This is a genomic window from Streptomyces klenkii, assembly GCF_003626645.1.
In the GTDB taxonomy this organism is placed as follows: domain Bacteria; phylum Actinomycetota; class Actinomycetes; order Streptomycetales; family Streptomycetaceae; genus Streptomyces; species Streptomyces klenkii.
Window position 1 is genome coordinate 228,242 of the sequence record NZ_RBAM01000008.1, and the last position, 177,521, is coordinate 405,762.

The following is a 177,521-nucleotide window of genomic DNA, read 5'->3' on the forward strand; positions in this document are numbered from 1 at the left end:
CGCGGTGGCTGCGCGGCTACCTGGCCGCGGGCGAGCCCGTCGCGGAGGCGCGGGCCTGACGCCGCTGGTCGGCGATCGACCGCAGCACCCCGCCGCCCGCGATGAGGAATCCCACCCCCATCAGCATGCAGACGAAGTACGCTGCGGGAGGCAGCGGGTCGGCGCCCAGGAACAGCGGGGCGACCGTCGCCAGGGTGGCCACCGCGCCGACGAGGAAGACGATGGCGCCGATGCGTACCAGCAGATCCCCGGCCCGGGGCGTTTCGCTACTCACCCGACCAGGGTAGATGCCTGGGCGTGGGGTGGGGCCGGGGACATCTTGTCACCGGGCCCGGGACCATTAGCCTTGGGGGGTAGCGGGTCTTGCGACCCGCTGTAGTGCTATCAAGAGCTGTTTTTCCGTCGATCGGTCGTCATCGATTGCCGATGGTTTCGGCGGTTTCGACGGTCTCCCCCTTCAATTCCCCATTTCCGACGAGATACGAGGACGAGGACAGACGTGCCTACCGGCAAGGTCAAGTGGTTCAACAGCGAGAAGGGCTTCGGCTTTCTCTCCCGCGACGACGGCGGAGACGTCTTCGTGCACTCCTCGGTGCTCCCGGACGGGGTCGACGCTCTCAAGCCCGGCCAGCGGGTGGAATTCGGCGTCGTGGCCGGCCAGCGGGGCGACCAGGCCCTGTCGGTGATGCTGCTCGACCCCACGCCGTCGGTGGCTGCGGCCCAGCGCCGCAAGCCCGATGAGCTGGCGTCGATCGTCCAGGACCTCACCACCCTGCTGGAGAACGTCACCCAGCAGCTGGAGCGCGGCCGTTACCCGGACAAGGCCCACGGCGGCAAGATCGCCGGCATGCTGCGCGCCGTCGCCGACCAGCTGGACGTCTAGCCGTCCGGCACATCCTTGTACGCGTCGGCTCCGGCCGGGTGCGGATTCCGCCGGACTCCCGCCCCGTGGGGGTCTCCCGCCGTTGCGGCGGGCATTTTTCCGCGGCGACCGTCGCCGGGCAGTACCGGCGGCACGGCCTTCCATCGGACTTCCCGGGCTGCGGCCCGGGAAGTCCGATGGACAACGCTCCGCGTGACAGCCGCTCAGGCGAACGCCAGCGCGTCCGGCCCGAGGGGCGGTACGAGCCCCTCGGCCGCGGCCCGGGTCAGCAGCCCGCGGACCGCCGCGTAGCCGTCCTCCCCGAGGCCGGCCGTGAATTCGTTGACGTAGAGCCCGATGTGCTGGTCGGCGACCTTCGGGTCCATCTCCTGCGCATGCTCCAGCACATACGGGCGCGAGGCCTCCGGGTCGTCCCACGCCATGCGTACGGACGTCCGCGCCGCCTCCGCCAGTTCGCGCAGTCGCTCGGCGCCCAGTGAGCGCTTGGCGATGATGGCGCCCAGCGGGATCGGCAGGCCCGTGGTGCTCTCCCAGTGCTCGCCCATGTCGGCCAGGCACTCCAGCCCGTAATTCCCGTACGTGAAGCGCGCCTCATGGATCACCAGGCCCGCGTCCACCTTGCCGTCCCGCACGGCCGGCATGATCTCGTGGAACGGCAGGACGACCACCTCGCCGACCCCGCCCGGCACCTCCGCGGCCGCCCACAGCCGGAAGAGCAGGTACGCCGTCGAGCGCTCGCTCGGCACCGCCACCGTCTTCCCCGCGAGGGACTCCGGGCCCTGCCCCGCGTCCCGCGTGAGCACCAGCGGGCCGCAGCCGCGGCCCAGGGCGCCGCCGCACGGCAGCAGGGCGTACTCGTCCAGGACCCACGGCAGGACCGCGTAGGAGACCTTCAGGACGTCGAACTCGCCGCGCTCGGCCATGCCGTTGGTGACGTCGATGTCGGCGAACGTGACGTCCAGCGCGGGCGCGCCGGGGACCCGGCCGTGGGCCCAGGCGTCGAAGACGAACGTGTCGTTCGGGCAGGGCGAGTAGGCGATCTTCAGGGGCTCGGGCTCGCTCATGAGCTGCTCCAGGTCTCGGCGGGAGCCGCCCGCAGCGCCTCCCGCAGGGCGGCGGAGGCGCCGGCGAGGGCCTCCAGGGCATCGCCGATGCGCCACGCGGCACGGTCGCGCGGGCCGACGGGGTTGGAGACCGCCCGGATCTCCAGGACGGGCACGCCGTGCGCGGCCGCCGCCTCGGCCACCCCGAAGCCCTCCATGGCCTCGGCGAGCGCGCCGGGCCGCGCGGCCACGAGGGCCGCGGCCCGCTCGGCGCTGCCGGTCACGGTCGACACCGTGAGCACGTCGCCGCGCTGCGCCCCGGCCGCCTCGGCGACGGCGCGCACCAGCGCCGCGGGGGGCCGGTGCTCCACCGTCCCGAAGCCGAGCTCTGTTACGGGTACGAAGCCGGTGGGCGTCTCGGCGCCCAGGTCCGCGGCCACGATCGCGTCGGACACGACGACGGAGCCCACGGGCGCGGTGCGGCCGGGGGCTGCGGCGGTGGCTGTAGCCGTGGCCGTGAAGCCGCCGCCGATGCCGGCGGAGACCGCCAGGTCGTAGGGGCTGCCGGAGAGCGCCGCGGCGGCGAGGGCCGTCGCCGTGCCCGCGGCAGCGGCGGCCGGGCCCACGCCGGCGGCCAGCACGTCGATGACGAGCGGCTGCGGGCCGGCCGGGGCGGGCCGGTGCAGCACGTAGCCGGGCAGGGCGAGCTCGGCGACGCGGCCGGGCGCCTCTTCGGCGGGGCCGGTGCCGGCGGCCGCCGCGCCGCGGACGACCGCGTCGCGTTCCGCCGCGACGGCGGTGACGACGAGGACGCGCATCAGCGGGACCGCCGGTCCGTCGCCCCGGGGCCCGCCGGGCCCCGGCCTGCCGGCCGCCGGTCCGTCAGCGCTCGTGCGCTCAGCCCTTGTCCAGTTCGAGCTTGACGTTCCACACGCCGTCCTCGGTGATGACCGACAGGATCACGTCCTTCTCGAACCGCTGCTCCATGCGGTTGACGAAGAGCTGCTCGCCGTTGAGGGTCGTGTAGGTCTGCTTGAGCTGGTTGGTCTGCTGCTGGGCGTTGACCGCCACGAGCCAGCCCTTGTCGGCCATCTTGGGGTCGACGCCAACGCGGACCTTGTCGCCCGGCTGGACCTTCACGGTCTTGACGGACTTGTCGGCCATGCACTTGTTGAGGGCGCCCTGGTCGAGCTTCTTGCCCTCGTCGAAGCAGGCGGCCTCGGTGGTCACGGTGGTCGAGCCGACGGTCACCGTCGCCAGGGGCGTCGGCTTGTCGCAGGCGGACAGGGCGACGAGCCCGAAGGCCACGGCGCCGACAGCGGCAGCGGCACGGCGGCGCTTGCCCCGGAAAATCGCAGCGGTCATGCGGGCAGGCTATCGGGCCGTCCAGGTCAGGCCACGCGGGGGTGCGGTGAGCCACGCCGTGCCGCGGCCAGCAGGCCCCGTACGGCTGTGGCGACCCCCAGGGCGAGGACCGCGGCGGCGACCGCCATGCCGAGGGTGCCGTTGAGCGGCAGCAGGATGCCGATCGCGCCGCCGACGACCCAGCTCATCTGCAACAGCGTCTCGGAACGGGCGAACGCGGACGTCCGGACCGCCTCCGGCACGTCCCGCTGGATGAGGGAGTCCAGGGACTGCTTGCCCAGCGCCTGGGAGATGCCCGCGACGGCCGCGACGACCACGACGAAGAAGGGCCCGTAGAACAGGGCCGCGACGACGGCCGTGCCCAGCGACGCCGTCAGGACGAGCGCGATCGTCTTCTCCGGGCCGCGCGAGCGCAGCAGCGCGCCGATCGCCGTGCCGAGGGCGTTGCCGCCGCCCGCCGCGACTGCGACGACGCCCAGCGAGAAGGCCGGGCTCAGGCCGCCGAGGGGGTGGACGCGCAGGAGGAAGGCGAGGAAGAAGGTGAGGAAGCCGGAGAGCATGCGCAGGGCGCTGTTGGCCTGGAGCGCGTGCAGGACGGAGCTGCCGACGGTGCGCAGGCCGGGGGGCTTGTTCTTTTTGTTGCCGTTCTTCTTGCCGTTCTTCTTGCTGCTCTTTTTCCCGGCTTTCCACCTCTTTGCGCCGGTTTTCCCGCCGGGGGCCGGGGTCCGGCGGTACGCGGAGGGCTCTCCGGACACCAGCCGGGCGCGGGCCTCGCCCTTCGCCGAGTCGACCTTGTGCGGGAGTGAGAACGACAGCACCGTGCCGAGGATGAACACGACAAAAGCCCCGTAGAGCGGGAATTCCGGCCCGATCGTGTGCAGCCCCGCGCCCAGCGGGGCCGCCACTCCCGTGGCCAGCAGCCCGCCGAGCGTCACCCGGGAATTGGCCTTCACCAGTGAGATCCGCGGTGGGAGCAGCCGCGGCACGACCGCCGAGCGCACCACCCCGTACGCCTTCGAGGCCACCAGGACGCCGAGCGCCGCCGGATACAGCTCCAGGCCGCCGGTCGCCACCGCGCCCGACATCGTCAGCGCCAGCAGCGCCCGCGTCAGCATCGCGCCCGCCATCGCCGCCCGGCGGCCGTGCGGCAGCCGGTCGAGGAGCGGCCCGATCACCGGGGCCAGAAGGGTGAAGGGGGCCATCGTGACCGCCAGGTAGAGCGCCACGCGGCCGCGCGCCTGGTCCGTGGGGACCGAGAAGAACACCGTGGACGCCAGTGCGACGGTGATCAGCATGTCGCCCGCGGAATTCACGGCGTGCAGCTCGATCAGCTTGCCCAGGCCCGACTCCCCCGCGCCGTGCGCGTGCGTCGCCCTGCGCACGCCCCGCGCGGCAGCCGTGAACGGGGCGCGCAGCACGCGGCCGGCGCCCCGGGCCGTGCGGCGCAGCGGCCCGCCCTCGACCGACCGGATGGCTCCCACCACGCCATACTGCCCCAACTCGCACGGCGCAGGGCACTTTCACCGCCGCGGGCGGCCGCTCCCGGCCGGGTCGGCGCACGGGCCGGAGGAGGGCTCGCCGCGGCCCGGCTATCCCCGGCGGCGCTGAGCGGGGTAGCGTGCGTAGCGCGCCACCGGCGGTCGTTCCTGGCCGCGCTCCGAGTCTCGATCCCGCAGAATGGGAGGGACTAGGTGTGCCCGAAACCGTTCGGGCGCGGACGTCGACGCGGCCCTGCGGTCCGCTCCGTCCGCCGACCCGGCCGATCGGCTGGCGCACTCGTGAGACGGCGTGGAAGAGAGAATCGATTCTTGTGAGTGCTGCGATGCGAAGCCGGACCCCGGACCGCCTGTGCGCCGAGGCGGTCGACATGGCCCGTGCGGCGGCCGAGGAGGCCGCCCTGCCCGGGACGGTCGGCGAGCATGTCCAGGCCGTCGCCGACGAGGACCGCGTCGTCACGCACTACTTCCTGTGCCAGGACCCCGGCTACCGCGGCTGGCGCTGGGCCGTCACCGTCGCCCGCGCCTCCCGCGCCAAGGTCGTCACCCTCGACGAGACGGTGCTGCTGCCCGGGCCGGACGCCCTCCTCGCCCCCGAGTGGGTGCCCTGGAGCGAGCGGCTGCGCCCCGGCGACATGGGCCCCGGCGACCTGCTGCCCACCGACGCCGAGGACCTGCGCCTCGTGCCCGGCTGGAGCGGTGAGGACGTTCCGCCGCCGAACTCCGCCGTCTCCGAGGAGATGGACCGCCTCGCCGACGCCGAGGACGCCGACGTCGTCGCCGGCTCCCCCGCCGCCCAGCCGGCCGTCCCGGCGCGCGGCACGATGGCGGCGGTCGCCGAGGAGCTCGGGATGCGGCGCGCCCGCGTCCTCTCCCGCTACGGGCTGCACACCGCCGCCGACCGCTGGGACGAGAGCCACGGCGGCAAGACCCCCATGGCGCAGGCCGCGCCGGCCTCGTGCGTCAGCTGCGGTTTCCTCGTGCCGATCGGCGGCTCCCTCGGCCAGGCGTTCGGCGTCTGCGCGAACGAGTTCGGGCCGGCGGACGGGCACGTCGTGTCCCTGTCGTACGGCTGCGGGGGGCACTCCGAGGCGGCGGTCATGCCGAAGCCTCCGCGGCCCGCGCCGCCGGTGATCGACGAGACGCTCGTCGATCCGCTGCCGCTTCACCCGGCGGCGGGCGAAGGGGAGACCGGGCCCGAGGGCGACGAGGAGCTCGGCCACTCGTAGGCAGGCTGCTGCCCCTGCGGCGCCTCCGGGTGCGGGCCGTCCCGGGCGCGCGTTGCTGCTTTGCGCCTGGCGGCGCTTGTCCTCTATCGCCGGACGGGCTGATTTCGGCTGGGCTTGCCCATCAGGACATCGCCCTCTGGGAGCCAGGGGCCGCAAGCACGATGCGCCCGCCTCATTTCCAGCCTGTCCGGCGTTCGAGGACGGGCGTCCCCGGGCGCGACCGCCCGGGCCCGCACACGTGGCCCGCGGCCACCCCGCGGTACGTTCTGCCCAGGAACACCCACCGGCGGCAGGAGACGACACGTGAGCGGCACGGCAATGGTGCGGGGCGCAGCCGAAGGGGCGGATCCGTTCGGGACGGGCCGCCTGCGGCGTGGCGTGCTGGACGCCTGGGCGGCGTCGCCGGCCCGCTTCCGGGAGGACGCCAACGCCGAGGAGGACCTCGCGCTGGGCGGCTACCGCGACCGCCTCGTCGTCGAGCTCGCCCAGAACGCCGCCGACGCGGCCGCCCGGGCGGGCGTGCCCGGCCGTCTCCGGCTGACCCTGCACGCAGGCCGCAACGGCCGCCCGGCCGTGCTCGCCGCGGCGAACACCGGCGCGCCCCTGGACGCGGTGGGCGTCGAGTCCCTGGCCACGCTCCGGGCGTCGGCCAAGCGCAGCGGGGAGAAGGGCAGCGTCGGGCGGTTCGGCGTGGGCTTCTCCGCCGTCCTGGCCGTCAGTGACGAGCCGGCGGTCGTCGGCCGCTCCGGCGGCGTCCGCTGGTCCCTCGCGGAGGCGCGGGCGCTGGCGGCGCGCGAGGCGGTCCAGGCTCCCGGCCTCGCCGAGGAGATGGCCCGCCGCGAGGGCCACGTGCCGCTCCTGAGGCTTCCGCTCCCCGCCGAGGGCTCCGCCCCGTCCGGCTACGACACCGTCGTCGTCCTGCCGCTGCGCGACGGTGCCGCCGAGGACCTGACCGCCCGTCTGCTGGCGGGCGTGGACGACGCGCTGCTGCTGACCCTGCCGGGCCTGTCCGAGGTCGTCGTCGAGACGGACGGCGTCGTACGGACCCTGACGCGCCGCCAGGAGGGCCCGTACGTCCTGGTGGACGACTCGGAGCGCGGCTTTGAGGCCCGCTGGCGCATCGCCCAGGAGGCGGGCCCCCTGGACGCCGCGCTGCTCGCGGACCGCCCCGTGGAGGAGCGCCTGCGCCCGCACTGGTCCGTGACGTGGGCTGTGCCGGTGGGCGAGGACGGCGCGCCCGTACGGCCCTCCACCGCGCCCGTCGTGCACGCGCCGACGCCGACGGACGAGCCGCTGGGCGTCCCGGCCCTGCTCATCGCCACGTTCCCGCTGGAGCCGACACGCCGTCACGCCGCGCCCGGCCCGCTCACGGACTTCGTCACCGGCCGCGCCGCCGAGGCCTACGCGCAGCTGCTGCGCGGCTGGCACCCGGTGGGCCCCGGAACGCTCGACCTCGTACCGTCGCCGCTCGCGCAGGGCGCCCTGGACGCGGAGCTGCGCCGGCAGATCCTGGACCGGCTGCCGCACGTCGCGTTCCTGCCGAGCGCCGCCGGGGGCCCCGCCCAGGAGCCGGCCGCGCCGCGGGGCGGCGGCGTGGAGGGCATTCCGTGGACGGAGGGGCCGGACGCGGCCCGGCACACGCCGGAGCCGTCCCCCGCCCCGGCCGGCGCCCCGGAGGCCGCCGACACGTGGGACGACCCGTTCGCCCGCAGCGGCCCCGAGCCGTACGCACTGCGGCCCGCCGACGCCGAGGTCGTGGAGGGCGCGGGCGCGGAGACCGTCGCCGTGCTCGGCGAGCTGTTCCCGAACCTGCTGCCCGCCGGGCTGGAGCGCCGCCCCGAGCTGCGCTCCCTGGGCGTCGCGCGGGCGCCGCTCGGGGAGGTCGTCGACCGCCTCGCGGGCGTCGAGCGCGCCCCGTCCTGGTGGCAGCGGCTCTACGACAGCCTCGCCGGCGTCGACCCGGACCGGCTCAGCGGCCTGCCCGTGCCGCTCGCGGACGGCCGTACGGCCATCGGCCCGCGGCAGGTGCTGCTCCCGCCGCCGGACGGCACGGACTCGGAGCGGCTCTCCCGCCTGGGCCTGAAGGTCGCCCACCCCGACGCCGCGCACCCGCTGCTGGAGAAGCTGGGCGCCACGCCGTCCTCGCCGCGCGCGGTCCTGACCACCCCGCAGGTGCGGGCCGCGGTGGCGGCGTCCCTGGACGCCGACGAGATCTGGGACGAGGACGCGCTGGACGCGGACGGCCTCGCCGAGCTCGTCCTCGGCCTCGTGCGCGACGCGGGGCTCGCCCCCGGCGACGAGCCGTGGCTCGCCGCGCTCGCCCTGCCCGACGAGGACGGCGAGCTCGCGCCCGCGGGCGAACTCGTCCTGCCCGGCAGCGCCTTCGAACGCATCATCCGGCCGGGCGAGCTCGCCGCCTGCGACGCCGCCCTCGCCGAGCGCTGGGGCGAGCAGCCGCTGACCGCCGTGGGCGTCCTGGCCGGCTTCGCGCTCGTCCGCGCCACGGACGTCGTCCTCGACCCGGACGAGCTCGAACCGCGCGACGGCGACTTCCCCGAGCCCGACGACGCCGGCCTGCTCGACGCCGTCGACGTCTGGTGCGAGGACATCCTCGACCAGCTGCCGCAGACGCCCGTGCCGCCCGTCGCGACGGAGCTCGTCGCCGTCCGCGACCTCGATCTCGTCGACGACGACGCGTGGCCGGAGGCCCTCGCCCTCCTCTCCGAGCCGCCGCTGCGCGACGCCCTCACCGCGCCCGTGCGCGTCCTGCTGCCCGACGGCACGACCGAGTCCGTCCGCCCGTACACCGCCTGGTGGCTGCGCGGCCACCCCGTCCTCGGCGGCCGCCGCCCGGCGGGCCTGCGCGTGGCGGGCGGCGACCCGCTGCTGCGCGGTCTGTACGAGGCGGCGGACGCGGGCGACCTGGCGGACGAGCAGGTGCTGCGCGCCCTGGGCGTACGGACCTCCGCCGCCGCCCTGCTCGACGAGCCCGGCGGCGCCGCGGAGCTGCTGGCCCGCCTGGCCGGCCCCGGCGCCGGCGTCGGCGCGGCCCAGCTGCACGCCCTCTACGGCCTCCTGGCCCGCCTCGACCCCGACCAGGTCACCCTGCCGGACGAGCTCCGCGCCGTCGTGGACGGCGAGGTGCGGGTCGTGGACGCGGCGGACGCGGTCGTGGCGGACGCCCCCGACCTGCTTCCCCTCGCGGTGGGCCACGCCCTCCTGCCCGTGCCGCCCGCGCGCGCCGCGGACCTGGCCGAACTGCTCCAGGTGCGCCGCCTGAGCGAGACGCTGGAGGCGGCCGCCCCAGCGGGCGAGGGCGAACTCCGCGAGGTCCCGGAAGGCGTACGGGCCCTGCTTCCCGGCGCCCCCTCCGCATACGTGGAACACGAAGAACTCCTCGTCGACGGTGTGGAACTCGACTGGCGTCTCGGCCCCGACGGCGTCCTGCACGCGGCGACGCTGGAGGGGGTGGCCGCGGGCCTCGCCTGGGCCGCAGGCGCGTGGTCCCGCCGCTTCGAAGCGGCGGCCCTGCTGGAGGACCCGAGCCGCACGGACGAACTGGCCCGGGCCCGCTGGTTCGACTAGCGGGTGAGGGGTGGTGGGTGCGAGGTGGGTGCCGGGGCGGGGTGGGCGCCGGTCCGGGGTGGGCGCGGGGTAGGGCCGGGGCAGGTGCTGCCGTGCCCGCCCGCCGCGCGCCCGCCTTCCTCAGCCGGCGGCTAGGCCTCCTCGATGAGGCGGACCGTGCACCGGACGTGTCCCTTGCCGCTCTTCTTCGGCAGAATCAAGAAAGACCCGTCGCTCTCCCGCCCCACCACGCAGGCCGTGTTCTTGAGGGCGGCTGGACGGTACTTCTTGGCCTCCTTGCGCAGTTCCACGAGCGCCTGCTCCCGGGTCCTGTTCCCGCCCACGGTCCGAAGGACCTCGGTCTCGATCCGCTGGTACGGCGCTTCTCCCTCGGTCAGCACCATCACCTCGGCGATGATCAACCACTTGGTCATCGAGCACTCCCCTCGGCGCCCAACAGGGCGCGGCCGGTCGGCTGTTCACACAAGTCGTAGAGACAACCTTCCAGCCCACGGCCGAGTTCCCGGCCGTGCACGCGTGCGGGACGGGGCCTTGGTCCGCCTAAGCTGCCCCGATGACTGAAGTGGATATGAAGAAGCCGCAGGGCGGAACCGTGGACCGGGGCGGGTACTTCCTGTTCACTCTCGCCGTGCTGGTGCTCGGCTGGGTCATCGCCGCGGCCAACACCGGGATCTCGTACCTCACGCCGGGCACCGAGGTGATCTCCATCGTCACCGGCTTCATCGGCTGCCTCGTGCTCGCCATCGTCCTCCGCTTCCTCCACCGCGCGTGGTGGCTCGCCGCCCTCTCCGTACTGCCGTCGCTGCTCGTCCTCATAGGCTCGGTCCAGTACGCCCGCGAGGCCGCGCTCGACCACCGGGGTGTCCGCGAGACCGTCCGGATCACCGCCGACAGCGCCGAGTCCGACGGCGGTTCGAACCACCGCTTCACCCTCGTCGGCCCCTCGGGCAAGCTCAAGGAGACCCTGGACTACAGCGGGGACCACCCGCAGTGGAAGGTGGGCGACCGTCTCGTGGTCGTCAGCGACCCGGACGGCGACATCCCGCTGGAGGCGGCCTCCGACGTCGATCCGGGCGGCCGGCTCGCCTCCCTCCTCGCCGGCGTTGCCGGATGGACCGGCATCACCCTGCTGGCCGGCCGCCGCGGATTCGTACGGCGCCGCGCGGGCCGGCGTCCTCTGTTCGACGACGCCGGCTGAGCCGGACCGCGCGGTCGGCCCGGCCCGCCCGGTCCGCCGGTCCGGCTAGCGAGCGGTCCACTGTTCCTCGGCGAGCGTCCTGACGGGCAGGGGCTTGCCTATGAGCGCGATCGGGATGAAGAAGTTGACCTGGCTGATCGCCATCATCAGCGTGGCGAACGCCTTCTCGTCGTAGTGCTTCGCCACCTCGGCGAACAGCTCGTCCGAGACTCGCTCCCCGTCCGGGTTGGGCTGGAGCACCGCCTCCACCAGGGCCAGCGCGGCCCGCTCCGCGTCCGAGAAGTACGGCGCATCCCTCCAAGAAGACACTGCCGTGATGCGCTCCTCCGACACCTCCGCCTTCCGCAGGAGCGACGAGTGCAGCACGGTGAGGTAGGTGTTGGCCACGATCTGGCCCGCGCGCAGGTGCATCAGGCTCATCGTGACGCGCGGCACGGACTGGTTGCCGACGGCCTTGAAGAGAGCGCCGGCGATCTCCGCAATCTCGGGGATGAACTCCTGGGGGTCGGACATCCGAGAACGCATGGTTTCCTCCGCAGTGATCGAGTGTGTTGTCGTTGCTGTTGTCGTTCACTGCTTTGACGGATCGCGGCGGACGAGTGTGACGGCCGGCCGGGATCTTTTTTGCCGGTCCGCCGGGGTGCGGGTGCGGGTGGCGGTGCCGGGTGGGTGCCGGGTCCGTTCGGGTGCGGGCCGGTTCGGGTGCCGGGGGCCGGGGGCTCCGGGGTGGGGGTCCGGGGCCGTATATTTACGGGCCCGTTGCCGCGGATGTTGGGGGTGCCCCGGTATTGGGCCCACAAATACACGTCAGCGCCCCGGACCCCCACCCCTGCGCCCCCACCACCTCCCGCCGTACCCTTCCCGCGAGCCGGGTGCGGCTTCTTCGGCTACGGGCAAACGCAGCCCGGCGGGCGTCCACCTGCGGACGAGCCGCTGGTGTGGGGAACGGCCACTACCCTGATGCGCAGTTCGAGGAGTCGCAGCAGCTCTTCGGTGCGGGCGGCTTCGGTTTCGGTGGCTTCGTGGGCCCGGCGGCGGCTCGGCCAAAGAACGCGTACGGGGTGGGAGAACTGCCCGTACAGGCACCACCAGGTGCGCACGCGCGCCGCGAGCCGCCTCACCGTCCGCCTTCCCGCTCCAGCCGGCGCTCCTGGTGCAGCAAGTTCCCGGCGGCCTTGCCCAGGCCCCGCGCGAAGGCGATCGCGGACGTGTACCCGTTCCCGGGCCCGTCCTCAGCCCGCCGCCGGGCCTCCTGCACCGCGGCGAGAGCGGCCCGGCGGACCACGCAGTCCACGGGCCGGTCCCCGGCCGCCGCCTCCACCGCCGCCGCGGTCTCCCGGATGTAGCCGAGCAGCCGGTCAGTGACCTCACTCAGCCGCGGCGGCGCGGGCAGCCACGTCTCCATGTCGGTGGCCTCGCGAATGGCTTGGCCGATGGAGATAGGGGACGGTTTGGAGGGGGTGAGCGTCGTCTCGCCGCCGGTGTGGGCCGTGCGAGGAAATGGAGGCATGGCAGGCTCCTTCAGGAGATGTGACTGGCGCCACATCCCCACACTGGACCGGTTAACCGGTCCAGTCAAGCCGACGTCAATTCACCGTGCCCATCTCGTAGTTCTCGGTCCGCTCCCACAGGTCTGACGGCGTCACTCCCACCTCACACACCAGAGGTGCATCATCGGCATCCCGGGCAACGTGCAGATCAATTGCCACTGCCATAGGCAGCTGCCGATCGAGCGCCTCGGCCTCCGCAGCAGTCGCCAGCCTCACCGTGGTGATGTCCGTCCCCCGTGCAGGCGAACGTCCGGTCTGACGAGCCACATAGTGAGTGGTCCCCTCCGCGATGGGCTTCGCGTGGGACAACTTCGGGCACCGGTCGGCCACATCCGCCGGGAACCACGCACTCACCAGCGACAGCGGCGCCCCGTCGGCGAGCAGTACCAGCCGGTCGCGACGCAGGGCAGATTCCCCGGGCTGCAGTTCCAGAGCCTCGGCAACATGAGCGGGTGGGGCTTCCGTGACCGGCGGGCCCAGCCGCCGGAAAGGACGGCCACCCACCACTCGCGCGGCGCCGCCCCTCCGTCCCCCGGCGGGCCGGGACAACGGCGTATCGGTGACTCGGAATCCCAAGCCCTGCCGGGCGACGACCACTCCGTCGGCCCGCAGCACATCGAGCGCCTTGTTCACCGTCGCCCGGGACACACCCCACTGCTCGCAAAGATCCCGGCCTGACGGCAGAAGGTCGCCCGGCGCGAACTCACCTTCGGTGATGCGGCGTCGCAAGGAATCGGCGATCTGTTCGTACTTCAGCATCGGCACGGCTGGGCACTCCCGCTTCACTGGACATGTTGACCGGTCACGGTAGAGCATCGCTGTCATGACGATCCCCCAAGTGGACCCGGAGATCATCGACTTCTACACGGATACCTTCGACGAGGCCACCCGGCTGACGGCAACAGCGGACGGCATGCTGGAGATGGCCCGCACTCAAGAGCTGCTCCGACGCCACCTCCCTCCCGGCCCGGCCGCGATTCTCGACGTGGGCGGCGGGCCCGGAGCCCACGCGCGGTGGCTCGCTGCCGACGGGTACCGGGTCCACCTCGTGGACCCGGTGGTCAAACATGTGGCACAGGCCGCCGAGGCCGGAATCGCTGCGGAGGTCGGGGACGCGCGGAGCCTCACCGCCGGCGACGGCTCCTACGACGCCACGCTCCTCCTCGGGCCGCTCTACCACCTGCTCGAACGCGCCGACCGTGACCAGGCTCTGGCCGAAGCACGGCGGGTCACCGTACCGGGTGGGCTGATCCTGGCAGCGGCCATCAACCGGTACGCGTCGCTCTTCGAGCACACCGCCACCACGTGGCTGGACCGCGAGAGTGTTCGTGATGCCGTGACCGACATCCTCGCCACGGGTGTACACGAGCCGGGCCGCAAGGGATTCACGGCGGCCTATTTCCATACCGGGCAGGAACTGGCGGACGAAATGCGTGCCGCCGGCCTGCGTGACGTTCGCGTCTACGCGATCGAAGGGCCCACGTGGTCACTGCTCAAGGCGGCCGAGCAGCACACGGGAGAGCCTGTTTCCCTCAACTCCCCCCTCTTCCGCGCAGCACTCGCCGCCGCCCGCGCCGCAGAACCGTACCCGGATCTGCTCGCCGCCAGTTCACACCTGCTGGCCACGGGCCGGTGCTGAAAGGGCGAGCGACGTGCCGCTCCGCGTGCAGCCGCCAGCCTGAACCTCGTCCCTGACGCGGGTCAGGACGGCTGGGGGCGCGGTCATCAACCGCCAGGCCGGGCTGCACGGCGTACAAGTGGGCTGAAGGTGTTGGCAGTACACCTTGGGTTCCCCACTCGGCCAGCCGTTCCAACAACCCTGATCCGATGGCTTGCACGCACCCCATCCGGCTCTCAGACTCTGATGAGTATCGACCGTGCAGGATGCGCCGGCGGCGATCACCCGGAACAGAGTTCTTCAGAGGGCGGCCGATCCCAGGACCAGCCTAGGTCCCGTACGGCTTCGGAAGGGCTTCGCGCAGGCGGTCGAGGAGCATCCGGACTACGGGGCTTAACGGCGGGAGGTGAGCGATTTTGGAAGGCCTCTGTGCCCCTCTGGCGAGATTTGGCGCATTCGTGGCCAATGAATGCACTTGCGGCACTGCCGCTCCAGAGCTACCGTCCACGCCATTAAGCATCAACTGACCCACACTTCAAACCAGTTGATGCACCCACGCATGAGCATCGGGGGGCCATGACGGGCTTAGCTATCGGGCGGCTTCGCTGCGTCATTCTCAAGCCCTGACAGATCATGATCGCGGCATCGAACCCCTGGCAAGGGCACAATTTCGCAGGCCTGCTCGTCATCCTGATGATCGGCGCGGCGACCCTGCTGAGCCTCATCGGGTACCTGTGCTCGCGGCTCACCCGGCCGGTCCGCCGGGAGTACACGCCCTTCCGCCTTTGGCGGGACCTGTCCCTGCTGGCGGCCGCTGCCGCGATCGCCGTCTACTTGTGGGGATGCCTCCACCTCCTCTTCCTCGAAGACCAGGAACTGGCCGAGAAGTGCGAGCTCCAGCGCCCCGCGGGAACACCGACCCTGGTCGGCCGCAGAGGCGACTTCATCCCGCTGCGTGTCGTGTGCGAGGCATCGAACGGCCACGACTACTCCATCGTCATCCCCGGCTACGTCAACCCAACCGTTGCCGTCCTGTTGCTACTCGCGCTCACCTGCGCCCTCGCCTCCGCCGCTCTCCACCACAGGCAACGCACGACACACGGGTGAAAGGCTGCCCCCGGGCGGCCCGCGGGAAGGTACGGCGGGAGGTGGTGGGGGCGCAGGGGTGGGGGTCCGGGGCGCTGACGTGTATTTGTGGGCCCAATACCGGGGCACCCATGGCAGCCGCGGCAACGGGCCCGTAAATATACGGCCCCGGACCCCCACCCCGGAGCCCCCACCACCGGCACCCGAACCGGCCCGCACCCGAACGGACCCGGCACCCACCCGGCACCGCCACCGGCACCCCCCGCCGCACCCGCGCACACCGACGCAACCCCCTGGCCAGCGCCCCGCAACCCGGTACCGTAAACAGAATGACCACACCGCGGGAGACAGGCAGTAGCGGCGGCGCCGCGCGCGGCGGGCCGCGGACGCTGGCCGAGGAGCTGCGCGCGCGGCCCGACGGCGCCCTCGCCCGGCTGCTGCGCGCGCGCCCCGACCTGCTGCACCCCGTGCCGGGCGACCTCACCCAGCTGGCCACCCGCGCCGGCACCCGCGCCTCCGTCGTGCGCGCCCTGGAGCGCCTGGACCGCTTCGTCCTCCAGACGGCCGAGGCCCTCGCCGTCGCCCCCGACCCCTGCCCGTACGGCACGCTCGCCGCCCTGATGTGCGGCGACGCCGCCGACGACCCCCGCATCGCCGGCGCCCTGCCCGGCGCCGTCGCCACGCTGCGCGACCAGGCCCTGGTGTGGGGCGGCGAGGACCGGATGCGCCTGGTGCGCACCGCCCGCGAGCTGCTCGCGCCGAGCCCCGCGCACCCGTCGCCCACCGGCCTCGGCCCGACCGTGGCGGAGGCGACGGCCGGCATGTCGCCGGGCCGCGTCCAGCAGATCATCGCCGCGGCGGGCCTGCCGGGCACGCACGACCCGGTGTCGGCCGTCGCCGCGCTCACCGCCCTCTTCGAGGACCGCACGCGCATGGCGGCGCTGCTGGCCGGGGCGCCCGCGGAGGCCACCGCCGTCCTCGGCATGCTGCTGTGGGGGCCGCCCTACGGCACGGTCACCGCCGACCCCGCCCCGCACCTGCGCTGGCTCCTGGACCGCGGCCTGCTGCTGCCCGCCGCGCCCGGCAGCGTCGTGCTGCCCCGGGAGGCGGCCCTGCACCTGCGCGCGGGCCGCGCCCACCGCGCGCCCGAGCCGACCGCGCCCGAGCTCGCCCCGGCCACCCCGCATTCCGCCCGCACGGTCGACGCGACCGCCGCCGGCCAGGCCTTCACCGCGCTGGGCGCGGTGGAGGAGCTGCTCACGGCCTGGCAGTCCGACGGGCCGCTCGTGCTGCGCGCCGGCGGCCTGAGCGTGCGCGACCTGAAGCGCACCGCCGGCCTCCTGGACACCACGGAGACCACGGCCGCCTTCTGGACCGAGCTGGCGTACGCGGCCGGGCTGCTCGCCTCCGACGGCGAGGTCGACGAGCGCTACGCCCCCACCCCCGCCTACGACGACTGGCTGCACCTGCCCGCCGAGCACCGCTGGGCCCGCCTGGCCACGGCCTGGCTCGCCGCGACCCGCACCCCGGGCCTGGCCGGCGGCCGGGACGCCAAGGCCCGCCCCCTCAACGCCCTCGGCCCGGACCTGGACCGCTCCCCGGCCCCCGAGGTCCGCCACCGCGTCCTCGCGCTCCTGGCCACGCTCCCGCCGGGCACGTCGGTGTCCCCGGAGACCCTGCTGGCCCGCCTGCACTGGGAGCGCCCGCCGCGCACGCCCGCCGAGCCCGGCACGGAGGACCTGCGCACCCGCCTGGCCCGCTGGACCGTCACCGAGGCCGAGCTGCTCGGCGTCACCAACCGCGGCGCGCTCTCGGCACCGGGCCGCGCCCTCCTGGGCGACGGCGGCGACGGCGGCACGGAATCCGCCGAACCGCTCACCGACGCCGAAGCCGGCGCCCTCGCCGTCCGCGCGGCCGCCGCCCTCGCCCCGCTCCTGCCCGAGCCGCTCGACCACATCCTGCTCCAGGCCGACCTGACGGCCGTCGCCCCGGGCCCGCTCAAGCGCCCCCTCGCGCAGGTGCTGTCGGTCCTCGCGGACGTCGAGTCCAAGGGCGGAGCCACGGTCTACCGCTTCACGCCCGCCTCCGTGCGCCGCGCGCTGGACGCCGGGCGGACCGCGGCCGACCTCAAGGCGTTCCTCACAGAGCACTCCCGTACGCCCGTGCCCCAGCCGCTGGCCTACCTGATCGACGACGTGGCCCGCCGCCACGGCCACCTGCGCGTCGGCGCGGCCTCCTCGTACCTGCGCTGCGACGACGACGCGGTGCTCGCCGAGATCCTCGCCGACCGCCGCTCCGCCCCGCTGCGGCTGCGCCGCCTCGCACCCACGGTCCTGGCCGCGCAGGCCGCGCCGGACGAGCTCCTGGAGGGCCTGCGGGCCATGGGGTACGCCCCGGCGGCGGAGTCCGCGGAGGGCGACGTCGTCGTCACGCGCGCCGACGCCCGCCGCACCCCGCCGCGCACGGCCCCCGCCCCCGTCCCGGAGGGCCCGCCGGTCCCCGACGCGACGCTGCTCGGCGCCGCCGTGCGGGCGATCCGGGCCGGCGACATGGCCTCGACGGCCGAGCGCAAGCCGGTCGCCGCCCCCGCCCCGGCCGACGGCGGCCTGCCCCGTACGACGTCCGCGGACACCCTGGCCACGATGCAGGCCGCGGTCCTCACCGGGTCCGCGGTGTGGATCGGCTACGTGAACGCGGAGGGCGCGGCGAGCCAGCGCGTGATCGCTCCGGTACGGGTCGAGGGCGGCTTCGTGACGGGCTACGACCACACGGCGGACGAGGTCCGCACGTACCCGCTGCACCGCATCACGGGCGTGGCGGAACTGGCGGACGAGCACGCGTGACCGGGTAAAGGCCCTGGCCAGGTAAAGGCCCTGCCCGGGCAAAAGCCCTGGCCAGTTAGAGGCCCTGACCAGCCCGAAGCCCCGGCCGATCGCCCGATTCCCCCCACCCCCGCGCCCGTGCAAGTAGACTCAGGAGTTTGGCGCGAAGGGCCAGCCGGGCCCGGTAGTGGAGGTACGAGTGTCCTGCTTGATCGTCCAGAGCGACAAGACCCTGCTCCTGGAAGTCGACCACGAGCAGGCGGACGCGTGCCGCCGCGCCATCGCCCCCTTCGCCGAGCTGGAGCGGGCGCCCGAGCACATCCACACCTACCGGGTCACCCCGCTGGGGCTGTGGAACGCCCGGGCCGCCGGCCATGACGCCGAGCAGGTCGTCGACGCCCTCGTCACGTACTCCCGCTACCCCGTCCCGCACGCCCTCCTCGTCGACATCGCCGAGACGATGGACCGCTACGGGCGGCTGCGGCTGCTCAAGCACCCCACGCACGGGCTGGTCCTGGAGTCCACGGACCGCCCCGTCCTGGAGGAGATCCTCCGGTCGAAGAAGATCCAGCCGCTGGTCGGCGCCCGGATCGACCCGGACACGGTCGCCGTGCACCCCTCCGAGCGCGGCCAGATCAAGCAGACGCTGCTCAAGCTGGGCTGGCCGGCGGAGGACCTCGCGGGGTACGTCGACGGCGAGGCCCACCCCATCGAGCTGGACGAGGACGGCTGGGCGCTGCGCCCGTACCAGCAGCAGGCCGTCGACGGCTTCTGGCACGGCGGCTCGGGCGTGGTCGTGCTGCCGTGCGGCGCGGGCAAGACGCTCGTGGGCGCGGGCGCGATGGCCAAGGCGAAGGCGACGACGCTGATCCTCGTGACCAACACGGTCTCCGCCCGCCAGTGGAAGCACGAGCTGGTCAAGCGCACGTCGCTGACCGAGGAGGAGATCGGCGAGTACAGCGGTACGAAGAAGGAGATCCGGCCGGTCACCATCGCCACGTACCAGGTCCTCACGACCAAGCGGAAGGGCATCTACCCGCACCTGGAGCTGTTCGACTCGCGGGACTGGGGCCTGGTCGTCTACGACGAGGTGCACCTGCTGCCGGCGCCGGTCTTCAAGTTCACGGCCGATCTCCAGGCGCGGCGGCGGCTCGGCCTGACGGCGACGCTCGTGCGCGAGGACGGGCGCGAGTCGGACGTCTTCTCGCTCATCGGCCCGAAGCGCTTCGACGCGCCGTGGAAGGAGATCGAGGCGCAGGGCTACATCGCGCCCGCGGACTGCGTGGAGGTGCGCGTGAATCTCAGCGACTCCGAGCGGCTCGCCTACGCGACGGCCGAGGCGGAGGAGAAGTACCGCTTCTGCGCGACGACCGCCACGAAGCGGCGCGTCACGGAGGCGCTGGTGGCCAAGCACAAGGGCGAGCAGACGCTGGTCATCGGGCAGTACATCGACCAGCTCGACGAGCTGGGCGAGCACCTCGACGCCCCCGTGATCAAGGGCGAGACCAGCAACGCCCAGCGCGAGAAGCTCTTCGACGCGTTCCGGCAGGGCGAGCTGTCGGTGCTGGTGGTCTCGAAGGTCGCGAACTTCTCGATCGACCTGCCGGAGGCGACGGTCGCCATCCAGGTCTCGGGCACGTTCGGCTCGCGGCAGGAGGAGGCGCAGCGGCTCGGCCGGGTGCTGCGTCCGAAGGCGGACGGGCACGAGGCGCGCTTCTATTCGGTGGTCGCCCGCGACACCATCGACCAGGACTTCGCGGCCCACCGCCAGCGGTTCCTGGCCGAGCAGGGCTACGCGTACCGGATCGTGGACGCGGACGCGCTGCTCGCGGAGGACGGCTCCTGAGGCGTACGGCTTCGCGAGCGGTTCGCGCTCGGTAGGTCGGCGAAAGGATCGCGCTGCGGCGAGGGCCGTGGCATGGAGAGGGCGACATGTCTCACCGGGACATCTACGAGGTGCTGTACACCGAACCGGCGGCGCGTGACCGCGATCGGCTGGACCCCGTGCTCCGGGCCTCGTTCGAGAAGGCGGTCGAGATCCTCGCGCGCGACCCCTACACCGAGCTTTCCCGGCCTGTCGGTGCGGGTGAGCAGGACAGGGAAATCCGTCTCACGTCGCAGATCGTCGCCGAGTACATGGTGTCGCGAGGGCGCCTGCTGCTCGTTGTCCTGAGGATCTTCGACGACGCGGACATCCTTCTGGTCGAGGACTGACTCAGGCCTTGCGCGTGTCCGCGTACTGGCCGAGGACGACGACGCTGACGGCCGCGCCGGCGAAGGCCTTGATCGCGCGGAGGGCGTGGGCGAGAGGGGATCCGGCGGGGGCGGAGCCCGGGTTCACGGTTGCTGAGGTCATGTCTCCATGATGGTTTCCTGGACCGCCCCGGACATCGGCCTGCCGGTGTAAAAGCGCAGGCCCGCGCGTACGACCCGAGGATCATGGCGTCCCCTACGGGAGGTGGACGCCGACCCTGAGAACCTCCCCGGGCGCGCGGGAAAATCATTCGCGCGCCCCCGGTCGGCTCACTACACTTCCCCCTTCCCGCCGCCTCCCGGACCCACTTCGGGGAGGGCCGCCGACCGGACGGAAACCGGCGGCTTTCCGATCGTCCGCCGTATGTACGCCTGGAGGCTCCGCCGTGCCCGCGCCACACGTATCGAACGCGAACGACCCCCTGGAGCGGGAGCGCGCCCACCTCTCCTCCTCCCGTGCCGCCCTGCGGGCGATGCGCGCCGATGTCGAGGCCCTCGACATCAAGGACGTGACGGCGAACTGGGTCAACGCCGCCGTCCTGGAACGGCAGATCGAGGACCGCATCACGGCGCTGGCCGACCTCGCGCACACGCCCCTCTTCTTCGGACGCCTGGACTACGCGCATGCGCCCGGCGCCGAGCAAGCCGAGGGCGCGGAGGGCGAGCGCTTCTACATCGGGCGCCGGCACGTCCATGACGCCGACGGCGACCCGATGGTGATCGACTGGCGCGCGCCGGTCTCGCAGCCGTTCTACCGCGCGTCCAAGAAGGAGCCGTTGGACGTGCGGATGCGCCGCCGCTTCGGCTACACGGGCGGCGACCTCACCGCGTACGAGGACGAGGACCTGACGGACACGGCCGCCGCCGATCAGGCCAGCAAGCTGCTCCAGGCGGAGATCGAGCGCCCGCGCGTGGGCCCCATGCGGGACATCGTGGCCACGATCCAGCCCGAGCAGGACGAGATCGTGCGCGCCGGGATCGGCGGCACGGTGTGCGTCCAGGGGGCGCCGGGCACGGGGAAGACGGCCGTCGGCCTGCACCGCGTGGCCTACCTCCTCTACGCGCACCGCGAGCGGCTCGCCCGTACGGGCACGCTCGTCATCGGCCCGAACCGGTCGTTCCTGCACTACATCGAGCAAGTGCTGCCGGCGCTGGGCGAGTTGAACGTGGCGCAGGCGACGGTCGACGACCTGGTCGCGCACGTGGAGGTGCGCGGGACGGACTCCTCCGCGGCCGCCCGCATCAAGGGCGACGCCCGCATGGCGGAGGTGCTGCGGCGCGCCGTGCGGTCGGGGGTGGCGATGCCCCGGGAGTCCGTGGTCGTGGTGCGCGGCTCGCGGCGCTGGCGGGTTCCGGCGTACGAGATCGAGGAGATCGTCCGCGAGCTCCTGGACCGCGACATCCGGTACGGCGCCGCGCGCGAGGCCCTGCCGCAGCGGATCGCGCACGCCGTGCTGGTGCTCATGGAGCGGGCCGGTGAGGCGCCGGACGACCGCGTGCAGGACGCGGTGGCGCGCAACGCCGCCGTGAAGGCGGCCGTCAAGGAGGTCTGGCCCGCGGTCGATCCGGCGAAGCTGGTGCTGCGGCTGCTGTCCGACGCGGAGTTCCTGGCGGAGCACGCGGAGGGGGTGCTGTCGGCTGAGGAGCAGGCGGAGATCCTGTGGGCGAAGCCGGCGCGCGGCGTGAAGTCGGCGAAGTGGTCGGCGGCCGACGCGGTGCTGATCGACGAGGCGGCGGATCTGGTGGCGCGCACGCCGTCGCTCGGCCACGTCGTCCTGGACGAGGCGCAGGACCTGTCCCCCATGCAGTACCGCGCGGTGGGCCGCCGCTGCACGACCGGTTCGGCGACGATCCTCGGCGACCTCGCGCAGGGCACGACGCCGTGGGCGACGTCCAGCTGGGAGGAGGCGCTCACGCACCTCGGGAAGCCGGAGGCGGCCGTCGAGGAGCTCACGCAGGGCTTCCGCGTGCCGCGCGAGGTGATCGCCTACGCGTCCCGCCTGCTGCCCGCCATCGCGCCGGGCCTGGCCGAGGCCACGTCGGTCCGCGAGGCGGCCGGCGACTTCTCGGTGCGCCCGGTGGCCGCCGGGGAGCTGGACGCGGCGGTCGTGGCGGCGTGCCGGGAGTCGCTGGAGCGCGAGGGGTCGACCGGCCTGATCGCGGCGGACGCGCGGATCGCCGCGCTGGGCGCGCTGCTGGCGGAGGCGGGCCTGCCGCACCTGGCGCCGGGCGAGGAGACGACGGCGGAGGCCCGCCTGACGCTGGTGCCGGCGTCCCTGGCGAAGGGCCTGGAGTACGACTACGTGGTGCTGGACGAGCCGGCGGCGGTCGTCGCCGGGGAGCCGGACGAGCGGACGGGGCTGCGGCGGCTGTACGTGGCGCTGACGCGAGCGGTGTCCGGGCTGACGGTGCTTCACGCGGAGGCGCTGCCGGGGCAGTTGGGGTAGCGGGGATAGCCGGTATAGCTGGTACAGCGGGGATAGCCGGGACAGCCCCGGCCCCCGCTCGGGGGCGTTACTGCGCCTCCAGCCCCTTGAGCAGGGCGTCCAGCAGCCCGGGGAAGCGCCCGTCGAGGTCCTGCCGCCGCAGCCGTACGAAGCGGTTGCGGCCGGCCACGCGCGTCGCGGTCACGCCCGCCGCGCGCAGGACCTTCATGTGGTGCGACAGCGTGGACTTGTGCAGGTGGTCGAGGCCGACCCCCTCCAGGGTGCAGCTGACCTCCCCGCCCTCCAGGTAGAGCGACAGGAGCCGCAGGCGCACCGGGTCGCCGAGCGCGTGCAGCACCTTCACGAGCTCAATGTCCTCGGTGGCGGGCTGCGGGAGCCACTCGTCCTGACCCCTCATGCGTTCGTCCGTCATGCGCTCTTCCCTCCTCGGCCCCCCGACAACTGTTTGACAATCATCCACCCATCAATGATTGTTTGACGAGTATCCAACGATCCGGGACCGCCAGTCCACCTGCCGGCCCCTCCGATGGGAAGGCCCCCGTGCGCCTGCGACTCCTCCTGCTAGCCCTCGGCGCGTTCGCCATGGGCACCGACACCATGGTCATGGCCGGCATCCTGGGCCGGATCTCCGGCGACCTCGGCGTCTCCGTACCGGCGGCCGGGCAGCTGGTGACGGTCTTCGCGCTCTCGTACGCCCTGCTCGCGCCCGTCCTGGCCGCCGTGACCGCGCGCTGGCCGCGCCGCCGCCTGCTGCTCGTCGCGCTCACCGTGTTCACGGTCGCGAACGCCCTGAGCGCCCTCGCCCCCGACTACCCCACCCTGCTCGCGACCCGCGTCCTCGCCGCCGCCGGAGCCGCGCTCTACACCCCGGGCGCCAGCGCCGCGGCCACCGCCCTCGCCCCGCCGGAGCGGCGCGGCCGGGCCATCGCGACCGTCCTCGGCGGGATGACCGTGGCCACGGCCCTCGGCGTGCCGCTCGGCACCTACGTGGGCCGGGCGGACTGGCGGCTGACGATGTGGCTCGTCACCGTCCTCGGCGCGGTGGCCCTGCTGGGCCTGGCCGCCTTCCTCCGCGAACTGCCCGCACCCGCCCCGTCGGTGGGCCTGCGGGAACGGATGGCACCGCTGCGCGACCGGCGGGTACTGGGCGCCGTCGCGACGACCTTCACGTTCTTCGTGGCCTTCCAGTCCGTCTACATCTACCTGGGCACGGCCGTCCGCCCGGCGACGGGCGGGGACGCGGACCGGCTCAGCGCCGTCCTGCTGGCGACCGGCGTCGCCTCGGTCGCGGGCAGCTGGCTGGGCGGCCGCGCCGTGGACCGCTGGGGCGTGCGGAAGGTCCTGCTGGTGGGCAGCACGATCGCGATCGCGTGCTTCGCGGCCCTGCCGTGGCTGGGCCGGACGATGCCGGGTACGTTCGGCTACGCCCTGCTGGTCCCGCTCGCCGGCTGGTCCATCTCGGTCGCCCAGCCCCACCGCCTGGCCTCCCTGAACCCCGGCAACGCCCCCTTGCTGCTCTCCCTCAACAGCAGCGCCCTCTACCTGGGCATGGCCGCGGGCGGCACCGTGGGCAGCCTGGCGATCGCCCTCCTGGGCGAGCGGTGGTTCCCGCTGGCGGCGTCGGCGCTGGGGGTGGCGGCGCTGGTCCTGGCGGCGGGGACGACGCGTCCTGCGGCGGCGACCGGCAAGGCCCGCACCGGAACCCCGGCCCCGGACCCCGTCAAGAGCGCGGCCGGGTGAACCGGTCCGCCGCTTCCTTCTGGGGCCGTGCGGTGCCGCTGCGCCGCTGACGCTACGGCGCTACGCGTCCAGCGCCGACCGCCACGTCCGGACCGCGCCCGCGTCCACCGGGCCGGTCCAGCCGTCCGGGCGGGCCGCGCCGCCGATGTGGAAGGCGGAGATGCCGGCTCCGCGGAGCACCGGGAGGTGCTTGAGCTGGAGGCCGCCGCCGACCATGATCCGCGGCTCGTAGCCGGGCTCGTCGGAGCGGGCCGCCTCGGCGAGGAGCGTCGCCAGGCCGTCGTCGACGCCGGCCGCCGAGCCGGCCGTCAGGTAGGTGTCCAGGCCGGGCAGGTCCGCGAGCTGCTTGCGGAGGGCGTCCCGGTCCGCCGCGCGGTCGATCGCGCGGTGGAAGGTCCAGCGCGCCCGCGGGCCGATCGCCTCGGCGAGGGCGGAGACGGCCGTGAGGTCGGCCCGGCCGTCGTCGGTGAGGAAGCCGAGGACGAACTCCGAGGCGCCTTCCGCGACCAGGGCCCGGGCGGTGTCGCACAGCGCGGACAGGGCGACCGCGTCGCCCGCGGAGAAGCCGTCGGCGGCACGCAGCATGACCCGTACGGGGATCTCGACGGCGTCCCGTACGGCGGTGAAGGTCTCCAGCGGCGGGGTGAGGCCGTCCGCGGCCATGTCGGTGACCAGTTCGAGGCGGTCCGCGCCGCCGTCCTGCGCCGCCCTCGCGTCCCGCGGGTCGAGCGCGATCACCTCAAGAATTGGTCTAGACATATTGCACAGCCTGCCACACCCGCGCCCCGCGCCAAAAGCGGTGTTCCACAATTGGCCTATGACAGTCCCGAGCGAGCACCCGTCCGGCCCCGCCCTGCGCGCCCGCTGGCAGGAGACCGTCGAGCGCGCCCGCGGCGCCGCCGCCCCGAAGGACGCCCCGGACCCGGGCCCGTACGCCGACGACCTGCTGCGCCGCTGGGCGGAGCCGCAGCGCCGCTACCACACGACCGACCACCTCGCGGCGGTCCTCGACCGGGTCGACGAGCTCGCCGCGCACGCCGCCGACATCGACGCCGTACGCCTCGCCGCCTGGTTCCACGACGCCGTCTACCGCCCGGACCGCTCCGAGAACGAGGAGCGCAGCGCGCACCTCGCCGAGCGCGCCCTGCCCGAGCTGGGCATCGGCGCCGCCCGCACGGCCGAGGTCGCCCGGCTCGTACGGCTCACGGTCGGCCACAACCCGGCGGCCGGCGACCGCGACGGCGAGGTGCTGTCCGACGCGGACCTGGCCGTGCTGGCGGGCACCCCCGAGGAGTACGCCACCTACGCCGCCGCCGTCCGCGAGGAGTACGGCTTCGTGCCGGACGCGGCCTTCCGCGAGGGGCGCGCGGCGGTCCTGCGGCAGCTCCTGGACCTGCCGCGGCTCTTCCGCACCCCTCTGGGCTACGACCGCTGGGAGGCGGTCGCGCGCCGCAACGTCACGACGGAGCTGGGCCTGCTCACGGGCTGAGCGGCCTTACGGGCTGAGCGGCCTTACGAGCTGAGCGGGCACGCGAGGCGAGCGGGCACGCGAGCCCGTCAGCCTTACGGCTTACGGCCGCTCGTGCTTCGGCCGCCGCAGCCCCGCGACCACCAGCAGCCGCACCAGCTCCTTGCTGCTCGCCTCCACCGCGCCGAGCCGCACGGCCTCCCCGTAGGACGTCGACGGCACGTCGTAGTGATCGCGGTCGAACGCGCGGGCGGGCGCGCCGAGCCGCGCCGCGAAGGCGTGCAGTTCGTCGAAGGACACGTCGCTGATCAGGTGGGACCACATGCGGCCGTGCCCGGGCCAGACGGGCGGGTCGATGTACAACGTCATCGGCGGCGCCTCACCGCAGCGCGTCGGACAGCGAGCCGACCGGGGCGACCAGGACCGTCTGCTTAGTGCACGCCCAGTGCGGGTCGGGGCCCAGCTCCGGCTCGACCTCCAGGGCGTGCAGGTCACCGTCCTGGCTGCACACCGGGCACAGCGGCCAGCGCCCGTGCCGCTCCAGCAGGGCGTCCTGGACGTCCTGGGCTATGAGCCCGACCACGAAGCCGGCGCCCTCCGGCCACTGCTCGACCCACCACCGCCGCTGCGCCACCGCGTCCTCGACGAGCGAGACGACGTCGGCCTCCGCCACGTCACCCGCGACGAGGTCGGCGAGGATCAGGGCACGCGCCGTGTGCAGCGCTTGTTCGAGCTCCATACGGTCCATTGTCCCGGACGTGGGCGGTTGACGGTTCACCACCCTGAAAATACCTTTCAAAAGGTGAGCAGCAAATTGAAAGAAACTACCGAAGCTACTCCAGAAGCCGTCGGGACCGCCGGAGCTGCCCGAGCCGCCGGAGCTGCCGGCGGCGAGCGGCCGGTCCCCGCACCGGCCGAGGCCCCCGCCGCCGCCCGCACCGTGCCCGCCCCCGGCGCCCTCGCCGCCAAGGTCCGCACCCTCGCGCCCTCCATGACCCGCTCGATGCAGCGCGTCGCCGAAGCCGTCGCCGGGGACCCCGCGGGCTCCGCCGCGCTCACCGTCACCGGCCTGGCGGAGCGCACGGGCACCAGCGAGGCCACCGTCGTGCGCACCGCCCGCCTCCTCGGCTATCCCGGCTACCGCGACCTGCGGCTCGCCCTCGCCGCACTCGCCGCCGAACAGGCGGCCGGCCACGCCCCCGCCGTCACCGCCGACATCGCGGTCGACGACCCCCTGCCCGCCGTCGTCGCCAAGCTCGCCCAGGAAGAGGCCCAGTGCCTGGCGGACACGGCCGCCGCCCTCGACACCGCCCAGCTGGAGGCCGCCGTCGCCGCGCTCGCCGGCGCCCGGCGCATCGACGTCTACGGCATCGGCGCCTCCCACCTGGTCGGCCAGGACCTCGTCCAGAAGCTGCTCCGCATCGGCCTGATCGCCCACGCGCCCGCCGACCCCCACCTCGCCGTCACCAACGCCGTCCAGCTGCGCGCGGGCGACGTCGCGGTCGCCATCACCCACTCGGGCCGGACCACCGACGTCATCGAGCCGCTGCGGGTCGCCTTCGAGCACGGCGCGACGACGCTCGCGATCACCGGCCGCCCGGACGGCGAGATCACCCAGTACGCGGACCACGTCCTCACCACGTCCTCCGCACGCGAGAGCGAGCTGCGCCCCGCGGCCATGTCGAGCCGCACCAGCCAGCTCCTCGTGGTGGACTGCCTGTTCATCGGCGTCGCCCAGCAGACGTACGAGACCGCCGCGCCGGCCCTGTCCGCGTCGTACGAAGCACTCGCCCACCGCCACGCCCCGCGCCCCCCGCGCTGACCCGCCGGTCCGCCGGTCCGCCCGGCCTGCCCGGCCACGCCTGGAAAGAGCCGTCCGCCCATGGTTTTTTCTGCTTCGTCGCCTGTGCCGCCCGACTCGCCGGTGCCGCCCGGCACTTCGCCGCCCGGCCCGCCCTCCGCATCCGGCTCATCCAGCTCATCCGCCTCCGACTCATCCGCACACGCGAGCCCGTCCACGCAAGCGGGCCCGTCCACACACGTAGGCGCGCCCGCGCACGAGCCGTCCGAGCTCCGCGCCGAGCTCGCCGCGCTCACCACCGAGGCATTCCGCCCCGACCTCGCGGAGATCGACCGGCTGCCCACCCTCGACATCGCCCGGATCATGAACGGCGAGGACGCGCACGTCCCCGCCGCCGTCGCCGCCCGGCTGCCCGAGATCGCCGCGGCCGTCGACGCGACCGCCGCCCGGATGGCCCGCGGCGGGCGCCTCGTCTACGCGGGCGCGGGCACCGCCGGCCGCCTCGGAGTGCTCGACGCGAGCGAGTGCCCGCCGACCTTCAACACCGACCCTTCGCAGGTCACGGGCGTGATCGCGGGCGGCGCCGCGGCGCTCGTCACGGCCGTCGAAGGGGCCGAGGACAGCAAGGAGCTGGCCGCGGGCGACCTCGCCGCGCTCGGCGTCGGCCCGGCCGACACGGTCGTCGGCATCTCCGCCTCCGGCCGCACCCCGTACGCGATCGGGGCCGTCGAACACGCCCGCGCGGCCGGGGCGCTGACGATCGGGCTGGCCTGCAACGCCGGTTCGGAGCTCGGCCGGGCCGCCGAGCACCCCATCGAGGTCGTCGTCGGTCCCGAACTCCTCACGGGCTCCACCCGGCTGAAGGCGGGCACCGCCCAGAAGCTCGTCCTCAACATGCTCTCGACGATCACCATGATCCGGCTCGGCAAGACGTACGGGAACCTGATGGTCGACGTGCGGGCCTCCAACGAGAAGCTGCGCGCCCGCTCCCGGCACATCGTCGCCCTGGCCACGGGAGCCTCCGAGCGGGAGATCGAAGAGGCCCTGACGGAGACCGGCGGCGAGGTGAAGAACGCGATCCTCGTGATCCTGGGCGGCGTCGGCGGACCCGCGGCCGCCCGTCTCCTGGACGAGGCGGGCGGTCACTTGCGGACGGCGCTCCGCACGGCGCGGGGATAGCCGCGCCGTGCCCCCGGCCTCCCTCGCCGCGCTCCTCCTCCCCCTCCTCGGCGGCCCGGCGAACCTCACGTCCGTCACGAACTGCATGACGCGCCTGCGGGTCACCGTCCGGGACGCGTCGGCCGTCCGGCGCGAGGAGTTGCGGGCGCTGCCGGGGGTCCTGGGCGTGGTCGAGGACGGCACGGCCCTCCAGGTCGTGCTCGGTCCGGGCAGGGTGGCCAAGGTCGCGCCGGAACTCGCGCGGTACGCGGAGGGCGGGGAATCCGCGGAAGCACTGGAATCCCTGGAGCCCTTGGAACCCACGAGACCCCTGGAGCCCTTGGAGTCCCTGGAAGCGGGATCCGTAGAACCCGCAGAACCCGCAGAACCCGCAGAACCCGTCACCGCCGCGGCCCTCGCCTCGCGCGGCGCGGCGATCCGGGCGGAGCGCAAGGCCCGCAACGCGACCCCGGTGAAGCTGTTCCTGCGCCGCATCGCGCAGGTCTTCGTCCCGCTGATCCCGGCCCTGATCGGCTGCGGCATCGTGGCGGGCCTGGCCGGCCTGCTCACCAACCTGCACCGGCTGCCCGCGCTCGCCACGGCCCTGGCCGCGTGCGCGTCGGGCTTCATGTCCCTGATCGCGGTCTTCGTCGGCTACAACACAGCCAAGGAGTTCGGCGGCACGCCCGTCCTCGGCGGCGCCGTCGCGGCGGTCATCGTCTTCCCCGGCGTGGACCGGGTGACCGCGTTCGGCGAGCGGCTCGTCCCCGGCCAGGGCGGGGTCCTCGGCGCGCTGGCCGCGGCGCTGCTCGCCGCGCACGTCGAACGCCGGTGCCGGCGCCGGGTGCCGGAGGCCCTCGACGTCCTGGTCACCCCCACGGTGACGGTCCTGGTGGCCGGGCTGGTGACGCTGTACGGGCTGATGTATGCGGCCGGGGTGGTCGCCGCGGCCATCGGGCACTTCGCCGACCGGCTGCTGACCGGCGGCGGCGCGGCGGCGGGCTTCGTCCTGGGCGGGCTGTTCCTGCCCCTGGTGATGCTGGGCCTGCACCAGGCCCTCATCCCCATCCACACCACCCTCATCCAGCAGCAGGGCCACACGGTCCTCCTGCCGATCCTCGCGATGGCGGGCGCGGGCCAGGTGGGCGCGGCCCTCGCGGTCTACGCGCGGCTGCCGCGCAACGGCTCGGTGCGCAGGACGATCCGCTCCGCCCTGCCGGCCGGTCTCCTGGGCATCGGCGAGCCCCTGATCTACGGGGTCTCGCTCCCCCTGGGCCGCCCGTTCGTCACGGCGTGCGTGGGCGGGGCGTTCGGCGGGGGCTTCGTGGGGCTGCTGGCACAGCTGGGCGACAGGGTCGGCTCGACCGCGATCGGCCCGTCGGGCTGGGCCCTCTTCCCCCTGCTCCAGGGCAGCCACGGCCTGGGCCGGGCGGCGGCCGTCTACGGGGCGGGGCTGCTGGTGGGCTACGCGGCGGGGTTCGTACTGACGTACGCGTTCGGCCTGAGCCGCGAGTCACTGCGGGAGCTCAACGCGGCAACAGGCGCAGAGCCCACGCATACGCCCGAGGGCGGCACCCCCCTCGCAGGGGGCACCGCCCTCGGGTGCGTACAGCGTCAGGACAAGTGATCCGTGGCGGATCAGAAGTCCATGTCACCGCCCGGCATGCCGCCCGGAGCGGCCGCGGCGGCCTTCTCCGGCTTGTCGGCGATGACGGCCTCGGTGGTGAGGAAGAGCGCGGCGATGGACGCGGCGTTCTGCAGGGCGGAGCGCGTGACCTTCGCCGGGTCGATGATGCCCTCGGCGATCATGTCGACGTACTCGCCTGTGGCGGCGTTGAGGCCGTGACCCACGGTGAGGTTGCGGACCTTCTCCACGACGACGCCACCCTCGAGACCACCGTTGACGGCGATCTGCTTGAGCGGGGCCTCCAGGGCCAGCTTGACGGCGGCGGCACCGGTGGCCTCGTCGCCCTCGAGCTCGAGCTTCTCGAAGACCGAGGAAGCCTGGAGCAGAGCCACGCCACCACCGGCGACGATGCCCTCCTCGACGGCCGCCTTCGCGTTGCGAACGGCGTCCTCGATGCGGTGCTTGCGCTCCTTGAGCTCGACCTCGGTCGCGGCACCGGCCTTGATGACGGCCACGCCGCCGGCCAGCTTCGCGAGGCGCTCCTGGAGCTTCTCGCGGTCGTAGTCCGAGTCGCTGTTCTCGATCTCGGCGCGGATCTGGTTGACGCGGCCCTGGACCTGGTCGCTGTCACCGGCACCGTCGACGATGGTCGTCTCGTCCTTGGTGATGACGACCTTGCGGGCGCGGCCGAGCAGGTCGAGACCGGCGCTCTCCAGCTTGAGGCCGACCTCCTCGGAGATGACCGTGCCACCGGTGAGGATGGCGATGTCGCCCAGCATGGCCTTGCGGCGGTCGCCGAAGCCCGGGGCCTTGACGGCGACGGACTTGAAGGTGCCGCGGATCTTGTTGACGACCAGGGTCGACAGGGCCTCGCCCTCGACGTCCTCGGCGATGATCAGCAGCGGCTTGCCCGACTGCATGACCTTCTCCAGCAGCGGGAGCAGGTCCTTGACCGAGGAGATCTTCGAGTTGACGATCAGGATGTACGGGTCGTCCAGGGACGCCTCCATACGCTCCATGTCGGTGGCGAAGTACGCCGAGATGTAGCCCTTGTCGAAGCGCATACCCTCGGTGAGCTCCAGCTCCAGACCGAAGGTCTGGGACTCCTCGACGGTGATGACGCCTTCCTTGCCGACCTTGTCCATCGCCTCGGCGATGAGCTCGCCGATCTGGGTGTCAGCGGCGGAGATGGAGGCGGTGGAGGCGATCTGCTCCTTGGTCTCCACGTCCTTGGCCTGCTCGAGCAGCGCACCGGAGACGGCCTCGACGGCCTTCTCGATGCCGCGCTTCAGCGCCATCGGGTTGGCACCCGCGGCGACGTTGCGCAGACCCTCGCGGACCAGCGCCTGGGCCAGGACGGTCGCGGTCGTCGTGCCGTCACCGGCGACGTCGTCCGTCTTCTTCGCGACCTCCTTGACCAGCTCGGCGCCGATCTTCTCGTACGGGTCCTCGAGCTCGATCTCCTTGGCGATGGACACACCATCGTTGGTGATCGTGGGGGCGCCCCACTTCTTCTCGAGGACGACGTTGCGGCCCTTGGGGCCGAGGGTGACCTTGACGGCGTCGGCGAGCTGGTTCATCCCGCGCTCGAGACCGCGCCGTGCCTCCTCGTCGAACGCGATGATCTTGGCCATGTGAAGTGGTCCTCCCAGGACGGGGTGGATTTCTCCGGACCGCGCTGGCGCCCGCGACGGACGGCCTGCGGACCTGGCGGTTCCTTGCCCCGCCCTGTCCGCCGACCTCACCGACGGTCCAAATCTGTCACTCTCACCCGGAGAGTGCTAAGCCCAATGATTAGCACTCGACCACCCCGAGTGCAAGCGGTTCACCCTGGAGGGGACACGAGGGACCCGGAAGAGCAAAAGAGAGCCGTACCCACACAGAGGTACCCGCACACGCGCGAGGGGTCCGCACCTCAATGAGGTGCGGACCCCTCCGCAAACCGAGCGAGCCGGTGGTCGATGCGCCGCGTCAGACCTGCGACAGCTTCACCATGTCCGCCTGCGGCCCCTTCTGGCCCTGCGAGATCTCGAACTCGACCCGCTGACCCTCCTCGAGGGTGCGGTAACCGTCCATCTGAATCGCGCTGTAGTGGACGAATACATCCGCACCACCGTCGACCGCGATGAAGCCGTAGCCCTTCTCCGCGTTGAACCACTTGACGGTGCCCTGAGCCATGCCTAACTCCCCTATTACTGGCCCTTGCGCAGGACCGCACTTCGCGGACCCGGGTCAGACCTCACCCCTGGCAGCCCAGTGGGTGTGCGCCGGAACGCGTCGACCGCGGCTGAATGTATCTGCACGGATGCCGTCTGCAACAGGTCACTCGGACGAGAATTCCGGGCATGGCCGATCGAGAGAAACGGCTGAACTCCGGGTATTTCAGGGCAAGTCGGGCCGGGAAAAACACAACCAACCCGGCATTTCGTGCACACACTTCGCGCACAACTTGACGGGTTCTCATATGCGTTCGGCACTGACGCCGGGCGGGGATCGCCTCAACTGTATCGCGCTCAACAGCCGGAATCGCCCCGTCCGTTTTACGGACGGGGCGATTCCGGGGGCGTCATGCGGCAATAACGGAAGAACCCTGTGAAACCTCAGCCGCCGGCGACGGCAGGGATGACGGAGACGGCGGAGCCGGCGGGGGTGGGGGTCTGGAGGCCCTGCTCGAAGCGGACGTCGTCGTCGTTGACGTACACGTTCACGAACCGGCGCAGCTTGCCGCTGTCGTCGAGCACGCGGGCGGCGACGCCGGTGTGGTCGGCCTCGAGGGACTGGATCACCTCGGAGAGGGTCGCGCCCTCGGCGGAGACCTCGGCCTTCCCGCCGGTGTAGGTGCGCAGGATGGTGGGGATGCGGACGGTGACGCTCATGGGGAAGCTCCTTCGAAACAATGCGAAACAAGTTGTGGGCAGGCGGCAGGCGTTACCCGCGCGGCCGGAGGAGGGTGGGCGCAAGGGCCCGCAGGCGTCAGCCGGCGGCAAGGCCCGCGGCGCGGAACGCCTCCAGCGACGGCCGGATCGTCGCCGTCGGACCCGCCGCGACGGCGTCGAGCGTCTTCAGCCCGTCCCCGGTGTTCAGCACGACCGTGGTCAGGGACGGATCGAGCACCCCGTCCTCGATGAGCTTCTTGGTGACTCCCACGGTCACCCCGCCCGCCGTCTCGGCGAAGATCCCCTCGGTCCGGGCGAGCAGCCGGATCGCGTCCACGATCTGCTCGTCGGTGACGTCCTCCACCGCCCCGCCCGTCCGCCGCGCGATGTCCAGCACGTACGGCCCGTCCGCCGGGTTGCCGATGGCCAGTGACTTGGCGATCGTGTCCGGCTTCACGGGCCGTACGACGTCGTGCCCGTCCTTGAAGGCGCGCGAGACCGGCGAGCACCCTTCCGCCTGCGCGCCGAAGATCCGGTACGGCCGGTCCTCGACCAGCCCGAGCGCGACGAGCTCCTTCAGCCCCTTGTCGATCTTCGTGAGCTGGGAGCCGGAGGCGATCGGCACCACGATCTGGTCCGGCAGCCGCCACCCGAGCTGCTCGCAGATCTCGTAGGCGAGGGTCTTGGAGCCCTCGCCGTAGTACGGCCGGAGGTTGACGTTGACGAAGCCCCAGCCCTCCCCCAGCGGATCGCCGATGAGCTCGCTGCAGAAGCGGTTGACGTCGTCGTACGTGCCTTCGATGCCGACGAGGTCGCCGCCGTAGACCGCGGCCATGACGACCTTCCCGGCCTCCAGGTCGTGCGGGATGAACACGCAGGACCGGAATCCGGCGCGGGCGGCCGCGGCCCCGACCGCTCCGGCGAGGTTGCCGGTGGAGGAGCACGACAGGGTCGTGAAGCCGAAGGCGCGGGCGGCCTCGACCGCGATCGCGACCACCCGGTCCTTGAAAGAGTGCGTCGGGTTGCCGGAGTCGTCCTTGACGTACAGGCCGCCGGTCACGCCCAGCTCGCGGGCGAGGTTGTCCGCCTTGACGAGCTTGGTGAAGCCGGGGTTGAGGCCGGGCTTGTCCGCCACGTCGGCGGGGACGGGCAGCAGCGGGGCGTAGCGCCAGATGTTTGCGGGGCCGGCCTCGATCCGCCGCCGCAGTGCCTCGGGGTCGCCGGCGGGCAGCTCGTAGGCGATTTCGAGGGGGCCGAAGCACAGGGCGCAGGCGAAAATGGGGCTGAGGGGGAAGCGCTCTCCGCACTCGCGGCAGGAGAGCGCCGCGGCGGGTCCGAGGTCCACAGAAGTGGTAGAGGGTTCAACAGACTGCACAGCCATGGAGGCGAGGCCCTTTCTCCTCATCTTCCTCGCGGCGTACGTCGCCACGAGACGGAATTGGCACCTTCCCCGCCGGGAGCCTCGCATCGAACGATGTCGACGGAGACCGGCTGGAGGGTTGCCGGGGCTTCAACGGGCCGTGTCCCTCTGCCCCTCTGGATGAGCGGTATGGCGCTGGGCGGGGCCCAGGCGTTTGTGGCACGCGGTGACCCCGACATAGGACGGCGGTCCGCGTTGTTCAAGACTGTAACGGAAGCGATGGCCCGTTGAGAGGGCCGTCCGTAAGGCGAGATGCGTCACAGCGCATCGCGGCAGCGCATCACAACGAGGAGTCGTACACGTGCTGGAAGAGGTGGAGCGCTGGCTGGCCGAGCGGTCCTGGTCGGCTGCTGATCGTCCGCTCGACGTGCTTCTGGCCACCAAACGGGAGTCCGGCACGACGGTGAGCGTCGTCCTGCCCGCGCTGAACGAAGAGCCGACGGTGGGCGAGATCGTGGCGGTGATCCGCCGCGAGCTGATGACGGACGCGGTGCCGCTGGTGGACGAGCTGGTGGTCGTCGACTCGGGCTCCACGGACCGTACGGCCGAGGTGGCCGCGGCGGCCGGGGCGCGCGTGGTGCACCGCGACGAGCTGCTGCCCGGCCTGCCCGCCGTGCCCGGCAAGGGCGAGGTCCTCTGGCGCTCGCTGCTCGCGACGACGGGCGACGTCGTGGCCTTCGTCGACGCCGACCTGCGCGAGTTCTCGGCGGATTTCGTGTCCGGGATCGTCGGCCCGCTGCTGACCGACCCGGGCGTGCAGTTCGTCAAGGCGATGTACGACCGCCCGCTGGGCCCGGAGTTCGGCGTCCCCGGTGCCGCACGGGCCGCGGGCCAGGGCGGCCGGGTCACCGAGCTCGTCGCCCGCCCCCTGCTGAACCTGCACTGGCCGCAGCTGGCCGGCTTCGTCCAGCCGCTGGGCGGCGAGTACGCGGCCCGCCGGTCGCTCCTCGAACGGCTGCCGTTCCCCGTCGGCTACGGCGTGGAACTGGGCCTTCTGGTGGACGCGCTGCACACGGTGGGGCTGGACGCGCTGGCCCAGGTGGACGTGGGCGTGCGCAAGCACCGCCACCAGGACGGGCAGGCGCTCGGCCGGATGGCCGCCGCGATCTACCGCACCGCGCAGCTCCGGCTGGCCCGCGGGCACCTGGTGCGACCTGCGCTCACGCAGTTCGAGCGGACCGCGGAGGGCTTCGTTCCGCGGACGTACGCGGTGGACACCGAGGAGCGTCCGCCGATGGCCGGAATACCCGAGTACGCGAAGCGGCACGCCGCGTAAGCGTACGTTTGAGCGGTTCACCCGAGGGCAAGGCTGGCCACATGGTCGCTGAGCACGTGCCCACCGCATCGATCGACGACGACAACGGCGCCGCCGCACCGATCGTGGTCGCCTCCAACCGCGGCCCGGTCTCGTACCGGCGCGGCGCGGACGGCGGCCTCGTGGCCGGGCGGGGCGGCGGAGGCCTCGTCTCCGGGCTCAGCTCGATAGAGCGCGAGGCCAAAGCGGTGTGGGTGTGCGCGGCGCTCGGCGAGGGCGACCGCGAGGCGGCCCGCGCGGCCGGCCGGAGACTCGACCCGGAAGACACCGGCGGGCACCGCGTGCGGATGCTGGACATCCCGCCCGGCACGTTCGCCGCCGCGTACAACGGCATCGCCAATTCCGTGCTGTGGTTCGTGCACCACATGCTCTACCAGACGCCTCTGGAGCCCGTCTTCGACAAGGCGTTCCGGGAGCAGTGGGCGGCCTACGAGGCGTACAACGCGGCCTTCGCCGACGCCGTCGCCGAGGAGGCCGCGCAGGGCGCCGCGGTGCTCGTGCAGGACTACCACCTGGCGCTCGTCCCGGGCCTGCTCCGGGCGCGCCGCCCCGACCTGCGCATCGGCCACTTCTCGCACACCCCGTGGGCCCCGCCGGACTACTTCCGGATGCTGCCGGACGACGTGGCCGGGCAGCTGCTGCGCGGCGTGCTCGGCGGCGACCGGGCCGCGTTCCTGACCTCGCGCTGGGCCGAGGCGTTCGCCGCGTGCTGCGCGGACGTCCTGGGCGCGGAGGTCGTCCGCGACGGCGAGGGGCGGGCGGCCGAGGTGCGGTGCGAGGGGCGGGTGACGCGGCTGGGCGTGCACGGTCTCGGCGCCGACGGGGACTTCCTGCGCGAGCGGGCGCACCGGGCGGACGTCGAGGAGCGCATGGCGGCGCTGAGGTCGCAGATCGGCGGGCCGGACCGCAGGACGATCGTGCGCGTGGACCGCACGGAGCTGTCGAAGAACATCGTGCGGGGGCTGCACGCGTACCGGCGGCTGCTGGAGGAGCACCCGCAGTGGCGGGGCAGGGTCGTGCACATCGCGTTCGCCTACCCGTCGCGGCAGGACCTCGCCGTCTACCGCGACTACACGGCCGAGGTGGAGCGGGTCGCCCGCGAGATCAACTCCGCGTTCGGCACGGAGGGCTGGGAGCCGGTCGCCCTGCACGTCAAGGACGACTTCGCGCGTTCCCTGGCCGCGTACCGGCTCGCGGACGTGGCCCTCGTGAACCCGATCCGCGACGGGATGAACCTGGTGGCCAAGGAGGTCCCGGTGGTCTCCGACCACGGGTGCGCGCTGGTGCTGTCGCGGGAGGCGGGCGCGGCGGCCGAGCTGGGCGACGAGGCGATCCTGGTGAATCCGTACGACGTGGAGGCCACGGCCCGCGCGCTGCACTTCGCGCTGCTGATGGACCCCGGGGAGCGGGCGGAGCGCACGAAGCGGCTGGCCGCGGCGGCGACGGCGCTGCCGCCGGCGCGGTGGTTCACGGACCAGCTGCGGGCTCTGTAGCTTCGCGGCTCCCGCGCCGGGAAGCCGCGGATTACGGATTACGGATCAGGAGCCGTCGAGGCGCTCGGCGAGGGCGCTCAGGAGTTCCACGACGCCTGCCGGGCCGTCGACCACGATGTCGGCCCGGTCGGCGAGTTCGGCGACCTCGGCGCTTCCGCTGCACACCAGCAGCCCCGGCAGCCCCTCGGAGCGCAGTTTCTCCACGGCGGCGAAGGCGGCGAGGTCGCCGAGGTCGTCACCCGCGTAGAGGATCGAGCGCGCGCCGCTCTCGCGTACGTACGAGGTGAGGGCGGCGCCCTTGTCGACGCCCGGCGGGCGCAGCTCCAGCACCAGCCGGCCGGGCTCGACGATCAGGCCGTGCCGGTCGGCGAGGGCGCGCAGCGGCTCGCGCAGGGCCTCGAAGGCGTCCTGCGGGTGGGGGGCCCGCCGGGTGTGCACGGCGAAGGCGCGGCCCTTGTCCTCGATCCAGGTGCCGCGGCCGGCGCCCGAGCCGGCCAGGATCCCCGGCAGCTCCGCGCGGGCGGCTTCGACGCCGGGGGGCGGGGTGTCGGCGGCCACGGTGCCGCTCGCGGCGTCCCAGCGCTCGGCGCCGTACTGGCCGAGGACCACGAGGTGCTCCAGGCCCACGGCCCCGGCGAAGCCGCCGTGGTGGACGGCGACGGCGGCCGGGCGGCCGGTGATCACGGCGACGGACCCGAGCCGCGGCGCGAGCCGGGCCAGCGCGGGCACGGCTCCGGGGTGCGCGCGGGCCTGCTCGGGGTCGGGGACGATCTCGGCGAGCGTCCCGTCGAAGTCGAGGGCGACGACGGCGCGTTGCGGCCCGGCCAGCAGGGCGGCGAGCCCGTCGCGGCCGGCGGGGGTGACGGGAACGGGGAGGGGGTGGCTGCCCATGGGTCCGACCCTACTGGGCGGGGCCCGTCCGCTACCGGCGTTCGCGCCGGGCGTCGCGGATGCGTCGCAGCCGGTTGACGGTGACGGGGTCGTGGGCGAGGGCCCGCGGGTCGTCCAGGAGGGCGTTGAGCAGCTGGTAGTAGCGCGTCGGGGTCATCCCGAGCCGCTCCCGCACGGCCCGCTCCTTGGCACCGGGCCCGGAGAAGGCCCGGCGCTCCAGGGCGAGCACGGCCAGGTCGAGCTCGGAAAGATCCTGCTCGGAGGGGCCCTGCTCGGAGCGAACCCGCCCGGAGGGGTCCCGCTCGGAGAGCTCCCGCTCGCCGTGCTGTTCGTCGCTCACGCCGGCCAGCCTACTTGCCGGCGCCGGCCAGCTCCGTGGCGTCGGCCTCGCGCTGGATCTCGCCGAGGACGCTCGCGGGGTCGCCGCTCTTGGCGACGACCGAGCCGATCTTCTCCTTGAGGGCCTTGCTGACCTTCGCCCACGACGTCTTGTCGACGGGGTAGTAGACGGCGTTGTCGAGCTGCTCCAGGAACGGCTTCAGGTGCGCCTTGTTGCTGTCGGCCTGCATCTTCTCGGAGGCGCTGCTGGTCACGGGCAGCAGGTCGTACTGGCCGGTGAGGTTCAGGACGTTCTTCGTGCTGTAGACGAAGTCGAGGAAGAGGCCGGCCTCCTCGCGGTGGCCGCCCGCCTTGAACGCCATGATCCAGTCGGCGACGCCCATGGTGGACTTAGCCTTGCCGGCCTTGCCCGGCAGCGGGGCCAGCCCGTACTTGATGCCCTTGGCCTCGGCCTGCTTCATCAGCGTCGGATGGCCGTTGAGCATGCCGACCTGGCCGTTGCAGAAGGCGTCGAAGACGTCCTGGCGGTTGGTGCGGGCGGGGTCTCCGGAGCCGGTGAGGCCCTTGCCGACGAGCTCGTCGCGCAGCCAGTTGAAGGTCGCGACGTTGTCCTCGGAGTTGATCGTGTACGTGCCGTCGTGGTCGGTGTAACCGCCGCCGCCGCTGAGCATCCACAGCAGGGTCTCGGCGGGCGCCTCCTCGGGGCCGAGCGGCAGCCCGTACGGGATCTTGACCCCGGCGGCCTGGAGCTTCTTGGCGGCGGCCTGGAGCTCGTCCCAGCTCTCCGGGGCCTTGGTTATGCCGGCCTTGGCGAAGTGGGTCTTGTTGTAGAAGAGCATGCGGGTGCTGGAGACGAACGGCAGGCCGTACTGCACGCGGGCCACCTCGCCCGCGCGGGCGATCGAGGCGATGATGTCGGCCTGGGTGGGGATGGTCAGCAGCTGGTCGGCGCTGTAGAGCTTGCCGGAGGCGGCGAAGTCGGCGTACGCGCCGATCTGCGCGATGTCCGGGGCCTTGCCGGACGCGACCATCTCGGCGACCTTCTTGTCGACCTCGGTCCAGCTGAGGACCGTGGCCTCGACCTTGACGCCCTTGTTCTTGGCCTCGAAGGCGCGGGCGAGGGAGTCCCAGTACTTCTGGGAGCTGTTCGCCGCCTTGTCACCGTAGTCGGCCGCAACGACGCGCAGCGTCTTGCTGCCCGAACCGCCGTCGCTGCCGCACGCCGTCAGTGCGGGCGCCAACGCCGCCGTGGCGGCACCTGCCGCCGTCAGACCCAAGAACCGCCGCCGCTGCACTACTGCTTCCCACCTTCGGGGTTTGTGTTGGAGACCGTGAGTTTCCCCCGCGGGCCACCATACGTTCCAGCCGCTTCCGGTTTCGCTTCGGTATCGCTCTTCCCGCGGCCGACGGGGGCTGCTATGCACGGGAATCACATAGAGATCGCCGGTGTAAGGAGACGAAAGCGCATGTCCGAGCCCTCTCTCACCTCGCCCTCGCTCACCTCCCTGGAGATCACCGCGCAGCCGGACTGCTGGCGGCGGGCGGCGCGGGCCGCGGCGGGCGCGGCCGGCATGCCGAGGCCCGGGGAGCGGGTGGCCGTGACCGGGTGCGGCACGTCGTGGTTCATGGCGCAGGCGTACGCGGCGCTGCGGGAGGGGTCGGGGCAGGGGGAGACGGACGCCTTCCCGGCGTCGGAGTTCCCGCTGTCGCGGACGTACGACCGGCTGGTGGTGATCACGCGGTCGGGGACGACGACGGAGGTGCTCGGCCTGATAGCGGAGGTCCGCGAGCGGTGGGAGGTCCTCGCGCTGACCGGGGACGCGGCGTCGCCGGTGGTGGGGGCGGCCGATGAGGCGGCGGTGCTGGACTGGGCGGACGAGGAGTCGGTCGTCCAGACGCGGTTCGCGACGACGGCGCTGGCGTTCCTGCGGGCGGGCCTGGAGCTCACGGGCGGGCTGCCGGAGGGCGTGAAGGGGGTCGCGGAGGCGGCGGCGGACGCGGAGACGGCGCTGATCGAGCCGCTGCCGCGGGCGGTGCTGTCCGCGGAGCAGTGGACGTTCCTGGGCGGGGGCTGGGCGTACGGGCTCGCGCAGGAGGCGGCGCTGAAGATGCGCGAGGCGGCGGGGGCGTGGACGGAGGCGTACCCGGCCATGGAGTACCGCCACGGCCCGGTGGCGATCACGGGCCCGGGCCGGGTGGCGTGGATCCTGGGCGCGGCGCCGGCGGACTTGGAGGCGGACGTCTCCCGCACGGGCGGGGTGCTGGTGTCGGACGGCGGCCGCCTGGACCCGCTGGCGGACCTGATCCGCGCGCAGCGCCTGGCGGTGGCGGTGGCGGAGGGCCGCGGCCTGAACCCGGACACCCCGAGGGGCCTGACGCGGAGCGTGATCTTGAAGGGGTGACCCGCGACATCTGAAGGGGTGACCCGCGGCATCGTGAAGGGATGGCCCGCGACATCTTGAGAGGACGGCCCGCGGCGGGGAAACACCCACCCACGGGTGAGTGGACTAGACCTTTCGACCGCGGACGCGCGACACTGTCCCCGTGAGACACGTCATCGCGCTCGACGTCGGCGGTACCGCCATCAAGGCCGCCCTGATCGGCCCGGACCACGAGCTGTTGCACGAAGCACGCCGGCCCACAGGGCGGGAGCAGGGGCCGGAGGCCGTGGTCGCCGGGATCCTGGACTTCGCCGCCGAGCTCGCGGCCACCGGCGAGGCCGCCTACGGCGAGCCCGCGGCGGCCGCGGGCCTCGCCGTGCCCGGCATCGTGGACGCCGCGGCCGGCACCGCCGTCTACGCCGCCAACCTCGGCTGGCGCGACGTCCCCCTGCGCGATCTGCTGAGCCGCCGCCTGGGAGGCACGCCCGTGGCCCTCGGCCACGACGTCCGCACGGGCGGCCTCGCCGAGGGCCGCCTCGGCGCCGGCGAGGGCGCGGACCGCTTCCTGTTCGTCGCCCTCGGCACCGGCATCGCCGGAGCCATCGGCATCGACGGCCGCATCGAGGCCGGCGCCCACGGCTGCGCGGGCGAGATCGGCCACATCGCCGTCCGCCCCGGCCCCGCCGGCCGGCCGTGCGGCTGCGGCGGCCGCGGCTGCCTGGAGACGGTCGCCTCCGCCGCCGCGGTCAGCCGCGCCTGGGCGGAGGCCTCCGGCTCCCCGGACGCCGACGCCGCGGACTGCGCCCGCGCCGTGGAGGCGGGCGACCCCCGCGCCCGCGCCGTCTGGCAGGAGGCCGTCGACGCCCTCGCCGACGGCCTCGTCATCGCCCACACCCTGCTCGACCCCCGCACGCTGATCATCGGCGGGGGCCTCGCCGAGGCCGGCGACACCCTCTTCGTACCGCTGCGCGCGGCCGTCGCGGACCGCATGACGTTCCAGCGGCTCCCCCGCATCATCCCGGCCGCCCTCGGGGACGCCGCCGGCTGCCTGGGCGCGGGCCTGCTCGCCTGGGACCTGCTCACCACCCACCTCACGGAGGTTTCCGCCTGATGGTCGAACGAACGGTTCTCGCCGGCGCCCGCGTGGTGCTGCCGACCGGCGTGGTCGAGGACGGGCGGGTGACGGTCGAGGGCCGGCGGATCGCCGCGATCGAGAGCGGCGCCGCGAACGAGTCCGCCGAGCAGGCGACGCTCGACCTCTCCGGCAAGGGCGGCCACTGGATCGTCCCCGGGTTCGTGGACATGCACGTCCACGGCGGCGGCGGCGCGTCCTTCTCCGCGGGCGACCCCGAGGAGGCCCTCACGGCCATCCGTACGCACCGCGCGCACGGCACCACGACCATGGTCGCCTCCACCGTCACCGGCGACTTGGACGACCTCGCCCGGCAGGCGGCCGTGCTGTCCGAGCTGACCGAGCAGGGCGACCTGGCGGGCATCCACTTCGAGGGCCCGTTCATCTCCCCGCACCGCTGCGGCGCCCACCAGCCGGAGCTGCTGCGCGACCCGCACCCGGCGGACGTCCGCAAGCTCGTCGACGCGGCGCGCGGCGCGGCCCGCATGATGACGCTGGCCCCGGAGCTGGCGGGCGGCCTGGACTCGGTCCGCCTCCTCGCCGACCTCGGCGTGATCGCCGCCGTGGGCCACACGGACTCCTCGTACGAGGCGACCCTGGACGCCATCGAGGCGGGCGCGACGGTCGCCACCCACCTCTTCAACGCGATGCCGTCGCTGCTGCACCGCGCGCCCGGCCCGATCGCGGCCCTGCTGGAGGACGAGCGGGTCACCGTAGAGCTGATCAACGACGGCACGCACCTGCACCCCGCCGTCCTGGAGCTGGCCTTCGCCCGGGCCGGCGCGGACCGCGTCGCGTTCATCACCGACGCCATGGGCGCGGCGGGCATGAGCGACGGCATGTACCCGCTCGGCCCGATGAGCGTCGAGGTCAAGGACGGCGTGGCCCGCATCGCCGACGGCCCGACGGCGGGTTCGATCGCCGGCTCGACGCTGACGCTGGACACGGCGTTCAAGCGCGCGGTGACGGTCGACGGCCTGCCGGTGGGCGACGCCGTACGCGCCCTGTCCGCGACCCCCGCGCGCCTGCTGGGCGTGGCCGACCGGGCCGGCTCCCTGGAGCCCGGCAAGGATGCGGATCTGGTCATTCTCGACGCCTCGTACGACCTGGTGGGCGTCATGCGCAAGGGCGAATGGGTGGTCAGTCCCCACGTGCACTGATTCCTCCCGCTCTTGACGCGCGGTCGCACGCCGGCCGGAACAGCGGCGGCAGTCCCGAGGTCTGGGCCTGCCGCCGCTGTTTTGGCATGATCGCTCGCGGTCGACGGTCACGGTTCTTCGATTTCTTCGGTCAAGGGAGGGAAACGCCGGTGATCCTCACGGTGACGCTCAACGCAGCGCTCGATCTGACCTATCGCGTTCCGCGGCTGAAGCCGCACGCGTCGCACCACGTCGCGACCGCCGCCGAACGGGCCGGCGGCAAGGGCGTCAACGTCGCCCGCGTCCTGGCCGCCCTCGGCCACACCACCGTGGTCACGGGCTTCGCCGGCGGCACGACGGGCGAGACCCTGCGCCGGCTCCTCGCGGAGACCGCCCCCGGCGCCGGCGGGCGCATCACCGACCACCTCGTCCCCATCATCGGCACCACCCGCCGCACGGTCGCCGTCGTGGACGCCTCCACCGGCGACACCACCCAGCTCAACGAGGCCGGCCCCGACGTCACCGCGGAGGAGTGGGGCGCCTTCACGGACACCTACGCGCGCCTCCTGCGCGAGGCCCGCGCCGTCGCTCTGTGCGGCAGCCTTCCGCCGGGCGTGCCGGTGGGGGCGTACGCCCATCTCGTACGGCAGGCGCACGCCGCCGGCGTCCCCGTCCTGCTGGACACCAGCGGCGAACCGCTGCGGCGCGGCATCGCCGCCCGCCCCGACCTGGTCACCCCCAACACCACCGAACTCGCCGCCCTCACCGGCTCCACGGAGCCCCTCCGGGCGGCCCTCGACGCCCGCCGCCGCGGCGCCCACGCCATCGCGGCGACCCTCGGCCCGGAGGGCGTCCTCGCCGTCACCCCCGACGGCACCTGGCGCGCGGCCCCGCCGCGCCGCCTCACCGGCAACCCCACGGGCGCGGGGGACTCGGCCGCGGCCGGCCTCCTGTCGGCCTGGCTGGACGGCCTGCCCTGGCCGGACCGCCTGACCCGGGCGGTGGCCCTGGCCGCCGCCACGGTAAAGGCCCCTACGGCGGGCGAGTTCGACGCCGAGACGTATGAGGACGTGCTGCCGCGGGTGAAGGTCACGGCGGCCTGACGCCGCTTCAGGGCTCTCGGGGTTATCAGGAACGTCAGGGATATCAGGGAGTTTTCAGCGAGCGGAAAGGCAAGGCACATGCCCCTCGTACGCACCGCCGACCTCGTCACGGAAGCCCGGGCCGCGAACACGGCCGTTTGCGCCTTCAACGTCATCACCGTGGAACACGCGGAAGCCATCGCCGCGGGCGCGGAATCCGCGGACCGCCCCGCGATCCTCCAGGTCTCCGAGAACGCGGTGAAATTCCACGGCGGCCGCGTGGGCCCGATCGCCGCCGCGGCGTCCGCGGTGGCGGCGGTGTCGTCCGCCCGGCTCTCCCTCCACCTGGACCACGTGGAAAGCGAAGACCTCCTGCGGCAGGCCCACGCCCACGGCTTCACGTCGGTCATGTTCGACGCCTCGAAACTCCCTTACGGAGACAACGTCAAAGCGACGGCGGAGGCGGTCCGTTGGGGCAGCGAACGCGACATCTGGGTGGAGGCGGAACTGGGCCGCGTGGGCGGAAAGGCGGGCGACGCGCACACGCCGGGCGTACGGACGGACCCCGCGGAAGCCGCCGCCTACGTGGCGGACACGGGCGTCGACGCCCTGGCGGTGGCCGTGGGCAGCACCCACGCGATGACGGACCGCACGGCGGCCCTGGACCACGCGCTGATCACGTCACTGCGCGACGCGGTCCCCGTCCCCCTGGTCCTCCACGGCTCGTCAGGCGTCCCGGACGCGGAACTCCGCTGCGCGGTCGCGGCGGGAATGACGAAGATCAACGTGGGCACGGCCCTGAACAAGGCCTTCACAGGAGCGGTAAGAGCCTTCCTGGAGGCCCACCCCTCCACCACGGACCCGCGCAAGTACCTGACCCCTGCGCGGGCCGCCATGACGGAAACGGTGGCGGGTTTCCTCCGGACCGTCAGCCGCCGTTGGTGAGCCACAGCTGGTCGAGGTGCGAATCGCAGCCGCTGCCGCTGCCGCAGTACATCTTGATGGTGTTCTTGCCCTGGTTCAGGTCGACGCGGGTCCAGCTCTGCTGCCAGTTGGGGGGCCAGTCGCCCGGCTTCGTGTCGCCCCAGATCTTCATGCGCATCGGCAGGCTGTTGGTCTTGCCGTTGACGTCGACCGCGAGGTTGGCGTCCTGGCCGGGCACGCCGTAGTGGACGTACAGCCGGTAGGAGCCGGTCGACGGAACCTCGACCTCCCACTCGACGCCGGAGCCCGTCTGGTTGGTGACGACCGCGTAGGCCCCGTTTTCGGACTTGGTGCCCTTGACCACCGTGTCCGTGGTCGCGCCGCCCACCAGCTTCAGAGTGGACGCGTCCCGCTTCAGGTTGCCGGCCGCCGACGGATTGCTCGGCTGGTTCTTCTTCTCCGGCTCCTTGGACGGCTTCTTGTCCTCGTCCTTGTCCTTGGGGTCCTTCTGCTCACCGCCGGTCGCCGCCTGGCTGCTCCCGTCGTCGTCCGACGTGCCGCCGTTCGTCAGCATCGCCGCGGTGATGCCGCCCGCCACCACCGCGACCACGGCTATCGCCGCGACCAGCAGGCCGGTCCGCTTGGGGCGGGAGGCGCCGCCGTGGCCCGTGGGGGCCGGCTGGCGGGGGGCGCCGCCCGGGAGGGTCTCCGGGGCCGCGTAGTGCGGAGCGGGCTGCGACGCGTGCGGCGGCTGCGGCTGGCGCGGGCCGTACTGGCGTGAGCCGACCGTCCGTACCTGGTTGTACGAAGTGCGGGGAACTCCCGGCTGCGGCGCGGTCGGAGCACTCTCGTTGGACCCGCCGCCCTCCGAGCGGTACAGGTGCGCGAACGGGTCTTCGCTCTCCGGCGTACCCGTGCCGTTATTACCGGCCGTCATCCCCTGTCACTCCCAACCCATGGGCCCATCGCCCACTGGCCAAATCTTTGCGTTCGATTTCACGGTAGGCGGCGGTGCCGCGTTCGGCGAAGACTACCGCGACGCGGCGACACCTCGCCGTGGGCGGCCTCAGCCCGCCCGCCTACCTGCCTTGGCGCGCGACCGCTTTTCGACGTACATCCGCTGGTCGGCGGAGTGCAGCACCTCGTCGGCGGACATTCCGCAGCCCGCCCAGCCAATGCCGAAACTCGCGCCTACCCGGACCGCACGCCCGTCAACCCTGATCGGCGGGAGGATCGCGCTGCGCAGCCGGACGGCGAGGTCCTCGGCGTCGGCCTGGGTGAGGCCGTCGGCGAGGACGACGAATTCGTCACCGCCGAGGCGGGCGACCGTGTCGCCCTCGCGGACGCCGTTGCTGAGGCGGCGGGCGACCTCTATGAGGACGGCGTCACCGGTGTGGTGGCCGAAGCGGTCGTTGATCGCCTTGAAGCCGTCGAGGTCGCAGAAGAGGACGGCCAGGCCCTTGGTCCCGTCGTCGGGGCCGTCCTCCGGCGGGGCTATGGCGTGGACATGACCCGGATAGGCGTGGTCGTGCGTGCCGCAGCCGAACTCGTCCGGGGCGTAGTCGGGCCCGCAGTCCGGCGCGTGGTCCGGGCCGCCCTCGGAGCCGAAGCCGTGGGCGTAGGAGCCCTCCTGCCCGTACGGGACGGGGCCCGCCGGTCCCTCGACGCCCTCCACCTCCGCGAAGCCGTCGAGACAGCCGTACGGGGCCGCCACGGCCGCCGCGTGCGGCTCGCTGCCCGGGGCCCGGCCGCACAGCCGGCTGCTGAGCCGGGCGCGCAGCTCGGCGCTGTTGGGCAGGCCGGTGAGCGAGTCGTGGCTGGCGCGGTGGGCCAGCTGGAGCTCGTGCCGCTTGCGCTCCTCGATGTCCTCGACGTGGGTGAGCAGGAAGCGCGGCCCGTCGGCGGCGTCGGCCACCACCGAATTGCGCAGCGACACCCACACGTAGGTGCCGTCGCGGCGCGCGAGCCGCAGCTCGGCCCGGCCGCCCTCGGCGGAGGTGCGCAGGAGGGTGCCGATGTCCTCGGGGTGGACGAGGTCGGAGAACGAATAGCGGCGCATCTGGGACGCGGAGCGGCCGAGGAGGCGGCACAGGGCGTCGTTCGTGCGGTGCAGGCGGCCGTGCTGGTCGCCGCCCATCTCGGCGATGGCCATGCCGCTGGGCGCGTACTCGAAGGCCTGGCGGAAGCTTTCCTCACTGGCCCGCAGGGCCTGCTGCTCGCGCTCCAGGCGGACGAGGGCGCGCTGCATGTTGGCCCGCAGGCGGGCGTTGCTGATCGCGATGGCGGCCTGGAAGGCGTACATCTGGAGCGCCTCGCGGCCCCAGGCGCCGGGCCGGCGGCCGTTGCGCGGCTTGTCGACGGAGATCACTCCGAGGAGCTCGCCGCCCGCCGTCCCCGCCGTGTACATGGGCGCGAAGAGGCGGTCCATGGGGTGCCACTCGTCCGGGAAGCGGGGCGCCGGGCCGGCGGTGTGCCACTGGGGCACGTCGTCGTTGTCGAGGACCCAGCCCTCCGTGTACGGGATGAAGCGCAGCGAGCCCCACTGGTCGGCCATGGCGAGCCGCCGCTCCCACGAGACGCGCGAGCCGACCCGCCCGGCCATCAGCGCTTCGGCGCCGGCGCTGCCGGCGACGGCGGCCACGACGAGGTCACCGTCGGGCCGTACGAGATTGACGGCGGAGAGCTCGTACCCCAGCCCGGTGACGATGCCGTCCGCGACGGTCTGCAAGGTGTCCGCGAGACTTCGCGCCGTGTTCAGATCGGCCACCACCTGATGCAGCCCGCGCAAGGTGGCCAGGCGGACATACGGCTCCGACTCGGTCTCCATCTTCGCTCTCCCCCGAGACCTCGACAGCAACTCCAGGCTTCTTGTCGTCCGTTTACCACGGCCACTGAATCACAGCGAGCTGACCACTCGGTACACAGGGTCAACAATTACGGCCCTCTGTGACTCATGTCACAATGCGTGATGAGGTCCCGCTACTGGCGGGGCAAGAAGTCCTTATGCTTCGTGAACGCAAATCCGGAACCGTACGGAGACTGATCCGGACGCCATCTTGAACGCATACGAACAACTTCCGGAACGGTTCCGGCACCCTTTCGACCTAGGACCCGACTGGTCCTGCAGCCCGATGCGAGGGTGCCGCGGCCGGGCTAGCGTGCACAGCGTGTTGCAGACGACTCAGCCCTACGAGACCGCCATACCCCATCCTGAAGGGGTGAGCGCCGACGAGTTCCGTGCCGCCCTCGCCCGCCTCGCCGCGGGCGTGGTGCTGGTGACCGCGCACGACCCGGAGCACGGTCCGCGCGGCGAGGACGTCGGAATGACGGCGACCGCTTTCCTCTCCGTATCGCTCGACCCGCCGCTCGTCATGGTGAGCGTTCGCAACGATTCCCGTATGGACGACCTTCTGGAGCGGCAGCCGCTGTGGGCGGTGTCCGTTCTCTCCGAAAGCCAGCGGCACGTCGCCGGGCGCTTCGCGATGAAGGGAAGGATCAGCGACCGGCTCCTCTTCGAGGACATCCCCCACGCGCCCGGGACGGCCACCGGGGCGCCCGTCGTGCGGGGCGCGCTGTCGGCGCTGGAGTGCCGGACGGAGCAGCGGGTGACCGCCGGGGACCACACGCTGGTGATCGGCAGGGTGCTGACGGCGACGGCGCCGAGCACGGAGAGCGGGCCGCTGATGTACTTCAAGGGGAAGTACCGGCAGCTGGGGTGACCCCGGGGCCCCGCAGCCGGGAGGGTTCTACCCCCAATCCCTGCCGGTGCGCCCGCGCTTGGTCTCGGCGCGCTGCTTCTTCTGCCGCAGCCGGCGCTCGTTGATGCCGCGCGGGATCTTCGTGGCGCGGCGCGGCTTCGGCGGCGGCGCCGTCGCCTCGGCGAGCAGCGACGCGAGGCGTACGGCGGCGGTCTCGCGGTTGCGCCACTGCGAGCGGTGCTCGGAGGCCCGTACGGTCACGACGCCGCCGACGAGCCGGCCCGCGAGCCGTGCCAGGGCGCGCTCCTTCCACACCTCCGGCAGCGCTTCGGTGCGCGCGAGGTCGAACCGCAGCTCGACCTGGCTGTCGCTGGTGTTGACGTGCTGGCCGCCGGGGCCGGAGGAACGCGAGAAACGCCACTGGAGCTCGGCCTCCGGCAGGGAGACCGAGCCGCGGATGACGTAGGGGCCGGACATGCCCCCATGATCCCGCGTCGGCGGGGACACGTCACGCCGTTTTGCGCCATGGACGGGGCGGGTGCCGGGGGCGGGCGCCGGGGCGGGTATCGGGGGCGCGCGTCAGGAACGTGCAAAGAAGGTAAAGCCGGATGGAACCCCGGGCCCCTCGGTCGGCGTTAACAAGGGTGACGGTGACCCGCGTGCCGCGGTGCGCTGCAATCCGACGCAGACCTGACCAGAAAGGGACAATTCCCATGGCTGTAAGCCTGTCCAAGGGCGGCAACGTCTCCCTCACCAAGGAGGCCCCGGGCCTGACGGCCGTCACGGTCGGCCTCGGCTGGGACGTCCGCACCACCACCGGCACGGACTTCGACCTCGACGCGAGCGCGATCGCCGTGAACCCCACGGGCAAGGTCTACTCCGACGCCCACTTCGTCTTCTTCAACAACAAGTCGACGCCGGACCAGACCATCGTCCACACCGGTGACAACGTCACGGGCGCCGGCGAGGGCGACGACGAGCAGATCAACGTCAACCTGGCCGGCCTCCCGGCCGACGTCGACAAGATCGTCTTCCCGGTCTCCATCTACGACGCGGTGGCCCGCAGCCAGAACTTCGGCCAGGTCCGCAACGCGTACATCCGCATCGTCAACCAGGCCGGCGGCGCGGAGCTCGCCCGCTACGACCTGAGCGAGGACGCCGCCACCGAGACCGCCATGGTCTTCGGCGAGCTGTACCGCAACGGCGCGGACTGGAAGTTCCGCGCGGTCGGCCAGGGCTACGCCTCGGGCCTCCAGGGCATCGCCCAGGACTTCGGCGTCAACGTCTGACGGTCGTCCCGTCACGGCGAGGGGCCGTCCCGCGGTGTGCGGGGCGGCCCCTGCCTGCATGTCTGAGTGACCCGGTACGGGTGCGGGCGCTGGTGCGGGCGCAGGTGCGCGTCAGCCGAAGCGGCCGGTTCCGGCGAGCTTCCAGTCGCGGTTGCAGTCGGGGCCGCACCGCCACGACAGCGGCGGATTCGCGGTCACGTTGAACCGGCCGTCCAGCAGCCACGTACCGACCTCACCAGTGGTGGTGTTGTGCCACAGGAGGTCGGTCTTGCCATCGGCGTTGAAGTCCCCGGTCCCGGAAAGCTTCCAGTCGCGGTTGCAGTCGGGGCCGCACCGCCACGACAGCGGCGGATTCGCGGTCACGTTGAACCGGCCGTCGAGGAGCCACGTACCGACCTCACCGGTCGTCGTGTTGTGCCACAGCAGATCCGTCTTACCGTCACCGTTGAAATCCCCGGTCCCGGAAAGCTTCCAATCCCGGTTGCACTCCGGACCGCACCGCCAGGACAGCGCCGGATTCCCGGTCACGTTGAACCGGCCGTCCAGCAGCCACGTACCGACCTCACCGGTCGTCGTGTTGTGCCACAGCAGATCCGTCTTACCGTCACCGTTGAAATCCCCGGTCCCGGAAAGCTTCCAGTCCCGGTTGCACTCCGGGCCACATCGCCACGACAGCGCCGGATTCCCGGTCACATTGCGGTTGCCGTCGAGCAACCACGTACCCACCTCACCCGTGGTCTTGTTGTGCCACAGGAGGTCGGTCTTGCCGTCGCCGTTGAAATCCCCGGTCCCGGAAAGCTTCCAGTCGCGGTTGCAGTCCGGGCCGCACCGCCACGACAGCGGCGGATTCGCGAGGACGTTGCCCTTGCTGTCGAGGAGCCAGGTTCCCACTTCACCGCTGGTCGTGTTGTGCCACAGCACATCGGTGGTGTTCCCTACCGCGCCGGCAGGCGTGCTCGTAGTGGCAACGGCGAGGGCCAGCGCCGTCAGCCCCGCCGCCACCAGAGCGCCGAGTCTTCGGAACGGACTCGTTTCCATGGACGAACCTCCTGGTCGGAGAAGCACGAAGAACCACGAAGAACGACGGTGCCTGCCGAGGATGGCGCGTACGGGATCGGATGGCTAGGGGCGGAGCGGAGCGGCATTCGCGTACGGTCCGCCGCCCGGGGCCGCGGGGGACGTCCCGGTTCTCCCCCGGCCCCTCCGCCGCGCCACGCCCCGAACGCCAGGCGGGGAGCCCGGTGAAGCTGGGTAGAACCAAGGGGAGCATTGCTCGCCATACCACACGACCGACCGGTTGCGCACACTCCGTAACCACCTGCTGAGCAGCGGAGTTGGGCTTCTTCGGGGCGGGTAGGTGTACCCAAGGAGGGGACCCGTGGAGACAGGACTCACGCACCATGGACGACGGCGACTCACTCGAACGCATTCTTGCGGCGGCGATCAGGGACCGGGACCGCGAGCCCGAGCTCTGCCCGGGGTGCCTGCGGCCCCTGCGGGTCGTCGTCGTGGCGGAGAATCCCGGCGACGCGACGTCCCCGGTGATCGTGCGCGGCGTCTGCCCCGCGTGTCCCGGGGGGCTGGGCGCCGCGGCCCCCTGAAACACCTGGCCCTGGCCTGCCCGAACTGCCAGAACATGATGCAGCAGATGGGCAATGGTGTGTACAAGTGCTGGAGCTGCGGATACACCAGCACGGGGTGAAGTCCGGGTGCTGGCCCAGGGTGAAGCCCAGGGCTACGGCCGCGGATGCGGGCCGCGCCGAATGCGGAGATGCTGGTTGCGTCAGCGTTCCGTGAGGAGGACGGCCATGTCCATGCTCGACAAGCTCAAGGGCCTGCTCAAGGGCCATGAGGACCAAGCTCGGCAGGGTGTCGAAAAGGCGGGCGACGCGTTCGACGCCAAGACGCAGAACAAGTACCAGAGCCAGGTCGACACCGCCCAGCAGAAGATCAACGAGCAGTTGGGCAAGCAGCAGCCGCCCGAGGACCGGCCGCCGAGCTGATCGCCAAAGGCTCGTTCAAAGGCTCATTGCCGGACGCTCATCGCCGGAGGCGCATCACCACAAGCGGTCCGTCTCGCCCGGGTAGAGCCCGATGCGGCTCTGCTCGAAGGCGCCCGCGTCCGCATCCGCGCGCGCCCGCGCCGTGAAGAAGGCGCCCATGGTGACCTTGTCGAAGCCCGGCTGGTCGCTGGGGAACGGGTTCCGGGGCGTGCCGCCGATCAGCGCGGTGCCGGGCAGGAGCCGCCAGCCCGCGCTCTCGTAGAAGGGCTGGAGCGGGCGGTCGCAGGTGAACAGCCCCACGTCCGTGCCGCTCGCGGCGATCACCTCACGGGCGGCGGCCACCAGCCGCCGCCCGTATCCCTTGCCGCGGTGTGCCGTGTCCGTGACGACCGCGCTGAGGCCGGACGCCCGGTACGTCCGGCCACCGTGAACGATCTCCTTGGACAGGATGTCCAGCGCCGCCCGTACGCCGCCGTCCGGCGCCACGAGCAGCATCGCGACGGGCCGCAGGGCCGGGTCGTGAGGGCCGCCGCCGGGCCACGCCTGCTCGCGCAGGGCCTCGGCGGCCGCCCGCAGCTCCGGCGGAGTCTCCGCCTCCGGCACCGTGACGATCCGCATGTGCGCCCCTCCCCGTCCCTGCCCTGTCCGTTGCCGCAGGCTAGCCCAGGGCCGCCGCGCCCGCCTGCGCGAACTTCTCGTCCAGGTCGCCGCTCGGGGCCCCGGCCACGCCGATGCCGGCCACCGGCGCGCCCTTGACCTGGACCGGCGTGCCGCCCGGCAGGAACAGGGTGCCGGGGATGTCCTTGAGGTTCGGGACGCTCTGGAGGCGCTTGACGAGCTCCGAGGTGGGAGCGTTCCAGGAGACGGCCGTGAAGCCCTTCCGTACGGCCGACTCGTACGACTGCGGGCCCGCGCCGTCGCCGCGCAGGGTCACCAGCGTGTTGCCGTTGCGGTCGACCACCGCGACGGACACCTTCTGGCCCTCCTTCTTCGCGGCGGCCAGCGCGGCCTGGGCGGCGCGCGTCGCCGCGTCCACCGACAGGTGCGCGGACTCGGTCACCCCGGTGCCGGCCACGGTCACCGGAGCCTGGCGCTGCGCCGCGGGCGAGGCCGTCGCGGAGACCGCCCCGAACGTGCCGGCCGCGACGACGGCGGCCCCGGCCGCGCCCACGAGCACGCGGCTCCGGACGGAGAGCTTCCGCAGCGCGGACTTCGCAGGCATCGCGGGCGTCGCAGACTTCATTTCGGCTCCTCATGCAGGTACAGGCCAGTGATTGCTTGTGCCTCCATCGTTCGCGGCCGCGGGCGCCCGCGGATCGGCGTCCCGGCTGTCCCCCGGGTCAACCGATCGGCTGATGCGGAGGCCCCCTGCGCGGGTTAGGAACAGGAGGTGACCATTCCCGACGATGACGACCCCGGCGCCCGCCGCCTCGCCCTCGTCATGCACGCCGCCTTCTTCCTGCTCCTCTCCGCCTCCTTCGCCCGCTTCCTCATCCGGCACCCGGGCGAGCCCCGCACCCCGTGGATCACCGTCCTCACCGTGCTGCTCGCCCTGCTCTACGTCCTGAGCCCGGCCCTCGCCCGCCTGAGCCCGGCCTTCGTCCGCCTGAGCCCGGTCCTCGCCCGCCCCCGGCCGCAGCTCCTGTGGCTGACCGCCGTCGTCGCGACGTGGGTCGTCCTCGTCGTGCTCGCGCCGAGCTTCGCGTGGTGCTCGGTGCCGCTGCTCTACACGGGGCTGCGCACGCTCCCCACCCGCGCCGCCGTCCTCCTGGTCGCGTTCCTCACGGTCCTGGTCGTGGTGGCCCAGCTCCGGCTGTCGCACGGCTTCGACCCCACCCTCGTGCTCGCCCCGCCGGCCGTGGCCGCGGTCGCCACCGCCGTCTTCCTCCACACGCAGCGGCAGACGGAGCGGCAGCGCGCCCTGATCGACGACCTGGTCCGTACGCGCCGCGAACTGGCCGCGACCGAGCGCCGCGAGGGGGCGCTGGCGGAGCGGCAGCGGCTGTCGATGGAGATCCACGACACGCTGGCCCAGGGGCTGTCCAGCCAGCGCATGCTGTTGCAGGCCGCGGACCGGACGTGGGACGCGGACCCGGAGGCCGCCCGGCGCCACACCCGTACCGCCGCCGACATCGCCGCCCGCGGCCTGGCCGAGACCCGCCGGTTCGTCAACGACCTGGCCGCCCCGCAGTTCGACGGCGGTGCGCGGCTGGAGGACGCGCTGCGGGCGCTGGCCGCCTCGGAGACGGCCGAGGGGACGGGAGCCCCGGTGCTCTTCCACCTCGACGGGAGCCCGGTCGCGCTGCCGGACGGGGTGCGGGCCGCGCTGCTGCGGATCGCCCAGGGCGCCCTGGCGAACGTCCGCGAGCACGCCGGCGCGGCGACGGCCGCCCTCACCCTGAGCTACCTCGGCGACCAGGTCGTCCTCGACGTCGCCGACGACGGGCGCGGCTTCGCGCCGGGCGCGCCGCCCTCCGCCGCCCGCGGGCGCGGCCACGGCCTGCCCGCGATGCGGGCGCGCGTGCGGCAGCTCGGCGGCACCCTGACCATCGAGTCGGCGCCCGGCGAGGGCACCGTCGTCTCCGTCTGCATTCCCCTGGAGCCCCAGTGACCGGTCCTGACCCCCGCCGTCCCGAACCCCGCCGTCCCATCCGCATCCTCCTGTGCGACGACCACGCCGTCGTCCGGGCCGGGTTGCTGGCGCTGCTGGCCAGCGCGCCCGGCATCGAGGTCGTGGGCGAGGCGGGCGGCGGCGAGGAGGCGGTCGTGCTGGCGGCCCGGCTGCGGCCCGACGTCGTCCTGATGGACCTTCAACTGGGGCCGGGAATGGACGGGGTCGAGGCGACGCGCCGCATCGTCGCGGAGGCGGCGAACCGGCCGGCCGAATCCGGAGCGACCGCATCCCGTACGACCGCAGCCGGAACGACCTCATCCCGTACGACCGCACCCGGAACAGCCGCATCCCGTTCGACCGCACCCGGAACGTCCACATCCGGAACTGCCGCATCCAGCAAGGCCGTAGGAGCGGAACGCGGCGGTCCGTACGTCCTCGTCCTCACCACGTACGACACGGACGCCGACGTCACCCGCGCCATCGACGCCGGCGCGACGGGGTATTTGCTGAAGGCCGAGCGTCCGGAGGAGCTGTTCTCGGCCATCCGCGCGGCCGCCGAGGGGCGTACGACGCTCTCTCCGCCCGTCGCGAGCCGCGTCATGGCGCGGGTGCGCGGCGCCGGGCGGCCCGCGCTGACGGACCGCGAGCGGGACATCCTCGGTCAACTCGCCCGCGGGCTGGGCAACCGGGAGATTGCTCGCGCTCTGTTCATCAGCGAGGCGACGGTGAAGACCCATCTGGGGCGGATCTACGACAAGTTGGGCGTCGACACGCGGGCGGGCGCCGTCGCCGTAGCGAAGGAGCAGCGCCTGCTGCCCTGATGACCCGGGCCGTCCGGGCCCGTTGGCCTGGCATTCCAAGCCTTCCGGGCCGGTTGGCCTGACTTCACGCGTCTTGATGCCGTCTTGATGTCGCCGGCCCTAGCCTGTCGGCGGCCCGTAGCGGTCCACTCCGCTCCGCTTGTATGCAATCTCATCGAATCGCATACAACTGCTGTCCTCGAACTGAGATGCGACGGATTTCAAGTCCGGACCAGCCCCGGTCAGTTCACCGCATAGCGGAATCAATCAACCGCGTTTCGGAGAACGGCAGATCAAATCCTTGTTGCGCCCCTGTCAATGTCGGTCAGGGGATGGCACTCTCTCCTCAATCCACTCCTGCACCACTCCTGCACCACCGGGCAGCCGTAACCCGTGCTGCCCTAACCCCCCTCAAAGGGACGTGAGTTCACGGCCCGCACATAGGAGACAGAGTTGAGAAGCGTCACCTCCACCTCCCGCAAGAACACCCTGCGCGCCGCCGCGCTCGTCGCCTCCGCCGCCATGGTCGTCGTGGCCGTGCAGACCGGCTCCGCGAGCGCCACCCCCGACAAGGCGAGCGAGGCTTCGCCCCTCGCCGTCTCCGCAGGGCAGCGGGTCGCCGCAATCAAGGACGCGCAGTCCGCGGCCCCCTCCACCGCCGCGAAGCTCGGTCTCGGCGGCAAGGAGAAGCTCGTCGTCCGTGACGTGATCAAGGACGCGAACGGCACGGTCCACACCCGCTACGAGCGCACCTTCGACGGTCTGCCGGTGCTCGGCGGCGACCTCGTCGTGCACGAGGCGAAGAGCGGCTCGAAGAGCGTCGACAAGGCGACCGACGCCGAGATATCCGTGCCCAGCACCACCCCCGCCCAGGCCCCCGCCGCCGCGAAGAAGAGCGCGCTCAGCGCCGCCGCGGACGAGAAGACCGCCAAGGCCGGCGCCGAGCGCGCGCCGCGCAAGGTCGTCTGGGCGGCCGAGGGCAAGCCCGTCCTCGCCTACGAGACCGTGGTCACGGGCGTCCAGAAGGACGGCACGCCCAGCAAGCTGCACGTGATCACCGACGCCAACACCGGCAAGAAGCTGTTCCAGCGCGAGGCCATCGAGACCGGCCAGGGCACCAGCACCTACAGCGGCACCGTCCCGCTCTCCACCACCAAGGGCGGCAGCGGCTACGAGCTGACGGACGGCGAGCGCGGCGGCCACAAGACGTACAACCTCTCCCAGGGCACGGACGGCACCGGCACCCTCTTCACCAACCCCACCGACACCTGGGGCGAGGGCGACCAGAAGGCCGCCGTCGACGCCCACTACGGCGCGGCCGTGACCTGGGACTTCTACAAGAACGTGCTCGGCCGCACCGGCATCAAGAACGACGGCGTCGCCGCGTACTCCCGCGTCCACTACGGCGACAGCTACGTCAACGCCTTCTGGGACGACGAGTGCTTCTGCATGACCTACGGCGACGGTGAGGGCAACAAGAACCCGCTCACCGCCCTCGACGTGGCCGCCCACGAGATGAGCCACGGCGTCACCTCCGCCACGGCCGGCCTGAACTACAGCGGCGAGTCCGGCGGCCTCAACGAGGCCACCTCGGACATCTTCGGCACCGCCGCCGAGTTCTACGCCAACAACTCCACCGACAAGGGCGACTACCTCATCGGTGAGCAGATCAACATCAACGGCGACGGCACCCCGCTGCGCTACATGGACAAGCCCAGCAAGGACGGCAAGTCCAAGGACTCCTGGTCCTCCTCGCTCGGCCGCCTGGACGTCCACTACTCCTCGGGCCCGGCCAACCACTTCTTCTACCTGCTGTCCGAGGGCAGCGGCGCGAAGACGATCAACGGCGTGTCGTACGACAGCCCGACCGCCAACAACGTCAAGGTCGCCGGGATCGGCCGGGACAAGGCCACCAAGATCTGGTACAAGGCCCTGACCACGTACTTCACCTCCACCACCAACTACAAGGCGGCCCGCACCGGCACCCTGAAGGCCACCGCGGACCTCTACGGCTCCACCAGCGCGGAGTACAAGGCGGTCGCCAACGCCTGGACCGCGATCAACGTGAAGTAACGATCAAAACGATCAAGCAGTAACGATCAATCGCACATGAGTCCGGGATGCCCCGCCGCCGACGCGGGGCGCCCCGGACTCGTCCGCGTTCCCCCGCCCCGCTCGTACGGGGGCGTACGGGGTCACCCGCCCCGCTCGTACACGTTTACGCGTACGGCCCGCCGCCGTGACACCATCGAGGCGTGATCGACCTCGGCTACTCGCTCTCGCGCCGCTTCCCCGACCCTCCGCAGACGGACTACCGCACCGCTGACGTGCGGGCCCTGCGGCACGACCTGTTCTGCGGGGACGTCTACATCGCCGACGTGAAGAGCGACCGCGAGCTGTCCACAGCCTGGGGATGGGTGCCGGTGCTCGACTTCGCGTGGGCGCTGTGCGACGTCATGGAGCAGATCGACCGCGACCCGCGGGGCAACCGCTCGGCGAACCGGCAGTTCGCCGAGCTCGACTTCACCGAGTCCACGGACTGCATGCTCTTCGAGCGGCGTTTCGGCTGGGTGGAGGTCTCCGCGGACTGGATGCCGGCCGACGAGCCCGCGCTCACCTTCGACCACCGCGCGCTGCGCCGCGAGGCCCGCGACTTCCTGCACGACCTGATCGCCGACCTGTGCGACATGCACGAGGGCCTCGCCGACAACCCCGCCGTCTGGGACCTCCAGGCCCGCTTCCCGCGCGTGTGACCGGCGGCGGGATCACTCCGCCACCGGCTCCACCCGTACGCCTATCTGCGCCGCGAACGCCGGGGCCAGGTCCAGGAGTTGGAACGGGCTGATCACCGCGCCCGACAGGCGCTCGATGCCCCGTGCGACGTCGAGCTCCGTCGCCTCCCGCAGATCCACGTCCGCCATCCGGGCCCCCGAGAAATCGGCGCGGCGCAGCGCGCAGTCGCGGAAGACGACGCGCTCCAGCCGGGCGCCGCCGAAGTCGGCCTCGGAGAGGACGACGCTCTCGAAGGTGACGTCCTTCAGCTCCGCCCCGCGCAGATTCAGATAGTCGATCTTGCCGCCGCGGACGAGGACCCGCTCCAGCACCGCGTCGTACAGCTGGACCCCGCCGAGCCGGGCGTCCCGGATCTCCACGTCCCGCAGGGCCGCCCGCGACAGGTCGGTGCCCACGCCGCGGACCCCGTCCAGCACGCAGTCCGTGAACCGGGCCGAGACCAGCCTCGTCTCGTCCAGCCCGCAGCCGTAGAGCCCGCAGTCCAGGAAGTGGGCGCCCCCGCCGGACTGCCCCGCGAAGTCGGCGTCCGTGAACGCGAGGCCGTCGTAGTCGCCCTCGGGCTCCAGCTCCCCGCCGTCGTGCGGCCGCAGCTCGGGCAGCCGCACCCCCGGGAGCTTCGGCTGCGGGCGCGCCGCGCCCTTCCGCTTCCTGCCGTGCGTCGTCATGCCGTCCACGGTGGCACAGGGCACTGACAACGGCGCTTGACCTCAACCATGGCTGAGGTTGAAGACTCAAAGGCACACCGGCACGACACGCGAAACGCCCTGGAGACCGCCATGCACGCCGTACGACTGCACGCCTTCGGCCCCGCCGAGAACCTCGTCCACGAGCGGGTCGAGGACCCCGAGCCCGGCCCCGGCCAGGTCCGCATCGCCGTCGCCGCCGCCGGTGTGCACCTCCTCGACACCGCCCTGCGCTCCGGCTACAACAGCGCCGCCCACACCGCCCCCGAGCTGCCGACCATCCCCGGCCGCGAGGTCGCCGGCACGGTCGACGCCCTCGGCGACGGCGTCGACGCGAGCCGGCTCGGCCGGCGCGTCGTCGCCCACCTCGGCATGGTCCCCGGCGGCTACGCCGAGCTCGCCGTGACCTCCGCCGAGAAGGTGCACGAGCTGCCCGCCGGGCTCGGCGAAGCCGAGGCCATCGCCATGATCGGCACCGGCCGCACCACGCTCGGGATCCTCGCCTTCACCGAGCTGAGCAGCGAGGACGTCGTCGTGGTGACCTCCGCCGCGGGAGGCATCGGCGCCCTCCTCGTGCAGTACGCCAAGCACGCGGGCGCCACCGTCGTCGGCCTCGCCGGCGGACCCGCCAAGGCGGAGCGCGTGCGCGCCCTGGGCGCCGACATCGCGCTCGACTACAACGACCCCGCCTGGCCGGACGCCGCCCGCGCGGCCCTCGGCGGACGGGCCGCCACCGTCGTCTTCGACGGGGTCGGCGGCGAGGCCGCCCGCGCCGCGGTCGGCCTGCTCGGCCCCGGCGGCAGCCACCTGGTCTTCGGCTGGTCCGCCGACGGCCTGAACAGCAACGGACCGTCGTTCGCCCTCAGCGAGGCGGAGCTCGCCGAGCGGGGCATCACCTCCCGCAACGTCCTCGGCCCCGCCATGCTGGAGCGCATCGGCGGCCCCGAGGGGCTGCGCCGCCTGGAGGCCACGGCCCTCGCCGACGCCGCCGCGGGCCGCGTCACCCCGCTCGTCACCCGCTTCCCGCTCGCCGAGGCCGCCGCCGCGCACCGGGCCCTCGAGACCCGCCGGACGGTGGGCAAGGTGGTGCTCGTCCCGTAAGGGAAGCCCTGCCAACGAAGTCCTGAAGGAAGCCCGTAATGGAAACCCTGCCAATCAGGCCCGTAACGGAAGCCCCGTAAAACCTGCAAAAGGAGCCCCGCGTTCAGCAGGCGCCCCTCACCCGACCGGCCTACGCTGGACTGCGGATCTCCGCACGTACGGCCGTGAGAGCAGGTCCCATGGATTCAACGGGTTCCACGAGTTCCTCCGACACAGGCCCGATACCCCCCTCCATACCCGGCACCGCGCCCGACCCCCGCCGCTGGTGGGCGCTGGTGGTCATCGCGGTCGCCCAGCTGATGGTCGTCCTGGACGCCACCATCGTGAACATCGCCCTGCCGTCCGCACAGCGCGCCCTCCACATGTCGGACGGCAACCGGCAGTGGGTCATCACCGCCTACACCCTGGCCTTCGGCGGCCTGCTGCTCCTCGGCGGCAGGATCGCCGACCTGGCCGGCCGCAAGCGCACCTTCATGACCGGCCTCGTCGGCTTCGCCGCGGCCTCCGCCCTCGGCGGCGCCGCGCACACCTCCGGCCTGCTGTTCATGGCCCGCGCCCTGCAAGGAGCCTTCGCCGCGCTCCTGGCCCCCTCCGCGCTGTCCCTGCTGACCACCACCTTCACGGTCGGCAAGGAACGCGCGAAGGCCTTCGGCATCTACGGCGCCATCGCGGGCGGCGGCGCCGCGATCGGGCTGATTGCGGGCGGCCTGCTCACCGAGTACCTCGACTGGCGCTGGTGCCTCTACGTCAACGTGCCCATCGCCCTGGCCACCCTGCTCGGCGCCGGGGCCTTCCTCCACGACGACCGGCGGCGCGGCGAACGCCCCCGCCTGGACATCCGTGGCGTCGTCCTGGGCTGCGGCGGCCTCGTCTCCATCGTCTACGCGTGCAGCGAGGCCGAACCGCGCGGCTGGAGCGACCCCCTCGTCCTCGGCCTGCTGTGCGGCGGCGTGGCGCTGCTGGGCGTCTTCGCGTGGTGGCAGGGCCGCGCGCCGAGCCCGCTGCTGCCCTTGCAGATCGTCCGCGACCGCAACCGCGGCGGGGCGTTCCTGATGATGGGCCTGGCCGTCATCGCCATGTTCGGCATGTTCCTGTTCATGACCTACTACCTCCAGGTCATCCTCGGCTACTCCCCCGTGAAAACCGGCCTCGCGTTCCTCCCCGTGACCGCGGCCATCGTCGCCGGCTCCACCCAGATCTCCGCCCGCCTGCTGAACCGCGTGCCCCCGCGGGCGCTGATGGTGCCCGGGGCCCTCCTCGCCGCCGGCGGGCTGTTCCTGCTCACGTTCCTGCCCGTCGAGCCCGCCTACGTGAGCCACGTCCTGCCCGCCGAGCTCCTCGTCGGCCTCGGCCTGGGCCTGATCTTCATGCCCGTCATGGCCACCGCCACCTCCGGCGTCGCCCCGCACGACGCCGGCGTCACTTCCGCCACGGTCAACACCGCGCAGCAGGTGGGCGGCTCCATCGGCACCGCCCTCCTCAACACCATCGCCACGTCCACCAGCGCCGGCTACATCGCCGCACACCTCAAGACCGCCGCCGCGGACGCCGCGGCGGCCGGCGGCGCCCTGACGCCCGCCGTCCGCGACACCGTCGTCAAGACCGGCGTCGTCCACGGCTTCCACGTCGCGATCGGCTGGGGCGCGGGCATCATGCTCCTCGCCGGCCTCGCCGGCGGCCTCCTGGTCACGACCCGCCCGCCCAAGCAGCCGAGCCCGCTCGGGGACGCCGCCCCTGCGGGAGCGGAACACACCACGTGAAAATCGCTGGCCGCGCCCCGCCCCCGCCCCCATCCTGAGCCCCATGAAGATCGAGATCAGGGACGCCCGGGACACCGACTGGCCCGCCGTCTGGCCCCTCGTCCGCGACACCGCCGCCGCGGGCCTCACCTACACCTTCCCGCGCGACCTCGACGAGGACACCGGCCGCGCGATGTGGATGCTCGACGCCCCCGGCCGTACGGTCGTCGCCGTCGACGACGAGGGCACCGTCCTCGCCACCGCCAAGATGAACCCCAACCACATGGGCCCGGCCTCCCACATCGCCAGCGCGAGCTTCATGGTCTCCCCCGACGCCGCCGGACGCGGCATCGGCCGGGCCCTCGGCGAGCACGTCATCGCCTGGGCCCGGGAGCAGGGCTACCGCGCCATCCAGTTCAACGCCGTCGTCGAGACCAACACCCGCGCCGTCGCCCTCTGGAAATCCCTCGGATTCCGCATCGTCGGCACCCTGCCCGAGGCATACCGGCTCCCCGACGGCAGCTACACCGGCCTGCACATCATGTATCTACAGCTGTAAGCGCGCACCTACGGCCGTAAGCACATGCCTGCGGCCGTAAGCCGCCGGGGCGGAATCGGTGGCCGCTAGGCCACCACCCGCATCCCGTGGGCCGTATTGTTCAAGCGCCGCCCGCCCGACTCCGTGCAGACGACAATGTCCTCGATCCGTACACCGAAACGTCCCGGAAGATAAATCCCCGGTTCGATGGAGAAACACATCCCCTGCACCAGCGGGAGATGCTCGCCCTCCACCAGATACGGCGGCTCGTGCGTCGTCACCCCGATGCCGTGCCCCGTACGGTGAATGAAGTACTCACCGAAGCCCGCCGAACGGATGACCTGTCGCGCCACCCGGTCGACCTCCTGGCACGCCACACCCGGCCGCACCGCCTCGAACGCCGCCTGCTGCGCCTCGCGCACCACGTCGTGCACCTTGCGCTCCTCGGCCGTCGGCTGCCCCACGTGCACCGTGCGCGTCGTGTCCGAGCCGTAGCCGTCCTTCAGGCCGCCGAAGTCCATGACGACCATGTCGCCCAGCTCGATGACCCGCTCCCCCGCGTCGTGGTGCGGATTGGCGGCGTTCGGGCCCGAGCCGACGATCGTGAAGTCGACCTGGCTGTGCCCGTGTTCGAGCAGCAGCCGGGCCAGGTCGGCCGCCACCTCCCGCTCCTGCCGCCCCTCGAACCGCAGCCCCGTCACCTCCTCGTACGCGGCGTCCGCCGCCGCGCCCGCCGCCGCGAGCCGCTCCACCTCGTAGGCGTCCTTCACCGCCCGCAGCATCGGCATGACCTCGGTGAACGCCCCGTACGACACGCCCGGGCAGGCGCGTTGCAGGCCCAGCAGGTGCTGCGCCCAGGCGTTGTCCGAGACGCCGTAGCGGTCCTTCGGCCCGAGCAGCGGGGCCAGCGCCGCGTACGGGTCCTGGCCGTCGGTCCAGCCGGTGACCGACAACGACGAGGCCGACGGGGCGCGTTCGGCGTCGGGGCGCTCCAGGGCGGGGACGAGCAGCCGCGGCCGCTCGCCCGGTGTGATCAGCAGGGCGGTCAACCGCTCGGTGGGCGGCGGTCGGTAGCCCGTGAGCCAGTCCAAGTCGGGGCCCGGTGTGACGATCAGACCGGCCAGTCCGGAGTCGGCGGCCTCGACGGCGGCGCGCCTCAGGCGGTCGGCGTAGGCCGGCCCGCCCGCGGATCCACCGGGCGGGGTCGGGGCGGGGGCGGCGGCATCGCTCATGGGGGCAGCGTAATCCGCACGAAGGCGCCCGGCGCCGCGTTTCTCTACCTCACGGGTGATACTCCCTCATCCGGCCGGATGAGAGCGACCCCGACCCAGGGCCGATTTCCCGGCGATTCCGTTGTGGAGCCAATTCCGGGGTGTCTAGCGTGTTCATGCCTGCCTGCCGTCCGCCCACCGGAAGCGACGCGGGAATCACCTAGCTAGGAGCACCAAGCATGTTCCGACGAGTCGGGCGGTTCGCCGTCCACCGACCATGGCTCACCATTGCCGGCTGGATCCTCGCCGCAGTGGCCCTCAGCCTGCTCGCCCCGGGGCTGAAGTCCACGACCGATGAAACGGAATTCCTTCCTTCACATTACGAATCCGTGCAGGCGGGCAAACTCCAGGAAAAGGCCTTCCCCAAGACCGAACAGCCCTCCGCCATCGTCGTCTTCCAGCGCTCCGACGGCGGCAAGCTCACCGACGCCGACCGCGCCGACGTCGTCAAGGTCACCCGCGGGCTGGACGACAAGCACCACAAGGGCGTCGCGCACGTCGTGACGAGCCCGCAGGCCGTCTCCCCCAACGGCGAGATCGCCCTCGCCAACGTCGTCGCGACCGACCGGAACTCCCAGGACGGCACCCTGCCCGACGCCGTCAAGGACCTCCGTCAGGACGCCAAGGGCCTCCTGGACGGCACGCACCTGAAGGCCGGCTTCACCGGCCAGGCCGCCACCAACCTGGACGCCCAGGAGTCCTCCGGCGACACCGACTCGATGATCATGTCGGCCACCCTGCTCCTGATCGTCATCCTGCTGCTGGTCATCTTCCGCAGCCCGCTGATAGCGCTGATGCCCGTCCTCATCATCGCCCTCGTCTTCGCCGTCGCCCTCGGCCTCATCGGCACCGCCGCCCACCTCGGCGGGCTCAAGGCCGACACCTCCATCTCCGCCATCCTCATCGTCGTCCTCTTCGGCGTCGGCACCGACTACATCCTCTTCCTCCTCTTCCGCTACCGCGAGGAGCTGCGCGCCGGGCAGGAGCCCAAGGAGGCCCTCACCAACGCCGTCGCCCGCGTCGGCGAGACCATCGCCTCCGCCGCCGGCGCCGTCATCGTCGCCTTCCTCGCCCTCCTGCTCTCCACCATGGGCATGATGCGCGCGATGGGCCCCTCGCTCGCCATCGCCGTCGGCGTCACCCTCGTGGCCGCCCTCACCCTCGTGCCGGCCGTCTTCTCCCTCCTCGGCACCAAGGCCTTCTGGCCCTCCAAGGCCTGGAAGAAGCGCCCCCGCAACCGCGTCGCGGACGGCCTCGGCTCGCTCGTCGCCCGCCGCCCCGCCGCCATCGCCGCGCTCTCCGCCGCCGTCCTGGCCGCCCTCGCCGTCGGCGCCCTCAGCTTCAAGGCCGAGTTCGACACCGACAGCCAGCTGCCCCAGAAGCTGGAGTCCGTCCAGGCCATGAAGGACCTCCAGCGCGGCTTCTCCGCCGGGCAGTCCGACCCCGCCATGGTCTACGTCGAGTCCCGCGGCGGCACCGCCCTCGACAAGGGCGCCCTCGGCACGTACAAGAAGGAGCTCGCCGGGACCGACGGCGTCGGCGCCGTGACCGACCCGGTCATCAGCCCCGACGGCACCGTCGCCCAGTACAGCGTCGTCCTCAAGTACCGCCCCACCGAGGACAAGGCCATCGACCTCGCGGGCGGCGCGCTCCGCGACAGCGCCCACAAGGCCGCGCCCGACGGCACCAAGGCCTACGTCGGCGGCACCTCCGCCGTCCTCGCCGACGTCGAGAAGGCCGTCAACCACGACTACAAGCTCGTCTTCCCCATCGCCGGCCTCGCCATCATGGTCATCCTGGGCCTGCTGCTCCGCAGCCTCGTCGCCCCGCTCTACCTGATGGTCGCCGTCGCCCTCGGCTTCAGCGCCACGCTCGGCTCGACCGTCTGGCTCTTCCAGGACCTCCAGCACAAGAACGGCCTGCTGTTCATGCTGCCGGTCATCGTCTACCTCTTCGTCGTCGCCATCGGCACCGACTACAACATCCTCATGGTCGCCCGTCTGCGCGAGGAGGTCCGGCGCGGCGTGCCGGCCCGCGAGGCCGTCCGCACCGCCGTCGCCCGCTCGGCCCCCACGATCGCCTCCGCCGCGGTCATCCTCGCCGGCACCTTCGGCGTCCTCCTGCTGGCGGACAACTCGATGCTCCAGCAGATGGGCTTCGCCGTCGCCTTCGGCATACTGCTGACGGCCTTCGTGATGGCCATGCTCCTCGTCCCGACGGTCACGTCCCTCCTGGGCCACAAGGCCTGGTGGCCCGGCCACCAGGACGCCCCGCGCCCCGACCCCGCGGCGACCGCCTTCCCCGCCCAGTCCCCGGGCCGCCACCGCGCGGCGGACGAGGAGGTCCACAGCTGAGGCGGCCGGGCCGCACCGGCCCCTGACACGACGAAACCGCAGGTCCCGGGAGGGACCTGCGGTTTCGTTCTACGAGCCGACTGTCGGGTTCGAACCGACGACCTTCGCTTTACAAGAGCGGTGCTCTACCAGCTGAGCTAAGTCGGCCTGTCCGTTGCAGTCTAACCAAACTCGGGCCATGCCCAGGCCATGAATTTTCACAGCCTCCGGCTGCTGACAACCGACCGCCCCGCAGGTAGCGTCACCAGCAACCCGGTCCAATTGGACTGGACCACTCCCTCTACTCGGATCGTCCGGCACGTTCCTGCCGGTGAAGGGACTCATCACCATGGCCACGGTCACGTACGACAAAGCCACCCGGATCTACCCCGGGGCCGACAAGCCCGCCGTCGACCAGCTCGACATCGCCATCGAGGACGGTGAGTTCCTCGTCCTGGTCGGCCCGTCCGGGTGCGGGAAGTCGACCTCGCTGCGGATGCTCGCGGGGCTGGAGGACGTCAACGGCGGGGCGATCCGGATCGGGGACCGGGACGTCACCCATCTGCCGCCCAAGGACCGGGACATCGCCATGGTGTTCCAGAACTACGCGCTCTACCCGCACATGACCGTCGCCGACAACATGGGCTTCGCCCTGAAGATCGCGGGCGTGAACAAGTCGGAGATCCGCCAGAAGGTGGAGGACGCGGCGAAGATCCTCGACCTCACCGAGTACCTGGGGCGCAAGCCGAAGGCGCTCTCGGGCGGTCAGCGCCAGCGCGTCGCCATGGGGCGCGCGATCGTGCGCGAGCCGCAGGTGTTCCTGATGGACGAGCCGCTGTCGAACCTCGACGCGAAGCTGCGCGTGCAGACGCGCACGCAGATCGCCGGGCTCCAGCGCCGGCTCGGCATCACCACGGTCTACGTCACCCACGACCAGGTCGAGGCCATGACCATGGGCGACCGCGTCGCCGTCCTCAAGGACGGGCTGCTCCAGCAGATCGACACGCCGCGGAACATGTACGACCGGCCGGCGAACCTGTTCGTCGCCGGGTTCATCGGCTCGCCCGCCATGAACCTGGTGGAGGTGCCGGTGACCGACGGCGGCGTGAAGTTCGGCAACAGCGTCGTCCCGGTGTCGCGCGAGGCGCTCGCCGGCACCGGCAAGGGTGACCGCACGGTCACGGTGGGTGTCCGCCCCGAGCACTTCGACGTGGTCGAACAGAACGGCGAGACCGCCAGGTCGCTCGGCAAGGAGTCGAAGGACGCCCCGGCCGGCCTCGCCGTCACCGTCAATGTCGTGGAGGAGCTCGGCGCCGACGGATACGTGTACGGCACGGCCGAGGTCGGCGGCGAGCGCAAGGACCTCGTCGTCCGCGTGAACGGCCGCAACGTGCCCGAGAAGGGCTCCATCCTGCACGTCGTCCCGCGCCCGGGTGAGCTGCACGTCTTCTCCACCTCCTCCGGCGAGCGGCTGAGCGACTGACGCCCTGCCCGACCCGCCGCCGGGCCCGCCGCCCGCGCGAAACCTCCGCCCCCGTGCCGCCAAAAGGCCGGGGGCGGGGTGTTTTTCGGGTCGAAGCAGCACCGGTCGCCGTTTTCCCCGGCAGACCGCCCTTTTCGAGTCCCGTGCGTCAACTCGGCGACGCGCCGCACCCCCTGACGCATCCCTCGACCGGGTGACTAGATGTCGCGGCGTCATTACCCCTCGCTACCATCTGCGGCATGAACCAGGCCGCCCGCCACATCGGCAGAACCCTTGCCTTCGTACTCCCCGTCGTTCTCGTCCTTTCGGGAACCCTCGCGGTGACCCGCGTCCCGTGGGCCGCGCCTGCCGATTCGCAGGTGCTCACCGCCTCCTCCAACACCGCCTCCACCCAGGCCCGCGGCCTCGCCCCGCACGAGGTGCTGCGCGACAAGCTGCTGACCGAGATGCAGGAGAAGAACCCGGGCGTCGCCCTCACCCACCTCCAGCAGGCCACCAACGGCCGCCCCTCGCTGGCCCGGCACTGCGTCGAGATCGCCCGCAGCCTCGGCCGCGCGGCGGTCGCCAAGTACGGCCCCAAGCAGGCCCAGAGCTTCGCCCGGCCCGTCTGCGACACCTCGTACGCCTCCGGCGTCCAGGCCCGCTGACCGCCGCCGGGGGGCACGGCTGCCGCGACACCGCCGGTCCGCCCGCGGACAGCACCGCATATCGTGCGGGGCATGACCGGCACGCACGCGCACCCGTACCCCACCCAAGCCGTGATCCTGGCCGGCGGCCAGGGGTCGCGGCTGCGCCCGTACACCGACGACCGACCCAAGCCGATGGTCGAGATCCCCGGCACCGGGACCCCGATCATCGGCCATCAGCTGGCCTGGCTGGCCGCCGAGGGCGTCACCGACGCCGTGGTCTCGTGCGGCCATCTGGCGGAGGTCCTCCAGGACTGGCTCGTGTCGGCCGATCTCCCGCTGCGGGTGACGACCGTCGTCGAGAAGGAGCCGCTCGGCCGCGGCGGCGGCCTGAAGTTCGCGGCGGCCTCCCTGCCCCACCCCGACCGGCCCTGGTACGCCACCAACGGCGACATCTGGACCCGCTTCTCGCTGCGCGAGATGGCCGCCTTCCACCACGAGCGTGACGCGGCGGCCACCCTGGCCCTGGCCCGGCCCCGGATCCCCTGGGGGGCCGTCGAGACCGACGAGTTCGGGCACGTGCTGGACTTCATCGAGTCCCCGCCCTCCCCGTATCTGATCAACGCGGGCGTCTACGTCTTCTCCGCCGCCTTCACGGACCTGCTGCCGGAGCGCGGGGACCACGAGCGCACCACGTTCCCCCGGCTGGCGCGCGAGCGGCGCCTCGCGGGCTATCCGCTGCCGCACGGCGCGTACTGGCGGGCCATCGACACCGCCAAGGATCTGACCGAGGCGGCCAAGGAGCTCGCCGGCGCGTAGTCCGGCGGGCTCTGACGGACGCCTTCTTCCGCCGCAGCGGCGACAGAACGGCCCCGCACCCGGAAAGGGTGCGGGGCCGTTCCTTGCGGGAGCCTGCTCAGCCCAGGAGGCCTCCGAGCGCTCCCGTGCCGCCGCTGGACGAGCCGCCGCCGGAGGACGTGCCTCCCGTGCTGCCCGACGTGCTGCCCGCGCCGCTGGAGGCCGACGAGCCGCCCGAGGGGCTGCGCGGTGCGGCCGGCGGGGCGGGGTGCCGCGGGGTCTGCGGGGCGGGGCGGACGCCCTGGCTGGCGCCGGGCCGGCCGGTGCCGCCCGCTGCGGCGCCGGTGGGGGTGCGGGCGGCGCCGGGCGCGGCCGGGGCGGTCGCGGACGGGGTCGCCGAGTGGGTGCCGGGGGCCGTGGGCGTGGGGGTGCCGGCGGCCGACGGGCCGTGGGAGCCGCGCGGGGTGCGGGCGGCGCCGGGGCTCTGCGGGTCCGGCGAGCCCGGGAGGTTGTTGACCGGGGGGTCGCTGGGGCCGGGGACCCTGACGGTCTGGGAGGAGCGGACGGCGCCGCCGAGGGTGGAGCCGACCAGCAGGGTGAGGCCGATGATGACCGTGGCCATGATCGTGCCGCGGCGCAGGACGCGCCGCCGCAGGTCCCACAGCTCGGCGCGCGGGCCGAGGCGGCGCCAGGCCTCGCCGGCGAGCCGCCCGTCGATGGAGTAGAAGGGCGCCCCGGCGATCACCAGGGGGCTCCAGGCGGCCAGGTAGATGATGTCGGGGGCGTCGTAGACGGGGGTGCTGCGCCAGCTGACGGTGACGATCAGGACGGCGGACAGCAGCACGCCGAAGCAGGCGGCGAGGCGCTGCCAGAGGCCGACGATGGTCAGCACGCCGACGACGACCTGGAGGAAGGCGACGGTGAGGCCGGCGCCCACGGGGTGGCTGAGAGCGAGGTCGCGCAGGGGCTCGGCGGCGGGCCAGGGGTGGAGGGCCGTGAGCCAGGCGACCATGGAGCCGCGCTTGCCGCCGTCGAAGTAGACGGGGTCGCAGAGCTTGCCCATGCCGGCGTAGACGGAGATGAGGCCGAGGAAGATCCGCAGCGGCAGCAGGACGACGCCGAGGTTCATCCGGCGGCCGGGGTAGTAGGCGTGCCGGACGGAGTCGCGCTTGGTGGCGCTCTCCTCGCCGTCCGTGCCCTCGGCGCCCTCTTCGTCGTACTCCGCGTCATAGCCGCCGGGGTCGTCCGGGCCGCCGAACTGCGGGTAGCGGTAGCGGTCTTCATCGTACGCGCTGCCGGCGGGGCGGACGCCGTGCAGGAGCTGCGCCCCGGGGGCGGCGGGGCCGGCGGCGTCGACGAGCTCGCCGGGGCCGGTGCGCTCGCCGTGGCTGCGGGGGCCGACGACGGAGGGGGGCTGGTCGTCGACGCGGATGCGGGGCAGCACCTGGGTGGAGCCCGCGTCGGTGACGGCTGAGTCCCGCACGGCCTGGAGGAGTTCGGTGGGCGCCGCGTCGCCGGGTGCGGCCCGCCCGCTCCACACCACGGGAGCGCGCCGTTTGGGCGCGCTCTTGACGGTGGGCAGCTGCGCCGTGTCGGCGATGCCTGCGTACTGGCGGGCGACGCGCGGGGGCCGGGCGAGCTGCACGCGGAAACTCACGTGGTTGACGGCGATCTGCGCCGGGTCGGACGGAACCTTCACCGTACTCAGCGCGGGCTGGTCGTCGTACCCGGAAGAGCTTCCCCCCGTGGGTGTGCGGGGTGTTCTGGTGTCCACACTCATCTAACCGAGTGACTTCTGATTAGGACACTGCCTTGACCGGTTCGAACTGCCGGGGACGCGTCAACGCTGCCCGGTACAAGATCCGTTCACGTGCCGGGCGGAGCCGCCGGCACCGGCTCTTGCGCGCTGAACGGGCCGGTGGACCGGCCCGTTCAGCACATAAGGAGACTTGTCAGGCGCGGCGGCGAGCGGCCTCGTAGAGCACGACGCCCGCGGCGACACCCGCGTTGAGCGACTCCGCGCCGCCCGGCATCGGGATGCGCACGCGGAAGTCGCAGGTCTCGCCGACGAGGCGGGACAGGCCCTTGCCCTCGCTGCCGACGACGATGACGACCGGGCCTCCGAGGGCTTCGAGCTCGTGCAGCTCGACGTCGCCGTCGGCGGCGAGGCCGACGACGACCAGGCCCTCCTTCTGGTACGACTCCAGCATCCGCGTCATGTTGGTGGCGCGGGCGACGGGCGTCCGGGCGGCGGTGCCGGCGGAGGTCTTCCAGGCGCTGGCGGTCATGCCGGCCGCGCGGCGCTCGGGGACGACCACGCCGTGGCCGCCGAAGGCGGAGACGGAGCGGACGACGGCGCCGAGGTTGCGCGGGTCGGTGATGCCGTCGAGGGCGACGATCAGCGGGTCCTCGCCGTTGTCGTAGGCGGCGGCGCTGAGGTCCTCGGGGTGGGCGTACTCGTAGGGCGGGACCGACAGGACGAGGCCCTGGTGGTTGAGGCCGTTGGTCATCCGGTCGAGCTCGGGACGCGGGGCCTCCATGAGGTTGAGGCCCTTGTCGGTGGCGAGCTGGAGGGCCTCGCGCACGCGCTCGTCGTTGTCCAGGTACTGCTGGACGTAGAGGGTCTTGGCGGGCACGCCCTCGCGCAGCGCCTCGACGACGGAGTTGCGGCCGACGACGAGCTCGTTGGGGCCCTTGGGGCCGCCGCGGCGGGGGGCGGGGCGGCGGGCCGCCGCCTGCTTGGCCTGGGCGTTGGCGACACGGTTCTTCTTGTGTCCCTTGCGGGCGGAGGCGGGCGGGGTCGGGCCCTTGCCCTCCAGGCCCCGGCGCCGCTGGCCGCCGCTGCCGACCGTCGCGCCCTTCTTGTTGGACGTGCGGCGGTTCCTGCGCTGGCTGTTGCCGGCCATGGGGTCACCTGACTTCTTCTACTCTGCCGCCCTGGGACCGATCGGCCCCGGCGGGCCCTTGCGGGCTTCGGACGGCGGCGCCGGACTCGGTCCGGCGGTTGCCTACTACGTACGTACGAAAAGTGTCCCTCAGGACAGCGACCAGCGCGGTCCGGACGGGGTGTCCTCGATGGCGAGGCCGGCGTGCTGGAGCTGATCGCGGATGGCGTCGGCGGCGGCCCAGTCCTTGCGGGCGCGGGCGGCCTGGCGCTGGTCGAGGACGAGGCGGACGAGGGAGTCCACGACGCCGTGGAGGTCGTCGCCGCGGCCGGCGGAGGCGTCGGCCCACTGCTCGTCGAGCGGGTCGAGGCCGAGGACGCCGAGCATGGCGCGGACCTCCGCGAGGCGGGCGACGGCGGACTCCTTGTCGTCCGCGGTCAGGGCGGAGTTGCCCTGGCGGACGGTGGTGTGCACGATCGCGAGCGCCTGGGGGACGCCCAGGTCGTCGTCCATGGCCTCGGCGAAGGCGGGCGGCACCTCGGCGGCGGGCTCGACGGTCTTGCCGGCCATCTCGCAGACGCGCTGCATGAAGCCCTCGATCCGCGCGAACGCGGCCTCGGCCTCGCGCAGGGCCTCCTCGCTGTACTCGATCATCGAGCGGTAGTGCGGGGTGCCGAGGTAGTAGCGCAGGACGATGGGGCGCCAGTGCTTGACCATCTCGGAGACGAGGACGGAGTTGCCCAGCGACTTCGACATCTTCTCGCCGCTCATGGTGACCCAGGCGTTGTGCACCCAGTACTGCGCGAAGTCGTCGCCGAAGGCCTTGGCCTGGGCGATCTCGTTCTCGTGGTGGGGGAAGATCAGGTCGAGGCCGCCGCCGTGGATGTCGAAGGCGGTGCCCAGGTACTTGTGGGCCATGGCGGAGCACTCCAGGTGCCAGCCGGGACGGCCGCGGCCCCAGGGGGTCTCCCAGGAGGGCTCGCCGGGCTTGGCGGCCTTCCACATGGCGAAGTCGCGGGGGTCGCGCTTGCCGGTCTCGCCCTCGCCGGAGGGCTGGAGGAGATTGTCCAGCTCCTGGTTGGAGAGCTGGAGGTAGCCGGGGAAGGAGCGCACGTCGAAGTAGACGTTGCCGTCGGCGTCGTAGGCGTGGCCGCGCTCGATGAGGCCGCGCATCATCTCGACCATCTCGGTGACGTGGCCGGTGGCGCGGGGCTCGACGGTGGGCGGCAGGCAGCCGAGGACGTCGTAGCCGCTGTTGAAGGCGCGCTCGTTCTCGTAGCCGATGGACCACCAGGGGCGGCCCTGGTCCGCGGCCTTGTTGATGATCTTGTCGTCGATGTCCGTGACATTGCGGACGAAGGTGACGTCGTAGCCGCGGTAGGTGAACCAGCGGCGGAGGATGTCGAAGTTCAGGCCGGAGCGGATGTGGCCGATGTGCGGAGCGGCCTGCACGGTCGCGCCACACAGGTAGATCGAGACGCAGCCCGGAGTGAGCGGGGAGAAGTCGCGGATCTGCCGGGCGCTGGTGTCGTACAGGCGAATGGTCACGCAACCAGAGTAGTGGGCGTTCGGCAGTGCCCCCGGCAATCGGGGGCGTGGAAGGACGGGAACGAGGGGTTCCGCAGGGTTTCGAGAGAAATTACCCCCACTTGCCACCTATCTTCCTAATACGGCCTAATACGGCAAAAGTACAGATCTGCGTGATAGCTTCCCGGGCACGGCCTCACCTTCACCGCCTGGAGGGGCGTTGCACCCCACCCTGCCCGTACAGCACGAGGGAAGCCGCGGCCCCGTCCGGCTGGCCGCACTGGACGGGCTGCGGCTGTGCGCGGCGCTGATGGTGGTGGCGTACCACTACGTGGCGTTCGGCAGCGGGGCGTGGGCGGGCCCGCCGGCGGAGGTCTTCCCCGCGGCCCACGTGCCGGCGTCGTACGGGTGGCTCGGGGTGCAGCTGTTCTTCATGATCAGCGGCTTCGTGATCTGCATGAGCTGCTGGGGCCGGGGGCCCGGCGAGTTCGCCGTGTCGCGCGTCACCCGGCTCTTCCCCGCGTACTGGTTCTCCGTCCTGGCCGTCGCCCTCGTCGTCTGTCTGTGGCCGATGGCGGACGAAACCCTCCGTTCGCGGGACGTCGCCGTCAACCTGACCATGCTCCAGTCGCCCCTCGGGGTGAATGCCGTCGACGGCGTGTACTGGACGCTGTGGGTCGAGCTGCGCTTCTACCTGCTCTTCGCGCTGGTCGTCGCCGGGAGGGGGCTCACGTACGCACGGGCGGTCGGCTTCTGCGTGATCTGGGGCTTCGCGGCGGCCGTCGCGGCCGCGGTGGACGAGCCGCTGCTCGACCAGGTGCTGCTGCCGGAGGACTGCTGGTACTTCATCGCGGGCATCGCCTTCTACCTCATGTACCGCCACCGCCCGAACCTCGTGCTGTGGCTGCTGGTCACCGGGTGCTTCCTCGTCGCGCAGCACTGCCTGGTGGCGGCCCAGGGGCGGGCGGAGGGCCACATGGGCCACCGGGTGCCGCACTGGCCGACGGCGGTGCTGCTGGCCCTGTTCTTCGCCGCCATGGCGGCGGTCGCGCTCGGCTGGACGCGGCGCCTGGCGCACCGGTGGCTGACCGCGGCCGGCGCGCTCACCTATCCCCTCTATCTGATCCACGAGCGGGTGGGCTGGCTGGTGATCCGGCGGACGGCCGGCGCCGTGTCCCCCGCCGTCCTGCTGCCCGCGCTGGTGGCGGGGATGCTGGCGACGGCGTGGCTGGTGCACCGGCTGGTGGAGCGGCCGCTGGCGGGGGCCCTGCGGCGCGGGCTGCGGCGGGCGGCGGCGGAGATCCGGGCCGCCTCGCCGGGCGCGCCGCGAGCCGCCGCTCCGGACGCCCTGCAAGCCGCCGCTGCGGGGGCACCGCAAGCCGCCTCTCCGGGCTCACCACAAGATCGTCACAAGATCACCCCGGAGCCGTTCCAGGCCGGGGGTTGGAATTACGGCAGAGACAGGAGATAACTGTCACGGCGGGCCGGGGGGTCCTTGTGTCAGCATGCCCGCGGACGGCCCTCGTAGGATGAGCCGACCTGAGCCGATGGAGAGGACCACATGCGTTTCGCCAGCCGAGGAGATCTCGATGGCGGCCTGGCTGCAGCCGGACGGAAACCGGCCGCGCCCAGGCTTTACGTCCTGGACGGGCTCCGGATCGTCGCGGCCCTCATGGTCGTCTTCTTCCACTACGTGGCGCTGCGCGGCGGCTGGGGCCAGGACCCCGAGCACATCTTCCCCAATGCGTGGAAGTTCGCCCAGTACGGCTGGACCGGCGTCGAGATCTTCTTCCTCATCAGCGGCTTCGTCATCTGCATGAGCACGTGGGGCCGCTCGCTCGGGGACTTCTTCATCTCCCGGGTGTCGCGGGTCTACCCCGCCTACTGGGTGGCGATCCTCCTGACGGCCGCGGTCGTCTCGCTGTGGCCGCAGGTGCGGCAGGTCAACGGCGGCTTCGACGGCATCCTCACGAACCTGACCATGCTCCAGTCGGGGCTCGGGGTCTGGGACGTCGACGGCGTCTACTGGACGCTCTTCATCGAGCTGAAGTTCTACGTAATGTTCGCGGTCGTCGTGGCTACGGGCGTGACGTACCGCAAGTGCGTGCTCTTCTGCGTCCTGTGGACGATCGTCGCGCTGGCCTCGGTCCAGGCGGACATCAAGCTCCTCGACCAGTGGGCGATGCCGCTCTTCCAGCCGTACTTCGTGGCGGGCATCGCCTTCTACCTGATGTACCGCTACCGCCCGAACGCCCTGCTCTGGGGCATCGTCGCGATGTCGCTGCTGCTCGCCGAGCACCAGATCGGGCGCCGCGTCCGGGACAACACCACGCACCACATCCCCGACTGGCCCGCCAAGCTGATCGTCTTCGTCGCGTTCGTGCTGATGGCGCTGATCGCGTGCGGCGTGTTCAACCGGATGCAGTGGCGCTGGCTGTCGACGGCGGGCGCGCTCACCTACCCGCTGTACCTGATCCACCAGTACATCGGCATGACGGTCATCTACGGCCTGCGCGACCGCGTGCCCCGGCCCGCTCTGGTCGCCGGCCTGATCGTGGTGATGCTCTGCGCGGCGTGGCTGATGCACAAGCTCGTGGAGCGGCCGCTGAGCACCAAGCTGCGCAACGTGCTGCGCTCCAGCATGGAGGAGGTGCGGCAGCACACCCCGCGGCGTGCGGCGCCGGCTTCGCCGGGGGCGTCGCAGGCGGCTGCGCAGGGAGCCCCGCAGGGGGCCTCGCCGGTCCCCGAGCAGCACGGGGGGCGCGAGGAGGTCCGCGAGGGCGCGGTGGCGCAGCGGCTGCGGGCGTACGAGACGGGCACGTACGAGCAGCCGGCGGGCGACCGGGTGCCGGTGGGCCGGCCGGACGGGGCCTGAACCTCAGGGGCGCGGGCCTGAGCCGTACGGGCCGGGCTGTGTGCACGTACGGGCCGGGGCCCACGCCTGCCGGGCCGGTCTGAGCCGTACGGGCGCGTTCCGGCTTGTCCCGGCTTGTACGCGCCCCTTTCCCGCGCCGGCGGCATACGGTGAGCCCGATCGCGTACGCGCACGCTCCCCGGGAAGGATCCGCCGTGGCCGCCACGCTCTCCGACGACCTGAAGAAGCTCCTCGACGACGCCCCCGTCTTCGCGACCGTCGCCACGGTCCAGCCGGACGGCAGCCCTCAGCTCACGGTCACCTGGCTCACGCGCGACGGCGACGATCTGCTGATCTCCACGACGGTCGGGCGGCGCAAGGAGAAGAACCTGCGCCGCGACCCGCGCGTCACGGTGATGATCAATCCGCACAACGCGCCGTACACCTACGCCGAGGTGCGCGGCTCGGCCACGCTCACCACCGAGGGCGGCCAGGAGCTGATCGACGAGCTCTCGCGGAAGTACACGGGCAAGGACTACGCGGACTTCAACCCGGCGGCGAAGGACGACGCGGAGCGGGTGGTCGTACGGGTCACGCCCCGGAAGGTCGTGGGGTCGATCTAGACCCGGCGCCCCCGGTACCCCGGCATCACGACGCCGGAGAAATGCGCCCGCCCGGGCAAGAAGGCCCCGCCGCAGCGGTGCTCGGCCGCCACGGCGAGGGTCCGGCGGAACGCCCGGCCGCAGGCCTCGGCGGCCTAGTAGCCCGCCGCGCGAGCGACGAGCGCCGTCGCCACGGCCGTGAGGCCCTCCTCGCGGCCCGGGAAGCCCAGGCCGTCCGTCGTGGCGCCGGAGACCGTCACCGGGGCTCCCACGGCCTCCGAGAGGACCTTCTGGGACTCCTCGCGGCGCTTGCCGATCCGCGGGCGGACGCCGACGACCTGGACGGCGACGTTGCCGATGACGAAGCCGGCCTCGCGCACGATCCGGGCGGCCTCGGTGAGCAGCGTGACGCCGGAGGCGCCGGCCCACTCGGGGCGGCCGGTGCCGAAGTGGGCGCCGAGGTCGCCGAGGCCGGCGGCGGAGAAGAGGGCGTTGCAGGCGGCGTGGGCGACGACGTCGGCGTCGGAGTGGCCGGCGAGGCCGGTCTCCCCGGGCCACAGCAGGCCGCCGCACCACAGCTCGCGGCCTTCCTCGAAGGCGTGCGTGTCGGTGCCGATGCCCACCTGGGGCAGGGCGGGGAGCGGGCTAGAAGCCATCGTTGGCCCTCCTTCGGGCGAGTACGGCCTCGGCGAGGACGAGGTCGAGCGGCCGGGTGACCTTGAAGGCCTCTTCGTGGCCGGGCACGAGGACGACGGGGGCGCCGAGGCGCTCGACCATGCCGGCGTCGTCGGTGGCGCCCTCGCCCGCCGAGTCGGCGAACTTCTCGTGGGCGGCGTCCAGCGTGCGCCGGTCGAAGCCCTGGGGGGTCTGCACGGCCCGCAGGAGCGCCCGCTCGGGGGTGCCGGTGACGAGCTCGGGCTCGCCCTCGGCGGCGCCCGTGCGCGGCTCGACCTGCTTGACGGTGTCGGCGAGCGGCAGCGCCGGGACGACGGCGGGCGCGCCCTCGCGCACCGCGGTGATCACGGCGTCGACGGTGTCGACGGGCACCAGGGGGCGGGCGGCGTCGTGCACGAGGACGGTGGTGACGTCGGCCGGGAGGGCCGCGAGGCCGAGGCGGACGGACTCCTGGCGGGTCCCGCCGCCGGGGACGACGAGCACCTCGGCGCGGTCGTGGCCGCTGAGGGGGTGGTCGTCGAGGAGGGCGCGGACCTCGGCGGCGCCGTCCGGCGGGGCGACCACGACGACGAGGGAGACGGCGCGGGAGGCGGCCATCGCCCGGACGGCGTGGACGAGCATGGGGGTGCCGCCCAGGGCGCGCAGGGCCTTGGGGGCGCCCGGGCCGAGCCTGACCCCGCGGCCCGCGGCGGGGATCACGGCGGCAGTGCGCGAAGGAGTGACGGCAGGGGCTCGATCAGACATTGCGTTCGCGTTCAGGTTTGCTTCCTCGGCCGAATTGGGTATGGCCTGGGGAGTGCCGGGCAACAAGCCCCGACCAGCCCCTTCCGTGACAGCTGGGCGGGCCGGCTGCCCGGGCCCGGCACTCCAGCAGCACGGTGAGTGCGCGCACAGCACGGTGGGTGCGCGTGCCCGCATCCAGAGATGCCGCAGCGCCCGGCGGATGACTTGCGTCACCGCGCGGGCACCGCGGCACTTCTTTACGTCCGGTGCATCCCGTACGTACGGTTTTCACGTCACGCACGAGCTTCACGTCGCGCACGGTCTTCACGTCCGGTACCTGTGCGTCGTCGGGGACGCGAGGGCATCGGCATGCCGGCCGTTGACTCAACTCAAGGCCTCAGGACGCGAGGACCTCGTCGAGCAGGGCCTCGGCCTTGTCCTCGTTGGTGTTCTCCGCGAGGGCGAGCTCGCTCACCAGGATCTGGCGCGCCTTGGCCAGCATGCGCTTCTCACCGGCGGACAGGCCGCGCTCGCGCTCGCGGCGCCACAGGTCGCGCACGACCTCGGCAACCTTGATCACGTCGCCCGACGCGAGCTTCTCGAGATTTGCCTTGTAGCGACGGGACCAGTTCGTCGGCTCTTCCGCATACGGTGCGCGCAGCACCTCGAAGACCCGGTCCAGCCCATCCTGGCCGACCACATCGCGCACACCGACGAACTCCGCATTGTCCGCCGGCACCCGAACCGTCAGGTCACCCTGGGCGACCTTCAGCACCAAGTAGGTCTTGTCCACGCCTTTGATCTGGCGAGTTTCGATGGCCTCGATCAGCGCGGCCCCGTGATGGGGATAGACCACGGTGTCGCCAACCTTGAACGTCATGTGACAGGTACCCCTTCCGTGGCTATCCAGTCTAACACGGGAACTCCCCGTTCTGAATGGCGTTTTCGCAGGTCAGGGCATATCTCGGGGCTTGACAACAGCAACCGGGACGTGCTGCGGAGGGGTTCCGGAAGCGGGTATTCGCAGGTGGGAGCGGTTCTCCGGGCAGGGCGAAACGGGCACGTTACACGCGTGGAGAGCCGCTCGCGAGCGGTCGAACGTCCCGTTTTGCCGGGGTCCGCTCGGCTGACTTCCGCTACTCCGTTCGGGGCGCGGGCCGCGTTCACCGACCGGAATCCGGAATTGATCACCGCGAACTTGATCAATTCAGGAAGGCGTTCCGCGCGCCCGCGCATTCCGTACCGATAATGCGCACCGGCGCCCGCGGACATCCGCGCGGCGCGCACAGCGTCGATATTCGGCCGTGGGCCGGACCGGGCCGAAGTTGACCATGGGGGCGGGTCGGGTGCAGCCGCCTCCGAGGGGGTCGGTAACCTAAGCGCGCTGACACAACTCTTACACCTCTCACCTCGTCCAAGGAGATGCCGCCGCCGTGAGCAGCAGCCTTCGACGCGGCACTCTCGCCGCTACCGCCCTCGTGCTCTCGATCGCCTCGCTCTCCGCCTGCGCGGCGGGTAACAGCGCGCAGACGCTCGAGGTGAAGCCGGACAACGCCGCCACCTCGGTCGGCGACATCAAGCTCCAGAACGTCAACGTGATCACGCAGCCGGACCTCACCGCGAAGGGCCCCGCCGTGATCACCGGCCAGGTCTTCAACAACGGGCGCAAGGACCAGACGCTCCGCGCGATCAGCCTGCCCGGCAAGAACGGCGCCAAGGTCAAGCTCACCGCGGCCAAGGGCTCCGGCGACGTCGTCGTGCCGGCCGGCGGCTCGGTGCTGCTGGGCGGCAAGGGCAACGCCTCGGCGGTCCTGCCGGACGGCCGCGAGGCCATCAAGGACGGCGAGCAGCAGAGCCTGGCGTTCGACTTCAGCACCACGGGCGAGGTGCGGATCGGGGCGTTCGTCGTCCCGGCCACGAGCTACTTCAAGGACTGGGGGCCCAGCGAGGCCGCACCGACGCCGGCCGCGGGCAAGCCCGGCGGCGGCAAGCCGTCCGGTGAGCCGTCCGCGCCGGCGGGCACGCCCTCCGCTCCCGCGGGGAAGCCGAGCGGCAACGCGAGCCCGGGCGCGGGCGAGGCGTCCCAGGGCGCCCAGCAGCACGCCGGTCACTGATCGAGCAGAGCGTATGACGAAGGGCCCGGAAGCGTGATGCTTCCGGGCCCTTCGCTCGTACGGGTGAAGCTCGGCACGGCACCGCCCCGGCACGACACCGCCGGCACCGGCGCGTACGCCGCGATCCGCCGCGATCCGCCGGAGTCGGCCTACGGCTCGAACTTGTAGCCGAGGCCGCGCACCGTCACCAGGTAGCGGGGCGCGCCCGGGTCCGGTTCGATCTTGGCGCGGAGGCGCTTGACGTGGACGTCCAGGGTCTTGGTGTCGCCGACGTAGTCCGCGCCCCAGACCCGGTCGATGAGCTGCATGCGCGTGAGCACGCGGCCCGCGTTGCGCAGCAGCATCTCCAGGAGGTCGAACTCCTTCAGCGGGAGGTCGACCTTGGCGCCGGAGACCGTGACGACGTGCCGGTCGACGTCCATCCGGACCGGGCCGGCCTCCAGCGCGGCGGGGGTGACCTCCTCCGGCTCGCCGCGGCGGCGCAGCACCGCTCTGATGCGGGCGACGAGCTCCCGCGAGGAGAACGGCTTGGTGACGTAGTCGTCGGCTCCTATTTCCAGGCCGACGACCTTGTCGATCTCGCTGTCCTTGGCGGTCACCATGATGACCGGGACGTTGGAGCGGCCGCGCAGCTGCCGGCAGACCTCGGTGCCGGGCAGGCCCGGCAGCATCAGGTCGAGCAGGACCAGGTCGGCGCCGTTGCGCTCGAACTCGTCCAGCCCGTCGGGCCCCGTGGCCGCGACGGCGACCTCGAATCCCTCCTTGCGCAGCATGTAGGACAACGCGTCGCTGAAGGACTCTTCGTCCTCGACGACGAGTACTCGGGTCACGGAAGGACCTCCGGGGCGGGAAGGTGTTCGACAACGGGGTGGTGGGGGCTGCGGTCGCGGTCTCGGACCGCGCCCGCCTCGGGAAGTCGGAGGGTGAACGTCGAGCCTTGGCCCTCGGCGCTCCAGACCGTGACCTCGCCGCCGTGCGAGGCCGCGACGTGCTTGACGATGGCGAGACCGAGGCCGGTCCCGCCGGTGGCGCGCGAGCGCGCCGGGTCGACGCGGTAGAACCGCTCGAAGACCCGCTCGCGGTCCTTCTCCGAGATGCCGATGCCCTGGTCGGTGACGGCGATCTCGATCAGGGCGCCGCCGGGCGCCGCGATGTGGCGTGCGGCGATGCCGACGCGCGTACGGGCCGGACTGTAGTTGACGGCGTTCTCGACGAGGTTGCCGAGGGCGGCGGCGAGCTGGCCGCGGTTGCCCCAGACGTGCAGGTCGGCGGTGCCGCCGGCGGCCATGGTGATCTGCTTGGTGGAGGCCTGGTGGCGGCAGCGGTCGATGGCCTCGGCGACGAGTTCGTCGACGCGGACGGGCTCGGCGTCCTCCAGCGGGTCGTCGTTCTGCACCCGGGAGAGGTCGATGAGCTCCTGGACGAGGTTGGTGAGCCGGGTGGCCTCGATCTGCATGCGGCCCGCGAAGCGGTGGACCGCCTCGGGGTCCTCGGCCGCGTCCATGACGGCCTCGGAGAGCAGGGAGAGGGCGCCGACCGGCGTCTTGAGCTCGTGGCTGACGTTGGCGACGAAGTCGCGGCGGACGGCCTCGATGCGGCGGGCCTCGGTGAGGTCCTCCACCAGCAGCAGGACGAGCCGGGAGCCGAGCGGGGCGACGCGGGCGGAGACCGCGAGGGCCTCGCCGCGGCCGGTGCCGCGCCGGGGCAGGTCGAGCTCGACCTGGCGTATTTCGCCGTCCCGCCGGGTGTCGCGGGCCATCTGCAACATGGGCTCGACGGCCAGCTTCCCGCCGCGCACGAGCCCGAGGGCGTACGCGGCGGAGCTGGCCTTGACCACGGCATCGGCCTCGTCCAGGACCACGGCCGACGAGCGCAGCACCGAGAGCACGGTGTCGACGCCGGGCGGGAGCACGGCGTCGGTGTGCAGGGAGCTGCGGGTCGGGCGGGCCTGGTCGCGCTCGCTCCAGCGGAACGCGAGCATGGCGATCACGCCGGTGCACAGCCCGGCGAGCGCTGCCGCTGCGGCGAGGGCCGCGTCCACGTTCATGAGTCCAGGTTATGCGGGTCGTACGGACCGTCCACAGCCAAATGGGTACCGTCTCGAACACACGTTGCCGAGAGTTCACCTTGGCGTCGGTACTGGTTCACTCCGGAGCGCCGTGGCCGTCGCGTTTCGGCCGGACCGTGGGACCGTGGGCGGTCATACGGCTCGGCCCACTGTTTCACTCGGCAGAGAGAAGGTCAGGCAATGCGGGACGCGTACCACGAGGAGCTGGATTCGATCGGCGAGGGCCTGGTGGAGATGGCCCGGCTCGTCGGGTCGGCGATCGGGCGCGCCACGACGGCGATCCTGGACGCGGACCTCAAGCTCGCGGAGTCGGTGATCGCCGCGGACGCGAAGGTGGACGACCTCCAGCGGGATCTGGAGGAGCGCGCCGTCGCCCTGCTCGCGCGGCAGCAGCCGGTCGCCACCGATCTGCGGATCGTGGTCACCTCGCTGCGCATGAGCGCCGACCTGGAGCGCTCGGGCGACCTGGCCCAGCACGTCGCCAAGCTGGCGCGGCTGCGCTTCCCGGACACGGCGGTGCCGCGCGACCTGCACGCGACGATCCTGGAGATGGGGCAGCTGGCGCAGCGGCTGATGGCCAAGGCCGGCGAGGTGATCATCACCAAGGACGTCGACCTGGCGCTCCAGCTGGAGCAGGACGACGACGCGATGGACCTGCTGCACCGCACGCTCTTCCAGCACCTGATGGACGACCGCTGGAAGCACGGCATCGAGACGGCGGTCGACGTGACGCTGCTGGGCCGCTACTACGAGCGGTTCGCGGACCACGCGGTGTCGGTCGCGAAGCGCGTGGTCTACCTGGTCACGGGCGAGCACGCGGACGAGCTGACGCAGTCGGAGGGCCGGTCGGGCGGGGACGGCGACGCCTGAGCCGGGGCGTGCGAGCGAGGGAGTGCGGCGCCTCGTGAGTGCTTCCACGCGCCCTCCGTGCGCCCGTACATACGTACGCGAAGGGCATTGACGGACGGATCGGACGGTCTTTGACTTGGGGCAGGCAACCACCCTTCGAGGAGGTACCCGCACATGACCCAGACTCCTTCCGCACCGGCCAACGGCTGCCAGTGCGGCCCCGGCTGCTCCTGCGGCTGCCAGAACGGCGGCTCATGCCAGTGCGGCGGCAGCTGTAGCTAGCTCCTTCTCATCTCGCATGTCACTCACGGGAAGGACCCCCGGCCGGTGCTCCGGCCGGGGGTCCTCTCGCTTGCGGGCTCACTCGATCTCGGGATCCGTCTCGCTCTCGCCGGTTTCGCCGCCTTCGCCGGTTTCGGGTCCGGGAGGCGCCGGGGCGGCCGGGCCCGGCTTCTGGGCGGGGGCCTGGGGCTGCTGAGGCGGTGGCTGCTGTTGCTGCGGCGGCTGCGGCGGCTGCTCCTGGGGCTGCGGCTGCGGGGTCTCCTGCTGCGGCTTCTGCTGCGGCTGCGGTGCCGGTGCCGCGCCGGTCAGGTACGAGCTGACGACGACGTTGGCGTTGTAGAGGTGCTTCTTGCGGTCGTAGTCGCCGCCGCAGGTGATCAGGCGCAGTTGCGCCTCGTCGGTGTCGGCGGGGCCGTAGAGCTTGTCGGCGTCGAAGGGCTCGTTGGGGACGACGGCGATGTTCTCGACGGTGAACTCGGCGACGATCCCGTCCGTACGGGTCACGTGGATCTTCGCGCCGCGCTTGAGGACGCTGAGCCCGGCGAAGACGGCCGGCGCCTTCTGGGTGTCGACGTGGCCGACGATGACGGCGGGGCCCTCGCTGCCCGGCGAGGGGCCGTCCTTGTACCAGGAGACGGCGTCGGCCCGCTCGTACGGCGGCAGCTCCACGCCGCCGAGCTTGTCGAGGCCGTGGCTCTCGATCGGGGCCTTGAGCCCCAGGACCTTGATCTCCAGAGTCTGGGGGCCGGCCCCCGGCAACGGATCGCGTGCCGGGGGCAGACCATGCGCGTGGGGGTGGCTCTTGGCCGCGGTGGTGCCGCCGCGGCCCGAGGCCCGGGTCTCCGGCTCGTCGGCACTGCCGTTGCCGGTCAGGCACAGGGCCAGCAGCAAGGCTGCCCAGGCCACCCTCGTCAACAGGCGGTTGCGTTTACGGCCACCTGCACGCGCTTCTGACATGACGCCCGTTCGCTCCCCGTCAGTGCTTGACGGCGCCGGCGGTGCGGCGGCGGTACCAGATCAGGCCGCCGACGAGACCGGCGGTCGCGGTACCGGCCAGGATGAGCACCGGGGCGTCGGCCGACTCCGTGGAGGCCGCGAGCGCGGTGGCGCCACCGCCCGCGTGGGAGGAGTGGTGCGGACGGCCGTGGTCGTGGTCGCCCCGGCCGTGGTCGTCACGCCCGTGGTCGTCACCCCGGCCGTGGTCGTGGTCGCCGCGGCCGTGGTCGTGGTCACCTCGCCCGTGGTCGTGGTCGCCACGCCCGTGGTCGTGGTCACCCCGGCCGTGGTCGTGGTCGCCACGCCCATGGTCGTGATCGCCGCGGCCGTGGTCGTGGTCGCCACGCCCGTGGTCGTGGTCACCCCGGCCGTGGTCGTGGTCACCTCGCCCGTGGTCGTGATCGCCGCGGCCGTGGTCGTCGCGCCCGTGGTCGCCACGCCCGTGGTCACCCCAGTCGTCGTCGCGGTCACCCCAGCCGTCGTGGTCGCCGCGGCCGTGGTCGTCGCGGTCACCCCAGCCGTCGTGGTCATGACGGCCGCAGCCGCCGTGGTGGTGGTCGTCGTGGTCGTGGCGGCCGTGGTCGTCGTCGCAGCGCCCCGTAGCGGGAGCACCTGCGGCCTCGCCCACGTTCGGGGCGATGCTGCCCCCGAAGGCGTAAGCCGGGACGACGGGAGCCGCGACGACGGCGACGACAGTGGCTGCACCGCATATGGCGGAGCGGAATGAATGCATGGTGTTACCTCCTTGCTCCGAGGCTCACCTGTAGACCCGCCCGCCGCATCCGCACCGTATCCGTCTTGCTCCATTCGGTGACCAGGCAACCCGTTCGCCACAGCAGGAGGCCCCCCACCAGCGGTTTCACCCGCCGGCAGGGGGCCCGTAGCCCCATGACCCCCCGTCAGGGGGCCGGGGTCACTTCTTCTTGCCCTGGTTCTTCACGGCCTCGATGGCGGCCTTGGCGGCCTCCGGGTCGAGGTACGTGCCGCCGGGGGTGACCGGGCGGAAGTCGGCGTCGAGCTCGTAGGCGAGCGGGATGCCGGTGGGGATGTTCAGGCCCGCGATGTCCGCGTCGGAGATCCCGTCCAGGTGCTTGACCAGGGCGCGCAGCGAGTTGCCGTGGGCGGCGACGAGGACCGTGCGGCCGGCGAGGAGGTCCGGGACGATGCCGTCGTACCAGTACGGCAGCATGCGGACGACGACGTCCTTGAGGCACTCGGTGCGCGGGCGCAGCTCCGGCGGGATGGAGGCGTAGCGCGGGTCCTCGCTCTGGGAGAACTCCGAGCCGTCCTCGAGGGCGGGCGGCGGGGTGTCGTAGGAGCGGCGCCAGAGCATGAACTGCTCCTCGCCGAACTCGGCCAGGGTCTGGGCCTTGTCCTTGCCCTGGAGGGCGCCGTAGTGGCGCTCGTTCAGCCGCCAGGAGCGGTGAACCGGAATCCAGTGGCGGTCGGCGGACTCCAGGGCGAGCTGCGCGGTGCGGATCGCGCGCTTCTGGAGGGAGGTGTGGACCACGTCGGGGAGCAGACCGGCGTCCTTGAGCAGCTCGCCGCCCCGGACCGCCTCCTTCTCACCCTTCTCGTTCAGGTTGACGTCCACCCAGCCGGTGAACAGGTTCTTGGCGTTCCACTCGCTCTCGCCGTGGCGGAGGAGGATCAGCTTGTACGGTGCGTCGGCCATGCCCATGAGCGTAATCGACCGCGCAGGTGGCGCCGTGCGCGCTGCCCGGGAGGCCGCCGATTGACGGCGTGCGGCAATCGGATGGCAGGTTCACCTCAGGTGTGTGTAACTTGCGCTTAGCAGGTTCGACACTTACACATGGGGGGATCCGGAATGTCCGTCGCGCGCGTCAGACGAGCCGCGAAGGAGAGCGTCTCGGGTTTGCCCCGGGCCTTCTGGTGGCTGTGGGCCTCCACGCTCGTCAACCGGCTGGGCGCCTTCGTCTCCATCTTCCTGGCCATGTTCCTCACCGCCGACCAGGGGCACTCCGCCTCCTTCGCGGGGTTCGTCGGCGCGCTGCTCGGCCTCGGCAGCGTCGTGTCGTCGATCGGCGCCGGCGTGATGACCGACCGGCTGGGCCGCCGGCCCACCCTGCTGATCGCCCAGGCCTCGACCGCCGTGTCGGTGGCCGTGCTGGGCTTCATGACCGACCCGGTGGCCATCGCGGTCGTCGCGTTCGTCGTCGGCATGGCCAGCAACGCCTCGCGCCCCGCGGTGCAGGCGATGATGGCGGACATCGTCGCCCCCGAGGACCGGGTGCGGGCCTTCGCCCTGAACTACTGGGCGATCAACCTCGGCTTCGCGATCTCGTCGGTCGCCGCGGGCTTCGTCGCCGAGTACAGCTATCTGATCGGCTTCCTCGGCGAGGCCGCGATGACGATGCTCTGCGCGGTGCTGGTGTTCGTGAAGCTGCCCGAGTCGCGGCCGGACGCCGTGGGCGGCGCGGCCGCGGGCCCGGGCTCGGGCAAGGGCGGCGAGCCCGCCGTCAGCATGGGCACCGTGATGCGCGACGGGCGCTTCATGGCCGTGGTCGGCCTGTCCTTCCTCATCGCCGTGGTGTTCCTCCAGTCCCAGGTCGCCCTGCCGGTGGCGATGGCGGACGGCGGGTTCTCCACGAAGGACTTCGGCATGGCCATCGCCGTCAACGGCGTCCTGATCGTCGCCGTCCAGATCCCCGTCACCCGCTTCATCGAGCACCGGGACCAGCGGCTGCTGCTCGTCCTCGCGGCGCTCCTCGGCGGCTACGGCTTCGGGCTCACCGCCTTCGCCGGCTCGCTCGCGGTGTACATGCTGACCGTCTGCGTGTGGACGCTCGCGGAGATCATCAACTCGCCCATCCAGATGGGCCTGGTCGCCCGGCTCTCGCCGGTCCACGGCCGCGGCCGCTACCAGGGCATGTACACCCTGTCGTGGTCGGCGGCGTCGCTGGTCGCGCCCATCGCGGGCGGCACGGTCATCGACCGGTTCGGCGCGGACGCGCTCTGGGCCGGCTGCGCGGTGGTGGGGACAATCACGGCGGTCGGGTACTGGGTGCTCATGCGGCGGGTTCCGGGGGCGGCGGGTCCCGCGACCGAGGGGCCCCGGGACGGGTCCTCCGAGGAGCCCGATCCGGTTCCCGCAGCCGCGGACCCGGCGGGGTCGCCGGCGTAAGCCCTCGGCGGGGTCGCCGACGGAGGCCTTCGGCGGACGGACGGCGGAGGCCCTCGGCGGACGGACGGCGGAGGCCCTCGGCGGACGGACGGCGCGGTTCGGCACCGCCGGGCTGCGCCGTTGTGGTGTTCCGCCGTTGCGGCGGAGGGATCTTGCCCGGACCGCCCGGATGGCGCCACCATGCCGCCGGCCCGGCTCTCGGGCCGCGCGGTCAGTGGAGTCGGCGCGCCGTCATGAACCCGCGGGTCCGGCCCCGCCCTCGTCGGCCTGATCCGCCGTCAGGCGCGCGAACGCCTCCAGGTTCCGCGTCGACTCCCCCCGCGCCGTCCGCCACGCGTACTCCTTGCGGATGGCGCTCGCGAACCCCATCTCCAGCAGCGTGTTGAAGCTGCCGTCGGCGTTCTCCAGCACCGTCCCGAGGATCCGGTCGAGCTCGTCCGGGGTGACCGCGGCCAGCGGCAGCCGGCCGACGAGGTAGATGTCACCCAGTTGGTCGAGCGCGTAAGCCAGCCCGTACAGCCGGGTGTTGCGCTCCAGCAGCCAGCGGTGCACCGCCTCGTGGTTCTCGTCGGGGCGGCGCACGACGAAGGCGTTGACCGAGAGCGAGTGCTTGCCGACGACCAGGGAGACGGTCGTGGAGAGCTTGCGCGTGCCGGGCAGCTTCACCACGTACGTGCCGTCGGCCGGGTTCTCCCATTCGAGCCCGGCCTCGTGGAACGTCTGCTCGATGACGGATTTAGCGTCAGACATGCGATGAGCGTAGGCGACGCCGCCGCTCCGCCATCGCCTCGGTGTACACCTCGGCCGTGGCGGCCGCGGCCGTGTCCCAGCCGAAGCGGCGCGCGTGGCGGGCCGCGGCCTCGCCCATCCGCCCGGCCAGGCCCGGCTCGTCGGCGAAGCGGCGCAGCACGGCGGCGTAGTCGGCGGGGTCGTGGCCGTCGACGAGGAAACCGCTCTCGCCGTCCCGCACGGCCACGGGCAGGCCGCCGACGGCCGCCGCGAGGACGGGCGTGGCGCAGGCCTGGGCCTCGGCGGCGACGAGCCCGAAGGACTCGCTGTGGGAGGGCATGACCAGGACGGACGCGGCCCGGTACCAGTCGGCGAGCTGCTCCTGGCCGACCGGCGGGCGGAAGCGGACGACGTCGGCGATGCCGAGGCGCGCGGCGAGCTTCTGGAGCCCCTCGGGCTTGGCGAGGCCGCTGCCGCTGGGGCCGCCGACGACGGGCACGACGATGCGGCCGCGCAGCTCGGGCCGCTCGTCGAGGAGGACGGCGACCGCGCGCAGCAGGACGTCGGGGGCCTTGAGCGGCTGGATGCGGCCGGCGAAGAGCGGGACGAGGGCGTCGGCGGGCAGGCCGAGCCGCTCGCGGGCGGCGGCGCGGCCGCTGCCCGGGCCGTCGCCGGGCGCGCCGCCCGGGGTGAAGCGGTCGAGGTTGACGCCGGGGTGGACGACGGCGACCTTGCCGGGGTCGGCGTCGTAGTGGTGGATCAGCTCCCGCGCCTCGCCCTCGGTGTTGGCGATGAGCCGGTCGGCGGCGCGCACGATCTGGGTCTCGCCGATGACGCGCGTGTCGGGCTCGGGCGTGTCGCCCGCGGCCAGGGCGGCGTTCTTGACCTTGGCCATGGTGTGCATGGCGTGGACGAGGGGGACGCCCCAGCGCTCGGCGGCGAGCCAGCCGACGTGCCCGGAGAGCCAGTAGTGGGAGTGGACGAGGTCGTAGTGGCCGGGCCGGTGGCCGGCCCACGCCTGCATCACGCCGTGCGTGAAGGCGCACAGCTGCGCCGGCAGCTCCTCCTTGGCCAGCCCCTCGTACGGGCCGGCGTCGATGTGCCGGACGAGGACGCCGGGCGCCAGCTCGACGGCGGGCGGGAGGGCGCCGGTGGTGGCGCGGGTGAAGATCTCGACCTCGATGTTGATCGCGGCGAGCCGCTTGGCCAGCTCCACGATGTACACGTTCATCCCGCCGGCGTCGCCGGTGCCGGGCTGGTGGAGCGGCGAGGTGTGAACGCTGAGCATCGCGATGCGGCGGGGCTTGCGGGGGGCGCCGAGGCGGCGCAGCGGGGTGCCCGCGAGGGTGCCGAGCGCGCGGCCGCGGCGGGCGCCGAGCCTGGATGCGTACTGGCTCACCGTGCGTGTCCTCCGTCAGCGTGAGGGGTGGGGGCGTGCGTCACCGTTATCAACGGTGCAACGCCACGGGGCGGAGTCGCATTTCCGCTTTGCCAAAGAGTGACCCAGCCCTCGTCCGGCCGGTGTCCGGCCGCCCTGACCAGCGCCTACTCTCGAAGGCATGGCCGTACGCACCTCCGCTCCCCCCAGCCGCCCCGTCGGCGCGGTGACCCGGGGTACGACCAATCCGAACCGGCTGCGCCGCATGGACCGCTGGATAGCCGACGCCCACGGGCCCGGGCTGCGCCGCAGCGCCGACCCGGTCGCCGTCGACCTGGGCTACGGCGCCGCGCCCTGGACCGCGGTCGAGCTGCTCGGGCGGCTGCGCACGGTGCGGGCGGACGCGTCGGTCGTCGGCATAGAGATCGAGCCCGCGCGCGTCGAGGGCGCCCGGCCGTACGCCCGGGACGGCCTGTCCTTCCGGCACGGCGGCTTCGAGATACCGCTCGACGGCGGGCGGCGGCCCGCGCTGATACGGGCGGCGAACGTCCTGCGGCAGTACGACGAGGCCGCGGTCGCCGCCGTCTGGGACCGGCTCCGGGCGCGGCTCGCGCCGGACGGGCTGCTCGTGGAGGGCACGTGCGACGAGATAGGGCGGCGGCACGTGTGGGTCGCGATCGGCCCCGAGGGGCCGCGCACGGTCACCTTCGCGGCCCGGCTCGGCTCCCTGCACACCCCGTCCGACCTGGCCGAACGCCTCCCTAAGGCGCTCATCCACCGCAATGTTCCCGGCGAGCCGGTGCACGCGTTCCTGCGCGACTTCGACCGGGCGTGGGCCGCCGCGGCGCCCTACGCCGCGCTGAGCGCCCGGCAGCGGTGGATCCGTACGGTGGCCGCGCTGCGGGCGGACTGGCCCGTGGTGGACGGGCCGCGCCGGTGGCGCCAGGGAGAGGTCACGGTGGCGTGGGAGGCCCTGGCACCTCGCGGCTAGCGGGGCCCACTCGTACGGGCTGATGCGGCGGCAAATTCCGCCGGACCCTCGCCGTGGGGGTTTCGCGCCGTTGCGGCGGCAAAAATTTTTGCGGGCCGGTCAGCCGGCGGCTCCGGTGCCGGACAGCACCGCCAGCAACGCGTCCACGAGCTCCTTGTCCCGCTCCTCCGTCAGCCGTTCCCTCGCCTCCCCCGGCGGCAGCCACTCCACGCGGTCCACCTCGCGGCTCGGTACGAACGTGCCTTCCGTCGCCCGCGCGGCCCAGTAGCGGACCTCCTTCGGGCGGCCGGCCGCCACGTAGAAGGCCGTGGGCAGCGCCGCACCCGGCTCGCACTCCATGCCGGTCTCCTCGCGGACCTCGCGCAGGGCGCCCCCCAGCGCGTCCTCACCGCGCTTGAGCTTGCCTTTCGGATGCGACCAATCGCCATATTTCGGCCTATGGACCAGCGCGATCTCCAGGCCTCCGCCGTGCCCCCGCCGCCACAGCACGCAGCCGGCGGCCCGCAGCGTCGTCGTCTCCCCCGTCATGACGGCGCCGCCACCGTGACCCGCTGCCAGATCCGGCCGAAGGCGAAGCGTGAGGCCTCGACCTCGTGGCGCTGGTCGGCGTGGAGGATGCCGAGGGCGTAGGCGGTGGCCGGGGCGATGCGCGGGGTGCGGGCGGCCGCGGCGGCGGCCGCGGCGGCCTCGGCGGCGTCGCGGTGCCGGTCGAGGGCCTGGCCGGCGCCGAGGAGGCGGACGGACAGGGCGGGGTCGGCCTCGGTCCGGAGGTGTTCGTCGAGGACTTCCTGGGCGTACCGCCGCAGCCGTACGAGCCGCCGGACCTGGTGCCAGGGCGCGTCCTGCCGTCCCTCGGCGGGCGGCCCGTCGGGGGCCGGGGAGGCGGCGAGGCCATGGGCGAGGGCTTCGGCGTTGTACGGGTGGCCGGCGGTGGACAGCGGGAGCGCGTCGACGGCCTCGGTGAGCCGCCGCTGGGTCTGCTCGGCGAGCCGGGGCAGGGCGTCGTGGGCGGGGACGGCGCGCGCGCCGGGGTCGAGGGGCGCCTCGGAGGCGAGCAGGGCCGCGGCGTCGGCCACCGCGTGGAAGCGCGAGGTGCCGAGCGCTTGCAGGGCGGCGGAGTGGGCGCGCGTCCGGGCGAGGGTGAGCTGCCGTTCCAGCAGGGCGCCGGCCCGGGCGGCGCCGACCGTCAGGCCGCAGCCCGCCGCGCCGCCGCCCTCCGTGCCGGACAGCCGGTGCAGCGCCCCCCGCAGCCGGGCGAGCCGCGCCGCGTAGGCATGCTCCCGCCCCAGCAGCTCCGACAGCCACACCAGCTCCGTACGGATCTGGTCCGTCCAGTCGGTGTCCGTCAGCGGGCGGTAGACGTAGAGGGCGCCGGCGATGCGCCGGGCGGAGCGGCGCAGCAGCCGGGCCGCCTCCCCCGCCTCGTCGGCGTCGGCGCCGCTCTCGCCGTGGAGGCGCAGGCTGCGCAGGAACTCCACCGCCTGGGTGTGCAGATAGCCGGCCAGGACGTCGCCCGCGGCCGCCGTGCCGGCGGAGCCCGCGGGGCCGGCGAGGCTCGCGGGAGCGGGGCCTGCGGCGGTGCGCACGGCCGGGTACTTCGTCGTCATCGTGTCGCGCCCCCCGGCGGCGGTGTCCTCAAGCGCGGCGAGCGCGCCCGTATCCGTGTCTGATTGCGTATCGGTGGGCGTGGGTTCATGGGGTTGCTGAGCCACGCCGGCGCCTCCGGGCGTCTATGAGCATCTCCTGGACGTTCCGCAGCGGCTGCCCGTCGCCGTCGGTGGCGTGCCGCGTCCAGCCGCCGTCGGGGCCGAGGTGCCAGGAGGCGGTGGAGTCGGACATGCCGGTCTCCAGCAGCCGGCTGAGCGAGGCCCGGTGCGCGGGGTCGGTGACGCGGACGAGCGCCTCGATGCGGCGGTCGAGGTTGCGGTGCATCATGTCGGCGCTGCCGAGCCACACTTCGGGCTCGCCGCCGTTGCCGAAGGCGAAGACCCGCGAGTGCTCCAGGAAGCGGCCGAGGACGCTGCGGACGCGGATGTTCTCCGACAGGCCCGGCACGCCGGGCCGCAGGGCGCAGATGCCGCGCACCCACACGTCGACCGGCACGCCGGCGCGGGCGGCGCGGTAGAGGGCGTCGATGACGGCCTCGTCGACCATCGAGTTGACCTTGATGCGGATGGACGCGGGCCGCCCGGCGCGGTGGTGCGCGACCTCCTTGGCTATCAGGGCGACGAGCCCGTCCCGCAGCGATCTGGGGGCGACGAGCAGCCGCCGGTAGGTCTCGCGGCGCGAGTAGCCGGAGAGGCGGTTGAAGAGGTCGGAGAGGTCCGCGCCGACCTGCGGGTCGGCGGTGAGCAGCCCGAGGTCCTCGTAGAGCCGTGCCGTCTTGGGGTGGTAGTTGCCGGTGCCGACGTGCGAGTAGCGGCGCAGGGTGTCGCCCTCCTGCCGCACGACCAGGGACAGCTTGCAGTGCGTCTTCAGGCCCACCAGGCCGTAGACGACGTGGCAGCCCGCCTCCTCCAGCTTGCGCGCCCACTTGATGTTGGCCTGCTCGTCGAAGCGCGCCTTGATCTCGACGAGGACGAGCACCTGCTTGCCCGACTCGGCCGCGTCTATCAGGGCGTCGACGATGGGCGAGTCGCCCGAAGTGCGGTACAGCGTCTGCTTGATGGCGAGGACGTCGGGGTCGGCGGCGGCCTGCTCCAGGAACGCCTGCACGGAGGTGGAGAACGAGTCGTAGGGGTGGTGCAGGAGCACGTCGCGCTCGCGCAGGGCGGCGAAGATGTCGGGCGCGGAGGCCGATTCGACCTCGGCGAGGTCGCGGTGGGTGCCGGCCACGAACTTGGGGTACTTGAGCTCGGGCCGGTCCAGTGCGGCGATGCGGAAGAGCGCGGTGAGGTCGAGCGGGCCGGGCAGCGGGTAGACCTCGGCGTCGGAGATCTTCAGCTCGCGGACGAGGAGGTCGAGCACGTACGGGTCGATGGTCTCCTCGACCTCCAGCCGTACGGGCGGGCCGAAGCGGCGGCGCATGAGCTCCTTCTCCAGGGCCTGGAGCAGGTTCTCCGCGTCGTCCTCCTCGACCTCCAGGTCCTCGTTGCGCGTCACGCGGAACATGTGGTGCGCGAGCACCTCCATGCCGGGGAAGAGCTCCTCCAGGTGCGCGGCGATGACGTCCTCCAGGGGGACGTAGCGCTGCGGGGAGGCCTCCAGGAAGCGGGAGAGGATCGGCGGCACCTTGACCCGGGCGAAGTGGTCGTGCCCGCTGACGGGGTTGCGGACGACGACGGCCAGGTTGAGGGAGAGGCCCGAGATGTACGGGAAGGGGTGCGCGGGGTCGACGGCGAGCGGCGTCAGCACGGGGAAGATCTGCTGCCGGAAGAGGGTGAAGAGGCGGCCCTGCTCCTTGTCGGTCAGCTCGTTCCAGCGGATGAGGTGGATGCCCTCCTCGGCGAGGGCGGGGGCGACGTCCTGCTGGTAGCAGGCGGCGTGCCGGGCCATGAGCTCGCGGGAGCGGGTCCAGATCAGCTCCAGCACCTCGCGGGGCTGGAGCCCGGAGGCGGAGCGGGTGGCCACGCCGGTGGCGATGCGGCGCTTGAGGCCGGCGACGCGCACCATGAAGAACTCGTCCAGGTTGCTCGCGAAGATCGCGAGGAAGTTGGCGCGTTCCAGCAGGGGGGTGTCCGGGTCCTCCGCCAGCTCCAGGACGCGCTCGTTGAACGCCAGCCAGCTGCGCTCGCGGTCCAGGAAGCGGCCTTGCGGGAGCGGCCCGTCGCCGTAGGGGTCGTCGCCGGCGTCCCGGCCGGCCTCGCGGGCCGGGCGGGGGCCGTAGCCGTCGTGCCCGTATCCGTCGTGACCGTAGCCGTCGTCGTCGTACGCGTCGTGACCGTACGGGTACGGGCCGAGGTCGGCGTCCAGGTCGGGCTCCAGGCCCGGGGAAGCGGCGGGGCCGGCGACGGCGTAGGGCCGGTGCGCGGCGATGGAGCCGACCGAGGGCTGCGGGTTCCCGTACGCCTCGGCGAGGCGCTCGCCGTGCGGCCGGTCCGGCCGGCCGTTTGCCTGTGCGCTGGACGACTGGGTCATGTTCCCATGGTGCCGCGCCGGGGGCGGGCCGGGCGCGTCGACGGCGGGCGCGTCGGGGGCGGCGCGGAGCCTTCGAGCGGGTGCGGGTGGCACAGCGGGCTGCATTCCGCAAGGCTCGCAACCGCGGTTGAATCGCAGGTGAAGCCCACATGTCGTGCGGGCAACCGACCGGGGGCCCTCCGGGCGGCGGACCCGGGCTTGCCGCCCGGCCGGTGGAACCCGCAGGTCAGGGGCTGAGTCGCCGGACTCGCCGGACGGCTCCTGCCGCCAGCAGGGCCGCCGCGCCCGTCACGATGCCCGCCTGGGTCCATTGCAGGCGCCGGAAGTGTGATGCCGGATGGTAGTCGACGTACCAGCCGGTGGCTCCGTGGTCGGTGACGCAGCGCTGGATCGAGAAGTTCACGGCGCAGCCCGCGTCGGGCATGCGCCCGCCCGACGGGGTGGTCATCCCGCGCTCGTAGCGCCAGGAGTCCCCGGCCTGGACGGCGGGCGGATAGCCGGCCGACACCGGGACGGTCTCCGTGACCGGGTCCGTCAGGTACGGGCGGACGGCGGTCAGCGGCCAGTACAGCAGGAGGCACGCGGCGGCCGTGGCCGCCATGGCCGGCAGTGTGCGGCGCACCAGCAGGCCCGCGAGGGCGCCGAGCGCGCAGCCGGCCAGCACGCCGGCGACGGGCGCGGGCCCGAGCGCGTCGAACGTCTCGTACCAGCGCGGGCCGTGCACGATCCAGTCGCGCTCCAGGAGCCGCGCGGACGACCAGGTCCAGCTGTACACGGCGGCCAGCACCGAGGCGCCCGCGAGGAGGGCGAGGACCGGCAGGGCGAGCTTCGCGGCGAACCAGCGCAGGGGCGAAACGGACTGGGTCCACACCACCTTGTACGTACCGCTCTCCAGCTCCCGTGCGATCACGGGCCCGGCCACGATCATGCCGGCGAGGAGGGGCAGGAACTCCAGGACGTGGCCGTTGTAGGTGAGCAGGCCGCTGTAGCGGGACAGGAAGCCCTCGGCGGCGGCCTGGTGCGCCGCACACGCGTCACCGCCCTGGGTGCAGGGGACGTTCAGGCCGTGCTCCGCGAGGTACGCGGTCATCGCGCCGCGCAGCCAGAGGAGTTCGGCGCAGAGCGCGGCGAGGACGGCGAGGGCGATCCAGGCGGTGGTGCGGTGCTGCCGCCAGACGACCCAGGCGACGCCGAGGGAGCGGGGCGGGCGGGCGGCGCGGTCGATGGTCGTGGCTGTGGCTGTGGCTTCGGCGGCGGTCTCGGCGGCGGTCTCCGCCGTGGTGCTCACGCTGCCGCCTTGAAGCGGCGCGGTTCGGCGCTGGGGGCGAGGAGCGGGGGCGCGCCCGGGGTGCGCAGGTGGGCGAGGAGGAGCTCCTCCAGGGAGGGCTCGGAGGCCCGCCACTGCCCGGCGACCGGGCCGTCGGGCCGGACGAGGGCGGTCAGCTGCCGCCCCGTGGCGCGGGCCTCGACGACGGTGTGCACGGCGAACTCCCGCGGCAGGTCCGGGCCTTCGTGGCGGCCCACGAGGACGGTGTGCGCGGCGAGCAGGTCCTCGACCTCGCCCGCGAGCCGGACCCGGCCGTCGGCTATCAGCAGCAGGTAGTCGCAGACGCCGTCGAGCTCGGCGAGGACGTGGGAGGCGATCACGACGGTGGTGGCGTTCCCGGCGGCCTGGGTCATGAGGGCCGCCGTCATCTCGTGCCGCACGAGCGGGTCGAGGTCGGCCATCGGCTCGTCCAGCAGCAGGACGTCGGGGCGCTTGCCGAAGGCGAGGGCCAGGGCCACGCGGGTGCGCTGGCCGCCGGAGAGGTCGCCGATGCGGGCGCCGGACGACAGCCCGCCGTCGGCGACCGTGGCCTCGGCGGCGGCCTGGTCCCAGCGGCCGGGGTTGAGCTCGCGGCCCATGCGGAGGGTGTCGGCGATCGTGAACTGCGGGTAGAGCGGCTTGTCCTGGGAGAGGTAGGCGACACGCGGACGCACGTCCGCGGCGCCCGGGCGGCCGCCGAAGACGGTGAGCGAGCCCTTGGTGGGGCGGGTCAGCCCCGCGGCGAGCGACAGCAGCGTGGACTTGCCCGCGCCGTTGGGCCCGACGAGCGCGCAGACCCGGCCCGCGGGCAGCCGGAAGGAGCAGTCCTGCAACGCCCAGCGGCGCCGGTGGCGCACGCCGAGGCCGACGGCCTCCAGGGCGGTCCGCTCGGGTTGGTACGTCAGGCCGGTCATCCGATCCGCTCCCCCTACGTCCTGCCTACGTTCTACGTTGCTGTTCCGGCGGCCCCCGCCGCCCCCGCGGGCCCGTCGAACCCGTCCTCCAGCACGGAGGCGAGCAGCGCGGCGACGTCCTCACGGTCGAGGCCGGCCTCGCGGGCGCGGTGCATCCAGTCGGCCAGCTCGGCCCGCAGCGGGGAACCGGCGGCGGCCTGCGGCCGGGCCAGCGAGCGCCGCACGAACGTCCCGAGCCCCGGCCGCGCCTCGACGAGCCCCTCGCGGTCGAGCTCGCGGTAGGCCTTCAGGACGGTGTTGGGGTTGATCGCCGTGGCCGCGACGACCTCCTTGGCCGTGGGCAGCTTGTCCCCGGGCGCGAGCAGCCCCAGCCGGAGCGCCTGTTTGACCTGCTGGACGATCTGGAGGTACGTGGCGACCCCGCTGCGCCGGTCGATGCGGAACTCGACCACGCGGGCCCCTTTCACTACTTGACTAGTGAAAGGGTGCGGGACGGGGGTGTGACCTGTCAAACGGGGACCGCCCCGCCGCCCCCGCGCAGGGCCGCCCGGACGGCGCCCGCTCCCCGCAGCGCGGCCGCCACGGCACCGGGCACGGCGGGCGCGTCACAGCAGCACTCCCGGCACAGGACCTCGTCCGCTACGGGCCGGAACAGCCGCGGCTGAACATGATCGCCTCCGCACTCCCGCATCCCCGCCACCCGTGGCGGCGGCGCCCCGCCCACTTGCGGCATCGAGGCCCGCTGCGCGGCGAACGCCGGAGCCGGGGGCATCTTACGGACCAGCCGGCCCCGGACCAGGCCCGCCGGATGATGCACCACCCGGGGGAGACGGGCGGTCAGCGCCTCACGGAATTCCGCCATCGGGACGCCCCGCTGCAACCACTCCCCCGCCAGCGGCGCCAGCCGCGCCACGTCCGGCGCCGACAGTCGCAGCCGCCGCTCGGCGCGGGCGACGGCTGCCAGCGCCCGGGCCCCGCGCTCGATCAGAGGCGCGGGGGGCCCGGTCCACTCGGGAGGGGGGTCCGCCGCCTGCCCGGCCGCCTGCTCGGCCGTCTCCCCGGCCGCCGGGGAGGGAGGGTGGCAGCTGTTCTCACCGTTGTTGTCTTTGGGGTAACGGCCGACGGACCGGCCGGTCGGCTCACCGGCGGCCGGAATCCCGCCCGTCGGCGGCCCGCCGCCCCGCACGGCCAGCGCCTCCTCCGCGGACAGCGGCACGCTCGACACCAGCTGAGTCGTCGACCACCGTCCACCCTCACCCTGGAGCCGCCACTCGTGGAGGTAGCCCTCGCCCAGGAGCTGGCGCTTCGCCCGAAGGAAGGCAATCTTCTTGATCCCCGCGCGCTCCGCGGTCTTCGACAGCGGCTCGTTCGCACCGTCCGGCAGAGATAACTGCCAGGTCAGAAGCCGGACGGCGTCGGAGGACAGCCGGGGGTGGCGGAGGATCTCGTTGGGAACTTGCGTGAAGAAGGACGCGGGAGGGATAGCATGCTTGAGCATCAGTGAGGAGCCTTTGCTTGAGCTCTCCTTGTGGGTGTAGGCCCTCGGCTCGGTGTTGCTAGCACCGCCGGGGGCCGCCTCGCTTTCTGAACGAGGCAACCCGATGCGCGCACGCTAGCCGCAAACGCACACGAACACGCCACGGCGGGCCAACTTCCGCCCCCACCGGGTGAATCGCCTCCCTAGACCGGATCGACGAGCTCGGCAGTCCCGTAGGCTGCGCGCCGCCGACGCCGCCGGTGGGCGGCTGAGCCGGCCCGATCAGCCCCGAGGTAACAGCCTCTCCACGGCGTCCAGCGCAAGGTCCCACGGATACGACGCGCGCCGTTCCTCCCCCGTACCGGGGGCGTGGGGCACCCATGCGCCTGCTCCGTACAACACCCGGACACCGGCGCCGCGCAAGGTCTCCACAGCGCGCCGCGTGGCGGGATGGGAGTCCAGGGCCGTCGACCAGAAGGGCAGGGCGACCACGGGCAGCCCGAGCCCTACGGCCTCGGCCACCAGGCCGAGGGCGTACGTGTCGGCGATCCCGGCGGCCCATTTGTTGGCCGTGTTCATGGTCATCGGCGCCACGACGACGGCATCCGCCGGAGGGTTGCGCTTCTCCTCGCCGGACCGGCGCCACGTGCTCCGCACGGGCCGCCCCGACGCGGACTCCAGGGCGGGCCGATCGATGAAGTCGCCTTCGGCAGCGGCCGGAGTGGCGATCACGCACACGTCCCAGCCGCGGTCCTTCGCGGCGACCACCGCCCGTACGGCGTCCCCGGCGGGGCCCGCCGCGCAAACGATCAGATACAGCACCCGGCCGGGGCTCATACGGTCACCTGTGCTCTCGACGCCAGGGAACGCAGCACGGGCACACGGCCGCCTCGATCCCGCATCAGCAGTTCCCCGATCAGTTCCCGGACCACAGGCCGGGACCGTACCTCTTCCGGAGCCTCTCCCTCAGCTGCCAGCAGGGCAGCCGTGGCCTTCTCGGTTCTCCCGCAGGAGTGCAGGGCACGAGCAACATCTGTCCAGAAGACCGCACGCCGCTCCGCGACAGCCAGCGTGGGAACGCTCACCTTCCGTGCCTCCGTGAGTGCCCTGCCGGCATCCCCGAGGGTGAGGGCGATGGAGACCCTGTGCAGAAGAACGTTGTTCGGTCCGAACGCGGTCCCCTGGAGGTTCGAATCTTCCAGTAGTTCGGCAGCCCGCCCGGCTTCGTTCAAGAGCGCTTCGGCCATGTCCCTGTCGCCGGCCGCCGAGGCCGCCCACGCCCCTCGCAGCAACAGGGCGCCGAAGACTGCGACCATGCCCGGACTGGACCGGGACACGCTGCCGGAGACCTCGTCCGCGCCCCGGACAGCGACACCGACTCCTTGCCGGTGATGGCCCACTGCCGTCACGGCGTGGGCCAGAATGCGTGAAGCCGAAGCGATGGCCGCCGCGTCCGCCGTCCGGCGAGCCGCTGCCATGGACCGCTCGGCAGCGATCCAGGCGGACGGCGCGTCATCGTTTTTCAACAGGAGAGAGGAAGCCACGTGGTACGCCTCGACGGCGACGCGATCAAGCTGCCGCCGTTCTTCGGCTGATCCGTGCCGTGGCTCCAGTTCGACGAGTAAGTCCGGCAGACCTCTGGCCACGCTGGAGTAGTGGCACTTCTGGATCTGCCGCTTCGCTGAAGCGGACGCTTGCGCCAGAGCTTTGGGGTGACTCGGCTCTTTCCTGCACTCCGCGCCACCACCCGTGAGAACGGAGCGCAACCGGTCCAGCGGATCGGCCATGTCCTGGGTCAGGATCTCGTCAGGCGAAACAGGAACGCTCACCGCACCGACCGCGGCAAGCGAGTAGGTGACGAAGTCGCGTCTCTTCACGGGACCATCGTGCGGCGTGGTCGCCGCGACGGCTTCCCCGACGTTCCGAACCGGCCGAGCGAAACCCAGCTCTTCGACGGGGCTCCGGAGAAGTGCCTGAAGGACCGTGCGCGCAGAAGGGTGCGGCCAGCCCGGTTTCCCGGATTCCCAGCGACGGACCTGCCGCACCGAGACCGTCAGCTTGAACCCCAGTTCACGCGCCGCACCCTCGAACGCTTCGGTGAATTCCTCCTGTGTGTGCAGCCCCTGAGCAATGCGTGCCCGTACGAACAACGGGTTTCCTGGCGTGTCCGCCATGACCGCCCCCCAACGCTGTGCTGCTCAAAGTAGTCCACCAGTTGGAGCGGCACCTGGAAATGTCCTGCAATGTGTCCGCCCAAGCGGCCGTCGATGCGACCTGGTCCGCGGCCTCTCCGAGCGATGTTCTATCCGCATGAGAAATCCAGACACCGAAGGTCTCACCCCGTCCGGCCGCTCCGCCGATCAAGTACCCCAGACAGGTTCATTCGTGATCGACATCCGCTGGGGCAAGGTCGGTGAGGTGATGGGCCACGAAGGACCACGGCTGCAACTCCGCCCGCCTCTCGGCGGGCGCGAGTGGGAAGCCGCCCCGGCGGTCGTGCGACCCGCGTCGGACGCGGAGGTGTTGAGCGCGAAGGCCCGGGACGACCGCTCCCCGCGGCCCGCAGCACGGCCGATCAGTCCGGTGGTCCCGCTCAATTGGTACGAATGACGGCTCGCCTCGGTGGCCGGGCGCCGTCATGGACGCGCCCTTCCCGCCGAGGCTCCGCCCGCCCCTCCTAGCTCTCCGTGCGGTACATCAGGTCCGTCTCGTGGATCTGGAAGCCCAGGCCCTCGTAGACCGCCACCGCCGCCGCGTTGTCGGCGTCCACGTACAGCATCGCCGCCGGGAGGCCCTGGGCCGCCAGGTGGCGGAGGCCGAGGGTAGTGAGGGACTTGCCGAGGCCGCCGCCCTGGGCGCCGGGGGCCACGCCCAGGACGTAGACCTCGCCGAGGCCCTCGTCGGCGTGGACCTTCGTCCAGTGGAAGCCGATGACGCGGCCGTCCTTCTCGGCGAGGAAGAAGCCCTTGGGGTCGAACCAGTCCGCGGCCTTGCGGTCGTCGAGGTCCCGCTGGACGAGCGAGCCCTGTTCCGGGTGGTGGGCGAAGGCCGCCGCGTTCACGGCGAGCCACTCGGCGTCGTCCTCGCCGGGGCGGAAGGTGCGCACGGTCACGCCCGGGGGGAGCACCGGATCGGGGAGGACGAGGTCGTGCAGGGGGCGGCGCATCTGGCGCAGCTCGCGGAAGAGGCTCATGCCCAGCACCTGTGCGAGGTGCCGCGCCGCCGGGTGCCCGCCGTGCGCCCACACCCGCAGCCGCTTGCCCGACTCGTGGAGCAGTGCCGTGCCGAGCGCCCGCCCGTGCCCGCGGCCCCGCTGCGAGGGGTGGACGACGAGCTCGCCCGCGGGCGCCTCGACGGGGTCGCTGTCCTCCAGCTGGCCGTAGCCCACGAGCAGCCCGTCGTTCGTGCGCAGCAGCACGTGCCGGACGCCCGGCCGGCGCCCCTTCAGCTGCAGCCGGCCCTGCTCGGAGACGGCCGGCTGCCCGTCGGCCTCCGCCGCCTCGGCGATCAGCCGCAGCACGGCCTGCGCGGCCTCGGGTGCGAGTTCGTCCAGCACCTCGATGGACCGCTGCCCGTTCGCGTTGTTCGTGACGTCGCTCATGGTGCGAGCCTACGACGCGGGTGACGCCGAACCCGCACAGCCAACGGTCCTGACGTTCTACGCGGGTTGATCTACGCTGCGGCTGACCATTCCGTCCACCTCTCGTACGCAAACCTGCATAAAGGGGAACACATGCACGCGACGCCGCCACGCAAGCGCCTGGCGAGACGGCTGACCGCGACCGCCGCCGCGCTCGCCGCCACCGCCGGGGTCCTGGCCACCGCCGTCCCGGCCGACGCCCGCACGCACGGCCGTACGGTCGACGTCCAGCTGCTCTCCTTCAACGACCTGCACGGCAATCTCGAACCGCCGCAGGGCTCGTCGGGCACCGTCACCGAGGCGCAGCCCGACGGCACGACGAAGGCGATACCCGCCGGCGGCGTGGAGTACCTCGCCAACTCGCTGCGCACCGCCCGCAAGGGCCACGAGTACTCGATCACCGCGGCGGCCGGCGACCTCATCGGCGCCAGCCCGCTGATGACCGGCCTCTTCCACGACGAGCCGACCATCGAGGCGATGAACAAGATCGGCCTCGACGCGACCTCCGTGGGCAACCACGAGTTCGACGAGGGCCGCGCCGAGCTGACGCGGATGCAGCGCGGCGGCTGCCACCCGAAGGACGGCTGCGCCGAGCAGGGCAAGACCTTCAAGGGCGCCCGCTTCCCCTACCTCGCCGCGAACGTCCTGGACGAGAAGACCGGCAAGCCGATCCTCAAGCCGTACACGGTCTGGCAGCACAAGGGCGTGAAGATCGGCATCATCGGCCTCACCCTGGAGGGCACGCCGGACGTCGTCACCGCCGAGGGCGTCAAGGGCCTGAAGTTCGCCGACGAGGTCGAGACGATCAACAAGTACGCCAAGGAGCTCGACCGCCAGGGCGTGAAGTCGATCATCACGCTGGTCCACGAGGGCGGCATGCCCGCCTCCGGCGCGTACAACTTCGACTGCGACACCCCGGGGGCGGGCGCCGGCATCTCGGGCCCGATCGTGGAGATCGCCAAGAAGGTGACGCCGAAGGTCGACGCCTTCGTCACCGGCCACACCCACCAGGCCTACGCCTGCACCATCCCGGACCCGTCCGGCGCCCCGCGCACGGTGACCTCGGCCGCCTCCTTCGGCCGTCTGTACACCGACACCACGCTCACCTACGACCGGCGCACCAAGGACATCGTCCGCACCCCGGTCAAGAAGAGCGCGTACGGCAAGCCCGCCGCGAACAACCCGCGCACCGCGAACCACGTCGTGGACCGCAATCAGCCCAAGGCCGCGGACATGACCGCGCTCATCGACCACTGGAAGAAGCTCGCGGCGCCGGTCGCCGACAAGCCCGTCGGCTACATCACCGGTGACATCAACGGCCGCGGTTCCGAGGCGTACGAGAAGCCGCTCGGCGACGTCATCGCCGACGCCCAGCTGGAGGCCCTCGCCCCGGCCGACAAGGGCGGCGCGCAGATCGCCTTCATGAACCCCGGCGGCATCCGCTCCGACCTGGCCTTCAAGGCGTCGGCCGGTGAGGGCGACGGCGTCGTGACGTACGGCGAGTCGTTCACGGTCCAGCCGTTCACCAACATGATGCAGTCGAAGGACCTGACCGGCGCGCAGGTCATCGCCGCGCTCCAGCAGCAGGTCAGCGGCCCGAACGAGGCCCAGCCGAAGATCCTCCAGATCAGCAGGGGCCTGACCTACACCCTGGACCTGACGAAGAAGGGCGCCGAGCGCGTCCCGGCCTCGTCGGTCAAGCTGAACGGCACCGCCATCGACCCGGCGAAGACCTACCGCGTCGCCGGCAACGAGTTCCTGATGGGCGGCGGCGACGGCTTCCCCGCCTTCAAGGAGGGCACGAACAAGCGCGTCGGCGCGTCCGACCTGGACGTCTTCAACGCATACCTGACGGCCCACTCGTCGAAGGCCACCCCGCTGGCCCCGCCGGCGGCCGACCGCATCACGGTCATCAAGTAACCCTCGGGGAGCGGGCGGCCCCGGAGCACACCGGGGCCGCCCGCCGCCTCACGACTTCCGCGTCACGACTGCTGCCGGATCAGGTCCTCCAGGGAGCCCTCGGGCACCTCGCCGGACGGAGTCAGCTTGTCCACCGCTTGCGGCAGCGTCTGCGCGAGCTGATCCGCCGCCTCCTCCGGGGTCACGCCCGCCTGCTGCGCCACGTGGTCGAGCGCCTGGTACGGCAGGGCCTGCGCGACCTCCGGCCCGCTGACCTCCTGGTTCGCCCCCTTGCCGACCCACGAGTCGGCCTTCTGCTCCAGGCCGCCCTCCTTGAGGGTGTCGATCAGCGCGCCGAGCGGATTGCTGCCCGCGCCGTGCGTGCCGGCTCCGCCGAGCGAGGTGAGCAGCGCGGCCAGCAGATTGCCGCCCTTGCCGGCCTCCCCGCCGCCGAGCAGCCCGCCCAGCAGACTTCCCAGCTCATTGCCCATCGCCGCCGCCTCCTCGATCACCTCGGTAGCAGACCCATACCCCCGGACGCCCCGCCCGGAGCACGATTCACCCGTTCACCTGCCGTCGGGTCACCTTCCCTCCAGGCCGCGGACGATGCCCAGGATCACGTCCCGGGACCTCTCCTCGCCGAGGGCCACGGACTCCATGCGGTCGAGCACCATGCGGTAGCGGTCCAATTGGGCGGCCGCGTCCACCAGTTCCGAGCCGTGCTCGCGGTCGACGTGCACGGTGTCCAGCTGCGGCACGGGGCCGACCGCGAACAGCGTCGACTGCCCGGAGCCGGGGAACGCGCCCGCGTCGAAGGGGATCACCAGGACCTTGATGTGCTCGCGCTCGCTCATGCCGAGGATGTGCCGCAGCTGCGCCCGCGCGACCGCGGGCCCGCCGAAGCGCATCCGCAGCGCGGCCTCGTGGACGATCGCCGTGTACGGGGTGGGGCGTTCGCGGTAGAGGACGGCCTGGCGCTTGATGCGGTGCGAGACGCGGTGCTCGACCTCCGGCGGGCACAGGGGCGGCACCACCTGCCGGAAGATCTCGCGGCAGTGCTCGGCGGTCTGGAGCAGCCCGGGCAGGTGGGCGACGTACGAGGCGCGCAGCGCCACGGCGTGGTGCTCCAGCTCGGCGAGGTCCAGCAGCCCGGCGGGGAGGATCTCGCGGTACTCCTCCCACCAGCCGCGCTTGCGCTCGCCGGCCATGTCGATGAGGGCGGTGACGAGGGCCTCGTCGGAGCACGAGTAGTTGCGCGCGAGGGCGCGCAGGCGTTCGGCGCTCACTCCGTAGCGGCTCGCCTCGATGTTGCTGATCTGGGCCTGGTTGGTGCCGAGGAGCCGTCCGGCCTCGGTCGATGTGAGCCCCGCGCGCTCGCGCAGCTTGCGCAGCTCGGCACCGAGCCGGAGCTGACGCGCCGTCGGGCTGTTCCTCACCGGCACCTCTCGCCTCTCCCGCGCGTCACCCACATGGGTGCTTACTGAAGTAGTTCTGCCGGCACCGCTAAATACCTTTGGCCGGACGGCGTACGGTGGTGAGCCGCGCCATTCACCCTGCTCGCCCGGCCTCGCTCGTCAGAGGAGCCAGCATGGCCACGGTATCGCCGCAGACCCCTTGGTCGTACACGCTCGACCTGCCCGACGACCCGCGGTCCGCCACCGTCGCGCAGTCCACCGTCCGCACCGTCCTGGAGGCGTACGCCCTTACGGAACTGGCCGACGAAGCCGCGGAATTGGTGGCGAAACTGCTGACCCGGGGCTACCGGGGCTCCGAGGCACCCGCGTCGCTGCGGCTCACGCACCTGCCGCCGCTCGGGGTGGGGATCACGGTGTCGTACGGCCGGGGGCGGGAGGCCGCTGCCGTCGCGTGGTCGTCCCGGTTTCGCGGAGCGCATGACATGCCGACCACGCTAGATGGCCCGCTTGCCCCCACAGGGGCGAAGGATCCGGGAACTGCCGGAAATGATGGTGACCGCACCGGTATTGACGGTCAAGGCCACGCAATCACGCGTTCATCGGAACTTCACGCACCACACCCGTAAAAGTGAAGGCATAAAAATCAATCTTCCTTGCAAAAACATGACAGAGGGACAGGTCACACCCTGATCCATTGAACAGACCGTACGGTATGTGCTTGTGTGTGCAACGGCTGCCGGGCCGAGGAGGGGAGCGCGGCGGCCCACCGCCGACCCGAGGAACCGTACGGTCATGCAGTCCGCCATGAATGCCGCGATGAAGTCCGCCCTGGCGTCCCGGGCGCTCGGCAGTGCCGCGTACTACGTGATCTCGCCGTTCCTCGCGATCTGGCTGCACGGCACGCTGGGGATCCCCGTGGGGCTCGCGGCGGCCGCCGTCGGCGTGCACCTGCTGAGCATGCGGGCCGGCGCGGTCTACATGCAGTTCGTCGTCGTGCGCTTCCGGCTCCGGGCCGTCCTCGTGGGCGGCTACGCGGTGGCGGGCGCGGTCATGCTCGTGCCCGCCGCGCTGCGCCTCGACGACGCCGTGACCTGGCTGGCCGTCCTGGCCGTGAACGGCACCGCCGTCTCGTGCGCCAACGTCGGCACCAAGGCGCTCATCGCCAACGGCTGTGACGAGACGACCCGCTTGGCGGCGTTCGGCCGGCTGAACGCGGCCATCAACGGCGGGGCTGCGCTCGGCCCCGTGGCCGGGGGCTGGCTGATGTCCGCCACCGGCCGCGCGTTCCCGCTGATCCCGGCCGGGGTGTTCGCGGTGGCGGCCGTGCTGGCCGCCCGCGCGCCGGGCGACGTGACGGCCACGCCCCCGGAGAAGGGCGCGGCGCGCTTCGGGCTGCCGAGCCGCCAGGTGCTGCTGTGGTCGTGCGTGACGGCGACGCTGTGGCTGGCGTACGCGCAGTTCGCCAACGTGCTGCCGATGTACGTGGGGACGTCCGTCTCGCCGGGTGTCATCAGCATGCTGTTCCTCGTCAACGCCGTTCTGATCGTGCTGTTCCAGGGCGTGGTCGCCCGGCGCATGCAGAGCCTCGCGGGCAGGCGCGGCGACCGGGCCGTCATCGCACTCGGCATGGTGCTGCTGGCGGCCGGGCTCGTGCTGTTCGTGCCCGGGCGGGGGCCGGCCTGGCCGGTCGTCTTCGTGGGCGCGGCGGTGTTCACGTTCTCGGAGCTCGTGTGGTCGCCCGCGGCGGACAGCATCATGGCCCGCAAGGCCGAGGGGAACAGCTTCGCCGCCTTCGGCTTCGCGGGGCTGGTGTGGGGCGTGGCCGAGTCCGCGGGCGGGGCGCTGGGCACCGCGGTGGCGGGCGGCTCGGACAGCGCGTGGACGGGCGGAGCGCCGTTCATAGTCGCCGCGGCGCTCACGCTGCTCACGGCAGTGGCAGTAATCCTGGCCCCGAGCCGCACCGCACCCCTCCCCCAGCCCACAGCCAAGACCGTTCGCACCGATGAAGCAGGTCGAGCCGATCGCGCCGACCCCGTCAAGAAATGAGCCGGCACCATGGCCGATCGAGCTGACCACGCCGAACACATCGTCATCGTCGAAGCCCTCACCAGCGGCACCGGCCTGCGCCTCGTCGAGGCAGCCGTCCGCCGGGCGGACCGCGTCACCTTCATCACCCGCGACAAGGGCCGGTACGCGAACGACCCGCTCCGCCACCTCCTGGACGGGGGCCCGGTCGAGGTGCACGTCCGCGAGACGCGCGACACGGAGGAGCTGACCGAGCTCTTCCAGGAGCTGCTGGGCGGCGGCGAGTTCACGCTGATAGCCCCCAACGAGCAGTACCTGCTGCCGGCCGCCACCGCGGCGGAGAAGCTGGGCATCCCCTTCCTGCCCACGGCCTCGGTGCGGCTGACGCAGGACAAGCACGCCTTCCGGCGGGCCTGCGCCGCCGTGTCGGTCCCGGCGCCGCGCAGCACCGCGGCCCCGGACGTCGACAGCGCCCTCGCGGCCGCCGAGGCCACCGGCTACCCCGTCGTCCTCAAGCCCTCGATCGGCACGGGCAGTTACGGCGTCGTCTCCGCCGCGGACGCCGACGAGCTGCGCTGGCACTTCCCGGAGGTGCGCGACGAGTCCGACGGGCAGGACGGCGTGCCGCTCGTCGAGGAGTTCCTCATCGGCCCGGTGGTCAGCGCCGAGGTGCTGTACTCGGGCGGCGTCCCGCACGTCCTCGGCATCAGCGACCGCATCATGAGCGAGCTGCCGTACTTCATGGAGCTCGCCATCCGCTTCCCGGTGGACCTCTCCCCGGAGGCGCACGAGCAGATCGAGCGGATCTGCGCGGACCTGGCGCGCCTCATGGCGTACGAGAACGGGCCGGCGCACATCGAGTTCACGCTCACGGCCGAGGGCCCGAAGGTCGTGGAGTTCAACCCGCGCTTCGCCGGCCGCAACGTCTCCACGATGGTCTCGGCCGCGCTCGACTGGAACGTGTTCGACGGCGTCATCGCCTCGTACCTGGGCGAGCCCGTGAACGCCCCCGCGCCGGTGGGCGCGGCCGCGGAACAGGCCCTCTACGCCAAGCGCGGCGGCCGCTTCGAGGACGTCGCGGGCCGCGAACTGGCCGACCGGGTGCCGGGCCTGCGCGACATCCGGATCACGGCGCGGGCCGGCGACGTCCTGCCGGACGCGAAGGACCAGCGGAGCGAGTACGGAACGCTGTGGTGCACGGGCGCGACCGCGGACGAGGCGGGCATCCGGGCAGCGTCGGCGGCGGGTTACCTGCGGCCGGTGTTCGGCGACGAGGCGTAGCCCCGAGCGGCCCCTGACACACCCGGCGGACCGGCGACCCCGGACCGCCGGAACCCCGGCGCTGCGGTGACGCACCGCAGCGCCGGTCGGCAACCGAGTCCAGCACACCCGGACTCGATCACTCACTGTAATCAACGTTTCACCTGACGAAATGAGCATGCACGTGAGCACTCCCCAGCGCCCCCGCATCGACCTCTACAGCGACACGATCACGCTGCCCACCGCCGCCATGCGCACCTTCATGGCGGAGGCCCCGATCGGTGACGAGCAGAAGGGCGAGGACCCCAGCGTCAACGAACTGACCGCCATGGCAGCCGAACTGCTCGGCAAGGAAGCCGCTGTCTTCCTGCCCTCGGGCACCATGTGCAACGAGATCGCGCTGGCCGTCCACTCGCGGCCCGGTGACGAGATCCTGGCCGACGCGACGGCGCACATCATCAACTACGAGGTGGGCGGGCCGGCCGCGCTGAGCGGGATCAACGTCCGGGCGCTGGAGGGCGAGCGCGGGGTGTTCACGGCCGAGCAGTTCCGCGCGGCGATCCGCACGGCCAGCCGCTACGCGCCCGCGACGACTGGCGTCGTGATCGAGCAGACGTCCAACGCGGGCGGCGGCACGGTGTGGCCGCTGGAGCGCATCGAGGAGATCACGAGCATCGCCCGCGAGCGCGGCATGTGGACCCACATGGACGGAGCACGCCTGCTCAACGCATCAGTAGCAAGCGGCATACCGGCCCGCACCTACGCCGACCACTTCGACTCGGTCTTCATCGACCTGAGCAAGGGCCTGGGGGCGCCGGTGGGCGGAATCCTGGCCGGCACAAAGGAGTTCATCGACAGCGCGTGGCGGCTGAAGCAGCGCTGGGGCGGCGCCATGCGCCAGGCGGGCGTCATCGCCTCGGCGGGCGTCTACGCGCTGCGGCACCACGTGGACCGGCTGGCGGAGGACCACGCGAACGCCCGCCTCCTCGCGACGGAGCTCGCGAAGATCGAGGGCCTGGAGATCCACCCCGAGCACGTGGAGACGAACATCGTCCTGTTCGACGTCTCGGCAACGGGCCTGACGGCGGCGGAGTTCGCGGAGCGCACGATCAAGGACCACGGCATACGGGTGAGCGTCTTCGGCCCGACGACGGTCCGCGTGGTGACGCACCTGAACGTAACGACGGAGCAGATCCCGGAAGCGGTGGAGGCAATAGCAAAGGTAACGACCTCAGGCCGAGCAGCAGCCTAAGCGCACCACCCGCAGCAGCCGGAGGACGAACGGGAGGGGGCGGGGCGGGGCCGGCCCTGGGAGGGGCGTAAAGCGTGATTTGCGGCGCCGCTCGGGGCGCCGCTGACATCGACGGTTGCCGTAAATCATGCAGCCCCGGAAGGGCCGGCCCCGCCCCGCCCCCGACCCACGAGCCCACGGCCCTACAGAGCCGGCGGAGCCACAGGCGCACCCGGCAGCCGCACGGAAGCCACCGTCCCCCCGCCAGGCGCAGCCCGCAATGTCACCTCACCCCCGGCCTGCCGCACCGTACGGGCCACGATCGACAGCCCCAGCCCGCTCCCCGGCATAGCGCGCGCGGACGGCGACCGCCAGAAGCGATCAAAAACGTGCGGAAGCTCGTCCGGAGCGATACCGGGCCCGTGATCGCGCACAGTGAGCTCACCGGTAGAGGCAGACAGAGCAACCTCCACACCCCCACCCGCCGGACTGAACTTCACCGCGTTATCGAGCAAATTGACCAGCGCCCGCTCCAACGCGGCCGGCTCGGCCCGCACGTACCAGCTCTCCAAGCTCACCCGGAACGACAACCCGGCCCCCCGCAGCCGCGCCCGCTCGACGGCCCGCTCCGCGGCCTCATGCAGGGCGACGACCTGCACAGGCTCAGTGCCGGGCCCGGCGTCGGGCCGGGACAGCTCCTGGAGATCACCGATGAGAGCAGCCAGTTCGGCCATCTGGGCCCGCACACTGACGAGCAGCTCCCTACGGTCATCAGCCGGGATCTGCCGCCCGGTCTCCTCACTCCGCACGAGCAAATCAATGTTGGTGCGCAACGACGTGAGCGGGGTGCGCAGCTCGTGCCCGGCGTCGGCGATGAGCTGCTGCTGCCGGTCGCGGGAGGAGGCGAGGGCGGCGGTCATGGCGTTGAAGGAGCGCGAGAGGCGGGCGATCTCGTCCTCGCCCTCGACGGGGATGCGGACCGCCAGGTCCTCCGTGCGGGCGATGTGTTCGACGGCGCCGGTGAGCCGGTCGACGGGCCGCAGCCCGGCGCGGGCGATCCACGCGCCGGCGGTGGCGGCGAGGAGGACGCCGACGCCGGCGGTGACGGCGAGGACGGCGGCCAGGGCGTTGAGCGGCCGGTCGATCTCGCGGAGGGGCTGGGCGATGGAGACGGCAGTGCCGGGCACGGGCCCGGGCGAGGTGGCGACCCGCATCTCCGTGCCGTCCTGGGCCTGGGCGTCGTGCAGGGCCTGCTCCTGCTGCCGCTGGGCGACAAGCAGATCCTCAGCAGTCACCTTGATAGGCGATTTACCAATGGTGCTGCAAACAAACCCTTCACCCGTGATGATCTGCACGGTGTAGGGCCGGAACAAGGTGGACGGCCCGCTAGGAACGGACCCGCAGTTCCGCAGCAGCGCCTTCACGGTGGCGTCGTCCGCACGCACACTGGTCAGCGTCGTGTCCCGCTGATGCTCCAGCTCCTGCCGGGTGAGCAACCAGCAAGCGGCCGCGGCGGCAGCGACGGCGACGGCGACGGCGGCCGCGGTCAGCAGCGCCAGCCGGGAGCGGAGCGGCAGCCGCTGGAATCTGGCGATCATTCGGCGCCGTCCGCCCGCAGGACGTAGCCCACGCCGCGGACGGTGTGCACGAGCCGGGGCTCTCCTCCGGCCTCGGTCTTGCGCCGCAGGTACATCACATACACGTCAAGGGAATTGGAGGAGGGCTCGAACTCGAACCCCCACACGGCCTTGAGGATCTGCTCGCGGGTGAGGACCTGCCGCGGGTGGGCGAGGAAGAGTTCGAGGAGCGTGAACTCGGTACGGGTCAGCTCGACGGCCCGCTCGCCGCGCGTGACCTCGCGCGTGTCGAGGTTCATCCGCAGGTCGGCGAAGGAGAGGACGGCGGAGGCGGCGGGCGCGGCGGTGGCGTAGGCGCTGCGGCGCAGCAGGGCGCGGATGCGGGCGAGCAGCTCGTCGAGCTCGAAGGGTTTGACGAGGTAGTCGTCGGCGCCGGCGTCCAGGCCGGTGACGCGGTCGCCGACGGTGTCGCGGGCGGTGAGCATGAGGATGGGGACGGTGACGCCGGAGGCGCGCAGGCGGCGGGCGGCGGTGAGGCCGTCCATGCGCGGCATGAGGACGTCGAGCACGATCAGCTCCGGGTCGTACGAGGCGACCTTCGTGACGGCGTCGAGCCCGTCGACGGCCAGCTCGGTGGCGTAGCCCTCGAAGGCGAGGCTGCGGCGCAGGGCCTCGCGTACGGCGGGCTCGTCGTCCACGATCAGGATGCGGGCGGGCTGGTCGCCGTGGTCGGCGGGGCTCATCGGCGGTACCTCACGAATGCGGTCGGGCTGCGGTCAGGGGCTCTCAGCCGCGCCGCGCGCGGCGTCTCAGCCTCGCACGGCCGCGCGCTCAGCTGTTGCCGCCACCCGCGCCGCCGGCCCGGAGCTTGGCGAGGTCGGCCTTGACGGTGTCGACCGGGATGGCGAAGCCGAGGCCGACGCTGCCCGCGGAGTCGCCCGACCCGCCGCCGGAACCGGGCGCGTACATGGCGGAGTTGATGCCGATGATCTCGCCGTTCATGTTGATGAGGGCGCCGCCGGAGTTGCCGGGGTTGAGGGAGGCGTCGGTCTGGATGGCCTTGTAGGTCGTCTTGGAGGAGCCGGTGTCGCCGTTGTACTGGTTGCCGCCGAACTCGAAGGGCCACTGCGGGAGGCCGCGCTCGCGCTGCTGCCCGCCGCGCCCCTCCTCCTTGGAGACGGTCACGTCGCGGTTGAGGGCGGAGATGATGCCGCTGGTGACGGTGCCGGTGAGGCCCTCCGGGGAGCCGATGGCGACGACCTCGTCGCCGACCTTGACGCTGCCGGAGCTGCCCAGGGAGGCCGCCTTGAGCCCGCTGGCGCCCTGCACCTTGATCAGGGCGAGGTCCTTGTCGGGGTCGGTGCCGACGACCTTGGCGGTCTTCTTGCTGCCGTCGCTGAAGGAGACCTGGACGGTGTCGGCGCCCGCGATGACGTGGTTGTTGGTGATGATCTCGCCGTCGCCGGTGATGACGACGCCGGAGCCGGTGGACTGACCGCTGGTGGTCGTCGCCTTGATCTCCACGATGCTGGGGCTGACGGCCTTGGCGACGGCGGCGACGCCGCCCGCGCTCTTGGAGGACGCGTTCTGGACGGGCGTGGAGTGGCTGGTGTTGTCGGCGCGGCTGGTCAGCTCGCCCACCAGGGCCGCCGACCCGCCGCCGACAACGGCGGCGACGATCGCCACGGCGGCGAGCAGCGCGACGGGCTTACGGGCGCGGCGCCCGCCACGGTGATCGGGCACCGGGCCCTGAGGCAGCGGCGGCTGCGGATCCGCGAACCCGGCGTACCCCGCGCCACCGCCTCCGTTACCGCCGTTGCCGCCGTTGCCGCCACCCGCGCCGTCCCCGGGCCAGACGGTCACACCGCTGGCCGTGGTGACCGGCTGCTGCGGCGGGTACGCGGGAGGCCGGGGGTACGCGTAGGGCTGCTGCGGCTGGGGTTCCTGGGCGCCGTAGGGGCGAGTGTCGTCCGTCATGCCGATGACTCTGCGGCCCGTACATGAGAACTGTCTGAGCGACCACTGAAAACGGGCCGAGAAGTCTGTTCACTCGGTATAAGGGTCACCCGGTAGAAGAACCGGAGTCCGCCGGAGCCCCCCGCATCGCCGCGCGGGCCTGCTCGACGAGGCCCTCCGGAGTGATCGTGGCCAGGACGTCGCGGTAGTGGGCCAGAAGGGTGCCGGCCGCGTCGGTGAGGGCCGGCTCGTCGAGGGGGCGGTCCGCCAGGTCGGGGCCCTCGGCGAGGAGTGCCTGGAGGAGGGCGTAGAGGTGGGCCGTGCCGGCCTCGCGGACGGTCAGGGACAGGTGGGCGGAGGGGGCGTCGCCGACGGCGCTCGCGTGGTGGGCGAAGCCCCTGGGCACGTAGAGGACCTCGCCGGGGCGCAGCACGGTGTCGAGGAGGAGGGGGCCGGGGTCGCCGTCCTCGCGGCGCGGCTCCCAGTTGCCGTCGGCGGGGCCGCCGTACACCCGCCAGCGCTTGGCGCCGCTGATCTGGACGGCCAGGACGTCGGCGTCGTCGCGGTGCACGGGGCGGCCCTGCGTGCCGCCGGGGGTGAGGAAGTAGAACGCCTCGACCTGGCGGCCCAGCAGGTCGCCGACGCCGGTGGCGAGGGCGCGCACGCCCGCGTGCCACTGGTCGACGTACCGCAGGAGGAGCGTGGCCCGCTCGTCGCGGATGAGGGCGCGCACCGCCCCGGCGTCGGCGTAGTCCTCGACCACTTCGCCGAGGACGACCCGGGGGGCGCAGAACCGGTGGGCGGGCAGCTGGCCGTGCTCCTGGACGAGGTTGATGTAGGGCGCCTTGAGCAGCCCGTGGTCGAGGAGGCGGTCCAGCTCGGCGAGGGGGAAGACGTCGACGGGCGGATCGTGCGGGCGCAGGACCGCGGGTGCGGTGCGCCAGTGGGCGGCGAGGAAGTGCGGGGTGTCCGCCACGCATCGTTCGAGCCAGTTCACGGCCGTGGGCGCAGTCGTGGTCGTGGTCATGGGCTCAGTCGCGGTCGCAGTCACAGCGGGGCTTCGCTCTCCGTCGGATCGGGGTGGTTCAGGCTGTTCAAGCCGTTCAGGCCGTGGGCCGGCTGCTGTGGGCAGCGCGGCGGGCGGCGCCCACGAGGGACTCGGGGGTGGTGCCGGCCAGTCGCGCCCGGAAGTGGTCGAGGAGGGCGGCCGCGGCCGTGGTGAGCTGGTCGTCGTCGAGGGGCCGGGCGGGCAGGGCGAGGTCCGCGGCGAGCCGGGCGCCGAGTTCGTCGCGCAGGTGGCGGACGCGGGCCTCGCGGAGGACGACGGTGAGGTGCAGCGACGGCTCGGGGCCGGTCGCACAGGCCGCGTGGGCGAAGCCGTCGGGCACGTAGAGGACTTCGCCGGGCCGGACGTCGGTGTCGAGCAGGACCGGGCCGGGGTCGGCGTCGGGCACCGGCTGCCAGTGGGGGTCGGCGGGACCGCCGTACACCTGCCACCGCTTGGTGCCGCTCAGCTGGATGACGAGGACGTCCCCGTCGTCGCGGTGGACCGCGCTGGGGTGCCCGGCGTGGGACTGGAAGACGAACGCCTCGGCCAGCCGGCCGAGCCGTTCCCCGATGCCGGCGGTGAGAGCGCGCACCGGGGCGTGCCAGTGGTTGACGTACCGCAGCTGGAGGGTGGCGTTCTCCTCGCGGATGAGGGAGCGGACCCGTACGGGGTCCAGGCAGCCGTCGAGAATCCGGCCCGCGACGAGCCGGGGCGGGCAGTAGCGCTCCTCCGGTATCGGGCCCGCGGCGGAGTACAGCGCCGCGTACGGGACGCGCAGCAGCCCCCCGTCGATGAGGCCGTCGATGTCGGCGGCGCTCAGGACCTCCGTGGGCGGATCGGCCGGGCGCAGCAGCGCGGGCCCCTGCTGCCAGTGGGTGTGCAGGAAGGACTGCACGTCCGCGACACAGCGCTCCAGCCGATCCATGTTTCCGCTCCCTCTCGCCTTCTCCTGTGCTCCGGTCGTGATCCGGTCCGTCAGATCACGTCGAGCGGGCAGCCGCCGCAGGAGGCCTCGACCTTGGTCTCGGGGGCGGAGGAGGACGAGGCGATGGCGTTGGGGGCGAAGATCGCGCCGCCGACGGCGGCGGCGACGGCGACGGACAGCACCGCCTTGCGGGTCAGGGTGGTGCGCGGGCGGGCGGCGGGGGCTGCGGTGTTCTGGTCCATGACGGGTCTCCAACTGTCGGGCTGTGCCTACGGGATGGGATGGCGCGAGGCCTGCGGCGCGGGGGCCGGCCGTCTCGCTGCGCTCCATCCTGGGCCGGGCGGCGGGGCCGCGACAGTCACGGATTCACGGTGCCGGGATCGCGGTGCCGGGATCCCGGTCACGGACGCCCGGGACCGGGAAAACGCGCCTTTATGACGCCGGAGACGACGCCCGACACGACGTCCGACATGACGCCCGATCAGGCATCGGCGTACGGCCCCAGGGCCAGCCGTACGTCCCGCGCTCCCCGGCCCGGCCGCACGCCCGCCGCGTACCCGGCGGGCACGTAGAGGACTTCCCCGGCGCGCAGCCGGAGCTCCGGTCCGGCGGCCTCCGCGGCCGGCCGGTCCGGCGGGCGGAGCCGCCACCCGCTGCTCCCGGCCTGCTGGAGGACCAGGAGGTCGTACGGTGCGGCGGACATCCCCGCGGACGGCTCTACGGGCAAGCCCGGCAGCTCGCCGACCGGGCACCCGAGGTGCAGCGCCAGCAGCACGGCCAGGGCGCCGGGCGGGCGGTCCCAGTCGTCCGGGCCGGCGTGTTCCGGCCACAGCAGGCCGGGGCCCCTCCCCCGGTGCGTCCGTACGAAGAGGGCCAGTTCGGACAGCGGGCGGGTGCCGGCTTCCGCACCGGAGACGCAGGTCAGCGAGCCTGTCATGGTGTTCCTCCCTCGGCGGGGCGCGCGGCGGGTGCCGCGGCGGCGCCGAGAACACTGCCGAGGCACCGGAGGAAGGGGAAAGTCACGGCTTTGCGCCACAGCGCGGGGCCCGCGACGGGCCCTCAGGCCTCGGTCCGGTCCTCCAGCTCCTCCAGCAGCCCCTGCCTGGCCGCGGCGACCCCGGCCTGGAAGCGGCTCTCGGCGGAGAGCTGGTCCATGATGTCGGCGATGTGGCGGCGCGTGGTGCGCAGCGCCATGCCCAGCCGGCGGGCGATCGCCTCGTCCTTCAGGCCCGCGGCCAGCAGGCGCAGGATGGTGCGGTCGAGCTCGCCGGAGACCTTGGCGAGCCCGTCGTCGGCGGCGTTGGAGAACGGGGTGGCGGCCTCCCACGTCTGCTCGAACAACTGGCAGAGGTAGGCGACGGTGTTGGCCTCGCGCACGACGACCGCGCCCCAGGAGCCGTCGGCGGTCGGCAGGAACGCGGTCTCCCGGTCGAAGACGATGACGCGCCCGAAGAGCTCGTGGCTGGTGCGGTAGCGGCCGCCCAGGGCGGAGGCGGCGGCCACGTACGCCTGGCTGGGGCCGTGGAACCGCGCCGTGTGGTGGTAGAGCGTGCGCAGCGAGACGCCCCGCTCCAGCAGCGCCCGGTCGCGCAGCAGGGCCTCCTCCATCGCCTCGGGCACGCGGGAGCCGCCGCCCGGCTGGCTGGTCAGCACCTCTTCGCGGCACTCGCCGGACATCCGCGTGAGCAGGGTGCGGACCTCGGGCAGGGTCGGTATGAGCTCCAGGCCGCCGGCGCCGCCGGTGCGGTGCCGGTACGCCGGCGCGAAGCCCTCCGCCTCGGCCCGGATCCGGGCGATGCGCAGCTGCTGCTCGCGGATGTCCGCCTCCAGCGCGGCGATCCGGGGGGCCGTGGCCGCCTCGGGCGCCACGGCGCGCTCCTGGCCCGGGTCGCCGGGGGCGGGCTGGACGAGCCCGGCCTCGCGCAGCCGGTCCAGGGCCGCCCCGGCCCGCTCCGGGCTCAGCCCCAGGTCCGCGGCGGCGGCCGCGGCGTCGGCGCGCTGGTGGTCCAGCACCCACCCGTACAGCGCCACTTCCGCCTCGCCTGCAGCCTCTTGCCCCATTTCCCCCGTTCCCCCCATTTGGTCCCCCTGCTTCATGCTGCCATGCAACTTGGTGAGGTATGTGATCCGTTGCGGCAAGGATACGGACCGGACAGGCTCTTTCCTGTTACCGAAACCGCACTGACCTGCAAGGGTCAACCGCCCTTGCGCACCTGGGAGATCGCCGTGAAGCGCATCCTGCTCGCCGCTGCCGCCGTCACCTCGCTGCTCGCCTTCGCGGCCCCCGGCTTCGACTCCGGCTCCGGCCCCGCCTCCGCCCCGGCGGGCGAGCGCGTGACGACGGCTACGGCCACGGCGACGGAGGGCGAGCACCCGCCGGTCCTCACACTGCCGACGACCCAGCGCTGCTCCTCCTCGCGGTGCGGCGGTCCGACCGACACGTCCTGGGGCGGCGGCTCCCCGGCGCGCCCCGCCCTCTGACCCGCAGCCACCCACGTCACCGACCAGCCCGAAGGAGAACCGGATGAACGCCGGCGCCCCCGCCCTGACCGGCCGCGAGCAGCAGGTGCTCCACCTGCTGAGCAGCGGCGACACCATCTCCTCCATCGCCCGCCAGCTCCGCCTCAGCCCGCACACGGTCGACACGTACCTGCGCCGCCTGCGCACCAAGACGGGCGCCGCGAACCGCACCCAGCTCGCCGTCTACGCCGTCCGCCACGGCCTCGCGGGGACAGCCGTCCGCCCCTCTTGAGGGGTCACCTGAGGGGTCAGCTTGAGGGTCCAGCCGCCTTGAGGAGTCAGCCGCCGCAGCCGCAGGAGCGCCGGACCACCAGGGCCGACGGGAACTGCTTGAGCCGCTCGCGGCGCGTGCCCGTCACCCGGAGCGAGTCGTCCAGGACGAGGTCCACGGCGGAGCGGGCCATGGCCTGCCGGTCGGAGGCGACCGTGGTCAGCGGCGGGTCGGTCAGGGCCGCTTCCTTGACGTCGTCGAAGCCGGCGACCGCCAGCTCGCCCGGAACGTCGATGCGCAGCTCGCGGGCCGCCCGGAGCACGCCGATGGCCTGGTCGTCCGTGGCGCAGAGCAGGGCCGGGGGGCGGTCGGGGCCGGCGAGCAGCTCCAAGGCGATCTTGTAGGCCTCGTAGCGGTTGTAGGGGGCCGGGAAGAGGCGGCCCTCGATGGACTTCCCCGCCTCGCGCATGGCCCGGCGCCAGCCCTCGACGTGGTCGGTGACGGGGTCGCCGATGGTGGGGGTGCGCTCGGTGCCGCCGAGGCAGGCGACGTACGGGTGGCCGTGCTCCAGCAGGTGGCGGGTGGCGAGCTGGGCGCCGCCGATGTCGTCCGTGACGACGGCGACGTCGTCGATCGCGTCGGGCCGGCGGTGCATGAGGACCACCCGGGCGTCCCAGGCGTCGATCTCCGCGGCCGCGTGCTCGCTCGGGCCCTGGCTGATGAGGATCAGGCCGGAGACCCGCATGCCCAGGAACGCGCGCAGATAGTGCACCTCGCGCTCGTCCAGGTAGTCGGAGTTGCCGACGAGGACCATCTTCCCGCGCTCGGCCGCGGCCTGTTCGACGGCGTGGGCCATCTCGGCGAAGAAGGGCTGGCGGGCGTCCGGGACGATCAGGCCTATGAGGTCCGTCCGGCGGGAGGCCATCGCCTGGGCGACCCGGTCCGGCCGGTACCCCAGTTCCTTGATCGCGGCCAGCACGCGCTCGCGCGTGGCCGGGGCCACCGGCCTCGGCCCGTTGTTGATGACGTAGCTGACCACCGCGGTCGACGTCCCCGCCAGTCTCGCCACATCGTCCCGCGTCACCTTGGCCACGCGCGGCAGTCTACGCGGGTCCACTCACCGCTCGGCCGGGCGAGCGGCCCCGCTCTCCGCGGCCTCCGGCTCCTTCGCCCGCTGCGCCTGGGCGGAATTCTTGGCCTTTCCCTCCCCGGGATTGTCGATCTTCTCCGGTACAACAAATCGATAACCGACATTCCGGACGGTGCCGATGAGCGACTCGTGCTCGGGCCCCAGCTTCGCCCGCAGCCGCCGCACGTGCACGTCGACCGTGCGCGTACCGCCGAAGTAGTCGTAGCCCCAGACCTCCTGGAGCAGCTGGGCCCGGGTGAAGACCCGCCCCGGGTGCTGGGCGAGGTACTTCAGCAGCTCGAACTCCTTGAACGTGAGGTCCAGCACCCGGCCCTTGAGCTTCGCGCTGTACGTGGCCTCGTCCACGGAGAGGTCGCCCGTGCGGATCTCCATGGGGCTGTCGTCCGTGGTGATCTGCTGGCGGCCCATCGCCAGCCGCAGCCGCGCCTCGACCTCGGCGGGGCCCGCGGTGTCGAGCAGGACGTCGTCCACGCCCCAGTCGGCGGTGACGGCCGCGAGGCCGCCCTCGGTGACGACGAGGATCAGCGGGCAGCCCGGACCGGTGGAGCGCAGCAGCTGGCACAGGCTGCGCACGTGGGGAAGGTCACGGCGGCCGTCGATCAGTATGACGTCGGCCCCGGGGGTGTCCACGAGGGCCGGGCCCTCGGCGGGGGCCACCCGCACGCTGTGGAGGAGCAGGCCGAGCGCCGGCAGGACCTCCGTGGAGGGCTGGAGGGCATTGGTCAGGAGCAGCAGGGAACTCATCGGCTGCCACCCGCCTCACTGGTCGTACGGTCCTTGCGGACCCGCGCGCTTCGCTCGCCCATGACGTCGGTTCCTCCTCGGTCCCTGCGAAGGGCTACCACCCAGGCCTTGCTCTGGGGGAGAGTGCGGCACTGCTTCGTACGGTTGCGTGCGTTCCGGCGCCTTTCGAGGGGCACAAGTTCAGCACGTGTTCAGCTCATGAATGCACAAAAGGACCCGGGGGCTACTCTGCCCGGATCCTCTCTGCCCAGCAGAATAGCCCACATGACTTTCCGAGGTCCGGACGATTTTGCACGACCTTGTGTTCCGTCGGTCACTTCGAGTGGTCATCGTGTCGCGCTCTTGACAGCCGACGGCGTCCGCGTCGAAGCGGCCTACGAGCCCCGGGCGGGCTCGCGGATCCCCCCTCCCGGCACCCCCGCGGTGGTGCTCGCGCACGGCTTCACGGGCGCCCTCGACCGGCCCGGCCTGCGCCGGGCCGCGCGGGTGTTCGCCCAGCGTGCGGCCGTGATCACGTTCTCCTTCCGGGGGCACGGCGGCTCGGGCGGCCGCTCCTCGGTCGGCGACCGCGAGGTGCTCGACCTGGCCGCGGCCGTGCGGTGGGCGCGCTCGCTGGGGCACGAGCGGGTGGCCACGGTCGGCTTCTCCATGGGCGGATCGGTGGCCCTGCGGCACGCCGCGCTCTACGGCCGCGAGCGGGCCGCCGGGGGCGGGGAGCACGGAGGGCGCACGGACGCACATTCCGACACGGTCGTGGCCGTCAGTGCGCCCGCACGGTGGTATTACCGCGGTACCGCACCCATGCGGCGTCTGCACTGGGCGATCTCGCGTCCCGCGGGGCGGCTGATCGCGCGCTACGGGCTGGGGACGCGGGTCCAGGCGGAGGACTGGGACCCGGTCCCGCTCTCGCCCGTCGACGCCGTCCCGATGATCGCGCCGCGGCCGCTGCTGATCGTGCACGGCGACCGGGACGCGTACTTCCCGCTCGACCACCCGTACGCCCTGGCGGGCGCGGGGGATCCACGGTCCACGGAGCTGTGGATCGAACGGGGGTTCGGCCATGCGGAGAACGCTGCGCGCGGCGAGCTTCTGGAGCGCATCGCCCACTGGGTGTGCACCCGCGACTGAGCGCCGTCCGGCACCGCCGGTCTCCCGCGTCGTGGTTGCGCCGCCGTTGCGGCGGCAGGAGATTGAGGGGCTCCCCCCTCAAGACCGCCGCCGCGGCACGGCCCGGCACCGCCGGCCAGCCGCGGGGCGGCTGAGCGCCGCGGCGGCGGAGAAGAGCTGAGAGGCCGGGCCCCTCACGACCACCCGCCGCGGCGGGAAAGACGTGAGAGGCCCGGCCTCTCGGAACCGCCGCCGCGGCGCGCAACCACCGCGGCGGCGAGGGCCCGGCGGAACGCGGCGCCACCGAAACCGGCGCGCCCCGCAATCCGCCGGACCGGCACTACGCTTCTACGGCCGGCTCCGCGAACTGCGCCTCGTAGAGGCGCGCGTACGCCCCGCCGGAGGCGAGCAGGCTGTCGTGCGTGCCCTGTTCCACGATGCGGCCCGACTCCATCACGAGGATGACGTCCGCGTCGCGGATCGTGGACAGCCGGTGCGCGATCACGAAGCTCGTGCGCCCCGTGCGCAGCCGGCCCATCGCCTGCTGGATGAGGACCTCCGTGCGGGTGTCGACGGAGCTCGTCGCCTCGTCCAGGACGAGGATCTCCGGCTCGGCCAGGAACGCCCGGGCGATGGTGATGAGCTGCTTCTCGCCGACGCTGACGCCTGCGCCCTCGTCGTCGATGACGGTGTCGTAGCCGTCGGGCAGCGTCCGCACGAAGCGGTCGACGTGCGTGGCCCTGGCCGCCTCCACGATCTTGTCCTGCGAGGTGCCGGCGGGCGCCCCGTAGGCGATGTTGTCCGCGATCGTGCCGCCGAAGAGCCAGGTGTCCTGGAGCACCATGCCGATGTGGGAGCGCAGCTCCTCGCGCGACATGGCGGCGATGTCGGTCCCGTCGAGGGTGATGCGGCCGCCGCCCACCTCGTAGAACCGCATGAGCAGGTTGACCAGCGTGGTCTTGCCGGCGCCGGTCGGGCCGACGATGGCCACGGTCTGGCCGGGCCGCACGGTCAGCGAGAGGTCCTCGATGAGCGGCTTGTCCGGCTCGTAGCGGAAGGAGACCTTCTCGAAGGACACCTCGCCGTGCACGCGGCCCGGCTTCGGGGCGTCCGCAGGGTCCGCCGACTGCTCGTCGGCGTCGAGCAGCTCGAAGACGCGCTCGGCGGAGGCGACGCCGGACTGCACGAGGTTGGCCATGGAGGCCACCTGCGTGAGGGGCTGGCTGAACTGGCGCGAGTACTGCACGAAGGCCTGCACGTCACCGATGGACAGCGCGCCGGAGGCGACCCGCAGGCCGCCGACGACGGCGACGAGCACGTAGTTGAGGTTCCCTATGAACATCATCGCGGGCTGGATGACGCCCGAGATGAACTGGGCCTTGAAGCCGGCCTGGAAGAGGTCCTCGTTCTCCTTGCGGAAGATCTCCGCGGACTCCTTCTCGCGGCCGAAGACCTTCACCAGCGCGTGCCCGGTGTACATCTCCTCGATGTGGGCGTTGAGCTTGCCGGTCGTCTTCCACTGGGCGACGAACTGCGGCTGCGCCCGCTTGCCGATCTTCGTGGCGACGACGACGGACACCGGCACGGTGACCAGCGCGACCAGGGCGAGCAGCCAGGAGATCCAGAACATCACGGCCAGCACACCCGTGATCGTCAGCAGCGAGGTGACGATCTGGCTCATGGTCTGCTGGAGCGTCTGGGCGACGTTGTCGATGTCGTTCGTGGCGCGGGAGAGCACCTCGCCGCGCGGCTGCCGGTCGAAGTAGCTGAGCGGCAGCCGGCCGAGCTTCTCCTCGACGTCCCGGCGCAGCCGGAAGACGGCGCGCTGCACGACGGTGGTGGCGATCCGCGCCTGGACGAGCCCGAACAGGGACGCCGCGACGTAGATCGCCAGGACCCACAGCAGCACCTCGCTCACGGCGTCGAAGTCGATGCCGCGGCCGGGGGTGAAGCCGACCGAGCCGAGCAGGTCGGCGACGGTGCCGTTGCCCTGCTGCCGCATCCGCTCGACGGCCTCGGCCTTGGTGATGCCGTCGGGGAACTTCTTCCCGACGACGCCCGCGAAGATCAGGTCGGTGGCCCGGCCGAGGATCTTCGGGCCGATGACGGACAGGGCGACGCTCGCGACGCACATGACGAGCGCCACGGTGATCAGGGCCCGCTCGGGTCTGAGGGTGCCCAGCAGCCGCTTGGCGGACCCGGCGAAGTCCATGGACCGCTCGGTGGGCTGGCCGCCCATGAAGCGGGCGACGCCGGTGGCGGGGGCGGGCCCGCGGCGGGCGGGGCCGCCGGGGGCCGGTGCGCCGGGCTTGCCGCCCCCGCCCGGGGATGCCGGTTTCTCCGGGGTCGTCACGCCGCCTCCTCCTCGGTGAGCTGGGAGAGCACGATCTCCCGGTAGGTCTCGTTGCCGGCCATCAGCTCGCCGTGGGTGCCGGTGCCGACGACGCGGCCCTCGTCCAGGACGACGATCCGGTCGGCGTCCCGGATCGTGGAGACGCGCTGGGCGACGATGACGACCGTGGCGTTCCCCGTCTCGCGGGCCAGCGCGGCCCGCAGCCGGGCGTCGGTGGCGTAGTCGAGGGCGGAGAAGGAGTCGTCGAAGAGATAGATGTCCGGCTTGCGGACCAGGGCGCGGGCGATGGCGAGCCGCTGCCGCTGCCCGCCGGAGACGTTGGTGCCGCCCTGCGCGATCGGCGCCTCCAGGCCGCCCTCCATGCTCGCGACGAAGTCGCGGGCCTGCGCCGTCTCCAGCGCCTCCCACAGCTCCTCGTCGGTCGCTTCGGGGCGCCCGTAGCGGAGGTTGGAGGCGACGGTCCCGGAGAACAGGTAGGGCTTCTGCGGGACGAGGCCGATGGCCTCGGCGGAGCGGGCCGGGTCGAGCTCGCGCACGTCGACACCGCCCACGGTGACCGTTCCGGCGGTCGCGTCGAACAGCCGCGGGACCAGCCCCAGCAGCGTGGACTTGCCGCTGCCGGTGGAGCCGATGACGGCCGTGATCTCGCCGGGCCGGGCGACGAGGGAGACGTCCTTGAGGACCGGCTCCTCCGCGCCCGGGTAGCGGAACTCGACGCCGCTGAGCTCCAGGTGCCCGCCACTACGCAGCTCGGTGACCGGGCTGACCGGCGGCACCACGCTGGAGTCGGTGGCCAGGACCTCCTGGACGCGCTCGGCGCAGACCTCGGCGCGCGGCACCATCATGAACATGAAGGTGGCCATCATGACGGCCATCAGGATCTGCATCAGGTAGCTGAGGAAGGCCGTCAGCGCACCGATCTCCATGTCGCCGCTCTCGATGCGGTGACCGCCGAACCACAGCACGGCGACGGAGGAGATGTTCACGACCAGCATCACGGACGGGAACATCAGCGACATCAGCCGGCCGGCCCGGAGCGAGACGTCCATCAGCTCGGCGTTCGCGCCGTCGAAACGTTCCCGCTCGTGGTCGTCGCGGACGAAGGCGCGGATGACGCGGATGCCGGTGATCTGCTCGCGCAGCACCCGGTTGACGGTGTCGATCCGGTCCTGCACGCCGCGGAAAACCGGTCGCATCCGCCAGATGATCAGCGAGACGATCACGCCGAGGACCGGCACGATGACCAGCAGCAGGGCGGACAGCGGCACGTCCTGGTCGAGCGCCATCAGGATGCCGCCCACGCACATGATCGGCGCGGACACCATCAGCGTGAACGCCATCAGGACGAGCAGCTGGATCTGCTGCACGTCGTTGGTGGTGCGGGTGATCAGGGAGGGGGCGCCGAAGTGCCCCATCTCGCGCGCGGAGAAGGACTGCACGCGGTCGAAGACGGCGGCACGCAGATCGCGCCCGACCGCCATCGCGGTCCGGGCGCCGAAGTACGTCGCACCGATCGCGCAGACGATCTGGACGAGGGTGACCGCCAGCATCCCGCCGCCGAGGGACAGGATGTAGCCGGTGTCACCCTTCACGACACCGTTGTCGATGATGTCGGCGTTGAGTGAGGGTAGGTAGAGCGTGGCAAGCGTCTGGACGAGCTGCAGGAGCACGATCAGCGCGATCGATGTGGAGTAGGGCCTCAGATACGCCCGTGATAGTCGGACCAGCACACCGGGCAGCCTAAGCGAGCGCCTCGCCGTGCGGCCTCCGTATTTGCACGGGCGGCGTTCCCCTCGCGCGGCACCCGTCATCATGGGAGGCGGCAGAAGAAGGAAAGGGGTCGCCGTGGCGACGACACAACCGGCACACCCGGTCAAACCGGCCCTGCCGGGGCAGCCGGGACCGGTGGGCACCATCCGGTACTGGGCCGCGGCGAAGGCCGCGGCCGGCACGGCCGAGGAGCCGTACGCTGCGCGGACGCTCGCGGAGGCGCTGGACGCGGCCCGCCGGCGGCACGCGGAGCGCCCCGACTTCGCCCGGGTGCTGGCACGCTGCTCGTTCCTCGTGGACGACGCCCCGGTAGGCACCCGCGACCACGCAACGGTCCAACTGGCCGAGGGCGGCACCGTAGAGGTGCTCCCGCCCTTCGCAGGAGGGTGACCCCGGCAGCATGAGCAATCAGCCGCACCATACGTACGACCCGCAGGACCCGTACGACTCGTATGACGCGTACGACGCCCGGACGCAGCGCTACGACGCTCAGTCGTACGGGCAGCAGGACGGGGCGTACGGCTCGTACCAGCAGCAGCACCCGCACCAGCAGGCGCAGCAGGCCCAGGGTCAGGACCACGGGTCGTACGGCGACTCGTACAACGCCTACGACCCGTACGCCCAGCAGCAGCCGCAGGCGCAGCAGCACCAGCACCAGCACCAGCACCAGCAGTCCCACCAGCAACCGCACCAGCCGTCTCAGCCGCAGCAGTACCAGTGGCCGACGACCAACGGCGGCCAGGGCTTCTCCGCGCACGACGAGCCGGTCACGCAGACCTGGCAGACGCCGACGTGGGACACGGGCACGTGGCAGCAGCCCCCGGCCCCGCCCGCGGAGGACCGCTCCTACGGCGCGTCCTGGTCCGCCGGCACCCCGCTGCCCGAGGAGCGCCCGGCCGCGGCCGGTGTCGTGCCGCGCGCGGCGGGCGCGGTCGTACCCGCTCCGGTGCACGAGCCCGCGCTCCTCGCCGAGCCGGGTGGCGACGACGCCGGCAGCTGCGGCGCGCGGCCGATGACGGCCGCCGAGAAGGCGAAGGCCGAGGGCCGGGCGCAGATCGTCTCGCCGGGCCTCAAGCCCGCCCTGGTGACGACGGCGCTCGCCGCGCTGCTCGCGCTCACGGCGCCGCTCGGCCAGTTCGCGCTGGCGGTGCCGCTGGTGCTGCTGCAAGCGGTGACGGCCGCGGGCTGGTTCCGGCTCAACGGCATGTGGCCCGCCCGGCAGGGCATCGCGCTCGCGTTCCTCGGCGGCGTGGCCGCCGACATCGGCATGCTGGCCACCGACCGTTCGCAGGCGCCGACCGTCGTCATCGGCACCCTCGGCGTGTGGCTCCTGCTGGTCCTCGTCCTCCAGCTGCGCAGCCACGCCTCGCCGGACGAGCGGCTGTACGGCCTGACGGCGGCCGCCGCCTCCTCCGCCCTCGCGGTCCTCGCGGCCGGGCACCTGGCCGCGTCCTCCGACGCCGTCGTGGTCGGCGCGAGCGCCGTGGCCGTGACCGCCCTGGCGCGCGCCCTGCCGCTGCCGTCCCTGGCCGCGCCCGTCGTGGCGCTGCTCGCGGCCGCGGGCGCGGGCCTCGCGACCGGCGGCCTGACGGACCTGGGCACCTCCGCCGCCCTGCTGGGCCTCGCCGCGGGCGCCTGCGCCCTGATCGGCCTGCGCGTCGCCAGCTACGACTACCCGTCGCGATTCGTGCACATGACGGCGGGCGTGGCCCTGCCGCTCGCGGCCGCGGCCCCCGCGGTCTACGTCCTGGGCCGCGTCCTGGGCTGACCCCCCGCCGCTCGTTCTTCCCTCCCTTCCGGGCCGTCCGGTTAGGCTCCATGGCATTGCAAGGTCAGTGCAGGGGCCTGACCGGGACCCGGGGGAGCTGGAGAAACCGAATGCGCGCGATACGCATCACCCTGATCATCGCGGTGATATTGGGGGCCCTCTTCGTGGGCGCCGACCGCCTGGCGGTGTACTTCGCCGAGGACCAGGCGGCCGAGAAGATCCGCAGCAGTCAGGGGCTGACGGGCACGCCCGAGGTCTCCATCAAGGGGTTCCCCTTCCTCACGCAGATCGCCGACTCGCGCCTGGACGAGGTCGAGGTCAAGCTGGACGGCGCGACCGCGAGCTCCGGCGGGCAGTCGATCCGGGTGTCGGGCTTCGACGCCAAGCTCCAGGACGTGAAGATCGACAGCAGCTTCAGCTCGGCCGTCGCGAGCCGGGCGACGGGCACGGCGCACCTCTCGTACGAGGACCTGAGCAAGGCCACCAACGACCCGACGGTGAAGGTCGGCTTCGGCGGCCAGGGCGCCGCCGGCAAGAGCCAGGTCAAGGTGACCGGCACGGTGCAGCTCGCGGGGATGCCCATCGAGCGCAGCGTCATCTCCACGGTCACGCTCGTGGGCGGCGACACCGTCCGGGTGCGGGCGGACCAGATCCCCGACGAGGCCAAGGCCTTCCCCGGCCTGGAGCGGGCGATCCGCCAGAAGACGGACTTCGACCGGCGCATCAGCGGCCTGCCGAAGGGCCTGAAGCTGGACAAGGTCGTGGCGACGCAGGACGGTGTCGACATCACGCTGACCGGCTCGGACGTCAACCTGGCGGGCTGACCGGCCCGCTCCCCGTCCGGCCCCGTCCACGCTGCGAGACGTCGCCGTCCGGAGGGCAGACCTCCGAGCGGCACGGACGCCCGGGAGCGGCGCACGGCCGCCCCTCCGGCGCTCCCTAGGCCGTCCCTCGTCCCAGCATCCGGAAGATCTCGTCTCACTATCCAACACGCCGGTGACACGCCCACCCGCCGTCCCTACGATCGTGGGCATGAAGCGACAGGCGGACCTCACGAAGCGGCGGGCAGTCGACCTGTGCCGCGTCGCCGCCATGCTCTGTCGTCATGTCTGACGGGAAGCTTCCCCTCCCCTTCCGGAAGTCCTTCCCCGTCTCGTCTCCCATCCCACCCGCTGCGCAGCGCCGCGCGCTCCCCTCGCCGCGCGCCCAGCAAGCGCTTGCGCGATCCGCAACTGCCCCGGAGGAGAACACATGAGCCGCAGTGACGTCCTGGTGGACGCCGACTGGGTACAGGCCCGCATCGACGCCGCCGACCCGAAGACCGTCATCGTCGAGGTCGACGAGGACACGTCCGCGTACGACAAGAACCACATCAAGTCCGCCGTCCGCATCGACTGGAAGACGGACCTCCAGGACCCCGTCCGCCGCGACTTCGTGGACCAGGCCGGCTTCGAGGAGCTGCTCTCCGCGAAGGGCATCGCGAACGACGACACCGTCGTCCTCTACGGCGGCAACAACAACTGGTTCGCCGCGTACGCCTACTGGTACTTCAAGCTCTACGGCCACCAGGACGTGAAGCTCCTCGACGGCGGCCGCAAGAAGTGGGAGCTCGACTCCCGCGACCTGGTCGCCGAGGTCCCGCAGCGCGCCCGCACCGAGTACCACGCCCAGCCGCAGGACACCTCCATCCGCGCCTTCCGCGACGACGTCGTGAAGGCGATCGGCGAGCTCAACCTCGTCGACGTCCGCTCCCCCGACGAGTTCAGCGGCAAGCTGCTCGCCCCGGCGCACCTCCCGCAGGAGCAGTCGCAGCGCCCCGGCCACGTGCCGACCGCGCGCAACATCCCCTGGTCGAAGTCGGCCAACGACGACGGCACCTTCAAGTCCGACGAGGAGCTGACGGCGCTCTACGAGGGCGCGGGCGTGGACCTGGCGAAGGACACCATCGCCTACTGCCGGATCGGCGAGCGCTCCGCGCACACCTGGTTCGTGCTGCACGAGCTGCTCGGCCGGCAGAACGTCAGGAACTACGACGGCTCCTGGACCGAGTACGGCTCCCTGGTCGGCGTGCCGATCCAGCTCGGCGCCAACTGACGTCACGACCGCTACCAGTTAAGGATCACCCATGTGTGGAGCAAAGGCCGGCGGCCCCGACGCCTCGACGATCAAGCCCGGTGAGACCACGATCCAGGGCTCGGTGACCCGCGACGGCGAGCCCGTCACCGGTTACGTGCGCCTGCTGGACGCGACCGGCGAGTTCACCGCCGAGGTGCCCACGTCCGCGACCGGGCAGTTCCGCTTCTATGCGGCGGAGGGCACGTGGACGCTGCGCGCGCTGGTGCCCGGCGCGACCGCGGACCGCAAGGTCGTGGCGCAGCACGGCGGCCTGACCGAGGTCGCTATCGCCGTCTGAGAACGGTTTTCCCGACGGCCGGAGGGCCGCACCCCGGGTTGGACACCGTGGGGGGTGCGGCCCTCCGTGCCGCCGCCGTACCGTGGACACATGTACGCGCGGCGGCGTCATCTGTACTTCGCCATGATGGGCGTCTGCATCGGGATGTTCGTCCTGGCGTGGGCGGTCGTGCGCCTGTGGTCCGTGCCCGCCGCGGTGGGGATGTGCCTCTTCGCCATGGTCATCCCGCCCGTCGCCGCCATCGTCGCCAACCGGCGGGGGCCCGAGGACCGCTGGTGGGACGATCCCTCGGGCGATCAGAAGTCGGACGAGTGGTGGGACGAGCTCGACGGCAAGCGCCGCCCCGGGCAGCGCGACCCGTGGGGCCGCGACCCGTAGCCGGGCGCCCGGATCAGCGGACGAGACCGGATCAGTAGACGAGCGCCTGCACGCCGTCCGCCATCGCCTCCTGGACGAAGACCTGCGCGCCGGCGATGCGCGCGCCCTCGATCAGGTCCTTCTCCTCGATGTCGCGGCGCGCGGCGCACTGCGTGCACACCGTGATCGTCCCGCCGCCGGCCTTGATGCCCTCGATGAGGTCCGGCAGGGGCGCCGCGTGCGGCAGCTCGAACTCCGCCGCCCGCCCGGGCAGCGCGAACCACGACGACTCACCGGTCAGCCACAGCGAGACCTCGACCCCGCTCGCGACGGCGACGGCCGCCACCGTGAACGCCTGCGAGCACCGCTCGGGCGCGTCCGCGCCCGCCGTCACCTTGATCACGAGTTTCTTGGCCATGCCAGGCACTGTAGCCCTGCCGGGCGGATCTTCACCGGGCCGAGGAAGGATGCGGCACCGCCGGTCCGGTATGTCGTGGGCTACTCGCCGTGGCGGCGGAAAGAAAAGCCCGCCGCCACGGCGAGAGGCCACAGCGGCGAGAGTCCGGCGGAATGTCCGGCCGGCGGGACCGGCACGCTCATCATGATCCGCCGGACGGGCGCCCGCGCCGCCGAAACCAGGGACGACTAGACTCGTGACCGGTCCGTACATCCGTGACCGGTCCGTACACCCTCACTCCCGACGAGGAGCGCGCTCGTGCTTGAGGCAGTCTTCACCACCCTGCTCGTCCTGGTCGCCGTCGGCGTTCTCGCCTTCGCCGGGCTGACCTGGAAGAAGCTGTACCAGGGCCAGCGCTGACCCGCCCAGTTACCCGTCCTCGCACAGATCGTCTGAGCCCATGATCGAGATTCCGTCCGACCTCCACCCGGACCTCGTGCCCCTCGCCTTCCTCCTCGGTAAGTGGGAGGGCGCCGGCGTCGCCGACTTCCCGGGCGCCGAGAAGTGCAACTTCGGGCAGGAGGTCGTCTTCAGCCATGACGGCCGTGACTTCCTGGAGTACACGTCGCACAGCTGGGTGCTCGACGGCGAGGGCAAGATGGTGCGCCCGCTGGAGACCGAGACCGGCTACTGGCGGATCGGCAAGGACCGCAAGGTCGAGATCGTCATGGTCCGCGACGCGGGCGTCGCGGAGGTCTGGTACGGCGAGCTGGCCGACCAGAAGCCGCAGATCGACCTGGCCACGGACGCCGTCGCGCGCACCGAGGCCTCCGGCCCGTACAGCGGCGGCAAGCGCCTGTACGGCTACGTCAAGGGCGACCTGATGTGGGTCGGCGAGAAGGCCACCCCCGAGGTGCCTCTGCGCCCCTACATGTCGGCGCACCTGAAGAAGATCGCCGACCAGAAGAGCCTCCAGGAGTGGGCCGCGAGCCTGCCCGAGGACGCTCCCGACGGCGTCGCCTTCTACAACCCGGACGGCACGCCCTACACCGGCTGAGCCGCCCGCCCAGCAGCACCGCGCCCCGTGGGGAAAGTCCGGTCGAATTCCGGCGCTGACCCGCAACGGTAGGCGGAAAGGCCCTCCGGGGCCTTTTCCGTAAGCCCGATCGCCCACGGCGCGCACGATCCCCGTACAACTCGCCGTGGACTGCGAGGGGACCACCCGGGCACCGACCGCACCGCACCCGCCCCGGGCCGCTCCTCCGTACGTACGGACGCGGCCCGAGGCGAAGGCGCAGCCCGTGTCGACAGATCTCCCGGTCCTCCGCCCGGAGGGTTCCGGCCCCGCGCCCGGCGCGCCGCCGGGACCCGCCACGGCCGCGCCACGGCGGCTGCCGCTGCCGCCCCTGCTGGCCGCCCTGACGGCCGCGCTCCTGATCTCCGTCCTGTGCGGCACGGGCCTGGGCGCCGCGGGCGTCACGTGGGCCGAGACGCTGCGCCATCTGCGGGCTGGGCTCACCGGCGGCACGATCACGCCGGACGAGGTCTCCTCGTACACCATCGTCTGGGAGCTGCGCTTCCCGCGCGCCCTGCTGGCCGCCGTCGTCGGCGCGGGGCTCTCCGCTGTCGGCGTGGCCGTGCAGGCCATGGTCCGCAACGCCCTCGCCGACCCGTTCGTACTGGGCATCTCCTCGGGCGCCGCGATCGGCGCGAACGCCGTCCTGCTGTTCGGCGCGCTGGCCTCGCTGGGGGTCTGGGCGCTGTCCGGGGCGGCGTTCGTCTCGGCGCTCGCCGCGATGGTGCTCGTCTATCTCGCGGCCCGCACCCCGCAGGGCCTGACGCCGCTGCGGCTGGTCCTGACGGGCTCGGCGATGTACTACGGGTTCTCCGCCGTCACCACCTTGATGATCTTCATGGCGGAGCGCGGGGAGGCCGCCCGCTCGGCCATGATGTGGCTGCTCGGCAGCCTGGGCGGCGCCACGTGGGCGTCCCTGCCGGTGGCCGCCGCGGTCGTGCTGGCCGGCATCGGCGCCCTGCTGTGGTGGGCGCGCAGCCTCAACGCGCTGGCCATGGGCGACGAGACGGCGGCCGCGCTGGGCGTGGACCCCGACCGGATGCGCCGCGGGCTGTTCGTCCTGGCGGCGGCCGTGACCGGCGCCGTCGTCGCCGTCAGCGGCGCGATCGGCTTCGTCGGCCTGATGGTCCCGCACGTCACCCGCATGCTCGTCGGCGCCGACCACCGCCGCGTGCTGGCCGTCGCCCCGCTGCTGGGCGCCGTGCTGCTGGTGTGGGTCGACATCGCCTCCCGGCTGCTGCTCGCGCCCGTCGAACTGCCCGTCGGCGTCCTGACCGCCCTCATCGGCGTGCCCTGCTTCGTCCTGCTGATGCGGCGCCGCCGCTACTCCTTCGGAGGCGCCTGATGCAGAGGGACACCTACTCCTCCGGAGGCGCCTGATGCAGGTGGACATCGAGGACCTGTCGGTCGAGATCGCGGGCGCCCGCCTGGTCTCGGACATCACCCTGCGCGCCGGCAGCGGCCGCTTCGTGGGCCTCATAGGCCCCAACGGCAGCGGCAAGTCCACGCTGCTGCGCTGTGCCTACCGGGCGCTGCGGCCCGCCGCCGGCGCCATCCGCCTCGACGGCGACGACCTCCACGCCCTGGGCGTCCGGGAGGGCGCGCGCAGGCTGGCGGCGCTGCCGCAGGAGTCGGCGAGCGAGTTCGACTTCACGGCGGGCGAGGTCGTCGCCATGGGCCGGCTGCCGCACCAGCGCTCCGGCGGCCGGGTCACGGCCCGCGACACCGCGGTGTGCGCGGCGGCGCTGGAGCGCGTCGGCGCGGGGCACCTGGCCGGGCGCAGTTTCCCCACGCTGTCCGGCGGCGAGAAGCAGCGCGTGCTGATCGCCCGCGCGCTGGCCCAGGAGCCGCGGGTGCTGGTCCTGGACGAGCCCACCAACCACCTGGACATCGCCCAGCAGCTGGAGGTGCTGGCGCTGGTGCGGGACGCGGGCCTGACGGTCCTGGCCGCCCTGCACGACATCGACCTGGCCGCGGCGCACTGCGACGAGCTGTACGTCATCCGCGGCGGGCGCATCGTCGCGTCCGGGCCGCCGGACGAGGTGCTGACCGCCGAGCTGCTCGCCGGCGTGTTCGGCGTACGGGCGCACCGCGTGCCGCACCCGGAGACCGGCGCGACGCGCCTGCTGTTCGACCGCCTGCCGACCCCGTAAGGACACGCCCGCATGACACGCCGCACCTCCCGCACCTCCCGTACCGCCCGCACCTCGCTCGCCCTTGCGGCCGTCCTCGCCCTGGCCACCGGCTGCGGGGCGAAGGTCGCCGAGGACGGCGACACGGCGAAGACGGGCGAGAAGGCCTCCGGCCACTACCCCGTGACCGTCGAGAACTGCGGGGTGAAGACGACGTACGACAAGGCGCCGCAGCGCGTCGTCACCAACGACGTGAACATCGCCGAGATCATGTTCGCGCTCGGCCTGGAGGACCGCATGGCCGGGTACGTGGCCCCCGATTACCGCGCCGACCGCGAGTCCGTGCCGTGGAAGGACGGCTACAAGAAGGTGCCCTGGCTGTCCAAGAAGGAGATCACCAAGGAGATGGTGCTGGACGCGAAGGCCGACCTGGTCTTCGCCGGCTGGAACTACGGCTTCTCCGAGGGCCGGGGCTTCACGCCCGACGCCCTGAAGAAGCTCGGCGTCGGCTCGTACGTCCTCACCGAGTCCTGCCGCAACGGCGGCGCGGGCAAGGCGCGCGGCGTGATGCCGCCCCTGGAGGCCCTCTACACCGACCTCACCACGCTCGGGAAGGTCTTCGGCGTGGAGGACCGGGCGGCGAAGCTCGTCGCGGGCTTCAAGAAGCAGGTCGCCGAGGCGCAGGCCGGCGTGCCCGCGGACGGCAAGCGGCCCACGGTCTTCCTCTACGACGACGGCCGCGACAAGGCGACCACCTCCGGCGCCTTCGCCGGCCCGCACGACATCATCACCAAGGCCGGCGGCGACCACGTGATGAAGGACCTCAAGGACACCTGGCCCTCGGTCGGCTGGGAGACCGTCGTCGAACGCAACCCCGACGTCATCGTCATCAACAACTACGGCGACGTGACGGCCGAGCAGAAGAAGGAGTTCCTGAAGTCGTACCCGCCGCTCGCGGGCGTCTCGGCCGTCAAGAACGACCGGATCTTCGTCCTCGACTACGTCGACCTCGTCGAGAGCCCCCGCAACCCGGCCGCCATCGCCGCGCTCGCCCGCTATCTCAAGGGGGTACGGGAGCAGTGACGCTGCCTAGACTGGTGGGGTGGTGGACACCGACTGGCAGAGCAACCTCCGTAGGCGCGGGTACCGGCTGACGCCGCAGCGCCAGCTCGTCCTGGAGGCGGTCGACCGGCTGGAGCACGCGACCCCGGACGACATCCTCACCGAGGTCCGGCGCACCGCCGGCGGGGTCAACATCTCCACGGTCTACCGGACCCTGGAGCTGCTGGAGGAGCTGGGCCTGGTCAGCCACGCCCACCTCGGGCACGGCGCCCCGACCTACCACCTCGCCGACCGGCACCACCACATACACCTCGTCTGCCGGGACTGCACGGGCGTCGTCGAGGCCGATCTGTCCGTGGCCGCGGAGTTCACGGACCGGCTCCGCGCGGAGTTCGGCTTCGAGACCGACATGAAGCACTTCGCGATCTTCGGCCGGTGCCGGGAGTGCGCTGCCGGGCGCGCCTCGAAGGAGCCGCCGGCCGCGCCGTAGGCTTGGCCGCATGCCGCGTGAATCGAAAGCCAGCCCGCTGCTGTCGCTGCCCGGCGCCGTCGCCGCCGAGGCCCCTGACGAAGGGGTCGCCGCCCACTACGGCGATCTCTTCCGCGAACAGCGCGCGCTCGCCGGAGGGTCCGGTTTCGTCGACCTCTCGCACCGCGGGGTCGTCACCGTCACCGGGCCCGACCGGCTGAGCTGGCTGCACCTCCTGCTCACCCAGCACGTCAGTGACCTGCCGCCGGGGCGGGCCACGGAAGCGCTGATCCTCTCCGCCAACGGGCACATCGAGCACGCGCTCTCCCTCGTGGACGACGGGGAGACCGTCTGGGCCCACGTCGAGCCCGGCACCCAGGACGCCCTCATCGCCTACCTGGAGAGCATGAAGTTCTTCTACCAGGTCGAGGTCGCCGACCGTACGGACGACTACGCCGTGGTGTACCTGCCCGCGGGTTCGATCGCGGAAGCACCCGAGGGCGCCCTGGCGCGCGAGACGGCGCACGGACGGGAGCTGTTCCTGCCGCGCGCGCTGCTGGAGCCGTTCGCGGCGGCGCACGGCCCCGCCGCGGGCGTCCTCGCCCACGAGGCGCTCCGGGTGGAGGCGCACCGCCCCCGGCTCGGCCTGGAGACCGACCACCGGACGATCCCGCACGAGCTCGGCCTCATCGGCCCGGCCGTCCACCTCCAGAAGGGCTGCTACCGCGGCCAGGAGACCGTGGCCCGCGTCCACAACCTGGGGAAGCCGCCGCGGCGGCTGGTCTTCCTGCACCTCGACGGCAGCGAGGTGTCCCTGCCCCCGCACGGGGCCGCCGTGCGGCTGGCATCCGACGGCCCCGAGGGCCGCCAGCTGGGCTTCGTGACGACCTCGGCCCGCCACTACGAACTGGGCCCGATCGCCCTGGCCCTGGTCAAGCGGAACGTCGCGGTCGACGCGCCCCTGCTGGTGGGCGAGAAGACGGCCGCGACGCAGGAGGTAGTGGTCGAACCGTAAGCGAGGAGGGACCGGGGGGCTTGCCCAGGCCTGCCCCCCGGGAGGCCGTCACACCTCCACGATCACCGTGAACGGGCCGTTGTTCGTCAGCGACACTTTCATGTCCGCGCCGAAGCGGCCCGTCTCCACCTGCGCCCCCAGCTCCCGGAGATGGGCGACGACGGCGTCCACCAAGGGCTCGGCGACCCCGCCGGGGGCAGCCGCGTTCCACGTGGGCCGCCGCCCCTTCCGGGCGTCACCGTAGAGAGTGAACTGCGAGATCACCAGCAGCGGCGCCCCCACGTCCGAACACGACTTCTCGTCCTCGAGGATCCGTACGGACCACAGCTTCCGCGCGAGCTGCTCCGCCTTCGCCGGGGTGTCGTCGTGCGTCACCCCGACGAGGACGCACAGCCCCTGTCCGATGATCTCTCCGACGGTCTCGCCGTCCACGACGACCCGCGCCCCGTCCACCCTCTGCACCACTGCACGCATACGGACCATGATGCCTTGCGTCCATCCAGGGCCGTTCGGGTGCGGAGACCCTGCGCCCGGGCCTCACCCAGTGGCACGATGCGTGCAGGCGGTGCCTTGTGCGGGCACATGTGATGCGGCCGCACACCGCCCGAGGGGAAACGGAAGACGCGCATGACCACACCCATTGAGGACGGCCCCATGCTCAAGGCAGCCGACAGCCTCCAGCCCCGGCCGCCGAGCCAGCGCTCCGGCCGGCAGGCGGACGTCCCCGGCCGCGGCCTCGGCGAGCTGGGCCTGGTGGAGCTGCGCGCCCTGCGCCGGGACGCCCGGCGCGACGAGGCGGACCTCAGCTACGTGCGGCGGCTGCTCCAGGGCCGGATCGACATCCTCCGGGCCGAGCTGGCGCGCCGCTCCTCACCGGGCTCCCCGGTCATGGCCCGCCTCGTCGTGGACCGGCTGTCGGAGATCCTCGCGGACGCCCCCTCGGACCACCGCTCGTCCGCCCGCCACGTGACCGTGGGCACGCCGCACAGCGAGGAGTACCGGCGGCTGGCCGAGGACATGCTGTCGGAGGTGGAGCTGTCGGACCTGGGCGCCCGGACGGACGGCGAGCTGCACGCGGCCATGGACCGCCTGGCCTCGTACGAGCGGCAGGTGTCGGTGCGGCGCCAGCAGCTCCAGCGGACGGCGGACGATTGCAGCGGCGAGATCGCCCGCCGGTACCGCGAGGGGGAAGCACAGGTGGACGACCTCCTCGCGTAAGGCGGCGCGTAGGGCTGCGCATTGCGCATAAGGCCGCGGCCGGCCCGGCGGCCTGCGGAAATCCGCGTGCGGACGCGGCGGCGGCGCGCCTAGCGTCGCGGCCATGAGCCTCGACGTCCGCACGATCACCGAAGACGACCTCCCCGGCTGGGTCCGGGCCCGCCGCACCGGCTACCTCCAGCCGCCCGCCGTGAGCGGGGCGGAGCTCGCGTTCCGCCGCGAGCTGATGGATTTCCCGCGCGCCCAGGGCGCGTTCGACGACGGCCGCTGCGTGGCCACGTACCGCAGCTTCACGCAGCGGCTCAGCGTCCCCGGCGGGGCGTCGGTGACCGCGAACGCCGTCAGCAACGTGAGCGTCTCGGCCACGCACCGCCGCCGCGGCCTGCTCAGCCGCATGATCGACCGCGATCTGCGGGAGGCCGCGGAGCGCGGCGACGCGGCGGCGACGCTGATCGCCGCCGAGTACCCGATCTACGGCCGCTTCGGCTTCGGCCCGGCCACCCGCGTCACGGAGTGGGAGGTGGACGTGCCCCGCGCGGGGCTGGACCCGCGCCACGCCGGCCCGGGCGACGGCGGGCGCGTCGACTTCGTGGACATAGCCGACCTGCGGGAACACGGGCCCGCGCTGTACGAGCGGGTACGGGCCGCCCGGCACGGCCTCGTCGACCGCACGGACGTGTGGTGGCGGCGGAACACCGGCGCGCTCCCGATGGACGACGCCCCCTGGACCGAGCCGTTCGCCGTGGTCTACCGGCCGGCGGACGGCGCCGGCCGCATCGACGGGTTGCTCGTCTTCACCGCCGACGACAGGTGGGAGGCCAAGCTGCCGCACCAGACGGCGACCGTGCTCGACCTCGTCGCGGTCTCCCCCGCCGCCGAGCGCGCCCTCTGGCTGTTCCTGCTGTCCGTGGACTGGATCACCCGCGTCCGCACCAGCTACCGCGCGCCGGACGACCTCCTGCCGGACCTGCTCCCGGACCCGCGGGCCGCGCGCGTGGTCACGGACGCCGACCTGATGTGGCTGCGCCCCCTGGACGTACCGGCGCTGCTGCGCTCCCGTACGTACCCCGTGGCCGGCTCGCTCGTCCTCGACGTCACCGACACCGCCGACGCCACCGGCACGGCCGGGCCCGCCGCCGGCCGCTTCCTGCTGGAGGCCGGCCCCGACGGCGCCTCCTGCACCCGTACGGCGCGGCCGGCCGATCTGTCGCTGTCCGCCGCCGCGCTGGGCAGCCTCTTCCTGGGCGGCGAATCCGCCGTGCGGCTCGCGGCCCTCGGGCGCGCGGCGGAGGAGCGGCCCGGCGCGGCGGACCGGGCGGACGCGCTGCTGCGCACGGGGCGGCGGCCCTGGTGCGCCGACATCTTCTGAGGTCAACGGCAGGCGCGGAACATGACATTCAAAAAGGGACCTTCCAGATAATCCCCGCGATTCACCCAACGGCCCTTGACCTCAAGCTGTATTGAGGTTCCAGACTTCCCTCAACGGAACGGCTCACGGGCCCACCCACCAGCGCAGCACCATCACCGCCCACGACTCCCAGAAGGTCCCCATCGTGTCCGAGAGCACCTACCGCCTCGCCGTCATCGTCGGTTCCACCCGCGACGGGCGCTTCGGCCCCACCGTCGCCAAGTGGTTCACCGAGCAGGCCGCCCGCCACGGCGGCATGGAGATCGACCTCATCGACCTGGCCCTCCACCCGCTGCCGGTGCGGATCACCAAGGAGCCGACCGCCGAAGAAGCCGCGGCGCTCGCCGAGGTGACGCCCCGTCTGGAGCGGGCCGACGCGTTCGTCGTACTGACGCCCGAGTACAACCACAGCTACCCGGCGTCCCTGAAGAACCTCATCGACTGGCACTACACGCAGTGGCGCGCCAAGCCCGTCGCCTTCGTCTCGTACGGCGGCCTGGCCGGCGGCCTGCGCGCGGTCGAGCACCTGCGCCCGGTCTTCACCGAGCTGCACGCCGCGCCCATCCGCGAGCAGGTCAGCTTCCACAGCCCCTGGGGCAAGTTCGACGCCGACGGCCGGCACCTGGACCCGGAGGCCGGCGAGCAGGCCGCCGGCGCGGCGAAGGTCATGCTGGACCAGCTGAGCTGGTGGGCCCTGTCCCTGCGGGAGGCGCGCGCCGCCCGCCCGTACGGCGCCTGACCGGCGCCGTACACACGAACTCCTGCCTCCGGCCCTACCCCCGTTGGGGCCGGTGGCAGGCATGTCGTGCCGAGCGGGCGCGCTCCATCACCCTCCTCCCGGTGCGCGCCCGCGAGATACCCCCGGATGGGGCTGATTCGGGAACCGGTTCAGGAACTGATCCGGGAATTACGGCCCTTGCGCGCCGCTTAGCCTGAAGCGCGGCCGGCCGGACGGACGGAACGGCCGGCACAGCAGAAGCAACAGGGGGGTTGGATGAAGCAGCGTCCGTACCACTGCGGGATCGACGCCGCTCTCGACGTCATCGACGGCAAGTGGAAAGTGCTCGTCCTGTGGGCGCTGGACTCCGGCGCGCGCCGCTTCGGCGAGACGAAGCGGCTGCTGCCGGGCATCAGCGAGAAGGTCCTGGCGCAGCAGCTCCGCGAGCTGGAGGCCGACGGCATCGTCCACCGCGAGGTCTACGACCAGGTGCCGCCGAAGGTGGAGTACTCGCTGACCGAGCGGGGCCGCGCCCTGAACCGGGCCCTGACGCCGCTGAACGTCTGGGGGAAGGAGCGGCTCGCCCTCCTGGACGCGGAGGCGGAGGAGCAGGCTCAGTCCGCGTGAGCGGGCTGCGCGTCCGCATCAGCGTCAATAGGGCCGTTGTCCGGCCAGAGGGCGTCGGGAAAGGCGGCTTCGTCGGAGTCGGTGTCGGGCATGAGGGCGGCGAGCATCTGCTGGGCGGTCGTCGCGTTCTCGATGCCGCGGGGCAGCATGACGCTTTCGTAGGCGTCGAGGGCTTCGTCGACGGTGGCGTGGCCGATGACGGCCCGGGCGAGTTCGGCGCCGTCGAGCAGGGCGAGGTTGGCGCCGACGCCGACGGGCGGCATCAGATGGGCGGCGTCGCCGAGCAGCGTGACGCCGGGGACGCGCCGCCACGAGTGGGGCACGGGCAGGACGAACATGGGCCGGTTGATGAACTCGCCCTCGTTGGCGCGCAGGATGTCCAGCAGGCTCTCGTCCCAGCCCTGGTACTGGGCGAGGAGCCGGGCGCGCACCGCCTCGGTGTCCGCGAGGTCGAGGCCGGCGTGCCAGTCCTCGGGGCCGCGGAACATCACGTAAGCGCGGACGTGTCCGTTGCTGTTGCGCTGCAAGAACAGGCTGTGGCGGCCCGCCTTGGCGGACATGGTGCCGCGGCCGACCAGGTGCGCGATGCCGGGGTGACGGCGGTCGACGTCGTCGAAGTGGGCTTCCACCATCGCGACGCCGGAGTAGACGGGCAGGGCGCCGGAGAGCGCGGGGCGCACCCGTGACCAGGCGCCGTCGGCGCCGATGACCAGGTCGAACTCCTCGTCGGCGCCGCCTTGAAGGTGCAGCCGGACGGTGCCTTGAGGCAGTGGCGTGACCGCCTCCACGGAGCGGCCCCAGCGGACCGTTCCGGGGGCGAGCGAGTCCAGCAGGAGCGTACGCAGCTGGCCGCGGTCGATCTCGGGCCTGCTCAGGTCCCCCTCGCCGGCCCGGTCGTGGCGGATCAGGGTCGCGCGGCGGTCGTACATGCGCCACTCCTGGCTTTCGGGCCGGGACAGCGCGAGGAACCGGTCGAACAGTCCGGCCTCGCGCAGGGCCGCCTGGCCGGTGTCTTCGTGGATGTCGAGGGTGCCGCCCTGCGAGCGGGAGCCGGCGCCTGCTTCCCGCTCGAAGACCGTGACCGGCACGCCGTGCTGCTGGAGGACGCGTGCGCAGACGAGGCCGCCGGGGCCTGCGCCGCTGATCGCGATGCGAGGGGTCGTGGGCAGGGTCGTGGACATGAGGGTCACGCTCCGTTCTGCGGAGGAAGACGGGTCGGACGTACCGCTCCACAGAAACACAGCCGCTCCAAAAGTACAATCGCTCCGACTTTTGATCCGATCGCCTTAGCGATCGGATCCCGCCAGGGAGGTAGGGTGGGGGCATGCCCGAGACGACGACTGGACGCCGCGAGCGCAAGAAGGCTCAGACCCGGCAGGCCCTGGCGGACGCCGCCCTGCGCCTGTTCACCGAGCGCGGCTTCGACAACGTCGGGGTGCGCGAGGTGGCGGAGGCGGCCGACGTCTCGCTGAGCACGCTCTTCAAGCACTTCCCCAGCAAGGAAGCCCTCATCTTCGACCTGGACGCGGACATCGAGAGCGCCCTGGTCAGCGCCGTTCGCGACCGGGCGCCCGGGCAGTCCGTGCTGCACGCCCTGCGCGACCACATGGCGTCCACCCGCACCGCCGTGCCGGCCGACGACCCCATGTTCACCCTCGTCGAATCCACTCCCGCGCTGCGGGAGTACGCCCGGCGCATGTGGTCGCGCCACGAGGAGTCGCTGGCCGCCGCCCTCGCCGACGCCACCGGGCTCGCCGCGGACGACCCCGCCGTCGCCGGCCTGGCCCGCTTCGCCCTGGAAGCCCCCGGCGTGGCCCGCACGAGCGAGGACCCGGCCCGGACCGTGCGCGAGCTGTTCGCCCTGCTGGAAAACGGCTGGGCCACGACCCCCTTGGCGGACGGGCGCTGATCGCCCACCGGGCCTTTTGCTCGGACCGGAACTATTACGTGCCGATCTTTGCATTGCCGCCGCGGCATCCCGTGACAAGCCTTGAGGTGAACGCACCACAGGTGCAAGGCAGTTACTGAGATGCACATCGGCAGCGCTGGGAGAAGGCCGTGCGAAACAAGAGTGTTCTGATCTCCGGAGCGAGCGTGACGGGGCTGGCCCTGGCGTACTGGTTGCAGCGCGCCGGATTCCGGCCGACGGTCGTGGAACGGGCGCCCGGCCTGCGCAAGGGCGGGCAGGCCCTCGACATCCGCGGCGCCGCGCTCGACGTCGTGAAACGCATGGAACTGCTCGACGAAATCCGGGCAGCGACGACGAACATGCGCGGAATGTCGTTCGTGGACGGCCGGGGCGAGGAGCTGAGCAGGACCACCGAGGCCACTCTGACCGGCGGACTGATCGACAACGACGACGTGGAAATCATGCGCGACGACTTAACGACGTTGCTGTTCGAAGCGGGCCGCACCGGCACCGAGTACCTCTTCGGTGACGTCATCACCTCCCTCACGCAGGACGACACCGCCGTCGACGTCACCTTCCGGGACGGCCCTCCGCGCCGCTTCGACCTGGTGATCGGCTCGGACGGGCTGCACTCCGGCGTGCGGCGGCTGGCCTTCGGCCCGGAGCGGGAGTTCGTCCATTTCCTCGGCAGTTATCTCGCGGTCTTCAGCGTGGAGAACTTCCTCGGCCTCGACCACTGGCAGATGTACCACTCCGCCGGCGACGCGCTGGTCGGCGTCTACAGCGCGCGGCAGAACACCGAGGCCCGGGCGATGCTGGTGTTCCGGTCCGCCGAACTCGACTTCAACCACCGGGATCACGACCGGCAGAAGAACATCCTCGCCGAGCGCTTCGCCGACATCGGCTGGGAAACGCCCCGGCTGCTGGCGCGCATGCGGGAGGCCCCGGACTTCTACTTCGACTCGATGAGCCAGGCCCGCCTCGGCCGCTGGTCGAACGGGCGGGTCGCCCTCGTCGGCGACGCGGGTTACTGCGCTTCGCCGCAGTCCGGCCAGGGCACCAGCCTCGCCCTCGTCGGCGCCTACGTCCTCGCCGGCGAACTCGCGAACAGCCGCGGCGACCACCGCGCGGCCTTCACCCACTACGAACGGGCGATGCGGGCCTACGTCCGCAAGAACCAGCAACTCGCCCAGAACAGGGCCGACGGCAGGACGGTCCCCCCGTCCACCCTCGCCGAAGCAGCCGACGCCATCTCCCTCCCGGACTACCCGCCCCACAACTGACATCTCCTCCCCCTCGAACAGCCTGCATCGATCGACTTCGATGCAGGCTTGCACCTTGAATCGAAGAACGTCAACATAGAAGTATGTCGAATCAAGAGTTCGTGGTGCTCGGCCAGGAAGGCTCCGACGGCTGCTGCCCCGGCCTGCTGACCGCGCCGCTGCCCGAGGATCAGGCCGTCGAGCTGGCGAAGGTCTTCAAGGCCCTGGGCGACCCGGTGCGGCTGCGGCTGCTGTCGATGATCGCCACCCGGGCGGGCGGCGAGGTGTGCGTCTGCGACCTGACCCCGGCGTTCGACCTGTCGCAGCCGACGATCTCCCACCATCTCAAGCTCCTGCGCGAAGCCGGGCTGATCGCTTCCGAGCGGCGCGGGACCTGGGTGTACTACCGGCTGCTGCCGGAGATGACCGACCGCCTCGCCGGGATCCTGACCCGGCCTGCCGACGAGCCCCTGCCCGAGGCCGCCACCGGCCTGCCGGCCGCCGCCCCGGAAGGTTCCACCCGTGCCTGAGTCCAAGCCGTCGGTGCTGTTCGTGTGCGTCCACAACGCCGGACGCTCCCAGATGGGCGCCGCCTTCCTCACCCACCTCAGCGCCGGCCGCGTCGAGGTCCGCTCCGCCGGATCCGCCCCGGCCGAGACGGTCAACCCGGCCGTCGTGGAGGCCATGCGAGAGGTCGGCATCGACATCTCGGCCGAGACGCCGAAGGCCCTCACAGCGGAGGCGGTGCGGTCCTCGGACGTGGTCATCACCATGGGCTGCGGGGACGCGTGCCCGTACTTCCCCGGCAAGCGCTACCTCGACTGGACGCTGGAAGACCCCGCCGGCCAAGGCGTCGACGCCGTACGCCCGATCCGCGACGAGATCGAGAACCGCATCCGCGGCCTGCTCGCGGAACTCGGCATCGAACCCCGCGCGTAACCACTGCCGCCAACCGCACGCGGCGCGCGTGAACACTTTTGCAAGCAGGGTGCTTGCAAAAGTTAGCAGCATGGGGCAGCATCGGGGCATGGCATCACTCAACGTCGGCAATCTCGGCGAGTATCTGCGCGAGCAGCGGCGCAATGCGCAGCTCACCTTGCGGCAGCTCGCCGATGCCGCGGGAGTGTCCAACCCGTATCTCAGCCAGATCGAGCGCGGCCTGCGCAAGCCGAGCGCCGAGATCCTCCAGCAGCTCGCGAAGGCGCTGCGGATCTCCGCCGAGACCTTGTACGTGCAGGCCGGGATCCTCGACGAGCGGGACCGGGACGAGGCGGAGGTCCGCAGTGTGATCCTCGCCGACCCCTCGATCAACGAGCAGCAGAAGCAGGTGCTGCTACAGATCTACGAGTCCTTCCGCAAGGAGAACGGGCTCTCGACGGACGACGCCAGCAAACACTCCAGCTGACCCGGGAGAAGCATCGCCATGGCCATCACCACGCAGGACATCCGCAACGCGGCGACCGACACGGCCTACGCCGCCGCGGGTGCCGCGGACCTCACCGCGGAGAAGATCGGGCAGTTCATCACCGAGGCGCCCGAGCGCTTCGAGAAGCTGAAGAAGACCGACCCCAAGGTCGTGGGCGAGCGGGCGAAGCAGCAGGCCAAGGAGGCCCAGGCCACCCTGACCACGAAGTTCAGCGAGGTCGTCGGCTCGCTCGACAGCGACGTGAAGAACCTGGGCCAGACCGTGCAGGACCTCGCCCTCAAGGGCGTCGGCCAGGCCGTCGGGTACGCGGCGGTGGCCGGTGAGCAGTTCGAGAAGCTGACCGAGCGCGGCCGGGTGGCCGTGAAGCAGTGGCGCGGCGAGGCCGCCGACGAGTTCCAGGACATCGCCGTGGCCATCGAGCCGGAGCCGAAGGCTGCCGAGGACAAGGCGGCTGAGGACAAGGCCGTCGCCGACGCCTCCGAGGCCGCCGGCGACGGCGACGACAAGCCCGCCGCCGCCCGCAAGCCCGCCGCCCGCAAGACGGCCGCGGCGAAGAAGCCCGAGGCCAAGGCCGGCGAGTAAGCGCAGGTCCGCAGGTCACGACCGTGAGCGGACGGCCCGGGCACATTTCGCGTGCCCGGGCCGTTCTGCGGGTACGGTGGCGGTCAGGGCCCGGACGAGACAGGCGACGAGAAGGGTGAGGTGGGCGACGTGCTGGTGCAAGCCTTCGGCCAGGTCATGTACTGGATCTCCATCGGCCTGCTCGTCTTCAGCCTGGTCGCGTTCGTCAACGCCGCCGTGCACCGCGAGGACGCCTACCGCGCCGCGGACAAGCAGTCCAAGCCGTTCTGGCTGATCATCCTCGGCGTCGCCGTCGCCGTGAACCTGTTCATGGGGATCATGAGCTTCCTGCCGGTCCTCGGCCTGGTCGCCACGATCGTCTACGTCGTGGACGTCCGCCCGGCGCTCAAGCAGGTCGGTGGCGGCCGCGGCCCGCGCCGCCGGGGCCGCGGCTCCAGCTCCGACGGCCCCTACGGCCCGTACAACGGCGGCCGCTGAGGCGGGAGCGGCCGCTTCCGCTACGTCCGTACGGACCGGACCGCCCGCACCTCGCGCTCCCTGTGCGCCGCCCGGCCGTCCGCCGGCCGTTCCGCCCACCGGCTGCCGCGGTCGAGCAGCAGCACCGCCAAGTCGTCCGTCAGTTCCCCGCCGTTGAGGGCCTGCACCTCGGCGACCGTCGCGTCCAGGAGCTCCTCGCCGTGCAGTCCCTCGGCGAGCCCGCGGCTGATCAGCTCGACCATGCCGTCCTGGCCCAGGCGCCGCGCGCCGGCCCCGACCCGGCCCTCGATCAGCCCGTCCGTGTACATCAGCAGGCTCCACAGGCCGCCGAGTTCGACCTGGCGGCGCGGCCAGCGGGCGCGCCGGAGCAGGCCGAGCGCGGGGCCGCCGTCCTCCTGGGGCAGCAGCCGCGGCGCCCGCCCGGGGCGCACGAGCAGCGGGGCGGGGTGGCCGGCGAGGCTGAGGCCCGCGCGGCGCCCGTCCGCCGATATGTCGACCGCGCACAGCGTCGCGAAGGTCTCGTCGTCGGCGCGCTCGTGCTCCAGGACCTGCTGGAGGGTGGCGAGCAGTTCGTCGCCGCAGAGCCCGGCGAAGGTCAGCGCCCGCCAGGCGATGCGGAGTTCGACGCCGAGGGCGGCCTCGTCGGGGCCGTGGCCGCTGACGTCGCCGATCATGGCGTGCACGGTGCCGTCGGGCGTGCGGACCATGTCGTAGAAGTCGCCGCCGAGCAGGGCGCGGCTGCGGCCGGGCCGGTAGCGGGCGGCGAAGCGCAGGCCGGAGCCGGCGAGCAGCGGGGTGGGCAGCAGGCCGCGCTCCAGGCGGGCGTTCTCCTGGGCGCGCAGCCGGGACTCGGTGAGCTGCCGCTGGGTGAGGTCGGCGCGCTTGCGCTCGACGGCGTAGCGGATGGCCCGGCTGAGGACGCGCCCGTCGAGCTCGTCGCGCGAGAGGTAGTCCTGGGCGCCGACGCGTACGGCTTCGGCCGCGCGCTCGGTGTCCGCCTCGGCGGTCAGGGCGAGGACGGCGTGGTGCGGGGCGAGGCGCAGCACCTGGCGCAGGGTGTCCAGTTCGTCGGGCCGGCCGGCGGCCGGGCCGGTGCCGGCGGCTCCGGCGTCCGCCAGGTCGAGGAGGATGCAGTGGACGTCGTCGGTGAGGAGCCGCTCGGCCTCGGTGAGGTTGCGGGCGGTGCGGATGCGGACCGGGCTGCCCACGGCACCGGACATTTCAGTGATGTCCGGCATCGAGAGGGGCCCGGCGGGGTCGCCCTCGATCACCAGGAGGGTCAGTCCGGTGTCGGGCGACGTGGTCACCGGCTCCGCGGACCTCGGCGCGGGTACGGACATGTCTTCGGTTTCCTTCCTCCCCCAGCTACCGCTGGGGGTGCCTCCGCCCCCTGAGGCACGGCCCCCGCGACCGGCGGGGTGCCGAACGCGACCCTAGCGTCAGGGCATGGTCGAACGGAATGGAGCGGAGCCACTCGCCGCTGTCATATGCCCTAACCGGAGCGGCATTTGGCGCGTGAGGGGAGAAACACGCGATGACAAACATCACCCCGACGGGGGTCCTTGTGTGCGACCCGCGTCACACGTCTCGCCATTCCGGCGGATCATGAAGCACGCACCGGTCCGGTTGCCGCGGATTCCGCCGGACTCTCGCGGCGGTGGCGTCTCGCCGTTGCGGCGGCGGCATTCTTCGCGGCCCGCCGTCCCGGCGAAAAGGTGCCCGCCGCAACGGTGAGAAGGCACCGCGGCGAGGGTCCGGCGGAATGGCGCGATCACCGCAACCGACGGCCCCGGTCTAGGCCGGGCGCACGACGCCCAGGACCGGCATCGAGCCCGCCCCCGCGATCGTCACCTGGCGCCCCGGCCGCGGTGCGTGCACGATCGCGCCGTCGCCCACGTACATCCCGACGTGACTCGCGTCGCCGAAGTAGATGATCAGGTCGCCCGGCCGCATGTCCTTGAGGTCCACCTTGGGCAGCAGCCGCCACTGGTCCTGCGAGGTCCGCGGTATCGCCCGGCCCGCGGCCGCCCAGGCCCCCCGCGTCAGCCCGGAGCAGTCGTACGTGTCCGGTCCCTCAGCGCCCCACACGTAGTTCTTGCCGATCTGGGCGGTCGCGAAGTCGACGGCCCGCCTGCCCTCGGCGGTGGCCGCGCCCGAGCCCTTGAGGCCGGCGCCCTTCACCGCGTCCGAGGCGAGCCACTTCTGCTGGGCCTGGCGGGCCCGCTCCTCCTCCAGCAGGCGCAGCCGCTCCCGCTCCTTCTCCTCCAGCTTCGACTCCAGCTCCTTGGCGGCCGCGAGCTTGGCCTCGATCTCCTTCTTCGCGCCCTCCTTCTTGCGGCGCTCGCCGTCGAGGGTCTTCCAGCGCTCGCCGGCGGCCTTGGCGTAGCCGTCGAGGGCCTTCTGCGCGGCGGCGACCTGGGTGATCAGCCCGCGCGTGGCGGCCTGTCCCTTGTGGGTGAGGGCCGCGCCGTCGAAGAAGCTCTCGGGGGAGCCGGAGAGGAGGAGCCGGACCTGGGGCGGCAGGCTGCCGTCGCGGTACTGGGCGCGGGCCAGGGAGCCGGCCTGGTTCTTGAGGCGGTTCATCCGCTCCTGCTCCTCGGCCGCGGACTTGGCGATCTCGGCGATCGACTTCTCCTGGCGGCGCTGGGCCTCGCTCGCTGCGTTGTAGGCGTCCGTGGCGGCCTCGGCCTGCCGGTAGAGGCTCTCCACCTCCTGGTGGACGTCCTCCAGCGTGCGCGGTGGCTTGGGTTCCGCATACGCGGTGCCGGGCATGGTGGCCACCACCCCGGCCACGGCCAGGACGCATATCAATGCGGTCACCGAGATCACGCGTCTGCCTCCGCAGCCCTCACCCCTGCCGCCCGCCATGCTGCCAGGGTTCTCAGCGTCCGCATTCCAGCCGTAGCTCCGGCCGTTCCGCCCCACAGACCACCTCCGCGGTCATTGCCCCCACGTCTGACATGCCGTCACGCGAGCAAGGGATGCTGCCACGCCACCCCGTAATCCGACAGAGATCTGCGTCACACTGCGGGAAGTGCGACGCGCATGCGCAGGACGGACCGCACAAGACCGGCCACACCGCCCCTTCCCCCGATTTCAAGATCCTTTCGAGAGACACCACCCTGATGGGTGAGGTTCACTCTCCGTTCACTCTCCCCCATCGACCGCTTCACCTGATCTGCCTAATTTCGCCGATAGAGGGTGCGGGCAGAAGCGTCCGCACCGGTCACCTCTCGCACGCCGCCCCAGCGGCGGCTCCCGGAAGGAACACCCGAAAGTGAAGCTTCAGCGCAAGAACCGGCTCCGCGCCGTCGCTCTCGGCGCCATCGCCGTCTCCGGCGCCCTGGTCCTCACGGCGTGCGGCTCGGACGACAACAGCGGTGGCGGTTCCACCGGCGGCGGCTCCACCAAGGCCGCGGGGAACATCAAGTGCGAGGGCAAGGGCCAGCTGCTGGCCTCGGGCTCGTCCGCGCAGAAGAACGCCATGGACCTGTGGGTCAAGAACTTCATGGCGGCCTGCAAGGACATCCAGATCAACTACAAGCCCACCGGCTCGGGCGCGGGCATCCAGGAGTTCCTCCAGGGCAAGACCGCCTTCGCGGGCTCCGACTCGGCGCTGAAGCCGGAGGAGGTGGCCAAGTCCAAGGAGGTCGTCAAGGGCGGCCAGGGCATCAACCTCCCGATGGTCGGCGGCCCGATCGCGATCGGCTACAACGTCCCGGGCGTGGACAACCTCGTCCTCGACGCCGACACCCTCGCCAAGATCTTCGACGGCAAGATCGAGAAGTGGAACGACGAGGCGATCGCCAAGCTCAACAAGGACGCCAAGCTCCCGGACCTCAAGATCCAGGCGTTCCACCGCTCCGACGAGTCGGGCACCACGGACAACTTCACCAAGTACCTCAAGGCCGCGGCCGACAAGTCCTGGCCGTACGAGCCCGCGAAGGCCTGGAAGGCCAAGAACGGCCAGTCCGCCGACGGCTCCGCCGGCGTCTCCTCGCAGGTCAAGCAGACCCAGGGCGCCATCTCGTACTTCGAGCTCTCCTACGCCACGGCCAGCTCGATCAAGACGGTGAAGCTCAACACCGGCGCCTCCGCCCCGGTCGAGGCCACCTCCGAGAACGCCTCCAAGGCCATCGCCGAGGCGAAGATCGCCGGCACCGGCAAGGACCTGGCCCTCAAGCTGAACTACACCACCAAGGCCGAGGGCGCCTACCCGATCACCCTGGTCACGTACGAGATCGCCGGTGACAAGGGCAACAAGGCCGAGACCCTCCCCGCGGTCAAGTCCTTCCTCACCTACATCGCCAGTGAGGACGGCCAGTCGGTCCTGAAGGACCTCGGCTACGCCCCGCTGCCCTCCGAGATCGCCACGAAGGTCCGCGAGACCGTCGCGAGCCTCTCCTGACCCGTGTGTGACCGGGCTCCGACACCGGAGCCCGGTCACACCGTCCGGTGCACCGCCGCGCCGGGAGCCGCCCCGCACACCGGGCAGCGGCCCCGCAGACCGGAGAAATCCCCATGGACATAACCAGCTCCACCGCCGACAGCAGCCCACCGGCGCCCGCCGCCGGAAAGACGGCCGCGAAGAGCGCCACCCGCCCGGGTGACCGGATCTTCCTCGCCCTCTCCCGCGGCTCCGGCATCCTGCTTCTGGTGATCATGGCCGCGATCGCGGCCTTCCTCGCCGTCCGGGCCGCCAACGCCCTCTCCCACAACGAAGGCAACTTCTTCACGACCTTCGAGTGGAGCGCCAACGCCACCCCGCCGGTCTTCGGCATCGCCGTCCTGGCCTTCGGCACGATCGTCAGCTCGCTGATCGCGATGATCATCGCCGTGCCCGTGGCGATCGGCGTCGCGCTCTTCATCTCGCACTACGCCCCGCGCCGGCTCGCCGCCCCGCTCGCGTACGTGATCGACCTGCTCGCCGCCGTCCCGTCCATCGTCTACGGCCTGTGGGGCGCCCTCTTCCTGGTGCCGCACCTCGGCGGCCTCTACAGCTGGATGAACGACTACCTCGGCTGGACCGGCATCTTCGCGTACAACGACGGCGCCGCCCGCTCGCTCTTCACCATCGGCATCCTGCTGGCGATCATGATCCTGCCGATCGTCACCAGCGTCAGCCGCGAGGTCTTCCTCCAGGCCCCGAAGATGCACGAGGAGGCCGCGCTCGCGCTCGGCGCCACCCGCTGGGAAGTCATCCGGATGGCCGTCCTACCCTTCGGCCGCTCCGGTGTCATCAGCGCCTCGATGCTCGGCCTCGGCCGCGCCCTCGGCGAGACGATGGCCGTCGCCACCGTCCTCTCCCCCAGCTTCGTCATCGGCACGAGCCTGCTGGACCCGGGCGGCGGCACGTTCGCGCAGAACATCGCCAGCAGCTTCAAGGAGTCCGGTGAGATCGGCAAGGACGCCCTGATCGCCTCCGGCCTCGTCCTCTTCGTCCTGACCCTGCTGGTCAACGGCGCGGCGCGACTGATCATCGCGCGCCGCAAGGAGTACTCGGAATGAGCGACGTGACCATAGACCAGCCGCTGGCTGCCGGCAGCGCCCCGCAGCCGCGGCCCGTCTCCCTGCGCCAGCCGCGCCTGCCGCGCTGGACCCCGGCCGCCGTCGCCGCCGGTGCGATCGCCGCGGCCTGCGGGATCGGCATCGGCGCCGCCCTCGGCAGCCGCATCCAGTGGGGCCTGATCGCCGCCGGCCTGTTCGTCACCGTGATGTACGCCCTCGCGGCCCGCGTCGAAGGCCGCCGCCAGGCCACGGACCGGCTGGCCACCAGCCTGGTCTGGGTCTGCTTCCTGATCGCCGTCGTCCCGCTGGTCTCCCTGATCTGGGAGACCGTCGCCCGCGGCGTGAAGGTCCTCGACGGCGGCTTCCTCTCCCACTCCATGGCCGGTGTCCTCACCATCCAGCCCGGCGGCGGCGTCTACCACGCGATCATCGGCACCCTGGAGCAGGTCGGCATCGCCACCGCCATCGCGGCCCCGGTGGGCCTGCTGACGGCCGTCTACCTGGTCGAGTACGGCCGGGGCCGGCTGGCGAAGGCGGTCACGTTCTTCGTGGACGTCATGACGGGCATCCCGTCGATCGTCGCGGGTCTGTTCATCCTGAGCTTCTGGATCCTGATGCTCGACTTCGGCTACTCCGGCTTCGCGGGCTCCATGGCCCTGGCGATCCTGATGATGCCGGTCGTCGTCCGCTCCACCGAGGAGATGCTCAAGCTCGTCCCCAACGAGCTGCGCGAGGCCTCCCTCGCCCTGGGCGTGCCGAAGTGGCGCACGATCCTCAAGGTCGTCCTCCCCACGGCCATCGGCGGCATCGCCACCGGCGTCACGCTGGCCATCGCCCGCATCGCCGGCGAGTCCGCCCCGATCGTCCTGCTGGTCTTCGGCTCCCAGGTGATCAACAACAACCCCTTCGAAGGCGCCCAGTCCTCCCTGCCGTACTACATCTACGAGCAGTGGGCGGCCGGAAACGACGCCAGCTACGCCCGCGCCTGGGCGGCGGCGCTCGTCCTCATCGCCTTCGTCATGATCCTGAATCTGGTGGCCCGGGGCATCGCCCGCTGGAAGGCCCCCAAGACGAGCCGCTGACGCGGTCGGAATTCCCGAAAGAAGTAGTGATCCCCATGGCCAAGCGAATCGACGTCAGCGGCCTCTCCGCCTTCTACGGCACCCACAAGGCCATCGACGACATCTCGATGACCGTCGAGCCCCGCTCCGTGACGGCCTTCATCGGCCCCTCCGGCTGCGGCAAGTCCACCTTCCTGCGCACGCTGAACCGCATGCACGAGGTCACCCCCGGCGGCCGCGTCGAGGGCAAGGTGATGCTGGACGACGAGAACCTCTACGGCCCCGGCGTCGACCCGGTCTCCGTGCGCCGCATGGTCGGCATGGTCTTCCAGCGGCCGAACCCCTTCCCGACGATGTCCATCTACGAGAACGTGGCCGCGGGCATCCGCCTCAACGGGGGCCGCATCCGCAAGTCCGAGCTGGACGACGTGGTGGAGAAGTCCCTCCAGGGCGCGAACCTCTGGAAGGAGGTCAAGGACCGGCTGAACAAGCCGGGAGCGGGCCTCTCCGGCGGCCAGCAGCAGCGGCTCTGCATCGCCCGGGCGATCGCGGTCGAGCCGCAGGTCCTGCTGATGGACGAGCCGTGCTCGGCGCTCGACCCGATCTCGACGCTCGCGATCGAGGACCTGATCGGGGAGCTCAAGGAGCGCTTCACGATCGTGATCGTGACGCACAACATGCAGCAGGCGGCGCGCGTCTCGGACCGCACGGCGTTCTTCAACCTGGCGGGCGTCGGCCAGCCGGGCAAGCTGATCGAGATCGACGAGACGTCGAGGATCTTCTCGAACCCGTCGGTCCAGGCCACGGAGGACTACATCTCGGGCCGGTTCGGATAAGGACTACGGGAGGCCGTGGGACTCGCAGGGCCTGGTCCGGGACTGCTTCGCTTTACGTCCCGGACCGGGCCCGGAGCGGCCCGCGGCCGCACCTGACAACGGCGCGGCGCCCCGTAAACCGGTCGGCGCCGGGCGCAAGACCGCCTTACGGCGCTGCATGGCGGTGCCGCCGCAAGGCGAAGGGCCCGCCCCCTGTTCGTACCAGGGGGCGGGCCCACTTCGTTCGTTCAGCGGCCGGCCGCTAGCCGAACGCCAGGCTGACCACCCAATAGCTGAGCGCAGCGACGAGCGCAGCGGCAGGCATCGTGATGAACCAGCCGAGAATGATGTTCTTCGCGACGCCCCAGCGGACCGCGTTCACCCGCTTGGTCGCGCCGACGCCCATGATCGCCGAAGTGATCACGTGCGTCGTGGAGATCGGCGCGTGGAACATGAACGCCGTGGTGAACATGACCGACGCACCCGTGGTCTCCGCGGCGAAGCCCTGCGGCGGGTCCAGCTCGATGATCTTCCGGCCGAGCGTGCGCATGATGCGCCAGCCGCCCGCGTACGTACCGAGCGAGAGCATGATCGCGCAGGCGAGCTTGACCCAGACGGGGATGGCGTCGCCCTTGGTCTGCACGTCGCCGATGACCAGGGCCATCATCACGATGCCCATGGTCTTCTGGGCGTCCTGGAGGCCGTGGCCGAGCGCCATGCCCGCGGCCGAGACCGTCTGGGCGATCCGGAAGCCGCGCTTGGCCTTGTGCGGGTTGGCCCGGCGGAACATCCACATGATCGCGACCATCACCAGATAGCCGAGGATCAGGCCGACGAAGGGCGAGAGGAACATCGGGATGACGATCTTCTCGACCACGCCCGACCAGATGACGGCCGTGCCGCCCGCGAGCGCCGCGCCCACCATGCCGCCGAACAGGGCGTGCGAGGAGGACGACGGGAGGCCGAAGTACCAGGTGACCAGGTTCCAGGCGATCGCGCCGATCAAGGCCGCGAAGAGGATGCCCATCCCCTTGTCGCCCGTCGGCGTTTCGATCAGGCCTTCACTGACCGTCTTGGCCACGCCGCTGCCCAGGAAGGCACCGGCGAGGTTCATCACGGCCGCCATCGCGAGGGCCGCGCGGGGGGTCAGCGCCCGCGTGGACACCGAGGTCGCGATGGCGTTCGCGGAGTCGTGAAAGCCGTTGGTATAGGTGAAGCCGAGCGCGACCCCGATGGTCACGACGAGAGCAAAGGTGTCCACCGGGGGTCAGGACTCCTTGACCGCGATGGTCTCGACGGTGTTGGCGACGTGCTCGAACGCGTCGGCAGCCTCTTCCAGCACGTCCACGATCTGCTTGAGCTTCAGCACCTCGATGGCGTCGTACTTGCCGTTGAAGAGCTGGGCCAGGAGCTTGCGGTGGATCTGGTCCGCCTGGTTCTCCAGACGGTTCACCTCGATCCAGTACTCCGTGAGATTCGTCATGGTGCGGAGGTTCGGCATGGCCTCGGCGGTCAGCTCGGCGGCCCGCGCGAGGACCTCGATCTGCTGCTCGACGCCCTTCGGAAGCTCCTCGACCTGGTAGAGGACGACCAGGTCGACGGCCTCCTCCATGAAGTCCATGATGTCGTCGAGCGAGCCGGCGAGGGAGTAGATGTCCTCGCGGTCGAACGGCGTGATGAAGGACGAGTTCAGCTGGTGGAAGATCGCGTGCGTGGCATCGTCACCCGCGTGCTCCGCTGCCCGCATCCGGTCGGCGATCTCGGCCCGTGCGGACGCGTCCGCTCCGAGCAGTTCCATCAGGAGCTTGGAGCCCGTGACGATGTTGTCCGCGGAGGCGGCGAACATGTCGTAGAAGCTCGTCTCCCTGGGGGTCAGACGAAAGCGCACGTGGGATCCTCGGGGTGCAACGGATTCGGTCTCGTTGATGCTAGGCGCATCATCCAGCCACAGCTAACTGGCATTCCCTCAGTGTCGCCCATCGGGCAGAGTGCTCATGAAGCCAGGTACCGCCGCCGCGGGCAAAATTCTGTACCATATACCCCCTGAGGGTATGTAGGCGGGTACGCACCGCACATGCGCGCCACAGAGCCCCCGGGACAGCAGCCGGACAGCAGGAGGACGGACGCCATGACGACCACGGAAGCCCCGCTGACCAGCGGCGACGATGCGGCGGCGGTCGGCGGCGGCGCGGCCGCGGCCTGCCACGGCGAGGCGGCCACCCCGGCCGGTCCGCACGGCTACAGCAAGCAGAAGGACCAGCACCTCAAGCGCCTGCGCCGGATCGAGGGCCAGATCCGCGGCCTCCAGCGCATGGTCGAGGAGGACGTCTACTGCATCGACATACTCACGCAGGTGTCGGCGAGCACAAAGGCACTGCAGTCCTTCGCCCTGCAACTGCTGCAAGAGCACCTGCGGCACTGCGTCGCCCAGGCCGCGGTCAAGGGCGGGGACGAGATCGATGCGAAGGTGGCGGAGGCGAGCGCGGCGATCGCGCGCCTGCTGCGGACCTGAGCGGCCCGGTCAGTACCGTACGGGCCGGTCCGGCGCCGCCGGAATGCCGGCGGTGCCGGACGCACCCGAACCGTCAGTCCTCGCGCTTCCCGCCCGCGGGGACGACACGCAAAACCTCGTCGATTCGATCGGCGCTCAGCCGATCCTCATCCGCACTGGACGCGGCGATCATCAAATCACCGTAGAGATCGATCTCGATGAGGGCCACGGGATCCGGCCCGCCCGACGAACCGCGTCGCGAAACCACGTGATTCACCTCCTCGGGTCTTTCGCCTCGGGTCTGGGTCTCGGTCTCGGTTCCGGCCCGGACTTCCGCCTCGGCCGTCCTGGCCTCGTGCGGGTCTCGTCCGGGTCTTCCTCGTCTTTCCTGCTCTTTCCCGGTCTTTCGTTCCTCGGCTAACCAGCCTAGTGATCGGTACACATGGCGCGCATGGCACAGAAGGACCATTTCCATGGCCAACTACGCCCTGCCGCGTCAATTCCGCGGCGAAGCGACCGTCCCCGCATAGATATCGGCGGCGTCGGGTAGGTCCACGTCCACATCGGCGCCGAAGTCGTACAGCTCGACCGTGGAGGTCACCGTCATCGGGGCCCGCGGGGCCGACGGCCCCGTGCTCGCCACGCTGAAGCGGTGCCGCAGCCGGCGCGGCCTGCCCTCGTCGTCCAGATAGGCGTCGAAGGCCACCGTCCCGCTGGAGAAACCTTTGGCCGCCGTGGCGAGCGGCCCCCGGTCCCGCGCGGGCGCGGCGCGCACCGCCCGGCCGAGGTCGATCGTGCCCCAGTAGTGCCGCACGCGCACCCCGCCGACCCGCTCGTCCCTCATGTACGTCACCTCACGGGCCCCGCCGAGCAGTTCGGCCGCGGCCAGCGGATCGGTGGCGCCGTTGGTGAGGAGGTTCCCGTCGGCGAGCGAGGCCGTCGCGAGCTGCACCCACTTGTCGGGCGGCACGCCCGCGCCCCGGTTCTTCATGAAGAGCGCGCCCGGGGAGAAGAGCTCCGTGATCGGCCGGTGCTCGGCGTCACCGGCCGCATCCTCCGGCACGAGCACGGTCAGGTGCCCGGCGGGCCGCGCGAAGTCGTACCCGCCCGCGCCGTGGATGGTCAGCCGCGTGCCGCCGCTGACGGTCTCCATGGACGTCCGCACCCGCGCCCGGCCCGCCCTGGTCAGCGTCCGCGCCGCCTCGCGCACCGCGGCCCGCGCCCGCCCCGGGTCGGCCTCGTCGCCCGCCTGCCGGGCCTGGCCGCTCAGGCTCTTCATGCTGTCGCGGAGCTCGGGGGCCTCGCCGGCGGCAGGGCCGCGGAGCGCACAGCCGGACACCAGGAGGCCGAGGACGATGCCGCCGGCCGTCACACCGGCGAGCGCCGCGGCCCTGCCGCGGCCCCGTCCTCCGCCTTCTCCGCGTCCTTCTCCGCGGCCTTCTCTCCGCGTCACCATGCCCTGCCAGCCCCCTGCCACCGACCCGCTGTGGAACCCGTTACTGCCAACGACGCCGTGGGCGCGGCCGTCACGGCCCGGTAGCGTGGTCACGTGTCCGAGCCAGCATCCGCGCAGCCGTCCGCGGCCCACTTCACCAGCACCAGCGAGCGGGGTTCCTTCTGCTCGGCCCGCTGCACCTGCGGCTGGCGCGGCCCCGCCCGCCGCGCCCGCTCCCTGGCCCGCGACGACGCCGCGGGCCACGAGGCCTCGGCCGACACCACGGGGTGACCGGCCGGCCTTCCCGCCCGCCCGTCCCCCGCGGAACCGCCGCCGCCCCCGCGTCATCTGTCTCCACAACAGGGGGAATCCAGCAGCACATCGGGTGACGGGGCGGGCATGGCCGTTGACACAGGCACAAGCGGAACGAACGGGACGAAGGGCGCGGGCGGACGGGGCGGTGCGCGTACGGACGGCGCGCCCCGCGGCCCCCTGGGGAGGCGCCGGCTGCTCGCCGCGGGCGCCGGGCTGGCCACCGCCGGCGCCTGGGCGGCCTCGTGCGGCGACAGCAGCGGCCTGGAGCGGCCCACGCAAATGATCACCTCGGCCCGCGCCGTCCCCGCCACCCGGCGCCCGGACGCGGCCAAGGCCGACTGGAACGCCCTCGCCAAGGGCCTCGCGGGCGGCCTCGTCCGCCCCGGCGACGCCGACTACACGGCCGCCCGGCAGCTCTACAACACCCGCTTCGACGGCCTGCGCCCCGCCGGCATCGCCTATGTGACCGGCGCCCAGGACATCCGTGAGTGCCTCGCCTTCGCCCGCCGCTACAGCACGCGGATATCCATACGCAACGGCGGCCACAGCTATGCCGGTTGGTCCAGCGGCACCGACCGGCTCGTGATCGACGTCTCCCGGCTGCGGACCGTCCGCACCCCGGACTCCGGCAGCGCGGTGATCGGCGCGGGCGCCAAGCTCATCGACGTCCAGACGGGGCTGGCCGGACACGGCGTCACCCTCCCCTCCGGCTCCTGCCCCACGGTCGGCATATCCGGCCTCGCCCTCGGCGGCGGACACGGCGTGACCTCCCGCGCCTACGGCCTGACCTGCGACAGCCTCACCGGCGCCACGCTCGTCACCGCCGACGGCAAGCTCCTCGACTGCGACCCGGACCGCAACGCCGACCTCTTCTGGGCCCTGCGCGGCGCGGGCAACGGCAACTTCGGCGTCGTCACCGAGCTCCGCTTCCGCACCCGCAAGGCCGCGGACGGCGTCACCGGCTACGTCTCCTGGCCCTGGTCCCGGGCCGCCGACGTGATCCGCGCCTGGCAGGAGTGGGGGCCCACCCGGCCCGACGAGATCTGGTCCTCCTGCGACCTGTCGGCCACGGCAGGCGGCACGCCGCGCATCTCCGTCTCCGCGTACTCCCTCGGCACGTACGGCGACCTGGAGAACGCCCTGGACGAGCTGGTGGGCAAGGCCGGCGGCACGTCCAACGGCGTACGGCTGCGCCGCCGCGCCCACCTCGACATGGTCCGCGCCTACGCGGGCTGCTCCGACAAGTCGCAGACACAGTGCCACCTGCCGGGCCGCACGCCCGGCCGCGAGACCTCCGGCACGCTGGAGCGGGAGACGTACGGCGCCCGCTCGGACTTCTACGACCGGTCGCTGAACGCGGCGGGCCTGCGGGCCCTGACCGATCAGGTGGAACGTTTCGCCCGTGGGGGCGGCAGCGGCGGCGTCTCGGTCCAGCTGACGGCCCTGGGCGGCGCGGTCAACCGCGTCCAGCCGCTGGCCACGGCGTTCGTCCACCGCCGCTCGCGGTTCCTCGCCCAGTACCTGGCCCACTGGGCGGCGGGCGGCTCCGGCAGCGCGCAGACGTCCTGGCTGGACGACATCCACGCGGCGATGCTGCGGCACGCCTCGGGGGCCGCGTACCAGAACTACGCGGACGCGGGCCTGAAGGACTGGCGCAAGGCGTACTACGGCGACGCGGAGGGCCGCCTCACCAAGCTCAAGCGCCAGTACGACCCGGACCGCGTCTTCGACTTCCCTCAGGCGCTGTAGCGCGGCGCGGCGCCGGCGGCGCCGCCGTTGGCGGTACGTGTCGGTGCCGGTACCTGCGCATTCCGCCGGACCCTCGCCGCGGTGGTTGCGCACCGCGGCGGCGGATCGCTTGCAGCCTGCCGTGCGGCGCATCGGCCGCCGGTCGGGAGACCCGGCCTCTCAGCAGCGGCGCATCGGTCACCGGTCGATAGGCCCGGCCTCTCCAGCCCGCCGCCACGGCGCTCCGCCACGACGGCGAGGGTCCGGCGGAATCCGCGAACCCCGCACCGGCACGTGCGCACCCCCGATCCGCCGGAAGGGCCTACGCCGCGAGGTCGTTGTCCCGGTGCCGGGGCGTCTCCCGCCCCGCCTCGGCGGCCTCGGCCGCGACGAGCGGCGGTGGCGCGGCCGCGACCGGCCCGGCCGACCGGACGAGCCAAGCGAACCGCGTGCGCGCGACCGCCCGCGTGAGCGGGGTCAGCGCCATCATGGCCAGCGGCGCCAGCAGCAGGGCGACCGCCGTGCCCAGGGCGAGGCCGCCGACCACGTCCGTCGGATAGTGCACGCCCATATAGACGCGGCAGAAGCCTTCCAGGAAGGCGAGGCCGATTCCGATCAGCCCGTACTTGCGGTTGGCGACGAAGAGGGCCACGCCGATGGCCATCGTCAGCGTCGCGTGGTCGCTGACGAAGGAGTAGTCGGTCTTGCCCTTGACCAGCACTTCCAGGCCGGTGTGGTCCACGAAGGGCCGGGGCCGCTTGACGAAGCCGCGGATCGGGATGTTGACGAGCAGGGCGAGGCCGGCGGCCAGCGGCGCCCAGAGCAGCGCGGCGACCGCGGCCGGGGCGTCCTGCCGCCGGCGCAGGCTCCACCAGGCGAGGACCATGAGGACGGCGAGGCCGAGCACGATCCCGTACTCGCCGATGAACTCCATGGCGTGATCGAGCCAGCCGGGGGCGTCCTTGGCGAGGCCGTTGATGTCATACAGCGTGCTGGTGTCGGGGTTCCCGCCCCTGGCCTGCGGCATGGGATACCCCGTCGCGAGTCCAGCCATGTGCCGTGGCCCCTTATCTGTCGCCTGTCGCTACGTCCAGCTGCCGACCCCCGTGGTCCGTGCGTCGCTGTAGCCCCCGCTCAGTGGCGCTGCTTTCCCACTCTCAATGGAACGCGCCACTCCGGCGGGGCGTTCCACTCTTCTCCCAATGATCACCAGGACGTTATGGAAGGGTGACCCATCGTCGCAGTTCGTTCCGGAGCGTTCATGCGGCGCTGCCTGCGGGCAGCGCTTTCGCGCCATCCTGGGTGACGCGTGTGGCCCCGATGTAATCCGGCATGTCGATCTTGTCAAAGCGGATCACGGCTCCCGTGTAGGGGGCGTTGATCATCTGCCCGCCGCCCACGTAGATGCCCACGTGGTGGATGGAGCGCGGGTCCTTCAGGTCGTTGGCGAAGAACACGAGGTCGCCCGGGAGCAGCTCGTCCCGCTTGGGGTGCGGGCCCGCGTTCCACTGGTCGTTGGCCACGCGGGGCAGGGTGATGCCCACCGATTCGTACGCGGCCTTGGTGAGGCCCGAGCAGTCGAAGCGGCCGTTGTCCTCGGTGGTGCCGTCGCCGCCCCACAGGTAGGGCGTGCCGAGCTTCTCCTGGGCGTAGTAGATCGCCCCGGCGGCCTGCCGGGAGGGCGCGACCCTGCCGATGGGCCGGGCGAAGCTCTTCTCCAGCGTGCGGATCGAGTGGACGTACCCCTGCGTCTCGCGGTACGGCGGGATGCCGCGGTGCTGGATGACCGCGTACGAACCCGCGTTGTACGACGCGAGCATGTTGTCCGACAGGTCGCCGGGGACGTCCTTGACGTACTTGGAGAGCTCGCAGTCGTAGACGGCCGCGGAAGGGATCGCGTCCTGCGGATCCCATATGTCCTTCCTGCCGTCGCCGTTGGCGTCGATCGCGTGGGCGTCCCACGTGCCGGGGATGAACTGGGCTATCCCGCGCGCGTCGGCCGGGCTCACGGCCTTGGGGTTCCAGCCGCTCTCCGAATAGATCTGCGCGGCGAGGATCGCCGGATTGAGGGCGGGGCACAGATTGCCCCACTTCTGCACCAGCGTCTGGTACTGATCCGGCACGGCGCCCTTGGCCAGCCCTACGGAGCCTCCTCCGGCGCCCCCGAGCAGATTCGACGCGGCGGTGTACACGCCGATCACGAGCAGCCCGATGAAGCACAGGCCCATCGCGATGCCCGCCGTCATGCCCACCCAGAGCTTCCGCACCCCGCAATCCTCCCCCAACGACCCGCTGCGTATCCGCAATTTGTATCGATCCGTCAACAGGCGTGCAGTGCCGCCCCGTCGCCGCCACGCGTTACGGTGAGCGCGAGCGGCGGGCGGACCGGCGGGCGGACCGGCGCGTGCGAGGAGGAGGGGCCGTGGCGGAGCTCGACTGGATACCCATGACCGAGGGCGACGAGACGGAATACCTGGAGATCGCCTTCGCCGGGAACGGCGACGTGCACATCCGGACGAACACCGAGCCCGAGACCGTCGTGGTGACCACGGCGGCCAAGTGGGACGCCTTCGTCCTGGGCGTCAGGGCCGGGGAGTTCGACCACTTCGTGGAGGACGTCCCCGGGCCGTGAGCCCGTCCGGCGCCCGGCCGGCACGGGATCAGCGTGATCTGCGGGATCAGCGGGATCCGCAGGATCAGTCGTCGTCCTCGTCCTTCTCCTTGGACTTCTTCTTGCTCTTGGGCTTCTTGTGGGCGCCGGGCGAGGACGACGGGGCCGCGTCGGCGGGCACGGCCTTCGGCGACGCTGGGTTCCCGCCCGGCGCGCGGTCCGCGGACTCCGTCGGCGGCGCCTCGGGCCGCTGCGAGCCCGTCTCGCTGCCGGAGCCGCCGAAGACGGACGCCCCGATCACCGCTGCCACCAGGAACGCCACGGCACCGGCCACGGCGCTGAGCAGCACCTTGGGACTGCGTATGCCCTTGCCGCCGCCACCGGAGCCCGGGCCCTTGAGCCCGCCCGCACCCTGGGAGCCGCGGGAGCTCCTGCTGCCGCCGGAGGATCTGCGGTGCCCCTGCGACGGCGCGGCCCCCGGGGCCTGAGCCGGAGCCGGCGCCGGGATGCCCGGCGGGACAACAGGCGCCCCAGGGACACCGGGTGCCCCAGGAATGCCAGGAGCCCCAAGGGCTCCGGGAACGGCCGCGGCGGGCCGCACGGACGGCGGCACCGGCGGCCGGCCGGGCACACCCGCCGGCACGGCAGGCGCAGGCGCGTGCACCGGCTCCGGCAGGGGCGTCCGGACGGGCCGGAGCGGCTCCTCCCACGACGGCCCGGCGAACCAGTCGGCCGCCTCCTGCGCGGTCGGCCGGTCCTCCGGCTTCTTCGCGAGCATCCGCAGCAGGAAGGCCTCGAAGGCGGGCGGCAGATCCGCCCGGTGCTGACGGGGCGGCACCGGCGGCGTGTCCACGTGCAGGTAGAGCAGGGCGGTCGGGCTGTCCGCCCAGAAGGGCGGCTGCCCGGCCAGGAGCTGATAGAGCACGCAGCCGAGCGCGTAGACGTCCGAGGCGGGGCCGGCGACCTTGCCCAGGGCCCGCTCCGGGGCGAGGTACGTACTCGTGCCGACGATCTGGCCGACGCGGGTCAGCGCGGCGGACGTCTCGTCCACGAACCGGGCGATGCCGAAGTCGCCGATCTTCAGGGTGTCGTCGGCGTCGAGCATCAGATTGCCGGGCTTGATGTCCCGGTGGACGACGCCCTGGCGGTGCGCCGCGGCGAGGCCGGCCGCGGACTGCGCGGCGATCCTGGCCACCCGGCGCGGGGCGAGCGGCCCGCGCGCGGACAGCTCCTGGGCCAGGCTCGGGCCCCTGACCAGCTCCATCACCAGATAGAAGCGCCCGTCCCAGGACCCGAAGTCGTAGACGGCGACCACCTGAGGATGATTCAGCCGCGCGGCGGTCTGCGCCTCCAGCCGGAAGCGGGAGGCGGCGGATTCGTCGCCGTCGTCGCCCAGCAGCAGCTTCACCGCGACCTGACGGCCCAGCACCTCGTCCTGCGCCTGCCAGACTTCGCCCATGCCGCCGCGGCCGAGCAGCTCCGCCAGCCGGTAGCGATCGGCAACCAGCACCCGTACCACCCTTGATCTCGATGCCCCCGTGGCGCGCGGGCCGGCCCGACGGCCCAGGGGCGCGATCGGCGCCCGGAGCGCGCTCGGGACAGCGTACCGACCGAACAGACTCTCGCCCGTACATCCCCGTGACCCCCCGATCCGCCGGACGTTGCCCGGCGTCCATGCCCGTGATACACAGAGTCACCTTAGAAGCACCCACTGACATCACCCTGCGTCGCAGGTCAGGGCCCTCCGGGGAGCATGCGTACGAGTTCCGCCAAGAAATGCCGTCAAGTCGACATGCTGAGGCGCGATCTTCGGCGAAGATAGGTCCTGACCTTTGCCCAGCGGTGAGGGTGTTGACAACAACCCATAAGGGGCGGTGAGTTGCACATGTTTTTGGCGGCCGGCAAGGGCGACATCAACACCATTATTGGCGGAATCGCCCCCAACTGGGGGCCGTTCGGTAGCCTGGGCAACGAGGCTCGCGTGATGATCGAGGTCATCATGGCCGTGGCGATCCTCCTGTGCCTCGCCATCGCGATCTGGGGCGCGGCGAAGCAGCGGATCGGCGCCACGGCCCTGCGCGACACCTTCAGCGCCGAGCAGGGCAAGGGCCTGATCGTCGCAGGGCTGACGGGCGTCTTCATCATCGGTTCGCTCGGCACCCTGTTCACCATCGTCTACGGCATGGCCGTCTGAGCGACCCCCGCACCCGAGGCTGCCACCTGATGCCCCCTCACACCCCCTCGTACTCCTCCCCCGGGAATCCCCTCACGCCGCTACCGTCATATGCGGGTGCCACTTCGGCGACGACGTATGAGGGGACGTGCGCGCTATGAGTCTCGGCGAGGACGGCTACGACGAGGACCACGGCCTGACCCGCACCCGGCTGCCAGAAGGCGAGGGCGACGCGTACGGACCCCGCCGCGGCCGCCCCGGCCGGGGCCGCGCGGGCATGTCCAGCCGGAACCTGATCACGGTCGTGGGCGTCGTCGTGCTGCTCATCGCGGCCATCGCCTTCGCCAACAGAGGCGGCGGATCCGACTCGGGCGACTCGGAGAAGAGCGGGGACAAGGTCAGCGCGGAAGCGACGGCCCCTTCGGGGGTGAAGCCGGTGGGAGGGAAGACCGGGGCGATCGCTTCCGGTTTTGCCCGCACGCAGCAGGGGGCGGAGTCCGCGGGCGCGAACTTCGCCGTGGCACTGGGCGGCGACGGGATGTTCGAGAAGGCGTCGCGGCATGCGATCGTGGACGCGATCCACACGCCCGACACGGCGCGTGACCTCCAGGCCAAGCTCGACAATGCCTACACCGCAGGCTTCTTCAGAAACCTCGGCCTCAGCGACGACGGCTCCGCCCCCAAGGGACAGACGTTCGTCTCGCGCACCATCCCCGTCGGCACGAAGGCCACGGCCTTCAGCGAGTCCGAGGCCACCGTTGAGGTGTGGTGCACCGGCCTGATGGGCCTCGCGGGCGAAGGCTCGACCAAGCCGGTCGCCCAGACCTGGTTCACCATGACCCAGAAGCTCCGCTGGACGAACGACGACTGGAAGCTCGCCTCGTCCGAGCAGAAGCAGGGGCCCGCGCCGGTCAGCGGCGACCTCCGCGCTTCGAGCGCCGACGACATCACCAATGCGGTCAAGGGGTACGGAGGGTTCACTTATGCCAGGTAGCCGCCGCCGTGCCTTCTCCCTGACCGCGGCCCTGGTGTCCGCTCAGGTAGCTGTGACCGCACTGGCCTCGCGGGCCCTCGCGGCCCCGACGCCGCCGACCCCCTCCACCCCGCCGTCCGGCTCGCCGGCGCCCTCGTCGAGCCCCGGCCAGGGCGGCGACAAGAGTGCCTGCGATCTCATCGTGGGCCAGGCCAAGGACATCTGCACGGGCAAGAAGGACACGACCTCGCCCCCCGACCCCCAAACCGCCCTCGACCCCCTCGCCTCCCTCGCGAAAGGCTGTGGCGAGGCCGCGTCCTGGATCGTCCACAAGCTGTCCGGCGCCGTCGAGGCCACCGGCAACGTGGACTTCACCAACGCCGCCTTCCTGCGCCAGTACGCCGTGGTGTTCGCCGCCTCCACCGTGCTCACGCTCGTCCTCTGGCTGCTGGCCGTCGCCAAGCGCGCCGTCCGCGGCGTGCCGTTCACCGAGGCGTTCACCGAAGCCGTCGGCTTCCTCTGGCTGACCGTGCTGGCCTCCGCCTTCACCCCGCTCGTGCTCTACACCCTCGTCTCGGCCACCGACGCCGTCACGCAGGCGATCGCGACCGGCACCAACGCCAACAACGACGCCTTCTTCGGCGGTTTCGCGGACGCCCTCAAGAAGGGCACCGGCATCGGCGGCGGCCCGATCATGCTGATCGTCGTGTCCCTGGTCTCCGTGCTGGCCGCGGGCGTCCTCTGGCTGGAGCTGGTGATCCGCGCCGCCCTCCTGTACGCCGGAGCGCTCCTCGGCACCGCCGTCTACGCGGGCCTGGTCGACAAGAACATGTGGAAGCACGTCCGCCGCTGGGCGGGCATCATGATCGCCGTCATCCTGGTCAAGCCGATCATCGTGGTCGTGCTGGGCCTCGCCGGAGCGCTGTCCTCCGGCAAGGGGCCGGACTCCTTCTCGGCCGTCGTCTCCGGGCTGGCGATCATCATCCTGGCCATCTTCGCCAGCGCGATGATCTACCGCTTCGTGCCCGGCTTCGGCGACGAGATCGTCAGCACCCGCAGCGCCAGCAGCGACGCGGCGTCGCGTCAGGCCGCCGCCGTGATCTCCTCCCCCGCCGCCCTGGTCAAGCAGGGCATCACCGCCCACAGCGCCCGCGGCTCCGGCGGCTCGGGGGGCGGCCAGCAGCACCGGCCCGCCGACGCCGTGGCGGGCGGAGTCGCCGCCCACAGCACCCGGCCCCCCGCCCGCACCGGCGACAACAGGGGCAACGGAAGCGGCAATTCCGCCACCCGTCCCGCGCCGCGCGCCCAGAACCGCAGCAACACAGGAGGTGAGCGGAGTTGACGATCCAGGCCCAGTCCCAGCCGGTCGCGGCCCGCCGTACGTATCTGATCGGCCGCGCGCGCCCCAACGCGGTCGTCGGCAAGAACCGGGAGACCGGGGAGATCGCGCTGGTCATCGCCGGGGCGTTCCTCGGCATGATGTGCGGCCTGCTCGTGCCCGTCCTGCCGCTGCGGATCGTCACGCTCACCGGGTTCCCGATGCTGGCGCTGGCCGCCGTGTACGTCCCGTACAAGGGCCGCACCTTCTACAAGTGGTTCGAGATCACCCGTACGTACAAGCGCACTCTGCGCCGCGGCACCACCTACCGCTCCACCGCCGCCGAGGCCGGCACCCGCCTCGACGGCCGCGAGATCGAGGTGGGCCCGCCCCCGGGCATCGGGCGGATCAACTGGCTCGCGGCGCCCTTCGGCCCCGACGAGATCGCCGTCCTGCTGCACGCCGACCGCCGCACGGTCACCGCCGCCATCGAGATCGAGGGCCCCGGCGTGGGCCTGCGCGACTCCGAGGACCAGGAGGCGCTGGTCGACCGGTTCGGCACCCTCCTCAAGCACGTCGCCAACGGCGACGGCTATGTCACGCGCATCCAGATGCTCGCCCGCACGCTCCCCGCCGACCCCGACGCCCACGCCAAGGACGTCGAGCGGCGCGGCGACACCGGCTCCCCGAAGTGGCTCAAGGACTCCTACGAGCAGCTCCAGTCGATGGTGTCGACCTCCTCCGAGCAGCACCGCGCCTACCTCGTCGCCTGCATGCACTACACGCGCGAGCTGGCCGCCGAGGCCAACGCCATCGCGCGCGCCTCCCGCCACGACGGCGCCAAGCGCAGGCTGGACCGCGACGGCGGCCTCGCGGTCGTCATGGCGCGCGAGCTGACCGACATCTGCGCGCGGCTCGCCGAGGCCGACATCCGGGTCCGCCAGCCGCTCGGCCAGGGCCGGCTGTCCTCCCTGATCCACTCCATGTACGACCCGGACCACCCCATCGACCACATCCAGGCCATGACCCGGCGCAACGCCTGGCCGGCCGAGCTGGACGCCATGGAGCCCACCTACCTCCAGGCGAAGACCCGCGAGTCGTCAACCCGCGCACCCTGGTGTCACTCCACCGCGTGGGTGAAGGAATGGCCCATGACGCCGGTGGGCGTCAACTTCCTCGCGCCGCTCCTCGTCCACACCCCGGACGTGATCCGCACGGTCGCGGTCTGCATGGACCTGGAGCCGACGGAGGTGGCCATCGAGCGCATGCTGACGGAGAAGACCAACGACGACGCGGACGCCTCCCGCGCCGCCAAGATGAACCGCGTCGTCGACCCGCGCGACGTCGCCCACCACTCCCGGGTCGACCAGCGCGGCGAGGACCTCGCCAGCGGCGCGGCCGGGGTCAACCTCGTCGGGTACATCACGGTGTCGTCGCGCTCGCCGGAAGCGCTCGCGCGCGACAAGCGGACCATAAGAGCCTCGGCCGGCAAGAGCTACCTCAAGCTGGAGTGGTGCGACCGCGAGCACCACCGGGCCTTCGTCAACACCCTGCCGTTCGCAACCGGCATCCGACGATAGGGGCATGCCGTGCTCGACCCGCTCGCCTCACTGACCGACGCGTTCACCAGCTTCCTCTTCGGGAAGGTGGAGACCACGCGCCTGCCCGTACGGACCTCCACCGGCCAGGCCCAGGCCGTCTACCTGCCGACCGCCGCCCCCGGCCTCGGCGACTCCGGCGTGGTCATCGGGCGTGAGGTGTACTCCGGCAAGGGCTACATCTACGACCCCTTCCAGCTCTACGGGCAGCAGCTGCCCGCCCCGCACTGGCTCGTCCTCGGCGAGTCCGGCAACGGCAAATCGGCGCTGGAGAAGACGTACGTGCTGCGCCAGCTGCGGTTCCGCGACCGGCAGGTCGTCGTCCTGGACGCCCAGGGCGAGGACGGCGTCGGCGAGTGGAACCTGATCGCCCAGCAGCTGGGGATAACCCCCATCCGGCTCGATCCCGCCGCCGCCCTGCACGGCGGCATCCGGCTCAACCCGCTCGACCCGGCGATCACCACGACCGGCCAGCTCGCCCTCCTCCGCACCATCATCGAGGTCGCCACCGGCCGCGGCCTCGACGAACGGGCCGGCTTCGCCCTCAAAGTGGCCCACGCCAACGTCAACGAGACGATCCTCGACCGGCAGCCGGTGCTCACCGACATCGTGGAGCAGCTGCGGCACCCGGAGGCCGAGTCCGCGGAGACGATGAACGTCGACATAGACGACGTCCGGGCCTGGGGCCTCGACGTCGCGCTGGTCCTGGACCGGCTCGTGGACGGTGACCTGCGCGGCATGTTCGACGGGCCGACGACGGCCGGCATCGACCTCGACGCCCCCCTGATCGTCTTCGACCTCTCCCACATCGACCGCAACTCCATCGCCATGCCCATCCTGATGGCGATCGTCGGCGTCTGGCTGGAGCACACGTGGATCCGGCCCGACCGGAAGAAACGGATCTTCCTGGTCGAGGAGGCCTGGCACATCATCAACTCGCCCTTCGTGGCGCAGCTCTTCCAGCGGCTGCTGAAGTTCGGCCGACGGCTCGGCCTGTCGTTCGTGGCGGTCGTCCACCACCTGTCCGACGTCGTCGACGGCGCGGCGGCGCGCGAGGCCGCGGCGATTCTCAAGATGGCCTCCACGCGCACCATCTACGCCCAGAAGGCCGACGAGGCCCGCTCCACGGGCCGGGTGCTCGGCCTGCCCCGCTGGGCCGTCGAGATCATCCCGACGCTGACGCCGGGCATCGCCGTCTGGGACGTCAACGGCAACGTCCAGGTCGTCAAGCACCTCATCACCGACATCGAACGGCCGCTGGTCTACACCGACCGGGCCATGACCGAGGACGGCGACTTCGCGCGCGAGCTCGCGGCGGAGGCCGCGGCGGCGGAGCGGGCGGCCGCGGCCTTAGAGGCGGACGGGTCTCCGGAGCCGGAAGCGGAATCGGAATCGACGGTGGCCTGAAGCAGGGCCGGGGACGGGACGGGGACGGGGGGACGGCGGATGAGCGACCGGCGGCCGGAGCGCGGTATCCCGGACGGGCTGCTGATGGCGGTCATCGGGCTGCTGCTGGGCATGACGCTGCTGGTGTGGGGGACGACGGGCCTGGCCGCCCTGTTCGCCCACGGCGGCTGGCCGGAGGGGGTCAGCCTCACCCGTACGCCCATGGCGCTGCGGCACCTGGTGATGCAGCCGCGCGACCTGCCGGCCGCCTGGCCGGACACCCCGGCGGAGAGCCTCTCGGGCTACGGCCTGTTCTGGGGCCTCCTCATCGGCGAGCTGCTGGCGCTGATCGTCCTGGGCGTGTTCGTGGTCGGCACGGTCGCGCGCTGGAAGGCGGTACGGGCACGGCGGCGGGCCGCCGCGGATTCCCTCGCGGGTGCGGCCTCCGGTAGCGGGAGCGGCGCGGACACGTCCTACGTGACAGGCAGGACCGCGGCCGAGGCACGGCCGGCAGACGCCCGCACCGCCGTGGAGACAAGCCCGGTCACCAGCCAGACCGCCCTCGGGAGCAGTGACCACACCAGGGCGTTGGATGCCGTCCCAGGCTCCACACAGTCGGACAGCACCGACGACAGGGCTGCTCACGCAGCCGGCATCTCCGGCGGAACTCCGGTACCGGGGTCCGGGACGGGGCCGGGCGGCCCCACAGGCATCCCGCCTGTGCCCGGGCCGCGTACGCCCGCCCCGCCGTCTACGGAGGCCCTCGCCGCCCGCCGCCCCGCAGGGGCCACCGCCCCCGGCGTCCGCTACGGTGCCGGCCGCGGCGACACCGCCGTCCGCGCCGTCCTGGAGGCGGCGGGCCCCGTGCTCGTCACGACGAGCGACGCCGCGCTGTGGGCGGCCACGAAGGACGCCCGCGCCAAGCTCGGCCCCGTGCACGTCTTCGACCCGAGCCACCTCCTCGACACCCCCGACCGGCTCCGCTGGTCCCCTCTGCGGGGCTGCACGACCCGGGAGACCGCGACCGCCCGCGCGGCCGCCCTGCTCGCGCCCGTACGCCCGCACAGCGCCCTCGACTCGGCCACCGCGGACGCCGCGGAGACGCTGCTGCGCTGCTGGCTGCACGCCGCCGCCGTGGACGGCCGGCCGTTCCGCCAGGTGCTCCGCTGGGCGCAGGGCGCGGCGGCGCACGAGCCGGTGCGGATCCTGCGGACGCACCTCAAGGCGGCGGGCGGCGCGGCCGGGGAGCTGGAGTCGGCGCTCACGGGGCATCCCGAACGCCGTGAGGCGGCGCAGGAGCTGACAGCGCGTGCGCTGGGCGCACTGTCGTCCGTTCACGTCCGCGACGCCTGCAATCCACACCGATCCGATGCCCTGGCATGGGAATCATTTGTCGCCGAGGGGGGAACCCTGTACGTGATGGGTGAGGCGATTGAGGATCCCCGCACCCGGCCGGGTGCGATGCCCCTGCTGACCGCACTCGTCGCAAGCGTGGTCGAGCGCGGCCGGGGCATGGCCGGAAGGTCATCTGCCGGTCGGCTCGACCCACCACTGACCCTGGTGCTGGACGATGTCGCGGCCGTCGCGCCCGTGCCCGCCCTCCCGGACCTCCTTGCGGACGGCGTGGCGCTCGGCCTGCCGACGTTCGCGCTCATGCGCTCGGAGGAACAGGCCCGCGCGCGGTGGCCGCACCGCACGCTCGTGGGGTAACGCTCGTGGGGTAGGCGTCGCGTCAGGTAGGCACCGGGTCCGGGTGGGCATCAGGTCCAGACAGGCATCAGGCCGGGCAGACGTTGCGGCAGGACCCGCGGCGGCCCGGAGAGGTGGACGGGATGGCAGAGCCCGGCAGGCGCCACGTCCTGGGTGGCGCGGCAGCGCTCGGCGGCGCGTTCGCCCTCGGCGGCGCCGCGGCGGCAGGGCGGGCCGTCGCGGCCGCGGGCGCCGCCGGCGCATCCGCCCGCCCCCTCGCCCTGACCCACGCGACGCTGATCGCCGCCCCCGGCGTGGAGCCGCCGCGGCCCGGCATGACGGTCGTGATCCGCGCCGGGCGCATCACGACGGTGGGCCGCTCGGCCGAGATCGCCGCGCCGCCGGACGCCCACGTGATGGACCTCCGGGGCAGGTACGTCCTTCCGGGCCTCATCGACTCCCGTACGGACGGCGATAGCGGCGACGGTGACAGCAATAACGGTGACGCCCCGCCCGTACGGAGGGGAGTGACGACTTTCGCCGGGTCCGGCAGTGCGCCCCTTGACGGCGTGCCTTCCCTATGGCCGGAGTCCGTGTCCGTACGGGACGCGGCGGCGGCCCGCCGGGCGGTGCGCAGGGCCGGGGAGGCCGGTGCGGCGTTCGTCCGCGTGCACCCGCGGCTGTCGCGCGAGGCGTACCTCGCAGTGGCCGAGGAAGCCGGCAGGCGGCAGCTTCCGTACGCGGGCCACTGCCCCGACGCCGTACCGCTCGCGGAGGCGTCGGACGCCGGCCAGCGGACCGTCGAACACCTCCACGCGCTCCTGCTGGCCGCCTCCACGCGGGAGGAGGAGATCCGGCGCGGCCTCGCGCGCGTCCGTGTCGCCGCCGGGGCCGACCCGTACGGTGACTGGCTCCGGCAGATCCACCGCCTGGAGTGGACGGCCGTCCACTCCTACTACCCCGACCGCGCGGACCGCCTCCTCGACCGCCTGGCCGCCAACGGCACCCGGATCACCCCTGCCCTGACGGCCCGCAGCGATCCCCAGGGGCCGGATGCCGCGCAGCTCCGCGGGATCCGCGCGCACCGCCTGCACCTGGTCGCGGAGCTGCACCGCCGCGGAGTGCCGCTCCTCGCCGGCAGCGCGCCGGGCGGGGACCTCCACGAGGAGCTGGAGCAGCTGGCCGACGGCGCGGGCCTCGGCGCCGCGGCGGCGCTCCGCGCGGCCACGGTCGAGCCCGCGCGGGCGCTGGGCCTCGCGCACCGCATCGGCACGGTCGCGCCGGGCAGGGCGGCCGATCTCGTCGTCCTGGCCCCGGGCGCGGACCCGCTGCGCGATGTGCGGGCCGTCCGCCGGACCGACGCGGTGGTCGTACGAGGGCGGCTCTACGCGGAAGGCGTCCCGACACCCGCCGCGATGATCCGGCCGACGCGCGAGTCCGGCGAGGCGTCCTCGCCCTTCGCGTCGGTGGAATTGACGGAGTAGATCAGCGACTCCTTCCCGTCCTGCGTGGCGGCGAAGCCGTTCAGGTAGCCGTAGCGGCTGCCGGTCTTGCCCCAGTAGACGGGGCCGTCCTTGGTGAGCTGGAAGCGCGCCAGACCGCTGCCGTAGACGGCGGGCTTCCCGTTCTCGTACTGCGGGACCCGCGGCACGGTGAACATCAGCTTCAGCTCCTGCTGCGGCACGACGCGGCCGGCGAAGAGGGCGGAGACGAAGCGGTCCAGGTCGGCCGTCGTGGTGATGAGGTCGCCGGAGGCCCACGTCTCGGACTGGTCCCACTCGGTCGTGTCGACGAGCCGGGTGGTGCCGTCGGCGTTCTTGAGCGCCTCGTAGCCGTGCGTGTGACGGCCCTTGATGCCGAAGCTCGTTCCGGGGCTGTAGGTGTCCTTCAGGCCGGCCCGGTTGATCACCCGGTCCCGCAGCTCCTGCTCGTACGTCCGTCCGGTGACCTTCTCGATCAGCAGCCCCAGCACGTTGTAGCCGATGTTGGAGTAGTGCTGCTGCGTACCGGGCGTGAACTCCATGGGCTTGCCGAAGCCGGCCTGGACGAGGGCGCGGTGGTCCCAGGTGGTGTAGCGGCCCTTGTCCCAGTCGGGGGTCTTCGGGGTGCCGCGGGTGTCCCCGCCCGGCAGGCCGCTGGTGTAGTTGAGCAGCTGCCCGACCTTGACGTCGGGATAGTGCGCGGGCAGCAGGCCCGGCAGGTAGTGCTGCACCGTACCGTCGAGGTCGAGCTTCTTCTCGTGGACGAGTTGCAGCGCGACGGCCGCCGTGAACGTCTTGGTGATGCTGCCCGCGCGGAACCGCTCGTCGCCCTTGACCGGCGTGTGCGTCCGCACGTCGGACTCCCCCGAAGCGCCGCTCCAGCGCAGGCCCTTGTCCATGTCCTTGTAGCGGACCTGGGCGGCGGTGGCGGCGCTGTCCGGCAGGCCGTCGATGGCCTTCTGAAGGGCGGCGGCTTTGCCGGCGTGCGGCGCGGAAGTACGGACGGAAGTGTGGGAGGAGGGCACGGTTATCGCGGATACGGCTATGGCGGGTACGGCGGTCGCGCCCAGAGCGATGGCGGTGGCGGTGGCCGTGGCGACGAGGACGGCGATTCTGTTGCGGCGCACGGTGGTTCCCCCTGGTGGTGACGGATGCCGGCTGTTCCCGACGAGTCAATCCTCACGATCCGCGCGGGCCGGCGAATCGCCGACGCGAGGGGTATCGGCTGCCGTCGGCCTCCCTCGCGCGAGGGAGGGTCTTTACGGGGAGTGCTTTACCGGGGGGTCTTTACGGGGAGGCCGGCGCGGTGGTCAGCCGCCGGGGGCGATGAGCCCCGTCTCGTAAGCGCAGATGACGGCCTGGATCCGGTCGCGCAGCCCCAGCTTCGACAGCACGTTGCTGACGTGGGTCTTCACGGTGTGCTCGCTGACCACCAGCTCGACCGCGATCTCCGCGTTCGACAGGCCGCGCCCGAGCAGCACGAGCGTCTCGCGCTCGCGGGCGGTGAGCGCCCCCAGGGCCGGCGCGGCGGTTGGCGCCGCCTGCCCGCGGCTGGTGAAGTCGGCGACCAGGCGGCGGGCCACGGACGGCGCGAGCAGGGAGTCCCCGGCGACGACGACGCGCACTGCGTGTACGAGGTCGTCCCGGCGCACGTCCTTCAGCAGGAACCCGCTCGCGCCCGCGTGCAGCGCCTCGTAGACGTAGTCGTCCTGGTCGAAGGTGGTGAGCATGACGGCCTTGCAGCCGCTCTCCGCGCAGATCGCCCGGGCCGCCTCGATGCCGTCCATGCGGGGCATGCGGATGTCGAGCAGGACGACGTCGGGAGCGTGGAGCCGGACGGCCGCCACCGCCTCGGCACCGTCGCCGGCCTCCGCCACGACCTCGATGTCCGGCTGGGCGGACAGGATCATCGCGAAGCCGCTCCGCACCAGCTCCTGGTCGTCGGCCACCACCACACGGATCGTCATCTCTCCCCCGTCTCCACTGTCTCTGCTGCATCCGCTGTCCCGGACGGCGAGGAGACCACGAGGGGCAGCTCCAGGCAAACGCGGTAGCCGCGACCGTCCGGCCCGGCCCCGGCGGTCGCCGTCCCGCCGTGGGCGGCGGCCCGCTCGCGGATGCCGATCAGGCCCCTGCCGCTGCCTTCGCCGCCGGGCTTGCGGACGCCGGAGCCGTCATCGGCAACGGTGACGGAGAGCCGGTCCCCACCGGCCCGTCCCCAGGCGAGCCGCACGGTCACGGCGCGCGCGTCGGAGTGCTTGAGGACGTTCGTCAACGCCTCCTGGACGACGCGGTAGACAGTGACCTGGGCGTCGGCGGCGAGCCGCCGCGGCTCGCCCTCCGTCAGCAGGGCCACGGGAATCCCGGCCCGCCGCACCTGCTCGACCAGGTCGTGGAGCCCGGCGAGGGTGGGCTGCGGCGTGCGCCGCGGGCCCGTGTTCCCGCTGGCCTCCGGGCTCTCTCCCGGCTCCCCCTCCTTGAGCACGCCGAGCATCCGCCGCAGCTGCACCATCGCGTCGCGCCCGGCCCCGGCGATCGCGTCGAAGGCCGCCTCCGCCCGGTCGGGATCCGACCGTACGACGAGAGGCCCGGCCTCCGCCTGAACGATCATCAGGCTGACGGCGTGTGAGAGGACGTCATGCATCTCCCGCGCGATCCGGGCGCGTTCCCGCTCAGCGGCCCGCTCGGCCTCCTGCTCCCGCGCCCGCTCAAGGGCGTCGGCGCGCGCCTCGACGGCCTGCGTGTACGCCTGCCGGGTCCGCGCCAGCACGCCCAGCACGTACACCATCGTGAAGAGGAAGAACGCGAAGAGGTACTCACGGGCGGTGTTGGTCCGGAGGGCGACCGCGACCGCGACGAGCGGCAGCCCGGCGACGATCGTCACCCACCGCTGCCGGGCACCGCCCTGCGCGGCCACCGTGAAGATCGCCACCAGCGGGCTGTACGGCATCGGCTGACCGGGCCCGTCCATCGGCAGATAGGCGAACCCGGCCAGGGTGATCGCCAGGAGGCACGTCAGCGGCGCCCGGCTGCGCCACAGGAGCGGCAGCACGGACAGCGTGGTCATCGCGTAGAACGCCCAGGTCGCCGGCGGCACATCGGCCGCGCGGGGCACCACGAAGGGGATGGTCACGGCGGCCTGGACCGCGGCGGCGATCAGCGCGTCGACGGCCCAGGGGCTACGGAACCGGATCCGGCGGAACATGAGTGGAGTATGAGCGGAGAATCAGAAGAATCGGGAGAGTCGGGGGAGTTCAGCCGGCGGGGCGGACGAGTTCGAGCTCGTACTCCTTCGCCAGCGGATCGTCAGGCATGGCCACGGTGAGCCCGGACGGCACGAAGCCGGCCTTGCGGTAGACGGAGAGAGCACGGCCGTTGTCCTCGTGGACGAAGAGGCGTATGCGCTCGACGGCGGGCTCGGACAGCTCCCAGGACCATGCGACGGCCGCGGAGAACAGCGCCTGGATGAGGCCGTTCCCGCGAGCCTCGGGGCGAACGAAGACACCGACGATGTGCGTCTGCGGTACGGACGGGGCACCGCCGAAGACGGTGTCCTCATCGGCGTCCGGAAGCTCGACCAGAACGGTGAGGGAGCCGTCCCACGTCCCGTCGGGCGCCTCAGCAACAAAGGTGATGACACTGAGCGCCTCGGAGCTCCCCCGGGCCCTCTCCTGCCAATAGCTGTCGGGCTGCGCGGAGGCCTTCTCGTAGGTGTCGAGGAAAGCGATGGGCGCCGCCGGATCCGAAAGCGCCACCAGCCGCAGCTCCTTGGACTTTTCCCAATCGTCCGCACGTACGGGCCTGATGATGTGCTCCATCTCTTGATCGTCGCCCTGGATGGTTGGCATGTGCAATGTGTTTTCGCTCTCGGCCGGGAGGGCAGGGGGCTGCCCATGACGGAAGCGCGCGCGGACGGTGTTGCGGTGGTCATGGGCGCGGAGGAACTGGGGGTGGTGATGCCCAGTGATCTGCGGGAGCGGCTGAGGGAGTTGACGGGCCGTGCGGTGAGCGTGAACGTCACCCCGGAAGGCCTGGAGAATCCGGAGCTGGAGGATGTGGAGGTCCTCGTCACGGGGTGGGGGTGCCCGCCGCTGACGAAAGCCGTACTCGACCGCGCGCCACGGCTGAAAGCCGTCGTCCACGCGGCCGGGTCGATCAAGTGGCTGGTGACGGAGGAGGTCTGGGCGCGCGGGATCGTGGTCTCGTCGGCGGCAGAAGCCAACGCGGGCCCGGTCGCCGACTTCACCTTGGCGGTGATCGCGCTCGCGGCGAAGGACGCCTTGCCGATGGCCGCGGCGTACGCGGACGGCCGCTGGCCGGCTTTCACGGAGAGGCGAGGAGCGGACGGCCGCACGGTCGGTGTCATCGGCGCCTCACGGATCGGCCGAAGGGTGATAGCCGGGCTACGGGCCTCGGCGGCCGGATACCGGGTGCTGCTCTACGACCCGTACGTGGGGACGGAGGACACCGAGAGGCTGGGCGCGACGGGCGTGGAGCGGGTGGAGCGGGTGGAACACCTGGCGGACCTGTGCCGGGCGGCGGACATCGTGACGGTCCACGCCCCGGAAACCCCGGAAACGCACCGGCTGCTGGACGGAGAGCACCTGGCCCTCATTCCGGACGGGGGGACGGTCATCAACACGGCGCGAGGGTCGATCGTCGACACGGAGGCGCTGGAGCGGGAGTGCGCGTCGGGGCGGTTGAGCGCATGGCTCGATGTGACGGACCCGGAGCCGCTGGAACGGGGCCGGCTGCTGTTCCAGCTGCCGAATGTGATGGTGACGCCGCACATTGCCGGAGCCCAGGGAAGTGAGGGGCGGCGGCTGGGTAGGTGGGCAGTGGAGGAAGTGGGGCGGTGGAGGAGGGGAGAAAGGCTGGTGGGAGAAGTACGGAGGGAGGAGCTGGGGAGACTGGCGTGAGGGTTGTGGGGATTATTAAGGGTGCCGGAAAACGCGAAAAAGCCCTGGCAGGAACTCTAAGGTTCCCACCAGGGCTTTCTCTAAAAATTGTTCGGCGGCGTCCTACTCTCCCACACGGTCCCCCATGCAGTACCATCGGCGCTGAAAGGCTT

General features: G+C 72.4%; 176 protein-coding genes, 1 tRNA gene and 1 riboswitch (1 of these 178 cut by a window edge). Of the genes, 95 read left to right on the forward strand and 82 right to left on the reverse strand.

Annotated elements, in window-relative coordinates:
• Positions 1-59, forward strand: the 3' portion of a protein-coding gene (locus D7231_RS20910; RefSeq protein WP_120757002.1) for an HAD family hydrolase. 598 nt of this gene lie to the left of the window's left edge; the window shows 59 of its 657 coding nt (coding positions 599-657); the start codon falls outside the window, past its left edge; the stop codon is at positions 57-59.
• On the opposite strand, the gene D7231_RS20915 is transcribed toward D7231_RS20910, so the two are convergent.
• Positions 17-274 (reverse strand): hypothetical protein, encoded by a 258-nt coding sequence (locus D7231_RS20915; protein ID WP_120757003.1) that lies wholly within the window; start codon positions 272-274, stop codon positions 17-19. The two genes, D7231_RS20910 and D7231_RS20915, sit on opposite strands and share 43 nt — an antisense overlap.
• A gap of 225 nt (positions 275-499) precedes the next feature.
• Here D7231_RS20915 and D7231_RS38140 point away from each other — a divergent pair, with 225 nt between their 5' ends.
• On the forward strand, positions 500-883 hold the full coding sequence (locus tag D7231_RS38140; RefSeq protein WP_120757004.1) for a cold-shock protein: 384 nt from the start codon (positions 500-502) through the stop codon (positions 881-883).
• A gap of 203 nt (positions 884-1,086) precedes the next feature.
• Here D7231_RS38140 and D7231_RS20925 read toward each other — a convergent pair whose 3' ends face one another.
• The 4 genes from D7231_RS20925 to D7231_RS20940 form a co-directional block, all read right to left on the reverse strand.
• On the reverse strand, positions 1,087-1,947 hold the full coding sequence (locus tag D7231_RS20925; protein ID WP_120757005.1) for a 1,4-dihydroxy-6-naphtoate synthase: 861 nt from the start codon (positions 1,945-1,947) through the stop codon (positions 1,087-1,089).
• The gene (locus D7231_RS20930; RefSeq protein ID WP_120757006.1) at positions 1,944-2,744 is read right to left on the reverse strand and encodes a futalosine hydrolase; all 801 of its coding nucleotides are present in this window, start codon (positions 2,742-2,744) and stop codon (positions 1,944-1,946) included. Before D7231_RS20930 ends, D7231_RS20925 begins: the two co-directional genes overlap by 4 nt.
• A gap of 79 nt (positions 2,745-2,823) precedes the next feature.
• Complete coding sequence (locus D7231_RS20935) at positions 2,824-3,291, reverse strand: DUF2771 domain-containing protein (protein ID WP_120757007.1); 468 nt, start codon at positions 3,289-3,291, stop codon at positions 2,824-2,826.
• Positions 3,292-3,317: 26 nt separating this feature from the next.
• A complete protein-coding gene (locus tag D7231_RS20940; RefSeq protein ID WP_120757172.1) occupies positions 3,318-4,772 on the reverse strand; it encodes an MFS transporter in 1,455 nt (484 codons plus the stop codon).
• Positions 4,773-5,113: 341 nt separating this feature from the next.
• Between D7231_RS20940 and D7231_RS20945 the strand changes: the two genes are divergently transcribed.
• Together D7231_RS20945 and D7231_RS20950 are read left to right on the forward strand one after the other, a co-directional pair.
• Positions 5,114-6,016: a DUF3027 domain-containing protein gene (locus tag D7231_RS20945; RefSeq protein WP_120757008.1), complete on the forward strand. Its 903-nt coding sequence runs from the start codon at positions 5,114-5,116 to the stop codon at positions 6,014-6,016.
• Between the two features lie 318 nt (positions 6,017-6,334).
• Positions 6,335-9,601, forward strand: coding sequence for a sacsin N-terminal ATP-binding-like domain-containing protein (locus D7231_RS20950; protein ID WP_120757009.1), 3,267 nt, complete (start codon positions 6,335-6,337; stop codon positions 9,599-9,601).
• Positions 9,602-9,732: 131 nt separating this feature from the next.
• On the opposite strand, the gene D7231_RS20955 is transcribed toward D7231_RS20950, so the two are convergent.
• Positions 9,733-10,014, reverse strand: coding sequence for a hypothetical protein (locus D7231_RS20955; protein WP_120757010.1), 282 nt, complete (start codon positions 10,012-10,014; stop codon positions 9,733-9,735).
• Between the two features lie 140 nt (positions 10,015-10,154).
• Here D7231_RS20955 and D7231_RS20960 point away from each other — a divergent pair, with 140 nt between their 5' ends.
• Entirely contained in the window at positions 10,155-10,799 is a 645-nt protein-coding gene (locus D7231_RS20960; protein ID WP_228774062.1) for a hypothetical protein, read from the forward strand.
• Between the two features lie 45 nt (positions 10,800-10,844).
• Here D7231_RS20960 and D7231_RS20965 read toward each other — a convergent pair whose 3' ends face one another.
• The 3 genes from D7231_RS20965 to D7231_RS20975 all read right to left on the reverse strand — a co-directional run bounded on the left by D7231_RS20965 (position 10,845) and on the right by D7231_RS20975 (position 13,114).
• On the reverse strand, positions 10,845-11,324 hold the full coding sequence (locus D7231_RS20965) for a carboxymuconolactone decarboxylase family protein (RefSeq protein ID WP_120757012.1): 480 nt from the start codon (positions 11,322-11,324) through the stop codon (positions 10,845-10,847).
• 592 nt (positions 11,325-11,916) lie between these two features.
• Positions 11,917-12,309, reverse strand: coding sequence for a DUF6415 family natural product biosynthesis protein (locus D7231_RS20970; protein WP_120757013.1), 393 nt, complete (start codon positions 12,307-12,309; stop codon positions 11,917-11,919).
• A gap of 76 nt (positions 12,310-12,385) precedes the next feature.
• Positions 12,386-13,114 (reverse strand): GntR family transcriptional regulator, encoded by a 729-nt coding sequence (locus D7231_RS20975; RefSeq protein ID WP_120757014.1) that lies wholly within the window; start codon positions 13,112-13,114, stop codon positions 12,386-12,388.
• A 58-nt stretch (positions 13,115-13,172) separates the two neighbouring features.
• Here D7231_RS20975 and D7231_RS20980 point away from each other — a divergent pair, with 58 nt between their 5' ends.
• The 5 genes from D7231_RS20980 (at position 13,173) to D7231_RS21000 (ending at position 20,089) form a co-directional block, all read left to right on the forward strand.
• Positions 13,173-13,988 carry a class I SAM-dependent methyltransferase gene (locus tag D7231_RS20980; RefSeq protein WP_120757015.1) on the forward strand — a complete coding sequence of 272 codons (816 nt, stop codon included), beginning with the start codon at positions 13,173-13,175 and terminating at the stop codon, positions 13,986-13,988.
• 612 nt (positions 13,989-14,600) lie between these two features.
• Positions 14,601-15,074 (forward strand): hypothetical protein, encoded by a 474-nt coding sequence (locus D7231_RS20985; protein WP_120757016.1) that lies wholly within the window; start codon positions 14,601-14,603, stop codon positions 15,072-15,074.
• Between the two features lie 308 nt (positions 15,075-15,382).
• Entirely contained in the window at positions 15,383-17,896 is a 2,514-nt protein-coding gene (locus D7231_RS20990) for a helicase-associated domain-containing protein (protein ID WP_120757017.1), read from the forward strand.
• A 178-nt stretch (positions 17,897-18,074) separates the two neighbouring features.
• Positions 18,075-19,721 carry a DNA repair helicase XPB gene (locus D7231_RS20995; protein WP_120757018.1) on the forward strand — a complete coding sequence of 549 codons (1,647 nt, stop codon included), beginning with the start codon at positions 18,075-18,077 and terminating at the stop codon, positions 19,719-19,721.
• A gap of 86 nt (positions 19,722-19,807) precedes the next feature.
• On the forward strand, positions 19,808-20,089 hold the full coding sequence (locus D7231_RS21000) for a type II toxin-antitoxin system RelE family toxin (RefSeq protein WP_120757019.1): 282 nt from the start codon (positions 19,808-19,810) through the stop codon (positions 20,087-20,089).
• Between the two features lies 1 nt (position 20,090).
• On the opposite strand, the gene D7231_RS37100 is transcribed toward D7231_RS21000, so the two are convergent.
• Positions 20,091-20,231 (reverse strand): hypothetical protein, encoded by a 141-nt coding sequence (locus D7231_RS37100; RefSeq protein WP_194959633.1) that lies wholly within the window; start codon positions 20,229-20,231, stop codon positions 20,091-20,093.
• 283 nt (positions 20,232-20,514) lie between these two features.
• On the opposite strand from D7231_RS37100, the gene D7231_RS21005 reads away from it, so the two are divergent.
• On the forward strand, positions 20,515-22,575 hold the full coding sequence (locus tag D7231_RS21005; RefSeq protein ID WP_241999826.1) for a HelD family protein: 2,061 nt from the start codon (positions 20,515-20,517) through the stop codon (positions 22,573-22,575).
• 67 nt (positions 22,576-22,642) lie between these two features.
• Here D7231_RS21005 and D7231_RS21010 read toward each other — a convergent pair whose 3' ends face one another.
• Complete coding sequence (locus tag D7231_RS21010) at positions 22,643-22,987, reverse strand: ArsR/SmtB family transcription factor (protein ID WP_228774061.1); 345 nt, start codon at positions 22,985-22,987, stop codon at positions 22,643-22,645.
• 128 nt (positions 22,988-23,115) lie between these two features.
• Here D7231_RS21010 and D7231_RS21015 point away from each other — a divergent pair, with 128 nt between their 5' ends.
• The gene (locus D7231_RS21015; RefSeq protein ID WP_120757020.1) at positions 23,116-24,315 is read left to right on the forward strand and encodes an MFS transporter; all 1,200 of its coding nucleotides are present in this window, start codon (positions 23,116-23,118) and stop codon (positions 24,313-24,315) included.
• Between the two features lie 60 nt (positions 24,316-24,375).
• Here the strand turns inward: D7231_RS21015 and D7231_RS21020 are convergent, their stop codons facing one another.
• Positions 24,376-25,074 (reverse strand): copper homeostasis protein CutC, encoded by a 699-nt coding sequence (locus D7231_RS21020; protein WP_120757021.1) that lies wholly within the window; start codon positions 25,072-25,074, stop codon positions 24,376-24,378.
• 58 nt (positions 25,075-25,132) lie between these two features.
• On the opposite strand from D7231_RS21020, the gene D7231_RS21025 reads away from it, so the two are divergent.
• A complete protein-coding gene (locus tag D7231_RS21025; protein WP_120757022.1) occupies positions 25,133-25,804 on the forward strand; it encodes an HD domain-containing protein in 672 nt (223 codons plus the stop codon).
• A gap of 81 nt (positions 25,805-25,885) precedes the next feature.
• On the opposite strand, the gene D7231_RS21030 is transcribed toward D7231_RS21025, so the two are convergent.
• On the reverse strand, positions 25,886-26,152 hold the full coding sequence (locus D7231_RS21030; protein WP_120757023.1) for a DUF4031 domain-containing protein: 267 nt from the start codon (positions 26,150-26,152) through the stop codon (positions 25,886-25,888).
• A 10-nt stretch (positions 26,153-26,162) separates the two neighbouring features.
• Positions 26,163-26,531 carry a hypothetical protein gene (locus D7231_RS21035; RefSeq protein WP_030367232.1) on the reverse strand — a complete coding sequence of 123 codons (369 nt, stop codon included), beginning with the start codon at positions 26,529-26,531 and terminating at the stop codon, positions 26,163-26,165.
• A 192-nt stretch (positions 26,532-26,723) separates the two neighbouring features.
• Between D7231_RS21035 and D7231_RS21040 the strand changes: the two genes are divergently transcribed.
• The 3 genes from D7231_RS21040 to D7231_RS21050 are packed head-to-tail and all read left to right on the forward strand — an operon-like array spanning position 26,724 to position 30,369.
• The gene (locus D7231_RS21040; protein WP_241999847.1) at positions 26,724-27,605 is read left to right on the forward strand and encodes a MurR/RpiR family transcriptional regulator; all 882 of its coding nucleotides are present in this window, start codon (positions 26,724-26,726) and stop codon (positions 27,603-27,605) included.
• A 60-nt stretch (positions 27,606-27,665) separates the two neighbouring features.
• On the forward strand, positions 27,666-28,763 hold the full coding sequence (gene murQ, locus D7231_RS21045) for an N-acetylmuramic acid 6-phosphate etherase (RefSeq protein WP_241999827.1): 1,098 nt from the start codon (positions 27,666-27,668) through the stop codon (positions 28,761-28,763).
• Between the two features lie 7 nt (positions 28,764-28,770).
• Positions 28,771-30,369, forward strand: coding sequence for a PTS transporter subunit EIIC (locus D7231_RS21050; protein ID WP_241999828.1), 1,599 nt, complete (start codon positions 28,771-28,773; stop codon positions 30,367-30,369).
• An 11-nt stretch (positions 30,370-30,380) separates the two neighbouring features.
• Here the strand turns inward: D7231_RS21050 and groL are convergent, their stop codons facing one another.
• The 4 genes from groL to thrC form a co-directional block, all read right to left on the reverse strand.
• A complete protein-coding gene (gene groL / locus D7231_RS21055; RefSeq protein WP_120757025.1) occupies positions 30,381-32,003 on the reverse strand; it encodes a chaperonin GroEL in 1,623 nt (540 codons plus the stop codon).
• A gap of 337 nt (positions 32,004-32,340) precedes the next feature.
• The gene (locus D7231_RS21060) at positions 32,341-32,547 is read right to left on the reverse strand and encodes a cold-shock protein (protein ID WP_120757026.1); all 207 of its coding nucleotides are present in this window, start codon (positions 32,545-32,547) and stop codon (positions 32,341-32,343) included.
• Positions 32,548-32,969: 422 nt separating this feature from the next.
• Entirely contained in the window at positions 32,970-33,245 is a 276-nt protein-coding gene (locus D7231_RS21065) for a MoaD/ThiS family protein (protein WP_120757027.1), read from the reverse strand.
• Positions 33,246-33,342: 97 nt separating this feature from the next.
• Positions 33,343-34,626: a threonine synthase gene (gene thrC / locus D7231_RS21070; protein ID WP_194959628.1), complete on the reverse strand. Its 1,284-nt coding sequence runs from the start codon at positions 34,624-34,626 to the stop codon at positions 33,343-33,345.
• A 17-nt stretch (positions 34,627-34,643) separates the two neighbouring features.
• Positions 34,644-34,792: riboswitch (SAM riboswitch) on the reverse strand.
• A gap of 174 nt (positions 34,793-34,966) precedes the next feature.
• Between thrC and D7231_RS21075 the strand changes: the two genes are divergently transcribed.
• Together D7231_RS21075 and D7231_RS21080 are read left to right on the forward strand one after the other, a co-directional pair.
• The gene (locus D7231_RS21075) at positions 34,967-35,941 is read left to right on the forward strand and encodes a glucosyl-3-phosphoglycerate synthase (protein ID WP_120757029.1); all 975 of its coding nucleotides are present in this window, start codon (positions 34,967-34,969) and stop codon (positions 35,939-35,941) included.
• 41 nt (positions 35,942-35,982) lie between these two features.
• A complete protein-coding gene (locus tag D7231_RS21080) occupies positions 35,983-37,473 on the forward strand; it encodes an alpha,alpha-trehalose-phosphate synthase (UDP-forming) (protein WP_120757030.1) in 1,491 nt (496 codons plus the stop codon).
• Positions 37,474-37,518: 45 nt separating this feature from the next.
• On the opposite strand, the gene otsB is transcribed toward D7231_RS21080, so the two are convergent.
• The 3 genes from otsB to D7231_RS21095 all read right to left on the reverse strand — a co-directional run bounded on the left by otsB (position 37,519) and on the right by D7231_RS21095 (position 39,998).
• Positions 37,519-38,364 (reverse strand): trehalose-phosphatase, encoded by an 846-nt coding sequence (gene otsB, locus D7231_RS21085; RefSeq protein WP_120757031.1) that lies wholly within the window; start codon positions 38,362-38,364, stop codon positions 37,519-37,521.
• A 31-nt stretch (positions 38,365-38,395) separates the two neighbouring features.
• Positions 38,396-38,599, reverse strand: coding sequence for a DUF3263 domain-containing protein (locus D7231_RS21090; protein WP_241999848.1), 204 nt, complete (start codon positions 38,597-38,599; stop codon positions 38,396-38,398).
• Positions 38,600-38,714: 115 nt separating this feature from the next.
• The gene (locus D7231_RS21095; RefSeq protein WP_120757033.1) at positions 38,715-39,998 is read right to left on the reverse strand and encodes an extracellular solute-binding protein; all 1,284 of its coding nucleotides are present in this window, start codon (positions 39,996-39,998) and stop codon (positions 38,715-38,717) included.
• A 171-nt stretch (positions 39,999-40,169) separates the two neighbouring features.
• On the opposite strand from D7231_RS21095, the gene D7231_RS21100 reads away from it, so the two are divergent.
• From D7231_RS21100 to D7231_RS21120, 5 genes are all read left to right on the forward strand, one after another.
• Positions 40,170-41,105 carry an SIS domain-containing protein gene (locus D7231_RS21100; protein WP_120757034.1) on the forward strand — a complete coding sequence of 312 codons (936 nt, stop codon included), beginning with the start codon at positions 40,170-40,172 and terminating at the stop codon, positions 41,103-41,105.
• A gap of 142 nt (positions 41,106-41,247) precedes the next feature.
• Positions 41,248-42,195, forward strand: coding sequence for an ROK family protein (locus D7231_RS21105; RefSeq protein ID WP_120757035.1), 948 nt, complete (start codon positions 41,248-41,250; stop codon positions 42,193-42,195).
• Positions 42,195-43,376 (forward strand): N-acetylglucosamine-6-phosphate deacetylase, encoded by a 1,182-nt coding sequence (gene nagA / locus D7231_RS21110; protein ID WP_120757036.1) that lies wholly within the window; start codon positions 42,195-42,197, stop codon positions 43,374-43,376. Before D7231_RS21105 ends, nagA begins: the two co-directional genes overlap by 1 nt.
• Positions 43,377-43,525: 149 nt before the next feature.
• Positions 43,526-44,458, forward strand: coding sequence for a 1-phosphofructokinase family hexose kinase (locus tag D7231_RS21115; RefSeq protein WP_120757037.1), 933 nt, complete (start codon positions 43,526-43,528; stop codon positions 44,456-44,458).
• 78 nt (positions 44,459-44,536) lie between these two features.
• Positions 44,537-45,382 (forward strand): class II fructose-bisphosphate aldolase, encoded by an 846-nt coding sequence (locus D7231_RS21120; protein WP_120757038.1) that lies wholly within the window; start codon positions 44,537-44,539, stop codon positions 45,380-45,382.
• Here the strand turns inward: D7231_RS21120 and D7231_RS21125 are convergent.
• Positions 45,366-46,298 carry a carbohydrate-binding protein gene (locus D7231_RS21125; protein WP_120757039.1) on the reverse strand — a complete coding sequence of 311 codons (933 nt, stop codon included), beginning with the start codon at positions 46,296-46,298 and terminating at the stop codon, positions 45,366-45,368. The genes D7231_RS21120 and D7231_RS21125 overlap by 17 nt on opposite strands.
• A gap of 129 nt (positions 46,299-46,427) precedes the next feature.
• Positions 46,428-48,188, reverse strand: a complete 1,761-nt coding sequence (gene cdgB / locus D7231_RS21130) for a diguanylate cyclase CdgB (RefSeq protein ID WP_120757040.1) — start codon at positions 48,186-48,188, stop codon at positions 46,428-46,430.
• Positions 48,189-48,519: 331 nt separating this feature from the next.
• On the opposite strand from cdgB, the gene D7231_RS21135 reads away from it, so the two are divergent.
• Positions 48,520-49,080: a flavin reductase family protein gene (locus D7231_RS21135; protein WP_391475071.1), complete on the forward strand. Its 561-nt coding sequence runs from the start codon at positions 48,520-48,522 to the stop codon at positions 49,078-49,080.
• A gap of 27 nt (positions 49,081-49,107) precedes the next feature.
• On the opposite strand, the gene arfB is transcribed toward D7231_RS21135, so the two are convergent.
• Positions 49,108-49,536, reverse strand: coding sequence for an alternative ribosome rescue aminoacyl-tRNA hydrolase ArfB (gene arfB, locus D7231_RS21140; protein ID WP_120757042.1), 429 nt, complete (start codon positions 49,534-49,536; stop codon positions 49,108-49,110).
• Between the two features lie 236 nt (positions 49,537-49,772).
• Here arfB and D7231_RS21145 point away from each other — a divergent pair, with 236 nt between their 5' ends.
• The gene (locus tag D7231_RS21145) at positions 49,773-50,348 is read left to right on the forward strand and encodes a TerD family protein (protein WP_120757043.1); all 576 of its coding nucleotides are present in this window, start codon (positions 49,773-49,775) and stop codon (positions 50,346-50,348) included.
• A 111-nt stretch (positions 50,349-50,459) separates the two neighbouring features.
• Here D7231_RS21145 and D7231_RS21150 read toward each other — a convergent pair whose 3' ends face one another.
• Complete coding sequence (locus tag D7231_RS21150; protein WP_199739420.1) at positions 50,460-51,350, reverse strand: FG-GAP repeat domain-containing protein; 891 nt, start codon at positions 51,348-51,350, stop codon at positions 50,460-50,462.
• Positions 51,351-51,748: 398 nt separating this feature from the next.
• Between D7231_RS21150 and D7231_RS21155 the strand changes: the two genes are divergently transcribed.
• A complete protein-coding gene (locus D7231_RS21155; RefSeq protein WP_120757045.1) occupies positions 51,749-51,949 on the forward strand; it encodes a hypothetical protein in 201 nt (66 codons plus the stop codon).
• 207 nt (positions 51,950-52,156) lie between these two features.
• On the forward strand, positions 52,157-52,351 hold the full coding sequence (locus D7231_RS21160) for an antitoxin (RefSeq protein WP_120757046.1): 195 nt from the start codon (positions 52,157-52,159) through the stop codon (positions 52,349-52,351).
• A gap of 54 nt (positions 52,352-52,405) precedes the next feature.
• Here the strand turns inward: D7231_RS21160 and D7231_RS21165 are convergent, their stop codons facing one another.
• Together D7231_RS21165 and D7231_RS21170 are read right to left on the reverse strand one after the other, a co-directional pair.
• Positions 52,406-52,969, reverse strand: a complete 564-nt coding sequence (locus D7231_RS21165; protein ID WP_120757047.1) for a GNAT family N-acetyltransferase — start codon at positions 52,967-52,969, stop codon at positions 52,406-52,408.
• A gap of 40 nt (positions 52,970-53,009) precedes the next feature.
• A complete protein-coding gene (locus D7231_RS21170; protein ID WP_120757176.1) occupies positions 53,010-53,555 on the reverse strand; it encodes a GlcG/HbpS family heme-binding protein in 546 nt (181 codons plus the stop codon).
• 237 nt (positions 53,556-53,792) lie between these two features.
• Between D7231_RS21170 and D7231_RS21175 the strand changes: the two genes are divergently transcribed.
• From D7231_RS21175 to D7231_RS21190, 4 genes are all read left to right on the forward strand, one after another.
• On the forward strand, positions 53,793-54,962 hold the full coding sequence (locus D7231_RS21175; RefSeq protein WP_120757177.1) for a sensor histidine kinase: 1,170 nt from the start codon (positions 53,793-53,795) through the stop codon (positions 54,960-54,962).
• Positions 54,959-55,786 (forward strand): response regulator, encoded by an 828-nt coding sequence (locus D7231_RS21180; protein ID WP_241999830.1) that lies wholly within the window; start codon positions 54,959-54,961, stop codon positions 55,784-55,786. Before D7231_RS21175 ends, D7231_RS21180 begins: the two co-directional genes overlap by 4 nt.
• 432 nt (positions 55,787-56,218) lie before the next feature.
• On the forward strand, positions 56,219-57,838 hold the full coding sequence (locus D7231_RS21185) for a M4 family metallopeptidase (RefSeq protein WP_120757048.1): 1,620 nt from the start codon (positions 56,219-56,221) through the stop codon (positions 57,836-57,838).
• A gap of 182 nt (positions 57,839-58,020) precedes the next feature.
• A complete protein-coding gene (locus D7231_RS21190; protein ID WP_120757049.1) occupies positions 58,021-58,518 on the forward strand; it encodes a hypothetical protein in 498 nt (165 codons plus the stop codon).
• Positions 58,519-58,530: 12 nt separating this feature from the next.
• Here D7231_RS21190 and D7231_RS21195 read toward each other — a convergent pair whose 3' ends face one another.
• Complete coding sequence (locus D7231_RS21195) at positions 58,531-59,223, reverse strand: pentapeptide repeat-containing protein (protein WP_120757179.1); 693 nt, start codon at positions 59,221-59,223, stop codon at positions 58,531-58,533.
• 111 nt (positions 59,224-59,334) lie between these two features.
• Here D7231_RS21195 and D7231_RS21200 point away from each other — a divergent pair, with 111 nt between their 5' ends.
• The 3 genes from D7231_RS21200 (at position 59,335) to D7231_RS21210 (ending at position 62,640) form a co-directional block, all read left to right on the forward strand.
• Positions 59,335-60,342 carry a zinc-binding dehydrogenase gene (locus D7231_RS21200; protein WP_120757050.1) on the forward strand — a complete coding sequence of 336 codons (1,008 nt, stop codon included), beginning with the start codon at positions 59,335-59,337 and terminating at the stop codon, positions 60,340-60,342.
• 179 nt (positions 60,343-60,521) lie between these two features.
• Entirely contained in the window at positions 60,522-62,102 is a 1,581-nt protein-coding gene (locus tag D7231_RS21205) for an MFS transporter (protein ID WP_199739421.1), read from the forward strand.
• Between the two features lie 43 nt (positions 62,103-62,145).
• Positions 62,146-62,640, forward strand: a complete 495-nt coding sequence (locus tag D7231_RS21210; protein WP_120757052.1) for a GNAT family N-acetyltransferase — start codon at positions 62,146-62,148, stop codon at positions 62,638-62,640.
• A 65-nt stretch (positions 62,641-62,705) separates the two neighbouring features.
• On the opposite strand, the gene D7231_RS21215 is transcribed toward D7231_RS21210, so the two are convergent.
• A complete protein-coding gene (locus D7231_RS21215; RefSeq protein WP_120757053.1) occupies positions 62,706-63,851 on the reverse strand; it encodes an aminopeptidase P family protein in 1,146 nt (381 codons plus the stop codon).
• 218 nt (positions 63,852-64,069) lie between these two features.
• Here D7231_RS21215 and D7231_RS21220 point away from each other — a divergent pair, with 218 nt between their 5' ends.
• Positions 64,070-66,244 carry an MMPL family transporter gene (locus tag D7231_RS21220; protein WP_120757054.1) on the forward strand — a complete coding sequence of 725 codons (2,175 nt, stop codon included), beginning with the start codon at positions 64,070-64,072 and terminating at the stop codon, positions 66,242-66,244.
• Between the two features lie 74 nt (positions 66,245-66,318).
• Here the strand turns inward: D7231_RS21220 and D7231_RS21225 are convergent.
• A tRNA-Thr gene (locus D7231_RS21225) sits at positions 66,319-66,391 on the reverse strand.
• 181 nt (positions 66,392-66,572) lie between these two features.
• On the opposite strand from D7231_RS21225, the gene D7231_RS21230 reads away from it, so the two are divergent.
• The 3 genes from D7231_RS21230 to D7231_RS21240 all read left to right on the forward strand — a co-directional run bounded on the left by D7231_RS21230 (position 66,573) and on the right by D7231_RS21240 (position 69,151).
• Positions 66,573-67,706 (forward strand): ABC transporter ATP-binding protein, encoded by a 1,134-nt coding sequence (locus tag D7231_RS21230; protein WP_120757055.1) that lies wholly within the window; start codon positions 66,573-66,575, stop codon positions 67,704-67,706.
• Between the two features lie 239 nt (positions 67,707-67,945).
• Positions 67,946-68,353: a hypothetical protein gene (locus tag D7231_RS21235; RefSeq protein WP_120757056.1), complete on the forward strand. Its 408-nt coding sequence runs from the start codon at positions 67,946-67,948 to the stop codon at positions 68,351-68,353.
• Positions 68,354-68,425: 72 nt separating this feature from the next.
• Positions 68,426-69,151, forward strand: a complete 726-nt coding sequence (locus D7231_RS21240; RefSeq protein WP_120757057.1) for a nucleotidyltransferase family protein — start codon at positions 68,426-68,428, stop codon at positions 69,149-69,151.
• Between the two features lie 97 nt (positions 69,152-69,248).
• Here the strand turns inward: D7231_RS21240 and D7231_RS21245 are convergent, their stop codons facing one another.
• The 3 genes from D7231_RS21245 to cysS all read right to left on the reverse strand — a co-directional run bounded on the left by D7231_RS21245 (position 69,249) and on the right by cysS (position 73,563).
• On the reverse strand, positions 69,249-70,910 hold the full coding sequence (locus D7231_RS21245; RefSeq protein WP_120757058.1) for a DoxX family protein: 1,662 nt from the start codon (positions 70,908-70,910) through the stop codon (positions 69,249-69,251).
• A gap of 172 nt (positions 70,911-71,082) precedes the next feature.
• A complete protein-coding gene (rlmB, locus tag D7231_RS21250) occupies positions 71,083-72,036 on the reverse strand; it encodes a 23S rRNA (guanosine(2251)-2'-O)-methyltransferase RlmB (RefSeq protein WP_120757059.1) in 954 nt (317 codons plus the stop codon).
• Positions 72,037-72,165: 129 nt separating this feature from the next.
• Complete coding sequence (gene cysS / locus D7231_RS21255) at positions 72,166-73,563, reverse strand: cysteine--tRNA ligase (RefSeq protein ID WP_120757060.1); 1,398 nt, start codon at positions 73,561-73,563, stop codon at positions 72,166-72,168.
• A gap of 199 nt (positions 73,564-73,762) precedes the next feature.
• Here cysS and D7231_RS21260 point away from each other — a divergent pair, with 199 nt between their 5' ends.
• The 3 genes from D7231_RS21260 (at position 73,763) to D7231_RS21270 (ending at position 77,019) form a co-directional block, all read left to right on the forward strand.
• Positions 73,763-75,013: an acyltransferase family protein gene (locus D7231_RS21260; protein ID WP_241999831.1), complete on the forward strand. Its 1,251-nt coding sequence runs from the start codon at positions 73,763-73,765 to the stop codon at positions 75,011-75,013.
• 90 nt (positions 75,014-75,103) lie between these two features.
• Positions 75,104-76,417: an acyltransferase family protein gene (locus D7231_RS21265; protein WP_120757061.1), complete on the forward strand. Its 1,314-nt coding sequence runs from the start codon at positions 75,104-75,106 to the stop codon at positions 76,415-76,417.
• A 194-nt stretch (positions 76,418-76,611) separates the two neighbouring features.
• Positions 76,612-77,019, forward strand: a complete 408-nt coding sequence (locus D7231_RS21270) for a PPOX class F420-dependent oxidoreductase (protein WP_120757062.1) — start codon at positions 76,612-76,614, stop codon at positions 77,017-77,019.
• Positions 77,020-77,153: 134 nt separating this feature from the next.
• On the opposite strand, the gene ispF is transcribed toward D7231_RS21270, so the two are convergent.
• The 3 genes from ispF to D7231_RS21285 form a co-directional block, all read right to left on the reverse strand.
• The gene (ispF, locus tag D7231_RS21275) at positions 77,154-77,654 is read right to left on the reverse strand and encodes a 2-C-methyl-D-erythritol 2,4-cyclodiphosphate synthase (RefSeq protein WP_120757063.1); all 501 of its coding nucleotides are present in this window, start codon (positions 77,652-77,654) and stop codon (positions 77,154-77,156) included.
• Entirely contained in the window at positions 77,644-78,417 is a 774-nt protein-coding gene (ispD, locus tag D7231_RS21280) for a 2-C-methyl-D-erythritol 4-phosphate cytidylyltransferase (RefSeq protein WP_120757064.1), read from the reverse strand. The genes ispF and ispD overlap by 11 nt, the downstream gene beginning before the upstream one ends.
• 376 nt (positions 78,418-78,793) lie before the next feature.
• Entirely contained in the window at positions 78,794-79,276 is a 483-nt protein-coding gene (locus tag D7231_RS21285) for a CarD family transcriptional regulator (protein WP_003953493.1), read from the reverse strand.
• A gap of 553 nt (positions 79,277-79,829) precedes the next feature.
• Here D7231_RS21285 and D7231_RS21295 point away from each other — a divergent pair.
• Positions 79,830-80,510: a DUF461 domain-containing protein gene (locus D7231_RS21295; protein ID WP_120757065.1), complete on the forward strand. Its 681-nt coding sequence runs from the start codon at positions 79,830-79,832 to the stop codon at positions 80,508-80,510.
• 36 nt (positions 80,511-80,546) lie between these two features.
• Positions 80,547-80,678 carry a hypothetical protein gene (locus D7231_RS38145; RefSeq protein ID WP_267470757.1) on the forward strand — a complete coding sequence of 44 codons (132 nt, stop codon included), beginning with the start codon at positions 80,547-80,549 and terminating at the stop codon, positions 80,676-80,678.
• Here D7231_RS38145 and phoP read toward each other — a convergent pair.
• Both phoP and phoR read right to left on the reverse strand, forming a co-directional pair.
• A complete protein-coding gene (gene phoP, locus D7231_RS21300) occupies positions 80,660-81,340 on the reverse strand; it encodes a two-component system response regulator PhoP (RefSeq protein ID WP_031183999.1) in 681 nt (226 codons plus the stop codon). The two genes, D7231_RS38145 and phoP, sit on opposite strands and share 19 nt — an antisense overlap.
• On the reverse strand, positions 81,337-82,557 hold the full coding sequence (gene phoR, locus D7231_RS21305) for a two-component system sensor histidine kinase PhoR (protein ID WP_120757066.1): 1,221 nt from the start codon (positions 82,555-82,557) through the stop codon (positions 81,337-81,339). The genes phoP and phoR overlap by 4 nt, the downstream gene beginning before the upstream one ends.
• Before the next feature lie 201 nt (positions 82,558-82,758).
• Between phoR and phoU the strand changes: the two genes are divergently transcribed.
• Positions 82,759-83,448, forward strand: a complete 690-nt coding sequence (phoU, locus tag D7231_RS21310) for a phosphate signaling complex protein PhoU (protein WP_120757067.1) — start codon at positions 82,759-82,761, stop codon at positions 83,446-83,448.
• Between the two features lie 339 nt (positions 83,449-83,787).
• On the opposite strand, the gene D7231_RS21315 is transcribed toward phoU, so the two are convergent.
• Positions 83,788-84,615, reverse strand: coding sequence for a class F sortase (locus D7231_RS21315; protein ID WP_338419869.1), 828 nt, complete (start codon positions 84,613-84,615; stop codon positions 83,788-83,790).
• Between the two features lie 226 nt (positions 84,616-84,841).
• Here D7231_RS21315 and D7231_RS36575 point away from each other — a divergent pair, with 226 nt between their 5' ends.
• Complete coding sequence (locus D7231_RS36575) at positions 84,842-85,432, forward strand: hypothetical protein (RefSeq protein ID WP_158673791.1); 591 nt, start codon at positions 84,842-84,844, stop codon at positions 85,430-85,432.
• A 186-nt stretch (positions 85,433-85,618) separates the two neighbouring features.
• Here D7231_RS36575 and D7231_RS21325 read toward each other — a convergent pair whose 3' ends face one another.
• The gene (locus D7231_RS21325) at positions 85,619-86,380 is read right to left on the reverse strand and encodes a phosphoglyceromutase (protein WP_120757181.1); all 762 of its coding nucleotides are present in this window, start codon (positions 86,378-86,380) and stop codon (positions 85,619-85,621) included.
• 153 nt (positions 86,381-86,533) lie between these two features.
• Between D7231_RS21325 and D7231_RS21330 the strand changes: the two genes are divergently transcribed.
• Complete coding sequence (locus D7231_RS21330) at positions 86,534-87,850, forward strand: MDR family MFS transporter (RefSeq protein ID WP_120757069.1); 1,317 nt, start codon at positions 86,534-86,536, stop codon at positions 87,848-87,850.
• Between the two features lie 231 nt (positions 87,851-88,081).
• On the opposite strand, the gene D7231_RS21335 is transcribed toward D7231_RS21330, so the two are convergent.
• Both D7231_RS21335 and mshA read right to left on the reverse strand, forming a co-directional pair.
• On the reverse strand, positions 88,082-88,600 hold the full coding sequence (locus D7231_RS21335) for a type III secretion system chaperone family protein (RefSeq protein ID WP_120757070.1): 519 nt from the start codon (positions 88,598-88,600) through the stop codon (positions 88,082-88,084).
• Complete coding sequence (mshA, locus tag D7231_RS21340) at positions 88,593-89,978, reverse strand: D-inositol-3-phosphate glycosyltransferase (protein WP_120757071.1); 1,386 nt, start codon at positions 89,976-89,978, stop codon at positions 88,593-88,595. Before mshA ends, D7231_RS21335 begins: the two co-directional genes overlap by 8 nt.
• Before the next feature lie 160 nt (positions 89,979-90,138).
• Between mshA and D7231_RS21345 the strand changes: the two genes are divergently transcribed.
• On the forward strand, positions 90,139-90,948 hold the full coding sequence (locus D7231_RS21345) for a class I SAM-dependent methyltransferase (RefSeq protein WP_120757072.1): 810 nt from the start codon (positions 90,139-90,141) through the stop codon (positions 90,946-90,948).
• A 99-nt stretch (positions 90,949-91,047) separates the two neighbouring features.
• Here D7231_RS21345 and D7231_RS21350 read toward each other — a convergent pair whose 3' ends face one another.
• From D7231_RS21350 to D7231_RS21390, 9 genes are all read right to left on the reverse strand, one after another.
• Positions 91,048-91,476, reverse strand: coding sequence for an NUDIX hydrolase (locus D7231_RS21350; protein ID WP_120757073.1), 429 nt, complete (start codon positions 91,474-91,476; stop codon positions 91,048-91,050).
• Positions 91,473-92,555: a CHAD domain-containing protein gene (locus tag D7231_RS21355; protein WP_120757074.1), complete on the reverse strand. Its 1,083-nt coding sequence runs from the start codon at positions 92,553-92,555 to the stop codon at positions 91,473-91,475. Before D7231_RS21355 ends, D7231_RS21350 begins: the two co-directional genes overlap by 4 nt.
• An 85-nt stretch (positions 92,556-92,640) precedes the next feature.
• Entirely contained in the window at positions 92,641-95,025 is a 2,385-nt protein-coding gene (locus tag D7231_RS21360) for an RNA degradosome polyphosphate kinase (RefSeq protein ID WP_120757075.1), read from the reverse strand.
• A gap of 226 nt (positions 95,026-95,251) precedes the next feature.
• Complete coding sequence (locus D7231_RS21365; protein ID WP_120757076.1) at positions 95,252-96,313, reverse strand: translation initiation factor IF-2; 1,062 nt, start codon at positions 96,311-96,313, stop codon at positions 95,252-95,254.
• Positions 96,310-97,245: an ABC transporter ATP-binding protein gene (locus tag D7231_RS21370; protein ID WP_120757077.1), complete on the reverse strand. Its 936-nt coding sequence runs from the start codon at positions 97,243-97,245 to the stop codon at positions 96,310-96,312. Before D7231_RS21370 ends, D7231_RS21365 begins: the two co-directional genes overlap by 4 nt.
• A 32-nt stretch (positions 97,246-97,277) precedes the next feature.
• On the reverse strand, positions 97,278-97,697 hold the full coding sequence (locus D7231_RS21375) for a GntR family transcriptional regulator (RefSeq protein WP_120757078.1): 420 nt from the start codon (positions 97,695-97,697) through the stop codon (positions 97,278-97,280).
• Positions 97,698-97,753: 56 nt separating this feature from the next.
• The gene (locus D7231_RS21380) at positions 97,754-98,743 is read right to left on the reverse strand and encodes a hypothetical protein (protein ID WP_120757079.1); all 990 of its coding nucleotides are present in this window, start codon (positions 98,741-98,743) and stop codon (positions 97,754-97,756) included.
• Positions 98,744-99,004: 261 nt separating this feature from the next.
• The gene (locus tag D7231_RS21385; RefSeq protein WP_120757080.1) at positions 99,005-99,559 is read right to left on the reverse strand and encodes a flavoprotein; all 555 of its coding nucleotides are present in this window, start codon (positions 99,557-99,559) and stop codon (positions 99,005-99,007) included.
• A complete protein-coding gene (locus D7231_RS21390) occupies positions 99,556-100,896 on the reverse strand; it encodes a helix-turn-helix domain-containing protein (protein WP_147449771.1) in 1,341 nt (446 codons plus the stop codon). The genes D7231_RS21385 and D7231_RS21390 overlap by 4 nt, the downstream gene beginning before the upstream one ends.
• Positions 100,897-101,107: 211 nt before the next feature.
• Between D7231_RS21390 and D7231_RS21395 the strand changes: the two genes are divergently transcribed.
• Entirely contained in the window at positions 101,108-101,332 is a 225-nt protein-coding gene (locus D7231_RS21395) for a hypothetical protein (protein ID WP_120757082.1), read from the forward strand.
• Between the two features lie 67 nt (positions 101,333-101,399).
• Here the strand turns inward: D7231_RS21395 and mshD are convergent, their stop codons facing one another.
• Entirely contained in the window at positions 101,400-102,323 is a 924-nt protein-coding gene (mshD, locus tag D7231_RS21400; protein ID WP_120757083.1) for a mycothiol synthase, read from the reverse strand.
• A gap of 132 nt (positions 102,324-102,455) precedes the next feature.
• Here mshD and D7231_RS21405 point away from each other — a divergent pair, with 132 nt between their 5' ends.
• A complete protein-coding gene (locus tag D7231_RS21405; protein WP_120757084.1) occupies positions 102,456-104,282 on the forward strand; it encodes a bifunctional metallophosphatase/5'-nucleotidase in 1,827 nt (608 codons plus the stop codon).
• 62 nt (positions 104,283-104,344) lie between these two features.
• Here D7231_RS21405 and D7231_RS21410 read toward each other — a convergent pair whose 3' ends face one another.
• Positions 104,345-104,773, reverse strand: a complete 429-nt coding sequence (locus tag D7231_RS21410; protein WP_241999834.1) for a YidB family protein — start codon at positions 104,771-104,773, stop codon at positions 104,345-104,347.
• Positions 104,774-104,842: 69 nt separating this feature from the next.
• Positions 104,843-105,703: a helix-turn-helix domain-containing protein gene (locus D7231_RS21415; RefSeq protein WP_120757086.1), complete on the reverse strand. Its 861-nt coding sequence runs from the start codon at positions 105,701-105,703 to the stop codon at positions 104,843-104,845.
• Between the two features lie 146 nt (positions 105,704-105,849).
• Here D7231_RS21415 and D7231_RS21420 point away from each other — a divergent pair, with 146 nt between their 5' ends.
• The 4 genes from D7231_RS21420 (at position 105,850) to D7231_RS21435 (ending at position 110,213) form a co-directional block, all read left to right on the forward strand.
• Positions 105,850-106,302, forward strand: a complete 453-nt coding sequence (locus D7231_RS21420) for a hypothetical protein (RefSeq protein ID WP_120757087.1) — start codon at positions 105,850-105,852, stop codon at positions 106,300-106,302.
• A gap of 166 nt (positions 106,303-106,468) precedes the next feature.
• Positions 106,469-107,722 carry an MFS transporter gene (locus tag D7231_RS21425; protein WP_120757088.1) on the forward strand — a complete coding sequence of 418 codons (1,254 nt, stop codon included), beginning with the start codon at positions 106,469-106,471 and terminating at the stop codon, positions 107,720-107,722.
• Positions 107,723-107,731: 9 nt separating this feature from the next.
• On the forward strand, positions 107,732-108,982 hold the full coding sequence (locus D7231_RS21430) for an ATP-grasp domain-containing protein (RefSeq protein ID WP_120757089.1): 1,251 nt from the start codon (positions 107,732-107,734) through the stop codon (positions 108,980-108,982).
• Between the two features lie 163 nt (positions 108,983-109,145).
• On the forward strand, positions 109,146-110,213 hold the full coding sequence (locus tag D7231_RS21435; protein WP_199739422.1) for a threonine aldolase family protein: 1,068 nt from the start codon (positions 109,146-109,148) through the stop codon (positions 110,211-110,213).
• Between the two features lie 182 nt (positions 110,214-110,395).
• On the opposite strand, the gene D7231_RS21440 is transcribed toward D7231_RS21435, so the two are convergent.
• From D7231_RS21440 to D7231_RS21475, 8 genes are all read right to left on the reverse strand, one after another.
• On the reverse strand, positions 110,396-111,790 hold the full coding sequence (locus D7231_RS21440) for a sensor histidine kinase (RefSeq protein ID WP_120757091.1): 1,395 nt from the start codon (positions 111,788-111,790) through the stop codon (positions 110,396-110,398).
• The gene (locus D7231_RS21445; RefSeq protein WP_120757092.1) at positions 111,787-112,512 is read right to left on the reverse strand and encodes a response regulator transcription factor; all 726 of its coding nucleotides are present in this window, start codon (positions 112,510-112,512) and stop codon (positions 111,787-111,789) included. Before D7231_RS21445 ends, D7231_RS21440 begins: the two co-directional genes overlap by 4 nt.
• Before the next feature lie 88 nt (positions 112,513-112,600).
• Positions 112,601-113,746, reverse strand: a complete 1,146-nt coding sequence (locus D7231_RS21450; protein ID WP_120757093.1) for a S1C family serine protease — start codon at positions 113,744-113,746, stop codon at positions 112,601-112,603.
• Between the two features lie 85 nt (positions 113,747-113,831).
• Entirely contained in the window at positions 113,832-114,752 is a 921-nt protein-coding gene (locus tag D7231_RS21455) for a JmjC domain-containing protein (RefSeq protein ID WP_120757094.1), read from the reverse strand.
• 76 nt (positions 114,753-114,828) lie between these two features.
• On the reverse strand, positions 114,829-115,698 hold the full coding sequence (locus D7231_RS21460; protein ID WP_120757095.1) for a JmjC domain-containing protein: 870 nt from the start codon (positions 115,696-115,698) through the stop codon (positions 114,829-114,831).
• Between the two features lie 50 nt (positions 115,699-115,748).
• On the reverse strand, positions 115,749-115,940 hold the full coding sequence (locus D7231_RS21465; RefSeq protein ID WP_120757096.1) for a hypothetical protein: 192 nt from the start codon (positions 115,938-115,940) through the stop codon (positions 115,749-115,751).
• A 239-nt stretch (positions 115,941-116,179) separates the two neighbouring features.
• A complete protein-coding gene (locus D7231_RS21470) occupies positions 116,180-116,635 on the reverse strand; it encodes a hypothetical protein (RefSeq protein WP_120757097.1) in 456 nt (151 codons plus the stop codon).
• A 122-nt stretch (positions 116,636-116,757) separates the two neighbouring features.
• On the reverse strand, positions 116,758-117,759 hold the full coding sequence (locus D7231_RS21475) for a helix-turn-helix transcriptional regulator (RefSeq protein ID WP_241999835.1): 1,002 nt from the start codon (positions 117,757-117,759) through the stop codon (positions 116,758-116,760).
• A gap of 144 nt (positions 117,760-117,903) precedes the next feature.
• Between D7231_RS21475 and D7231_RS21480 the strand changes: the two genes are divergently transcribed.
• A complete protein-coding gene (locus D7231_RS21480; RefSeq protein ID WP_120757099.1) occupies positions 117,904-118,179 on the forward strand; it encodes a hypothetical protein in 276 nt (91 codons plus the stop codon).
• A 43-nt stretch (positions 118,180-118,222) separates the two neighbouring features.
• Positions 118,223-118,450 carry a response regulator transcription factor gene (locus D7231_RS21485; RefSeq protein WP_120757100.1) on the forward strand — a complete coding sequence of 76 codons (228 nt, stop codon included), beginning with the start codon at positions 118,223-118,225 and terminating at the stop codon, positions 118,448-118,450.
• Between the two features lie 46 nt (positions 118,451-118,496).
• Here the strand turns inward: D7231_RS21485 and D7231_RS21490 are convergent, their stop codons facing one another.
• Both D7231_RS21490 and D7231_RS21495 read right to left on the reverse strand, forming a co-directional pair.
• Positions 118,497-119,522, reverse strand: coding sequence for a LacI family DNA-binding transcriptional regulator (locus D7231_RS21490; protein WP_120757101.1), 1,026 nt, complete (start codon positions 119,520-119,522; stop codon positions 118,497-118,499).
• Between the two features lie 24 nt (positions 119,523-119,546).
• A complete protein-coding gene (locus D7231_RS21495; RefSeq protein ID WP_120757102.1) occupies positions 119,547-120,323 on the reverse strand; it encodes a response regulator transcription factor in 777 nt (258 codons plus the stop codon).
• Between the two features lie 264 nt (positions 120,324-120,587).
• On the opposite strand from D7231_RS21495, the gene D7231_RS21500 reads away from it, so the two are divergent.
• Entirely contained in the window at positions 120,588-121,451 is an 864-nt protein-coding gene (locus D7231_RS21500; protein WP_120757103.1) for an alpha/beta hydrolase family protein, read from the forward strand.
• A 319-nt stretch (positions 121,452-121,770) separates the two neighbouring features.
• Here D7231_RS21500 and D7231_RS21505 read toward each other — a convergent pair whose 3' ends face one another.
• On the reverse strand, positions 121,771-123,669 hold the full coding sequence (locus D7231_RS21505; RefSeq protein WP_120757182.1) for an ABC transporter ATP-binding protein: 1,899 nt from the start codon (positions 123,667-123,669) through the stop codon (positions 121,771-121,773).
• Positions 123,670-123,779: 110 nt separating this feature from the next.
• Entirely contained in the window at positions 123,780-125,513 is a 1,734-nt protein-coding gene (locus D7231_RS21510; RefSeq protein ID WP_120757104.1) for an ABC transporter ATP-binding protein, read from the reverse strand.
• Positions 125,514-125,628: 115 nt separating this feature from the next.
• Between D7231_RS21510 and D7231_RS21515 the strand changes: the two genes are divergently transcribed.
• The 6 genes from D7231_RS21515 (at position 125,629) to D7231_RS21545 (ending at position 130,112) form a co-directional block, all read left to right on the forward strand.
• Positions 125,629-125,943, forward strand: a complete 315-nt coding sequence (locus D7231_RS21515; RefSeq protein WP_241999836.1) for a MoaD/ThiS family protein — start codon at positions 125,629-125,631, stop codon at positions 125,941-125,943.
• Between the two features lie 10 nt (positions 125,944-125,953).
• Positions 125,954-127,321 carry a hypothetical protein gene (locus tag D7231_RS21520; RefSeq protein ID WP_120757106.1) on the forward strand — a complete coding sequence of 456 codons (1,368 nt, stop codon included), beginning with the start codon at positions 125,954-125,956 and terminating at the stop codon, positions 127,319-127,321.
• 110 nt (positions 127,322-127,431) lie between these two features.
• Complete coding sequence (locus D7231_RS21525; protein WP_120757107.1) at positions 127,432-128,145, forward strand: LmeA family phospholipid-binding protein; 714 nt, start codon at positions 127,432-127,434, stop codon at positions 128,143-128,145.
• A 427-nt stretch (positions 128,146-128,572) separates the two neighbouring features.
• The gene (locus D7231_RS21535; protein ID WP_120757108.1) at positions 128,573-129,415 is read left to right on the forward strand and encodes a sulfurtransferase; all 843 of its coding nucleotides are present in this window, start codon (positions 128,573-128,575) and stop codon (positions 129,413-129,415) included.
• A 31-nt stretch (positions 129,416-129,446) separates the two neighbouring features.
• Complete coding sequence (locus D7231_RS21540; RefSeq protein WP_120757109.1) at positions 129,447-129,734, forward strand: DUF1416 domain-containing protein; 288 nt, start codon at positions 129,447-129,449, stop codon at positions 129,732-129,734.
• A gap of 90 nt (positions 129,735-129,824) precedes the next feature.
• Complete coding sequence (locus D7231_RS21545; RefSeq protein ID WP_120757110.1) at positions 129,825-130,112, forward strand: DUF3099 domain-containing protein; 288 nt, start codon at positions 129,825-129,827, stop codon at positions 130,110-130,112.
• Between the two features lie 31 nt (positions 130,113-130,143).
• Here D7231_RS21545 and D7231_RS21550 read toward each other — a convergent pair whose 3' ends face one another.
• Complete coding sequence (locus D7231_RS21550) at positions 130,144-130,509, reverse strand: DsrE family protein (protein ID WP_030367134.1); 366 nt, start codon at positions 130,507-130,509, stop codon at positions 130,144-130,146.
• Between the two features lie 439 nt (positions 130,510-130,948).
• On the opposite strand from D7231_RS21550, the gene D7231_RS21555 reads away from it, so the two are divergent.
• From D7231_RS21555 to ygfZ, 6 genes are all read left to right on the forward strand, one after another.
• Entirely contained in the window at positions 130,949-131,545 is a 597-nt protein-coding gene (locus tag D7231_RS21555) for a heme-binding beta-barrel domain-containing protein (RefSeq protein WP_120757111.1), read from the forward strand.
• Positions 131,546-131,879: 334 nt separating this feature from the next.
• Positions 131,880-132,908, forward strand: coding sequence for a FecCD family ABC transporter permease (locus D7231_RS21560; protein WP_194959743.1), 1,029 nt, complete (start codon positions 131,880-131,882; stop codon positions 132,906-132,908).
• 34 nt (positions 132,909-132,942) lie between these two features.
• On the forward strand, positions 132,943-133,716 hold the full coding sequence (locus D7231_RS21565) for an ABC transporter ATP-binding protein (protein ID WP_120757113.1): 774 nt from the start codon (positions 132,943-132,945) through the stop codon (positions 133,714-133,716).
• 12 nt (positions 133,717-133,728) lie between these two features.
• Positions 133,729-134,778, forward strand: coding sequence for an ABC transporter substrate-binding protein (locus tag D7231_RS21570; RefSeq protein ID WP_120757114.1), 1,050 nt, complete (start codon positions 133,729-133,731; stop codon positions 134,776-134,778).
• Positions 134,779-134,797: 19 nt separating this feature from the next.
• Entirely contained in the window at positions 134,798-135,247 is a 450-nt protein-coding gene (locus D7231_RS21575; RefSeq protein ID WP_030367129.1) for a Fur family transcriptional regulator, read from the forward strand.
• A 10-nt stretch (positions 135,248-135,257) separates the two neighbouring features.
• The gene (gene ygfZ / locus D7231_RS21580) at positions 135,258-136,241 is read left to right on the forward strand and encodes a CAF17-like 4Fe-4S cluster assembly/insertion protein YgfZ (protein ID WP_120757115.1); all 984 of its coding nucleotides are present in this window, start codon (positions 135,258-135,260) and stop codon (positions 136,239-136,241) included.
• Between the two features lie 48 nt (positions 136,242-136,289).
• Here ygfZ and dtd read toward each other — a convergent pair whose 3' ends face one another.
• Entirely contained in the window at positions 136,290-136,715 is a 426-nt protein-coding gene (dtd, locus tag D7231_RS21585; protein WP_120757183.1) for a D-aminoacyl-tRNA deacylase, read from the reverse strand.
• A 153-nt stretch (positions 136,716-136,868) separates the two neighbouring features.
• On the opposite strand from dtd, the gene D7231_RS21590 reads away from it, so the two are divergent.
• The 4 genes from D7231_RS21590 (at position 136,869) to D7231_RS21605 (ending at position 140,212) form a co-directional block, all read left to right on the forward strand.
• Positions 136,869-137,459 (forward strand): RsiG family protein, encoded by a 591-nt coding sequence (locus tag D7231_RS21590; RefSeq protein ID WP_228774054.1) that lies wholly within the window; start codon positions 136,869-136,871, stop codon positions 137,457-137,459.
• Between the two features lie 103 nt (positions 137,460-137,562).
• Complete coding sequence (locus tag D7231_RS21595; RefSeq protein ID WP_120757116.1) at positions 137,563-138,828, forward strand: GNAT family N-acetyltransferase; 1,266 nt, start codon at positions 137,563-137,565, stop codon at positions 138,826-138,828.
• Positions 138,829-139,012: 184 nt separating this feature from the next.
• The gene (locus D7231_RS21600) at positions 139,013-139,606 is read left to right on the forward strand and encodes an NADPH-dependent FMN reductase (protein ID WP_120757185.1); all 594 of its coding nucleotides are present in this window, start codon (positions 139,013-139,015) and stop codon (positions 139,604-139,606) included.
• A 255-nt stretch (positions 139,607-139,861) separates the two neighbouring features.
• On the forward strand, positions 139,862-140,212 hold the full coding sequence (locus tag D7231_RS21605; protein WP_120757117.1) for a winged helix-turn-helix transcriptional regulator: 351 nt from the start codon (positions 139,862-139,864) through the stop codon (positions 140,210-140,212).
• On the opposite strand, the gene D7231_RS21610 is transcribed toward D7231_RS21605, so the two are convergent.
• On the reverse strand, positions 140,200-141,393 hold the full coding sequence (locus tag D7231_RS21610; protein ID WP_241999837.1) for an FAD-dependent oxidoreductase: 1,194 nt from the start codon (positions 141,391-141,393) through the stop codon (positions 140,200-140,202). The genes D7231_RS21605 and D7231_RS21610 overlap by 13 nt on opposite strands.
• 143 nt (positions 141,394-141,536) lie before the next feature.
• On the opposite strand from D7231_RS21610, the gene D7231_RS21615 reads away from it, so the two are divergent.
• The 7 genes from D7231_RS21615 (at position 141,537) to D7231_RS21645 (ending at position 145,868) form a co-directional block, all read left to right on the forward strand.
• Positions 141,537-142,121, forward strand: coding sequence for a TetR/AcrR family transcriptional regulator (locus tag D7231_RS21615; protein ID WP_120757118.1), 585 nt, complete (start codon positions 141,537-141,539; stop codon positions 142,119-142,121).
• Positions 142,122-142,270: 149 nt separating this feature from the next.
• Positions 142,271-143,404, forward strand: coding sequence for an FAD-dependent monooxygenase (locus D7231_RS21620; RefSeq protein WP_120757119.1), 1,134 nt, complete (start codon positions 142,271-142,273; stop codon positions 143,402-143,404).
• An 83-nt stretch (positions 143,405-143,487) separates the two neighbouring features.
• The gene (locus D7231_RS21625; RefSeq protein WP_120757120.1) at positions 143,488-143,913 is read left to right on the forward strand and encodes an ArsR/SmtB family transcription factor; all 426 of its coding nucleotides are present in this window, start codon (positions 143,488-143,490) and stop codon (positions 143,911-143,913) included.
• A complete protein-coding gene (locus tag D7231_RS21630) occupies positions 143,906-144,322 on the forward strand; it encodes an arsenate reductase ArsC (RefSeq protein ID WP_120757121.1) in 417 nt (138 codons plus the stop codon). Before D7231_RS21625 ends, D7231_RS21630 begins: the two co-directional genes overlap by 8 nt.
• 88 nt (positions 144,323-144,410) lie before the next feature.
• A complete protein-coding gene (locus D7231_RS21635; RefSeq protein ID WP_120757122.1) occupies positions 144,411-144,788 on the forward strand; it encodes a helix-turn-helix domain-containing protein in 378 nt (125 codons plus the stop codon).
• A gap of 18 nt (positions 144,789-144,806) precedes the next feature.
• Positions 144,807-145,391: a hypothetical protein gene (locus D7231_RS21640; RefSeq protein ID WP_120757123.1), complete on the forward strand. Its 585-nt coding sequence runs from the start codon at positions 144,807-144,809 to the stop codon at positions 145,389-145,391.
• A gap of 129 nt (positions 145,392-145,520) precedes the next feature.
• Positions 145,521-145,868 carry a DUF2516 family protein gene (locus tag D7231_RS21645; RefSeq protein WP_241999838.1) on the forward strand — a complete coding sequence of 116 codons (348 nt, stop codon included), beginning with the start codon at positions 145,521-145,523 and terminating at the stop codon, positions 145,866-145,868.
• A gap of 20 nt (positions 145,869-145,888) precedes the next feature.
• Here the strand turns inward: D7231_RS21645 and D7231_RS21650 are convergent, their stop codons facing one another.
• Both D7231_RS21650 and D7231_RS21655 read right to left on the reverse strand, forming a co-directional pair.
• Complete coding sequence (locus tag D7231_RS21650; protein ID WP_120757124.1) at positions 145,889-147,208, reverse strand: PP2C family protein-serine/threonine phosphatase; 1,320 nt, start codon at positions 147,206-147,208, stop codon at positions 145,889-145,891.
• 454 nt (positions 147,209-147,662) lie between these two features.
• Positions 147,663-148,688, reverse strand: coding sequence for a C40 family peptidase (locus tag D7231_RS21655; protein WP_241999839.1), 1,026 nt, complete (start codon positions 148,686-148,688; stop codon positions 147,663-147,665).
• Positions 148,689-149,145: 457 nt separating this feature from the next.
• On the opposite strand from D7231_RS21655, the gene pstS reads away from it, so the two are divergent.
• From pstS to pstB, 4 genes are all read left to right on the forward strand, one after another.
• Entirely contained in the window at positions 149,146-150,276 is a 1,131-nt protein-coding gene (gene pstS / locus D7231_RS21660; RefSeq protein WP_120757126.1) for a phosphate ABC transporter substrate-binding protein PstS, read from the forward strand.
• A gap of 113 nt (positions 150,277-150,389) precedes the next feature.
• The gene (gene pstC, locus D7231_RS21665) at positions 150,390-151,376 is read left to right on the forward strand and encodes a phosphate ABC transporter permease subunit PstC (protein WP_120757127.1); all 987 of its coding nucleotides are present in this window, start codon (positions 150,390-150,392) and stop codon (positions 151,374-151,376) included.
• Positions 151,373-152,458 carry a phosphate ABC transporter permease PstA gene (gene pstA / locus D7231_RS21670; RefSeq protein WP_120757128.1) on the forward strand — a complete coding sequence of 362 codons (1,086 nt, stop codon included), beginning with the start codon at positions 151,373-151,375 and terminating at the stop codon, positions 152,456-152,458. The genes pstC and pstA overlap by 4 nt, the downstream gene beginning before the upstream one ends.
• Positions 152,459-152,493: 35 nt before the next feature.
• Positions 152,494-153,273, forward strand: a complete 780-nt coding sequence (gene pstB, locus D7231_RS21675; protein ID WP_120757129.1) for a phosphate ABC transporter ATP-binding protein PstB — start codon at positions 152,494-152,496, stop codon at positions 153,271-153,273.
• Positions 153,274-153,514: 241 nt separating this feature from the next.
• Here pstB and D7231_RS21680 read toward each other — a convergent pair whose 3' ends face one another.
• Positions 153,515-154,513 carry an inorganic phosphate transporter gene (locus tag D7231_RS21680; protein ID WP_120757130.1) on the reverse strand — a complete coding sequence of 333 codons (999 nt, stop codon included), beginning with the start codon at positions 154,511-154,513 and terminating at the stop codon, positions 153,515-153,517.
• 6 nt (positions 154,514-154,519) lie between these two features.
• A complete protein-coding gene (locus tag D7231_RS21685) occupies positions 154,520-155,140 on the reverse strand; it encodes a DUF47 domain-containing protein (RefSeq protein WP_120757131.1) in 621 nt (206 codons plus the stop codon).
• A 240-nt stretch (positions 155,141-155,380) separates the two neighbouring features.
• On the opposite strand from D7231_RS21685, the gene D7231_RS21690 reads away from it, so the two are divergent.
• Positions 155,381-155,764, forward strand: coding sequence for a metal-sensitive transcriptional regulator (locus tag D7231_RS21690; protein ID WP_120757132.1), 384 nt, complete (start codon positions 155,381-155,383; stop codon positions 155,762-155,764).
• A gap of 73 nt (positions 155,765-155,837) precedes the next feature.
• Here D7231_RS21690 and D7231_RS36230 read toward each other — a convergent pair whose 3' ends face one another.
• Positions 155,838-156,218, reverse strand: a complete 381-nt coding sequence (locus D7231_RS36230; protein ID WP_147449772.1) for a hypothetical protein — start codon at positions 156,216-156,218, stop codon at positions 155,838-155,840.
• Between the two features lie 21 nt (positions 156,219-156,239).
• Entirely contained in the window at positions 156,240-157,199 is a 960-nt protein-coding gene (locus tag D7231_RS21695) for an SCO4651 family lipoprotein (RefSeq protein ID WP_120757133.1), read from the reverse strand.
• A gap of 93 nt (positions 157,200-157,292) precedes the next feature.
• On the opposite strand from D7231_RS21695, the gene D7231_RS37105 reads away from it, so the two are divergent.
• Complete coding sequence (locus tag D7231_RS37105) at positions 157,293-157,469, forward strand: hypothetical protein (protein ID WP_194959580.1); 177 nt, start codon at positions 157,293-157,295, stop codon at positions 157,467-157,469.
• Between the two features lie 108 nt (positions 157,470-157,577).
• Positions 157,578-159,242 carry an FAD-binding oxidoreductase gene (locus D7231_RS21700; protein ID WP_120757134.1) on the forward strand — a complete coding sequence of 555 codons (1,665 nt, stop codon included), beginning with the start codon at positions 157,578-157,580 and terminating at the stop codon, positions 159,240-159,242.
• A 301-nt stretch (positions 159,243-159,543) separates the two neighbouring features.
• On the opposite strand, the gene D7231_RS21705 is transcribed toward D7231_RS21700, so the two are convergent.
• Both D7231_RS21705 and D7231_RS21710 read right to left on the reverse strand, forming a co-directional pair.
• Entirely contained in the window at positions 159,544-160,275 is a 732-nt protein-coding gene (locus D7231_RS21705) for a phosphatase PAP2 family protein (protein WP_391475038.1), read from the reverse strand.
• A 205-nt stretch (positions 160,276-160,480) separates the two neighbouring features.
• Positions 160,481-161,488, reverse strand: coding sequence for a C40 family peptidase (locus tag D7231_RS21710; protein WP_120757136.1), 1,008 nt, complete (start codon positions 161,486-161,488; stop codon positions 160,481-160,483).
• Between the two features lie 155 nt (positions 161,489-161,643).
• On the opposite strand from D7231_RS21710, the gene D7231_RS21715 reads away from it, so the two are divergent.
• Positions 161,644-161,853 carry a DUF397 domain-containing protein gene (locus D7231_RS21715; RefSeq protein WP_324196772.1) on the forward strand — a complete coding sequence of 70 codons (210 nt, stop codon included), beginning with the start codon at positions 161,644-161,646 and terminating at the stop codon, positions 161,851-161,853.
• Between the two features lie 64 nt (positions 161,854-161,917).
• Here the strand turns inward: D7231_RS21715 and D7231_RS21720 are convergent, their stop codons facing one another.
• Positions 161,918-163,342, reverse strand: coding sequence for a serine/threonine-protein kinase (locus D7231_RS21720; RefSeq protein ID WP_120757189.1), 1,425 nt, complete (start codon positions 163,340-163,342; stop codon positions 161,918-161,920).
• Between the two features lie 375 nt (positions 163,343-163,717).
• Here D7231_RS21720 and D7231_RS21725 point away from each other — a divergent pair, with 375 nt between their 5' ends.
• The 7 genes from D7231_RS21725 (at position 163,718) to D7231_RS21755 (ending at position 172,453) form a co-directional block, all read left to right on the forward strand.
• Entirely contained in the window at positions 163,718-164,026 is a 309-nt protein-coding gene (locus D7231_RS21725) for a hypothetical protein (protein ID WP_030367101.1), read from the forward strand.
• 136 nt (positions 164,027-164,162) lie between these two features.
• Complete coding sequence (locus D7231_RS21730) at positions 164,163-164,999, forward strand: DUF8175 domain-containg protein (protein ID WP_120757137.1); 837 nt, start codon at positions 164,163-164,165, stop codon at positions 164,997-164,999.
• A complete protein-coding gene (locus tag D7231_RS21735) occupies positions 164,989-166,320 on the forward strand; it encodes a hypothetical protein (RefSeq protein WP_120757138.1) in 1,332 nt (443 codons plus the stop codon). The genes D7231_RS21730 and D7231_RS21735 overlap by 11 nt, the downstream gene beginning before the upstream one ends.
• A gap of 2 nt (positions 166,321-166,322) precedes the next feature.
• Entirely contained in the window at positions 166,323-167,876 is a 1,554-nt protein-coding gene (locus tag D7231_RS21740; protein ID WP_120757190.1) for an SCO6880 family protein, read from the forward strand.
• 9 nt (positions 167,877-167,885) lie between these two features.
• Positions 167,886-169,301 carry an ATP-binding protein gene (locus tag D7231_RS21745; RefSeq protein WP_120757139.1) on the forward strand — a complete coding sequence of 472 codons (1,416 nt, stop codon included), beginning with the start codon at positions 167,886-167,888 and terminating at the stop codon, positions 169,299-169,301.
• 39 nt (positions 169,302-169,340) lie between these two features.
• Positions 169,341-170,990, forward strand: coding sequence for a type IV secretory system conjugative DNA transfer family protein (locus D7231_RS21750; RefSeq protein WP_199739423.1), 1,650 nt, complete (start codon positions 169,341-169,343; stop codon positions 170,988-170,990).
• Between the two features lie 122 nt (positions 170,991-171,112).
• On the forward strand, positions 171,113-172,453 hold the full coding sequence (locus D7231_RS21755) for an amidohydrolase family protein (RefSeq protein WP_120757140.1): 1,341 nt from the start codon (positions 171,113-171,115) through the stop codon (positions 172,451-172,453).
• Here D7231_RS21755 and D7231_RS21760 read toward each other — a convergent pair.
• The 4 genes from D7231_RS21760 to D7231_RS21775 form a co-directional block, all read right to left on the reverse strand.
• Complete coding sequence (locus D7231_RS21760) at positions 172,354-173,577, reverse strand: serine hydrolase domain-containing protein (protein ID WP_120757141.1); 1,224 nt, start codon at positions 173,575-173,577, stop codon at positions 172,354-172,356. The genes D7231_RS21755 and D7231_RS21760 overlap by 100 nt on opposite strands.
• A 183-nt stretch (positions 173,578-173,760) precedes the next feature.
• Positions 173,761-174,417: a response regulator gene (locus tag D7231_RS21765; RefSeq protein WP_120757142.1), complete on the reverse strand. Its 657-nt coding sequence runs from the start codon at positions 174,415-174,417 to the stop codon at positions 173,761-173,763.
• Entirely contained in the window at positions 174,414-175,655 is a 1,242-nt protein-coding gene (locus D7231_RS21770; protein ID WP_120757143.1) for a sensor histidine kinase, read from the reverse strand. The genes D7231_RS21765 and D7231_RS21770 overlap by 4 nt, the downstream gene beginning before the upstream one ends.
• Positions 175,656-175,704: 49 nt before the next feature.
• A complete protein-coding gene (locus D7231_RS21775) occupies positions 175,705-176,268 on the reverse strand; it encodes a GNAT family N-acetyltransferase (RefSeq protein WP_120757192.1) in 564 nt (187 codons plus the stop codon).
• A gap of 3 nt (positions 176,269-176,271) precedes the next feature.
• On the opposite strand from D7231_RS21775, the gene D7231_RS21780 reads away from it, so the two are divergent.
• Positions 176,272-177,369 carry a hydroxyacid dehydrogenase gene (locus D7231_RS21780; RefSeq protein ID WP_241999841.1) on the forward strand — a complete coding sequence of 366 codons (1,098 nt, stop codon included), beginning with the start codon at positions 176,272-176,274 and terminating at the stop codon, positions 177,367-177,369.
• Positions 177,370-177,521 lie beyond the last annotated feature (152 nt).

What these genes read in the sequence shown, in the direction of transcription:
- arfB (WP_120757042.1), bottom strand. Translation starts at nt 49,536, where the DNA reads ATGTCCGGCCCCTACGTCATCCGCGGCTCGGTCTCCCTGCCGGAGGCC.
- D7231_RS21445 (WP_120757092.1), bottom strand. Translation starts at nt 112,512, where the DNA reads ATGAGCCCCGCCGACCACGGCGACCAGCCCGCCCGCATCCTGATCGTG.
- D7231_RS21215 (WP_120757053.1), bottom strand. Translation starts at nt 63,851, where the DNA reads ATGAGCGATGCCGCCGCCCCCGCCCCGACCCCGCCCGGTGGATCCGCG.
- mshD (WP_120757083.1), bottom strand. Translation starts at nt 102,323, where the DNA reads ATGAGCGACGTCACGAACAACGCGAACGGGCAGCGGTCCATCGAGGTG.
- D7231_RS21430 (WP_120757089.1), top strand. Translation starts at nt 107,732, where the DNA reads ATGGCCGATCGAGCTGACCACGCCGAACACATCGTCATCGTCGAAGCC.
- D7231_RS21545 (WP_120757110.1), top strand. Translation starts at nt 129,825, where the DNA reads ATGTACGCGCGGCGGCGTCATCTGTACTTCGCCATGATGGGCGTCTGC.
- D7231_RS21360 (WP_120757075.1), bottom strand. Translation starts at nt 95,025, where the DNA reads ATGACCCAGTCGTCCAGCGCACAGGCAAACGGCCGGCCGGACCGGCCG.
- D7231_RS21025 (WP_120757022.1), top strand. Translation starts at nt 25,133, where the DNA reads ATGACAGTCCCGAGCGAGCACCCGTCCGGCCCCGCCCTGCGCGCCCGC.
- D7231_RS21385 (WP_120757080.1), bottom strand. Translation starts at nt 99,559, where the DNA reads ATGAGCCCCGGCCGGGTGCTGTATCTGATCGTTTGCGCGGCGGGCCCC.
- D7231_RS21265 (WP_120757061.1), top strand. Translation starts at nt 75,104, where the DNA reads ATGCGTTTCGCCAGCCGAGGAGATCTCGATGGCGGCCTGGCTGCAGCC.
- D7231_RS21705 (WP_391475038.1), bottom strand. Translation starts at nt 160,275, where the DNA reads ATGGCTGGACTCGCGACGGGGTATCCCATGCCGCAGGCCAGGGGCGGG.
- D7231_RS20990 (WP_120757017.1), top strand. Translation starts at nt 15,383, where the DNA reads ATGACCACACCGCGGGAGACAGGCAGTAGCGGCGGCGCCGCGCGCGGC.
- D7231_RS21325 (WP_120757181.1), bottom strand. Translation starts at nt 86,380, where the DNA reads ATGGCCGACGCACCGTACAAGCTGATCCTCCTCCGCCACGGCGAGAGC.
- D7231_RS21160 (WP_120757046.1), top strand. Translation starts at nt 52,157, where the DNA reads ATGTCCATGCTCGACAAGCTCAAGGGCCTGCTCAAGGGCCATGAGGAC.
- D7231_RS20960 (WP_228774062.1), top strand. Translation starts at nt 10,155, where the DNA reads ATGACTGAAGTGGATATGAAGAAGCCGCAGGGCGGAACCGTGGACCGG.
- D7231_RS21690 (WP_120757132.1), top strand. Translation starts at nt 155,381, where the DNA reads ATGACGACCACGGAAGCCCCGCTGACCAGCGGCGACGATGCGGCGGCG.
- D7231_RS21035 (WP_030367232.1), bottom strand. Translation starts at nt 26,531, where the DNA reads ATGGACCGTATGGAGCTCGAACAAGCGCTGCACACGGCGCGTGCCCTG.
- ygfZ (WP_120757115.1), top strand. Translation starts at nt 135,258, where the DNA reads ATGCCGCGTGAATCGAAAGCCAGCCCGCTGCTGTCGCTGCCCGGCGCC.
- D7231_RS21350 (WP_120757073.1), bottom strand. Translation starts at nt 91,476, where the DNA reads ATGACGGGGGAGACGACGACGCTGCGGGCCGCCGGCTGCGTGCTGTGG.
- D7231_RS21455 (WP_120757094.1), bottom strand. Translation starts at nt 114,752, where the DNA reads ATGACCACGACCACGACTGCGCCCACGGCCGTGAACTGGCTCGAACGA.
- D7231_RS21195 (WP_120757179.1), bottom strand. Translation starts at nt 59,223, where the DNA reads ATGACGACGCACGGCAGGAAGCGGAAGGGCGCGGCGCGCCCGCAGCCG.
- D7231_RS37100 (WP_194959633.1), bottom strand. Translation starts at nt 20,231, where the DNA reads ATGACCTCAGCAACCGTGAACCCGGGCTCCGCCCCCGCCGGATCCCCT.
- groL (WP_120757025.1), bottom strand. Translation starts at nt 32,003, where the DNA reads ATGGCCAAGATCATCGCGTTCGACGAGGAGGCACGGCGCGGTCTCGAG.
- D7231_RS21155 (WP_120757045.1), top strand. Translation starts at nt 51,749, where the DNA reads ATGGACGACGGCGACTCACTCGAACGCATTCTTGCGGCGGCGATCAGG.
- D7231_RS21345 (WP_120757072.1), top strand. Translation starts at nt 90,139, where the DNA reads ATGGCCGTACGCACCTCCGCTCCCCCCAGCCGCCCCGTCGGCGCGGTG.
- otsB (WP_120757031.1), bottom strand. Translation starts at nt 38,364, where the DNA reads ATGGGCAGCCACCCCCTCCCCGTTCCCGTCACCCCCGCCGGCCGCGAC.
- D7231_RS21650 (WP_120757124.1), bottom strand. Translation starts at nt 147,208, where the DNA reads ATGTCCGTACCCGCGCCGAGGTCCGCGGAGCCGGTGACCACGTCGCCC.
- D7231_RS21000 (WP_120757019.1), top strand. Translation starts at nt 19,808, where the DNA reads ATGTCTCACCGGGACATCTACGAGGTGCTGTACACCGAACCGGCGGCG.
- D7231_RS21335 (WP_120757070.1), bottom strand. Translation starts at nt 88,600, where the DNA reads ATGTCTGACGCTAAATCCGTCATCGAGCAGACGTTCCACGAGGCCGGG.
- D7231_RS21205 (WP_199739421.1), top strand. Translation starts at nt 60,522, where the DNA reads ATGGATTCAACGGGTTCCACGAGTTCCTCCGACACAGGCCCGATACCC.
- D7231_RS21120 (WP_120757038.1), top strand. Translation starts at nt 44,537, where the DNA reads ATGCCCCTCGTACGCACCGCCGACCTCGTCACGGAAGCCCGGGCCGCG.
- pstC (WP_120757127.1), top strand. Translation starts at nt 150,390, where the DNA reads ATGGACATAACCAGCTCCACCGCCGACAGCAGCCCACCGGCGCCCGCC.
- D7231_RS20925 (WP_120757005.1), bottom strand. Translation starts at nt 1,947, where the DNA reads ATGAGCGAGCCCGAGCCCCTGAAGATCGCCTACTCGCCCTGCCCGAAC.
- rlmB (WP_120757059.1), bottom strand. Translation starts at nt 72,036, where the DNA reads ATGGCCGGCAACAGCCAGCGCAGGAACCGCCGCACGTCCAACAAGAAG.
- D7231_RS21625 (WP_120757120.1), top strand. Translation starts at nt 143,488, where the DNA reads ATGTCGAATCAAGAGTTCGTGGTGCTCGGCCAGGAAGGCTCCGACGGC.
- D7231_RS21565 (WP_120757113.1), top strand. Translation starts at nt 132,943, where the DNA reads ATGCAGGTGGACATCGAGGACCTGTCGGTCGAGATCGCGGGCGCCCGC.
- D7231_RS21750 (WP_199739423.1), top strand. Translation starts at nt 169,341, where the DNA reads ATGAGCGACCGGCGGCCGGAGCGCGGTATCCCGGACGGGCTGCTGATG.
- D7231_RS21200 (WP_120757050.1), top strand. Translation starts at nt 59,335, where the DNA reads ATGCACGCCGTACGACTGCACGCCTTCGGCCCCGCCGAGAACCTCGTC.
- D7231_RS20970 (WP_120757013.1), bottom strand. Translation starts at nt 12,309, where the DNA reads ATGCCTCCATTTCCTCGCACGGCCCACACCGGCGGCGAGACGACGCTC.
- D7231_RS20980 (WP_120757015.1), top strand. Translation starts at nt 13,173, where the DNA reads ATGACGATCCCCCAAGTGGACCCGGAGATCATCGACTTCTACACGGAT.
- D7231_RS21475 (WP_241999835.1), bottom strand. Translation starts at nt 117,759, where the DNA reads ATGGGGCAAGAGGCTGCAGGCGAGGCGGAAGTGGCGCTGTACGGGTGG.
- D7231_RS21465 (WP_120757096.1), bottom strand. Translation starts at nt 115,940, where the DNA reads ATGGACCAGAACACCGCAGCCCCCGCCGCCCGCCCGCGCACCACCCTG.
- D7231_RS21355 (WP_120757074.1), bottom strand. Translation starts at nt 92,555, where the DNA reads ATGACGACGAAGTACCCGGCCGTGCGCACCGCCGCAGGCCCCGCTCCC.
- D7231_RS21420 (WP_120757087.1), top strand. Translation starts at nt 105,850, where the DNA reads ATGGCCACGGTATCGCCGCAGACCCCTTGGTCGTACACGCTCGACCTG.
- D7231_RS20950 (WP_120757009.1), top strand. Translation starts at nt 6,335, where the DNA reads ATGGTGCGGGGCGCAGCCGAAGGGGCGGATCCGTTCGGGACGGGCCGC.
- D7231_RS21425 (WP_120757088.1), top strand. Translation starts at nt 106,469, where the DNA reads ATGCAGTCCGCCATGAATGCCGCGATGAAGTCCGCCCTGGCGTCCCGG.
- D7231_RS21230 (WP_120757055.1), top strand. Translation starts at nt 66,573, where the DNA reads ATGGCCACGGTCACGTACGACAAAGCCACCCGGATCTACCCCGGGGCC.
- D7231_RS21540 (WP_120757109.1), top strand. Translation starts at nt 129,447, where the DNA reads ATGTGTGGAGCAAAGGCCGGCGGCCCCGACGCCTCGACGATCAAGCCC.
- D7231_RS21390 (WP_147449771.1), bottom strand. Translation starts at nt 100,896, where the DNA reads ATGGCGGACACGCCAGGAAACCCGTTGTTCGTACGGGCACGCATTGCT.
- thrC (WP_194959628.1), bottom strand. Translation starts at nt 34,626, where the DNA reads ATGGCTGTGCAGTCTGTTGAACCCTCTACCACTTCTGTGGACCTCGGA.
- D7231_RS21765 (WP_120757142.1), bottom strand. Translation starts at nt 174,417, where the DNA reads ATGACGATCCGTGTGGTGGTGGCCGACGACCAGGAGCTGGTGCGGAGC.
- D7231_RS21735 (WP_120757138.1), top strand. Translation starts at nt 164,989, where the DNA reads ATGCCAGGTAGCCGCCGCCGTGCCTTCTCCCTGACCGCGGCCCTGGTG.
- D7231_RS21520 (WP_120757106.1), top strand. Translation starts at nt 125,954, where the DNA reads ATGAGCAATCAGCCGCACCATACGTACGACCCGCAGGACCCGTACGAC.
- D7231_RS21775 (WP_120757192.1), bottom strand. Translation starts at nt 176,268, where the DNA reads ATGGAGCACATCATCAGGCCCGTACGTGCGGACGATTGGGAAAAGTCC.
- D7231_RS21330 (WP_120757069.1), top strand. Translation starts at nt 86,534, where the DNA reads ATGTCCGTCGCGCGCGTCAGACGAGCCGCGAAGGAGAGCGTCTCGGGT.
- D7231_RS21610 (WP_241999837.1), bottom strand. Translation starts at nt 141,393, where the DNA reads ATGTCCACGACCCTGCCCACGACCCCTCGCATCGCGATCAGCGGCGCA.
- D7231_RS21065 (WP_120757027.1), bottom strand. Translation starts at nt 33,245, where the DNA reads ATGAGCGTCACCGTCCGCATCCCCACCATCCTGCGCACCTACACCGGC.
- phoR (WP_120757066.1), bottom strand. Translation starts at nt 82,557, where the DNA reads ATGAACGTGGACGCGGCCCTCGCCGCAGCGGCAGCGCTCGCCGGGCTG.
- D7231_RS21770 (WP_120757143.1), bottom strand. Translation starts at nt 175,655, where the DNA reads ATGTTCCGCCGGATCCGGTTCCGTAGCCCCTGGGCCGTCGACGCGCTG.
- D7231_RS20955 (WP_120757010.1), bottom strand. Translation starts at nt 10,014, where the DNA reads ATGACCAAGTGGTTGATCATCGCCGAGGTGATGGTGCTGACCGAGGGA.
- D7231_RS20945 (WP_120757008.1), top strand. Translation starts at nt 5,114, where the DNA reads ATGCGAAGCCGGACCCCGGACCGCCTGTGCGCCGAGGCGGTCGACATG.
- D7231_RS21145 (WP_120757043.1), top strand. Translation starts at nt 49,773, where the DNA reads ATGGCTGTAAGCCTGTCCAAGGGCGGCAACGTCTCCCTCACCAAGGAG.
- D7231_RS21550 (WP_030367134.1), bottom strand. Translation starts at nt 130,509, where the DNA reads ATGGCCAAGAAACTCGTGATCAAGGTGACGGCGGGCGCGGACGCGCCC.
- D7231_RS21235 (WP_120757056.1), top strand. Translation starts at nt 67,946, where the DNA reads ATGAACCAGGCCGCCCGCCACATCGGCAGAACCCTTGCCTTCGTACTC.
- D7231_RS20965 (WP_120757012.1), bottom strand. Translation starts at nt 11,324, where the DNA reads ATGCGTTCTCGGATGTCCGACCCCCAGGAGTTCATCCCCGAGATTGCG.
- D7231_RS21460 (WP_120757095.1), bottom strand. Translation starts at nt 115,698, where the DNA reads ATGGATCGGCTGGAGCGCTGTGTCGCGGACGTGCAGTCCTTCCTGCAC.
- ispD (WP_120757064.1), bottom strand. Translation starts at nt 78,417, where the DNA reads ATGTCTGATCGAGCCCCTGCCGTCACTCCTTCGCGCACTGCCGCCGTG.
- D7231_RS21100 (WP_120757034.1), top strand. Translation starts at nt 40,170, where the DNA reads ATGTCCGAGCCCTCTCTCACCTCGCCCTCGCTCACCTCCCTGGAGATC.
- D7231_RS36230 (WP_147449772.1), bottom strand. Translation starts at nt 156,218, where the DNA reads ATGGAAATGGTCCTTCTGTGCCATGCGCGCCATGTGTACCGATCACTA.
- D7231_RS21175 (WP_120757177.1), top strand. Translation starts at nt 53,793, where the DNA reads ATGCACGCCGCCTTCTTCCTGCTCCTCTCCGCCTCCTTCGCCCGCTTC.
- phoU (WP_120757067.1), top strand. Translation starts at nt 82,759, where the DNA reads ATGCGGGACGCGTACCACGAGGAGCTGGATTCGATCGGCGAGGGCCTG.
- D7231_RS21605 (WP_120757117.1), top strand. Translation starts at nt 139,862, where the DNA reads ATGAAGCAGCGTCCGTACCACTGCGGGATCGACGCCGCTCTCGACGTC.
- D7231_RS21570 (WP_120757114.1), top strand. Translation starts at nt 133,729, where the DNA reads ATGACACGCCGCACCTCCCGCACCTCCCGTACCGCCCGCACCTCGCTC.
- D7231_RS21405 (WP_120757084.1), top strand. Translation starts at nt 102,456, where the DNA reads ATGCACGCGACGCCGCCACGCAAGCGCCTGGCGAGACGGCTGACCGCG.
- D7231_RS20935 (WP_120757007.1), bottom strand. Translation starts at nt 3,291, where the DNA reads ATGACCGCTGCGATTTTCCGGGGCAAGCGCCGCCGTGCCGCTGCCGCT.
- D7231_RS21485 (WP_120757100.1), top strand. Translation starts at nt 118,223, where the DNA reads ATGAACGCCGGCGCCCCCGCCCTGACCGGCCGCGAGCAGCAGGTGCTC.
- D7231_RS21725 (WP_030367101.1), top strand. Translation starts at nt 163,718, where the DNA reads ATGTTTTTGGCGGCCGGCAAGGGCGACATCAACACCATTATTGGCGGA.
- D7231_RS21640 (WP_120757123.1), top strand. Translation starts at nt 144,807, where the DNA reads ATGGCCATCACCACGCAGGACATCCGCAACGCGGCGACCGACACGGCC.
- D7231_RS21370 (WP_120757077.1), bottom strand. Translation starts at nt 97,245, where the DNA reads ATGACCGGCCTGACGTACCAACCCGAGCGGACCGCCCTGGAGGCCGTC.
- D7231_RS21125 (WP_120757039.1), bottom strand. Translation starts at nt 46,298, where the DNA reads ATGACGGCCGGTAATAACGGCACGGGTACGCCGGAGAGCGAAGACCCG.
- ispF (WP_120757063.1), bottom strand. Translation starts at nt 77,654, where the DNA reads ATGGCTTCTAGCCCGCTCCCCGCCCTGCCCCAGGTGGGCATCGGCACC.
- D7231_RS21220 (WP_120757054.1), top strand. Translation starts at nt 64,070, where the DNA reads ATGTTCCGACGAGTCGGGCGGTTCGCCGTCCACCGACCATGGCTCACC.
- D7231_RS21590 (WP_228774054.1), top strand. Translation starts at nt 136,869, where the DNA reads ATGACCACACCCATTGAGGACGGCCCCATGCTCAAGGCAGCCGACAGC.
- D7231_RS21695 (WP_120757133.1), bottom strand. Translation starts at nt 157,199, where the DNA reads ATGGTGACGCGGAGAGAAGGCCGCGGAGAAGGACGCGGAGAAGGCGGA.
- D7231_RS21470 (WP_120757097.1), bottom strand. Translation starts at nt 116,635, where the DNA reads ATGACAGGCTCGCTGACCTGCGTCTCCGGTGCGGAAGCCGGCACCCGC.
- murQ (WP_241999827.1), top strand. Translation starts at nt 27,666, where the DNA reads ATGGTTTTTTCTGCTTCGTCGCCTGTGCCGCCCGACTCGCCGGTGCCG.
- pstA (WP_120757128.1), top strand. Translation starts at nt 151,373, where the DNA reads ATGAGCGACGTGACCATAGACCAGCCGCTGGCTGCCGGCAGCGCCCCG.
- D7231_RS21060 (WP_120757026.1), bottom strand. Translation starts at nt 32,547, where the DNA reads ATGGCTCAGGGCACCGTCAAGTGGTTCAACGCGGAGAAGGGCTACGGC.
- D7231_RS21595 (WP_120757116.1), top strand. Translation starts at nt 137,563, where the DNA reads ATGAGCCTCGACGTCCGCACGATCACCGAAGACGACCTCCCCGGCTGG.
- D7231_RS21285 (WP_003953493.1), bottom strand. Translation starts at nt 79,276, where the DNA reads ATGACGTTCAAGGTTGGCGACACCGTGGTCTATCCCCATCACGGGGCC.
- D7231_RS21380 (WP_120757079.1), bottom strand. Translation starts at nt 98,743, where the DNA reads ATGCTCAAGCATGCTATCCCTCCCGCGTCCTTCTTCACGCAAGTTCCC.
- D7231_RS21555 (WP_120757111.1), top strand. Translation starts at nt 130,949, where the DNA reads ATGATCGAGATTCCGTCCGACCTCCACCCGGACCTCGTGCCCCTCGCC.
- D7231_RS21525 (WP_120757107.1), top strand. Translation starts at nt 127,432, where the DNA reads ATGCGCGCGATACGCATCACCCTGATCATCGCGGTGATATTGGGGGCC.
- dtd (WP_120757183.1), bottom strand. Translation starts at nt 136,715, where the DNA reads ATGCGTGCAGTGGTGCAGAGGGTGGACGGGGCGCGGGTCGTCGTGGAC.
- D7231_RS21030 (WP_120757023.1), bottom strand. Translation starts at nt 26,152, where the DNA reads ATGACGTTGTACATCGACCCGCCCGTCTGGCCCGGGCACGGCCGCATG.
- D7231_RS21615 (WP_120757118.1), top strand. Translation starts at nt 141,537, where the DNA reads ATGCCCGAGACGACGACTGGACGCCGCGAGCGCAAGAAGGCTCAGACC.
- pstB (WP_120757129.1), top strand. Translation starts at nt 152,494, where the DNA reads ATGGCCAAGCGAATCGACGTCAGCGGCCTCTCCGCCTTCTACGGCACC.
- D7231_RS21700 (WP_120757134.1), top strand. Translation starts at nt 157,578, where the DNA reads ATGGCCGTTGACACAGGCACAAGCGGAACGAACGGGACGAAGGGCGCG.
- D7231_RS21020 (WP_120757021.1), bottom strand. Translation starts at nt 25,074, where the DNA reads ATGTCTAGACCAATTCTTGAGGTGATCGCGCTCGACCCGCGGGACGCG.
- D7231_RS21635 (WP_120757122.1), top strand. Translation starts at nt 144,411, where the DNA reads ATGGCATCACTCAACGTCGGCAATCTCGGCGAGTATCTGCGCGAGCAG.
- D7231_RS21505 (WP_120757182.1), bottom strand. Translation starts at nt 123,669, where the DNA reads ATGGGCGGCCAGCCCACCGAGCGGTCCATGGACTTCGCCGGGTCCGCC.
- D7231_RS21500 (WP_120757103.1), top strand. Translation starts at nt 120,588, where the DNA reads ATGACTTTCCGAGGTCCGGACGATTTTGCACGACCTTGTGTTCCGTCG.
- D7231_RS21495 (WP_120757102.1), bottom strand. Translation starts at nt 120,323, where the DNA reads ATGAGTTCCCTGCTGCTCCTGACCAATGCCCTCCAGCCCTCCACGGAG.
- D7231_RS21210 (WP_120757052.1), top strand. Translation starts at nt 62,146, where the DNA reads ATGAAGATCGAGATCAGGGACGCCCGGGACACCGACTGGCCCGCCGTC.
- nagA (WP_120757036.1), top strand. Translation starts at nt 42,195, where the DNA reads ATGGTCGAACGAACGGTTCTCGCCGGCGCCCGCGTGGTGCTGCCGACC.
- D7231_RS20930 (WP_120757006.1), bottom strand. Translation starts at nt 2,744, where the DNA reads ATGCGCGTCCTCGTCGTCACCGCCGTCGCGGCGGAACGCGACGCGGTC.
- D7231_RS21080 (WP_120757030.1), top strand. Translation starts at nt 35,983, where the DNA reads ATGGTCGCTGAGCACGTGCCCACCGCATCGATCGACGACGACAACGGC.
- D7231_RS21165 (WP_120757047.1), bottom strand. Translation starts at nt 52,969, where the DNA reads ATGCGGATCGTCACGGTGCCGGAGGCGGAGACTCCGCCGGAGCTGCGG.
- D7231_RS20985 (WP_120757016.1), top strand. Translation starts at nt 14,601, where the DNA reads ATGATCGCGGCATCGAACCCCTGGCAAGGGCACAATTTCGCAGGCCTG.
- D7231_RS21730 (WP_120757137.1), top strand. Translation starts at nt 164,163, where the DNA reads ATGAGTCTCGGCGAGGACGGCTACGACGAGGACCACGGCCTGACCCGC.
- D7231_RS21755 (WP_120757140.1), top strand. Translation starts at nt 171,113, where the DNA reads ATGGCAGAGCCCGGCAGGCGCCACGTCCTGGGTGGCGCGGCAGCGCTC.
- D7231_RS21240 (WP_120757057.1), top strand. Translation starts at nt 68,426, where the DNA reads ATGACCGGCACGCACGCGCACCCGTACCCCACCCAAGCCGTGATCCTG.
- D7231_RS21245 (WP_120757058.1), bottom strand. Translation starts at nt 70,910, where the DNA reads ATGAGTGTGGACACCAGAACACCCCGCACACCCACGGGGGGAAGCTCT.
- cdgB (WP_120757040.1), bottom strand. Translation starts at nt 48,188, where the DNA reads ATGGAGACCGAGTCGGAGCCGTATGTCCGCCTGGCCACCTTGCGCGGG.
- D7231_RS38145 (WP_267470757.1), top strand. Translation starts at nt 80,547, where the DNA reads ATGCTTCCGGGCCCTTCGCTCGTACGGGTGAAGCTCGGCACGGCACCG.
- D7231_RS21010 (WP_228774061.1), bottom strand. Translation starts at nt 22,987, where the DNA reads ATGACGGACGAACGCATGAGGGGTCAGGACGAGTGGCTCCCGCAGCCC.
- D7231_RS21440 (WP_120757091.1), bottom strand. Translation starts at nt 111,790, where the DNA reads ATGATCGCCAGATTCCAGCGGCTGCCGCTCCGCTCCCGGCTGGCGCTG.
- D7231_RS21450 (WP_120757093.1), bottom strand. Translation starts at nt 113,746, where the DNA reads ATGACGGACGACACTCGCCCCTACGGCGCCCAGGAACCCCAGCCGCAG.
- D7231_RS21535 (WP_120757108.1), top strand. Translation starts at nt 128,573, where the DNA reads ATGAGCCGCAGTGACGTCCTGGTGGACGCCGACTGGGTACAGGCCCGC.